The following is a 223,007-nucleotide window of genomic DNA, read 5'->3' as shown; positions in this document are numbered from 1 at the left end:
CGGCCCAGGATCTCGTTCAACTCCTCGCGCGCCTTCTGGCCGATCCATTTCAGGGTCTGGCCGCCCTTGCCCAGGACGATGGGCCGCTGGCTCTCGCGCTCGACATAGATGGTCTGTTCGATGCGGGCCGAACCGTCGGCGCGATCCTCGAAACTGGTCGTCTCGACCGCCGCCGAATAGGGCAGTTCCTCGTGGACGCGCAGATAGACCTTCTCGCGCGTGATCTCGGCGGCCAGGACGCGCACCGGCACGTCGGCGGCCTGATCCTCGGGATAGAGCCACGGCCCCTTGGGCATCGACCGCGCCAGTCGCTGCTTCAGGTCCTCGACGCCGTCTCCGTTGGCGGCGGAAATCATATAGACCTCTTCATAGACGCCGGTTTCGAACAGCGTCTGCGACAGGGCCAGCAGGGTGTCGCGGCGCATGCCGTCGATCTTGTTCAGCGCCAGGATGACCTTTGTTCCCGTGGCCTGAAGATTGGCGATGATGGTCTCGGTGTCCTCGGCCGAGCGACGGTCCGCCGCCGTGCCCTCGCGCCCTTCGGAAGCGATGTGCGACTGGGCGTCGATCAGATGCACCACCACGTCGGCGTCCTCGGCCCCGCCCCAGGCCGAGGCGACCATGGCCCGATCCAGACGGCGGCGCGGGGTGAAGATGCCGGGCGTGTCCACCAGAACGATCTGGGCGTCGCCCTCCATGGCGATGCCGCGCACCGGAAACCGCGTCGTCTGCACCTTCTGGGTGACGATCGAGACCTTGGATCCGGTCAGCCGGTTCACCAGCGTCGACTTGCCGGCGTTCGGCGCGCCGATGATGGCGGCGAAGCCCGCGCGCTGGTTTTCGATATCGGTCAAATGACGCCTTCACGTTTGAGCAGGGCCGTCGCGGCCGCCTTCTCCGCCTCCTGACGCGAACGCCCTTGCGCGGTCAAGGGCTGCACGTCCTGCACGGAGACTTCGACGGTGAATGTCGGCGCATGATCCGAACCCGTCCGATCCGCCACGCGATAGGTCGGCAGCGGCCGACCCTGGCCCTGCGCCCATTCCTGCAGCGCCGATTTGGGATTGGTCACGGTGCGCGACGGCGGCGCCGATAATTCCTCGGCCCAGGCGTGCTGGAAAAAGGTCCGCGCCGCGTCCAGGCCGCCGTCCAGATAGACCGCCGCCAGCAGGGCCTCGACCGCATCGGCGATGACGCCGGCCTTGCGCCGCCCGCCGGTCTTGGTCTCTCCCGGCGACAGCCGCAGCGCGGGGCCGACGCCCAGCGCCTCGCCCACCCGGGCGCAGGCGGCCTTGTCGACCAGGGCGTGCAGGCTGGACGACAACTGCCCCTCGTCGGCGGTGGGATAGTCGCTGTACAGCCGCTCGGCCACCAGCAGGCCCAAAACGCGGTCGCCCAGGAACTCCAGCCGCTCGTTGTCCCGCGGGCCATGGATACCCGCCGGCGCCCCCTCGCCCACGCTGGCGTGGGTCAGGGCGCGCTCCAGCAAAGCCTTGTCCCTGAACGGATGGCCGATCCGGCGTTCGAGCGCGGCGACCGCCTCGGCCCGCAGATTGGCCATCAGTGCAGGACGTTGAAGAACCGGTCCAGACGCACGTTGAACCAGCTGACCGGGTTCCACAGCGACGAGCCGGGCTTCCACGAGAACAGGATGATCTGCGCCTTGCCGACCAGGTTCTCGGCGGGGACCATGCCCACGCCGCTGGACTGTTCGACGCGACTGTCGATGGAATTATCGCGGTTGTCGCCCATCATGAAGTAATGGCCCGCGGGCACCTCATAGACCGGGGTGTCGTCCAGGTCGTTCCCGGGTCCGAAGTCCTGGGTCATGAAGCTCTTGCCCTCGGGCAGGGTCTCGCGGACCTCCGTGACCGGACGCGGGCCGAAGACGTCCTCGATCTCGGTGCGGCTGACCACCACGTCCTGAACGGGCCTGTCGTTGATATACAGTTTGTTGGCGATCATCTGGATGCGGTCGCCGGGCAGGCCGATCACGCGCTTGATGAAGTCGGTCTTGTCGTCGCGCGGCAGTTTGAACACGACGATGTCGCCGCGCTTTGGCGCCGAACCCATGATCCGGCCGTCGAACAGCGGGGGGCTGAACGGGATCGAATGTTTCGAGAAGCCGTACGACCATTTCGACACGACGATATAGTCGCCTTCGTACAGGTTCGGCTCCATCGAGGCCGACGGAATGGTGAAGGGCTGGACCAGGAATATCCGCAGCACCATGGCGATCAGCAGGGCGAAGACGATGGTCTTGAAGATTTCACCCGTCTCGTTCGCCGCCGAGGTCTTCTTGGCGCGGCCGCCCGGCGTGTCGGCGTAGACCTTATGGTTCGCCGTCGTCGGCTCCTGGACCGCCTCCACCGAGGCGTCGGCTTCCGAGGCGGCGAAGCGTTCTTCGGGGGTGGCGTCGCGGTTGGCGTCGTCGGGCTTTTGGTCTTCGCTCATGCGATCAGGCATCCTCGCCGCTTATGCGCGGCCATCGCGCACGCCTATAACCTGATTACGACTGCGGCAAGGCTTCGATCACCACGAAGGCCAGCGCATAGGGATGCTCGTCGCTCAGCGTCAGATGGATTTTCGCGACGTGCCCCGGCGGGGTCAGACGCGCCAGATGCTCGGCCGCGTGGCCGGTCAGCGCCATCGTCGGCTGGCCGGATTTCAGATTCACCACCCCCATGTCCCGCCAATAGACATCGGCCCGCATGCCGGTGCCCAGGGCCTTGGCGCAGGCCTCCTTGGCGGCGAACCTTTTGGCGTAGCTCCAGGCCGGGTCAGGCTTGCGATCCGATCGTGTGCGTTCCAGGTCGGTGAAACAGCGCTGCTTGAACCGTTCGCCGAACCGATCCAGCGACGCCTGGATGCGCCGAATATCCGACAGATCGGCCCCAACCCCGACGATCATGCCGCCGCATCCATCACCGCGCGCATTCGGCGGATGGCGGCGTCCAGGCCGATGAAGATCGATTCACCGATCAGGAAATGGCCGATGTTCAGTTCACGGATTTCCGGGATGGCCAGCATCCGCGGCGCGGTGTCGTAATCCAGTCCGTGCCCCGCATGAACCTCCAAGCCCAGGATGTCGGCCTGGGCGGCGGCGGCGGCCAGGCGTTCGAACTCCGCCTCGCGCTCGGCCGGATCGGTCAGGTGGCAATAGCGACCCGTGTGAAGCTCCACCACCTGGGCCCCGACGACGACGGCGGCCTCCACCTGATCCTCGGACGGCTCGATGAACAGGGACACGCGCACGCCGGCGTCCGACAGGGCCTTCACGACGGGGGCGACGCGCCCCTCGCAGCCGGCGACGGCCAGGCCGCCCTCGGTCGTGACCTCCTCGCGCCGCTCGGGCACCAGACAGGCGGCGTGCGGCCGGTGGCGCAGGGCGATGGCCAGCATCTCCTGCGTCACCGCCATTTCCAGGTTCAGCGGCTTTGCGGCCCGCGCGCACAGGGCGCTCAGAACCTCGATGTCGGCGTCGGTGATGTGACGCCGATCCTCGCGCAAATGGGCGGTGATTCCGTCCGTCCCGGCCGCCAGCGCCGCCTCGGCCGCCCGCGCCGGATCGGGATGCGCCCCGCCGCGCGCGTTCCGCACCGTGGCGACGTGGTCGATGTTTACGCCCAGCCTGACCCGTTCGCGCATGGCTCTACTTCGCCAACCGCCGACTGCCGGGGTCTTCGACCGGCAGCGCCGCCAGTTCCGGCGGCAGGGCGTCGGCCGGATAGGCCGGCACGTCCAGCGAAGCCAGGGCGATCAGGGGCACGCCGACATCCGCCCTGCCGCCCGAACGATCCACGATGCAGGCCGCCGCGATCACCTCGCCGCCCGCCGCCTGGATGGCCGCGATGCATTCGCGCGAGGACAGGCCCGTGGTGACGATGTCCTCGACCATGACGACCTTCTCGCCCGGCTCGACCGAGAAGCCGCGACGCAGCCTGAAGGCGCCGCCCTCGCGCTCGACGTACATCGAACGGACCTTCAGATGTTTGGCCGTCTCGTAGCCGGGGATGATGCCGCCCACGGCCGGCGATATGGCGACATCGACGGCGCCGACCTGGCCCACGATCTTCTCGGCCAGGGCCTTGCACAACCGCTCGCAGCGCGCGCCGTCCATGAAGACCAGGTTCTTCTGCAGGAAGACCGGGCTGTGCAGTCCCGACGACAGGACGAAATGGCCTTCGCGCAGGGCGCCGGCGTCGCGGAACTCGTTGAGGACGTCTTCGGTGTTCATGCCGGGTTCTTAGACCCGGATCGCGTGCGGATGAACCCTTGGGCCGCGCTTCAGTCGATGTTTTCGTTCGGCCGCAGGCCGCGCGACAGCAGTTCGGCCCAGACGCCCTCGGCGTCCTCGGCGAAACCGATCAGGTTCAGGTCGGACGGGGCGATCATCCCGTGTTCGACCAGGGCCTGGAAACCGATCACCGAGGTCCAATAGGCCCTGTCCACCAGCACGACCGGAACCGGCGGCGCCTTGCCCGTCTGACGCAACGTCAGGATCTCGAACATCTCGTCGAAGGTGCCGAACCCGCCCGGAAACACCACAAGCGCATTGGCCCGCATCGCCAGGTGCATCTTGCGCATGGCGAAATAGTGGAACCGGAACGTCAGTTCGGGCGTGGAATAGGCGTTTGGCTCCTGCTCGTGCGGCAGGGTGATGTTGAAACCGATGGAGGGCGCGCCGGCGTCGACCGCCCCGCGGTTGGCCGCCTCCATGATGCCCGGCCCGCCGCCGGTGGCGATGACATTGTCGCGCGGCTGGCCCACCGATCCGCGCAGCGCCCCGCCGCGTTCGGAAGCCAGGCGGCTGAAGGCGCGCGCCTGCTGGTACCAGCGCTGATCCTCGCGCACCCTCGCGCTGCCGAACACCACGATGGTCGAGCGCACGCCCCAGGCCCGCAACGCCTCCTCGGGCTTGGCGTATTCCATGAGAAAGCGCACGCCGCGCATGGAATCGCCCAACAGGAAGTCCTGGTCCATCGCCGCCATGCGATAGGACGGCGCCGCCATCTGGGCGGCGTTCGGCTTGATCGTCTCGGTCATTCGCCCCGCGCGCGCTCGACGGAATCGACGGACGGATTGGCGCGCAGGGCGGCCATGATCATGGTCGCGTGTTTGGCGTCCTCGACCTCGACATCCACGTCCACGTCGAAGAAGTCCTGCTGGCGGTGCGCCATCGACAGATTGATGATGTTGCCGCCGGCCTCGCCGATCAGGGTCGTGACCTGCCCCAACACCCCCGGCGCATTGCGGATGGTGGCGCGGATGCGGGCGGCGGCCACGGCGTCCGTCTCCGCCTGGGGCGTCCACTGCAGGTCGTGCCAGACCGAATCGTCGTCGGCGAAGGCGGCCAGGGTCTGGCAGTCTATGGTGTGCACCGTCAGCCCGGCCTCCGGCTCCAATATGCCCACGATCCGGTCGCCCGGAACCGGGGTGCAGCATTGGCCGAAATGCACCGACACGCCGGGCGTCAGACCGCCGCCGCGCACGAACAGCCGCGCCTTGTCGCCCTCGATCCGCTGCTTCTCCGGCCCGGCCTTCAGCCGTCCCTTCAGCGCGGGGAACAGGATTTCCGCCGTCGCGGTCGGCGACAGCCGCCCCCGGCCCAGCCCTTCGAACAGGTCTTCCTCGCTGGCCGTGGCCAAGGTTTCCAGCACGGGTTTCAGCGACACGTCGGCCAACGACTTTTCGATCCGGCCCAGCGTCTGGTCCAGCGCGACCCGGCCCAGCTTGATGAACTCCTCCCGCTCGGAGGTGCGGATATGACGGCGGATGGCGGACCGAGCGCGGCCCGTCACCGTCAGGCTGCGCCAGTCGGCGGGCACCTCCCGCTTGGAGCCGCGAATGATCTCGATCACGTCGCCGTTCTGCAGCGGCGTGCGCATCGGCTTCAGCTCGCCGTTGACCTTGACTCCGACGGCCGTGTCCCCGACCTCGGTATGGACCGCATAGGCGAAGTCCAGCGGCATCCCGCCGCGCGGCAGCGTCACCAGCTGACCTTTGGGCGTAAAGACGAACACCTGGTCCAGATACATTTCCAGCTTGGCGTGTTCGACCCAGTCCTCGCCGCCCTCGCCGTGTTCGATCACCTGAACCAGGTGGCGCAGGTTCTGCAGCGGGTCGCGCCCGCCGCCCTGCTCCATCGCCTCGCGATCGAAGCCGTAGGACTGGTTCTTGTAGCGCCAGTGGGCGGCGACCCCGTCTTCTGCGACGCGGTCCATCTCCTCGGTGCGGATCTGCATCTCGATGCGCAGGCCGCGCGGGCCGACGACGGTCGTGTGCAGCGAACGATAGTTGTTCGACTTGGGCGTGGAGATGAAGTCCTTGAACCGCTCGGGCACCATGGGCCATTCGCGGTGGATCACGCCCAGGGCGCGGTAACAGTCGTCCTCGGCCTCCACGATGACGCGGAAGCCATAGATGTCCGACAAGGAGGAAAAGCCGACCGACTTGCGCTGCAGCTTGCGCCAGATCGAATAGGGCGTCTTCTGCCGGCCATAGACCTTGGCCTTCAGGCCGGCCTCGGAAAGCACCCGCTCCACCTCGCCCGCCACGCCCTCGATGGCGCGGCCATGTTCCAGCTTCAGCGCCTCCAGCCGCCGCTCGATGGCGGTCTTGGCCGTCGGGTTCAGATAGGTGAAGGCCAGTTCTTCCAGCTCGGACGCGATGGAGTGGATGCCGATGGATCGGCCCAGCGGCGCATAGACTTCCAACGTCTCGCGGCTGATCCGCTCGCGCTTCTCGGGCTTCACATATTGAAGCGTGCGCATATTGTGCAGCCGGTCGGCCAGCTTGACCAACAGCACCCGCACGTCCCGGCTGATGGCCAGGATGAATTTGCGCAGATTCTCGGCCTGACGCGTGTGTTCGGCCTGAAGTTCGAGCCGCGACAGCTTGGTCACGCCCTCGACCAGGACCGCCACCTCCTCTCCGAACATGCCGGCGATGTCGTCGCGCGTCGCGGAAGTGTCCTCGACCACGTCGTGCAACAGGGCCGTGACGATGGTGGCGGTGTCGAGCTTGTAGTCGGTCAGTATGCCCGCGACCTGGATCGGGTGGGCGAAATAGGGATCGCCCGAGGCCCGCAGCTGCGAGCCGTGCATCTTCATCGCATAGACATAGGCGCGGTTCAGCAGCGCTTCGTCGGCGGTGGGGTCATAGGCCTTTACGGCCTCGATCAGCTCGAACTGGCGCAGGATGGGCGCGCGCTTCGGCGGCGCCGATTCGGCCGGCGCCGGCTGGGGGTCGTTTTTGTTTGCAGCTTGGGGCGCCGGCGGAACCGTCTCGGTCCGCGCCGGCAGGATAGTGACGCCAGGGGCTCCTTCGGGCGTCAGTACCGCTCCTCCTGACCGCCGTCACGGTCGCTTTGCAGCGCGCGGATCAGTTCGGCCTCGGCCATGTTCATGTGCTGCGGTTCAGCCAGCAGGGCGACCGTTTCCGCCTCGTCCTCGGCTTCCGTGCGCTCGTCGACGCGCTGCAGCGTGGTGATGATGGTCTCGCGCAGTTCATCCGGGGCGACGGTGTCTTCGGCGATCTCGCGCAAGGCGACGACCGGATTCTTGTCGTTGTCGCGGTCGATCGTCAGGGCGGCGCCGTTGGCGATGCTGCGGGCGCGGTGGCCGGCCATCAGCACCAGGCCAAAGCGGTTCGGAACCTTCTCGATGCAGTCTTCGACGGTGACGCGGGCCATGAAATTCCTCGAACGCGGGGGAGAACCGCGTCAAATACAGATGGGGACTGTGTTTTGCAACGCCACAGGGGCGAAAGTGCGGCGCACTCGGCCTGCCCGCATCACTGCGCAGGCCGCGCGTCCGGCCTGATCGACGCCGACGCCGCCAGCTCCTGGGCCGTCCGCCCCCCCGTCGGATGCCTCCAATCCGGCGCGATCTCGGCCAGCGGCCCCATGACGAAGCGGCGTTCGGCCGCGCGGGGATGCGGCAGGATCAACCCCTCGAGATCGCCGCTCGACCGGCCGTAGGCGATCAGATCCAGGTCGAGGGTGCGCGGGGCGTTGCGAACCGAGCGCCGGCGCCCGAAGGCGTCCTCGATCCGGCCCAGCGCCGCCATCAGGGCGTGCGGCTCGTGATCGGTCCGCACAATCACGACCCCGTTCAGGAACGGCGGATCGGACGGGTCCGGCCAGGCCAGCGACGACCACCAGCCGGATCGGGCGACCACGTCGATCCCTTCACTTCGAAATCGCGCCAGCGCGGCCTCCAGCGCCTCTCGGCAAGACGTCCATGCCCCCTTGTCATTGCACCCCAGCGCAACGATGACTGCCTGTTCCAGGTCCAGCGTCTCTTCGATTCCCACGTCGACGCACGCCGGAACGTCATTTTCTTCATTCCTTTTGTCGGCTTCGTCCATGTTTCATTCCACCGACCGTCTGGCGATCTTCATCGACGGGTCAAACCTCTATTCCGCCGCCCGCGCGCTTCAGCACGACATGGACTTTCGACGGATGCTGGACTGGTTCCGCGAGAAATCCGTCCTGACCCGCGCCTACTATTACACGGCCATCGTCGAGGGCGAAGAGTTCTCGCCTGTGAAGCCCCTGGTCGACTGGCTGGACTACAACGGCTTTTCGGTCGTGACCAAGCCGGTGAAGCGGTTCACGGACGGCGCCGGCCACAGCCGGATCAAGGGAAACATGGACATAGAGATCGCGGTCGACATGCTGGAACTGGCCCCGCACATCGACCATGCGGTCCTGTTCTCGGGCGATGGGGACTTCCGCCGCCTGGTCCAGGCGATCCAGGCGAAGGGCGTGCGGGTCACGGTGATCTCGACCCAGAAAACCCAGCCCCCGCACATCGCCGACGAACTGCGCCGCCAGGCCGACAGCTTCCTGGACCTGAACGACCTGATGGCCGACTTCGGCCGCCCGAAGGCCGCGCAATGAGCCTGACGCCCGAACCGCCCCGCGACTGCCCCCTGTGCCCGCGCCTGGTCGAGTACCGGCGGGAGAACGCGCGCCAGAACCCGGACTGGTGGAACGGGCCGGCCCCCTCGTTCGGCGACCCGAACGCCCGCCTGCTGATCGCGGGCCTGGCGCCGGGCCGAACCGGGGCGAACCGCACGGGCCGCCCCTTCACCGGCGATCACGCCGGCTGGCTGCTTTACGACACCCTCAGGAAGACCGGCTTCGCCCACGGCCATTACGATCCGAACGGCGACGACGACCTGACGCTGACCGATTGCATGATCACAAACGCGGTGCGTTGCGCCCCGCCGGGCAACAAGCCGCTGCCGATCGAGGAGACGACCTGCCGGCCCTTTCTGATCGACCGGCTGAAGCTGCTGCCCAATCTGAAGGTGATCGTGACCCTGGGCGACGTCTCGCGCCGCAATATCCTGAAGGCCTTCGGGCGGCCGGCTTCGGCCATGCCGGCGGGGCACGGCGCCCAGGGCGAGGCGGGCGGCTATGCCATCCTGAACAGCTATCACTGCTCGCGGCTGAACACGAACACCGGCCGCCTGACGCCCGACATGTTCGAGGACATCTTCGCGCGGGTCCGTCGACTGATCGAGGCCTGAACCTACCCCTTGTCGCGCATCAGCCGGGCCTTGTCGCGCTGCCAGTCGCGCTCGGCCGAGGCTTCGCGCTTGTCGTGCAGCTTCTTGCCCTTGGCCAGCGCGATCTCAAGCTTGGCCTTGCCCGCATCGTTCAGATAGAGCTTCAGCGGAATTATGGTCTGGCCGTCGCGCTGGACCGCCCCGATCAGCCGGTCGATCTGCTTTCTGTGCAGCAGCAGCTTACGCGGGCGGCGCGGCTCGTGGTTGAAGCGATAGGCCTGTTTGTAGGGCGGGATGTCGGCGTTGATCAGCACGATCTCGCGCCCCTCCACCGCCGCATAGCTTTCGGCGATGTTGGCCCGGCCGTCGCGCAGCGCCTTGATCTCGGTGCCCAGCAGCTGGATTCCGGCCTCGACATTGTCTTCCAGGAAATAGTCGAAGCGCGCGCGGCGGTTCTCGGCGATCACCTTAGACTTGGATTGAGGTCGCGGCGCCATCAGCCGACGCCCGCGTCCGCCATGGCGCGGTCGATCAGCGGCTTGACCGCGTCCGACGTCGGCGACAGCGGCAGACGCGCCTCCTCGCTGCACAGGCCCAGCTTGGCCAGGGCGTATTTGGTCGGCGCCGGGGAATTGTCGAGGAACAGCGCCTTGCACAGGCCGATCAGCCGGTTCTGCCAGTCCCGGGCCGCAGCATAGTCGCCCGCCGCCGCCGCATTGTGCAGGGCGACCATGGCTTCGGGCGCCACATTGGACGCCACCGAGATCAGCCCCGCCCCGCCGCAGGCGTGATAGCCCAGATAGCTCGAATCATCGCCCGAGATCAGGTCGAACTGGCCGCCGATATTGGCGCGCATCCAGCTTACGCGGCCCATGTCGCCCGTGGCGTCCTTGACGCCGACGATGTTCGGATGCGCCGCCAGCCGCGCCACCGTCTCATTGGCCAGATCGGCCCCGGTTCGCGCCGGCACGTTGTAGAGCAGGATCGGCAGCTGGACGGCGTCGGCGACGGCTTCGAAATGCGCCGCCATGCCCGCCTGGGAGGGCCGGATGTAATAGGGGGTGACGATCAGCGCCCCGTCCGCGCCCACCGTCTTGGCGTGCCGGGTCAGGTCGATGGCTTCCTTGGTGTAGGGCGACCCCGTGCCGGCGATGACGCTCACGCGCCCGGCCACGAGCCGCACGCACAGTTCGATGACATGCTTGTGCTCGTCCAGGTCCATGCTGGCGCCCTCGCCCGTCGTGCCCATCGGCACGACGCCGTGAACGCCTGCGGCGATCTGACGCTCAAGCAGTTTGGCGAATGCGGCTTCGTCCACGTTTCCGTCACGAAGTGGTGTGATCAGGGCGGTGATCACGCCCTTGAACAAGGGGGCGTTCATGAGACTAAGCTGGCCTGCGTGGGGAGCGACGATGGACGGATGTTCATCGCCTTTGCAATGAGCGCGGGACGTTAGGTCGCCAGCGGCTCCGCCGCAACCAGGATTGAATGGGAACAGGACAGATCATGATCGTGACCAGTCTGGCGGCGGCCCTCGCCGTCCTTGCGCCGAACCCGCAGGACGCCCTGCCTACCCAGCCTGTTCCCTATGCCGCCGCCACATCGTCCGTGCCCGGTTATTCGCCGACCTATCAGGCGCGCGTGCTGAACGATCAGGACACGGCGCTGTTTCGCCAGGGCCTGGCCGCCGCCCGCGCGCGGGACGTCTTCGGCGCCCAGTCCGCCATCGCCCAGATCCGGGACGCCTCGGCGCGCAAGCTGGTCGAATGGGCGCTGATCGACACGTCCGGCGAACAATTGCCCTATGCCGACCTGGCGCGCGGTCAGACCGACCTGGCCGGCTGGCCGCGCGGCGAATCGCGACGCGCGGCGGCTGAAAAGGTTCTGGACCGTTCGGGCCAAGGGCCGGATGCGGCCCTGTCGCTTATCTCCGACGGTCAGCCGACCACGATCGAGGGCGTCATCGCCTATGCCTCCGCGCTGGAACAACGCGGCCGCCAGGATCAGGCCCGCACGCTCGTCCGCGACTGGTGGCGCACCCGCGTGTTCGACGAGGCGCCGCAGTCTCGCATCCTGTCCCGCTGGGGCGGCTGGCTGACGCAGGCCGATCACGAGGCGCGGCTGAACGTGCTGCTGCTCGGCCCCCATGGTCCGGCGACGCGCGGCATGATCAATCTGGTCTCGCCCGAGCGGGCGGCGATCGCCAACGCCGTCATGACGCTGCGTTCGGCCTACAGTCCCGACGCCGTCGTCGCCGCCATGACGCCGGCCCAGGCCGCCGATCCGGCCGTGGCGCTGGAGCGCGTACGCATCCTGCGCTCCCAGAACCGCCAGGCGGAAGGCTTCCCCCTTCTCGCCAGCCTGCCGCCGGCGCCCGCTCATACGACCGGCGACAACACCCTGTGGACCGAGCGGCGCAACTATTATCTGGACGCCCTGCAACAAGGGAACTGGCGCGCCGCATACGAGGCGATGAACGGTCATGGCTTCGCCTCGGGCGACCGGATGGTGGACGCGGAGTTCTTCGCCGGTTGGGTCGCCCTGACCAAGCTGAACCAGCCCGAGGTCGCCGCCCGCCATTTCGAGGCGCTGCGCACCGCCTCTTCCACCCCCATCACCCAGGGCCGCGCCTACTACTGGCTGGGTCGGGCCGCCGAGGCGCGCGGCGAACGCGACGCCGCCCTCGCCTATTATCGCAACGGCGCCCAGCACTGGCAGACCTTCTATGGCCAGCTCGCCGCCGAAAAGGCGGGCATGACCACGCTTCAGCTGCCGGGCGAACCCGTGCCGTCGCCATCGGACATCGCCCGTTTCGAAGCCAATGAAATGGTCCGCGCCGCCCGCATTCTGGGCGAGACCGGCGAAATGAGCCTGTTGCGGGTCTTCGCCTATCAGTTGGACAACGACCTGCCGACGATCAACGACCTGGCCCTGCTGATGGACCTGGCGCGCGGCTATGGCGAAGGCTTCACCGCGATGATGGTCGGGCGCGCCGCCAGCCAGCGCGGCTTCGTCATGCCCGAGCGGATGTATCCGGTGCGCGTCCCGCCCCAGGTCCCCGGCGCGGCGCCCCTGGAGTTCACCCAGGCCATCACCCGCCAGGAATCCAGCTTCGATCCCCGCGCCCGCTCCGGCGCCGACGCGCGCGGCATGATGCAGTTCCTGCCTGCGACCGCGGCGGGCGTGGCGCGTCGCCTCGGCATGGGCTTTTCGGCCGAACAGCTGTGGGACCCGGACTACAACATGACGCTGGGCAGCTACCATCTCGGCGAGCTGATGGCGGCCAACAACGGCTCGATGCTGCTGGCCACGGTAGGCTACAACGCCGGCCCGGCGCGGCCGAACCAGTGGATCGCGCGCTGCGGCGACCCCCGCGGCGACGCCGTCAAGGCCATCGACTTCATCGAATGCGCGCCCTTCACCGAGACGCGCAACTACATGATGCGGGTGATGGAGAACATGGCGGTCTACAAGGCGCGGCTGAACGGCGGCGTGGCGCCCTTGACCCCTTCAGCCGACATCTCCCGCGGCGCCGCCGCCGGTCCCCGTCCCTACGCCGCCTACTGACGCAAGGTGTTCGCCGGGCGCGGACGACCGGCGCAGCCCGTCAGGCGCGCGTCAGCCCCGCGAACAGGGCGTCCAGCGTCATGTCGACCAAGGCCTGACGCTCCGCCCACGGAAAATAGGGCTTGGTGATCATCAACGACACGACGCCGTGCGCGGCAGCCCATATGGCCTGGGCGATGGCGCGCGGCTCACCCTGCATCCGCCCGACCGCCACCGCGTCGCCCACCGTCGCCTCCAGCGCCCCGAACAGGCTGGCGCCCAGTTCCTGCGCCATGTCCTCCGCGCCCTCGCGCGCCTCGACCGGCCGGGTCAGATATATCAGGCGATAGGCGTTGGGATTGGCGAAGCCGAAGTCGATATAGCCCTCGATCATCCGCCGCAGCCGCAGTTCCGGCGGGCTGTCCTCGTCGGCCACCGCCGCATTGGCGGCGATCAGCCGGCCGAAGGCGTCGCGGCAGATTTCCTGAAGGATCGCGCCCTTGTCCGGGAAATGCATGTAGAGCGCCGTCGACGACAGGCCGACCTCGTCCGCGATCTTGCGGATGGTGGCCCCTTCATAGCCATGCTCGACGAAGATTCGTTCGGCCGCGGCCAGGATTTCGCCGCGCCGCGAATGGCCCTCGCCCTTGGGCTTGCGGGTCGTGCGCGAGGATGTCGAGGCGTCGGACAAACGGCTGCTCCAGATCGGGCGTCCTGAATAGCGACAATCCGTCCACGGCGCCAATCGGCTTGCCGAGCAGGATCGTTTGCCATAGCGATTGCAGGTTGCAGGCTTGGGGCTGGCGGTGGCGAAAGGCTGGACGCATCCGGGGGTCGCGCCGCGCAGCAGCGGAGCGTGGCGACGTGCGCCCAGCGGATTTCAGGTCCTGGCCTGGACCATGATCGTCGGCGGCTACGCCTTCGCGGTCGTCCGGTGGCCCGGCGCGGCCTTCCTGACGGGATTGGTCATGGTTCAGGCGGCCTTCGTCGTGTCCGCCCTGTGGAAGGCGGTGATCGTCCTCGCCAGCATGGGACGACCCAGGCCCGCGCCCCGCCCCATCGAATGGCCTCGCTACACCATACTGGCGGCCCTGCATGACGAGGCGGCCGTGGCGCCGGAACTGATCGCCAATCTGGCGCGCATCGACTATCCGGCCCATCGCCTCGAAGCCTTCATCGTGCTGGAGGCGCACGACGCGGCGACCCTTGCGGCGGTTCAGGCCGCGCCGAAGCCGTCGTGGCTGAAGACGCTGATCGTGCCGCCCGGCCAGCCGCTGACCAAGCCCCGCGCCCTGAACCACGCCCTGGCCCAGGCGCGCGGCGATCTGATCACCATCTATGACGCGGAGGACCGGCCCCATCCGCAGCAGTTGCGCCAGGCCGCCGCCCGCTTCGTCGCCCAACCCCGACTGGGATGCCTGCAGGCGCCGCTGCGCATCCGTCCTTCCAGCCGGACCGGTTCGACCTTTCTGGATCGCCAGTTCGCCTTCGAATACGCCGCCCTGTTCGAAGTGACCCTGCCCGGCATGGCCCGGCTGGGCCTGCCCTTTCCGCTTGGCGGCACCAGCAACCACATCCGCATGACGGCCCTGCGCGCCGCCGGCGGCTGGGATGCCCATAATGTCACGGAGGACGCGGACCTGGGCTTCCGGCTGTGGTCGATGGGCTGGAAGCTGGACGTCATCGACCGCCCGACGTGGGAGACGCCGCCTGGCGGTCTGGACCGCTGGCTGCCCCAGCGCACCCGCTGGCTGAAAGGCTATATGCAGACCTGGGGCGTCCACACTCGTCGTCCGCGCCGGCTGGGCCGTCGCGGGCTGCTGTCGCTGATCATGACCCTGGGGACGGCGATCCTGGCGGCGAGCGCCCATGCCCCGGCCCTGGCCTGGCTGGCCTCGGCGGTTCTGGCGGGGCTGCACGCCGGGATCGCGCCCGCGACGCCGCTGGCCTCGATGGCCGTCCTGGCGACAGGCGTCATCGCGGCCTGGATTGGCTGCGCCGTCGGGGCGCGGCGCGCCGGGCTGACCTACAGGCTAGGCGACATGCTGGCGGCCCCTGCCTATTGGTCCCTGCTCAGCCTGGCCTTCGTCCACGCCGCCTGGCGGCTGATCGTCGAGCCCCATGTCTGGGACAAGACCCCTCATGACGGCGAGGCGCAACCGCTGGAACTGGTCGTGATCGCTGACGACGCTGGACGTGAGGCCGCCTGAGCGCCTATCAGCCCGGCGATGGCGCCCGTTCTCTCCAAGACCCCCGAAACCCTCGTGACCTGCGGCTGGTCGGACTACGCCCTGCTCGATTCCGGCGACGGCAGGAAGCTGGAACGCTATGGCCGCTACACCGTGGTCCGGCCCGAGCCGCAGTGCTTCTGGTCGCCGCGCGATCCGGCCGCCTTCGAGGCCGCCAACGCCGTCTTCGACCCCCAGCAGGAAGAAGAGGATTCCGGCCGCTGGCGGTTCGACGAGCATGGCCCCATCGACGCCTTCCCCTTGAAATGGCGCGACGTGAAATTCACGGGCCGCTTCACCCCCTTCCGTCACCTGGCCTTCTTTCCCGAACAGGCCGCCAACTGGGAATGGCTGGACGGCCGGGTGCGCGCCTTCGCGCCATCGGCCGGCCGCGCACCCAAGATCCTGAACCTGTTCGGCTATACCGGCGTGGCCAGCCTGACCTGCGCCGCCGCCGGGGCCGAAGTCACCCACGTCGACGCCTCCAAGAAGTCGGTCGCCTACGCACGGGAGAACGCCGAGCAATCGGGTCTGGCCGACCGTCCGATCCGCTGGATCGTCGAGGATGCGCGCAAATACGTCGCGCGAGAGGTGCGTCGCGGCTCCCGCTACGACGGCGTGATCCTGGACCCGCCCAAATACGGCCGGGGCCCGACCGGGGAGGTCTGGCGCCTGTTCGAGGACATGCCCGGCCTCCTCAAGGACTGCGCCGCCCTGCTGGCCCACGACGCCGACTTCCTGCTGCTGAACGCCTATGCGGCGCGCGTTTCCGGCCTGTCTCTGGCCTTTCTGATGGCCGAGGCGGCCAAGGATCGCTGCGGCCGCATCGACTGGGGCGAACTGGCCCTGTCCGAGGACGGGGCGGACGCCCGCGCCATCGGCCTGTCCTTCTTCGCCCGGTGGTCGCGATGAGCGACCGCGCCGAATACCGCGTCATCACCTCGCTGACGAACGACACCGTCAAGGCCGTGCGCGCGCTGCACATGCGCAAGGAACGAGACCAGACCGGAACCTTCCTGGCCGAAGGGCTGAAGTTCATCGGCGAAGCGCTGAACCAGGGCCGCGCGCCTCGGATGCTGCTGGTCGGCGAGGACGCCCGCCCCCATTCCCTGCTGGATCGCGCCAAGGCGGAAACGCGCAAGGCGGGCGGCGACATCGTCGTCGTCACCCACGCCATCCTGGAAAAGATCAGCCGCCGCGACAATCCGCAGACTGTGCTGGGCGTGTTCGATCAGGCCTACGCCCCGCTGGAAAGCCTCATTCCCACCTCCGCCCCCTGCTGGGTCGCGCTGGAGCAGGTGCGCGATCCGGGCAATCTGGGCGCCATCATCCGCACCGCCGATGCGGCCGGCTGCGGCGGGGTGATCCTGATCGGCGACTGCGTCGATCCTTATTCGGTCGAGGCCGTGCGCGCCACGATGGGTTCGGTTTTCGCCGTCTCGATCACCAAGACCACGGCGGAGGCCTTCGTCGCCTGGCGCCGCTCCTGGCCCGGCAGCGTCGTCGGCACGCGCCTCGACGCCACGGTCAGCCACCGCTCCGCCGTGATGCAGAAGCCGGTTCTGGTCCTGATGGGCAATGAACAGGCCGGCCTGACCAACCAGTTGGCGGCCGTCTGCGACGTCAACGTCAAAATTCCCATGCGCGGCCGCGCCGACAGCCTGAACCTGGCCATAGCGACTGGCGTCATGGTCTATGCCGCCACGGACGACGTCTAGCGCTTTTCTTCCGGCGCCACCCGCCCCATGCCCCACAGGGCGGCGATGGTGATCAGGGCCGAGATCGTCAGATAGCCGCCGACCGCCGCCGGCCCGAACCGCTCGGCCAGCTTCAGCGCGATATAGGGCGCCAGCGACGCCCCCAAGATGCCGGCCAGGTTGAAGGCCATCGACGCGCCGGTATAGCGCACGGCCGTCGGGAAGGGCCGCGCCATCGCCGCGCCGATGGGGCCATAGGTGCAGCCCATCAGAGCGAACCCCAGCGCGAAAAACACCATCAGCCCGGTCAGCCCGCCCCCGAACAGCGGCGCGAACAGGGCGCCGAACACGCCGATCCCGACCGAGGAGGCGATCAGCACCCGCACCTGCCCGTACCGGTCCGCCAGCAGCGCCGTCACCGGAATGAAAGCGGCGAAGAACAGCACCCCGATCAGCTGGATCGGCAGGACGTCGGCGCGCGCCAGCCCCATGCCCGTCGTCGCCCAGCCCAGGGCGAAAACCGTCATCAGATAGAAGAGGGTGAAGGTCGTCACCCCGCTGAACGTGCCCAGCGCCAGCGCCGCCTTGTGGCGCGCGAACAGGGTCACGGCCGGCGCCCTGACCCGTTCGTCGCGGTCCACGGCCTTCTGGAACTCGGGCGTCTCGGTGATCTTCAGCCGCACCCAAAGGCCGACGAACACCAGGATCGCGCTGGCCAGGAACGGAATGCGCCAGCCCCAGCCCTGGAACGCCGCTTCGCTCAGGGTCGAGGTCAAGATGATGAAGGCGGCGGTGGACAGGACGAAGCCTATGGGCGCGCCCAGCTGCGGGAACATGCCGAACCAGGCCTTCTTCCCGGGCGGCGCGTTCTCGGTCGCCAGCAGCACCGCCCCGCCCCATTCGCCGCCCAGGCCCAGTCCCTGGCCGAACCGGCAAAGGGCCAGCAGCAGCGGCGCCAACAGGCCCACCTGCTGGTGCGTCGGCAACAGGCCGATGGCCACGGTCGACAGGCCCATGGTCATCAGGGCCGCCACCAGCGTCGCCTTGCGCCCCACCCGGTCCCCGAAATGGCCGAAAGCCAAGGCGCCGATGGGCCGGGCGAAGAAGGCGATGGAAAAGGTGGCGAACGACGACAGCAGCGCCGTGCCGGAATCCTCGCCCGGAAAGAACAGCGTCGGAAACACCAGCACCGCCGCCGTGGCGTAGATGTAGAAGTCGAAGAATTCGATGGTCGTGCCGATCAGGCTGGCGAACAGCACGCGGCCGGTGGAGTTCTTCGGCAGGACTTCGGACATGGTTTCAGGCTCCCAGCAGCCGTTGCGATGCCCGTTAGCCGGGGGCGCCGTCAAGCGGATCAGGTTCCTCGCGGCTTCGCCCGGTTCGTGGCCTGGGCCTCGGCCGGGTTTTCCGGCCAGGGATGGCGCGGATAGCGCCCGCGCATCTCGGCCCGGACCGCCGCCCACGACCCGGCCCAGAATCGCGGCAGGTCCTTCGTCACCTGCACCGGCCTGCGCGCCGGCGACAGTAGGGCCAGGGTCAGGGGCGCGCCGTTCGCCACCGTCGGGTGGGTCGTGACGCCGAACAACTCCTGCACCCGAATATCCACGCGCGGCCCGCCCTCGGCCGCATAGTCGATGGCCGCCGATCCCAGGGGCGTCACCAGCCGGGTCGGCGCCAGTTCGTCCAACCGTCGCTGCAGATCCCAGGGGATCAAGCCGCGCAGGGCCTCCGCCAGCCGTCCGTCCCCGATCCCGCTCAGCGACTTCGCCCCGTCCAGCAATGGCCAGAGCCAGGCCTCGCGCGCAGCCAGCAAGGCCTCGTCCGACACGGACGGCCAGACGGGATCGCGGTCGTGAAGGAAGGCCAGCCGCGCCCTCAGTCCCGACGCCTGTTCGCCCCATGTCAGCGCGCCCAGCCCTTCGGCCTCCACCTCGGCCCGCAGGGCTGCGGTCAGCGTCTTCGCATCCGGCGCGCCGACGACCTTTTCGTCCAGCACGATGGCTCCGATCCGGCGCGAGCGCCGAATCACCGAACGGCCGGACGGCTTGCGCGCCAGCCGATCCTCGACCGTGATCATCCGCGCCAGGTCGCCATCCACCGCGCCGGCGTCCAGGCTGGCGGCCAGCCGCACCCGGTCGCGCGCGTCCCCGCCGCCCAGGTCCGCCACCGCCAGCCAGGGCGCGCGCGCCAGATGGTCGGACGCGTCCACCGCCGCCCCCCGCCCGCTGGCCAGCAGGAACTCGCCCGCCTTGCCCCGCGCCCTGGCGATCCTTTCGGGAAAGGCCTCGGCCAGCAACAGGCCCGGATCGACGCTTTCGCCAGAGCCGCCGCCCGCCGCCCTGGCCCAGCGGTCCGCCAGCTTCATCGCATCGCGCGCGCGGGGCGAGCGATCCCGCCCAAGCCCGTTCAGGCGATCGGCCAGATCGACGCCCGATCCGCCCAGCCCCGGCTCGCTCAGGACCGCAGCGATCCGCGCGCCGAGCAAGGCGTCGCCCCGGTCGGAGGCGACCGCGACCATATGCGCTAGTCTCGGCGACAGGGGAATTCCCGCCAGCCGCACCCCATGCCTGGACAGGCCGCCGTCCGCCTCCAGCGCCCCCAGCCGCACCAGCACCTTGCGCGCCTCGGCCATCGCCCCGGCCGGCGGCGGGTCCAGCAGGGCCAGACCCTCGGCCGACCGCGCGCCCCACCGCGCCAGGTCCAGCGCCAGCCCGGTTAGGTCGGCCTCCTGGATTTCCGGTCGCTGGTGCGGAACCAGGCCCCGCGTCTGCGCCTCGTCCCACAGGCGATAGCAGACGCCCGGCTCCGTCCGCCCCGCCCGCCCGCGCCGCTGTTCGGCGGACGAACGGCTGACCCTGACGGTCGCCAGCCGCGTCAGGCCGCTGGACGGTTCGAATCGCGGCACGCGAGACAGACCGCCGTCGATCACCACCCGCACCCCTTCGATGGTCAGGCTGGTTTCCGCGACCGAGGTGGCCAGCACCAGCTTGCGCCTCCCCGGCGCGGCCGGTTCGATGGCGCGATCCTGTTCGGCCCGGTCCAGCCCGCCGTACAGGGGCGCGACATCCACATTCGCCAATCTCAGCTGCTCGGCGACCAGTCGGGCGACGCGGTGGATTTCCCCCTGTCCCGGCAGGAAGGCGAGGACCGACCCCGCCTCTTCGCCCAGAGCGGTCAGGCAGGCGCGCGCCATCGCCTCTTCGAACCGCTCGGCCGGATTGCGCCCCAGATAGCGGGTCTCGACCGGGAAGGCCCGCCCTTGCGCCTCTATGACCGGCGCCGGGTCGAGCAGGCGGGACACGCCGACCACGTCCAGCGTCGCCGACATGACCAGCAGTCGCAGATCGTCGCGCAGCAGTCCTTGCGTCTCGCGCGCCAGGGCCAGACCCAGATCGGCGTCCAGGCTGCGTTCGTGGAACTCGTCGAACAGCACCGCCCCCACGCCCTCCAGCCCCGGATCGTCCAGGATCATGCGCGTGAAGACGCCTTCCGTGATCACCTCGATGCGGGTGCCCGGACCGATCCGGCTCTGCAGCCGCGTACGATAGCCGACGGCTCCGCCCGCCGTCTGGCCCAGCATCGCCGCCATCCGGTCCGCCGCCGCCCGCGCCGCCAGCCGGCGCGGCTCCAGCACCAGCACCTTGCCGTCGCCCAGCCACGGCTGATCCAGCAGGGCCAGGGGGACGACCGTCGTCTTGCCCGCACCGGGCGGCGCCGCCAGCACGGCCGTGTTCCCCTGGCTCAGGGCGGCCTTCAGCGGCTCAAGAACAGCGTGTATCGGCAGCATGACCGGCCTGTAGCCGACTGCGGGGCGATCACGAAAGCGTCGTCTGGTCTTTGCTGCGCCGTCATGCGCGTTGCGCGCCGCGTCATCCGCCGCTAGCGTCCGGCCAAACCCAGCCGAGGGCGGGTTGTAACGTGGGGGTACTATCTATGTGGCGCGTTAAGTCGCTCGACGCGATTCTTGCCACGGCCGAGAAGAAGTCGCTTCATCGGTCGCTTGGTCCTGTTCAACTGACGCTTCTGGGCATAGGCGCCATCATCGGCACCGGCATCTTCGTTCTTACGGCCTCCGCCGCCCAGAAGGCCGGCCCTGGCATGATGATCAGCTTCGTCATCGCGGGCGCCGTCTGCGCCGTGGCCGCGCTGTGTTATTCCGAACTGGCGGCCATGGCCCCCGTATCGGGCTCGGCCTACACCTACACCTATGCGGTGATGGGCGAGTTGCTGGCCTGGACGGTCGGCTGGGCGCTGATCCTGGAGTACGCCGTCGCCGCCTCGGCCGTGTCGGTGGGCTGGTCCGGCTATGTGTTGGGGCTGATAGAACAGGGGCTTGGTTTCGACTTCCCCGACCTCCTGTCCGCCGGACCGACCTGGTCGATGAACGGCTTCATCCCGACGCCCGATTTCTCGGCCGGCGTCGTCAACATTCCCGCCATCGTGGTCGCCCTGCTGGTGACGGCGCTGCTGATGGTCGGCACGACGGAATCGGCGCGCGTCAACGCCGTGCTGGTGGCGATCAAGGTCGTGGCCCTGACGGTCTTCATCATCATCACCTTGCCCGCGATCAAGTCCGCCAACCTTTCGCCCTTCGCTCCCAATGGACTGTTCGGCCAGTATTCGGGCATGGGCGTCGTCGGCGCGGCCGCCTCGATCTTCTTCGCCTATGTCGGGTTCGACGCCGTCTCGACCGCCGCCGAAGAAACCAAGAACCCGCAGCGCAACGTGCCCATCGGCCTGATCGGCTCCCTGGCCATCTGCACCGTCTTCTATCTGCTGGTCGCCCTGGGCGCCGCCGGCGCCATCGGCGCGCAGCCGGTCCTGGGCGCCGCCGGCGAAGCGGTCCAGCCGGGCTCGCCGGCCTTCGTCGCCGCCTGCGCCCTGCCCGCAAACGCCGATCGCCTTGTCTGCTCCAACGAGGCCCTAGCCCATGTGCTGCGCGTCGTCGGCCATCCGCAGATCGGCAACGCCCTGGGCACCGCCGCCCTGCTGGCCCTGCCCTCGGTCATCCTGATGATGATCTATGGCCAGACCCGCATCTTCTTCGTCATGGCGCGCGACGGCCTGCTGCCGGAAGGCCTGACCAAGATCCACTCCAAGTGGAAGACGCCCTATATCGTGACCCTGGCGACGGGCATCGCGGTGGCCATCGCCGGCGCCCTGTTCCCCGTCGGTCAGCTAGCCGACATCTCCAACTCCGGCACCCTGTTCGCCTTCTTCATGGTGTCGATCGCGGTGTTGGTGCTGCGGGTGAAGGATCCGAACCGCAAACGGCCTTTCCGCACCCCGCTGATCTGGGTTTTCGCGCCGCTGTCGGCCTTCGGCTGCGCCTTCCTGTTCTGGAACCTGCCGCATGACGCCAAGATGGTGCTGCCGATCTGGGGCGGCGTCGGCCTGGTGATCTACTTCCTGTACGGCTACCGCAAGAGCCACCTCGGCCGTGGCCGGGTCGAGGTTCACGAGACCGACGCCGACGCGCCGCCGCCGCCGGTTCCGCCGATCAGCTAAGAAGAAAGGCCCCGGATCGCTCCGGGGCCTTTTTGCTTGGTGCGGATGAGAGGACTCGAACCTCCACGCCTCGCGGCGCTGGAACCTAAATCCAGTGCGTCTACCAGTTCCGCCACATCCGCGTCGGGCAGGCCGTCGCCTCTAGAGGCTGGCGGCGGCCAGGGCAAGGGTCAACGACGTCCCGCCACCAGTTCGTTGCGGATCGTGCGGCCCAGCGGATCGCGCGCCCGCCATGTCTCGCCCACCTCGACCTGGACCATCCGACTGCAGAAGCGCGGCAGGATTTGGCGAGGGCTGAAGCCGCTCAGGCAAATCCGCCCGTCCTCGGCCGTCCAGCGCGCGCTCAGCCGCCGACCGTCGGAAAACTGCGACGTGTATCGGCCGTCCGGCTCGAAGAAATGCTTCACCCACTGGCCGTTGGGATAATGGGACACGATGGTGTTGCCGAAGGCGTTGGACATGTCCGCGCTGGCGGGCCACGCCGCGGCCATCGTCGCGGCCAGGCCGGCGATCAGGAACCCCTTGTTCATTCATCCCTCTTGCGCCGCCTCGGCATCGACTATCGACGATACATAAGCCGGCGCAAGCGGGACGGTTCCGCGCCTCAGCCGTTTCCGCGACGACCCGTTTCGAACAGGAACCAGACGCGCTTCTCTGTCTCGTCGATCCAGTTCTCGAGCAGGCTGGCGGTGGCGACGTCATTGTGCTCGTCGCACAGGTCGTGGACTTCGCGCATCCGATTGATCAGGTCGTGATTGTCGTCGCGAAGCTCGGCCAGCATGTCCAGCGGATCGACATAATCGGCGTCATTGTCCAGCACGCGCGATTCCCGGGCGATCTGTCCGATGGAGCGCAGGGTCGCCCCGCCGATCTTGCGCGCCCGTTCGGCCATTGGATCGGTCATGGCCAGGATTTCGGCCGACTGCTCGTCCAGCAGCAGGTGATAGTCGCGGAAATGCGGCCCCGACACGTGCCAGTGGAAATTCTTGGTCTTGATGTACAGGGCGAAAGTGTCCGCCAGCAGGGTCGTCAGCGCGGCGGAAATGCCCCGCGTCGCCTCTTCCGACAGACTGGTGGGCGTCCTCAGCGGCGCCAGGCGCTTTTCACGGGCAGTGACCATGGTCGTTCTCCTCAGCAACGGTCCGCCGTCAAGCTAAGCGCGCCCACGCACAAGCGAAAGCCCTGGCCGCGATCAATAATGCTGACTCAATACGGCTCGATCGCACGGCCCGGACGGGCGGCGGTGGCTGGGGAACTAGGATTTCCGGCACCCCGCCCTTTTCCCAATCAAATCAACGTCGAAACTCGGTGTTGTGAGACTGTTTTGGACCGACTTTGTATCGGGTGATTTGGACCGTGGGGTCAACAGCGTCATGCCCATGTCTTCGCGACGATGGGTGCCCTGATTGCGATCACGGACGCTTCGGAAATGGGATCACTTTTCTCTGTGTGAAGGACTCAATCCCCTCATCGGCGATAACGGTTCTGAATGCAGCCAAAGCCTCTTCGTCACTTTTGAACTGCTCGTCCCAAACGGTCGATCCGCCTTCGTGATCGACGACTTCCAACGCCCACATTGGGTGGCCCTCAAGACGGTAGATTTCAACCTCCACCGCAAGGCCATGTTTCGTCACTCTGCCCGACAGGCCAGAACGAACAATGTTTGGGTCTCGATCCACGGGCATCTCCTGTCACCGACCTATGCGATCTATTTTTGGATGACAAATTACGATCTTGCGAGACAATGGAGACTTCGCCGGGAGGTCATTTGAGCCAGCACACCATCGTCTTCGATCTCGAAACCGTCCCTTGCACGGAGACCCTCGCCCGCCTCCACGGTCGCGAAGCACTTACTGACGATGAGGCCGTCGAAATCCTCGGCGAAAAGTTTCCGAAGCTTCCGCTCCACAAGGTCGCTGTTCTCGCTGCGCTGATCGCAGAGCGGATCGACGGCGTTTGGCGCGTCCAGTCGCTGGGTGCCCCCCACATTGGCGAGCGGAGTGAGGTCGATCTGATCTCGGCATTCGCAGCCCGCGTGGACAGCCTCCGACCGACGCTGGTGACCTTCAACGGCAATGGGTTCGACATGCCGGTTCTACGCTACAGGGCGATGGTCAACGGCATCGCCGCACCGGGCCTGACCTCTCGGCCCTACTTCAAGCGATACGACCAAGCGCACATCGATCTGTGCGACGAACTGGCCAGCTTCCAGTTCAATGCGAAAGCCTCTCTCGACGACCTGTGCAAGATGATGCGTTTGCCGGGTAAGCCGGAGGGGATCGACGGCTCGAAGGTCTGGGAGCACGTTCGAGCCGGTCGCATCCAAGAGTGCGCCAACTACGGGGAGACCGATGTTGTGAACACCTACCGGGTGTGGCTGCGCTACGAACTTTTCCGAGGCGCAATAACGGAGGAGCAGATGGTTGGAAGCGAGGCCGATCTGACCGCATTCATCAGGGCGCGGCTGGCCGAGCGACCACATCTCGCGTTCCTCGTCACGGAATAGTCTAGGATTGTTGCCGCTGCATCCACCGGGGAACCTTCCCGAGGGCATAGGTGACAAGCTCGGCCCAAGACCCTTAAAACCCGAACGGGTTTGGGGGTTGAGGGCGACAATGTTCAGAAATCTTGCGCTGGCAACAGCTTTCGCCGTCGTGGCGTCGTGCTCGGCTCAATCGGAGACGCCGACGTGCGCTGATCTTGAAAGGGACGTCACCGCGACAAAATCAGAAGCTGATCTTCTGGAAGCCGAGATTGATACTCTGAAATCCGTTGCTGCTGGTGGTCTAGGCGGCGGTTGTGATGAACAATGTCAGTTCGAGTCGTCGGATTGTGTGGGCCAGTCCGACTTCTCCGACTGTATGATTTCAGCCATGGATGGCTCGACTAGCCGCTTCGATGCGGAGATGGTTGGTTTTCTCGGTGATGAATGGCGACGGCCCGACCATGATAGCGACGAGGCGCGTCATTCTTGGGAGGTATCTCGGGAAGAAGCATTCCGTGGATACGAAAGATCGCGCCAAGGGCTTCTCTCGGAGGCGCTCTTCAGACACGCTGATGCACTTGGTCGGCATCTTGATGCAGTGAAAGAAGGGCGTTGCAGCGCTCTTACCTAGAGATAAGGTCTGCCTGATCTGGGATCGTCACGTCAGACTAGTCCGAGAGCGCCTCGCCCACCGGGCATTGTTCGATATAAGGTGCTCGGCGCCACCCCCACCTGACGGGCGATCTCCGACATCGAAAGCTGATCGTCGGCCATCAGCGCCTTAGCGATTTTAAGCTTGGTCTCGTCCATAGCCTTGGGGCGGCCACCGAGACGACCACGGGCAATCGCGGCCTTCCGCCCGGCTTCACAGGCGAGACGTTTCTGTTCGACTTCATACTGTCCGAGCGCTGCCAAGGTGTGGACCGCAAGCCGACCGCTGGGGGTGGTGCTGTCGATGGCCTCGCTCAATGACTTCAGCCCGATATCGCGGCGGGTGAACTGATCGACGAGATCGAGGATTTGGCGGACATCACGGGCGAGACGGTCGAGCCGCAGGACAACCACGGTATCTCCGGGCCGGGCGAAGTCGAGAAGCTCGGTTAGCTGCGGCCGATCACTGCGCGTGCCGGAAGCGGTCTCGACGAAGATGCGCTCGCACCCCGCCTTCTCCAGAGCGTCGATCTGCGACTCATGATTTTGCCCGCGAGCCGAGCACCTCGAATATCCGATCAGCATCCGTGTCCGAAAACCCCTGAAAGCCCCGCGTTGTCGGAGATAGATTTCAGGATACGGTATTCGGAGAGTCTGTCACCCATATCTGATGACTATCGAGAGGCTTCCAGACCCACTGATCGACATCTGTCAGAAGTATACCTTTTAGGATCGCGTTTTTACGCGAAGTCTGCGGCCAGTGGCGGGGGCCGCCGGGTCGTTCAAGGATCGGCCCGACCGTCCAGCGGCACCACGAACATCCGGCTGTATCCGTGGTGACCGTCGCTCGTCGGAAAGACCACAAAGTCCTCGCCAGAATGATCTACGGCCTCCCGCACGAGATCGCTGAACTCGTTCAGACGGTCGGGCTTGCCGACCAGAGAGAAGCCGTCGTTCTCGGCCTTCACATCGTGAGCCGTGGAGCCTCGGATCAATTTGTCCAGCAGCCTTCCCATGTGGGAAGGAGAACACCGGTCTTTCCGGCGGTCAAGCTGGGAGATTTGCATCCCGTCACGGGCGCACCCTCCGGCCGCTTCGCGACCGTCAATAGTGCTGGGCTTTCGAGCCGACGAGATGTGAACTGCACTGGCCAAGCAGCGACATTGCACCCGGTTGAAGAAGGCATGTGGTGCCGACGCCGGATGGCGTCGCCAGCAACTTCGAGATCGGCGGAAGGGGCCGATCTCTTCGTTGCACTGCTTTCGCTTTGGCGTTGGAGGAGCCGGGTTTCTCGACCCCATCCAGTTCACTCCGGCGCGACTCGGCTTCGATAGGCCGAGCGGCTCGCCGGGAGGCCGTGATCGAAGGCGTGGAGCCGTCGCGTGTAGCGCGGCGCAAGTCTCGGTAGGCGAGGATCAAACAACGCCCCAGCGCGTCACGCCAATCCTCTAAAGTCTATTAGACGAATGACGTGACGGGGAGCGCTCGTGACGAGCGGGTTTAAAACTTACAGTCACGAAGTTTATAGGCAGAACGATTAACCGCGTGATAAATACTGATTGTGTCGCACGCATAGGGGCTGCGATTACGAACAACGTCAAATCATCATGCAGACTATTTACTACAGCGGCGCAGCTTGTGGTGCAGGAAAGACCAAATGGGCCGTTAAGCACATGGGCCGAACGCCCGGCCGCTACATCTACGCGGTGGACCGCACAGAGGAATTCTCTGTCCGCCAGAGCCTGATCATCAACAATGGCATCCAGTCGGGCGCTTCGGTGACGGTTCGCTCCCTGTCCAGCGAGGCTGGCAACGTCGTCTCCCGCGACTTCCCGCTGATGATTGAGCGTTGCAGCGACGAAGAGCACATCGTCCTGATCATCACCCATGAGGCGATGAAGAGGGTGGATCACTCGGTCGTCGAGGGTCGGGGTTGGACGATCATCATCGACGAAGACCCCAAGGTCTGGACATCGGGGTCGTTCGATCTCGGGGCTTCCACCCCGTTCTGGGAAGCAACCTACAATCTGGAGCCTTTCGCCAAAGGCTACTCCAAACTCCTTCCGAAGGCCGACGCACCTTCCTCCCGTGCGCTTGCTGCCGACGACCTCACTCGCCCCGTCGCAGCGCTGCACAACCGGGTTCAGCGGGGGGGAGCCGTGATCAATTTGGAAGCTTGGGAAGAACTCCAGCACCGCCAAAGGCTGACCTACTTCAGCATCTGGGATGTCACCGAGTTGGCCGTCTACGACCGGGCTGTCATCCTCGCTAACAGCTTCACCAGCCTCATCACCTATCGGCTCTGCACGACGCTTCATCCCGGCGTGATCTGGAAGCCGATTTCCCTCGGTCAGAACACTGTCTGGCAGGGTCGTGATCTGACGATCAATTACGTCGCGGAAGACCATAGCGCCGGTTCGACATTCTTCGAGAAGTCCGAGGCTGGCCAACGAGCCGTTCAGGCATGGTGCGCTTGGGTTCGAACGAACGTCACCGCCGGGCAGCACTATTGGGCGGCGAACAAGAAGCGAGGTGACCTGAAGCTGCCGGGCGAGCAGGTCTCCCCGAAGATCGCCGGGTCCAACAAATATCGGCTGTTGACCGAATGCTCGGTCCTCTACAGCGCCAAGGCCAGCGATGCGGAGAACAAGGTGTTCGCCGCCATGACCTGCGGGCTGCTCGACCACGAGGCCGTGCGCCGAGATCGTGAGTATGAAGACCTGATCCAGATCGTGTTCCGGTCCTCGCTCCGCATGCCCGACGATGTGCGCCCGGTGACGGTGACTGTCTATGACAAGGAACAGGCGACCTTCCTCGCCGACTACTTCAAGGCGGCCGGGTTCCCGTTTCGCACATCGTTGGAGTTCATCGACCTCGGGCTGACCCACACGAAGGCCAAACCCGGCCCGAAGCCTGATCCGCTGAAGCCGCCAAAGAGTGCCGCTCAACGTGCGGCTGATTACCGTGCACGAAAGGCAGCAGCGTGATGACTCAGGACGAGATTAACGGGATGTTGGCCGCAGCGCTGGACGATGCCCAGAAGCGCCTCGACGTGCAGGAGAAGTGCATCGAGATGTTGGTGGATCAGATCGAGGACATGGCCCACCAGATGACCGGCGTGTTGGAAGAAGCAAGAGTTGCTCGCCTCCACTACGCGGAGCAGCGGCGGCGACTTGGGATGACCATCGACGTTTCGGCCGGAAGTTTGCTCGGCGGGGCATTTGGGCTGGCCAATGAGCCGCCCGACCCGCACCACTGACGAGCGGAACTCTCAAGATCGGCAAATCGGCCTCTGTCGGTTGAAGCGATTCCAAATCAACGCAGCCCCGCTCTCCACCATGGCGCAGTTTATCTCGACGCCTGACGTGTTGTGGCAGATCGCGGTCAACCCGTTCGTAGCTCTGCCCGATCCGAATGCAGGTGATCCTATTTCCGGCCAGCCGTGTCAGGGCAGCGGTGCTCGTCGCGGCCGAGGCTGTAGGGCACGGATGTCCCGGCGAACAGGAGTTGTCAGTTTCTCTGGCGGCAATGGCGTGAAGCCGAACGCGCGTTCCGTCCCGGCAACGGAGAGTGTCGCCGTCGTTCACATAGGCGACGTCACATGCGAAGTCGTAGGAAGGCACTCCGGCTTGGGCTGATGTCAAAGCGGCCGACCGAGGCCACAAAATCGTCCCGGCGAATGCTGCCATGGCCACTACCACGACCGTCGCGACAAACTTCGCATTCGAGCGCTTGGTCGATGCTCTCGCCCGCCGCTTTGGCCAGCGGCGGTAGCTCACAGCTTTAGGCGCCTTCTTCATCCGGTGATCATGGCCGCGTTCTGGCAAACGACAGCCTAACATCTAGCTGGGTTATGGTTCGTCGGCGTTTTGGTTGACGGACTCAGCTTCCATGAGACTCTGAAACCTCCACAAAATAGGAGGTTGAATGGCGCCGCTGGAAGCCCCGCTGCGATGTGTTGCTGTCCGCGTCCTGATGGATGACGCGGGCGAAATCGATGGACTCGAACTCGAAGCTTTCCTGAATGACGTGGCCGGTCCCCACCAGTGGCTCTCGACGACCGAATGGCTGTTTGTAGAGCCGCCGGTGGAGGCTGGCGGGAAACTGACCGTTCCGGTCGTGATGCCGGAAGCCGTCGCTGTAAAGGCAGTCCTGCACGATCTCACGAAAGAGGCGAAACGCATCCTTTTTGACCATGCCACCACGCCGGGCGAGACGCGGAAATGGCGCTGGGTCGCCTTCCAGACCGCACCGAACGCTCAAGGCCAAGGCCGCTTCCCTTGGGAATGCACGCATGCGTGAGGGCGGGCTGCTCGGGTGGGCCACGGCTGCGCTTGTGAGGTTGGATGACGAAGTTCCGGGTATCATCGCCCGAACTTTGACGGCGGCGCCCCCGCGTCGTCAGGCGATCTTCGCTTCGCTGGCGGCGCGAGAAGAAAAGGCTGATTTTAACAAGGCCCACGAAGATCTCTTCCCGTCGTCGTTCGCCGAGGTTGTTCGCCATAGGCGCGCGAACGACATTCTGCGCCATAGCTTCGGCGACGTGCCGGATGGTCTCCCCGGTCTCTTGACGCAGATCGGTGAACGGCCGTTGCCTCGGGCCAAAGATTATCTCACCCTCCACGACTTCCTCACCGGCGACGATATGCGCGGCGCCGAGGCCCTACGCGCCTCCGGCCAGATTACCTGCCGGAAGCTGGAGGTGTTGCTCGCGCTCGATCCGCGCTGGCGCCATGCCCACACACTCGACCGCATTGACTCTGGCGCCGAGGCCATGACGTTCAACAAGGCTGTGGCCTTTATCCAGTCCGTAAACTCGAAGGCATCTGACGAGGTGGTAGCGGAAGCTATCGCCCGCATGGGGCCGACCTCCTCTTTGCCCCGACTTCTCGATCGGCTGCTGCGCCGGGCCGACCGGTTGCCGCCTCACCCTGTGCCCGAGGGCGACAACGAACTCCGGCCGCTCGCTTCCATGCGTGACTTGCTGGAAGCTGGACGGAAATACCGGAACTGCCTCGCTCACCGTCTGGCCGACGTCGCCGCCGGAAAAATCGCCATCGGCGGGTTTCGCGGCGAATGCCTTGTGGAGTTCCGACCTATGACTCGGGGAGCGGGATGGCTGCTGCGCGATGTCCACATCGAGCGAAATCGCCCTGTTCCGCTTGCGCTGTTCTCGGAGGTGGAGGCGAAGTGCGACTTCCTCGGCATTCATCGAATCGACGAAGCGGGCGGTGGCGACGGCTGGAAGAACTATCGCCGGTTCACCGGCGAACTGGAGTGGGGCTGATCGGCCACAAGGTGAACTTCACTTCCGCTGGTTCGGCTGGCATGGTGCTTGCGATCATGTCGTCGTCGATACACACCAACCGCTCGGCTCTTCAGGCTCTCCAAGCTGTGAATGCTTCCGGACGCGATCTCGCCACCGCGCAGAACCGAGTCTCTACGGGCCTCAAGGTTTCTGGTGCGAAGGACAACGGAGCCGTTTTCGCTATCGCTTCCGCCATGCGAGCCGATGTCGGCGGCTGGGGCGTGGTGGCGACGGGTTTGAACAGGGTCCAAACCATCACGGACGTTGCCCTGATGGGCGCCGAACGGATCGGCGAGCTTCTGATCGAACTTCAGCAACACGCCGTCTCCCTGAACGATTCCCTTTCGGGGACATCGCGGCAAGCGATCATCAATGACATGACCGCCATGATCGACGAGATCGATAGGATCGCGCGATCCACAGAGTTCGACGGGATCAACCTGCTGACCGGCAGACCGACCATCACAACCACGTCCAGCGTGGCCTATGGTCTGCCGAAGACAACCTTGCCCCAGCCCGCCTTTCCTCGCATGGCGGCCCTTCCGCCCGGCTCGTTTTCGTCCACGGGCGCCAGTGTCGCTTATTCACTGCCGTCCTCTGCCCTAACGCCATCCTCATTTGATACGGCGGTCGCATCTATCTCCGGCACCAGCAGCCAGACGGTCGTGGTGGACGCTGGTCTAACCGCTGGACGGGTTAGTCTCCTGTTAGATGCCTATAGCGCGCCTGATGTCGTTGAGATTTGGCAGAATGGCGTGCGCGTCGCCGCTGCGGGTCAGCCCTATGTGGCTGCTGGCGCCGCTGTGGGCGCCGGATCGGCAGTGACGGGGCCGAACGTTATCAGTTTCGACTACGACCCTGCCAACGGTCAGAACATCGAGTTTCGCTTCAACGAAAACATCGCGACGACCGGGACGGCTTGGACGGTGGGAGGATTAATCCTTCAAGACCCTGCCGATCCAGTCCCCACGGCCATCGCGACCTACACACCGACCGGCAGCCTACAATCGACGGCAGCCTTTGATCCGCCGCTTCCATTCGCCAACCCCGAACAGGCCGCCGTCGCATTGGATGAGCAGCCGCAGGGTGTGGCGGGCACTTACAGCTTCGCCGGAACTGCTGTGGCTGGGCGCATAGACATCGTGTTCGACGCCTTCGACCTACCCGATGCCATGGAAGTTTGGCAGGGCGGTTCTCGCGTCGCAGCGTCAGGACAGAGCTATGTGCCGGGCGGCGCTCCAGTGGGACCGCCGGTAGGCGTGACCGGCCAGAACATACTGTCCTTTGACTACGATCCGGCCAAAGGCGCGCTGGACTTCCGCTTCAATCAGGGCGCAGCCAACGCCGATAGCGCATGGGTCGTTGGGGCCATGTCGCTATCTCCTGTCGGCTCACCATTGGCCACGGCGACGGCCTCAACCTCATCCCTCCAAGTGGCTGGCTTTGGCCCATTCCACCTCGATGTTCCCACCTCGCCGTCCGGGCAGACGATGCGCGTGTCGTCGCGTGATCTGACGGCTACGGGACTCGGTTTGGACCCGATGGATTTTGCGGATGCGACGACTGTGCTGGACCGCGTGAAGGGCGCGCTCAACAGAGCGACAGACTCGTCCTCCTACTTTGGCACACGCAATAAAGCTCTAGGTCGCTCTGCGCTCTATGCGGTGAAATCCGGCGACGCCCTTGAAGTCGGAATCGGCAACCTTGTTGATGCCGACCTCGGCAAGGAATCGGCCAAACTTCAGGCAGCGCAGATCAGGCAGCAGTTGGCGACGCAGACGCTCTCCATAGCCAACCAGCACCCCCAATGGCTTCTGGCCTTGTTCAAGGGTTAGGCTGGCATAGGAGCGGCGCGTCACCGATTTCGGCCATGAGGTAAAGCTGCGTTCCCGCAAGCTGGGCGGGCATACGTAATCATTTTGAATTATGCGCGAACTTCCATCAGGTCGCTGATGCGCGTCGTGTAGCGAGGTGAACGGTTGTTGGCCCGCGTGGACCACGATGTTGTCTGGCTGATCCCACCGGGCCGAAGCGTGCCCCGCCCAAAGCGCGCATTCACCGCATCAAGCGCCGTCATCAGCTTCTCGGATCGCACTGGGTCAGTCGTCGGCAGAAGGTCGCGCGGAGCGTCTCGCTCGGCGTGTAGGTCCAGCAGGATCACCCCGGCCTTGGCGTATCGCGTGTTCGGTTTCCACATCGAACGGCCAGCCCCAACCGCCTGACGGATCAGCGCAAAGCTGTCCGATGTTGGCTCGATCTCGAACGACCGCTGGCCATGATACCAAGGGTCGCCGTTATGCGGGTGCGTGTGGAAGAACACCTGAATGGCGTTGGCCACTAGTCCATGCTTCCTTATTTTCTCGGCAGCGCGTGAAGCGTGCGCCGCCAAAGCCTCGCGCATGTCCTCCCATGTCTCGACCGGGCGCCCAAACATTCGCGTCACCGCGACGGTTTGCTTTTGGTCGGGGGCGAGCATCAGCGGCATACACGATACGCCGAGCAGTTCGGCATGGGTCCGCTGGCCGGTGACGGTCATAAGTTTCCTGACCGAAGCCGAAGGCATGGCCGCAAACTGCTGGACCGTGAAGATACCGAGAGCGTTTAACTTCTCGGAATTGCGTCCGCCTACGCCCCAAATCTCCGAGATCGACATTTCGGCGAACGCCTCACGGCGGGCGTCAATGTCGCTGAAATCAGACACACCGGTCGGCCCGCTCTTCGCGTGTTTGTTCGCCAATTTCGCCAGCGTCTTCGTCGGGCCGATTCCGATACAGGTCGGAATCTTCGTGATGCGCCGCACGCGATCTCGAACCCGGCGGCAGTAGTCCACTCGCGCGAACTCGGTCAGGTCCACGAACATCTCGTCGATGCTGTAAGGCTCGACCTTCTGAAAACTCTCCGACAGAACCTCGAACACCCGGCGGCTCATGTCGCCATAGAGGGCGTAGTTTGAGGACTTGGCGATCACGCCCCGAAACTCCGGCTTGCGCTTCGACAGATGCCAGACCTCGCCCATCTTGATCCCGAGGGCCTTGGCTTCGGCAGATCGCGCGATGGCGCAGCCGTCGTTGTTCGACAGCACGATCACCGGCTTTCCGATCAGCGTCGGGTCAAAAGCCCGCTCGCAGGATACATAGAAGTTGTTGCCGTCGATCAGCCCGAACATCAGACATCAGTCCGAACCAACGCGGCGATCATGGCCCAGACCTCTGTCTCGTCGGACACAGGTTGAGGCGCATGGTTGGAAGGCTCCAGCCACCATTGGCCGTCTTTCTCGGTCAGCACGGCCAGCACGACATCACCATGGAGGAACGCTACGCAGACCTTCCCTGATCTCGGCTCCGCATCGGTGTTGACCACAAGGATGTCGCCGCCGTGAATGCCGCGCTTACGAAGGCCCTCTCCTTTCACCCTGACCGCGTATCGTTGCGGGCGCCGTAGCTCCAGCAGGTCCGAAAGATCGGGGACAGACTCGACGTGATCCTGTGCGGGGCTTTGGAAGCCCGTCGTCTCATCGCCCTTATATGCTCTCGCTCCCATGCCGGAACATATGCGGAACATCTGTCTGAAAGGAAAGTGAGATCGACTCGCTAACCTCCGAAGCAAGCCTTGCTTTACCCCATAAGCAAGTTCGGATATCTCCGGTTTTAAATCAGGAGAATACAATGTCCTTCAAGGCTTTGGTTCGGTCTCTGCGGTCCTTGTCATGGAAGGAGTGGGCCTTAGTCGCCATGGTGGCGATCATTTTCGGTCACCTTGTTCCACACCCTTGGCATGACGCTTGGCCCGTTGGTCGGCTACCTCATGGTTTTGGGTCTACGTCGAACGCGAGCCAATCGTCAGAAAGTTCGCACACGCTCCGGCCAATGATCCTGCTGACGGCAGCTTAACCGCGCCAGTAGAGGAACGCTGGTTTTTGGAACTTGCGCGCCCTTAATCTTTGTGAGACCATGTTCAGTGCTGGAACCCCTCACTGACCAGCGCACAGCCCGGCAGGGGTCGAAGCTGCGCCCCCCCGAATGCTCGGCTCCAGTCGGGCTGTGCTTCTTCGTGAGGCCAAGCTTGGGGGTTCAGGATGGACGGCTACACGTTTTACCCGCTACCCGCGTCGGCGCACGGACGTCAGTTCAGTCCTGCTATGCTGCCCAGCGACGAAGTCGCCATCGCGCGCGCTACGGCCGCTCTCCGCGACTGTCCCGTCACCCGAGAAGTCGCCATCTGGAAGGGTTGGCGGTTTGTCGCGAACGTTCGCAAACGTGCGGACGAGTAACTCTCGCTCATTCTGGTTGACGGATTCAACTTCCATGAGACCCTTGAAGCTTCACAGCAAATGGGGGTCACTTGACGGGTCACGAGCCTTTGCGCTGCCTCGCCGTTCGCATCCTGCGGGACGTTGAGGGCGAGATCGACAACACCGAATTCGAAGCTTTTCTCGATGAGGTCGCTGGCCGCCATCAATGGATCAGCACGACCGAATGGCTGTTCGTCGAGCCGCCTGCGGAGGCTGGCGGTGAACTTACGGTCCCAGTCGTGGTGCTCGAAACCGTCGCGGTAAAGGCCGTCTTGAACGATCTCACCAACAAGCCGCCGCGCATCCTCTTCGACCATGCAACCAGCCCTTCGGAGACGCGGAAATGGCGCTGGATCGCCTTCCAGACTGCGCCGAACGCTCAAGGTCAAGGCCGCTTCCCATGGGAGCGCTTCAATGCGTGAGGGAGGGCTGCTGGGGTGGGCCACGGCTGCGCTCGTGAGGTTGGACGACGAAGCTCCGGGTCTCATCGCCCGAACTTTGACGGCGGCCCCCCTGCGCCGTCAGTCGATCTTCGCTGCGCTGGCTGCACGGGAAGAAAAGGTCGGTCTTATCGGAGCCAACGACGACCTCCTCCCGCACTCGTTCGCCGAGGTCGTCCGCCATGGGCGCGCGAAGGACATTCTGCGCCATGGCTTTGGTGATGTGCCGGATGGCCTCTCCGGTCTCCTGACGCAGGTCGGTGAACGGCCGTTGCCTCGGGCCAAAGATTATCTCACCCTCTACGACTTCCTCACCGGCGACGATATGCGCGGCGCGGAGGCCCTACGCGCCTCCGGGCGGATCACCTGCCGGAAGCTGGAGGTCTTGCTCGCTCTCGATCCGCGATGGCGCCATACTCACACACTCGACCGCATCGACTCCGGCACCGAGGCCATGACGTTCAACAAGGCTGTGGCCTTTATCCAGTCCGTAAACTCGAAGGCATCTGACGAGGTGGTAGTGGAAGCTATCGGCCGCATGGGACCGACCTCCTCGCTGCCCAGACTGCTCGACCGATTCCTACGCCGGGCCGACCGGTTGCCGCCTCACCCTGTGTCCGAGGGCGATAACGAACTCCGGCCGCTCGCCTCCATGCGTGACCTGCTGGAAGCTGGACGGAAATACCGGAACTGCCTCGCTCACCGTCTGGCTGACATCGCCGCAGGGAAGATGGCGATTGGCGAGTTTCGCGGCGAATGCCTTGTGGAATTCCGGCCAACCCTTCCAACGGGCTGGCTCCTGCGCGAGGTCCACATCGAGCGAAACCGCCCTGTGCCGCTGGTCTTGTTTTCTGAGGTGGAGGCGAAGTGCGATGCCCTCGGCATTCCTCGCATCGACGACGCGGGCGGTGGCGACGGGTGGAAGAACTATCGCCGGTTCACGCAGGAGATGGAGTGGTCGTGATCCGCTCGGAAGCGGATCGCGCCCGTGACAGGCAACTAACTCGTCAGATCGCCCAAACCGAACGTGAGGGTGTTCTTGCGGCAGGAGAAGCCTTTCGTCCCGAGGCTACCGAGGACGATCTACGGCTGATCGAGGCCCGACTACTTCGGATTGATGCCCTTCGAGAACGCCTTATCACTAAACGTGCGGTCCTTCGCAGAGTGCGTTGGGCTGGCGAACTAATGAGCACACAAAGAGAACAAATCGCTGGAAAGGGAAAAAGAACGGACATAATGTCCGCTGAAATTCCCAGCGGAGACCGTTGATGCGCCATCCAGAACCCCTCGACGTCCTTCGACAGGCGCGTGAACGCTATTCCCAGAAGGAAATCGCCGACCTCATTGGGAAGGACGCGAAAACCATTAGACGTTGGGAGAAAGGCGAGATCGCATGTCCTGCGATGCTGGAAGCCGCGCTACGCGAGATCATGCAAAGTCAGCAGCCCATCCCTGCGAATGACGCCCGCTTTCGCCTGATCGATCTGTTCGCAGGAGTCGGCGGAATCAGGCTGGGCTTTGAGGCTCACGGGGGCAGATGCGTTTTCACGAGCGAGTGGAACGACTTTTCCAAGAAGACCTATCTCGCCAACCATGGCGACGACCACGAATTCATTGGTGACATCGTGCCGGTCGAAGCTGCTGACGTGCCCGATCACGACGTCTTGCTTGCGGGCTTTCCATGCCAGCCATTCAGCATCGCGGGTGTGAGTAAGAAGAACTCACTCGGGCGACCCCATGGTTTTGAGTGCACGACCCAAGGCACTCTTTTCTTCGACGTCGCCCGGATCATCGAGGCAAAAAGGCCCGCCGCGTTCCTGCTTGAGAACGTGAAAAACCTTCTTTCTCATGACGGCGGAAACACTTTCCGTGTGATCGTGCAGACGCTCCGCGAGGAGTTGAACTACGATGTGCATTACAAGGTCATCGACGGCCAGCACTTCACGCCCCAGCATCGGGAGCGGATCATAATCGTCGGCTTCAAGCGGAAGACCGGGTTCTCGTGGGATGATCTCAAGCTGCCTTCGCCCGGCCCGCGTCTAGGCTCCATCCTTCATAAAACTGACGGAACCGAGCCTGTGCTGCCGTGGGATGGTGACAGGTATTTCGACGACGAGAATAACGCGGTCCAGCCCAAGTTCACCCTGACACCCAAGCTCTGGGAGTATCTCCAGCGCTATGCCGAGAAACACCGAGCCGCAGGCAACGGCTTCGGATTTGGCCTCGCGAACGCGGAGAGCGTCACGCGCACCCTCTCGGCTCGCTACTACAAGGATGGTTCCGAAATTCTGGTAGATCAGGGCAGCAAGAAGCGGCCACGGCGCCTGACCCCGCGCGAGTGCGCGCGCCTTATGGGCTTTCCCGACACTTTCAGAATTCCTGTCAGCGATACGCAAGCCTACCGACAGTTCGGCAACAGCGTCGTCATGCCCGTGATGCAGGAAGTGGCGCGCATCATGGCGCCCCACGTTGAGGCCATCTTGGAGCAGGACGAGTCTGGCGTGGTGCAGGAGCCGCTGTTCGGATGATCTGATGGCAGACATCGTTGATGCAGCGACCCGAAGTCGAATGATGTCGGGCATTCGGGGAAAGGACACGAAGCCGGAACATCTCGTTAGACGCGGCCTCCACGCGCGAGGGTTCCGTTTTCGACTGCATGGATCAAAGCTGCCGGGGGGCCCTGACCTCGTGCTTCCCAAATACTCGGCTGCGATTCTGGTCCACGGCTGCTTCTGGCATGCACATGGCTGCTCGCTGACGAAGATGCCGAAGACCCGTTCAGAATTCTGGAAGCAGAAGCTTGAGGGTAATCAGGTCCGAGACGCGCGGCAGCTTGCAGAACTTCGTCTCATGGGCTGGAGGACTTTGGTAATTTGGGAATGCGCTCTGCGTGGACCCAAGGATTTGGTCGAGTTCACCCTCCACAACGCAGCCAACTGGCTTCGAACTGGCGACGCGGCGGCAGAGATCGCCCGTTCCGATTGGCCTTTGCCTCCGGCCGCTTCTTGAACGTCGCGAACGCAGATGGCGATTCGGTCGCTTTGTCGTTTACCATGCCTCCTGAAGGCCGGAACAACCGAGCGAACTCCGGGCAGACCTTGGGCGGGAAACAAGCCAGTGAAGCACGGCTATCTGTCGCAATATTTCCAGAGCGTCGGGGTCAAGAGACTCAGCGGCGTGGAAGCCGACGTGATCAAGTCAAACCAGCACGAATTTAACGGCGTCGAGGGGTTTCGCGCCATGTTCGGGGAGCCGGAAGGCAAGGTTCGCTATCCAGCCCGGTTCCTCTATCTGACCGATCAGGAAGACCAGCCCGTGTCCGATGAGGGCTTTCTCACTTGGTATGACGCTCGTGCGAAGGCCCGACTGGAACGGGGTGTAATGAGGACTGAATATAGGCTCTACTTCCCTACCAATCTCGTCTCGATGTGCGCGGCCGAAGGCGATCTCCTCCTCATAGCCCGCCTTTCCACGGGCAGTGTTCTGGCTATCGTTGCCGAGTCGGGGACAACCATCGAGCGGCAGATTCAGTGGCTGTTCGGATTCGGCGAAGGCGCCCATCCGGGCTTCTCTGTAAAGTCTGAACTTGAGACCGAGCAGGACCGGATTGGCTTCGCCGCCCGAACAGTTCTGGAAGCCATTGGTATCGAAATCGAGGATGAGGCACCGAACTATCTCGATCAGATGATGGATCGGTTTGGCGGGGCTTTCCCAAAGACCATCGACTTCTCTGCTTATGCACGCGGCACACTGAACGACGTGCACGCGCGGGACGACCCGGACGCGGCTCTTGTGGCGTGGATGGAGCGCGAGGAAATCCTTTTCAGGACGCTCGAAAAACACTTGCTGGGGGAGCAGCTACAGAAACTCACGGCGGCAGGAGACGCCGAACCGGATGCGTTCATCAAGCTCGTTCAAAGCGCATTGCAGCGACGTAAGTCCCGCGCTGGCTCTGCATTAGAGAACCATCTTGAGCAGGTTTTTGGCGACCTCGGAATTACATACACACGAACGGGCGTGACGGAGAACCGGCTCAAGCCTGACTTCATCTTCCCATCGATCCCGCACTACGCGGATGTAAGTTTCCCGGCAGAGCGGCTGACCATGCTCGCCGCGAAATCGACCTGCAAAGATCGCTGGCGTCAGATTTTGAATGAGGCAGCCCGCATACCTCTTAAGCACCTACTGACACTCGAACCCAGCATCAGCAGGAACCAGACGGACGAGATGGCGGCCGAAGGCGTGCAATTGGTCATCCCCTCTCCGCTCCTCCCGACCTACACAGACCTCCAGCGGACATGGCTGATCAATGTTCGTGGCTTCGCGGAACTGGCGTTGGAGCGTCAATGAAAGTCAGTGCGAACCAGACGTCGGCTGGTCGCCGAGACGTTCGTGAAGCCAGCCCCATCTCCCGGTATAAGGCGCGAGCCTCGCGCGCAAGCCGGAGCCGACCGTGGTGACAGAATATTTCCCCCCCTCGGTCCAAGATCTGGTTCCCGCCGCCTGAGTCCCGAGGACGGCAAACGCTTCAGCATAGGTGAGAAAGTGCGCTGTGGGTTGGCCCAGCACATCCCAAACATAGACGAGCGGAATACCCCGACCCTCATATTTTCTGTCGAGGCTGAAGGTCTCGGCCGACGCGCATTTCAACTGAAGTGGCAGAGCGCGTATGCCCTCTTCGCCAACTTCCTTAAACACGATGAGATCAACGCCCCGGTCAACGACCGGCGTCGCCACTTCGAACCCGCGCATCAGCAGTTGTGCCGTAAGCCAGTTCCGGCCTGCGACCTCCACAGTTGCTGAACTGACGTTTGGTGCCACGTCCATTTGGACCCCGTGGTCTAGCTAAATATCGGAAACGAAAGGCTCTGATATGGACATCTACCACCACTTCGAAGCTCGCGGTCTCACCGACTCTTACAGACATTTCAGCAGCGCATGGCTTGGCCGCGCAGAGAACTATCTCTGCCTCCGATCTGGGCGAGGGCCTTCCGCTGATGCCTTGATCGAACTGTTTCAGACCCTCTGGCGCGAGGGTCGTCTGCTACTCGCAGCGAGGGTCGCTTGGGCGGTGCTTTGGCTGAAACCGGAGGCGCGACGATGAACTATCACCACGTCTTCCAGTTTCCCAGCGACAACGAGGCGACGCTGGAGGCAGTTCTCCGGCAGATGAGAACCGGCGCAGTCACGAGTCCGATGGGCGACCAGCTTCTCACCCTCTCGTCGGTCGCGGAGGCAATTTATGTTCGATGCGCCTTCGGCGACCTGCGGCCTACCGGAGACGTTTCCCTGCTTGTCCGAGAGGCAAACATAGCGAGCGTGCAAGGCTGGCTGGATCAGCATCTTCCCACTAACCGCTACGCTTGGGCCGCTCTGGAGCACTTCGAGTTCTTCCATTTGGCAGATGTCGAACGGCTGATGGAGGTGTTCAGCGGCATCCTCGGGCGACCGCCCATATCGATGCCGCTGAACCTGTGGCCGGATGTGTTCCCGTCCAGCGACGCCTCCTAAGCCGCGTCGCCGAGCGTCGGAGCTTGATCCGCTGCGAGATCGGCATTGTCATTGGAACTTCCACGCAGATCATCCGGCAGCGGCGCATCTCCTTGAAGAACGACGCCGAGGCGATCTTCGGCCATGCGGCAGTAGGCGGCCGATTGGTCAATGCCGAGGAAACGACGTCCTTCCAGCAGGGCGGCAACGCCGGTCGATCCAGAGCCGCAGAAGGGGTCGAGCACTGTTTTGGCAGTCGTAGCCGCAATGATTTTGCGGGGGAGTTCGACAGGGAACGGTGCCGGATGCGGATTGCCGCGATCAGGCAGAACTTTGATAACGTCCTTCAGCCCGTGACCCTTGCGGAAGCGGAACTTTGGCTTGGCGAACACATAGATTACCTCGTGCGACGGCGTGGCAAAGGCACGGTTGAAGTTCATGCCCGAGCCGCGATCCCAGATGATGATCTGCCGCAGCGGCAAACCGGGATTGAGATCGTGGGGCGTCCGCAGGAGGCCGTGCTGAATGCGGTTCTTGTGCTGGTAGAAAATAGCGCCGTCGTCGGGGATCAATCGCCAGCACTCCAGCAGAAATGCTTTCTGCCACGCGATGTAGTCCTCATAGGGCATAGCATCGTCGTGCCCGTCGTAGCCGTCAGCCAGCTTGGCGTTCTTCCACTTGCCGCGCCCTTTTTGTCCTTTGAAACCGCCGCCGCTCGATTCACCGAGGTTGTAGGGCGGGCTGGTGAAGATGATATCGACCGATCCGTCAGCCATCTGCTTCATTCCGGTCAGGCAGTCGCTGTTGAGGATCGTGGGTGCGAGATCGTGAGTGGGCACTTCCTGCTTGATGTCGTCGTTCGCGGCAGTTGTCGGTGCGATCTCACCGTTGGCGGCGGAAGGCAGGGTCAAAGCCAGATCAGGCGACAGGCACGGCTCAACCGCTTCGATGCGTTGCTTGGCGATCTGGAAGAACTCGGGATCGCGCTCGATGCCGATGAACTTGCGGCCAGCGGCCAGCGCCGCGCAGCCGGTCGTGCCGCTCCCCATCGTGTTGTCCAGAACGACATCGCCGGGATTGGAGTAGGTGCGGACAATCCAGTCGAACAGTTCGACAGGCTTCTGGGTGGGGTGAACCGGCTTGTTGACGGACGGGAAGCGCAGGACCGAGCGGGGATAATTGGTGTGCGTCTGGCGGCGCTCGGAATCAGAGCGGTAGGGGTGGGCCTTGTAGAGGGCCGATCCCACCCCGCCGTTGCGGCTCACGCGAGGTTTAGAGAGTTCCACCAGTCCCTGCGGGTTGTAGGTCATGGGGCTGGCAGCGCGGTTTCCGACGCCGCCCTTCGAGAACACGAGAACGTCTTCATGCTCCATCAGAACCTGCGACTTCGCGTGAACGAAGCGCGTGGCGCGAGTTTTCTCCCAGACCAAGGAGTATTTGTAGAGGTCGGGCGCGGCCATCATCAGCTTCGCGGAGAACATCCCCGCCGATGTGAGAACGATGTTGCCGGTCGGCTTCAGGATGCGTCGATACTCGGCCCAGAGCGCTTTCATCGGGATGATCTCATCCCATGGCGCCCGCGTGCAGCCGTAAGGAAGGTCCGCACCAATCAGGTCCACGGATTGATCCGCGATTTCAGCCATTCGGGCGAGGGTTTCGCCGAGCATCAGACGAACGGCATCATCTTCCAGTCCAAGTCGCTTCTCGATGATCGGCCAGTAGGTCGGCTCGCGCTCGATCATCACCGTAGAGCGGCCGTGGGCCAACGCCGCTGAGCCGGTCGTGCCAGAGCCGCCGAAGGGGTCCAGCACCACATCGCCGGGGTTCGAGCAGGCCAGCACGATGCGCTCGATCATGGCCTGCGGGAACGGGCACGGATGGTCAGTGCGCTCCTTGGCCGTGCCGTGAACCTGCGTGAAGGCCCAGATGTCGGCGGGATTGGCTCCCGCCGGGTTGTTGCGCTTATCCGCCGACTGACAAGGGACGCGGACATCGTCGAGATTGAAGGTCGGAGTGATGCTCTTCGGACGACCGCGCCCGCCCTTCAGCACGCCGGGCTTCACCAGATAGAGCCAGCGTTCAGAACGGGTGGCGAAACGCTGGGTGGTGTTTTGCTGGGCACGGCGATCCCAGACAATCTCCTGAACCAGCGTCAGGCCGGTGTCCGCAATCAGCGGGAACAGGTAGTAGGTGATGGGCACACGGCTATTCGGCCCGGCCTTATGCATGCCGGCGTTGATCCACATGGCGCCACCCGGCTTCAGCACGCGAGCCGCAGCCGTGATCCACTGGCGGGAGAACTCGATATAGTCCTCGACGGTCGCGAAACTGTCGCGGTAGGGCATGCGGATGTTGGGACAAGGCGGCGACGTCACGACCAGATCGACAGAGCCAGCCGCCATCTCTTCCATGGTGGCAATGCATTCGCCCTTCACCAGTCGCGCGGTAGGCGCGACCGGCGGCGGCGTGGTGGCGGGCTGGTTGTCGTTAGCGGCCGAAGCCTTCTGAACTTGAGCGACCTTCTGGCGGCGGATGACCATGTGTTTGTGACGTCCTCATCGGTTGGCGATGAGGCTATAGGTCACGAGTTTGGGCCGAATCCGAGCGATGATAGATGAGGTTAATCAAGGCCTTTTCACGTCAGCTTCCGAGTTCTCACAATTCGCACCGACTCTTCACTTTGCTGCGAATTCGAAACTGGATTGAAAGCTTCGGAGAATGATGGTCAGCGTCATGTCCAACGTCGTTTCACCCTATCGCTCTATCACAAAATCCGCTCTTGCTGCGCTACTGGGCATTCCTGAAGAGCAGCTTCTCACGAGGGATGAGGCCGCTGACAAGATTGGAGTTAGCCCCGGCTATCTGGCTAACTTGGCAATACCCGACGCAGATGGGGTCGGGGGCGGCCCGGCTTTTTACGCCTCATCCACAAGCCCCAGCGGCGCAAAAACTTGGTATCCTCAATCAGCCGTCCTTGCCTTTGCAGAACATCGCCGCTCCAAGATTAAGCGCAGCTATGGTCAAGGCCAGAAAACAGGACGTCAGGATTGGACCAAGCTGCAAGACGACGTGGATCGACTGCCTGTCCACACAGTGGTCTCGATGATCGACGAGTGGCGGGAGAGCGAACTCTATCGACGTGCCCAAGCCATCCTCCACGACCCTAATCCGATAGCGGGACGACTGACCTATGAGGAAGAATGCAGACTGTTCGGGGCGGCGCAGAAAGGCGGCCGCGTCGAGGCGTTTGCTGCCATCGCTGCTTCAGAAGATGCGGCCGCCCAGCGAAAGGCAATCTTCGAGAGCCTCGACGACCAGACGAATGCCGTAGAGGCCCACCTTCTCGCGCTGACGGCTTCGCGAGGTCTATCCGTCTCATCGGCCCATCCATCCTTCTTTGTCCTGACGACGATGTTCGAACGGGCATGGGGCGAGGTTCTGGAGGCCGAAACACGCTGGCGGAACTTCGACTACACGGGAATGCCCAAGCACAGGCCGAGCACCACTAACGAGATCACGATATCCGTAAGTGTGAAGACGTGATCGACCTGCTGATCCTCGTTGGAACATGACCTCCAACGGTGTCCGCCACCTATCCTTACTTATACCGGTCAAGAACTGGCGGCGGCTATATCTTTCGACGTGATGAGGGCGGGTTCTGGAAGGAGCGGAGCGACCACTGTGTCTTGCCGCTGAACTTTCCCCCGTTAATGGCCTTGCTAATAGAGGTCTTATTAGGAGAGCCGATAAAGGGGGAAACTCCCCTCTCCCCCTGTGCCCAAGGGTGCCGCCGCCACATCGGGCTGGCGGCATAGTTGGAGCGAGGTCGGCTGCGATCCTGACAGAGGCTTCAGCCAGATCGCGATGACATCGGCTGGAAGTTCGCCCGAAAAAGCCCGCCACGACCGTTCTCGAAAACAGGGGTGGAAATCGCTGTGTTTCACGGCCTGCAAACGCAGTGCTGGCGTAGTCGATATTTTGTGCCCGCTTCCATCTGATTGGTGAGACGGCGCCGGGGAGTGGAACGGCGCACCGCGCGACCTGTTGAATCGGCTCCATTCAAAAGGAGAGCCGACATGCACGCGCATGAGATGATTTCCACGCACCCGCACGTCCAAGGCAGCACCAACGACGCCCTGATCCGCTGCATCGAGGAGTGCTACGACTGCTCACAGACCTGCACCTCATGCGCCGACGCCTGTCTGGGCGAAGAGATGGTGGCGCAGATGACCCAATGCATCCGCACCTGTCTGGACTGCGCCGACGTCTGCATCACGACCGGCACACTCGGCACCCGGCGCACAGGGTCGAACGAACAACTGATCGCCCGCATGCTGGAGGTCTGCGAGGACGCTTGCCGCCTGTGCGCCGAGGAGTGCGAGATGCACGCCGACAAGATGGAACACTGCCGCATCTGCGGAGAAGCCTGCCGCCGTTGTGAACGCGCCTGCCAAGAGGCTCGCCAGACCTTCGCCCAGACGGTGCAATAGGCGAATAGCTGCGCTCGCCGAGCTTGGTGAAGGATCGATCTTTTTGCGTCTGCGTTTGCGGCAGATGGGGCGGCGGTCGAGCAGCTATAATCGGGAGCGAGCGATCCGTGCGCGTGAACTGGCGCGCCAGACCTCCGTTGTCGAACACCGTCAGCGCTATCTGCGGCTCGCCTTCCAGTATGACGCCATCGCCGTGTCAATCGGCGTCTAAAAGGGACCCCCTATCGGCGTGCAATAGGGACCCCCTTTTGAGGTTCGGGATGGACGTCACGAGCGCACCGCTTGCGAGGGTTGGGGCGTAGGGAGGGCGTAGCCCGACCGGAGGCTCAACCCTCGCCTGGCGTTCTTCGTGGAGGGTTAGCTGCGGTGTTTGAAGCGCCAGCTGTCGTTGCCGGTCTCGACGATGTCGCAGTGGTGGGTGATGCGGTCGAGCAGGGCCGTGGTCATCTTGGGATCGCCGAACACGGTCGGCCATTCGCCGAAGGCGAGGTTGGTCGTGACGATCACCGAGGTCCGCTCGTAGAGCTTGCTGATCAGGTGGAACAGCAGCTGGCCGCCCGAGCGGGCGAACGGCAGGTAGCCAAGCTCGTCGAGGACCACGACGTCGAGGCGGCAGAGGTGAGCAGCCAGCGCACCGGCCTTGCCCAGGCGGGTCTCCTCCTCGAGGCGGTTCACCAGGTCGACGGTGTTGAAGTACCGGCCACGCGCCCCGGCCCGCACGACGTTGGCGATGATGGCGGTGGCCAGGTGGGTCTTGCCCGTGCCGGTCCCGCCGACCAGCACGATGTTGCGCCGGTTCGCCAGGAAGGCGCCGCTGTGAAGCGAGCGCACCAGCCCCTCGTTGATCGGCGTGTCGTCGAACACGAAGGCGTCGAGGTCCTTCACGGCGGGCAGCCTGGCCGCCGCCATCCGGTAACGGATGGAAGCCGCATGCCGGTGGGTCGTCTCGGCGCGCAGCAGGTCGGCGAGGATCTCCATGGTCGTGCGCTTGCGCTGCAGGCCCGTGGTGACCGCCTCGTCGAAGGCTCCGGCCATGCCCTTGAGGCCCAGGCCGGTCAGGGCCGCCATCATCTCATGCCGCTGCATGCATGCCTCGCAAGCTGTCGTAGCGGTCGCAGTCCGCCAGAGGCGGATGCCGCAGCGCCAGGTCATCGGGCGTGACGATGCTCAGCGGCCGGGGCGGTTCGCGCCGGCGCGCCAGGATGTTGAGGATGACGTCGTCGCTGACGGTCCCGGCGGCGAGCGCCTCGCGCGCCGCGGCCTCGACCGGCTCCAGGCCGTCTTCCAGCACCGCCGCCAGAACCCGCACGAACCGGCGATCGGCTTCGTCGCCCGCACCCAGCTTGCGCCTCAGGCGGGCCAGCCCCGGCGGCAACTCCCAGTCCTGGAACGGCGCGCCATTGCGCAGGGCTCCGGGCTTGGTCGCCAGCACCGGGAGGTAGTGCCAGGGATCGTAGAGGGTCCGGTCACGACCGAAGAACCGGCGATGGTCGGCGACGACCTCACCCTCGCAGCGCACGACGATCCGGTCGGCATAGGCGCGGACCTGCACCGTACGGCGCCCGGCCTTCGCCATCACCGAGTAGCGGTTACGGTCGAAGCTGATCAGGCAGGTCCCCGTCACCGCGTGCTCGCTCTCGTGGAAGCCGTCGAACGGGCCCAGCATCGGCTGCAGCGCCGGCCGCTCGGCGGCCAGGGCCTGAGCAACCGTCAGCTCTTTCTGCTCGGGGTGCTGACGCAGCTCGCCCCAGCGCCGGCACTCCGCCTCCAGCCAGCCGTTCAGCTCCTCCAGGCTGGTGAAGCGCAGGCGCGGCTGGAAGAACCGTCCCCGGGCCGTCTGGACCTGGTGTTCGACCTGGCCCTTCTCCCAGCCCGCCGCCGGGGAGCAGGCCGTCGGCTCCACCATGTAGTGGCTCGCCATGACCAGGAAGCGCCGGTTGAACACCCGGTCCTTGCCCGTGAACACCGTCGTCACCGCCGTCTTCATGTTGTCGTAGATCCCGCGCGTCGGCACGCCGCCGAAGAAGGCGAACGCCCGCGCATGCGCGTCGAACAGCATCTCCTGGGTCTCGCGCGGATAGGCCCGAACATAGATCGCCCGCGAGGCGCACAGCCGCATGTGCGCCACCTTCACCCGCATCGGCTTGCCCGCGATCTCCACGTCCTCGTGGCTCCAGTCGAACTGGTAGGCCTCGCCCGGCCGGAACATCAGCGGGATGAACGATGGCGCGTCCGCCACGCCCCGGCGTCGCTTCAGCCGCCACCCCGCCGCGTAGCGCCGGACCGCGTCGTACGACCCGTCGAACCCCTCGCGCACCAGCAGGTCATGAACCCGCGTCATCCGCAGCTTCTCGCGCCGCGGCCGCGCCTCGTCCTCTTCCAGCAGCTCATCGAGCCTGGCCTGGAACGGCGCCAGCCTCGGCAACGGCTGCACCGCCCGCCGATAGGCGAACTCCGCATCCGGCTCCCGGATCGCCTTGCGCACCACCTTGCGCGACAATCGAAGGTCACGCGCGATCGCCTTGATCGCCTTCCCGGACGCAAACTCGCGCCGAATCCTCAACACCGTCTCCAACACCAACATCCCGAACTCGCCGCCTGACATCCGCCAAGCCGCCACCGTTAGACCTCAGGAATGAGGGGTCCTTATTCGACGCCGATCACACCGCTAACGGGGTCCCTTTTCCACGCCGATCCACACCATCGCCGATTTGGAAGCGGAGCGACCGCGCCTGACGGTGCCCGCACGACGGTCTACCGGAATCGCCGCCTCACTTCCCAACTGAGCCGTTCTGAACCATCCGACGCCTCATGCCTTCCAAAGAACATGGATCGGCTCGACACCCTTCTCGAAGGCTCCCCGGCGTATGGCGTGCTCGACGCCAAGGGCGGCGTGGTGCTGTTCAGCCGATCCGGCTTCGAGCAGGAGTTCAACGAACTGGCCGCTGAAGCCGTGGAGGCGGCGGGCGAAGAGTTCGAGGTGATCCCCATTGACCAGCGGTGACGACTGCGACCGGCTCTTCATCGCGCCGAGGGAAGAGCGGTCGTTCGCCCGATCTGATTGACGGTCCCCCGATCTATGAGAGCCTGTTCTCCCAACAATGGATCGGAGAACACCCCTGACCAAGCGCGTCGCGATCTACGCCCGTGTGAGCACGGCCGATAAGAACCAGACCGTCGAGAACCAGCTTCGAGACCTGCTGGCTGTGGCCCAGCGGCAGGAGCCACCGACATCGAACCGGCTCTTGGTCGCCTGAATGCTGCCCACAGCGAGGATGGGTTCAGCCGGGGGCCGACGACGCCTGTCGCTACTCGGCGTCAGACTGTCATCTGCGAATAAGTTGGCCTCAGCCTCCCGCCCCTCAAGGCGATCTGGGCACAGGCACTCGATGCGAAAGCTGAAAGACTGCTGCTCGTCATACGGATCGTCGATCCGTCGATCAAGCTGAAGGCTGAAGCTGTAGGAGGCTGAGGACGGCGAACCCGGAAGACAAACTCCTCGTGGCGATCTTCGTGTTTGCGTGACGGTCCAGCCATCAAAATTTCCTGTCTTGAAGCTCATCGGCCCCTCAGCGATAGAAGGCGCTACCGGGTAGGCAAGACAGGCAGGGTTGGAAAGTCGATCAGGTCCAACTGCCCCTTTAGAATTGGCAGGATGGCCGGGTCTCTAAGGCTGCTGGCCCCATAGTGGCGCGCGACCTTGTTGCCGTCGCCCGCGTGACCTGAAATCAAGTCGGAGAGTCGCTCCTTCACGTCGGGATTCGAGCCTGAAGCAGCCATCCATGTGTGTCGGAAGCTGTGGAGCGGCTTCAAGGGATCGTCCATGCCAACGCCGGGCACATCCGCGTTTGCCGCTGCCCAAACTCCCCACCACTTGATGAACGACGTGGCAGATTTGTTGTCCTCGGAGCCTATCAGCGGGAAGGCGAAGCCATCGGCGTCCAGTCCAGCGAGATAGGTGAGGAAGCCAAGCTCGATGATGCGCTTATGGAGCGGCACCAACCGCTTGGCGTTGACGTTCTTTACTCGACGCGGGGCGTCATAGGCAGGGCGCTTTGACAGGTCGAGGTAGTGGATGCCTTGGTGAACCTTAAACTCGCTGACCTTCGCGGCCGCAATCTCCTCGATGCGGCAGCCGTGGAACAGGCAGAACAAAGGTAGCCAATATTTGTGATCACGCTCGATCACGACACCCGGCTTTTTTCGATATCCCTCGTCTAGTCGCCCCGATGCGCCTTGGAATAGCGGGGTCGAGAAGATCGCTTTGATGTCGTCGCCATCGAAAGGATCGCGATCCTCGCTCAACTCACTGTTGGGCTTCGCCATCATGTATTCAGCGGGGTTCTTCGACAGAAGATCGTTCCGCACCGCGAACGCAAACATTGCCTTGTAGGTTTGTGTCCAGTTCCAGACCGTTTTGGGGTGAAGGCGCCGATAGTTCGGGTCTGCTCTCTCGGCGTCGATGATTGCCTGTTTGAATGAGACGCCCGAGATGTCTCGTTTTGTGTGCGGGAACCGTTCCAACTCCGCTTGGAAAGCCAGCAGCCGAAGAGGCTCAATGGCCGTGATTGCGGGGCCATCCAGAAACTCATTCAAGCGTGTGACATAGCCGCGATGTCTAGCAAGCACGGTTCTCGGCTTGTTCGCCTGATAGAGGTCGAACAAGTCCATCAGCTTCATGCCGGGCTGGTGGGCCGTTGGGCTGGCCTCCATGGACTCCGGCACCGCTAGGGCTGGCGAAACCACTGACGACGCCTCCGGCGCATCGGTGAGATTGCCCTTTCGATACTCCATGATGCCATGTTCGACGCTGCCCAGTGCGTCAGCAAACCACGGGCGGATGTTTGGAATGGCGGGGTGCGCCGGGTCGCACATGATGCCTTGCGAGTTGAGGGCCTCGGACAGCTTGGCATCAAAGTTTGCCACAGCAGACCACTCGCCCTCGCGCAGGTCACCGACCATTTGGACATGCTCGCGCATCTCGTCGCTGAAGCCGACAGGAGCCGGATGGAGAGACCCATTGAAAGCGTCGTTGAGAGCAGACTTTAGCTGAGAAGATTTCCACCGCTGGATCGCATCGTAGGCCCGGTTGCGGTCGATCTGATGGCGCTGAATAGGCGCGACAGCGAGCGCAACACGTCCCTTCGCGGCGTCAATCTGATCCTGCCAGTCCGCGAGGATCGGGGCACCGACGCGGATAGCCTCGCTTTCGTCCTTGGTGTTGAGGGCCTGTTTAAACTCGGTCTTTCCGAGGGCTGATCGAAGCTCTGACGGAATGACCTTTCGGGCCTCCCAGAAACCGGTTCGACCGCTCTGTCGAATACCCTTCAATCTGGACGATGCGTGCTTCAGTTTTCTTCCCACTTTGGACCGACCTTTTGGACCGAGGCCGACGAGGAAATCCTTACTCAGTAAGGGCTTCTAATGATTTCAATGGGATTAAAGGCGGTGGCTGGGGAACTAGGACTCGAACCTAGAATGACGGTACCAAAAACCGTAGTGTTACCATTACACCATTCCCCAGCAGGATCGGCGTTTCCGCAGCGCTTGTGCGGCGGAGGCGGTCAGATAGGCCAAACCGATTTGGGATGCAACACCCTCTTTCGGGACTATTTCCGGTCCGTGCGAACAAGGTCGAAATGGGTGCTTGCGGCCTTTCGAAGCCATGGTTATAAGCCGCGTCCTCACTTCGGGGCGACGCCTTGTGGCCCGTCCCCACGGTCGGAGTGTGGCTCAGCCTGGTAGAGCACTGCGTTCGGGACGCAGGGGTCGGAGGTTCGAATCCTCTCACTCCGACCATCTTCTCCCTCTGAAATGGACAGCGGACGACGGGCGTGCACCGGCGCGCTCAATCGTCGTTCGCGGCGGTCTCCATCGCCTGGCGCGCAACGGCGTTCAGATGCGCCCCGACCGACTCGATGGTTCTCAGCCCCAGCGCCTCGCGTCGGGCCGCCAGGTCGGGCGAACCGGCGTCGTAGTCGGCCATCAGCCGGCGCACGAAACTTCCGTCCCGCACTTCGGCCAGCACCTGGTCCATCGCCTCGCGCGAAGCGGCGCCGACGACGCGCGGCCCGGTCAGATAGGCGCCGTATTCCGCCGTGTTGGAAATCTTGGCGAAGGCGCCGGCGACGCCGCGTTCGTACATCAGGTCCGTCACCAGTTTGGTCTCGTAGAAACACTCGAACCAGGCGACCTCGGGCGGATAGCCGGCCTCGACCAGCTTCATGAACGCCGCGTCGATCAGTTCGGCGATCCCGCCGCACAGCACCACCTGTTCGCCGAACAGGTCGCTTTCGCATTCGTCCCGCATCGTCGTCTCAAATATGCCCTTGCGTCCGCACCCCAGGGCCGCCGCATAGGACAGCCCCAGGGCGTGGGCGCCGCCCGTTGCGTCCTGATGGACTCCGAACAGGCAGAACACCCCCTCTCCCGCCTGGTACAGGTCACGGATGCGCGGCCCGATCCCCTTGGGCGAGGCCAGGATCACGTCCAGATCGGCGCGCGGCTGCACCAGGCCGAACCGCACCGACAGACCGTGGGCGAAGATCAGGGCCGCGCCCGGCCGCACGTTCGGCTCCAGTTCGTCGCGCCATAGGTCGCGGTGCGCCTCGTCGGACGTCATGACGGCGATCACGTCCGCGCCGACCGCCGCCTCGGCCGCCGTCATCACTTCGAACCCCTCCGCGCACGCCAGCTCGCGGGTCTTCGACCCCGCCTTCAGCCCCACGACGATGTCGACCGCCCCCGAATCGCGCAGGTTCAGCGCATGGGTGCGCCCCTGGCTGCCATAGCCGATCATGGCGATGCGCTTGCCGCGAATGATCGAAAGGTCGCAATCCCGGTCGTGGAAGACGGGCAAGGGATGGTCTAGGGTCTGGGTCATGGCCGCCTTCATAACCCCTTCCTCCGTCGTCGCCTTCTGGAAAGAGGCCGGACCCGAAAAGTGGTTCGCCAAGGACGAGGCGTTCGACGCCCTGTTCCGCGACCGGGGCCGGGCGGCCCACTGGGCGGCGGCGCGGCGGGAGCTGGACGGCTGGATGAACTCGGCCGAGGACGCCCTGGCCCTGCTGATTCTGTTGGACCAGTATCCCCGCAACAGTTTTCGCGGCACGGCGCACCAGTTCGCCACCGACCCCCTGGCCCTGATGTTCGCCAACCAGGCCGTGGCGCGCGACCTGCACCTGGCGGTCGCGCCCGCGTTGAAGAACTTCCTGCTGCTGCCCTTCGAACATTCCGAGCGGATCGAGGACCAGGACCGCTACATGGCCCTGGTCGCCGGCGACGAAGAACTGGAGAAATGGGGCAGGCTGCACCGCGACATCATCGTCCGCTTCGGTCGGTTCCCCCACCGCAACCGCGTCCTGGGCCGCGAAACCACGCCCGAGGAACAGGCCTTCCTCGACGACGGCGGCTTCGGCGGCTGACGACCCACCGTCTTCTCCCCGCTTGTGGGGACGGGCCGCGACGGGGTGGAGGGCCTCTTGAAGTCCAGACGCTTGCGATGCCGCGCAAAGTCCCGCCGTCACGGCCAGGCCGTCCACCTACCCTCGCCATCCTCGGCCTCGCGCCGAGGTTGACGGACCTTGAGAGACGCGATTACCCCCAGCCATCACAATGCGGCTGGTTCATTCCTAGCGAATCCAACCGCTTGTCGAAATATCTCCCCCATCATCCATCCCCCCTCCGAAACGCGCGTATTCTTGCCCCGTCTCGTCGCATCGGAGGGCTCGTAAGGCCTGCGACCTTGCGGCGGCGGGAGCGGATGGAACGGGAGCGGGTCTGCAACGGCCCGCGCCGGCGGCGACACACGGTGCGCCGTCGGAGGGTCGAGGGGGATACTCGGCCGCACTCGGGACGGGGTTTCGCAGACCCCGCCGACCCGTCGCAGGCTTATGGGGTTAGGCGATAAGACCGCCACCGCTCGGCGCCCCGAGCTTGCAGGCCAACCAACCGCGCGGAGCGTCATACCCTTCGTCGAAACGGTACTTACAAACTCACACTCCGGGCGAAGGCCCGGCGCTCCGCCCAGCCCTCCAACTTCGCAGCGAAAGCGCGAGGGCGCTTGCGCATGTCCGCCCGAATCAAATTCTGTGGACGACGCCGATTTGCCGCGACCCCGAATCGCAATTCTGAGGCACCTTGAAGCCATGACCGTCCAGATGATCCATGCCACGCTTCGGGCCGACGTCCAGGCCCGCATCGCCGCCGCGCCCGCCGATCATCCCGAGCGGCAGTATCTGGCCCTGCTGCGCGACATCCTGGACAATGGCGTGCGCCGCGACGACCGCACCGGCACCGGCACCCTGGGCGTCTTCGGCCGCCAGATGCGGTTCGACCTGTCCAAGGGCTTTCCGATCCTGACGACCAAGAAGCTGCATCTGCGCTCGATCATCGTCGAACTGCTGTGGTTCCTGCGCGGCGAGACCAACATCCGCTGGCTGAAGGACAACGGCGTCCGCATCTGGGACGAATGGGCCGACGCCGAGGGCGAGCTGGGGCCGGTCTATGGCAAGCAATGGCGGTCGTGGACCGCGCCCGACGGCCGGGTCATCGACCAGATCGAAAAGCTGGTCCACGGGCTGAAGACCAATCCCAACAGCCGCCGCCACATCGTCACCGCCTGGAACCCGGCCGATGTCGACGACATGGCCCTGCCGCCCTGCCACTGCCTGTTCCAGTTCTTCGTCGCGGACGGAAAGCTGAGCTGCCAGCTGTACCAACGCAGCGCCGACGTCTTCCTGGGCGTGCCGTTCAACATCGCCTCCTACGCCCTGCTGACCCTAATGCTGGCCCAGGTGGTCGGATTGGAGCCGGGCGACTTCGTCCACACCTTCGGCGACGCCCACCTGTATCTGAACCATCTGGACCAGGCCGAGCTTCAGCTGACGCGCGAGCCGCTGGCCCTGCCGACCATGCGGATCGCGCCCAGGACCGACCTGTTCGCCTTCGAGCTGTCGGACTTCGCGCTTGGGGGCTATGAGGCCTGGCCGCACATCAAGGCGGCCGTGGCGGTCTGATGAAGCTTGAGGAATTGCAGGCCGACGTCCTGCGCATCTCCGACATCTATGCGGCCGAGCACGCGATCGACCGGGATCGCGATTGGGCGCTGCTGAAACTTCAGGAGGAGCTTGGCGAACTGACGGCCGAGCATCTGCGCCTGACCGGCCGGGCGCGCGGCGCGCCGGACGCCCGGGCCCTGGGCGACGAGGCGGCGGACGTGCTGGGGATGCTGCTGATCTACTGCGCCCGCTCCGGCGTCGATCTGGAACAGGCGATGCGGCGCAAATGGCTGAAATGGCTGGAGCCGCACGAAGGAGACGCGGCATGAGCGCGCCCATCGTCGCCTTGGTCGTGGCGCGCGGGCGCAACGGCGTCATCGGCCGCGACGGCGACCTGCCTTGGCGGCTGCGGTCGGACCTGCAGCGGTTCAAGGCCGTCACCATGGGAAAACCCTGCCTGATGGGGCGCAAGACCTGGGAAAGCCTGCCGTTGAAGCCCCTGCCCGGCCGGTTGAACATCGTCCTGACCCGCGATCAGTCCTATGAGGCCGACGGCATGGCCAGGGGCGCCCTGGTCTGCGCCGGCCTGGACGAGGCGATAGAGATCGCCCGCGAAACGGCCCAGGACGATGGGATGGACGAAATCTGCGTCATCGGCGGCACGGCGGTGTTCGAGGCCGCCCTGCCCCGCGCGCGGCGGCTGTACATCACCGAGGTCGAGGCCTCGCCCGAAGGCGACGCCGTCTTTCCGGCCTTCGATCCGGCCGCCTGGATCGAGGTCTCGTCCGAGCGCCATGCCGCGGACGACAAGGACGATCACGCCTTCACCTTCCGCGTGCTTGAACGCCTCTAAGGAACGACGACCATGTATGTGACCACCGCCAACGACCTGCCCGGCTTTCGCGTCACCCGCCATATCGGCCTGGTGCGCGGCGTGACGGTGCGCTCGCGCAACGCCATCTCCGACGCCATCGGCGGTGTCCAGTCGATGCTGGGCGGCCGCGTCGGCGCCTATGTCAAACTGGCCGAGGCCGGTCGGCAGGAAGCCTATGACGAACTGGTCAATCACGCCCAGGCCCACGGCGCCAACGCCATCCTGGCCGTGCGCTATGACGCCACAGAAATCATGCCCGGCGTGACCGAGGTTCTGGCCTATGGCACGGCGGTCATCGTCGAACCGACCTGACCGGCCTGCGTTCGAACCGCCCTGGCCGTTTCTTCTAAAGGCCCAGCCCGGACGCGGCCGCGGCGGCGATGGCGTCGAAGCGTCCGGCGATTTCGCCCGATGGATCGGCGGCCGCCAAGGGCCTTCCCGCATCGCCCGCCTGCCGCAGGGCCGCATCCAGCGGCAGATCGCCGAGGAAGGGAATGGACAGACGCTCGGCCTCGGCCCTGCCGCCGCCGCGCCCGAAGATGTCGCCGCTCATGTTCTCGATCAGCCCCAGGATCGGCACATTGACCTTCTGGAACAGGGTGTGCGCCCGGCGCGCGTCGGCCAGGGCCGCCTCCTGCGGCGTGGAGACGATCACGGCCCCGTCCAGCGGCGTCTTCTGGATCAGGGTCAGTTGAACGTCGCCCGTGCCCGGCGGCAGGTCGACGACCAGCACGTCCAGCGGCGCCTCGGCCGCGCCCCAGCGGGTCTGACTCAACATCTGGGTGACGGCCTGGGACGCCATCGGACCGCGCCAGATCATGGCGTCGTCCATCCTGGTGAGCAGCCCCACCGACATGGCTTTCAGCCCGTGGGCCACATGGGGCGTGATCGCGCCGTCCTCGTAGGCCGGCTGGCCGGCGATCCCCAGCATCGTGGGCAGGGACGGTCCATAGACATCGGCGTCCAGCACCCCGACCGACAGGCCGCGCCTGGACAGCGCAACGGCCAGGTTGACGGCGACGGTCGACTTGCCGACCCCGCCCTTGCCGCTGGCCACGGCCAGGACGCGGCGCACATGGGCGGGACGGTCGGTCGGGACCGGCGCCTTGGGCCGCCCTTGATCGGCGGCGGCCTTGGACAGGCCGGCGGTGCGCGGCGCCGGCGCCGCCTCCGTGGTCAGGATGACCGACACCCGCGCCATGCCGGGAACGGCCTTCAGCGCCGCCTCGGCCGCATCGCGGACGGGGGCGTAGGCGGCCGCGCGGCTGCGGTCGACCTCCAAGGCGAACCCGGCGCGGTCCTCGGCGACGACCAGCCCCTGAACCAGACCCGCGGCGATCAGGCCCTGGCCCGAGAAGGGGTCGGTGACGGCGTCCAAGGCGGCGATGACAGCGGCGCGTTCGACCAAGGCGCTCTCCCGGAAGGCTTGCAGGCGACTAGGCGCGCGTTCTATCGCCGTCGCAGCCCCGCCGCGAGCCTCGATTTGTCCAAAGCGCCATCAGTCACCCTGCTCGCCGGCCCGACCGCCTCGGGCAAGTCCGCCCTCGCCCTGAAAATAGCGCGCGAAACCGGGGCGGTGATCGTCAACGCCGACAGCCAGCAACTGTATGCCGACCTGAGAATCCTGACCGCCCGGCCTTCGCCGGAAGACGAGGCCATGGCCGACCATCGGCTTTATGGCGTGGTCGATGCGGCCGAGGCCTGGTCCGTCGGCAAATGGAGCCGGGCCGTCCTGGAGTTGCTGGCCGAACTCCGGGCCCAGGGCCGGCCCGCCGTCCTCGTCGGCGGCACAGGCCTCTATTTCATGGCCCTGACGCGGGGGCTGGCCGACATTCCGCCCGTGCCGCAAGCCGTGCGTAATGCGACCGAGGCCGACTATCTGATCCAGGGCGAGAGCGCCTTCCGCCGGCGCCTCGCTGAAATCGACCCCCTCGCTGCGCGCGTCATCGAACGGGGCGACCGCCAGCGGCTGGTGCGCGCCATGAGCGTTCACGCCGCCACCGGCCGGCCGCTCAGCGGCTGGAAGGCCGGGACCCGTCCGCTTCTCGCGCCGGGCGCCTGGACCGGGCGGGTGATCGAACCCGAACGCGAGACGCTGTACGCCGACTGCGACCGCCGCGTGGATCGGATGATGGACCAGGGCGTGCTGATCGAGGTCCAGGCCCTGATGCGACGCCGCCTAGACAGCACGCTTCCCGCGATGAAGGCTGTCGGCCTACGCGAGCTCGCCGCCCATCTGTCGGGCGACAGGGATCGCGACGCCGCCGTCGCCGCCCTGAAAAAGGTCACTCGAAACTACGCCAAGCGCCAGCTGACCTGGTTCAGGAACCAGACGCCCGAATGGCCCCGCAGCTGATCCCGCCGTCGAAGGCGCTTGGAAAGCGGCGACCGCCGCCCTATATTCAAACCGTCCGGTTTCGGCCGGACTATGGCGATAAACGCGCCTGTAATAAGCGGACCGGACCCGGGTGCGATTCCCGGCGGCTCCACCATCTTCTTCCTCGCGTTATCGGCGGAGGCGACATGGGGCCGACTAGCATCGACGGACGTGTAAAGAGGATTGCTTTCGCTCGTCCTGGCCCACCGTATCGGGCCATTTTCTAACTGCGAACGATAACTTCGCTGGAGAAGTCGCTCTCGCCGCGTAATGCGGTTCGGGTGATTTCGAATCTTAAGTCCTAGGGGTTCAGATCCTTGGGCGGGGCCTGTCGGGAGCCTGGCAACAGAATCCCGGCGCTTTACCGTGATGACATCTTTCGTCCGCGTCTCCGCGCCGCTATCAGTCACGCTCTGTTGCGAGGTGACGATGAGCGACCAGACCCCTCCGGTCGATGAGATGCAGTACGAGCGGCTCGCGCACGAGGCTCTTCGCGGGGTCCTGCGCGCGGCGCTTGAACGGGTTTTGGCCGAAGGCCTGCCCGGGGCGCACCATTTCTACATCACCTTCAAGACCCGCGCCGCCGGAGTCAGCGTCGCGCCCGACATCCTGGCGAAATACCCGGACGAGATGACGGTGGTTCTGCAGCATCAGTATGAAGACCTGCGCGTCGAGGCCGATCGCTTTTCGGTCAAGCTGCGCTTCGGCGGCATGCCCAAGAGCCTGGTCATCCCCTATACCGCCGTGACGCGCTTCTATGATCCCAGCGTCCAGTTCCTCCTGCAGTTCGAGGAACCCGAAGTCACGACGCCGGTGGAGGAAGACCCCGAGACGCCGCAGGATCCCTCGCCCGCATCGGACGGCCCCAAGGTCGTTTCGCTGGATCAGTTCCGCAAGAAATAGGCGTCAGTCGCGCGGATAGGAGCGGATCACGATCCGCTCGCGCTCGCCTTCGTGTCGCTCGACCAGCAGCCGCGCGACCTGAGCGTCGTCGTGGAACAGATAGCCCTTGATCGAATCCAAGAGGGCCTTGGCCAGGTTGTCCAGGTCCATCCACGGCGGTTCGCCGACGTGTTCCATGCGGATTTCGACGACATGGTCGCCCCAGGACGGCCGCGCCCCGCGCCACTCCTTGCGCATGAACTCATAGACCAGAGGCTTGTAATATTTGGCCTGGGTGGTCAGGCCGTCGATCACGATCTCGACGGCGTCGCCGTCCTCGCGCGCCCGGACCTTTCCGGTCCCGATCCAGCCGATGGTCACGCCAAGCCCGCTGATAGGGGGATGTTCGCGCTCTTCTTGCCCTGCATGACTGCCGTGCTACACCCCCGCGCAACCCATCGCCACGCTTGACAGACGAGATTTCCGCCTATGAGCAACGTCCGCACCGAAACCGACACCTTCGGCCCGATCGAGGTCGCCGCCGATCGCTACTGGGGCGCCCAGGCGCAGCGGTCGCTGGGCAATTTCAAGATCGGCTGGGAGAAGCAGCCCCTGCCGGTCGTGCGCGCCCTGGGGATCGTCAAACGCGCGGCCGCAGAGACCAACCGCGACCTGGGCAAGCTGGACCCCGTCCTGGCCGACGCCATCATCAAGGCCGCCAACGAGGTCATCGAAGGCAAGCTGAACGACCACTTCCCGCTGGTCGTCTGGCAGACCGGCTCGGGGACCCAGTCGAACATGAACGCCAACGAGGTGATCTCGAACCGCGCCATCGAGATCCTGGGCGGCGAGATGGGCTCCAAGACGCCGGTCCACCCGAACGACCACGTCAACATGAGCCAGTCGTCCAACGACACCTATCCCACGGCCATGCACGTCGCCTGCGCCGAACAGGTGGTCAACGACCTGATCCCGGCGCTGAAGCATCTGCACGCCGCCCTGGACGCCAAGTCCAAGGCCTGGGCCCACATCATCAAGATCGGCCGCACCCATACCCAGGACGCCACGCCCCTGACGCTGGGCCAGGAGTTCGGCGGCTACGCCCAGCAGGTCGCCAACGGGATCGAGCGGATTGAACAGACCCTGCCCAAGCTGATGGAACTGGCCCAGGGCGGCACCGCCGTCGGCACCGGCCTGAACGCCCCCATCGGCTTCGCGGAAAAGGTCGCGGCCCAGATTGCGGAGATCACCGGCCTGCCCTTCACCACCGCCCCGAACAAGTTCGAGGCCCTGGCCGCCCACGACGCCATGGTCTTCAGCCACGGCGCGATCAACACGGTCGCCGCCTCGCTGTTCAAGATCGCCAACGACATCCGCTTCCTGGGCTCCGGCCCGCGTTCGGGCCTGGGCGAACTGGCCCTGCCGGAAAACGAGCCCGGCTCGTCGATCATGCCGGGCAAGGTCAATCCGACCCAGTGCGAGGCCCTGACCCAGGTCTGCGTCCAGGTGTTCGGCAACAACGCCGCCCTGACCTTCGCCGGATCGCAGGGGCATTTCGAACTGAACGTCTACAACCCGGTGATGGCCTACAACTTCCTGCAGTCGGTGCGTCTGGTCGCCGATGCGGCCATCAGCTTCACCGACAACTGCGTCGTCGGCATCGAGGCGCGCGAGGACAATATCGCGCGCGGGCTGAACAACTCCCTGATGCTGGTCACGGCGCTGAACGGCAAGCTGGGTTATGACCTCTGCGCCAAGATCGCCAAGACGGCGCACAGGAACGGCACCACCCTGCGCGAGGAAGCCGTCGGCGGCGGCTATCTGACCGACGCCGAGTTCGACGAGGCGGTGCGTCCCGAAAAGATGATCGCACCGGGCTGACCTCCGGCCCTGGCCCATATGACGAAGCGCCGACGTCCATCGACATCGGCGCTTTTTCTTCCTCTGAAGCTGTCCGGCTAGACGCTAGTGGGGCTTCTCGGACCAGCGGGCCTTGGCGTCGTCCTGGGTCAGATTCAGGTGAACGTGTTTGTCGTCCACGCTGGCGACCCAGCTGACCGGGATCAGGTGATGCTTGAACCCGCCGGCGAAATCCAGCTTGGCCAGTTCGATCTGATCGCCCAGCACGTGATCGACGCGACCGACATGGCCGCCGTCCGAACCGACGACTTCCAGATGTTCCTTGATGAGCGATACGTCGACCATGATGTCTCCAATGCGGTTTGTTGCTGTCTCTGAAAACGTGAGCCCCATCGTCGGGTTTCAAACGGCGCCGCTTTGAACTCCGCGTTTGATCTGGCGGCCATTGCGGCGAGCCTGTATGTGACGGGCGTTCATCTGGATGGAACTGAACGAATGCGGCGAATCGGTTCGGGGCTTTTCGGCATCGTCATGGCCTTGGCGCTGACCGCATGCGGCACGCTGGAGCGGCCGACCGGCCCGCTCAGGATCGCCGACGGCACGCTGATCAAGGCCCAGGACCCCCGCATCCAAAGCAACGACAGCGCGCGCCTGCAAGAATTCACCCAGGAGATCGCCGGGCGCCTTCTGCCCGATCACCCGACCACCATCCTGGCCTTGTCGGGCGGGGGGGCCAACGGGGCGTATGGCGCGGGGCTTCTGACGGGTTGGAGCGAGCGCGGCGATCGCCCGACGTTCGACGTGGTCACAGGCGTCAGCACCGGCGCCCTTGCCGCGCCCTTCGCCTTCCTGGGATCGGACTGGGACGACGAACTGCGCCACGCCTACACCAGCGGCGGAGCCAACAATATCCTGAGCTGGCGCAGCTTCGCCGCCTTCCTGAACCCCAGCGTGTTCTCATCCCAGGTTCTGCGCAAGCTGGTCGACGACAATGTAACGCCCGAATTGTTGCGCGCCGTGGCGCGCGAACACGCCAACGGCCGACGCCTTCTGGTCGCCACGACGAACCTGGACAGCGAACAGACCGTCATCTGGGACATGGGCCTGTTGGCCAGTCAGGGCGACGAGAATGCGCGCGAACTGTTCAAGGAGGTCCTGGTCGCCTCGGCCAGCATCCCGGGCGTCTTTCCGCCCGCCCTGATCGCGGGCCTTCAGGACGACGACAAGGTCGTGCTGGAAATGCACGTGGACGGCGGGGTCAACACGCCGTTCCTGGCCATTCCCGAAGATCTGATGCTGTGGACCCGGCCCAGGGACGAAGGCCGCGTCGGGGCTCTCTACGTCATCGTCAACGGCCAGACCGGGCGCAACGACGGCGTCACGCCGGGGCGTTTGTCGGGCATCCTGTCGCGCACCTACGACAGCATGAGCAAGGCCTCGCTTCGCACCCATCTGGCCATCACCACCGCCTTCGCCCAGCGCAACGGCCTGGACATGTCGCTGTCGGCCATTCCCGATAATGTCGAGGCCTCCAGCCTGAAGTTCGACCAGGAAACCATGTCGGCCATGTTCGAACTGGGTCGCCAGCGCGGACGCGGTCCCGACGCCTGGACCCGCCTCGATCGCAAGCAGGCCGATCAGCCCTTCATCCCCCAGACCCGCGTCGACGAAGCCCAGGTGCCTGCCGTCCTCGCACCGGCGCCATCGTCCACCGCGTCCGACACGCCGGCCCACACCGACACGCCGAAGCGCTGACCATGGGCGAGATCGTCAATCTGAACCGCGCCCGGAAATCCCGGTCGAAAGCGGACCGCAAGGCCGAGGCCGTCGCCAATCGCCTCGCCCACGGCCGCACCAGGGCCGATAAGCAGGCGGCCCGGCTGGACCAGGCGCGCGAGGCCCGCCTGCTTGACGGCAAGAAACGGGATAGGCCGCAGGGCGACGGCTGAACCGTCGAACCTTGGCCCGCCTCTCACGTCTCGCGCCCAAGTGTGACACACTGGCGCCAAAGAGGAGATCGCCATGCGACACGCCGCCTTCGTTCTGCCCGCCGCCCTGGTCCAGGCCGCTTGCGCCATGCCGGGAGAGACGCCGCCGACCGTGACGGCCGGCACGACGGTCGTGACCGTCACCGCCCTATATCGCGAACGGGTCATGCTGCCGCCGGGCCATGTGCTGACCGTTCGAGTCGAGGACGTCAGCCTGGCGGACGCCCCGGCCCAGGTCCTGGCCGAAAGCAGCGAAACCCTGGCGGGCGCCCCGCCCTATGCGGTGACATTGGGCTTTCCGACAGCTCAGATCGATCCACGTCATACCTACGCCGTCCGCGCCGAGATACGCGATCCGGCGGGCGCCCTGGTCTTCACCACCGACACGCGCCACGCCGTCCTGACCCAGGGCGCGCCCGCCTCGGCCGAGATCGTGCTGAAGTCCGTGCGTTGAACGGTCTGGCCAAACGCTCGGTCGCCTTGGCGGGCCATGCGACGTCGGTGGCGCTGGAGCCCGAGTTCTGGGCTGTCCTGGACCGGATCGCGGCGAAGCGGAATCTCAGCAAGGCCGGATTGCTGGCCGAGATCGACGCCGGACGCGGCCGACGCCCCCTGGCCTCGGCCTGTCGCCTGCTGGCGCTGGACTGGGTGGCGGACAACGGCCGGGTGGTCTGATCGGAGATTCGTCGGCCTACATCCTAGGCCGATGACGACCGTAACCGACAGCCGGACTCCGTACCTTCTCGGCAGCGATCAGACTGCGCGGGCGCCTGCGCCTGCGGCGTCTCCAGGGCGATGAAGGCGTCCGACCTGCGTTCGCCTTCCATCTCCACCAACACGATCCAGATCGCCAGCAGCACGAACATCGCGCCCATGCCCACGGCGAAGGCGATCCAGCCGGAACGGCCGGGCTTCGGTGGACGGTCCGCCGTCCTGTCGGTCTGTGGCATGCCTTGCATCGTGACTGGAACCGGCCGCCGAGCCGGCAGGTTCCGCGTTTTCATTTCGGCGTCGGCCCTGACATTGCCTTGCGGTCCCCTTATGTTCCGCGCTCGATTCTGCCAGACCTCCTCTGAACCACGGATAGTCCCTCGCCTGTGACCGATCTTCCCGCCCCCCGCATTTCCGACCTCGCCCGCGCCCGCGCGCCCGAGGGGGTCCAGGCGCGCGACTATCTGGCCGGGCTGAACCCCGAACAGCGCGAGGCCGTGGAGACGACCGAGGGGCCGGTCCTGGTGCTGGCCGGCGCGGGAACGGGCAAGACGCGGGTGCTGACCACTCGACTGGCCCACATCCTGGCGACCGGACGCGCCAGACCGTGGGAGCTGCTGGCCGTCACCTTCACCAACAAGGCCGCGCGCGAGATGCGCGAGCGGATCACCCATCTGATCGGCCCGTCGGCCGAGGGCCTTCGCTGGCTGGGCACCTTCCACTCCATCGCCGCCCAGATTCTGCGCCGCCACGCCGAACTGGTCGGCCTGAAATCCACCTTCGCCATCCTGGATGCGGACGACCAGGAACGAGTGCTGAAACAGCTGCTGGAAGCCGCCAATATCGACACCAAACGCTGGACGCCCAAGTCGCTCAACAGCCTGATCGACCATTGGAAGAACCGAGGCTGGACGCCCGAAAAGCTGCCCCCCGGCGAGGACTTCGCCAACGGCAAGGGCCAGGGTCTCTACGCCGCCTACCAGGCGCGGCTGCGCAGCCTGAACGCCTGCGACTTTGGCGACCTTCTGCTGCACAACATCACCATTCTGTCGCAGCACGCGGACCTGGCCGAGGAGTACCGCCGCCGCTTCCGCTACATCCTGGTCGACGAGTATCAGGACACCAATGTCGCCCAGTATCTTTGGCTGAGGCTGCTGACCGCCTCCACCGGCAACGTCTGCTGCGTCGGCGACGACGATCAGTCGATCTATGGCTGGCGCGGCGCGGAAGTGGACAACATCCTGCGGTTCGAGCGCGACTTCCCCGGCGCCAAGATCGTCAAGCTGGAGCGGAATTATCGCTCGACCCGCCATATCCTGGGCGCGGCGTCCGGTTTGATCGCGGCCAACCGCGACCGGCTGGGCAAGACCCTGTGGACCGAGGACGACGGCGGCGACAAGGTCAGGGTGCGCGGCGTCTGGGACGGCGAGGCCGAGGCCCGGCTGATCGCCGACGAGATCGAGACGGCCCGCCGCCCCCACGCCGGCGAACCGGGGCTGAAATACAAGGACATGGCCATCCTGGTCCGCGCCTCCTTCCAGATGCGGGCCTTCGAGGAGCGGCTGGTCATGCTGGCCATCCCCTACGCCGTCATCGGCGGGCCGCGCTTCTTCGAGCGCGCCGAAATCCGCGACGCCCACGCCTATCTGCGGCTGATCCTGTCCGAGGACGACGACCTGGCGTTCGAACGCATCGTCAACGTGCCCAAGCGCGGCATCGGCGACGCCAGCGTTCAGAAAATCCTGCAGATCGCCCGTCAGCACGACATATCCGCCCTGACCGCCGTGCGCGGCCTGATCAACACCGACGAGCTTCAGGCCCGCACCCGCACCGCCCTGTCCAACTTCGTGCGCGACATCGACCGCTGGCGCGCCCTGTCGGCCGACACGCCCCACTGGCAGGTCATGGAGACGGTGTTGGAGGAGAGCGGTTACACCGACATGCAGAAAGCCGACAGAACCTCGGGCCAGACGCGGCTGGAGAACCTCAAGGAACTGACCCAGTCGATGCAGTCGTTCGAGACGCTTCAGGCCTATCTGGAGCACGTCTCCCTGGTCATGGACCTGGAGCGCAACGCCGGCGACGATCCCAATGGCGACGGCGCGGTGCAGATCATGACCCTGCACGGCGCCAAGGGGCTGGAGTTCCCTCTCGTCTTCCTGCCCGGCTGGGAAGAAGGCGTCTTCCCCTCGCAACGCAGCATCGACGAGAAGGGCGAGAAGGGCCTGGAGGAGGAACGCCGTCTGGCCTATGTCGGCGTGACGCGGGCCAAACAGGACGCGCGGATTTCCTTCGCCGCCAATCGTCTGGTCTACGGCCGCTGGACATCGCAACTGCCCAGCCGCTTCGTCGACGAACTGCCCATCGCCCACGTCGATCCCCAGTCGGACACCGGCTATTACGGCGCCTCGACCGGCATGAAGGAGGCCAAGAGCCGCTGGGACGACGCGCCCTCCTTCGGCAGCGGCTATTCCTCGCCCGGCTGGAAACGCGCCCAGAGTTTCACCGCCGCCCAGACGCCGAACAAAATTCCGGCCCGCAAGGCCGTCATCGAGGGCGACGGCCGCCTGATCGCCACGGCGGATCCCAAATCCGGCTCCGGCTGGCAGAAAGGCCAGCGCGTCTTTCATCAGAAGTTCGGTTACGGAACCGTGCGCGTGATCGAGGGCAACAAGCTGGTGGTCGAGTTCGAAAAGGCCGGCGAAAAGCGTGTGATCGACAGCTTCGTCGAAAAGGCGGACTGACCGGTTCAGACCGGCGTCGCCGCGCCGCGCAGCCGCCAAGTCTCCCATATGCCGACGGCCATCGGAACGGCCGTCGTGCCCGACCAACGGCACGGCCAGACCCGTATCAGAGGTGGATCACCCGGCCATAGGCGTCCAGAGCCGCTTCGTGCATGGCCTCCGACATGGTCGGGTGCGGATAGACGATGCCGTGGATGTCTTCCTCAGTCGCCTCCATGGCGATGGCCGTGACGAAGCCCTGGATCATTTCGGTGACTTCATGGCCCATCATATGGGCGCCGATCAGGGCGCCGGTCTTGGCGTCGAAGATCACCTTGACGAAGCCGTCCGGCTCGCCCGCCGCCACCGCCTTGCCGTTCACCCGGAAGGGGAAGCGGCCGATCTTGACGTCGCGCTTCTCGGCGCGGGCCGCCTGTTCGGTCACGCCGACCGAGGCGACCTGCGGCTGGGCGTAGGTGCAGCCGGCGATGGGCGAATGGACGTTCGGGCTCTTGTAGCCGGCGATGAATTCGGCGGCGTGGATGCCTTCGTGCGAGGCCTTGTGCGCCAGCCAGGGCGCGCCGGCGCAGTCGCCGATGGCGAACAGGCCCTTGACGTTGGTCTGGCAGTGGCCGTCGGTCTTGATGTGGCCGCGGTCCAGTTCGACGCCCAGCGCCTCCAGGCCGATGCCGTCGGTGTTGGCGGTGATGCCCACGGCCGAGATGCAGACCTCGGCCTCCAGCGTCTCGGCCTTGCCGCCGATCTCGACATCGACCTTCACGCCGTTCGCGTTCTTTGCGACCTTCGTCACCTTGGCGCCGACCTTGAACTTGATGCCGCGCTTCTCGAACGCCTTCTGCGCGGCCTTGGAGACCTCCTCGTCCTCGACCGGCATGATGCGCTCGACCGCCTCGACGACCGTCACCTCGGCGCCCAGGGCGCGATAGAAGCTGGCGAACTCGATGCCGATGGCGCCCGAGCCGATGACCACGAACGACTTGGGCAGTGTCTTCGGGGCCAGAGCGTCGCGATAGGCCCAGATCTTGTCCCCGTCGGCCTCCAGGCCGATCTGAGGCAAGGATCGCGCGCGGGCGCCCACCGCCAGCATCACCGACTTGGCCTCGACCGTGCGCGACCCGCCGGCCTTCAGCGCGATCACGACCTTGGGCGCCGCCGCGCCCTTTTCGAGCTTGGCCGAGCCTTCGATCACCTCGATCTTGTTCTTCTTCATCAGGAAGGCGACGCCCTTGTTCATCGTCGCCGCCACGCCGCGCGAGCGCTGGATGATGGCGTCGAAGTCGAACGAGGCGCCGGACGCCGACAGTCCGTATTCTTTCAGGTGGCTCAGGCTCTCGAACTTCTCGCCCGACTTCAGCAGGGCCTTGGTCGGGATACAGCCCCAGTTCAGACAGATGCCGCCCAGATTCTCGCGCTCGACGATGGCGACCTTCTGGCCCAGTTGGCTGGCGCGGATCGCCGCGACATAGCCGCCGGGGCCCGAGCCGATGACGACGAGATCGAATTCTTGGGCCATGATCAGATCAACTTCTCGATGTCGGCCTTTATGGCCTCGGGTTCTGTCTGCGGGGCGTAGCGGGCGGCCACCCTGCCCTCGCGGTCGGTCAGGAACTTGGTGAAGTTCCACTTGATGGCCTGGGAGCCCAGGAAGCCGCGCTTCTCTCGGGTCAGCCAGGCGTAGAGCGGATGCCGGTTTGGGCCGTTGACCTCCACCTTGTCGAACAAGGGAAAGGTCACGTCGAAGCTGGTGGCGCAAAAGGCGGCGATCTCCGCCGCCCGGCCGGGCTCCTGATTGCCGAACTGGTTGCACGGAAAGCCCAGAACCTCGAACGGCTGGCCGGCGAAGTCCCGGTGCAGCGTCTCCAGACCCTCGTACTGGCCGGTGAAGCCGCATTTGGACGCGGTGTTGACGATCAACAGCGCCTGACCGCGATAACGGTTAAGCGACACCTCCGTGCCGTCGATGGCGCGGGCGGAAAAGTCATAGACCGAGGTCATGACCAGCCCGTCCCTTACGCCAGCATCGCGACAGGATCTTCGATCAACGGCTTGAACGCCTGCAGGAAGCGGGCGCCCGTCGCGCCGTCCACCACGCGGTGATCGCAGGTCAGGGTCACGGTCATGACGGTGGCTGGAACGACCTGGCCGTCCTTGACCACGGCGCGCTGCTCGCCGGCGCCCACGCTCATGATGCAACCCTGCGGCTCATTGATGATCGAGGTGAACTGCTTGATGCCGAACATCCCCAGATTGGACACCGAGAAGGTGCCGCCCTGGAACTCTTCCGGCTTCAGCTTGCGCTCGCGGGCGCGCTTGGCCAGGTCCTTGGACTCGGTCGCGATCTGCGCCAGGCCCTTGGTCTCGGCCTTCCTGATGATCGGGGTGATCAGGCCGCCGTCGATCGCCACCGCCATCGAGATGTCGGCATTGTGGTGCATGGCGATGCCTTCCGGCGTATAGGAGGCGTTCGCCTCGGGCACCGCCTTCAGGGCCAGGGCCGCGGCCTTGATGACGAAGTCGTTGACGGAGACCTTGATCCCCTGCGGCTCCAGCATCTTGTTCACCTTGGCGCGCACGGCCATCAGCTGGTCGATCTCGACATCGATGAACAGCGGGAAGTGCGGCACGTTCTGGACGCTGTCGACCATGCGACGCGCCACGGCCTTCTTCATGCCGTCCAGCGGGATCAGGTCGTAGCTGCCGTCCGGGATCCCCATCTGGGCCAGCGATAGAGCCTTGCGCGGTTCGGCGGCGGCGCTTGCCTCGGCCGTTGCGGGCGGCGTGGACGCAGGTCGGGCGGCGCCCTTGCCGGCGGCCTCGACATCGCGCTTGACGATCCGGCCATGCGGGCCGGTGCCCTTGATAGACTTCAGATCGACGCCGTTCTGCGCCGCGATGCGACGCGCCAGGGGCGAGGCGAAGATGCGTTCGCCGTTGTCCGACTTCGGCGCGGCCGGAGCCGGTGCGGCGGCCTTTGGCGCCTCGACGGCTGCGGCGGGCGCGGCCTGGGGCTTCGGAGACTCCTCGGCCTTGTCGGCAGGCTCGTCCGCAGGCTTGGGCGCGGCTGCGCCGCCTTCGTCCTTCAGCCGGGCGATGGGCGTATTGACCTTCACGCCTTCGGTCCCTTCGGCCACCAGGATGTCGGTGACTTCGCCCTCGTCGACCGCCTCGACCTCCATCGTGGCCTTGTCGGTTTCGATCTCGGCGATCACGTCGCCGGCGGAAACCATGTCGCCCACCTTCACGTGCCATTTGGCCAGCACGCCCTCCTCCATGGTCGGAGACAGGGCCGGCATAAGGATATCGGTCATCAGGCGTTCCCCCCGGTTTTCGTGATCGGCTCGGCGACGGTGCGGACGTCGTTCGCCTTCACCACTTCGGTCAAGCCTTCGAGGATGCGGTGGTAGGCGGCTGTTTCATCGTGGCTGTGACGCACGGCGTAACCATGCGCCATGTGGCGCGCCGCATAGGCCAGCAGACGGCCGAACTGGATCGGATCGTTGAAGGCGGGCTTGACCGCCATCACCGGCTCCTCCTTCGACCACCACATCCGCAGCAGTTCGATGGCCTGGGGATCAGCCGCGACGCTGTCGGGCGTCGTCAGCATGAATTCCGACGCCTCGGTCACGCCATCACCTGCTTCACGGCCGCGATGATCTTGTCGACGCCGGGCAGAGACAGGGCTTCGAGATTGGCGGCGTAGGGCAGCGGCACGTCTTCCTGATGCACCCGCAGCGGCGGAGCGTCCAGATAGTCGAAGGCGTGCTCGATCACGCGGGCCACGACCTCGGCGCCGACGCCCATCGGACCCCAGCCCTCTTCGGCCGAAACCAGACGATTGGTCTTCTTGACGCTTTCGACCACAGTCTCATGGTCCAACGGGCGCAGGGTGCGCAGGTCGATCACCTCGGCCTCGATCCCTTCTTCGGCCAGCTTCTCGGCGGCCTGCAGGGCGAAGCCGACCATGCGGGCGTGGGCGGTGATGGTGACATCCCTGCCCTCGCGGCGGACCTTGGCCTTGCCGATCGGCAGGACATAGTCCTCGACCTCCGGCACGTCGAACTCGGCGCCGTAGAGCATCTCGTGCTCGAGGAAGACGACCGGGTTCGGGTCGCGGATGGCGGCCTTCAACAGGCCCTTGGCGTCGGCCGCGTCATAGGGGGCGATGACCTTCAGGCCGGGCACCTGGGCGTACCAGGCCGAATAGTCCTGGCTATGCTGCGCGCCGACGCGGCTGGCGGCGCCGTTCGGGCCGCGGAAGACGATGTCGGCGCGGATCTGACCACCCGACATATACAGCGTCTTGGCGGCCGAGTTGATGATGTGGTCGATGGCCTGCATGGCGAAGTTGAACGTCATGAACTCGACGATCGGCTTCAGGCCCGCCATGGCGGCGCCCACGCCCAAGCCGGCGAAGCCGTGCTCGGTGATCGGCGTGTCGACCACGCGCCGGTCGCCGAACTCCTGCAGCAGGTCGCGGCTGACTTTGTAGGCCCCCTGGTACTGGGCGACTTCCTCGCCGATCAGGAAGACCCGGTCGTCGCGACGCATCTCCTCGGCCATGGCGTCGCGCAGGGCGTCGCGCACGGTCATCTTGACCAGTTTGGCGTCGGACGGAATTTCCGGGTCGCGCAGTTCGACTTTCGGCGTCGAGGTCTGGGGCGGGGCCTTTTCGGGATCGCCGGTCTTGCCCTCGGCCGTAGCCTTCGTCGTTGAAGTCGCTGCTTTCGCGTCGTCGGAATCGTCGGATTTCGTCGTCGAAATCGCACCCGCGTCGTCGCCCGAAAGACGCGCGATGGGCGTATTGACCTTCACGTTCTCGGCGCCTTCCGGCACCAGGATCTCCAGAACCTCGCCTTCGTCCACGGCCTCGACTTCCATCGTCGCCTTGTCGGTCTCGATCTCGGCGATCACCTGGCCGGCCGACACGGTGTCGCCCGCCTTGATATGCCATTTGGTCAGCGTGCCCTCTTCCATCGTGGGGGACAGCGCCGGCATCAGAATGTCGGTCACGGATCAGGCCTCCACGTAGACGTCGGTATAGAGCTCGGACGGATCGGGTTCCGGGCTCTCTTGGGCGAATTGAACAGCTTCGGCGACGATCGCCTTGATTTCGTTATCGACGGTCTTCAGCTCCTCCTCGGTCGCCTTGGCGGCCGACAGCAGCATCTTCAGGTGATCGATCGGATCACGGGTCTTCTTGACCTCGTCGACCTCTTCCTTGGTGCGGTATTTCGCCGGGTCGGACATCGAGTGGCCGCGGTAACGATAGGTCTTCACCTCCAGGATGAAGGGGCCGCCGCCTTCGCGCGCGCGCTTCACCGCACGGGCCGTCGCGTCGCGCACGGCCAGGACGTCCATCCCGTCCACCTGTTCGCCCGGAATGCCGAAGCTGGCGCCGCGCTGGTACAGTTCCGTCGTCGAGGACGAGCGTTCGATGCTCGTGCCCATCGCATATTGATTGTTTTCGATGATGTAGATGGCCGGCAGCTTCCACAGCTGGGCCATGTTGAAGCTTTCGTACACCTGACCCTGGTTGGCCGCGCCGTCGCCGAAATAGACGAAGGCCACCGAATCGTCGCCGCGATACTTGCCGGCGAAGGCCAGACCGGTGCCCAGCGCCACCTGGGCGCCGACGATGCCATGTCCACCGTAGAAGCCGGTCGGCACGTCGAACATGTGCATCGACCCGCCCTTGCCCTTGGACGAACCGCCGCTGCGGCCGGTCAGCTCGGCCATGACTTCCTTCGGGTCCATGCCGGCGGCCAGCATATGGCCGTGATCGCGATAGCCGGTGATGATCTTGTCGTGGCCCGGTTTGACGCTCTCCTGAACGCCGACCGCCACGGCCTCCTGGCCGATGTACAGGTGGCAGAAGCCGCCGATCAGGCCCATGCCGTACAGTTGGCCCGCGCGCTCCTCGAAGCGACGGATCAGAACCATTTCGCGATAGAAGCGAAGCAGGTCTTCCTTAGACGCCGTCGGCGCATTGGGCAGTTTGTCAGGCGTTGTCGTCTGAGCGGATTTGGCTGGGGCTTTCGCCATCCGGTATCTCCCGGCTAGGCGCCGAGAAGCGACGCCTTCTTATCGTTACGGAAAGGGGCTTTAGCAGCCTTCCTTCCCGGAACGCAAAGGGGTCCGGGTCGCGCTGTAACAATAGTTCAAGTGGCGCGTGTTCAGCTCTGTTCAGTCGGGGCCGAGGCGCGGATCACATAGTCGCGCGGATCGGAGAAGCCCAATACGGCGCGCGCGCGCTCCTCGAGCAGGTCGCGCGACAGACTGTCGCTGCGAAGATAACGCACCCGGGTCTCCAGATCACGGCGCTGCTCGGTCAGCTGGGCGAGCTGGTCCTCGCGCTGTCCCAGAAGCGCATCGCGCGAGGCGCCGCTCAACAGGCCCCGTTCGCCCGTCAAGGCCTGCACGCCAAGATAGGCGAGCAACAGCAGCAGAACGCAGGACACACGGTAAGACTTCATCCGTTCGGGCACTTAGAACGCTCCTTCTGAGCGCGAAAACACAGTTCAGGAACCGTGCCCGAAAATGCCTAACGAAATGTAGCTTGACCGTAAGAATATCGACGGAGAACGCTGATTCTCCGCCGAGAATTCCATCGCCTATTTCAGCAGCATGCCATCGCCGAAATAGACGCCCTGGTCGCCCAGCATCTCTTCGATGCGCAGCAGTTGGTTGTACTTCGCGACCCGATCGGATCGGGCCAGAGAGCCGGTCTTGATCTGACCGCAGTTGGTGGCCACGGCCAGGTCGGCGATGGTGGCGTCCTCGGTTTCGCCCGAACGGTGGCTCATGACGGCCGTATAGCCGGCGCGCTGGGCCATATCGACCGCATCCAGCGTCTCCGACAGGGTGCCGATCTGATTGACCTTGATCAGGATGGAGTTGGCCAGCCCCTCGCCGATGCCGGCCGCCAGACGCGCGGGATTGGTCACGAACAGGTCGTCGCCGACCAGTTGCACCCGGTCGCCCAGACGTTCGGTCAGCAGGCGCCAGCCGTCGAAATCGTCCTCCGCCATGCCGTCTTCGATCGAGACGATGGGGAAACGTTCGCACAGATCCACCAGATAGGCGGCCATCCCGTCGGCGTCGACGGTCTTGCCCTCGCCGGCCATGACGTATTTGCCGTCCTTGAAGAACTCGGTCGAGGCCACGTCCAGGCCCAGGTGGAAGTCTTCGCCCGCCAGATAGCCGGCCGCCTGCCCCGCCTTGGTGATGAAGCTCAACGCCTCCTCGGCCGAGGCCAGGTTTGGGGCGAAGCCGCCCTCGTCGCCGACGTTGGTGTTGTGGCCGGCGTCCTTCAGCTGCTTTTTCAGGGCGTGGAAGATCTCCGTTCCCATGCGCAGGGCGTCGCTGAAGGTCTCGGCTCCAGTCGGCAGGATCATGAACTCCTGGATATCGATCGGATTGTCGGCATGGGCGCCGCCATTGATGATGTTCATCATCGGGGTCGGCAGGACGCGAGCCGAGACGCCGCCGATGTAGCGATACAGCGGCAGACCCGACGAGATGGCGCTGGCCTTGGCGGCCGCCAGCGACACGCCCAGGATGGCGTTGGCGCCCAGGCGCCCCTTGTTGGGCGTGCCGTCCAGTTTGATCATCGCCTCGTCGATCCGGCGCTGGTCCTCGGCGTCCATGCCGGACAGGGCGTCGAAGATTTCGCCGTTGACGGCGTCCACCGCCTTCTGAACGCCCTTGCCCCCCCAGACATCCTTGTCGCCGTCGCGCAACTCGACGGCTTCGTGCGCGCCCGTCGATGCGCCGGACGGAACCGCGGCGCGGCCGAACGAGCCGTCGTCCAGGATCACGTCCACTTCGACCGTCGGATTGCCCCGGCTGTCGAGGATCTGGCGGGCGACGATGTCGGCGATGTCGGTCATGGCTCGGCTCTTTGGCTCAAGGCGGAAATGAAGTCAGACGGGTTTAGCCGCCCGTCCGCCAAAGGCCAATGCCGCCGTGATCGCGATGTCAGGAACACCCTTCGACCAGTTGGATCGACGGATCGCCCGCATGGATCATGCCGACCTTGCCGTCCGCGCCGATCTCATAGCGGACGCCGCGCGCCGACGGGTCGGCGACATAGGCGGTCGAACCGCCGCGCGCCCAGGCGAACAGATCCTCGGCCGGGGCGTCCTGATATTTGTGCGGCTGGGAAAAGACGGCGCCGCCATACGCCTGTTTGATCGCCAAGGCCGTGTCGCCCAGGCCGAAGCCACGGTCGGTCTTGACGCCGGCGTCGCGCGCCAGGGTGATTCGCGTCAGTCGGCCGTTCTGGATCATGACGCTGACGCCCTTCGGCGCGCGGGCGGGGTGGAAGATGTCGCACGCCTCAGGCTCTGCGCCTCCCACTGCGCCCGGGTTCGCGTCATCGCCCCAGGCCGCGATCAGATCGGCCTTGCTCATCCCGATCCGCGCCGGCCCCAGGCCGTCGGCCGTCAGGGTGTCGGCGGCCGCTGGCGCGGCGATCGGGGCCGAAGGCGACGCCGTCATATCCGGGGCGGGAGGCGAGGCGTCGGCAGCCGGCCGGTCGTCGCGCCCGCAGGCGGCGAGCAAAAGCATGCAGACGCCGATAGCGGCGGCGGGGCGAATCATCATGCGGCGATCTCCGATCTAAGCCTCGACGCGCTGAACGCACGAAAACGGCGCGCGGATCACCGCGCGCCGTCGAAATCGTCATTCGGCCCGTCGTTGTCGAACGCGGGCGAAACGTCCTAAAAAGACCTAGTCTTCCTTGGGCGTGATGACCTGGCGACCGCGATAGGTGCCGGTCTTCAGGTCGATGTGGTGCGGGCGCTTCAGCTCGCCGGTGTCCTTGTCCTCGACATAAACGTTCGAGGTCAGGGCGTCGTGGGCGCGGCGCATGTTGCGACGCGAGGGAGATACTTTGCGCTTCGGAACGGCCATGTCCGTCTCAATCTTCTAAGTCGGGCGCCGCCCAGAGCCGAAGCCTGTCTGGCGCGAAAACGATAGCGGCGGCCCCCAACCCTTCTTTAGAAGGATGCCGAGCCGCCACGCGAGGCGCGGCTTATGCATGAACCGCGCGACGATTTCAAGGCGTTTAAGCAGCCGCCAAACGACGGACGATCTTCGCCGGATTGCCGACGACGACAACGTCCGACGGCACGTCCTTGGTCACGACCGAACCCGCCCCGATCACCGACCGGTCTCCGATGGTGACGCCGGCCAGAACGATGGCGCCGCCGCCGATCCAGACGTCGTCTCCGATGATGATGGAGCGCGCCGTTTCCTTGCCGCGACGCGCCACCGCGTCCAAGGGATGCTCCGGCGTCAGGAGCTGCACCCCAGGCCCGGCCTGAAAGTTGTCGCCGATGCGAATCTCGGCGCAGTCCAGGAACACGCAGTTGGCGTTGGCGAAGGCGCGCGCGCCCAAATGGATGTTGACGCCATAGTCGCAGAAGAAACCCGGCATGATGATCGCCTTGCCGTCAGTCGCGCTCACCAACCGATTGACCAGGGCGCTGCGACGGTCGCGATCCGGCTCGGCGTTGATGGCGACCGTCAGGCCTACGGCTCGGGCTCGACCGTCTCGCAAGTCGGGATCGCCAGGATCATAGGGCAGGCCCGCCAGCATCTTCTCGCGTTCGGTCATTCCGTCTCCGTCAAAGCCGCCGCCACCGCCTCGCCGATAGCCAGCGAACCGGTCAGGCCGGGGCTCTCGATCCCGAACAAGGCCATCAGGCCGTCTAGGCCGTGATGCTCGCGCCCATGCAGTTGAAAGTCGGGCTGGGGCTCGCCCGGCCCATGCAGCTTGGGCCGGATGCCGGCGTAGTCGGGCGTCAGGGCGCCGTCGGGCAGGCCTGGCCAGAAACGACGGATATATCGCGCGAACTCGTCAGCCTTGGCCGGATCGACCGAATAATCCTCGGTTTCGACATAGGCCAGGTCGGGGCCGAACACCCCCTGCCCGCCCAGGTCCTTGCGATAATGGGTGCCTAAGGCGCCGGGGATAGGCGGAGGATAGATCAGCCGGTCGAACGGCGCGCGTCCGATCAGACGGAAATAGACGCCCTTGCCGAAATGGCCGGCGGGGATGTCTTGGGGCGGATAGCCCTCGATCTGACCTGCGACCGCCTGCGCCGACAACCCGGGCGCCGTGGCCAAGAGGCGGCTGGTGACGGTCATCGCCCCCTCGCCCCCGACGCGGATGGAAAAACCGCCGCCCGACAGCGACGCGGCGCCCTCGAACGGCGCCGACACGACGACCGAGCCGCCCGCGTCCTCGATCTCGCCTCGCAGGGCCAGCATATAGCCGTGGCTGTCGAACAGGCCGCTCTCGGCCGACAGGATGGCGGCGTGGGCGTTCAGTTCGGGCTCCAGCGCCCGCGCCTGGGCGCCGGTCAGATGCTCCAGCCCCTCCACGCCGTTCGCCGTCGCCTGTTCGAAGATGGCCTCGATCCTCTCGACCTCGGCCGTTTCGGTGGCCACGACCAGCTTGCCGCACTTCCAATGGTCGATCTTGCGGCTGGCCAGGAAATCATAGAGCGCGCGCCGACCCGCGACGCAGAACTGCGCCTTCAACGATCCGGTCGGGTAATAGAGGCCGCCATGAATGACCTCGGAGTTGCGCGACGACACGCCCTGGCCGATGTGGCCTTCCTTCTCCAGCACCAGCACCGTCAGGCCCCGTTTCGACAACGCCCGCCCGCAGGCCAGGCCCACGGCCCCGGCGCCCACGACCGTCGCATCGAAGTCGAAAATCATCGGCCGCGATATCTCCGCTTCGCCTCGGCCTCGAAACAGCCGATCAGCTTTTCCACGGCCCGGTCGAAGTTCGCCGACAGCATCAGGTCCAGCATCCGCGACTTGAAGGCGAAGTCGATCATGAACTCCAGCCGCGTGCCCTCGGGATGGGGAAAGAACTCCCAGCGGTTCTTCAGATGTTTAAACGGCCCGCGCAACAGGCCGACCTCGACCTTGGGCGCATTGCGGTCGTGCCGCACCCAGGTCGAGAACCGCTCCTTCAGCACCGAGAACCCGACCCCGGCCTCGGCGTCGACGACGGTGACGCCCTCGCTTTCCGCCCGCTCGTTCCAGACGCGCATCGACGTGACCCACGGCACGAAGTCGGGATAGGCGCGCACGTCCGCCACCAGATCGGCAAGCTGTTCGGGCGCATAGGGCAGTATGCGCGTGACGCGATGGACGGCCATCCCTGGCTCAGCGGCGCAGTTGCGCCTCGCGCGCCGCCCTCAGCCGGGCGAAGTCGTCGCCGGCGTGGTGCGACGAACGCGTCAGCGGACTGGACGACACCATCAGGAAGCCCTTGGCGCGGGCGATCGCCTCATAGGCCTTGAACTCCTCCGGGGTGACGAAACGGTCGATGGCGGCGTGTTTGCGCGTCGGCTGCAGATACTGGCCGATGGTGATGAAGTCGACGCCGGCGGACCGCATGTCGTCCATCACCTGCATGACCTCTTCCTTGGTCTCGCCCAGACCGACCATGATGCCGGACTTGGTGAACTGGTTCGGGTCCCGCTCCTTGACCATCTGCAACAGCCGCAGGCTGTGGAAGTAGCGCGCGCCCGGCCGTATCTTCAGATACAGGCGCGGCACGGTCTCCAGGTTGTGATTGAAGACGTCGGGCTTGGCGTCGATCATCACGGCGGCCGCCCCATCTTTTCGCAGGAAGTCGGGCGTCAGGATCTCGATGGTAGTGTCCGGCGCCTGGAGGCGGATCTGGCGCACCACCTCGGCGAAGTGGGCTGCGCCGCCGTCGGCCACATCGTCGCGGTCGACCGAGGTGATGACGACGTGGTTCAGGCCCATCTGCTGAACGGCCAGGCCCACCTTGCCCGGCTCTTCCGGATCCAGCGGCTGGGGCAAGCCCGTCTTGACGTTGCAGAAGGCGCAGGCCCGCGTGCAGGTGTCGCCCATGATCATCAGGGTGGCGTGCTTCTGGCTCCAGCACTCGCCGATGTTCGGGCAGGCCGCCTCTTCGCAGACCGTCACCAGCCCCTTGGAGCGCACGATGTCCTTGGTGGCGTTGTACTGGCCCGATCCCGGCGCCTTGACCCGCAGCCAGTCGGGCTTTTTCAGCACGACGGATTCCGGCCGGTTCTGCTTTTCCGGGTGACGCAGCTCCGACGGCTTGCGCTGCAGGGTGTCGATCAGAGTGACCATGGTCGGTATTTCGGCCTTCCGCGCCCGGAAGGCAAGGCACGGCCGGTTACAGAGCGCGACCGAACGGAACTCACGCGGCGTTACGCATCTTTTCAAGATGACCCGGCGTCATTAATGACAGTCGCCCGAACAACAGAGAGGGCTTCCCACGCCCTCCATAGGAGACGCGCTTGCGCCAGGCCCTGGATCCGTCGCTGTACGAAGAAACCCTGATCGACGCCCTTATCGAGGCGCGGGCGCGGTTCGGCGACAAGGAGATCCTGGAGGACCAGGATCGTCACCCGCTGACCTACACCGGCCTGATCCGCGCCGCCTTCGTGCTGGGCCGCAAGATCGCGCAGATGACGGACAAGGGCGAGCGGGTGGCCATCCTTCTGCCGTCGTCCATGGGGGTGGTCGTCACCTTTTTCGGTCTGCACGCCCACGGCCGCGTGCCGGTGATGCTGAACTTCACCGCCGGCGAGACCAATCTGAAGGCCGCCATCCAGGCGTCCGGCGTCAAGAAGGTGCTGACGGCCAAACGGTTCGTCGACCAGGCCAAGCTGGACGATCTCATCGTCGAACTGAAGACCGTCGCCGACATCGTCTGGCTGGACGACGTGCGCAAGACCATCGGCCTGCCCGACAAACTCTATGGCCTGGCCGCCGGGGCCGCGCCCAAGCGGTTCCGCGTCAAGACGGACCCGGATGCGCCGGGCGTGGTCCTGTTCACCTCGGGCAGTTTCGGAACCCCCAAGGGCGTCGTGCTCAGCCAGCAGAACCTGGTCGCCAATGCGCGCCAGGTGGCGGCCCACATCGACCTCGATCCGTCCTGGGTGATGTTCAACCCGCTGCCGACCTTCCACTGTTTCGGCCTGACCGGGGGCGTGATCCTGCCGCTGCTTCAGGGGTTGAAGGCGTTCGAATATCCGTCGCCGCTGCACGCCAAACAGATCACCGACCTGCTGCCTCAGGTGAACGCCTCGATCCTGTTCGCGACCGACACCTTCTTGAGCCAGTACGCCCGCGTCGCCGAACCGAACGACTTCGCCACGCTGAAGTTCGCCGTCGCCGGGGCCGAGAAGGTCCGCGAGGAGACGCGCGCCCTGTTCGACGCCAAGTTCGGCGGGGTCGAACTGCTGGAGGGCTATGGCGCGACCGAGGCCTCGCCGGTCATCGCCGTCAACCACCCCGACCGCAATGCGCCTGGCACGGTGGGCCAGATGCTGCCCGGCATCGACTGGAAGCTGGAGCCGGTCGAGGGGATCGAGGGCGGCGGCCGTCTGTTCCTGAAGGGGCCGAACGTCATGAGCGGCTATGTCACCGCCGCCGAACCTTTGACCTGGGACGCCGTGGGCGACGGCTGGCTGGACACCGGCGACATCGTGGACGTCGACGCCGAAGGCTATGTCACCATCAAGGGTCGGGCCAAGCGGTTCGCCAAGATCGGCGGCGAAATGGTGTCCCTGACCGCCGTGGAAGGCATCGCCGGCGCCGTCTGGCCCGAACGGCGGCACGCGGTGGTGTCGATTCCCGACAGCCGCAAGGGCGAGAAGCTGGTGCTCGTCACCGACCACGCCTCGGCCGAGGTCGCGCCCCTGGCGGAATGGGCCCGCACCAACGGCGCGCCCGAACTGGTCATCCCCAAGAAGATCGTCAAGGTCGCCGAAGTGCCGGTCCTGGGCACCGGCAAGACCGACTATGTCGCGATCCAGAAGATGGTCGAGGCGGAAAAGGCGGCCTGACCGGCTCCCTCGGCGCGCTCAGCCGATACAAACGCCGGTCATCGAGATCGAACCGCCCTCGATGCTGTCGTTGAAGAAGCTGACAGGCTCGCCCGGCTGCTGCTGCGCGGCGACATAGAGCACCGGCAGATAATGTTCGTCTGTCGGCACGCTCAGTTGCGCGTCCTCGGCCAGATCGACCCAGTCGATCAGCGCCTCGTGGTCGCCGATCAGGAAGGCGTGTTTCACCGCCTCGTTGAACCCGCTCGCCCAGGCGTAGGGCTCCGCCCCGGCCTCGCGCTTCCAGGTCCGCAGATTGTGGACGAAGTCGCCCGACCCGGCGATGACGATCCTCTCGTCCCGCAAAGGCCGCAGGGTCCTGGCCAGCTCATAGTGTTGGCGCGCCGTCAGGTCGCGGTTCAGCGACAGTTGCACCACCGGCACGTCCGCCTCGGGCCAGACGTGCCGCAGCACCGACCATGTCCCATGGTCCAGGCCCCATTGCTGGGTCATGATCGCGCCGGTCAGACCCGACACGCGGGCCGCCAGTTCCGGGGACCCGGGCGCGGAGTACTGCATTTCATGAAGTTCACGCGGGAAGTTTCCGAAATCATGGATGGTTTCGGGTTTCTCCTGCGCGGTCACGCCCAGCCCGCGCGTCTCCCAGTGGGCGGAGATCATCACCACGCCCTTGGGCTTGCCGATGGCCTGTCCAAGGTCGCGCCAGGCGTCCGCGAAGGGGCCGCCAAGCGCGTTCATGGGCGAACCGTGACCGAAGAAGACGGCGGGCTGGCGCATCGGATCAGCCGTGCAGCTTCTTGGCCAGTTCGGCGATGTGCCGCCCCTGGAAGCGGGCGCCGTCCAGTTCGATGTCGCTGGGCTGGCGCGAGCCGTCGCCGCCGGTGATGGTCGTCGCCCCATAGGGCGAGCCGCCGTGGACCGCGTCCAGTGTCATCTGCGCCTGATACGAATAGGGCAGACCGACGACCGGCATGCCGTGGTGCAGGAAGAAATTGTGCAGACCCTGGAAGGTGGTCTCCTGACCGCCATGCTGGGTCGCGGTCGCGGTGAAGGCGCCGCCGACCTTGCCGATCAAGGCGCCGGTGAACCATAGGCCGCCGGCCTGGTCCAGGAAGGCGCGCATCTGCGACGCGGCCGATCCGAAGCGGGTGCCGGCGCCGATGATGATGGCGTCATAGTCCTTGAGATCGTCGATCTTGGCGATCGGCGCCTTCTGATCCAGCTTGTAGTGCGAGGCCTTGGCCAGGTCTTCCGGCACGGTTTCCGGCACGCGCTTGATGTCCACGATTGCGCCTTCGACCTCGCGCGCGCCTTCGGCGACGGCTTCGGCCATGGTTTCGAGGTGGCCATAGGTCGAATGATAGAGAACCAGGACTTTCGGCATCGGGGGAGGCTCCGTTGAATGACTGACGGCCGTTATTCGCAACAACGACCGTTGCTAACTTGGCGTGTCCCCATTCGCTACGCAAGTCCCCGATTCCGTTTTCGGCTCGAACGGACACAGGGCCGCGTAAAAGGCCGCCGATCCCGGCGCGGCGCGCCCGTTCTGGCGATGAAAGCGGTGTTCCATCGCCATCGCCTGCTGCTCGATGTTCAGCCCTTCCCAGCGGCAGGTCGAAACGGCTTCATAAGCATAGGACGCCGCCGTGTCGCCGGCCTTCAGCTTGGCCCAGAGCAGATTGACGCCCTGCTGGGCCTGCCAGACGTGGGTCAGTTCGTGGATCAGCACGCCCTGGGCGCGCACGGAGGCCTTGGCGAAATCTCCGACCAGATCGCGCTGCGGCCAGACGATCCAATCCCGCCCGAACCACCTTCCGGCGACAAAGGCGCGCCGAAAGGGCCAGCCGATCAGCCGGACCGTATCCAGGCGCAGCGCCGCGCCGAACGCATCACGCGCCAGCGCCGTCTCGGCCGAAGTCAGGGTGCGAATGAAGGGTCCCACGGCCGCACATACTCCCAGTGCCACGGTTCATAGACGTAGGGGACGAAACCGAACCGCCCCGCATTGGCGACCAGCCAGCGATAGGTCGGCGTCCGCGCCATGTATTCCCGGCTGGCCGGGGTGGTGGAATCCACCCCAAGGCCCGGCGCCTGTCCGACATAGAGATCGACGGCCGTCCCCGTCCTGTGCGGCGAACAGACCGCGCGCCTCAAGCCGTCGCAATTGCCCTGCTGGACGCAACGCGCCGTGTCCGCCTCCGGGTCGCGAAAGCCTGAGAAAATCTGCAGCAGTTCGGGATTGACCGCGACCTCGGGAACCTCGGCGCGGGCGGCGGCGACCAGGCGTCGATAGGCGTCCAGCACGTCGCGCCGCAGCAGCCGGGTCAGGCGATCGGCGTGCTCCTCCTCCGCGACCAGATAACCCAGTTGGTTGATCGGCGGCGGTTCCGGGCACAGCCCCCGGACCCGCGCCATGACGAAGGGCCGCCGCTCCTGCCACAGGCCGCGAAACACCTGGAAGGTCGCGGCGTCCAACAGGCCGGTCGGGGGCAGGCCGTGCGTCTGCTGGAACCCCGCCAGCTGAGAGGCGAAGATGGGTGTGCCAGGACCGCAACGCGTATGCAGATCCTGCTGGATCAAGGGCAGATAGGGCTGCCATCCCCATTCCGTCGCGCCGAAGGGCGCCCATTCCATCCCATAGGCAGCCTCGGCGTTGGCCAGACCCTGCCCGCCCCAGATGTCGGCGTTGGTGTGACAGGGCCCCGCGGCGGCCCTGGCCTGTCCCGCAAACAGAACCCCCAGGACCAGACCCAACAAGGCGAACAGGCGAACCGACATGGCTTCAACAAGCCTCAAGCCGGCCGCGAAGTCCACCATACCGCCGAAGCGACAAAGCTGCGATGGTGCCGCAGGTCCGACTCATCCGGGCCGTTTCGGACCTTCTTTCATGACCGCCCGATCCGCGTCCGCGAGCGCGACGCCCCGCCGTTCCAATGCGGTTCTGGCCGCCTTTTCCGGGCCCTGCCTGCCGCTGGCCGCCTTCGGCGTCGCCCTGCCCGTCACCCTGCCCGAATTCTACGCCACCTTCATCGGGCTGGAGCTGGGGGTGGTGGCGGCCGTCTTCATGGCGGTGCGTCTGATCGACATCGTGTTCGACCCTTTCATCGGCTGGGGCATGGACCGGACCCGGACCCGGTTCGGCCGCTACCGTCCGTGGATGGCCCTGTCCGCGCCCATGCTGATGTTGGCCGCCTATATGATGTTCGTGGTCGTTCAGCCCGGCGCGCCGCCCGTCTATCTGTTCGGCTGGCTGTTGTTTCTCTACCTGGGCTTTTCCATCGGCACGCTGGGGCAGTTGGGCTGGGCCGCCGTGTTGGCGCCCCAGTACGATCAGCGCAGCCGCGTCTATGGCTGGTGGCAGGTGTTCAACATCATCGGCGTGGTGCTGATCCTGGTCCTGCCGACCGTGGTGGTTCAGACGGGCCTTGGAAACTACGCCGATGGGGTGAGGATCATGGGCTGGGCCATCGTGATCGCCCTGCCCCTCACCATCGGCCTGGCCATGTTCGCCGTGCCCGAGCCGGTCACGGCCGGCGGCCAGCCGCACGGCAGCCTGAGCGCCTATCTCAGCCTGTTCAGGAAGCCGGTGGTCAGGAAACTGCTGCTGTCGGATCTGTTGCTGGGCGTGGCGCCCGGCATCACCGGATCGCTGCTGTTCTTCTTCTTCGGCCAGATCCGGGGCTACGACCACACCCAGGCCGGGCTGTTCATGCTGTTCTATTTCGTCGCCGGCCTGTGCGGCGCGCCCTTCTGGGCCTGGTTTGCGACCCGCGTCGGCAAGGATCGGGGCCTGGCCGTGGCCAGCGTCGTGTCAGCCGTCCTCTATGTCGGCGCGACCCTGGTTCCGGGCGGAAACTTCGTTCTGACGGCGGTGGTCATGTTCATCGCCGGCCTGCCCTATGCGGCGGGCCTGTTCCTGACGCGCGCCATGATGGCCGACGCCGGAGACGAGGAGCGGTTCGAGACCGGCGTGGACCGCACCGGCCTGATGCTGTCCATCCTGTCGGCCACGACCAAGATCGGCCATGTCGTCGCCCTGATCCCCTATCTGATCCTGCAAGGGGTGGGTTTCCGCGCCCTGCCCGGTCCGGCGGGCAACAGCGACGCGGCCCTGTTGACGCTGCAAATTCTCTTCATCGCCGTGCCGGGCGTCCTGCTGGTCCTGGCGGGCGTGGTGCTGAAGAACTATCCGCTGACGGCGAAGCGCCACGACGAAATCCGCCTGGCGCTGGAGGCCCGCGACGCCGGGGCCAGGGCATGAGGCCTATCGACCGCCTGCTGGGCGTCATGGCGCGGCTGCGCGACCCGGAGGGCGGCTGCCCGTGGGACGTGGAGCAGACCTTCGCCACCATCGCCCCCTATACGATCGAGGAGGCCTATGAAGTCGCCGACGCCATCGAACGCAACGACCTGGTCGAGCTGAAGGGCGAACTGGGCGACCTGTTGTTCCAGGTCGTCTTCCACGCCCGCATGGCCGAGGAGCAAGGGCTGTTCGCCTTCGACGACGTCGTCAACGCCATCGCCGACAAGCTGGAACGACGCCACCCCCATGTCTTCGGCGCCAATTCTTTAGATGATGGGGCCCAGCGGTCGTCGAGGGAACAGACGGTCGCCTGGGAAGCGATCAAGGCGGCCGAACGCAGGGACCGCAAGAAACCCGGCGTGCTGGACGACGTGCCCGTCGGCCTGCCCGCCCTGACCCGCGCCGCCAAACTGACCAAGCGCGCCGGGCGCGTCGGCTTCGACTGGCCCTCGACCGACGAAGTGTTCGACAAGCTGGCCGAAGAGGTCGAGGAGTTGCGCGTCGAGATCGCCGCCGGCGACCAGGCCAAGGCCCGCGAGGAGCTGGGCGACCTGCTGTTCGTCGTCGCCAACCTGGCCCGCAAGCTTGACGTTGAACCCGAAGACGCCCTGCGCGCCGCCAACGCCAAGTTCGTCCGTCGCTTCGGCTTCATCGAGGCTGAACTGGCCAAGGACGGCCGCACGCCGGACCAGTCGGACCTGGCCGAAATGGACCGCCTCTGGGACGCCGCAAAAGCGGCGGAAAAGGCCGCCCCCCGGCCTTGAGCGATCCCTGCGTGACCTACGACCTGATCATCTTCGACTACGACGGCGTCGTCGCCGACAGCGAGGTGCTGAACAGCACCGTCATGGCCGAACAGCTGACCGCCATCGGCCTGCCGACCACGTTGGACGACGTGCTGGGCGCCTACACCGGCAAGCGGTGGCGCGACAATCGCCCGGCGGTCGAGGCCAGGCTGGGCCGCGCCTGTCCCGACGATTTCCACACGACCTGGTTCGCGACCTGCCGCCAGCGCGCGCCGCATCAGTTGCAGCCGGTGCCGGGAATGATCGACTTCGCCCAAACTCGGCCCGAAGCGCGTTGCATCGCCTCGTCCAGCGGACCGGACTGGATCGGCGTGGGCCTGGACCTGTTCGGCCTGACCGACCATTTCGACGGCTCGGTCTTCACCGGCCTGGCGGTCGAGCGGGGCAAACCGCACCCCGACCTGTTCCTGCACGCCGCCCGCACAATGGGCGTCGATCCGTCCCGCGCCTTGGTCATCGAGGACAGCGAGGCGGGTGTCAGCGCGGGCGTCGCGGCCGGAATGACCGTGGTCGGCCTTTTGGCCGGCGGCCACGTCCGCGACGGCCATGCCGAACGCCTGGCTGCGCGCGGCGCCAATCATCTGGCCGCGACCTATCGCGAAGTCGCCGCCTTCATGGATCGCTGAACAGACGGGCTCAGGAGTAGCGCAATTCCTGCAGGTCCACTTCGCGGATCAGTTTCTTGGCCGTCTCCTCGTCCAGCCGACGCAACCGCGCCAGCCGCCCCAATTCCTCGCGCTCGGCCGCCAGGCCGGCCATGCGCAGTTGGCGTTCGATCCTGTCGCTCAGGCGCGCGGCCTCGGCGTCGTCCTCGTCGGTGCGGGTGCGGCTTTCGATCCGCTGGCGATACAGTTCCATGATCCGGGTCGCCACGTCGGAATAGAGGTCGGGGTTGGCCTTGCCTTCGGCCATGGCGTGAGAGGCGTCCTCCACGGCCCGCAGGGCGGCGGAAGCGGCGGCGACCCGGCCGCGATCCTCCTCGCGCTCGTGCGAGGGTTCGGGCGGCAGCTCTACCCCCTTTAGCAAGCGCGGCAGGGCGAAGGTGGCCACCAGCAGCGAGACGATGATGACCGCCGCCGCCAGGAAGATGGCCAGGTTGCGCGACGGCATGGGCGAGCCGTCGCCCAACACGAACGGCAGGGTCAGGATGCCCGCCAGGGTGATCGCGCCCCGCACCCCCGCCAGGGACATCACCAGGGTCAGCCGCAACCCGACCTTCGCCGGCGGTCCGCGACGCCGCCGCCGATACAGGGTCAGTTTCAGCGAGGTCCAAACCCAGATGAACCGCAGCGCCGCCAGGGCCGCCACGATGGCCACGACATAGACGGCCAGCCACCAGATTTCAGGCCGGCTGGTGCCGCGCACCACCTCCGCCGCCCGAGACAGGATCGACGGCATCTGCTCGCCCAGGATGACGAAGATGACGCCGTTGGCGACGAATTGCACCGTGTCCCACACCACGCTGCGCCGGATGCGGGTCATGGCCATCGACTGGCCGGGAATGGCGCCGCGCTCGGTAAAGCTCATGGTGACGCCGGCGGCGACGGCGGCCAGGATGCCGGACGCCTCCAACTCTTCGGCGATCAGATAGGCGGCGAACGGGATCAGCAGGCTGACCAGAATCTGCGCCCCCACATCCTCGCCCCAGCGCCGGCTGATCAGGGTCTTGGCGTAGCTGATGGCGATGGCGCTGGCCACGCCCACGGCCACCCCGACCAGGGCCAGCCAGAGAAAGGTTCCGATGGCGGCGCCGATGGAAAAGGCGCCGGTCGTCGCCGCGATCACGGCAATCCGCATGCAGGTCAGGCCGGTCGCGTCATTCAGCAGCGATTCGCCCTCCAGGATATGCATCAGCCGCTTTGGGATCGGCGCGCGCGCCGCGATGGCCTGGACGGCGATGGGGTCGGTCGGCGACAGGATGGCCGCCAGGGCGAAGGCCACCGGCAAGGGCATCTCCGGGATCATCCACCAGATCAGAAAGCCCAGACCCAGAACGGTGAACAGCACCAGGCCCAGCGCCAGTTCCAGGATCATCGCCCGGTCCCGGAACAGGTCTTCCTTGGGAATGCGCCAACCGTCCAGGAACAGCAGCGGCGGCAGGAACAGCAGGAAGAAGATGTCCGGCTCCAGATCGACCGTGGACCCGGTAATCAAAACCAGGGCCGCCCCGAGGCCGATCTGCACCAGCGGCAAGGCGATCCGGGTCATGCGCGCGATCGACCCCGACACCACGACAGCCAGAAGCAGCAGCAGTATGGTTTCGATCAAATGCATGAGACTTAGCCGGCCAGGTCGGGATACAGACGCTCGAATCGTCCGAGCGCCCCAGGATGCAGCCGCACCGTGACATGAGTACGGCCAAGCTCGTCCGTGTCGCGCGCCGTCACCCGCCCATGTTCGTACAGCCAGGCCAGCGCGTCGCCCTGGTGGGGCGCCAGCGTCAACTGCGTTTCCGGGTCGTCGTCGATCAGGCTGGCGATCGTCTGCCGCAGGGGTTCGATCCCCTCGCCCGTCCAGGCCGATACGGCCACCGCCTCGCCGTCCCTGGCCAGACGCTCGGCCTGGCCCAGCACGGCCTCGCGCGCCTCGTCGTCCAGCAGGTCGATCTTGTTCCAGACCTCCAGCACCCGGCGCGTCTTGCCTTCCGGCGTCTCGATCTGTTTCAGCACCGCCTCGACGTCCTTGGCCTGGGCGTCGGTGTCGGGCGAAGCGATGTCGCGGACATGCAGGATCAGATCGGCCTCGCCGACTTCTTCCAGCGTGGCGCGGAAGCTTTCGACCAGTTCGTGCGGCAGGTCCGAAATGAAGCCGACCGTGTCCGCGACGATGGCCGGCCGACCCTGCGGCAGACGGATGGTGCGCTGGGTGGTGTCAAGGGTGGCGAACAACAGATCCTTGGCCAAGACCTCGGATCCCGTCAGCCGATTGAACAGCGTCGACTTGCCGGCGTTGGTGTAGCCGACCAGAGCGATGGTCGGGAACGGGACCTTCTGGCGCTGCTTGCGGTGCAGGCCCCGCGTACGGCGCACCTCTTCCAGTTCCGCCTTCAGCCTTACGATCCGGTCGGCGATCAGGCGGCGGTCCAGTTCGATCTGAGTTTCGCCGGGACCGCCGGTCGAGCCGGTGCCGCCGCGCTGCCGCTCCAGGTGGGTCCAGGTCCGCACCAGGCGCGACCGCTCGTAATCCAGCCGGGCCAGTTCGACCTGCAGCCGGCCTTCCTTTGTCCGCGCGCGACGGCCGAAGATTTCCAGGATCAGGCCGGTGCGGTCGATGACCTTCACCTCCCACGCCTTCTCCAGATTGCGTTGCTGCACCGGGGTCAGGGCGTCGTCGATGATGGCCACGTCGGCCTCGGCCGCGCGCATCAGAGCCGCCAGTTCCTCGACCTTTCCGGTCCCGAACAGGGTGGCGGGCGTCACCTTGCGCACGCGAACGATCTCCTCGCCCCGGATGTCCAGATCAAGGGCGCGGGCCAGGCCGGACGCCTCCTCCAGCCGTTCTTCGGCCAGACGCGGCGATTCCGACCGTCCGTCGGGATGGATGACGACCGCCCGCTGAACCGGGGCGACGTGGTCAATGAGTTTTTGGGTCAATCAATCTTCTTCGGCCTCGGGCTCGTACAACTGCACGGGCGCGGACGGCATGATGGTGGAGATGGCGTGCTTGTACACCAGCTGGGACTGGCCATCGCGGCGCAGCAGCACGCAGAAGTTGTCGAACCAGGTCACGATGCCCTGCAGCTTGACTCCATTGACCAGAAAGATGGTCAGGGGCGTCTTGGTCTTGCGGACCGAGTTGAGGAAGGTGTCCTGAAGGTTCTGACGCTTGTCTTGCGACATGGCAGGTTTTTCCTGTTCTTCGTTGTTCGTCGCCGAAGGGAGCGGCGCGGGGCCGATGCGGCCGACCGCGACCTTAACCGCCACGCCCCCGCCGGAGCAACGGCCTAAATGGCGTCTCGACGCGCCTGTTCAAGATAGGCCTGCCGCAGGCGGGCGGCGATCGGGCCGGGCTTGCCGTCGCCGATACGGACGCCATCCAGCGACACAAGCGGCATGACGAACGAACTGGCGGCGGTGACAAACACCTCGCGCGCCTGTTTGGCCTCTTCGACGGTGAAGGGGCGCTCGTCCAGTTCGACGCCCTCGGCGGCGACCAGCTTCAGGATAGCCTCGCGCGTGATCCCGCGCAGAATATTGGCCTGGGCGTCGCGCGTCCTCAGTCGACCTTCCCGATCCACGATCCAGGCGTTGGTCGACGCCCCCTCCGTGACCAGGCCCATCTCGTCATACATCAGGCATTCGTAGGCGCCGCGTTCCCGCGCCGCCTGCTTTGCCAGCACATTTGGCAGCAGGCCGACGGTCTTGATGTCGCACCGGCCCCAGCGGATGTCGGGCCGGGTCACGCCCGCCGCCCCCTTGGCCGCCATCGCCTCTCCGCGGGCCAGGTCGATCCGCTTGGCCGTCACGATGACGCTAGGCGCGACATCGGTCGGGAAGGCGTGGTCGCGCGCCGCCGCGCCGCGCGTGACCTGCAGATAGACGATGCCGTCGCGCACGCGGTTGCGCCGAACCGTTTCGCGCAGCACGACGCCCAGCGCCGCCGGCGTCATCGGGATTTCGATCTTCAATTCGTTCAGGCTGCGGTTCAGCCGCGTCATATGGCCGTCGAAGTCCGCCAGGCGTCCATTCAGCACCGACCAGACCTCATAGACGCCGTCGGCGAACTGAAAGCCGCGATCCTCGACATGCACCACCGCCTGGCTATGCGGGCTGTAGGCGCCGTTGACGTAGGCGACGCGCGACATCAGGCCGGATCCTCCTCTTCGCCGCCGCGCGCGGGCGAGACGCCCAACGACTTCAGCTTCCTGTGCAGGGCCGACCGCTCCATGCCGATGAAGGCGGCGGTGCGCGAGATATTGCCGCCGAACCGCATGATCTGGGCCGCCAGATATTCGCGTTCGAACACCTCGCGCGCCTCGCGCAGCGGCAGGGCGATGGTGCGCTCGCCGCCCAGGTTCGCCGCCCCGCCGTTCGAGGTGGCCACTTCCTGAGGCAGCATGTCGGCGGTGATCGTCTCGGCCGGATCGCCCGTCGCCAGGATCAGCAGCCGCTCGATATTGTTGCGAAGCTGCCGGATATTGCCCGGCCAAGGATGAACCTGAAGCACCGCCACGGCGTCCTCGCCGATGATCCGCTTGGGCAGGCCCTGCGACGCGCTGATCGTGTCGACGAAATATTCGACCAGTTCGGCGATGTCCTCGCGCCGTTCCGACAGGGCGGGCACGCGGATCGGCACCACGTTCAGGCGGTGGAACAGGTCCTCGCGGAACCGGCCCTCGGCGATTTCGGTCTTCAGGTCGCGCGAGGTCGAGGTCACGACCCGCACATCGACCTGGACGTCCTGCTCGCCGCCGACGCGACGGAACCGCTGATCCACCAGGACGCGCAGGATGCGGCTCTGGCTCTCGCGCGGCATGTCGCTGATTTCGTCCAGGTAAAGGGTGCCGTTGTGGGCGCGTTCGAACACGCCGATCTTTCGCGGCCGGCCGTCCTGCCCCTCCTCGCCGAACAGTTCCACGTCCAGCCGTTCGGGCGTCATTCCGGCGGCCGAAATGGCGACGAACTCGGCGCGGGCGCGCGGACTGCCTTCGTGAATCTGGCGCGCCACCAATTCCTTGCCCGACCCCGCCGGGCCGGAAATCAGGACCCGGCTGTTGGCCTGGGCCACCTTGGCGATGGTGCTGCGCAGCGCCTGCGCCGCCTGCGACCGGCCGATCAGGCCCGACGGCGTCATGGTCTGGGCGCGCAGCCGTCGGTTCTCGCGCTTCAGGGTCGCGGCCTCGATGGCCCGTTCGACCACCACGACCAGCCGGTCCGACTTGAAGGGCTTTTCGATGAAGTCATAGGCGCCGCGCTTCAGCGCCGTCACCGCCGTCTCGATATTGCCGTGACCCGAAATCATCACCACCGGCAGGTCGGGATCCAGTTCCTTGACCACCTCCAGCAGTTCAAGTCCATCCAGACCGCCGCCCTGCATCCAGATGTCCAGGATCGCCAGGCTGGGCTTGCGCGCTCGGATGGCGGCCAAGGCCTCGTCGGAGTTGGCGGCCACGCGCACAGCGTGCCCCTCGTCCTCCAGAAGGCCCGAGACCAGATCGCGGATGTCGGCCTCGTCGTCGACGACCAGAATGTCGGAACCGGTTGGTCGCATCTTGCCTCGCTATTCGGCGGCGACGGTCTGGAGCCTGCGCTCCACGCCGTCCCCGGCCTTGCCGTGGGATTTCAGGGGGAAGATCATGCACACGCGCGCGCCGCGCAGCGTCAGGCCGTCGGCCAGCCTCAGCTCGCCGCCGTGGTCCTCGCAAATGCGTTTGACGATGGCCAGGCCCAGGCCCGTGCCCTTTTCGCGCGTGGTCACATAGGGTTCGGTAAGCCGGTCGCGGTCGCGCGCCGGCAGTCCCACGCCGTCGTCCTCGACCACGAAGGTCGCGTGTCCATCCTCGACTGTCAGGGAGGCGATCACGCCCGGATCGTCCGACGCCGCATCCTCTCCGGCCGCCAGCCGCCGCGCGGCGACGGATTCGCCGGCGTTCTTCAGGATGTTCAGCAACGCCTGCCCCACCATCCGCCCGTCGCTTTCCAGCACGGCCGTGGGCAGCGGTTCGACCAGATCGACCACGATGTCGGGCGCCGCCACCCGCTGGGCGAACACCGCCTCGCGCAGCATCTCCGCCGGATTCTCCGGCGCGAAACGCGGCGCCGGCATACGGGCGAAAGAGGAGAATTCGTCCACCATCCGGCCGATGTCCCCGACCTGGCGGATGATGGTGTCGGTGCAGCGGTCGAAGATCTCCACGTCCTCGCCGATCCGCGCCCGGTATTTTCGCTTCAGCCGCTCGGCCGACAGTTGGATCGGCGTCAACGGGTTTTTGATCTCGTGGGCGATCCGGCGGGCCACGTCACGCCAGGCGGCGTTGCGCTGGGCCGTCACCAGGCGGGTGATGTCGTCGAAGGTCAGGACCATCTCGCCGCCCTGCCCGCCCTCGATGCGGACTCGCAGGCGGCGGGTGTCGCCGCCCCGGCTGACGTCGATATCCTCTTCGATATGGGCCTCGGCCCGGCGCACCAGATCGCTCAGTTCCGGCGAAAGGGCGGCCAGTTCATGGCCCAGGACCTCGGCCTCCTCGATGTGCAGCAGTTGCAGGGCGCTGTCGTTTATGGCGGACACCCGGCCCCGGCGATCCAGGCCGATCACCCCGGCGCTGACGCCCGACAGCACGGTTTCGATGAAACGGCTCCGATCCTGCGCCTCGTCGCTTGCGGCCTTCAGCGCGGTCTGCTGGGCCTGGAGGTCGCCGGTCATGCCGTTGAAGGCGTCCGACAAGGTGGCGATCTCTGCGGGCGCGCCGGCGCTGTCCACCCGTGCGGTGAAATCGCCGCCCGCCACCTGACCCGCCGCCTTCACCAGACGCCCGATCGGCGCCGAAATGCTGCTGGCCGCCGACATCCCCAGCCAAACCGCCCCCACCAGGACCAGCAGCGCCGTCTCCAGATAGCTGAGGATGAAGGCCGACTGAATTCGCGCCCGACTCTCCTGCGCCTCGCGATAGGCCTGAATCGACTGGTCCGAAGCGTTCATCCGCGCGATCAGCCCGTCCTCCAGCGGCCGCACCAGATACAGAAAGGCGTCGCCATAGGCCGGCAGGGCGATGATCGAGCGCACCGTGTCCGGGTTCTGCGTCACGTCGGTCGGCGGCTTGCCGTCCTGAGCGGCGGCTTCCAGATAGGCGCGCGGCGGGGCCAGATAGGGCGGCGCGCCAGGCTGTTCGGCGCGCGCCAGGACTTCGCCCTGGCTATTCACGATATAGATTGCGGGATAGCGGAAGATATCGCCCACCTGCGCCAGCGCGGCGTTGAACTGAATGCGATCGCCGAACAGACCCCTGGCGCTGTCCAGCTGCTCAGAGATCGTGACCAGGTCGGCGTCCATCGATTCAGCGACATCGCGGACGTAGGCGCGGCCGATGATGGCGCCGTTGTCGACAGAGGCCTTGACGTTCTCGCTGAACCACTGGTCCACGCCCCGGTTGACCAGGACCCCGAAGACAAGGGCGATCAGCACCGAAGGGATCAGGGCCACCATCGAGAACAAGGCGACGAACCGCAGATGCAGACGCGACCCCGCCTCCTCCGTGCTGCGCGCCAGGGTCAGCACGCGGCGTCCGACGATGAAGGCCAGGCCCGCGATCAGGACCAGATTGGCGACCAGCACGACCAAGGCGATCTCGCTGCTGGATCCGCGAGCGGAGCCGCCGCCTGCGCCGGGGGCCACCGCCACCAGCCAAATCGCCGCCGCGGTGATCGCAACCGCCAGGAAATAGGCCAGGCCGAAGCCCGTGCGCGCCCGTTCCGCATCGACCCGCCCCCAGAACGACTCATCGTCCGGCGGGCGGCCGGGCGCAGGGGTCGTCGTTGAAGGCGTATCCGTCATGCCACAGCAGTCTCCATCAGCTGTGGCGCGTTTTCAACAGCCGACTTGAGAGATCGCGGCAAATCCGATCGCCAGAGGTCCCGCATGGCCGCCTCGACGGCATGCGGCTCGTCAAGGCGGCAAATTCTTGCCTTCGCTTCGCGCCGGTGTTGCGCATCGGCCGGCCACGGCGCCTGTTCGATATACCAGCCCAGGTGTTTGCGGAACATCTTCAGCCCCAGCGGCATCCCATAGAATTCGATGGACGCCCGCAGGTGTTCGATGACGATGGCCAGCCGCGCCTCGGGGCCCGGCTCCGTCAGATCGACGCCGTCGCTCAGGGCCCGCTCCAGATGCGCCGCCAGCCAGGGCCGGCCATAGACGCCCCGCCCCAGCATCAGCCCGTCCGCCCCGGACTGCCTGAGCGCCTGTCGCGCCTGATCCGCCGAGACGATATCGCCGTTGACGATGACGGGCACCCCGACCGCCGCCTTGACCGCCCCCACCGCGTCCCAATCGGCCTGGCCGGCGTAGAATTGCTGGCGGGTGCGGCCATGAACCGTCACCGCCTTGACTCCGATCGCTTCCGCGCGCCGGGCTAGGTCCGCGGCGTTCCGGCTGTCCTCGTCCCAACCCAATCGCATCTTGACCGTCACAGGCCGTTCGGTCGCCTTCACGACGGCCTCCATGATCCGGCACGCCAGGTCCGGCGTCCGCATCAGGGCCGATCCGGCCGCCGATCCCGTGACCTCCTTGGCCGGACAGCCGAAATTCAGATCGACGATGTCGGCCCCCGCCTTCTCGGCCATGCGCGCGCCTTCTCCCATCTGCTCGGGATCGCGCCCGACCAGCTGGATCACCGTCAGCGGCAGGCCCGCCCCGACCGCCGCGCGTCGCACCACGTCCGGCCGGGCGCGCGCCAATTCCTTGGCCGCCACCATCTCGGTCGCGACATAGGCGGCGCCCAGTCTGGACGCGAGCACGCGAAACGGCAGGTCGGTCACGCCGGTCATCGGCGCCATCAGCACCTGGCCGGGCACGATCACGTCGCCGATCTGAAGGGTCTTGGCCATCTGCGCCTTTCGCAACATCACGCCCCCATTCGTCAAGCATGACCGCGGCCGATTGATGGTTTCGTCCCGCCCCGGCGCGCACTATCAAGACCGCCATGACTTTCTCGGGCATCATCGTCGCGGCCGGTTCGGGTTCGAGGGCCGGCGGCGACAAACAGTGGCGCATCCTGGGCGGAAAGCCCGTGTTGCGCTGGTCGGCCGAGGTCCTGCTGAAGGCCGGGGCGGCCGAGTTGGTCGTGGTCGTGGCGCCGGGCGCGCAAGACCGCGCCGCCCAGGCTCTGGCGGGCCTGACCGGCTGGCGCGCCGCAACCGGCGGCGACGCTCGGGCCGATTCCGTGCGTGCGGGATTGGACGCCCTGACCTGCCCCCCCGATCAACCCGTCCTGATCCACGACGCCGCCCGTCCGCTGCTGAGCGCCGCCATCGTCGAACGGCTGATCGCCGCGCTGGAGACGGCCGACGGCGCCCTGCCCGCCCTGGCCGTCGCCGACAGCCTGCGACGCGCAGAGGACGGCGTCGTCACCGAGGTTGTCGATCGCGAGGGCCTGTGGCGGGCCCAAACGCCCCAGGCCTTTCGGCGCGGGGTGATCGAGGCCGCCTACGCCGCCTGGACCGACGCCGAAATCCCCGCGGACGAAGCGATGGTGGTTCGGCGCAGCGGCGGGCGCGTCGTCCTGGTTCCCGGCGATCCGCGCCTGATGAAACTGACATTCCCCGAGGATTTCGCCATGGCCGAGACCCTGCTGTCGCAAGACGCTCCCCGCTATCAGACCCGCATCGGCTCAGGCTACGACGTCCATCGCTGGGGGGCGGGCGGTTCGGTCTGGCTGTGCGGGATCGAGGTGCCGCACGATCAGACGCTGATCGGTCATTCGGACGCCGATGCGGGCCTTCACGCCCTGACCGACGCCCTGCTGGGCGCCATCGCGGCCGGCGACATCGGCGACCACTTTCCCCCGACCGACCCGAAGTGGAAGGGCGCGTCTTCGGACCGGTTCCTGATCCACGCCGCCGAACTGACGGCCCAGCGCGGGGGGAGGATCGTCAATGTGGACGTCACCCTGATCTGCGAGCGCCCCAAGGTGAAACCCCACCGCCAGGCCATGCGCGAGCGGATCGCCGCCTTGCTTGACCTTCCTTTGGAGGCCGTCAGCGTCAAGGCCACCACGACCGAAGGCCTGGGCTTCACCGGCCGCGGCGAAGGTCTGGCCGCCCAGGCCGTGGCGACCGTCGAACTGCCCGCGCCTCAGCGCGAGTAGCGCATCTGACGCACCAACGATCCGAACAGGTTGACATAGTCGTCCGTCCACGGACGGACATCCGTCTCGGCCAGCCTGCGCCAGCGGTCGTCCTGACGGTATGGCTGCATCGCCGCCTCGCTCTTGCCGATGAGCAGGGCCTCGGTTGAGGCTTCGGCCATTTGACCCAGGCCCGGCCGTTCCAGATAGACCTGATGCAGATGCGGCGCGCCCAGGGACTGCGCCGCCGCCTCGGCCGGCAGGGTGATTTCCAGATTGCGGTTCGACAGGTGAAGAACCGCCACCCCGTCGGGCGCCAGCAGCCGCAGATAGCCCCGGATCGCCTCGACCGTCAGCAGGTGCGTCGGCACGGCGTCGGAGGAAAAGGCGTCGATGATCAGCAGGTCGTAGGACCCCGCCGGCTCCCGATCCATCGTCAGGCGCGCATCCCCGATCACCGTCCGCACCGGCCCGTCGGCGCAGCCGTCTATGAAGCTGAACCAGCGCGGGTCGCGCGACAGCCGATCCACCATCGGGTCGATCTCGAAGAAGGTCAGCCGGTCCTGCTGGCGCTTGTAGGCCGCCATGGCGCCGGACCCCTGCCCCACCACCCCGACCCGCGCCCCGTCCAGATGGCGGGCCTGGGTCTGCAGCATCGCCTGTCCCAGCGGCGTCGAAGTGGCGTAATAGAGCGTCGGCTGACAAAGGCGCGACCTGGCCTGCGCCTGCGCCCCGTGAAGGGTCGTGCCGTGCATCAGCACATGGACCGGCCCGCCCATCAGCGGATCGTCGATCCTGGCCACCCGCATGACGCCAAAGAAGCTGCGCTCCGACAGCGCCCAGTCATAGCCCCTGGCCAGGTGATAGCCCGACCAGACGATGGCCCCCAGCACCACGGCGAACAGCACCGCCCGGTCGCGGACCAGAAAGGCGAACATGGCCGCGATCCCCAGCACCCCTTGCGCGATGCGGATCAGCTGGGCGTCGGGTATGGCGGCGCGCACGTCGGGGGCGTAACGCACAGCCTCCATCGACAGCGGCCCCAGGAAGGCGATGACGACGCCCGCGACGCCGCACATGATCTCCCACGGGCGCATCTCGCGGCGGCTCCACGGTCGCAACAAGGCCGCCGCCACCAGGACCAGCGGATATTCCCAGACCATGTTGAACACGACCGGCGCGACCAGGCCGTTGAACGCCCCGCCGACCACCCCGCCCAGCGACAGCAGCAGATAGAATTCGGTCAGCCGGTCCGGCGCGGGCCGCCTTGCCGCCAGTCTCTGGTGGCACATCAGGGCCGTGAAGAAGAAGGCCGCCAGATTGACCGTGAAGACCAGCAGCCACTCGCCAGTACGAAACGCGATCAGGGCCGCGCACGCAGCCGCCATCGCCCCTTGAAGACCCAGCGCCAGCGTCGGCGGAATGGCCGGTCGCGTCTGGAAGGCGATCACGAAGGTCAGCAGATACAGGGCCAGTGGAATGACCCACAGGAAGGGCGCCGAGGCCACGTCGGTCGTCAGATGCGCCGTCACCCCCAGCATCAGACTGGACGGCGCGGCCGCCAGGAGGACCAGCATCCCCTTTTCTCGCCACGGGATCGGTGGGCTGACCGCCAGCGGCGCCGGCTCGACCGCCCCGACCTGGCGCCCGCGCCAGACCATCAGGCCCAGGCCGATCACCATGACCATGAACAGGCCATAGCCGGCGCTCCATCCCAACCGCTGCCCGGACAGACTGGCCAAGGGCTCGATTAGGATCGGATAGGCCAACAGCGCCAGGAAGCTGCCCAGGTTGGACGCCGCGTAGAGGACGTAGGGGTTGGCCCCGTCCGCCTGACCCGCCCGCACCCGCGCATACCAGGCCTGCAACAGGGGCGCGGTCGCCGACAGCACCGCGAACGGCGCGCCGATCGACGCCGCCAGGGTCGCCAGGAGCCAAAGCGCCGGCTGCGCCCCGTCGGGGTCGCCGAACAGGCCGCTGATCCTGAGCGGCAGGAACAAGGCCGCCAGGGCCAGCAGCGCCAAGTGCGTTCCGACCTGCGCGCGCAGGCTGGACATGCGCTGCAACAGATGAGCGTAGCCGTAGCCGACCAGAAGCGCCGTCTGGAAGAAGACCATCGACGCATTCCACACCGACGGCGATCCGCCCAGCGTCGGCAGGATCAATTTGGCGGCCATCGGCTGAACCACGAACACCAGACAAGCCGAGGTGAAGATGGCGACGGCGAACAGGATCGGCGCCAAAGGATCCGCCGTCCTGGCGGCCGGGCGCGACGGGGCGGCGGCGTCTGTCATGCCTCTGGTTAGAGCCGGGTTCGCGGCCTATGAAAAGGCCATGTTCCCCGAAGACATCCGGCGCCTGGCGCAACAGATCGTCGCAAGCGCGACGGAACGCGGCCTGATGCTGGCGACGGCCGAAAGCTGCACCGGCGGACTAGTCGCGGCGGCCCTGACCGCCATTCCAGGCTCTTCCGCCGCCCTGGACCGGGGCTTCGTCACCTATAGCAACGAAGCCAAGATGCAGATGCTGGACGTGCCGGAGGCCGCCCTGGCCGCCCACGGCGCCGTTTCGGAAGCCACCGCCCGCGCCATGGCGGTCGGCGCCGTCGCCCGCTCTCGCGCCCAGGCTTCGGTTTCCGTCACCGGCGTCGCGGGGCCGGGCGGAGGCTCGACCGAAAAGCCTGTGGGTCTGGTCCATTTCGCCGCCGCCGGCCCCCCGGGCGTCATCCACCGGGAAATGCGGTTCGGCGACATCGGCCGCGACGCGGTGCGCATGGCCAGCGTGCGCGCGGCGCTGGAGCTGTTGGCGGATCGGCTGGGGTGAGCGATGCCGTCGTCATCGACGCGCGCGGCCAACGCTGTCCAGTCCCCAGCCTGCGTTTGATGAAGGCGATGCAGGACGCCGCGCCCGGCGCGCGCCTGGTCCTGATGGCCACCGACCCGATGGCGCGGATCGACGTGCCTTTCCTGATGGCTCAGAAGGGCGGGCGGGTCGTCGCCGTCGAAGATGTCGACGGCGGCCTGCGGATCACGATCGAGACCGGCGGCTGGCCCGGCGTTCCGACAGATTGACCACGCTGGCCGGCGCCGCCTGGGCCTCCGACCGTTTCCTGGCCGCCAGCTCCATCTCGGTGGCGAAGGCGCCGCCATAGAAGATGGCGTTGACGTTCCACGACAGCCAGATCAGCAGCACCACCACCGCGCCGACCGAGCCATAGGTGGCCCCCAGCGGCGCGACCTGCTCGACGTAGATGGCGCACAGCCACGACGACACCACCGACATCAGCGTCGCCACCAGCCCGCCTACGGCGGCCGGCGTCCAGGCCACCGGCGTGCGATGGCTCATCGCATAGCGATAAAGCAGCGTCAGGCCGACCGCCAGGCCGACGGCGGGCAGGACTGCGTCTAACGGCGCCATCCCCCCGCCCTGCCACGACGCCCCTGCCGCCGACGAGGCGTGCGCCAGGATGCGCACCGTGACCACCGCGCCCGAGACCACGGTGAACAGGGCGAAGGCGAAGACGGCCACGAAAAAGGCCAGCAGGTTGAACTTGAAGAAGCCATGCGGCTCCGTCTCGTCATGAATCAGGTTCAATCCTGCCAGCAAGGCCTTGAATCCCCTGTGCGCGGCATAGGCGCCGACGAACAGGGCGAAGGCGCTCTGGGCCGATACGGTCCGCGCCGAGGCGTTGCTCAGGCGCGCGATCTCGTCCTGAAAAATGGTCTGCGCGGCGTTGGGCAGCAGGTCCGACAGCGCCGCCGCCTGGGCGCTGACCTCGTTGATCGACAGACCCAGCTTGTAGAAGCCGATCAGGATAGCGATCGCCGGGAACACCGCCAGCAGGGCGAAAAACGACACCCCGCCCGTGTAAAGCATGACGTCGCGCCCCCAACTGCGGGTGAAGGCCCGGACGGCCAATGCGCCCCAGAACCTGGGCGCCGTAAGCACCGATCGTGTCAGTTGTTCGCTCAAGCCGGTCCCCACAACCGTTACTGCAAGCGCCGGAACCTAACGGATTCCGTCGCCGGTGAAAGTCTCATCCGCGTGAGGGCGGACTTTCCACGCTCCGTACGCTCCGGCCGGCTGCGACATTGCATCCTTAACACCCTCGTCGTTATGGTCCGCCGGCGCCGCGCCCGCCTGGGGCGCGGCGGCTTACGGAGACGACCGGCTTGGCTTTCGACGCGCGCGTATTGATCCTGGCGGCCGACGACGGCCGGGTCGGGCCGCTCGCCGCCGGGCTGGACGCGCTGGGGTGGCGAACCGTGACGGCGCGCGATGTCGCCTCGGCCGAAATGACGTTGCAGGACTTCGCCCTGGAGGCCGCGGTCATCGACATCGACGGGTTGGACGGGGACGCCGCCCTGCGCCTGCGGGCCGCCGCCGAACCGCGCCGGCTGCCTATCATGGCCATCGGGGCGCGGCCCGACAGCGTGCGCGGCGCCGACATGACCATGTCCCTGCCGCCCCATCCGGCCCAGGCGGCGCTCCGGCTGGAGCAACTGGGTCGCGCCGCCATCGCCGAGGAGGAGTTCCGCCTGCGCGTCACCACCTTCGCCACGCGCGGGGTGGGGCTTGACGCCCGCGCCCAGGACGACGGTCCCTTGCGCGTCCTGGCGGCCGGTGTGGCGGATCGCCGTTTCCTGGCCCTGTCCAACGCCCTGACGGCCGCCGGTGTCGAAGTGATCGCCGCCCCCACCCCCTACACCGCCTTCGACTATCTTCACGAAAGCCCGTTCGACGCCGCCGTCCTATGGGGCGCGGAGGATCATGCCCCGGCGCTGTCCATAGCGGCGGGCATGAAGCGCAACACCCGTCTCTATCACATCCCGCTGATGCTCTATCTGCGCGGAAAGAACGAGATCAGCCTGTCCGAGCTTTTCAATCGCGGCTTCGCCGACGTCGCCTCGGCCGATACGCCCGAGGATGAGACGGCCGAGCGCATCCTGTCCCTGGCCATCGGCCACCGCACCCACCTGGGCGTCCGAAAGACGCTGGATTCGGTGCGCAGTCTGGATCTGATGGACCCGGAAACCGGTCTGTTCACCCCCGAACTGTTCGCCAGCCATCTGGCCCGGGTCGCAGAGGCCTCACGCGCCCGCAAACGCCCTCTGTCGGTCTGCGTTTTGCGTGTTCGCGAGACGGAATCCGTCACCTGGGCGCGCCAGGGCGGATGGCTGGACCGCGCCATGCCTCAGATCGGGGCCATGGTGTCGCGCCTGGTCCGGGTGGAGGACACGCCCGCGCGCCTGGCCAAGGAGGTGTTCGCCCTGGCCCTGCCCGCAACCCACGCCGAACCGGCGCGCCTGGCGGCCGAGCGTATCGCCGCCGTCATCGGCTGCACCGCCTTCGACGCCGGCCCCGACCGCTCGCCCTTCGTGGCCGAGTTCGATGTCGGCGCCGCCGAGATGCGCCCCGACGAAAGCGCCGCCGCCCTGTTGGAACGCGCCTCGGCCGACCTGTTCGAAAAGACGCGCTGAGGGGTGTTTACGCCCCCGCCACCCGCGCCAGGTCGGCGGTGATGCGCTCGGCCACCTTCAGCCGGTCCTCCGCCGTGGGCCAGTCGCCCGACACCACGATCTTCTGATCCGGCCGGATTTTCCAGAACGCCTGGTTCTTCTGGATCAGACCGATCAGCCCGGCCGGATTGGGGAAGCTGTTGTCGCGCAGCGTCAGCACCGCCCCGCGCGGACCGATGTCGATCTTCTCGATACAGGCGCGGCGGCAGTTGGCCTTGACGCCCACGATCTTCAGCAACTGCTGCGCCTCGTCCGGCAGAGGCCCGAAGCGGTCGATCAATTCGGCGGCCAACGCTTCGCGATCCTCGCTCCGCTCGGCGTCTGACAGACGGCGATACAGGCTCAGACGAACGTTTAAGTCCGGCACATAATCTTCTGGAATCAGAACGGAAGCGCCGACATTGATCGATGGCGACCAGCCGCGATCCACGGTCGCCCCCTCGCCCTTCTCCTTCAGCTCCGCGACGGCGTCCTCCAGCATCTGCTGGTACAGCTCGACGCCCACCTCGCGGATATGGCCCGACTGTTCGTCGCCCAGCAGATTGCCGCCGCCGCGTTGGTCCAGGTCGTGGCTGGCCAGCTGGAAGCCGGCGCCCAGATTGTCCAGCGACTGCAACACCTGAAGCCGCCGTTCGGCCGACAGGGTCATCGGCTTGATCGGATCGGTGGTCAGATAGGCGAAGGCCCGCGCCTTGGACCGGCCGACCCGGCCCCGGATCTGATAAAGCTGCGCCAGGCCGAACATGTCGGCGCGGTGCACGACCAGGGTGTTGGCGGTCGGAATGTCCAGCCCGCTCTCGACGATGGTGGTCGAGACCAGCACGTCGTATTCCCCGTCGTAGAAGGCGCTCATCACCTCCTCCAACTGGGTCGCGCTCATCTGGCCGTGGCCGACGACGAACTTCACCTCGGGAACCTGTTCGCGCAGGAACTTTTCGATGTCCGGCAGGTCCTTCAGGCGCGGCGCGACATAATAGGCCTGCCCCCCGCGATACTTCTCGCGCAGCAGGGCCTCGCGCACCAGCACCGGGTCCCACGGCGTGACGTAGGTCCGCACCGCCAGGCGATCGACCGGCGGCGTGGCGATGATCGACATTTCGCGGATGCCCGACAGCGCCATCTGAAGCGTGCGCGGGATCGGCGTCGCCGTCAGGGTCAGCAGATGCACGTCGGCGCGCAGCGTCTTCAGCTTCTCCTTGTGCTTGACGCCGAAGTGCTGCTCCTCGTCGACGATGACCAGGCCCAGGTCCCGGAAGCCGACCTGTTCGGCCAGGACCGCATGGGTGCCGACGACGATCTCGACCGAGCCGTCCTTCAGGCCGGCGCGCGTCTCCGCCGCCGCCTTGCCCGTCACCATACGCGACAGCTGGCGCACCTTGACCGGCCAGCCGGCGAACCGTTCGGTGAAGGTCTTGAAATGCTGGCGCGCCAGCAGGGTGGTCGGCGCCACCACGGCCACCTGCTGCCCCGTCATGGCCACGACGAAGGCGGCCCTCAGCGCCACCTCGGTCTTGCCGAAGCCGACGTCGCCGCAGATCAGGCGATCCATGGGCACGCCCTTGCCCAGATCCTCCAGCACGTCGCCGATGGCGTTCAGCTGGTCGTCCGTCTCCTCGTAGGGGAAGCGGGCGCAGAATTCGGCGAACAGCCCCGGCGGCGGCGTCACCGCATCCGTTTCGCGCAGCGCCCGCTTGGCCGCCAGGGCGATCAGCCCCTCGGCCATGGCGCGCAGCCGTTCCTTGGCCTTGGCCTTGCGCGCCTGCCAACCGGCGCCGCCCAGCTTGTCCAGTTGCACGCCGTCGGCGTCCGAGCCGTACCGGCTCAGAAGGTCGATGTTTTCGACCGGCAGATAGAGTTTGCTCTCGCCGGCGTACATCAATTCCAGGCAGTCGTGCGGCGCCTCCTGGATGTCCAGCGTCTTCAGCCCTTCATAGCGGCCGATGCCATGATCCAGATGGACCACCAGATCGCCGGTCGTCAGGGCCGAGGCTTCGGCGAGGAAGTTCGAGGCCCGGCGCTTCTTCCGGGGCCGCGCCAGGCGGTCGCCCAGGATGTCCGTCTCGGAGATGACCGCGACCTCGTCGGTGACGAAGCCATGCTCCACCGGCAGCACGCCGCGCAGGTAAAGGTCCTTCGGCGCCGACTGCACATCGGCCCAGTCGCGCACGGCCACGATATGGTCCAGGCCGTGATCGGCCAGCATGGTCGCCAGCCGCTCGGACGAGCCTTCGGTCCAGGACGCGAACAGCACCCGACGCCCGTCGGCCTTCAACGCCTGCGCGTGGTCCGCGACCGCCTGGAACAGGTTGACGCTGTCCTGCGACCGCTCAGCCGCAAACGTCCGGCCCAGCCGCCCGCCGGCGTCTTCGCCGGCGCCCGAAAAGGGCGTGAACCGCCGCACCGCGCGACCCGCCAGCGCCTGGTTCCAGTCGCCCGCGTCCATATACAGCTGCTTCGGCGGCAGAGCCCGATTGGCGGCCGCGCCGCCTTTCGCCTTGGCCGCCTCGGCTCGCGCCTCATAGGCGTCGGCGATCAGATCCCACCGCTCGCCTCGCGCGGTCTCGACCTGATTGTCCAGGAAGACCTGCGCCTGGTCCGGCAAATAGTCGAACAGCGTGTCCAGCGCCTCGTAGAACAGCGGCAGCCACTGCTCCATGCCCTGACGCCGCGCGCCCTCGCTGATCGTCGCATACAGCGGATCGTCGCCCGGCGCGCCGAACAGCTTCAGATAGCCCGTGCGGAAGCGCGAAATGGCCGCGGCGTCCAACAGCGCCTCGGACACCGGCGCCAGCGAGACCGACGTCATCTGGCCGGTCGACCTCTGGGTCTCCGGGTCGAAAGTGCGGATCGATTCCAGTTCGGAGCCGAACATGTCCAGACGCACCGGCTCGGCGAAGCCCGGCGGAAAGACGTCCACCACCCCGCCGCGCACCGCGAACTCGCCCCGCTCCGACACGGTCGAGGCGCGGACATAGCCGTTGGCGGCGAAATACCTTTCCAGCGCCTGGATATCCAGGTCGCGCCCGACGCGGGTCTCGAACCCGGCCTGCATCGTCACCGATTTCGGCGGCGTCCTTTGCATGGCCGCGGAAATGGTCGCGACCACCAACACAGGCGCCTCGCCCGGCTTGCGCTGTGCCAGCCGCGTCAGGGTCGCCATCCGCTGCGCCGCGATCCCCGCTGTCGGGCTCAGCCGGTCATAGGGCAGACAATCCCACGCCGGATATTCTAACATTTCAATATCTTGCGCGAAGAACTGAAACGCCTGAACGAACGCCCCGGACCGCTGATAGTCCCGCGCGACGAACAGGGCTGCGCCGCCTGCGGCCTTCAACCGCTCGGCGACGATCAGGGCGTCCAGCCCCTCCGGCGCGCCGCCGAGATCGGCGTCGGTCCGCGTCACCTGCTGATCCATCAACCGATGCCCTTGCTGACTTCGGCCGCGACATGCGCGCGCATGAAGGCCCGAACCTTGGCCATGACGGGCGTCTCGAACTCGGGCGGCGTTGGGTCGCGCTCGATGATCCAGCCATAGAGCCACTGGTCCTCTTCCTCGATCAGCCGCTCGAACACGTCCAGCTCCGCATCCGTCAGGGTCGGCGCCACCTGGTCCGAAAACGGCCCCAGCACCATGTCGGCCTCGCGGAAGCCCCGCCGCCAGGACCGGAACTGGATCCGCCCCAGCCGCAGCTTGCGGTCCGGGGTCATTTCGCTTTCGAGACGCGCGTCGATTTCGGCCACAAGAATCCTTGCCCGGTCCAGACTTTCAAACAGGTCGGGTCAGATAGCGTTCCTGAACGGACTTCGCCACCCGTCATGGTCACGCTATGTTCACGGCGATGCGTCCGCAGATTCTCTTTCCCCTGTTCGCCGAGGTTTCGACCCTGAAGGGGGTGGGTCCGCGCGCCCTGCCCCTGGTGCAGAAGGTCGCCGGGCCGCTGGTGCGCGATCTGGCGTTCCTGTCGCCGTCGGGCGTCATCGTCCGTCGTCCGATGCAGGCCGCCGACGCCGTGGACGGGGCGGTCGGCATATTCGAAGTCGTAATCGACCGGATGTTCGTTCCCAGCCGCCCGGGCGCGCCGCTGAAGGTCAGGGCTGCGGACCCCACGGGCTTCGTCCATCTGGTCTGGTTCGGCGGCTCGCCCCAGCATATCGACCGGCTCCTGCCGCGCGGCGAGACCCGGCTGGTGTCGGGCAAGGTCGAACGCTTCAGCGGCGAGGTCCAGATCGTCCATCCCGACATCGTCACGGTGGACAGGGCGGCCGACATTCCCATCTCGGAACCCGTCTATCCGGCTACGCAGGGGCTCACCTCGCGCCAATTGCGAAAACTGGTTCAGACCGCCCTGTCCGCCGCCCCGGACCTGGCCGAATGGCAAGACCCGGCCTGGCTGAGGAAACAGGGCTGGCTGGGCTGGCGCGCCGCCCTCGACGCCCTGCACGCCCCCGTCGGGGAACCCGACCTGTCGCCCGAGGCCCCCGCGCGCCAGCGCTTGGCCTATGACGAGTTCCTGGCCCACCAACTGGCCCTGGCGCGCCGCCGCCGCGCCCGCGAAATCAAACCCGCGCCCGTCATCGCGCCCGGCGCGGCGTCCGAGCGTTTGCTCGAGGCCCTGCCCTTCAAGCTGACCAACGCCCAGGCCCAGGCCGTCGCCGAAATCCGCCGCGACCTCGCCTCGGGCAGGCAGATGGGCCGTCTGCTTCAGGGCGACGTAGGCTCGGGCAAGACCGCCGTGGCCGCCTTGGCCTTGGCCGACGCCGCAGCCAGCGGTCTTCAGTCCGCCCTGATGGCCCCGACCGAAATCCTGGCGCGCCAACATTTCGAGAAACTGGGTCCGCTGCTGGAGACCGCAGGTGTGACCTCGGTGCTTCTGACCGGCCGCGACACGAACGGCCAGAGGCGTGAGAAGCTGGCGGCCCTGGCCACAGGTCAGGCCCAGGTCGCCGTCGGCACCCATGCCCTGTTCCAGGACGCCGTCCGCTTCGACCGGCTGGCCCTGGCCGTCGTCGACGAACAGCATCGGTTCGGCGTCAACGAGCGCCAAAGGCTCCAGGCCAAGGGCGACCCGCGTATCGGCGCGGTCCACCTGCTGACCATGTCGGCCACCCCCATCCCCCGCACCCTGGAACTGACCCAGTACGGCGAACTGGAGGTCAGCCGCCTGACCGAGAAACCGCCCGGCCGCACGCCCGTCACGACCGCCGTCCTGCCCCTGGCCCGGATCGGAGAAGTCGCCGCGCGCCTGAAGACCGCCGTCGAAAGCGGCGCCCAGGCCTATTGGATCTGCCCCCTGGTCGAGGAATCCGAGGCCATCGACCTGGCCGCCGCCGTCGATCGCGCCGACGACCTTCGCCGCCTGCTGGGCGTCGAGGTCGGTTTGGCCCACGGCCGGACGCCCGGCGCCGAACGCGAGGCCGTGATGGCCGATTTCGCCGACGGCCGTCTGCCGGTCCTGGTCGCCACCACGGTCGTCGAGGTCGGGGTCGATGTGCCCAACGCCTCGATCATGGTCATCGAACACGCCGACCGCTTCGGCCTGGCCCAGTTGCACCAACTTCGTGGACGCGTCGGGCGCGGATCGAAGGCCAGTTCCTGCATCCTGCTCTACGGCGGTCAGGACGGCGCCCAGGGTCCCAGGCTGGGCGAGACGGCCAAGGAAAGGCTGGAGACCCTGCGCCGCACCGAGGACGGCTTCGTCATCGCCGAGGAGGATTTCCGCCTGCGGGGCGGCGGCGACCCGCTTGGCCTGAAACAGAGCGGATTCCCCGCCTATCGCTTCGCCGACCCGATCCGCCACCGCGCCTTGATGCTGGCCGCCGCCGACGACGCCCGCCTGATCCTGAACCGCGATCCCGACCTGGCGTCCGAACGCGGCCGGGCGGTCCAGATGCTGGAGGAACTCTTCGACTGGAAGACCCACAGGCCTGGGTCGGATTGAGGCTTCCGCGCGGTCGCGCGGCCTGCATTCGCGCGCCGTGAGCATCAGATGTTCGGCGGGCGGACTTGGATTTCGCATGGCGCGGCTTAAATGCCGAGGCTGCTGGTAAACGGAGCTTGCGCCTTGGCCGACTATGACTACGACCTCTTCGTCATCGGCGCCGGTTCGGGCGGTGTGCGGGCGGCGCGTCTGACGGCGCTGGACGGCAAGCGCGTCGCGGTGGCCGAGGAGTATCGGGTCGGCGGGACCTGCGTCGTCCGCGGCTGCGTGCCCAAGAAGTTCATGGTGATGGCCTCCGAGGTCAGTCATGCGCTCGAGATCGCCGAGGGCTATGGCTGGTCCTTCGACAACGCCCGATTCGACTGGCCGACCTTCCTGGAGGCCAAGGATGTCGAGATCGCGCGCCTGTCGGGCATCTACGCCGCCAATCTGGGCAAGGCGGGGGTCGACCTGATCCACGGCCGCGCGGTGCTGAAGGACGCCCACACGGTCGAGATGGTCGGCAAGAACCGCTCCCTCACCGCCGAGAAGATCCTGATCGCCACCGGCGGCCGGCCGTGGAAGCCCGAGGATCTGCCGGGCATCGAACACGCCATCACCTCCGAGGAGGCTTTCCACCTGCCCGAACTGCCCAAACGCATCCTGATCGCGGGCGGCGGCTATATCGCGGTGGAGTTCGCGGGCATCTTCGCCGGCCTGGGTGTCGAGACCACCCTGATCTATCGCGGTCCCAACATCCTTCGCGGCTTCGACGACGACGTGCGGGCGCATCTGGCGGGCGAGATCGAGAAGCGGGGAATTAAGGTCGTGTTGGGCTGCCAGCACGAGAGGATCGAGAAGACGGCGACCGGCCTGGTCAACCATCTCGAAAACGGCATGAAGCTGGAAACGGACGTGGTCATGTTCGCCACCGGCCGCATCCCCCACGTCAAGGAGCTGGGCCTGGAGGCGGCCGGCGTGGAGTTGAACGACGAGGGCGCGATCAAGGTCGATCCCTATTCCAGGACCACGACCGAAAACATCTGGGCCATAGGCGACGTGACCGACCGGATGAACCTGACCCCCGTCGCCATTCGCGAGGCGGTCGCCTTCCACCAGACGGTCTTCCGCAACAACCCCCAGCATTTCGACTACGAGGCCGTCGCCACCGCCGTCTTCAGCCAGCCTCCGGTCGGGGTGGTGGGCCTGAGCGAGGCCGATGCGCGCCGTTCCTGCGCGAAGGGCGTGGACGTCTATGTGACCCGCTTCCGCCCGATGAAATACGCCTTCACCGGCTCGGACGAGCGGGTGCTGATGAAGCTGGTGGTCGACGCCGACACCCAGCGCGTCGTGGGCGTCCACATCGTCGGCCCCGACAGCCCCGAAATGATCCAGTTGGCCGCCATCGCCGTGAAGGCAGGCCTGACCAAGGCCCAGTGGGACGCCACCTGCGCCGTCCACCCCACCATGGCCGAGGAACTGGTCACGCTGAAGGAGAAGCAGTCGTCGGCGACCTCGGCCGGCTGATTCCTTATGGTCGCGGCCGCTCTCGGAATCGCTCCAGCAGGTCCAGCCGCGCGCCGAACGGCACGGGCGTCACTGTCGGCCCCGCATTGCCGAAGTTCATCAGCCGGATGTCCTCCGCGCCGGCCATCGGCCATTCCGGCCGACCGACGCCGTTGGGATCGCCCGAGCGCGCGAAGGCGGTCCAATATCCCATCATGACGTCCGACGCCCTGCGATCCCGATCCTCCACCGGGTACGGCAGGGTGTTCAGCGTGCCGAACACATAGGGCCGCTCGATCGCATGGGTGGCCCCGCCGTGCGGCTCGGGGTTCTGGGGCGAGGAGATGTCGAACCGATAGAGCCAGGCCGGATGACCGGCCCTGGCGTGCAGACGCGCCAGCATTCGCGCAGGCTCGGAAAACACCAGGTCGGTGATAACCAGCCTATCGAAAGCCTCCTGCCCGCCATAGGCCTGGACCGCGTCGGCCCGCTCCAGCCAGGTCATGTCGTCGTCGATCTCGCCATAGCCGTTGCGGTCCGTCGGCCGCATCCACCAGAATTCAGCGCTGTTGGAGCCGATGATGAAGGGCACGGGCGCCTGACGCCCTGCCTTGAACGCCGCCTCGACGGTCGACGGCGCGATATGCCCGTCGATCAGGGTCAGGTCGCCGTTGGCGAACACCGGCGGCGGCGTCAGAAACATCTCGGCCGGGGCGGCGCGCAGGTCCGCCGCCGTGCGGAGCCCCGCCGCGTGAGCCCAGACCTCGCCCCGTTCGCGCGCCGACGGCGATCCGCGCGGCCCCTTGCGATCCAACGGGGTCTGCAACTCGCGCCCCAGGCCCGACTGGACCACCGCCCGGTCGAACAGGCCGCGCGCGGGCGGCGCGATCATCAGGCGCGTGACCATGGCCCCGCCCGCCGATTCGCCGAAGATGGTGACGTTCTCGGGATCGCCGCCAAAGGCCGCGATGTTGGCGCGCACCCATTTCAGGGCGGCGACGACATCCATCAGTCCATAGTTGCCGGCCGGTTCGCCCGCCGGCCGCTCGGCGGCCAGGGCGGGATGGTCGAAGAAGCCCAGCCGCCCCAGGCGATAGTTCAGCGTGACCACCACCATGCCGCGCCGGGCCAGGGCCGAGCCGTCGTACAACGGCGCCGTGCCGGACCCGTTCACCAGACCCCCGCCGTGGATCCAGACCATGACCGGCGCGGGCTCCAGTGTTTCCGTCGGCCGCCAGACGTTCAGGTTCAGGCAGTCCTCGCTCATCGGCAAGGGGCCCACGCCGGGATCGCCGCTGGGCGGCGCCTGGATGCAGATCGGGCCGTAAGTTCCGGCGTCGCGCTCGCCATGCCAGGTCGGCGCGGGGCCGGGCGGGCGCCAGCGTCGATCCACCGTCGGCGCGGCGGCGTAGGGAATGTTCTTGAACGCGGCCACGTCGGCGTCGGCGCGTCCGGTCAGGACGCCCTGCGAAATGCGGACGGTGGGCTGTTCGGCTGCGGGCGCCATCATGAGCGAGAGGGTGGCGAAGACGCCGGCGATTGTCATCCTCGCTGATTAGCAAATCCTGCCGACACGCCAATGATCTTGCGATCACACTCGGCGACATCTTGCGGGAGAACCGTTTTCAGGATCATGCGTTGTGGCCAAGCTAGCGGGGTAGGCGTTGAACGATCCAAAGACATCAGAACGTCCGGTCGCAGCCGAGACCGCGGCCGTCGCCGCCGCGTTCGAGGGTTCGCCGAACCCCTATGTGCTGCTCACGCCCGATCTTCGCATCATAGCAGTCAATCGCGCCTATGAGGACGTGACGGGCGGGCGGCGCGAGGACATCGTCGGACGGTCCCTGTTCGCCGCCTTCGATTCCGGTCCCGGTTCCGACGCGCCAGAGAACGTCCGCCAGGTGCGCGCGTCCCTGGAGAAGGCCCGCGACACCCGCCAGCGCGACCATCTGGCCGTCGTGCGGTTCTCGGTCGAGAGGACAATGGCGGACGGCGCTCAGGGGTTCGTCGACCGCGTCTGGAGCGCCACGCACACCCCCCTGCTGAATACGGCCGGCGAGGTCGAATTCCTGCTTCAGCACACCACCGACGTCACCGACCTGTCGCCGACCATTCGCCCCGAAGAGCCGACCACCGCGCTTGACGCCATCGTCGGCGGCTCTGTCCTGCACCGGGCGCGATCCGTGCAGGAGGACAACCGCCGCCTGGAGACCGAACGCAACCGCCTGATCGAGATGTTCATGCAGGCGCCGGGTTTCGTCGCCATCCTCTCTGGGCGAGACCATCGCTTCCAGATGCACAACGACGCTTACAGCCAGTTGATCGGCCATCGCGACATCGCGGGTAAAACCATACGCGAGGCCTTGCCGGAACTGGAAGGCCAGGGTTTCTATGACCTTCTCGACGGCGTTTTCGCCACCGGCGAACCCTATGAAGGGCGTGAAAGCGTCGCCCACCTCCAGCGCACCCCCAACGAGCCGACGGAGACCGTCTATCTGAACTTCATCTACCAGCCGATTCGGGACGCGGCCGGCGTCGTCGTGGGCATCTTCGTTCAGGGGCACGACATCACCGACAACGTGCTCGCGGCCCAGCGTCAGAAGCTGATGATCGACGAACTGAACCATCGGGTGAAGAACACCCTGGCCACGGTGCAGTCGATCGCCGTTCAGACCGCCCGATCCAACACCGACCCCGCCGGCTTCGCCGAGACGTTCCAGTCGCGGATCATGTCCCTGTCGCACACCCACAATCTGCTGACCCAGAGCCATTGGGAAGGCGCGGATCTGCGCGCCATCCTGGAACATGAGACCGAAGCCTATGGCCAGACGCGGGTCAGCCTGGTGGGGCCGCCCGTCTCGCTGGAGCCGGCGACCGTCCTGTCACTGGGCATGATCTTCCACGAAATGGCGACCAACGCCGCCAAATACGGCGCCTTGCATACGCCGGAGGGCCGGGTCCTGATCGACTGGGCCCTGGCCGACCAGCGCGCGCCCAAGCTGCGGCTGACTTGGCGCGAAATCGGAGGGCCGAAAGTTACGGCGCCGGACAGAAGAGGCTTCGGTAGCCGTTTGATTGAACGAAACATTCGTCACGATCTGGCGGGCGAGATCGATCTGGTCTACGCCCCTGAAGGATTGATCGCCGAACTGACGGTTCCGCTCGACAGGACAGCCGCACGATGACCCAGCCCCTGACCGGCCGCCGCGTCCTGATCGTGGAGGACGAATTGCTCGTCGCCATGCTGATCGAGACCATTCTGGAAGACATGGACTGCGTGCCTGTCGGCCCCGCCTCCAATGTCGAAGAGGGCCTGGCCCTGGCGCGCGACGCCGAAAGTCTGGACGCGGCCCTGCTGGACGTGAACGTCTCGGGCCAGCAGGTCTTTCCCGTCGCCGAGGCGCTGAGGGCGCGCGGCGTGCCCTTCGTCTTCTCCACCGGCTATGGCGAGGGCGGCCTGCCCGACGAATGGCGCGGCCTGCCCACCGTCCAGAAGCCGTTCACCGAATCGGCCATCCGCGACGCCCTGATGAAGGCCATCGGCGTCGCCGAGTTCTAGGTGTTCAGTCTCGGCATCTGGTTAATAGGATTGAGGATGAATCGGTCTGGCTCTGAAGTCCAGATTTTTGCGATGTATTCGTAAGGGGTGAGGCCGCTGAGTGTCTTGAGGCGACGGGCGAAGGTGATGCTGGCATGAAGTCGGCGAGGTGCGTGCGTAGCTGATGGAACGCCACAATCATCGCCTCCTCGGCCTCGCTCAGGGTGGTTGGATGAGGGGCCTTCAGCCCGGTCTTCAAATCCTCGACCGTCGCCCGCTTGCGCCACTTCGCCACCGTCTTGGGATTGATCCCAAGTTCCCGGCTCAGCGTCGCGAGCGAAGCCTGCGATCACTCTAGTATCTGGCCGTGTTGGACGACGCGGCCTTTGGCGGCGCCACGCCGGTGACGCCCAAGTTCATCTCGCCGGCCGATCCAGCCTCACGCTGAACCGGTGCCAACAAGGGCCTGGCCTTCTTCGCCTATGCGACCAACTATCTGATCGATCTGGACCACGCGATCGTCGTCGATGTCGAGCCATCCACCGCCGTGCGCCAGGCCGAGGTGACGGCGGCCCGCACCATGATCAAGCGGGTGGGGGAAATCATGAGCTCTGGCCCGCCCGGCTGGCGGCGGACACCGCCTACGGCTCGGCCGAAATGCTGGACTGGCTGGTCCACGACCAGGGCATTGAGCCGCACATCCCCGTCATCAACAAGTCCGAGCGGATCGACGCGACCTTCTCACGCGTCGACTTCGCCTATGACCATGCCGCCGACCTCTACCGCTGTCCGGGCGGCAAGGAGCTGAAGCAATATCGGCGGGCCTTCCGCGCGGACCACCCCGATACTCCGCCGGATAACACCTATCGCTATCGCGCAAAATGGATTGCGACGCCTGCGCGCTGAAGAGCCGTTGTTGCCCAATGCGCCGGCGCGGGAAGTGACCCGCTCCATCCACGAAGGCGCCCGGGACTTCGCCCGCGACATCGCCAAGACCGACGCCTACGTCGTCTCCCGGCGCGAGCGGCAGAAGGTCGAGATGCTGTTCGCCCACCTCAAGCGCATCCTGAAGCTGGACCGACTGCGCCTGCGAGGTCCCAACGGCGCCACAGACGAGTTCCTCCTCGCCGCCACCGCCCAGAATCTAACTCGCCAAACTGATCCCGCCACCGACCCCGGCGACCGCGTGAGGCGGGACCAAACCTCAGCGTCCGTTACTGGCCGTGATCTCAGCAGCCGCCCTTTTCAACGAAATCCGACATCAACCGCTTTATCAAGGCGCATAACCAGCCCCCCGGCCCTTTATCTGGAAGGCCGATCCGGACGAAATTATAACTGCCGTCGGCGCGGCACCAAATGTTGGAATCAATCCACTAGGCTCCGTACTCAATCAGCTTGCTTTGGCCTTCGCAGGCTGATTCCAAGGTTCCGGAGGTGATCCGGATGTCGAAGGCCAAGCAGGTTTACTGGTTGTCGGATGTGGAGTGGGCAGCGATTGAGCCGCACCTTCCGAAGGGGCGAAGCGGCGCGCGCCGGGTTGATGATCGCCGGGTGATCAGCGGCATCGTCCACATGCTGCGGTCGGGCGCCCGATGGCGGGATTGTCCTGCCGAGTACGGGCCGTACACGACGGTCTACAACCGCTTCAATCGCTGGAGCCGACAGGGTGTCTGGAGCGAGGTCTTCTACGCCCTGACCGGCAAGAGCGACGTGGTGACTGGCGCGATAGACGCCACCTACGTGAAAGCGCACCGCTCGGCGGCGGGCGCAAAAGGGGGGCCTTCGACAACGCCATCGGAGCCTCCCGTGGCGGTCGGACGACGAAAATCCACGCCCTGACCGACGACCTGGGTCGGCCCAGAGCCCTGGTTCTGACGGCTGGGAACACTCATGACCTCGTCGGGGCCGCGGCGCTGCTCAGGCTTGTGCCGACGCCTCGCAAGCTCCTGGCCGACCGCGCCTACGACGCCCGCAAGCTGCGCGACTGGCTCGCCGAACGCGGTTGCGAACCCGTCATCCCGCCCAACCCGACGCGCAAACATCCCCACACCTACGACCCCGTCGCCTACCGGAGACGCAACACCGTCGAACGGATGTTCTGCCGTATCAAAGACTTCCGACGCATCGCAACCCGATACGACAAACGGGCCGACAACTTCCTGTCCGCCGTGCTCATCGCCGCCGCAGTCACTTGGTGGGTGACGATTGAGTCCGGAGCCTAGTCCGGTATGATGTTAATAAAGTTAAACAGGTTAAGTGGCGATAGTGCCGATGCCTGGACTTTTCGTGTTTGAAGGGTAGTGTGAACCGATGGGGGAACGTATGGTCGCGTCGTATATTTTCTTTGATGTATCTGATTTTGTTTATTTCATCGGTCATCACGACAACCTGACTGGTATCCAGAGGGTTCAAGCCGAGATAATTAAAAATCTCCCTTATTCTGATACAATAGAATGCCATTTCATGTCGTTTTCGCACAAGGCACGAACGTTCGTCGGTGTCGACTATGGTTATCTGATCGAAGTTATCGAAGATTTAGCTCGACCTGTACAGTCCCGCACCGTCAATTATGACAGAGAGGCTGCGCGCGGTGGCGTTCTTTCACGAGATGGGGCCATACCTCCCGCAACCGTTCCCAAGTATAATAAAAGCGTGATCTGCTTGCTAGGTGCTGCCTGGGTCCAAGAGAATTATGCGCTTCACATGCACAATTTTCGACGACAGTATAACGCGAGGTTTGTTGGGCTAATTCACGATCTGATTCCGATCTTTGCGAAAGAAACCTGTGATCAGGGCACCGCGCTCGTTTTTGAGCGGTTTATCAGTGAATTTCTGAATTACTCAGACGCCGTCTTAACCGTCTCTCAATCCACGAAAAACGACTTGCTGCGTTATATCGCGCAATCAGGTTCGGATTATACTGGCAGCATTACGGTAACCCGTAATGGGGGCGGCATATGTCGTCCTGCAGAGGGAACGGTGCTCAAACAAGCGCTGGCCACGTCGGGCGATTTCATTCTTTTTGTCAGCACGATTGAGGGCCGAAAAAACCATCACCTGGCATTTAAAGCGTTGGCGCAAATCCTGGCCCGGCGTGGCGATTGCCCGAAATTGATATGTGTTGGTCGGGTCGGATGGCGTGCTGAGGATTTCCTCAACAGCTGTTACGAAACCGATTTCCTAAACGGTCGTATCCAGATACTTCAGGACATATCCGACAGCGAATTGTCGACACTATATGAGACATGTAAGTTTTCGATTTACCCTAGCATGTATGAGGGATGGGGGCTGCCGGTTGGCGAGTCACTGGAACGCGGCAAAGTCGTGATCGCTTCCGATAGTTCGTCTATCCCGGAAGTTGGTGGCCCGGCGGCCGTTTACTTTGAATCTGGGTCGGTCGATTCATTGGCTAAGGCTATAGAAGCCAATTTTTACGATGATTCAGTTTATGAGAAAAGCTGTGCTGCAGTTCTCGATTACATTCCTACAACATGGCCAGAGGTTGCCGAGCGTGTTGTCGCCGCTTGTGCGCAGGTCATCAACGAACCGACCCGAAATCTGTATCGGACATTGGAGATTGGTAAGGAATATCCGTTCCGCAAAGTTCCCGTAATCGACCATAATTTAAACGGTGATGCGCTTTCCGACGCCGTTATGGCGGCCCGAGCCAAAGTGCTTACTAATGGTGCATTTCGTAGCGCTGATTATAATTTAGGCCTTGATGTAAGGCTGGGTTCGGGTTGGTGCGCTCCCGAACATTGGGGATCGTGGATATCCGCAAAAGGTGGCGATCTGATCTATCAGTTGGACGGCGATGTTGACGAAGTGATTGTTCAACTCGCTTATCAAATTGTAGGCTTCGCGCCGAATGTACATGTCAAAATTCGAGCCAGCGGCGGCGGAACGTTAAACCTATCGAACTTGCCTCAGAACGGCGTGCTGGTCATACCTAACGTCAAACGTATTGACGGCATGGACGGATCCTATTTTTCTTTAGCGATATCTGTATCGGCCTCGCCTGATACTCTTGCTGCCATTTCTCAGGCAGATTCCAGGTTGCCGATCATTGGTTTGAAAAGCTTTGTTAACATCAAACCAAATGATTTCGAAGCTCGGCTTGCACTTCTCGAACATGCATTAATGAGTGGCGCCTAACATCAGTTCTGGAGGTATATGATGAACCTTACCCCAATATGTATCATGTCTTTCAACAGGCCTGATTTGCTCGACCTCACACTGCATAGCTTAAAGAACCAAAGTCGCTCGATTGAAGGTTCGCCTATCGCACTTTTCCAAGATTGGTCAGATAGTGATAGCGCCCTCCATGCAGAATGTGTGTCAATATTTAAGACTCACTTCCCAAGCGGCTTTATTTTTGCGGCAGACGTAAATTTAGGAGTGGCCTTAAACTTTGATCGAGCTGAAAGGTGGTCGTTCGCAGAATTGGGAGCTGATGTAGCTTATTTCTTTGAAGATGACATGGTTCTGTCTTATCATTATATTGCTACCCTAGATAGAATGTCCGAATTTGCTCTAGGCGACGAGAAAATTGCTTATGTCGCCGCATACGATAATCACCGCTTGAGATTAGATGAACAAATATCACAAAGTCATCTTATAATTGAAATGGACCATAAGTGGGGCTTCGCCCTGACGAAACGCCAATGGTTGAAGCAAAAGCCGTTCATTGATGGATATCTCGATATTGTTCGTAAGCGACCATACAAGGAACGCGACAATTCAGCAATTCGTCAATATTTTTCTTCTCTAGGATATAGCAGTCCTGGCACTTCGCAAGATGCCGCGAAGGACGTGGCGTCGTGTGTGCTTGGAACAGCAAAGATAAATACGCTTGTTTCATTGGCGAAATACATAGGCGAGGAAGGCTTGCACTCTACTCCTGAGGCGTACGCTGCTGCTGGTTATGGTGAAACGCAAATCTTTGACCGAGAACCTTCGGTAGAAAGGCCATCCCCAGATTTTATCGATTTGTTGATTGAAGAAAATCGACGTAATGGCAAGGTTCACTTGCAAAGATTTCCGGCTATCATCATTCCAGATATGCCACATATGCCTAGTCAGGAGATCGATTTCCTAGAGCGGCACCTGTCGACCTCTAAATGTTATCTGGAATATGGAGCTGGCGGTAGTACGCGGTTAGCCGCCCGTTTTAAGGTGCCTCAAATAATATCTGTAGAAAGTGACAATATTTTCCTGCGCGCAGTGAGTGATGCAGTAGCATTGGAAGATAGCACTTCTGATTATGTTCCTTATTATGCGGATATAGGTCAAACGAGAGAGTGGGGTAATCCAGTAGATAATAGATCGTTTAGGCGGTGGCCAGATTATGTGCATGGTGTTTGGACTGAAATCAGTAGGCGAAACTGGAGTCCTGACTTTGTCCTTATTGATGGTCGATTCAGGGCGGCTTGTGCCTTGTGTTGCATAATAAATTCAAAGGCTGGTACCATTCTTATGGTCGATGATTATGAAGGTCGGGAGCACTCATATAGCATCATCAACAAGTATTCGTTTTTAGTGGATAAAATTGGGCGCGCCGCAGTGTTTGAAGTGCCTCCGGGTGTTGATTTGCGGAGAATATCGTATGATATAACGCGGTATTGCTTAGATTTCAGTTGAATACTGAAACTTGACGTGCCCCCTCTGTTCCCTCGATCATTGTGAGAGCCCAGGGGGTTGATAGCCGATCTGCTGCGCCGGCGGGAGCGGCCGTGCGGCGGAGCTGATCAAGTTGCGCAGCCGAACGGCCGCGGGGTTCAGGCGCACCGCCTCCGGGGTCAGTCCCCGTGCGCCGAGTGCGGCCTGACGTGGTTGTAGTCGATGCGCCAGCGCTCGATGACGGCGCGGGCTTCGGCCAGGGTGGCGAAGACCTCCTCGTTCAGGCACTCGTCGCGGAGCCGGCCGTTGAAGCTCTCGACGAAGCCGTTCTGCTGCGGCTTGCCCGGCGCGATGTAAGGCCAGCCGACGCCGGTACGGTTGGTCCATTCGAGGATCGCACGACTGGTCATCTCCGTCCCGTTGTCGCTCACGATCATGGCCGGACGTCCCCGCCGTGCGATCAGCCGATCCAGCTCCCGCGCCATGCGCTGGCCCCCGATCGAGGTGTCGACCACCAGAGCCAGGGCCTCACGCGTAAAGTCATCGACGATGCACAGGATGCGGAAGCGTCGCCCCCACGATAGACCGTCGGCTACGAAGTCCAGCGACCAGCGCTGGTTTGGGCCGTCCGGCAGGGCCATGGGCGCACGTGTTCCGGTAGCCCGCTTGCGGCCTCGTCGTCGTCGCACCGCCAGGCCTTCCTCCCGATAGAGCCGGAACAACCGCTTCTTGTTCATGCTGACGCCCTCCCGCTCCAACAGGATGCCCAGGCGCCGATAGCCGAACCGGCGACGCTCGGCCGCCAGACTGCGCAGGCGCTCGCGCACCTCCGCGTCGCCCTGTTCAGGCTCGCGCCGCTACCGTCTTCGGATCGATCTGAACCAGCCCGCAGGCGCGCTTCTGGGAGAAGCCGCGCTCCGCCATCAGGCGAAGCACGGTCGCTCTGCGCGCTGCAGGCCCGATCAGTTTTTTCCTAGAAGATCCTTCAGCGCCGACACATCCAGCATTGATTCCGCCAGCAGCTTCTTGAGCCGCCGGTTCTCGTCCTCCAGCGCCTTCAGCTTCGTGGCGTCCGACACCGTCATGCCGCCGTACTTCGCCTTCCACCGATAGAAGGTCTGCTCGCTGATCCCGTGCCGCCGACAGACCTCCGCCGTCGGGCTCCCGGCTTCCTATTCGCGCAGCACGCCGATGATCTGCGCGTCGTTGAACCTGCTCTTCTTCACATCCGTCTCCTTTGGTGAAACGGACTCTCACTCAAAACGGAGGATCAGGAAGGGGGAACGTCAAGGCCTACGGTGCCATCAATGCAGCCTCGCAACGCGCGACGACGGTGTTGGTAAACGACGGAGACCGCCGCCACGATGGGCGCTTAGGTCGCGACAGTCCGACGACGGTGGCGTAAGCGGCGCTGGCGAGGACGATCCTTAGGCGGAGGCGGCTCCCACCCGGCGACCACCGCTTCGCGGAAGCGTTGACGCACGTTCGACAGCAGGCGGCCGAAAGGCGAAGGGGAGCGATCACCGATGTTCAGTGGGGCGGCCGTGCTGACCATGTTGGACGTGGGTCAGCCACCCCGTCAGTTGGGCGGCATAGAGATCGAGATAAATGCCGATGATGCGCCGGTAGATCATCCGCATGCCGTCCGCCCCGGCGTCCACATACATCTTCGCCCGCTGCCCGGCGGCGTCCGTGCGGGCCCGGCGGCGTCCGTGCGGGCCATGATGACGATGTCGCGGCTGACCTTCTTCGCCGCCGCGACCTTGGCGGCCATGTCCAGGGCGGGACCAGGTTCTTGCCGTTCAGGTGTCCGCATTTCTTGGGAAGGATCTGGTCCTCAAGATGGACGGCACCTGCGCCTGCGTCCTCCGAAGGTGCGGACGATGTGCATGACGTTCAGCACCTCGCCGTAGCCGGTATCGCCATCGACCAACAGCAGGCCCGACGACCGCACGATCTGGCGGATGAAGAAGGCGCGACCTTATCGACGGTGATTACGCCCAGGTCCGGCAGGCCCATCGAGGCCGTCATGGCGGCGCCAGATAGATACAGGCCGTCGAAGCCAGCCTGTTTCGCCTGGATAGCCGCCTGGCCGTTGTAGGCGCCCGGCAGCTGCCAGATGCTGGGCTTGGCCAGGGCGGCGCGGAACCGCTTGCCGGCGGGTTCAAGCGGCAGGTCTTCGGCGACGAGGTAGGGCATGCGGTCTCTCAGGCGTGGGAACGGTCCAGGCCGCGTTCGGCCAAGGGAACGAAGGGCAGCTTCTCCGGTCCGACGTAGTTAGCGGACGGGCGGATGATCTTGTTGTCGATGCGCTGCTCGATGACATGCGCCGCCCAGCCGGAGGTGCGCGAGATCACGAACAGCGGGGTGAACATGGCCGTGGGCACGCCCAGCAGGTGATAGGAGACGGCCGAGAACCAGTCGAGGTTCGGGAACATCTTCTTGGCGTCGGCCATGACGCTCTCGATTCGCTCGGCGATGTCGAACATCTTCATCGAGCCGGCTTCCTCCGACAGGGTGCGGGCCACGCGCTTGATGACCTCGTTCTGGGGGTCGGCGATCGTATAGACCGTGTGACCGAAGCCGATGACCACTTCCTTGGCTTCGACCCGGCGGCGGATGTCGGCCTCAGCTGCGTCCGAGTCGGCGTAGCGCTTCTGGATTTCGAAGCGACCTCGTTGGCCCCGCCGTGCTTGGGGCCGCGCAGGGCGCCGATGGCACCCGCCACGCAAGAATACATGTCCGAACCGGTGCCGGCGATGGTGCGGGCGGTGAAGGTCGAGGCGTTGAACTCGTGCTCGGCGTAGAGGATCAGCGAGGTGTGCATGGCGCGCACATGGCTGTCGCTCGGCGGCTTGCCGTGCAGCAGGTGCAGACGGATGGCGCACTTCGGCCGGCGTCAGGTCCGGCAGCCGGCCGACCAGGCCCAGGAAGCGGTCCTGCTCGGCGGTGGTGATCACGCCCTCGGCGAGATCACGGAACTTGCCGACATACTGGGCGCGCTTGAACGGGCGGGCGCCCAGCGGGTGGGGGTCGGCCACGGCGATCTCGTCCTGGACGACCGAGCCGTCCTCGGAGGTGACGATGATGCGGCCGCCGAAAGCCTTCTCGGCCGGGTCCTTGGAGTGGTAGCGCCGGGTCCACTCCGGGTCTTCCACCGTCGAAATCTTGCGTAACAGGGCGGCGGTCTCGGGACGGCGCGCCCGCTCGGGCGCATAGGAGCGCTCATGGTGCCAGGCACCGTCCTCAAGGGCGACGGCCAGGATGTACATGATGGAGTGGTCCAGCGTTTCGCGGCTGGCCTCGAGGTCCATCTTCTGCGGGTCGTTGGCGCCCGTGCCGATGACGTAGTGGGTGTGGTGGCTGGTATGCAGCACCACGTCCTTCACCTTGTCGAAGCCGCCCGCCTCGCGGATTTTCGGACCGAGGCGGCGGGCCAGATCGATCAGCGCCTGGCTCTGATATTCGGCCGAGTGCTCCTTGGTGTAGGTGTCCAGGATGACGCGCTTGGGCTCGCCCTTCTTGCCCGCTCAGCAGCCAGGCGATGAACCATCCTCGCCTTCTCAGGCCGGGGACGGTGCGCCCTCGCCGCGCATCACGCGGTCCACGGCCTCCACCGCCATCTTGCAGGCGAAGGCCGGGGCGTAGGCCTTCCAAGTCGAGATTTCTCCTTGTGCGACTGGCGCGTGGTGGTGGTGACGTGCAGGGCCTGCTGCACCGCCTGGTAGATGGTTTCGGTCGGCAGGTTCAGAAGCGTGCCGATGCCGGAATGGCAGGAAGCGTTATGGGCCAAGTTCGTCACGGGAGCGCCACGACCACGCACGCCGTCAGAACAGCAATACAGTGATCGCAGGCTTCGCTCGCGACGCTGAGCCGGGAACTTGGGATCAATCCCAAGACGGTGGCGAAGTGGCGCAAGCGGGCGACGGTCGAGGATTTGAAGACCGGGCTGAAGGCCCCTCATCCAACCACCCTGAGCGAGGCCGAGGAGGCGATGATTGTGGCGTTCCATCAGCTACGCACGCACCTCGCCGACTTCATGCCAGCATCACCTTCGCCCGTCGCCTCAAGACACTCAGCGGCCTCACCCCTTACGAATACATCGCAAAAATCTGGACTTCAGAGCCAGACCGATTCATCCTCAATCCTATTAACCAGATGCCGAGACTGAACACCTAACGCCTACCGATAGGTCCGGTGCAGCAGGGGCTTGCCCAGCCAATAGGCCAGTTCGGCCGGCCGAGCGATGTTCCAGACCGCCAGTTCGGCGGCCTTTCCGACTTCCAGGGTTCCGATCCGGTCGAGCAGTGCCAGCGCCCTGGCCGCCTCGCGGGTCGCCCCGGCCAGGGCTTCCTCGGGCGTCAGGCGGAACTGGACGCAGGCCAGGTTCAGGGCCGCGGTCATCGAGGCGACGGGCGAGGTGCCGGGGTTGCAGTCGGTGGCGACGGCCATCCTGACCCCATGGCGGCGCAGCAGGTCGATGGGCGGGGCCTGGGTCTCCCGCAGCATCAGAAAGGCGCCGGGCAGCAGGACGGCGACCACGCCAGCGGCGGCCATGGCGGCCACGCCGTCTTCGGTCGCGTGTTCGATGTGATCGGCCGACAGGGCGCGATAGCGCGCCGCCAGGGCCGCCCCGCCGCCGTTCGACAACTGGTCGGCGTGCAGCTTGACCGGCAGGCCAAGCCCGCGCGCCTTTTCGAACAGGCGAGACACTTCTTGGATCGAAAAGGCGATGGGCTCGCAATAGGCGTCGACCGCGTCCGCCAGCCCCTCGGCATGGGCGGCCGGCAGCATGTCGTCGACGGCCAGGTCGACATAGGCGGCGCGGTCCTCGCGATGCTCCGGCGGCACGGCGTGCAGGCCCAGATAGCTGGTGCGGACCCGCACCTCGCCCTCGCGTCCGATACGGCGGGCGACGCGCAGCATCTTCAGCTCCGTCTCGCGGTCCAGCCCATAGCCTGACTTGATCTCTACGGTGGTGATGCCAGTCGCCTTCAACCCTTCCAGCCGGCTCATGGCCGACGCGAACAGATCGTCCTCGGACGCCGCCCGCGTGGCCTTGACGGAGGAGACGATGCCGCCGCCCGCCCGGGCGATCTGTTCATAGGTCGCGCCGCCCAGACGCTGTTCGAACTCGCCAGAACGGTCCCCGCCGAACACCAGATGGGTGTGACAGTCCACCAGGCCCGGCGTGATCCAGCGCCCATCCAGCCGCTCCGTCTCGACCGCCTGCACGGGCGGCAGATCGGCGCGCGGGCCGATCCAGGCGATTCGGCCGTCCGCGATGACCACAGCAGCGTCTGGGATCGCGCCGTAGGGCCCCGCGCCCTCGATCATGGTCGCGACATGACAGTCGATCAGCAGGCGGTCGGCCTTCATATGCGGATGTCCTTCGTGTGGCCGGGCGAGAAGCGGGCGACCAGATCGTAGCGGTCGCCGGGAAAGGTCTGCCACACCCGCGTCACCCCCTGCCCGTCCTTCCAGGTCCGGCGTTCGACGCACAGGCAGGCGGCGCCAGGCTTCAGCCCCAGCAGGCGGGCGGCGGCGACGTCGGCCTCGATGGCGGAAATCCGGTTTTCCGCCTCGGTCCAGGGTTCTGCGGTCAGCAACCAGCTTCCGGGCGCAAGCCGTTGAAAATCCACGCTGGCCGCCTGGGGCGCGGCCTTCAGGGCAATCAGGCGGCGTTCCAGGGCCAGGCGCGCGCCGTCCGCCCTGTGCAGACAGGTCAGGTCCAACAGCCGCCCGCCAGCCGCCAGTTCGGCCTCGTCCGCATCCCTGGGTTCGCGTTCGGTCTGGTTCAGCAGGGCGTAGCCATAGGTCTGCCCCCGCGCGGCGACTTCAGCCTGCAGGTCGGGGATGGCCAGGACGGCCGCATGGGCCTTTGGCTGGGCGACGAAGGTGCCGGCGCGGCGCCGGCGCGTGACCAGTCCCCGCCCCGCCAGTTCGGAGATGGCCTTGGACACCGTCATGCGCGAACAGCCATAGGCGTCGGTCAACTGATGTTCGAACGGGATGCGGTCGCCCGGTGAAAGATCGCCGGACAGGATGCGCCGCTCCAGATCGGCGTAGATTCGCTGATGCAGGGTCATGCCGCCGGCCCGTCCAGAATCCGGGCCAGGGCCTGACGATAGCGGGCCTCGATGGCCTCCCGGGCGACGTGGCGCCCCGCCGTCACCACCTCGCGGCCGGCGCGCCAGACCGACCGCACGGCTCCTCGCGGCGCGCCGAAGATCCAGCTGTCCAGCACCGCGTCGCCCCCGCGCCCGGCGAAGGCGATCCCCTCGACATCCAGCGCAACGATGTCGGCCGGCGCGCCCGGCGCCAGACCCGCCTGCGCCCCGCCCGCCTGAGCGCCCCCGGCCAGGGCGCGCGCGTACAGGGCGCGGCCGGTCGAACGCTGGGCGTCAGCCATCACCGCCCGGCCACGGAGCGTAAGCCGCTGACTGTATTCCAGCATCCTCAGCTCCTCCGCCACGCCGATCTGGACGTTGGAATCCGTGCCGATCCCGAACCGGCCCCCGGCGCGAGCGAAGTCCGCCGCCGGAAAGACCCCGTCGCCCAGATTGGCCTCGGTGATCGGACACAGGCCGACGACGGCCTGGCGGTCGACGATCCCGCCCCATTCCGCCGGCGTCACATGGGTCGAATGGATCAGGCACCAACGGGCGTCGACCGGCGCATGCTCCAACAGCCATTCCACCGGCCGCGCGCCCGACCAGGCCAGGCAGTCCTCGACCTCCCTGATCTGCTCGGCCACATGGATGTGGATCGGGCCGTCGCCCGCCAGGTCCGGCATCGCCGTCAGTTCGTCGGGCGCGACGGCGCGCAGGCTGTGGGGCGCGACGCCGACGACCGCATCGGCCAGCCCGGCGGTCAGGTCGCGGCATCGCCCGACCAGTTTGGCGAACCCATCCAGATCGGTGACGAAGCGCCGCTGGCCGTGACTGGGCGGCTGACCGCCGAAACCGGCGTGGGCGTAGAAGACCGGCAGCAAGGTCAGGCCGATCCCCGTGGCCTGGGCGGCCGCGACGATCCGCCCCGCGATCTCGGCGACATCGCCATAGCGCGCGCCCGACGGGTCGTTGTGCAGATAGTGGAACTCGCAAACGCGGGTGAAGCCGCCCTCCAGCATCTCCATGAAGGCCAGGGCGGTGATGGCCTCGATCTCGTCCGGCCCGCCCCGATCCAGGAAGCGGTACATCAGGGCGCGCCAGGTCCAAAAGTCGTCGTCGCCCCCGCTCTGGCCGCCCCCGCCTGGCCCCCGCGCCTCGGTCAGCCCCGCCATCGCCCGCTGAAACGCATGGCTGTGCAGGTTGGTCATGCCCGGCAGGGCGACCCCGCCGCCGACGTCCGACGCGGCGCGCGCCATGCCGGTTTCGAGCGTCGCGATCCGGCCTTTCGCCACACCGATCCTGACGTCGCGCGCCCAGCCGTCCGGCAGCAGGGCGGCCTGGAACCAGAGGTTGCGATCCACAGGCTGCGTCTGAAGGGTCACTGGACAGGTCCGCGTCGTTGCGATCAATATGTCTAGACATACCACGACAGACGGATTTGGCGAGGGAGGCCGAGATGACCGCAGACTGGCTGACCGTCCACGAAGGTTCGGCGCCTCTGGTGATCGGCCTGCCGCACACCGGAACCGACATCCCGCCCGAAATCGAGGCGCGCATGACCTCGCCCTGGCTGGCGCGCAAGGACGCCGACTGGTGGGTGGACCGGCTCTACGACTTCGCCGTCGACCTGGGCGCGACCCTGGTGCGAACGTCCGTCTCGCGCAGCGTCATCGACGTGAACCGCGACCCGTCCGGGGTCTCCCTCTATCCCGGCCTGACGACGACGGGCCTATGCCCGACCGAGGCCTTCGACGGCGAACCCCTGTATCTTGCCGGCCAGGAACCGGACGCGGCCGAGATCGCCTGGCGGCGAGAAACCTGGTTCGATCCCTATCATGCCGCCCTGCGGGCGCAGATCGACCGACTTCGGCGCCAGGGCCCGGTCGTCCTCTACGACGCCCATTCGATCCGCTCGGTCGTGCCGCGCCTGTTCGACGGCGAACTGCCCCAGTTCAACATCGGCGACAACGACGGCGCGACCTGCGCCCCCGAACTGACGCAAGGCGTCGAGGCCGCCTGCGCCGTCAGCGGCTCCAGCCTGGTGGTCAACGGTCGCTTCAAGGGCGGCTGGACCACGCGCCATTACGGACGGCCGACCGATGGCGTGCACGCCATCCAGATTGAGCTGGCGGACCGGGGCTATATCCTGGACCCCGCCGGGCCGGTGTCGCCCGACAATTGGCCCAGCCCCTACGAACCCGAACGGGCGGCGACGATGCGGGGCCATCTGCGCCGTGTGCTGGACGCCTGCATCGCCTTTGCGGAAAGCCAAAGATGAACACGCCCAACGCCCGCACCGTCCGCAGCCCGCGCGGGCCGGAGATGACCGCCAAGACCTGGGCCGCCGAGGCCGCCCTGCGTATGCTGATGAACAATCTGGACCCCGAGGTCGCCGAGCGGCCTCAGGACCTGGTCGTCTATGGCGGCGTCGGCAAGGCGGCGCGCGACTGGGCCGCCTTCGACCGGATCGTCGAGACCCTGCGCGCGCTGGAAGCCGACGAGACCCTGCTGGTCCAGTCGGGCAAGCCGGTCGGCGTCTTCCGCACCCACGCCGATGCGCCGCGCGTCCTGATCGCCAACTCCAACCTGGTGCCGAAGTGGGCGACCTGGGAGCATTTCGGCGAACTCGATCGCAAGGGGCTGATGATGTACGGCCAGATGACGGCCGGCTCGTGGATCTACATCGGCACCCAGGGCATCGTTCAGGGCACCTACGAGACCTTCATGGAGGCCGGCCGCCAGCATCATGGCGGCGACTGGTCCGGCAAGTGGATCCTGACCGCCGGCCTGGGCGGAATGGGCGGCGCCCAGACCCTGGCCGCGACCATGGCCGGCGCCTCGTGCCTGGCCGTCGAATGCCAACGCAGCCGCATCGAGATGCGGCTGAAGACCCGCTACCTCGACATGATGGCCGAAACGCTGGACGAGGCCCTGGCCCTGATCGAAGACGCGAACACGGCCGGAAAGCCCATATCCGTCGGCCTGTTGGGCAATGCAGCCGATGTCCTGCCTGAACTGGTCAAGCGCGGCGCGCGCCCCGACCTGGTGACAGACCAGACCAGCGCCCACGATCTGGTCAACGGCTATCTGCCGTCCGGCTGGACCGTGGCCGAATGGGAGGACCGGCGGATCAGCGACCCGGCCGCCGTCGCGGCGGCTGCGCGCAAATCCATCGTCGCCCACGTCCAGGCCATGCTGGATTTCCAGGCGGCGGGCGCGCCGGTGGTCGATTATGGCAACAACATCCGCCAGGTCGCCTACGACGAAGGGGTGGCGAACGCCTTCGACTTCCCCGGCTTCGTGCCCACCTATATCCGCCCGCTGTTCTGTCGCGGGATCGGGCCGTTCCGCTGGGCGTCCCTGACCGGCGATCCCGAAGACATCCGCAAGACCGATGCGGCGATGAAGCGTCTGTTCCCCGACAACGCCGGCCTGCATCGCTGGCTGGACATGGCGGGGCAGCGGATCGCCTTCCAGGGCCTGCCCGCCCGCATCTGCTGGATCGGCCTGGGCGACCGTCATCGCGCGGGGCTGATGTTCAACGACATGGTGGCCTCGGGCGAACTGTCCGGCCCCATCGTCATCGGCCGCGACCATCTGGACAGCGGCTCGGTGGCCAGTCCGAACCGCGAGACGGAGGCGATGATGGACGGCTCGGACGCCGTCAGCGACTGGCCCCTGCTGAACGCCCTGCTGAACACGGCCTCGGGCGCATCGTGGGTGTCGCTGCATCACGGCGGCGGGGTCGGCATGGGCTATTCCCAGCATTCGGGGGTCGTCATCGTCGCGGACGGCACGCCCGAGGCGGCCCGGCGGCTGGAGCGCGTGCTGTGGAACGACCCCGCGACCGGGGTCATGCGCCATGCCGACGCCGGCTATGAGATCGCCCGCGCCGCCGCCCGCGAACACGCCCTGAACCTGCCCAGCCTGAAGGCCTGAAGATGACCGCTCTGATCCTCGGCGACGCGCCGCTGACGCTGGCCCAGTTGCGCGCCGTGCTGGATGGTCCGGTGACGGTCTCGATCACGGCCGACGCCTGGGCCGATGTCGAAAAGGGCGCGGCCACGGTCGCCGCCATCGTGGTGGAAGGCCGCACCGTCTATGGGGTGAACACCGGCTTCGGCCTGTTGGCCAACACCAGCATCGCCCCGCAGGACCTTGAAACGCTTCAGAAGAATCTGGTGCTCAGCCATGCCTGCGGCGTCGGCCCCCTGTTGCCGGACGCCGTGACCCGCCTGCTGATGGTGCTGAAGATCGCCAGTCTGTCGCGCGGCGCCTCGGGCATTCGGCGCGAGACGCTGGAGGCGCTGGTCGCCTTGGTCGATGCGGATGTCCTGCCCTGCATTCCCTCCAAGGGGTCGGTGGGCGCCTCGGGCGACCTGGCGCCCCTAGCCCATATGAGCAGCGTCCTGATCGGCGTGGGCGAGGCGCGCGTGGGCGGCGAGACGCTGGAGGCCGAGGCGGCCCTGGCCCGCGCGGGCCTGACGCCGCTGACGCTGGGCCCCAAGGAAGGCCTGGCCCTGCTGAACGGCACCCAGTGTTCGACGGCGCTGGCTCTGGCGGGCCTGTTCGCGGCGGAAGCCGTCTTCGCCGCCGCCCTCGCCGCCGGCGCCCTGTCGGTCGATGCGCTGAAGGGCTCGGACGCTCCGTTCGATCCGCGCATCCACGCCCTGCGTGGCCAGCCGGGTCAGATCGCCGTCGCGGCCGCCTTGCGCGACCTGATCCGCGGTTCGGCCATTCGCGACAGCCACCGCGACGATTGCGCCAAGGTGCAGGACCCCTATTCCCTGCGCTGCCAGCCCCAGGTCATGGGCGCGGTGCTGGACGTGCTGAAGACCGCCGCCGCCACGCTGGAGCGCGAGGCCAACGCCGTCACCGACAATCCGCTGGTCTTCATCGAGGACGGAGACGTGATCTCGGGCGGAAACTTCCATGCCGAACCCGTCGCCTTCGCAGCCGATCAGATCGCCATGGCCCTGTGCGAGATCGGCAACATCTCCGAGCGGCGCACCGCCATCCTGGTCGATCCGAAGATGAGCGAACTGCCGGCCTTCCTGGTCCGGGAAAGCGGCCTGAACTCCGGCTTCATGATCGCCCAGGTGACGGCCGCCGCCCTGATCGCCGAAAACCGCATGGTCGCCCATCCGTGCAGCGTGGACACGGTGCCGACCAGCGCCAATCAGGAAGACCATGTCTCGATGGCCACCCACGGCGCGCGTCGTCTGCTGGACATGGCCGAGAATGCGGCGACCGTGGTCGGCATCGAACTACTGGCGGCGGCGCAAGGGATCGAGTTCCATCGTCCCCTGACCAGTTCGCCCGCCTTGGAGCAGGTCTTCGCCATCGTGCGCGAAGCCGCCGCCCCCTACGCCAGCGACCATTACTTCGCCCCCGACATCGCCCGCGCCACGGACGGGGTGCGGGCCGGTCGATACAGAGCCTTCGCCGCCGACCTGCTGCCGTCGGCCTGAGCGATCAGCCCAGCACGCCCAGGTGCTCCAGCAGGATCGTCGTGCCCAGAACGATCAGGGCGACGCCGCCCACGATCTCGGCCGCCTTGCCGAACTTCAGGCCCACCGCCCGCCCGATCAGCATTCCGACCGTGGTCAGGACGAAGGTGGTGAAGCCGATCGAGGCGGCGACGACCCAGATATTGGCCCCGATGAAGGCCAGACCCACGCCCACGGCCGCCGCGTCGATGCTGGTGCCGATGGCGGTGGCGACCAGGGCCCAGAGGCCTGAGCGACGGGGCGCCGTCTCGTCGTCCGCCTCGCGCGGCTTGGCGCCTTCCCAGATCATCTTTCCGCCCACCGCCAGCAACAGGGTGAAGGCGATCCAGTGGTCGATCCGCTCGACCAGGCCGGCGGCGATGACGCCCAGCCCCCAGCCGATCAGGGGCGTGATGGCCTCGATCACGCCGAACACCAGCCCGGCCTTGACCGCGTCCTTGACCGCTGGTCGATGCGAGGCCCCGCGTCCCACGGCGGCCGCGAAGGCGTCCGTGGACATGCTGAGGGACAGAATGGCGATGGCTCCCGGGGTCATGCGAAACCGACTCGACCGGGCAAGCGACAGCGGTCCCACGCCGGCCGGTGCGGCGGTGAAACGCGCTGGTCTCGCTAGGCGGTGGTTCCGCTGATCGCGCCACGCGCCGCAGCGCGAGTGTGTTGACGCGATCCCGACGATGCGACGCCGGAAGCTACTCCCCAACAGGAGGCGGCGCTTTACACACGCCTCGGCGGACTTGGCAACCGCCCGATCTCAGTCCAGCGGCCGCAGGGCCGCCCGACGAAGCGCCGCAAGATTGGCCGAGTTGGTGCAGAAACAGACGGTTCGCAGCTGGCGCATCGTCTGCTGAAAATGTTTGACGACCGCCTCGGTCGAGGCGACGGCGGCGGGCAGAACGCCTGTCGCCTGCCCCACGATGTCGGCGCCAAGCCGAATCGCCTTGGCGACATCCAAGCCGTCGCGGACGCCGCCGGAGCCGATGACCACCGCCTCCGGGCAGGCGCGGCGCACGTCGACCAGGGCCTGGGCGGTCGGCATGCCCCAGTCGGCGAAGGCGGCGGCATGGGCTGCATCGGCGGAATCGACGGCGCGCGCGCCCTCGATCAGGGCCCAATTGGCGCCGCCGGCCCCGGCCACGTCCACCGCCGCCGCACCCATGTCGATCAGCCGCCGCGCCGTGCGCCCCGACAGGCCGGCGCCCGTTTCCTTGACCACCACGGGCGCGCCTAGCTTCAGGATCAACGCCTCCAGCGCGGCCCCCACGCCCCACCAGTCGCGATCGCCTTCGGCCTGGCAGGCCTCCTGCAACGGGTTCAGGTGAACCACCAGGGCGTCGGCGTCGATCATGTCCATCGCGCGTCGCGCCTCGTCCAGGCCGAAGCCGCGCGTCAACTGGGCCGCGCCGATGTTGGACAGGATGACCGTGTCGGGCGCGCGGCGGCGCAGGGTCCGGTCCAGCCCGACCGACGCCCCGCCCTCCACCGCCGCCCGCTGGGAGCCGACGGCCAGGGCGATCCCCAGGTGCTGGGCCGCCTCGGCCAGGCGGGCGTTGATCGCCTCGGCCCGCGCCGGACCGCCGGTCATGGCGCTGATCAGCAAGGGAGCCTTCAATCGCCGCCCCAGGAAGTCGGCGCCCAGGTCGATCTTGTCGTGATCCAGGTCCGGCAGGGCCTCGTGGACGAAATGCACCCTGTCGAATCCGGCGTCGCGCGCATGGCGACCGCGCCCTGCCAGGACGACGTCCAGATGCTGATCCTTGCGATCGGGCGGGACAGGCGCGCTCATCGCCCTATTCGGAGGACGGCTGGCCGCGCCCTTCGGCGCTGCGGGCGCCCGTCGCCGGCTGGCGTTCGACGGCCAGGGCGTAGGCGCCCGTCTGGTTCGGCCCATAGGCGCGGGCGCGCACCACATACCAGCCGTCGTCCGGGGCGGTCCAATCCAGCTTGGCGTGCGCGTCCGACAGGCTGTCGTCGTCGGTGGCCAGGCTGGCGAAATCGCCGTCATCGTCCAGACGGCCCAGGTCGATGAAGGAATCGAAAGCGTTCGACACCATCGTCAGCCGCAGCTTCTCGTCCTTCTTGGCCTGGAACCGATAGGCGTCGAAATAGGCTCCCTCGTCGGTCAGGGCCGAGGTTGACTTCAGCTCGCCGCGCACGGTCGCGCCGACCAACAGGCTGCCCGGCTTGGGCTCCGGGCCGCGATCCGACAGTTCGAACGAGTACAGCCCCTTTTCCTCGGCGCTCAGCGGCATGGCGCGAACGACGTATTCGCCATCGTCCGGCAGGGTGAAGGTCAGGCGCGAATCGGTGCCCTCGGCCAGGCCGTCGTCGTCGCTGGCCAGGGCCTCGAAGTCGCCTTCCGCCCTGCCGATCTCCAGATAGGCGTCGAAATCGCCGGAACGCAGGACGGCCTGCACTCGCTGCCCCTTGGCGCCCGTGAAGGCGTAGGCGTGATAGCGTTTACCGTCGTCGGCCTGGGGACCGTCGTCGGTGATCTCGCCCTCGATCGTCTGGCCGAAGGTCGTCGCCGTGGGTGCAGGCGGCGCGGCCGTCTCGCTCAGTTTCAACGTGTAATCGCCCTCGGCGTCGTCGCTGAAGCCGCGCGCCTCGATCACATAGTCGCCGTCGGCGTCCAGGGTGCGGGCGATGCGCGAATCCGTGCCCGACCCCGCCCCGTCGTCATCCTGCGCCAGCACCGTTCCATCCGACGCGCGGCGCAGCGTCAGATAGGTGTCGAAATCGCCGGACTTCATCTCGATGGCCACGCGCTGCCCGGTCGTTCCGGCGAAACGATAGGTGTCGGCCCGCTGGCCCTCGTCATTGGTCGCGCTGTCGTCGCCCAGTTCGCCCTTCACCTCGTCGCCGACGGCGATGGGCTTGGACGGCGGCGCCGGCGGCGCTTCGCTCAGACTCACCTCGTAACGGCCCATGCGATCATCCACGCTGGTCGCGCGAACGATGTATTCGCCTGCCGAGGGAGCCGTGAAGGTCAGGCGCGCATTCAGCCCGCCGCCCGGCTCGTCGTCATTATCGCCCAACTCGACGAAATCCGTCCCGTTCATTCGCCCGACGCGCACCAGCGGATCGAAGGCGTCGGAATTCAGCGTGACCACGAACCGCTCACCCGCACCGGCGCGGAAGGCGAAGGCGTCATAAGGCCCCCCTTCGTCCTGTTCGGGATCGCGGGACGTCAGTTCGCCCGTCTGGGTCTGGCCCAAACGAAGAGCCCCGGGTCGCGGCGCGCGGGGCGGGCGCGGACGCTCCTGCAGCGAAAGCTGGTAGTCGCCGCCGTCCAGTCCGCTCAGGGTGCGCGCCCTCAGGATATAGACGCCGTCGCGTTCCGGCGTGAACCGCAGCCGCGCGTTCGTGCCGTCGCCCTGACTGTCGTCGTCCTCCGCCAGAGCCTCGCCCATCGCTCCTTCTGCGTAGATCGCCAGATAGGCGTCGAAGGCTTCGGATCGCAGAACCGCCTCCAGCCGCTGGCCCGCCCGGGCCTGGAGGCGGTAATCGTCATAGCGATACTCGTCATCCGCCGCCTTGGCGTCCTCGTCCGTCAGGGCGCCGTTGACGCTGACGCCGATGCGAAGCGCCGCCGCATCCTGGGCCAGGGCCGGGCCGACCGCTCCCATCAGGGCGACCATGCTGACCGCGGCGGCGAGAGACGGACCGTTCATGAATTCCTCCAGCTTTTGGCCGGGATCATAGACGCCGAACCGCAGCGGCTGTAAATCGCCGCCATCCTGATTTCCCGCCAGACGGAGCCGCCATGTCGGTCCAGACCCCGCCCGCGACCCTGATCGACGGCAAGGCCTTCTCGGCGACCCTGGTCCAGCGCGTCGCCGATGCGGTCCAGCGGCTGGAGGCCTCGCATGGGGTCAAGCCCGGCCTGGCCGTGGTGATCGTCGGCGAAGACCCCGCCAGCCAGATCTATGTCCGCAACAAGGGCGAGACGACCCTGCGCGCGGGCATGCGGTCCGACACCCACCGACTGGCCGAAACCACCAGCCAGGCCGAGCTGCTGGCCCTGATCGCCCAACTGAATGCGGATGCGGGCATCCACGGCATCCTGGTGCAACTGCCCCTGCCCGCCCACATCGACGCGACCGTGGTCCTCGACGCCATCGACCCGGACAAGGACGTGGACGGCTTTCACGTGGTCAACGCCGGGCGGCTGGCCGTGGGCCTGCCGAGGCTGGTTCCCTGCACCCCCTTGGGCTGTCTGATGCTGCTGAAGGATCAGTTGGGCGACCTGACCGGCTTGAACGCCGTGGTGGTGGGGCGGTCCAACATCGTGGGCAAGCCGATGGCGCAACTGCTGCTGGGCGAAAGCTGCACCGTCACCATCGCCCATTCGCGGACCCGCGACCTGCCCGCCGTCTGCCGCGGCGCCGACATCCTAGTGGCGGCGGTCGGTCGTCCCGAGATGATCCAGGCGGACTGGATCAAGCCCGGCGCCACCGTGATCGACGTGGGCATCAACCGCGTCCCCTCGGCCGATCCGGTCAAGGCGGCCCAGGGCAAGACCCGCGTCGTCGGCGACGTGGCCAAGGCGGCTGCGGATGTGGCGGGCCGCATCACCCCTGTTCCGGGCGGCGTGGGTCCGATGACCATCGCCTGTCTGCTGGCCAACACCTATTCGGCGGCCTGCCGCATCAACAATATCCAACCGGAGCCATTGGACGCTTGATGCATTCCTGCGTCGGGTCGATATTCGACCCAAACGGCGATCGTCGCCGACAGGGAGATGTCATGGTTCGCCTCAACGCTCGCGCGCTCGCCGTCACGGCCGCCCTGCTGATCACGCCGGCGGCGGCCGGTTGCGGCTACAACACCATTCCGACCAAGCAGGAGCGCGCCGAGGCCGCCTGGGCCGATGTCCAGAGCCAATATCAACGCCGGGCCGATCTGGTGCCCAACCTGGTCGCCACCGTCCAGGGCGCGGCCATCCAGGAACGCACCACCCTGACGGACGTCATCAACGCGCGCGCCCGCGCCACGTCGGTCAACGTCTCGGCCGACGACCTGGACAATCCCCAGGCCTTCCAGCAGTACCAGGAGGCCCAGGGCCAGCTGTCCGGCGCACTGTCGCGCCTGTTGGTCACGGTCGAGGCCTATCCTCAGCTTCAGGCCAACCAGAATTTCCTGACCCTGCAGTCGCAGCTGGAGGGCACGGAAAACCGCATCCAAATCGCGCGCCGCGACTATAACGAGGCCGTTCGCGACTATAACACCACCCTGCGCACCTTCCCGCAGGTGATCTGGGCCAAGACCCTGCATGGCGGGTCCAAGCCGATGCAACTGTTCACCGCCACGGCGGAAGCCCAGTCGGCGCCCCAGGTGAACTTCAACCTGAACGCCCCGCCGTCCAACGCCTCGGCGCCGGGCGGCGGCGCGCCCGCAGTCGCGCCCGGTTCGACCCCGCCGGCCCAGTGACACGCCTCTCCGCGCCGGCGCGACGTCCGACGGGCGTCGCCGCCTGGCTGATCGGTCTGGTGGTCGTCCTGCTGTTCGCCGTCCCGGCGCTGGCGCAGTCGAAGATCGCCTTTCCGCCCCTGACCGGCCGCGTGGTCGATCAGGCCGGCCTGCTCGATCCAGCGACGGAACAGGCCCTGACGGAGAAACTGACGGCGCTGGAGGCCGCGACCAGCGACCAGCTGGTCGTCGTCACCGTCAGCAGCCTTCAGGACCAGGAGATCGAGGATTACGGCTATCAGCTGGGGCGCGCCTGGGGCATCGGGCAAAAGGAAAACGACAACGGGGCCCTGCTGATCGTCGCGCCCAACGAGCAAAAGGTGCGTGTCGAGGTCGGCTATGGGTTGGAGCCGATTCTGACCGACGCCTTTTCGTCCCAGGTGATCCGCAATGACATCCTGCCCTCCTTCCGCGAAGGGGACTACAGCACCGGGGTGGTCAAGGGCGTCGACGCCCTGATCGCTCGGCTGTCCCTCGACCCGGCCGAGGCCCAGGCCCGCGCCCAGGCGGTCGCGGAACAGCAGGCGGACCGCACGGGCGGCTCCATCGCCCCGCTGATCATCGTCGGCGTCATCTTCCTGATCATCTTCCTGCTGGCCGCGCGCGCCGGCCGCGGACGCCGCAGCGGCGTCGGCTCGGTCCTGCTGTGGGCGGCGTCCGAGGCGCTGAGAAACTCCGGGCGAGGCGGCGGCGGTTGGGGCGGGGGCGGCGGATTCGGCGGCGGCGGATTCAGCGGCGGCGGCGGCGGCTTCGGCGGCGGCGGCGCATCGGGAGGATGGTGATGCAGATCACAGACAGCGACCGCGCCCGCATCGCCGAGGCCATTTCGACGGCCGAACGACAGACCTCGGGCGAAATCTTCTGCGTCGTCTCGGGGCGCGTCTCGGCCTATATGGACGTCAGCCTGGCCTGGGCGGCGGGCGCGGCGCTTCTGGCGCCCATCGTCTTCACACCCTTCGTGCTCGACTGGCGCTGGCCCGGCGGCGGCTGGGAAGCGGCCCATCAGGCGGCGGCGGGCGCGACCACGGCCCAGGCCCTGGCCCTCTACGCCCTGATCCAGGCGGCGGTCTTCGTCGGCGTCTTCCTGCTGACCCGCATCCCCGCCGTCCGTCGCCTGGCCACCCCGGCCGGCGTTCGGCGCGGACGGGTGCGAGAAGCGGCCCTGCAGCAGTTCCTGGCCCATGGCGTTCATGTGACGCGCGAACGCACAGGCGTCCTGATCTTCGCGGCCCTGGACGAACACCAGGTCGAACTGATCGCCGACGAGGCCATCCACGCCAAGGTCGACGAAAAGGCCTGGGCCCAGGCCGTCGACGCCCTGACCCGCGAACTGCGCGCCGACCGCCCGGTGGAAGGCTTTTCCGCCGCCGTGGCCCTGTGCGGCCAGATCCTGGCCCGGCACTTCCCGCCGCGCCCGGACAATCCCAACGAACTGCCGGATCATCTGATCTTGCTGTGAATCGTCGCATCGGGGTCGCATTCAGGGGCCAGAAGGCCTAGCCCACGGTCGAAGCCAGACGACAGCCCCCTTCATGCCCCGCCTACTCACCTACAATGTCCACCGCTGCGTCGGCACAGACCGCCGCCTCGACGTGGATCGCATCGTCGCCGTCATCGGCGAATACGAACCCGACATCGTCTGTCTGCAGGAGCTGGATGTCGGCCGCCTGCGCACCAACGGCGTCGATCAGGCGCGCGCCATCGCCGACGGCCTGGCCATGACCTCGCGTTTTCATCCGGCGATGCAGATCGAGGCCGAACTGTATGGCGACGCCATCCTGACCGCCCATCCCGAGCGGCTGATCCGCGCCGACAGCCTGCCCACCGTCAACGGCGTCCCGGGGCTGGAGCCGCGCGGCGCCATCTGGTCCGAAATCCAGGTCGACGGCGTGGCCCTGAACGTCTTCAACACCCACCTGGGCCTGGTGCCGAAGGAACAGCGCCTTCAGGCCGCCGCCCTGTCCGGGCCGGGTTGGCTGGGCGGCTGCGTCGGCCCGGCGCTGCTGGCGGGCGACTTCAACGCCACTTCCATCACCCGCCCCTACCAGACCCTGTGCCGCAACCTTCAGGACTGTCAGCGGCAACTGGGCCTGAAGCCCAGCGTCAAGACCTTCCCCTCGGCCTTCCCCGCCATTCGCATCGACCACTGTTTCGTCAGCCCCCACATCCGGGTGCGCGCCGTGCGTTCGGCCTTTTCGCCCTTGGCGCGGGTGGCGTCGGACCACCTACCGCTGATCGTCGATTTCGAGGTGGTTCAGCCCGGCGCCTGACCGCCCTCCGACGCCGGGCGCGTGCGGTGCGAGCGGTTCAGGCGCTTCCAGGGCCGCCAGGCGTCGGTCGAAGAGGTGGGATCGCCCAGCTGCCATTCCGCGAACATCCGCTGGATGCGCGTCGGCGGATCGGACCCCAGAGGCTTCAGCCGGTCGGTGTCGAAGCTGCAGATCGCCTGGCCGACAGAGCCGAACACCGCCTCGACCGCCGCGTAGTCCTCGGTCGCGACGCCCAGCCAGTGGGCGATGGTGCGGCGGCGGTGGGCGGCGATGACGGCGCGTCCCGCCTCGTCCGTCGGCTCGGCGGCGATGTCGCACTCGGTGTCCAGGCCCATCGAGCGGTTGTTCAGATTGGTCGAGCCGATCCTCAGCAGCCGGTCGTCGATGATCGACATCTTGGCGTGAACGATGATCCGGTCGCCCTCCTCGGTCAGGGGCGCGAAGGCGAAGAAGCGGTTGTATCTGTCGGCCTGCTCCAGCCGATACAGCACCTCGGCGCGGGCCGTGTCCATCGTCAGGCTGTCGAACCAGCTGGGGCTCTTGGCGGTGGACACGACGATGACCTGCGGCCCGTCCGGCTCGGCCAGCCGCTCGGCCAGGGCCGCGGCGATCACCGGCGAGGTGAAATACTGGTTTTCGAAGTAGATCAGCCGCTTCGCGCGGCGAATGGACTCCAGGTGCAGGGCTTCGTTTTCGCGCACCTCGTGCCGGCCGGCCCATTTCGGCTCGGTCCGGGCGATGCCGACAGGCACGTCGGTCATCTGCACGGGAACGCCGTCCGGCCAGGGATCGCCGTCCACCGCGTCGGGGATGGTCCGCTCCCAGGTCGCCTTGAACCAGCGTTCGCGCGCCAGTTCGCCCAGCGCCTGCGCCGCCGGACCGTCCATCACGGCCATCACCTCATGGCGGGCCTTGCAGATGACGCCGCTGGGCAGGGCGCGGCGCGGATCGCCGTCCAGATGCTCGTCGGAGTCCCAGCGATCGGTCGAGATGTCGCCCCCTCCGCAAAAGGCCAGCTTGTCGTCGATTACGATCACCTTCTGGTGATGGCAGGCGCCGAGGGGACCGGGCGAGTCCAGCCGGAACTCCACCATCCGCTTGCGAAACCAGCGCTGCGCCCGATGGGGATAGAAGCCCTGCGACGCCGCGATCAGCAGCGGCGATTTCCAGATCAGCAGCCTCACGTCCAGATCGGGCTTCTTCTTGACCAGCATCCGCAGTTGCCGGCCGATCTCGGCGCTCTTGTCGCCCGGCCGCGTCTCGGGATCCAGATGGGTGCGCGGATCGAACTGCCAGCCCAGCACCACGATGGAGCGTTCGGCCTTTTGAATGGCCGAGGCCAGGGCGTCGAAATAGGCTTCGTTCTCCATCAGCACGGAAAACCGATGGGCGACGGCCGAGGTCCACAGCCCCGGACCCGGCTCCAGCAAACTGCCGTCGTAACTGTCGCCTTGCCCCATGCAACCCCTCTGCCTGATTCGCGTGACACGGTGTCGGAGCGCCCTGATCCTCCGTTTCACGCGCATGGCGCCGGGTCAATCGTTGACGGCGCGAGGCCTTTGGGCGGGATTGTGACGTTCGCCGATTTGGCGCATAAGGTCCAAGGCCGTTCCGGCCGCGAGGGAGGGTGGAATGCAGGCGCTGGTCGAACTGATCGCCGGCTTCATCGCGCTGCTGGCCGCCGCCGTCCTGGCGCAGTTCGGCGTCGATACCCACACGCCGAATCATTCCGACCGCGAGGTTCGCCGCGTCGCCGAATGCCGCGACAGCGCTCCCTCCTCCGCCGTCCTGATCGAGACCAGGCGCGGCTGCTGATTCTGCGCCGCCGCTTTCGGATCGACGGCTTCGGCGCGGCGGCAGGTTCCGTCCGGCTCTTTCCTGTTCTAGGGTCTGTCGGGCGCCGTCGGACGCCAGCCTAGAGATCGAGTTTTTGAGCTGATGAAGTCTCCCAAACGGCCGCCGCTGAAGCTGACCGACGACGAGGTCGTCGCCCCCGTCGATGCGTCGTCCGTCGCGGAGACGCCGGCGATGGACGCCCCGCCCGAGCCGGAGCCTTTGACCGACCCCGATTTGGAGATCGTCCAGCCCGTCTTCGAGCGCCCGATGTCCGAGCGCCGCCGTCGGCGCCTGCTGGAGGAGCAGCGCCTCGCCGAAGAGCGCGCCGCCGAGGCCGAACGCCCCGCCGCCCCGCCGGAACTGACGGCCGAGCCCGTGCCGGAATCGACGGCCGACGTCGAAATGGCCGTGGCGGCCGGCAAACCGCCCGCCCCGTTCGAACTGTCCTCGCCGCCCGCCGTCAAGCCGGTCGCCGTCGCCCGATCGGGCGAGGCCTCGGGCCGCCACGCCTATCTGATCGCCGGCGTCGCCTCCGCCCTGTGGATCGGGGGCGTCGCCTCCTGGGCCGCCTATGAGTTCGGGGCCGGCGGCGCCGAACTGGACCCGCTGCGGATCGCCATCTACGGCCTGATCGCCCTGGCGCCGGCCGGACTGGCCATCATGCTGGCCCATGCGGTGCGTCAGGGCGCCGGCCTGGCCGCCGAAACCCGCCGCGCCCGCCAGCTGGCCGAGGCGCTGGTCGCCCCCACCGCCCTGGCGGCCCAGCAGACCGGCGAGGTGCTGCAGTCCCTGCGGTCCGACATCGACCACGCCGCCCTGGCCGCCGAACGGGCGCGCCGCGACATGGCCCTGTTGCGCGAGGCCTTGTCCGAAGAGACCGCCCGGCTGAACGAGGCCGCCGACAATGCGGGCCGCACAGCCCGCCGCCTGGCCGAGAACCTGGGGCGCGAGCGCGACCAGATGCAGACCCTGGGCCTTCACCTGGACGCCCAGGCTTCGGGCGTCGTCGATGCGGTCGAGCGCCAGTCCCGCATGGTCGCCGACGCCTCCGACCTGGCCCAGGCCCAGTTGCGCGAGGCCGAGGCGGCCCTGGCCGCCCGCGCCGCCGACCTTGCCGCCGCCGCCGGAGAGGCCCAGGACGCCGCCCGCGTCGCCGCCGACGACCTGGCCCGCCAGACCATTCGGCTGGAGAACGCCGGCACGGGCGTCGCCGAACAGATACAGTCTGTCGAGGAAGGCCTGGGCCAGCAGCGCGCCGCCCTCGTCACCGCCGCCTATGCGCTGCGCACCGACCAGGAGGACTTCTCCGCCCAGGTCGAAAGCCAGCGGGCCCAGCTGATCGAACATCTGTCGGCCACCCGCACGGCCGCCGGCGACCTGGACCGCGCGGCCCAGACCTCGGTCGACAGCATGCGCGATCTGGTCGAGGCCGCCGCCGATCAGTTCCGCGCCCTGGTGGACATGTCCCAGCGCGAGGCCGACGGGTTCGATTCCGCAACCAAGGTCGCCCTGGACCGCTTCGAGGCCCTGGCCGCCGAGGCGCGCGACGCCCTGATGGAAGAGACCCGCCGCGCCCTGGAGCAGATGCGCGCCACGGCCGAGGATTCGCGCGCCGCCGCCGCCGACGCCGCCGAACAGGCCCGTCTGCGCGCAGACCGCCTGGGCGAAACCCTGTTCGAGGCCGCGCAGAAGGCCGACAACGCCGCCGACGCCCGCATCGAGGACGCCCGCCGCATCGTCAGCGAGACTTCCGGCCTGGTGGAGGAGGCCGGCGAACGGATGGTCGACCGGCTGGAGACGCTGGTCGGCCGGCTCAATGAAGCGCTCTCCGAAATCGACGCCGCCGTCCACGACATCGACGCGCGCGCCGCCCGCCTGCCGCAGGAAGCCCGCGCGCGCGCCGAGGCCGTGCGCGCCACGGTCGAGGACGGCCTGGCCTCGCTTTCCGCCGCCTCGCGCAAGGCCGCCGAGGACACCGAGGCGCTGGACCTGGGCTTTCAGGAACGTGTGCGACGCAACTACGACATGCTGACCGAAGCGGTGCGGCTGATGGGGGTGGTGTCCGGCGACGCCTCGCCCGCCCGCCGCCGCGATCCGTCGCTCGACGCCGACCGTCCGGAGCCCCGGCCCGAAGCCCGCGCCGAAGCGCGGTCCGCGCGCATGGCCGCGGCGCCTCCAGCCGAGGACCGCAAGTTCGGCCTTCGCAGCCGCCTGCGTCTGGAGCCGACCGAGACGACGCGCCCGACCGCCGACGACCGCCTGGACTGGAGCGACCTGGCGGCCAGGGACGCGCCGGACGAAACGCCGCTGGACCTGGACACCCCCGCCCCCTCGCCCGTCGCCCCCTCGCCCGCCCTGGCGCCAGCCGAGGCCGAAGCCCTGTCCGAGCGTGTCGCGGCCGCCATCCGCCGCATGGGCGTCGATCCCAACGCCCTGCTGCCCCGCTCGCGGGTGGAGGAGGCGGCGCGCGCCATCGGCAAGGGCGATCCTGACGGCGCCCGCCAGATCGTGCGCCGCGTGGCGCCCGCCGCCGTCCGCAGCGTCTCCCGCCGCGTGCTCAGCGACGCCGAACTGCGCGGCGACGCCGAACGCTATGTCCGCCATTTCGCCGGGAACCTGGCGGCATCTGCCCGGGCGGGCGACACGGCGGCGGTGCAGTCCAGCCTGGCGTCCGACGCCGGGCGCGCCTTCATGCTGCTGGACGCCGCCGTCGGCGATCTGGGTTAAGGGACGACGGGACTTGACGATGCGCTCGAGTTGCCGCCTCCTGCACGTCACCGAACTGTCATGGACATGGCGATGGCCGGCACGATGAACGAGATCGACGGCCCGAAGGGGAACGACGCCCCGAACGGCGACCGCCGCCCCGGCATCATCATCTGCGCCTATGAGGGCGAGGACGCGGGCTGGGACCTGGTCGAGGATCTATCGGGTGAAATCTGGAGCCCGGCCGGCGCCCGCGCCGTGCCCATCGCCGGAAACGACCCCGACGCCCTGGCCACGACCCTGGCCGCGCGCCTGGGCAGCGGCGATTGCCGCGCCGTGCTTCTGGTCGGGCGCACGCGCAAGGGCCAAGGTTTCCGCGTCCAGATGCGGGCCGAGAACCGCACCTTGGACCACAAGCACCGCCTGTCCGACACCGGCCCCGGCGTCGCCCGCGCCACGGCGCCGGTCGCCGACATCCTGCGCGCCCTGACCGCCGCCGGTCTCCAGGCCGACGCCTCGTCCGAGGCGGAGGCGGACGCCGGCTCATATCTGCTTTACCGCGTGCTGGCCGATCTGCCGGACGGACCGCTGACGCCCTCCATCGGCCTGCTGCGCGCGCCGGCCCCGGCCAACGAAGCCGCCGTCCGCAAGGGGATCAAGGCCGCCGCCTCCGCCATGGCCAGCCATCTGGCGCCCCTGCCTCGCTCCAACTGATCCGGCGAAAGACATTGCGTCCGCCACGGTCTAGGTTCGCGCAATGAGCATGAGTCGCAAACTGATCCTCTTCGCCGCCTTGAACGGCGCCATGGCGGTTTCCGTCGGGGCCTTCGCCGCCCACGGCGCCGGACCTCAGATCAGGACCCTGCTGACCACCGGCGCCCAGTATCAGTTGATCCACGCCGTTCTGGCAGTCGCCGCCTGCCGATGGGGGGCGGGCGGACGGCTGGCGACCCTGGCCGGCTGGCTGGCGGCGGCGGGCGGGCTGATCTTCTGCCTCTCCCTTTTGCTGATCGCCTTTCTGGGCGCGCCCGCGTTCGGCGCCGTCGCCCCCGTCGGCGGCGTGCTGATGATCGCCGGCTGGCTGTGCCTGGCCCTGGCCGCCCTTCGTTCCTGATCGCTCTTTAGAGAGAGACCATCTTCATGGCCTTCCCCCCGCCCGCCGATCCGCGTCGCGCGCTTTATCCCGAGATCGAGGCCTACGCCTCGGGTTGGATGCCGACCGAGGGCGTGCATGAAATCTATTACGAGGAATCGGGCAATCCGCAGGGCGTGCCGGTGGTCGTCCTGCATGGCGGCCCCGGCGGAGCGGTGAACCCCGGCATGCGGCGGTTCTTCGACCCGGCCGTCTATCGCATCATCATGTTCGATCAGCGCGGTTGCGGCCTGTCGCGGCCCCACGCCTCGCTGGAAGACAACACCACCTGGACCCTGATCGACGACATCGAACGGCTGCGCGTCCTGTGCGGCGTGGACAGATGGGTGGTGTTCGGCGGATCGTGGGGATCGACCCTGTCGATGACCTACGCCATCACCCACCCGGACCGGGTCGAGGCCCTGGTGCTGCGAGGCATCTTTCTGCTGACCAAGAAGGAATTGCACTGGTTCTATCAGGACGGCGCCTCGATGATCTTCCCCGACGCCTGGGAGCGTTTCCTAGCGCCGATCCCCGAAGCCGAGCGCGGCGACCTGATGGCCGCCTATTACAAACGCCTGATCGGGGACGACGTCGCCGAACGCGAGCGCTGCGCCGTCGCCTGGTCCAGTTGGGAGGGCGAGACCGTCAGCGTCGTAGGCCCCGACGCCCGCCCCGAGAAGTTCGCCGAGCCGGATTTCGCCGTCGCCTTCGCCCGGATCGAGAACTGGTTCTTCACCAACGGCGGCTTCTTCGAGGAGGACGGCTGGATTCTGAAGAACGTCGACCGTATGCGCCACATTCCCTGCTGGATCGCGCAAGGCCGGTTCGACGTGGTCACGCCGATTTCCGGCGCCTGGGCCCTGCACCGCGCCTGGCCCGAGGCGCACCTGGACATCGTGCCCGACGCCGGTCACGCCTCGTCCGAGCCGGGGATCGTCGACAGTCTGGTGCGCGCCACCGACTGGGCCGCGACCGTTCGGTCGTGACCGTCAGGAAGGTCGCCGCGCCCTGCGGCGGCCCTTGTCATCGCGGTTTCAGAACCGCCTGGCGCTCCGGTTGTCCAGGCTCCACGCGCCGGGACCGGCCGTGAAGATATAGAGAAAGACGAAGCAGAACAGGATGGCCGCGTCCCCCCCGTTCACGGCCGGATAGGGGCTTTGCGGGAAGTGGAACATCCAATAGGCCACCGCCATCTGGCCGGAGGCGATGAAGGCCGCCGGGCGGGTGAACAGGCCCAGCACCAGCAGTATCCCGGTCGTCAATTCGATCACCCCGCCGACGCCGAACAAGGTGAACAGGGCCTGCTGGCCCGGTTCGGCGCCCGCCGGAAAGCCGAACAGCTTGACCAGGCCATGGGCCAGGAACAGCAGGCCGGCGACGATACGAAGCGCCGCCAGGGCTCGGGGCGACCAGGCGCTTGCTTGGTTGAACATTGTCTTCCCTTACCTTCTGAGCGCTCGCGCGCGATGGGGTCTTCACGGCCGGACCGGGGTTCGGCCGTGAAGCTTGAGCCTAAAAATCAGGCGGCGTCCACCAGGACGATCTCGGCGTCGGACAGGGCCTTGACCGTCACGACGTCCTCCTGGGCGATGGCTGCGCCGTCCCGGGCGTTCAGCCGCACGCCGTTGACCTCCACCTCGCCCTTGGCCGGCACCAGATAGGCGCGACGGCTGGCGCCCAGCGGATAATCGGCGCTGTCGCCGGCGTTCAGGGTGGCCGCCACGATCCGCGCATCGGTGCGGATCGGCAGGGCGCCTCCGCCGCTCTCGGAAGTATCGCCCTGGAAGCCCGAAGCCAGGACCACGAACTGACCGGCGCGTTCGCCCTTGGGGAAGGGTTTGGAGCCCCAGCTCGGCGCCCCGCCACGCTCGGTCGGTTCGATCCATATCTGGAAGATTCGGGTCAGTTCCGGCTCGGCGTTGTACTCGGCGTGGCGGATGCCGGCGCCCGCGCTCATCACCTGAACGTCTCCGGCGACCGTGCGACCCTTGTTGCCCAGGCTGTCCTCGTGACTGATCGCCCCGTCGCGGACATAGGTGATGATCTCCATGTCGGCGTGCGGATGGGGAGGAAAGCCCGTGCCGGCGGCGATCTCGTCGTCGTTCCAGACACGCAGGGCGCCCCAGCTCATCCGCTTGGGATCGTAATAGTTGGCGAAGGAGAAATGGTGTTTGGCGTTCAGCCAGCCATGGTTGGCGCCGCCAAGCGATTCAAACGGTCTGCGCTCGATCATCGGAGGTGTCCTTTCGCGCCGGAACGTCCGACGCCTTTGCTTGACGCCAAGATAGAGATCGGCGACCGATCAGAAATAGAAACTACCGAAACTCATCGTTTCCAACGGATCGCGCTTTCATGAACCGCCTGCCCGATCTGGAAGCCCTGGCCATCTTCGCCAAGGTCGCCGACGCCCAGTCGTTTTCGGGCGCCGCCGAGACGCTGGGTCTGTCCAAGGCGACGGTGTCCAAGGCGGTGACGCGGCTGGAGCGGTCGCTGGGGACCACCCTGCTGCATCGCACCTCGCGCCGGTTCGCCCTAACCGACGCAGGGCGCGGCCTTGCCGCGCGCGCCGCCCATATGCTGGCCGAGGCCGAAGGCGCAGTGTCCGAGGCGCTGGACATGGCGGTGGCGCCGCGCGGCCTGGTGCGTCTGGCCGCGCCCATGTCCTTCGGCATGGCCTATGTCGCCCCCGCCCTGCCCGAGTTCCTGGCCACCCATCCCGACATTTCGGTGGATCTGCATCTGTCGGACGAGGTGATCGACCTAGTCGGCGGCGGCTTCGACTGCGCCTTGCGGATCGCGGCCCTGGCGGATTCGTCCCTGACGACGCGCAAGCTCAGGCCCGTGCACCGGGCCCTGGTCGCCTCGCCGTCGTATCTGGAGCAGCGGGGTCGACCGACACATCCCGACGACCTGGCCCGCCACGCCTGTCTCAGCTACGCCTATATGCCCAACCCGGACGCCTGGCGTTTTACGAATGCGGCGGGCGAGGAGGTGGTGGTCCATCCGCACGGGCCGCTTCGCGCCAACAATTCCGACGCCCTGACCGCCTCGCTGTGCGCGGGCATGGGCATCTTTCCCCAGCCGGATTTCATCTATTGGAAGGACGTCGCGGGCGGCCATCTGGAGACGGTGATGACCGACTGGCGCCTTCCGCCCATCGCGCTTCACCTGGTGGCGCCAAGCAGCGGGCCGCGCCCGGCGCGGGTCACGGCCCTGATGGACTATTTGGCGGCGCGGTTCAGCGGGCCGCTGTGGCCCGGCGACACCGTGGGCCGTTGAGGCGTCAGCCGCACTTGACCTGCTGGATCACGCCCGTCGCCTGGTCGAAGACGAAGTTCACACGGTTCTCGCGATAATCCATCGTCGCCGGACAGGTGGTGCACAGGACGCGGAAGGTCTGACCCTGCGGCGCCGCCGGAACCGTCGAGCGATTGCGGCCGACATAGCTCTGATAGTCTTCGACCTTGCAGGGCTTGAAGGCGCTTTCGGCGCCGGTCGCAGGCGGGGTCGCAGCCGGGGTCTGGGCGCAGGCGGCCAGCGCCAAGGCGCCGGCGAACGACAGGGCGATCATGCGGGTGTTCATCGGGGTTTCCCTTCCTGGCCGGCTCAGCCGCAGCGGACCTGTTCGATGACGCCGGTCTGCTCGTTATAGAGGATATTCAGCCGGTAGGCCGAGAAATCCTGCGTCACCGGGCAGGTGGTGCAAGTCACGCGCCGGTTGACCACGTCGACCGGCACCGGGATTTCGCTGCGGCTCTTGCCGACCAGATACTGCATCTCGCCCGCCTTGCAGACATCCTCGGTCTGGGCCGTGGGCATCCGGCTGCCGACGGGCGGGTTCATCTGCGCCCGTTCGATCACGCGCGGCGCGGGCGCGTCCGCCGTCGGCGTCGAACAGCCCGCGACCAGGGCCAGCCCCATCAGGCCAGGCGCGATCAGGCCGCCCTTTCCCAGCGCCCCTCGTCCGACTGTTTCCAATAGGCCAGATCGGCGCCCTGCGCCTTCAGCGCCTTCCAGCGCCCGCGCGCGTGTTGCAGCGCCGGCTCGTCCCGACCGTCGAAAATGATGAAGCATCGCTCGAACCCTTCCGTTGCGCCCATGTCTGCGTCGTCGACGATGAACAGCGCCTGAGCGCCGTTCAGGTTCTCGCCCGTCTCGCTGAGAAGGACCGGCTGGCGCGCCGCATGGGGCTGATCCGACCGGCCGTGCGGCAGGAAACCGTCCTCGCGGAAGGTCCACAACAGTTCGTCGACATCGTCCAGCCGATGCGAATGCGCCGACTTCACCAGCGCCCGCCAACCCCGCTCGAGCGTCTTCTCCAGCAGGGTCGGCAGCACCTGGTCCAGCGACGACCGCTCCAGGTGGTAGAACCAGATTTCAGGCTTTCCAGTCACCCGGTTCTAGTTCCGGTCATCAGGCTTCGTAGGAATCCGCCACCATCCGGTCCAGGGTGCGGACGGCGAAGCCGACGCCGCCCTCGGGCACGGTGGGGCTGGGGCTCTTGTTGGTCCAGGCGGTGGGGGCGATGTCCAGGTGCGCCCACGGCACGCCGTTGGTGAAGCGTTGCAGGAACAGGGCGGCGGTGATCGAGCCGCCGGCGCGGCCGTTGCCGGTGTTCTTCACATCGGCGATCTTGGAATCGATGTGCTGCTCGTAGATGGCCGGGATCGGCATCCGCCAGAAGTTCTCACCCACCTTCTTGGCCGCCGCCAGGATCGGATCGGCGACGTCGTCGGAGTTGGAGAAGACGCCCGCGTAGTCCAGGCCCAGGGCCACGATCATGGCGCCCGTCAGCGTGGCCAGGTCGATCATGAACTTCGGCTTGAAACGCTCCTGCGTGTACCAGAGGGCGTCGGCCAGGACGAGGCGGCCTTCGGCGTCGGTGTTGATGACCTCGACCGTCTGGCCCGACATCGACACGACCACGTCGCCTGGGCGCTGGGCGTCGCCGTCGGGCATGTTCTCCACCAGGCCCAGCACGCCCACGGCGTTGACCTTGGCCTTGCGGCCGGCCAGGGCGATCATGGTTCCGGTCACGGCGGCGGCGCCGCCCATGTCCCACTTCATGTCCTCCATGCCCTCGGCCGGCTTGATCGAGATGCCGCCGGTGTCGAAGCAGACGCCCTTGCCGACGAAGGCCAGAGGCTGGGCGCCCGCCTCGCCGCCCTTCCACTGGATCACGGCCAGCTGGCTTTCGCGACGGCTGCCCTGGCCGACGGCCAACAGGGTGCGCATCCCCAGCGCCTCCATCTCCGCCTCGCCGAGAATTTCGACCTCCAGGCCCAGGCTCTCCAGCGCCTTGACGCGCTTGGCGAACTCGGCCGGATACAGGACGTTGGCGGGTTCGGACACCAGGTCGCGGGCGAAGATCACCCCATCCGCCACGGCCGACAGCGGCTCCAGCGCCGCCTCGGCCCCGCGCAGGTCGGTGGTCACGATGCGGACCATGGTGATCGACGCAATCTTGTCCGCCTTCTGCGTCGTCCGATACTTGTCGAAACGATAGGCCGCCAGGCGCGCGGCGAAACCGACACGCGCCGCCTGTTCCGGCGTCAGGTCCGAAGCGTCGATGGTCAGAACCTGCGCGCCCGACAGCTTGACCGCCGCATAGGCCGAGCCGCCGAAGGCCTCGACCGCCAGATCGTCCAGCTTGGCCTTGTCGCCCGCGCCGATCAGCAGCACGGCGTCGGCGTCCACGCCCGCAGGCGCGGGGATCAGCAAGCTTTGCCCCGCCTTGCCGGCGAAGCGGCCCTTGCTCATCGCCTTGGTCAGCGCGCCGCCGGCCTTGCCGTCCAGGGCCGAACCGGCGGGGGTCAGGGCGCGGTCTTCGAACACGGGGACTGCGACAATCTCGGCGGCGTCCACCGCGGCGACGAACTCGATCTTCATTCAATCAACTCCAGCCAGGCCCCACCCGGCTTCTGCAACGACGAAAAGACAATGGCGCGCCTGCTTGTCGCCGACGCGCCCTGATGTGCTACTAGATGCGCCTCAATGTCGCCGCCTGCAACCGGGCGAAGTCCATCCGCCCATGAACCTGATTCAAAGATACCTTTTCCGCCAGATCCTGTTCCCCGTGGTCGCCGCCTGCGCGGCGCTGGCGGGAATCGGAATCCTGAGCCAGAGCCTCGATCAGCTTCAGGTCATCGTCGAGCGCGGCCAGAGCGTGTGGGTCATGGTCAAGCTGACGCTGCTGGCCCTGCCGCAGCTGCTGGCGGTGATTCTGCCCATCGGCCTGTTCGTCGGCGCCCTGATCGCCCTGACGCGGTTGCAGCGCGAGCAGGAGCTGACGGCCAGCTTCGCCGGCGGCATGACCCGCTGGCAGGTGATTTCTCCGGCCGCCCGCATAGCCGTGCTGGTCGCCCTGGCCACGCTGTTCGTCAACGTCTTCCTCCTGCCCTGGGCGCAGCAGGAGGCGCGACGCCAGGCGTTCGACATCCGCACCGACCTGGCCGCCCTGTTGGTGGAGGAAGGGCAGTTCGTCCAGGGGCCTGACGGCCTGACCGTCTATGTCCAGCAGATCGAGCAGAACGGCCTGTTGAAGAACCTGTTCGTCTATCTGGACGACAAGGACAAGGTGACGACCTGGAACGCGGCCGAGGCGCGGTTCAGCCGCGACGCCGCCGGCACGCCCGTCCTGACCATGATCGACGGTTCGGCCCAGCGCTATTCGTCGGGGGGGGTGCTGGAGACCCTGTCGTTCGGCCGCTACGACTTTTCCCTGGCGCCCTTCGTCGGCGTGACCGACACCCTGCGGTTCAAGCCGACGGATCTCTATCTGCGACAACTGCTGAACCCGACCGCCAAGATCGTCGAGGTCGCGGGCGCGCGCGGGGAGCTTCTGGCCGAGGCCCATTCGCGCCTGTCCTCGCCCCTCTACGCCCTGGTCGCCATGGCCCTGGCCCTGTCGGCCATCCTGGGCGGCGCCTTCAGCCGCACCGGCTACACGCTGAGGATCGCCAAGGCGGCGGGCCTGTTCCTGCTGCTGCGGGTCGTCGGTTACGGCCTGGTGGCGGGGAGCGCCTGGAACGCCGGCTTGAACGTCCTGCAGTACGTCGTGCCCATCGTCGCCGTCGCCGTGTCGCTGCGGGTCCTGTTCCGCGCCCTGAAGCCGCGTCGCAGCCGCGGCGCCCGCGTCCTGCGCGATCTGAAGGCGAGGTTCGCGTGACCGCCCAGCCCCTCTCCGGCGCCGCACGTCCCATGCGCCGCACGCGCCGTTCGCACATGCCCCGCCTGGGCCTCATCGAGCGGTATGTTCTGGTTCAGCAATCCAAGTCCCTTGCGATCGCCTTGGCGGTGATTTCCGCCCTGGTCATGCTGATCGACTTCGTGGAGGTGTCGCGCGGCCTGGGGTCGGACCAGGACCTGTCGGCGGTGCGCATCTTCGGCCTGGTGCTGCTGAAGTCGCCTGCGGTGATCCTGCAGCTGACGCCGTTCGTCTTCCTGTTCGGCTCCCTGGCGGCCTTCATCGGCCTGAACCGGCGCAGCGAGCTGATCGCCATGCGGGCGGCTGGCGTGTCGGCCTGGCGGTTCGTCCTGCCCGCGGCGGGCATGGCCTTCGTGCTGGGCGTGCTGACGGTGACGGTCCTGGGGCCGCTCGCCTCGGCCGGCGACGGCCTGTGGCAGCGCGAGCGCGCGCGCATCTCCGGCACGGCGCCCGGCGGCGATCCGAACGCGGCGATCTGGCTGCGCGAAGGCGACGACCAGCGCCAGATGATCATCCGCGCCGGCCGTCAGGACCGCGCCAACGCCCGCCTGCTGGACGTCAGCTTCTTCATCTACACCACCGCGCCCGGCGGGGGTCGCACCTTCTCGGAACGGATCGACGCCAAGTCCGCCTCCCTGAACGCCGGCAGCTGGCGGCTGACCGACGCGGTCGGCGCCCAGATCGGCCAGCGCGCGGTTTCCTATTCCAGCCTCACCCTGGTCTCCAGCCTGGCCGACGAAGAGGCCTTCGAGCGGTTCGCCAGACCCCAGTCGACGCCCTTCTGGTCCCTGCCCAACCAGATCAGCCGCATCGAGAACGCCGGCTTCACCTCCACCGCCTATCGGCTGCGCTTCCAGCAGCTTCTGGCCACGCCCCTGGTGTTCGCGGCCATGTCCATCCTGGCCGCGGCCTTTTCGCTGCGCCTGATGCGGCTGGGCGACATGGCGCGGATGAGCGTGGCGGCCGTAGTGCTGGGCTTCGCCTTCTTCTTCCTGAATCAGTTTTCGTCGGCCATGGGATCGGCCGAGGTGGTGGCGCCGTTCGTCGCCGCCTGGCTCCCGCCCGTTCTGACGGCGCTCGCAGCCTTTACCTTGCTGTTCTATACCGAAGACGGCTAATCGGGCGCTCGCTTCTAAGGAATACGGATGGCCTATGCAGGGTGATCGCCAAGATCGGCGCCGCAACGCTTTCAGAGCCAGGCTTCTCGCCGGCGCCGCCCTGGTCGCCTGCGCGCCGCTGGCCGCGCCCGCCTGGGCCCAGACCCCTGCGCCGACGACCGCGGCGGTCCAGGTCGTCGCGCCGTCGGACGGTCTGGCGCCGGACGCCGTCTATGTGGACGCCGACCATGCCCGCCGCGTGGGCGATTCGATCGTCGTCAGCGGCACGCCCGAAAATCGCGCCTATGTCCGCACGCGCGGCCATGTGCTGCGGGGCGAGAACCTGTCCTACGATCTGAACGCCGGCTCCGCGACCGGCGAAGGCGATGTCGAGGCCGTCGCCCCGGACGGCACGGCGGTCTACGCCAGCCGGCTGGAACTGGACCAGAACCTGACCACCGGCGTCGCCGTCGACTTCGCCACCCGCCTGGCCAACGGCGCCAGCCTGATGGCCGCGACCGCCGTGCGGCGCAGCGAGACCGTCAACGAGCTGAACTACGCCCGGTTCACCCCCTGCCCGCTCTGCGACGCGGACGGCCCGCGCCGCCCCACCATCTCGATCCAGGCCGAGCGCGTGGTTCAGGACGAGCAGCTTCGGGCCATCCTGTATCGCAACGCCGTCTTCTACATCGGCCCCCTTCCGGTCTTCTACACCCCCTTCTTCGCCCACCCCGATCCGTCGGTGGAGCGGGCGTCCGGCTTCCTGGTGCCGATCGTCAACTACGACGAAGGGCGCGGGGTGTCGGTCGAGGTTCCCTATCTGCACGTCGTCTCCCCGTCCGAGGACTGGCTGATCAGCCCGCAGGTCAACACCAAGGTCGCGCCGCTGCTGAACCTGCAATGGCGCCGGCGGTTCGCGAACGGCATGATCGTGGCGCGCGGCGGCTATACCTACGAGCGCGACTTCGGCGACTTCGACCTGGACGGCGACGGCGATTTCGAAAGCAACGTCCGCTTCGGCGATCGCGAACACCGCAGCTATCTGCTGTCGCATGGCGAGTTCGATCCCGACGGCCCGTGGCGCTTCGGCTTCACGGCCGAACGCACCTCGGACAAGACCTTGTTCGACCGCTACGACGTGCGTTCGCCCTATCAGGACAACGGCCTCTACTACGGCGACCGTCGCCGGCTGATCAGCCAGATCTACGCCGAGCACCAGACCGACCGCTCCTATGTCTCGGTCGCCGCCTTCTCGATCCAGAGCCTGCGCCTGGACCCGGCCTACGCCGCCACCGACTTCCGCGACGCCGACGGTTTCAAGGTGTTCGAGAACGACGACACCCTGCCGCTGGTCGCGCCCCTGATCGACGCGCGGTGGGAGCCGCACGAACTGGTGCTGGGCGGCCGTCTGCGGCTCAAGGGTTCGGCCGTCTCCCTTTATCGCGACAGCTTCGTCGGCGCCCCGATCCTCAATCCCGAGATCGTGCCGCCGATCACGACGGGTCTGAGCGGCGTGGACAGCCGCCGCGTCACCGGCCAGATGGAATGGCGGCGCACCGTCATCCTGCCCGTCGGCGTGCGCATCGAGCCTTTCGTGGACACCCGCGTCGACCTCTATTCCATGTCGGACCTGCCGCCGATGATGGGGGTCGACAGCGACGCCACGCTCAGCCGCTCCCGCCTCAGCGCCGGGGTGGACGTGAGCTATCCGCTGATCAAGCGCGCGCGCGACGCCGACATCATCCTGGAGCCGGTCGGCCAGTTCTCGGTCTCCAACAAGGTCGACCTGGATCCCCGCATTCCCATCGAGGACGCCCAGGTTCTGGAACTGGACGAATCCTCCCTGTTCCGCATGGACCGTTTCTCCGGCTACGACCTGATGGAGGGCGGCGCGCGTCTGACGGCGGGCGGTCGCGCCACGATCCGCTGGTCCGAGGGCCGCAAGGCCAGCCTGTTCGTCGGCCGCAGCTATCGGTTCCAGCAGCAGGACGCCTTCAGGACCTCGATCCCCGACGCCCCCGGCCGGCTTTACGACCCGACCGGCCTGGCCTCCGAGACCTCGGACTGGGTGGTCCAGGGCGATTTCTCGCCGTCGGACCGCATCCGCAGCTGGGTCCACGCCACCGTCGACGGCTCGGGCGAGGTGCGCCGCGCCGAGGCGGCGCTGGACGGGCGCTGGGGCCGCCGCAACCTGGCGACCGTCAGCTATATCCTGGACCGCTCCAATCCGGTCGACGGGCCGCTGAACCGCAACTATGAGTTCGTGCAACTGATCGGCCAGCAGTTCCTCTATCGCAACTGGGGCGTGACCGTCGCGGGCATCGCCGATCTGGACGAGAACGAGATCACCCGCTCCGAGGTGGGGATGCTGTTCGACGACGACTGCTTCCGATTCGAACTGGGTTATCGCCGCGACAACACCCGCGCCCGGCCCGGCGGCCCCTCGGAAGGCGTGTATGTGCGCCTAAACCTCGCCACTTTCGGAGGTTCAGGTTATGGACAGGGCGACATGCGTTGAGCATGACGCTTTACGGGGCGCGACCGCCTGCCGGTCTGGCTGGCGGACCGCTGTGAGGAATCAGGACGAGCAATGGGTTTGATGCGTTATTCGACGGGGGCTGCGCTCGCGGCGCTCCTGCTCGCCGGTTCGGCCCACGGCCAGACGGCCCCGGCCCGGCCGCAGGGCCAGGCGCCGACTCAGGCCCCGCCCCAAACTCCGTCCCAGGCCGCCGCCGGCGCCCCCAACCCCGCCGCCGAGGAAGCTCCCGCGACTCCGCGCGCCGAGCCCCAGTTCGAAATGGCGGACGGCATCGTCGCCACCGTCAACGACAAGATCATCACCGGCTATGACCTGCGCCAGCGGATGCTGATGCTGATCGCCTCGTCCCAGGTTCAGCCGACCGAGCAGAACCTGCCCGCCATCCAGCAGGCCGCCCTGAACGCCCTGATCGAGGACCGGCTGAAGACCCAGGAGATGGCCAAGTTCGAGAGCCTGAAAGTCACCGACGAAGAGGTGGATCAGGAAATCGCGGAAATGGCCCGCGCCGCCGGCACGACCCCGGCCAACTATCTTCAGTTCCTGCAACAGGGCGGCATCCAGCCCGCCGCCTTCCGCGAGAACCTGCGCACCCAGATCGGCTGGAGCCAGCTGGTCCCCGGCCGTTTCAACAGCCGCGCCCGCCCCAGCAGCCTGCAGGTCGATCAGGAACTGCGTCGCCTGAACGAGGCGGCCTCCAAACCCCAGTTCCTGCTGGGCGAGATCTACATCGACGCCGCCCGCGTCGGCGGTCCCCAGGCCGCGCTGAACGGCGCGCGCCAACTGGTGCAGCAGATCATCCAGGGCGCGCCCTTCCAGGCCGTGGCCCAGCAGTTCTCGGCCGCCCCGTCCGCCAACGCCCGCGTGCCCGGCGACGCCGGCTGGGTCGTGCGCGATTCGCTTCAACCCGCCGTCCAGGCCGTGGTCGACCAGCTTCAGCCCGGCCAACTGTCCAATCCGATCGTCGTCGACGGGGGAGTCTACATCCTTTATCTGCGCGACAAGCGCGACGGCGCCTCCACCAGCCTGGTTTCGCTGCGCCAGGTCATGGTCGAACTGGCCGAAACCGCGTCCGAGGCCGATGTCGCCGCCGCCACCCAGAAGCTCCAGGCCATGCGCGCCGGCCTGACCTGCGACAACATCATCTCCCAGGCGCGCGCGACCGAGGGCGTGATCGGCGCGGACCTGGGCGAATCGGACGTGGCCAATCTGGCGCCCCAGTTCCAGCAGTTCGCCCGCACCGGAGAGATCGGTTCGGTCTCCACCCCGATCCGCACGCCGCTGGGCCTGCATCTGGTCGCCGTCTGCGGTCGTCGCGTCGGCGGGCCCGAGGCCCCCAACCGCCAGCAGGTCGAAAACCGACTGAGGGCGCAGAATCTTCAGGTTCTGGAGCGCCGCTACCTGCGCGACCTGCGCAGCGACGCCCTGATCGAGTTCAAGTGAGCCCAGCGGTCGCGCCTCTGGTCCTGACGCTGGGCGAACCCGCCGGCGTCGGACCCGAGATCGTCGCCGCCGCCTGGACCGCCCTCAAGGCCGAACCGCTGGCCTTCGCCGTCATCGGCGACGCCGGCCTGTTGCGCGACCAGGGCGTGGCGGTGCTCGAGATCAGCGATCCCGGCGACGCCGCCGGCCGTTTCGGCCGCGCCCTGCCTGTCATCCACCGTCCCCTGCCCGCGCCCGTCCGGGTCGGCCGCCCCGACCCCGCCAACGCCCCGGCGGTGGCGGACGGCATAGAGGAAGCGGTCGGTTTCGCCCTGTCGGGCCAGGCTTCGGGCGTCGTGACCGCCCCCATCGCCAAGGCGCCGATGTACGCCTCGGGCTTTCGCTTTCCCGGCCATACCGAATTCATCGCCGAACTGACCGCCGACGCCCCCTATGCCGGCACGCGCGGTCCGGTGATGATGCTGACGGCCCGCGACCTGCGCGCCTGCCTCGTCACCATCCACGTCGCCCTGGACCAGGCGCCCCAGCTTGTCACCGCCGAGCGTGTCGCCCGCACCGCCCGCGTCGTCCACGAAAGCCTGAAGCGGGACTTCGCCATCGCCCGCCCGCGCCTGGCCATGGCCGCCCTGAACCCCCACGCGGGCGAGGGCGGCGCCCTGGGTCTGCAAGAGATCGAAATCCTGATCCCCGTCGCCGAACAACTGCGCGGCGAAGGCGTCGACATCACCGACCCGAAGCCGGCCGACACCCTGTTCCACGATGCGGCGCGGGCGACCTATGACGCCGCCATCTGCATGTATCACGACCAGGCCCTGATACCGGTCAAGACGCTGGACTTCTGGGGCGGGGTCAACGTCTCCCTGGGCCTGCCCATCGTCCGCACCTCGCCCGACCACGGCACGGGCTTCGACATCGCCGGCAAGGGCGTCGCCCGCCCCGACAGCCTGATCGCCGCCATTCGCCTGGCGTCGGAGATGGCGGCGGCGCGCGGCGCGCGCTAACAGGGGCCGTGACCGACCTTCCCTCCCTTCGCGAAACCCTCGACGCCCACGGCCTGTCGGCGAAAAAGAGCTTCGGCCAGCATTTCCTGCTGGACCTGAACGTCACCCGCAAGATCGTGCGCCTGGCCGGCCCGTTCGACGGCCGGGCCGTGATCGAGGTCGGCCCCGGCCCCGGCGGCCTGACCCGCGCCCTGCTGGAATCCGACGCCGGTCCCGTGGTCCTGGTCGAGAAGGATCCCCGTTTCCTTCCCCTGCTGTCCGAACTGGACGACGGCTCGGGCCGCCTGACCATCGTCCAGGCCGACGCCCTGAAGGTGAAGGAGGCCGATCTGGTTTCCGGCCCCGCCCATCTGGTGTCCAACCTGCCGTACAATGTCGGCACGGCCCTGCTGATCAAATGGCTGACCGGCCCCTGGCTGCCGCACAGCCTGACCCTGATGTTCCAGAAGGAGGTCGCCGAACGGGTCGCCGCCGCTCCCGGCGATGACGCCTATGGCCGTCTGGCGGTCATCGCCCAGGCCGTGTGCACCGCCCGCATCGTCATGCACCTGCCGGCCGCCGCCTTCACCCCGCCGCCCAAGGTGGCCTCGGCCGTGGTCCATCTGGTGCCGCTGGATGAGCGCCCTTCGCCGGAACGCCTGAAAAGCCTGGAGCGCGTCACCGCCGCCGCCTTCGGACAGCGCCGCAAGATGCTGCGCTCCAGCCTGAAACAACTGGGCGGGGCGGCCCTGTGCGAGGCCGCCGGCATCGAACCCGACGCCCGCGCCGAAACCATCGACGTGGCCGGCTTCCTGCGGCTCGCGGACGCCCTTCCTGCCTGAAACCCTGCCATGACCGTCGAACCCTTCCGCGCCATCTCCGTCAGCCGCCTGGCCCACCAGTTGAAGGCCGAAGGCCGCTCGATCATCCACATGGAGTTCGGTCAGCCGTCGACCGGCGCGCCCGCCGCCGCCATCGCCCGCGCACATCAGGTGCTGGACGCCGAGGCGATGGGCTATTGGGAAAGCCCCGACCTGCGCGCCCGCATCGCGCGCCTGTACGACGAGCGGTACGGCGTGGCGGTGGACGCCGAGCGGATCGTCCTGACGAACGGCGCCTCGCCGGCCTTGGTCCTGGCGCTGAGCACGCGGTTTCGGCCCGGCGACCGGATCGCCCTGGCCCGACCCGGCTATGTCGCCTATCGCAACACCCTGCGCGCCCTGCACCTTGAGCCGGTCGAGATCGCCTGCGGCCCCGAGACCCGGTTCCAACTGACCGCCGATCAACTGCGCGCGCTCGATCCTGCACCCGCCGGCGTCATCATCGCCAGCCCGGCCAATCCGACCGGGACCATCATCCCCGACGCCGAGCTGGCCGCCATCGCCGAGGTCTGCCGCGCGCGAAACATCGCCATCGTCTCGGACGAGATCTACCACGGCCTCAGCTACGTCGGCCCGACCCCGTCCATGCTGCAGTTCGCGCCGGACGCGACGGTGATCAACAGCTTCTCCAAATACTGGAGCATGGCGGGCTGGCGCCTGGGCTGGCTTCTGGTTCCCGCATCCCAGGTCCCGGCCGCCCGCGCCTATATCGGCAATATGTTCCTGACCCCGCCGTCGCTCAGCCAGCATGCGGGCCTGGTGGCCATGGACGCGACGGACGAGCTGGAGGGCCATATCCGAACCTACGCCCGCAATCGCGAGCTGATGCTCCAGGCCCTGCCGGCCCTGGGCCTGAGACAGATCGCCCCGCCCGACGGCGCCTTCTACATCTGGGCGGACATCGGCCACCTGACCGACGACAGCGTGGGCTTCTGCGAGCAATTGCTGCGCGACACCGGCGTCGCCGCCGCGCCCGGCGTCGACTTCGACCCCGTCGACGGCCATCGCTTCATCCGGTTCAGTTTCGCCGTCTCGACGCCCGAGATCGAGGACGCCCTGAACCGGATGCGTCCCTGGTTCGCCGCCCGTCGGACGGCGCAGTTGGCGCCAACCCCGCCCCCGGCCCCGACTCTGGGATGAAAACGGGTCGGCACCGCAGCATGGCATAGGTCCCGGGCAGCGGACCGCCCGGCCTCCGCCGTTTTTCTCAGACCGCTTCGCGCAGCAGGGCGGCCTTGTAGTCGCCGACCCACAGGTTTCTGAACCGACGCGACCGCTCGGCGTGATAGATGTGGGCCAGTTCGGCGTAGGAACGGTCGAAGTCCTCGTTGACCAGCACATAGTCGAAGGCGTCGCAGTGTTCGATCTCGCCCTTGGCGTTGGCGACGCGACGTTCGATCACGTCCTCGGCGTCCTGCGAGCGCGTGACCAGGCGCCGGCGCAGTTCTTCCAGGCTGGGCGGCAGGATGAAGACGCGCACGGCGTCCTCCGGGCATTTGTCGGCCACGTCGCGCGCGCCCTGCCAGTCGATGTCGAACAGGACGTCGCGTCCCTCGGCCAGGGCGCGGTCCACCGGCGCGCGGGGGCTGCCGTAACGATTGCCGTGGACGTCGGCCCACTCCAGGAAGGCGTCCTGGTCGATCAGCCGCTGGAACTGGTCGTGGCCGACGAAATGATAGTCGCGCCCGTCCACCTCGCCCGGCCGGATGCCGCGCGTGGTCATGGAGACCGAAAGCTCCAGCCCCTTGTGATCCGCCATCAACCTTCGGCACAGCGAGGTCTTGCCCGCGCCCGACGGGCTGGCGACGATCAGGAGGACGCCCCGGCGGGGCGTGCGTTCATTCGACATTCTGGACCTGCTCACGCAACTGTTCGATGACGGCCTTGAGCTCCAGGCCGATTCCGGTGAGCGCGGTCGTAGCCGATTTCGAGCAGAGGGTGTTCGCCTCTCTCATGAATTCCTGCATCAGGAAGTCGAGTTTGCGCCCGGCTGGCGCCGAGGCCACAAGCTGGCGGGCCGCCGCGACATGGGCGGCCAGCCGGTCCAGCTCCTCGCGCACATCGGCTTTCGCCGCCAAGGCTGCGGCCTCCAGGAATATCCGTTCGTCCAGACCGGGCGCGTCCGGCGCCAGTTCGGTCATGCGGCGGGCGAAACGTTCGCGAATGGTCTCGACCTGGGCGGCCGCCTCGCCCTCGGCCTGGGCCGTCAAAGCCTCGATCCGGGCGATGAAATCTTCCAGCACCGGCGCCAGCAGCGCGCCTTCCTGAAGCCGCGAGGCTTTCAGCGCATCCAGGGCCTGTTCGACCGTGCGGCTCATGGCCGTCTCCAAGGCGGCGCGCGCCTCGGGGTCGTCCACCTCTTCCGGCGCCTCGATCACGCCGCGCAGGGCCAGCAGTCCGTCCGCCGACGGCGGAGTGGCTCCATCCTCGGCCAGTTCGTTGGCCAGGGTCAGATAGCGCGCCAGCACCGCCGCATTGATGGCGACCGCCGCTTCTCCCGCGTCGGTCCGCTTCGCCTGCACGCCGATGTTGACCTGTCCCCGCGCGAACCGCGCCTGGACCGCCGCCTTGGCCGTCCGTTCCAGACCGTCAAAGCCGTTCGGCCCCCGGAACCGGACCTCCAGATTGCGCCCGTTGACCGAACGCGCCTCGACCGCCCAGGTCCAGCCCTCGGCCGCCCCGTCCGCCCGGCCGAAGCCGGTCATGCCCGACAATGCGCTCACCGCGTCGCCCCCTGGCTGGCCCCGGCCGGCAGGGTGATGGTCGCCTGACCTGCGGGTTGTTCGGCGGGCGGCGTCATCGGGGCCGCGACGGCGCCCGGCGCGACGGGAACGGGCGCTTCCGGCGGCAGTCCGGCCTTCTGCCGCTCGATCTGGCGCCAGCGCGCCACGTTCTGTTGGTGCTCCTCATAGGTCAGGGCGAAGGCGTGGCCGCCTGTCCCGTCCGCCACGAAGAACAGCGCGGGGTCCGCCGGCGGGTTCAGCACGGCCGCCAGCGCTTCCTTGCCCGGATTTGCGATGGGCGTCGGCGGCAGGCCGCTGATCTGATAGGTGTTCCACGGCGTTGCGGCCAGCAGTTCGGAGCGCAGGATGCCGCGCCCCAGCGGCCGTCCCTTGGTGACGCCGTAAACGATGGTCGGATCGCTCTCCAGCCGCATTCCGGCCCGCAGCCGGTTGGAGAAGACCGCCGCCACGCGCGGCCGCTCCCCAGCCAGCGCGGTCTCCTTCTCGACGATGGAGGCCAGGATCACCGCCTCCTCCGGCGTCTTGGCCACGGTCGCGGGCGAGCGCTGGCTCCACAGCAGGCGTAGATTCTCGGCGGCCGCGCGCTGCATCCGGTCGATCACCGACTGGCGGGTGTCCCCACGCGACACCTCGTAGGTGTCGGGCCACAGGCTGCCTTCCGCCGGCGTCTCGGCCACCACGCCGGTCAGCACCGGCTCCTTGTTCAGGATGTCCACCGCCTGAAGCGACGACCAGCCTTCGGGCAAGGTCACGAAATGGCGCACCACCCGCCCCTCGACCAGCAGTTTCAGAACCCCGGCCAGGGAGGTTCCCGACGGCACCTCGTATTCGCCCGCCCGCAGCCGGCGGTCCGCCCCGGTCAGGGCGGCGGCGGCCTTGAACAGGTCGGGGGACCGGATCACCCCCTCGGCCTTCATCTTGGCCGCGATGGCCGAGACGCTCGACCCGCTGGCCAGGGTCACGACCGTCCTGTCGCCCTGCCGGGCCGAGGGGCCGGGCGCATAATAGACGGCCCAGACCGCGATCAGCGCCGCCAACAGGAACAGCCCGAAGGTCGCCGACGCGCTCAGCAGCGAGACCGTGAACCCCGACCGTCCGTCCGACTTCTCGACCCGCCCCCGCCCGAACACTCAGTCCACCTTCCTGAAGATGACCGAGGCGTTGGTGCCGCCGAAGCCGAAGCTGTTGGACATGGCCACATCGATCTTCATCGGCTTGGCCTTGTTGGGCGCCAGGTCGATCGGCGTCTCCATCTCCGGGTCGTTCAGATTGATGGTCGGCGGCGCGATCTGGTCGCGGATGGCCAGGACGCAGAAGGCCGCCTCTATGGCCCCTGCGGCGCCCAACAGGTGCCCCGTCATCGACTTGGTGGACGAAACCGTCAGGTTCCTGGCGTGATCCCCCGCCAGTCGCTCGATGGCCTTCAGTTCGATCCAGTCGGCCATCGTCGACGTGCCGTGGGCGTTGACGTAATCCAGGTCCGAAGGCTCCAGCCCCGCCCGCTTCAACGCCATCTTCATGGCGCGCAGCCCCCCCTCGCCGTCCTCCGACGGGGCAGTGATGTGATAGGCGTCGCCGCTCATGCCATAGCCGACGACCTCGGCGTAGATCCTGGCCCCGCGCGCCTTGGCGTGTTCGTATTCCTCCAGCACCATGACGCCTGCGCCCTCGCCCATGACGAAACCGGCGTGGCCTCGATCGTATGGGCGCGACGCCGTCTCGGGCGTGTCGTTATAGGCGGTGCACAGCGCCTTGCAGGCCAGAAAGCCGGCGATGCCGATCGGCACGATGGAGCTTTCGGCCCCGCCCGCCACCATCACCTCGGCGTCGCCCAGGGCGATCATCCGCGCCGCGTCGCCGATGGCGTGGGCGCCGGTGGCGCAGGCGGTCACGACCGAATGGTTCGGCCCCTTCAGCCCGTGGCGGATCGAGATCTGGCCCGAGGCCAGGTTGATCAGGGCCGAGGGGATGAAGAACGGGCTGACCCGCCGCACCCCCTGCTCCTTCAGCACGATGGCCGTGTCCGCGATGGGCCCCAGGCCGCCGATGCCGGAGCCGATCATGACGCCCGTGGCCTCGCGGTCATCGTCCGTCTCGGGCTTCCAGCCGGCGTCGGCCAGGGCCTCGTCCGCCGCCGCGATGGCGTACAGGATGAAGTCGTCGACGCGCTTCCTGTCCTTGGGCGACATGATCTTGTCGGGGTCGAAGTCGCCCTCGCCTCCGCCGCCGCGCCCGTCCACGCTGGGCACCTCGCCGGCGATGGTGCAGCCATAGCCTTCGGTGTCGAAGGCGGTGATCGGGCCGATGCCCGAGCGTCCCTCGACGATGCCCTTCCAGCTCTTCTCGACGCCCCAGCCCAGGGGGGTCAGCAGACCGATGCCCGTAACGACGACGCGGCGCATGGTGCGTGCTCCTTCAGATCCATACCTCCCCGACGGAATCACGGATTCGTCGGTCGAAAACAGTAAAGGCCGCCGGGCGGCTCCGCTAGGAGCGCCGGGCGGCCCTTTGAACCGTCAGCCTGTTCGGCCGATCTCGGCGACTGGGATCAGCCGGCCGACTTTTCGTCGATGAACTTGACCGCATCGCCGACCGTCTGGATGTGCTCGGCGGCGTCATCCGGGATCTCGATGTCGAATTCTTCTTCGAAGGCCATCACCAGCTCGACGTTGTCGAGCGAGTCGGCGCCCAGGTCGTCGATGAAGCTGGCCTTTTCCGTGACCTTGTCCGGATCGGCGTCCAGGTGGTCGATGACGATCTTGCGAACGCGCTCGAGGGTGTCGGACATGAGTGTCTCTCTGCCTGTTTGAAATCGCCGTAGAGGCGGGGGTAGCTCAGGAAATCGCCGTCTCACGGCAGCGAAGGCGACGCAAGCCCGAAAGCCCGAACCGCCGATGCATCCGACCCTTTAGCACAGGCTTTCGGGCTGGAAATAGTCTGTTGCGCGTCGTGATCTGGACGTTTGGTCCTAAATCATCGCCATGCCGCCGTTCACGTGCAGCGTCTGCCCCGTGACATAGGCGGCTTCGTCGGACGACAGATAGACGGCGGCGGCGGCGATCTCCTCGCCGGCGCCCAGCCGCCCGGCCGGAATACGGCCCAGGATGGTCTCGCGCTGCTGGTCGTTCAGCACGTCGGTCATCGGCGAGGCGATGAAGCCCGGCGCGATGCAGTTGACGGTGATCCCCCGCGATCCGACCTCCTGCGCCAGCGACTTGGAAAAGCCGATCATCCCGGCCTTGGACGCCGAATAGTTGGTCTGGCCCGGATTGCCGGTCACGCCGACGACCGAGGTCACGCCGATGATTCGCCCCGCACGGCGCTTCATCATCCCCTTCACCGCCGCGCGGGTCAGGCGGAAATAGGATTCCAGGTTGATCTGGATGACGGCCTGGAAGTCCTCGTCCTTCATCCGCATCAACAGGCCGTCCTTGGTGATCCCCGCATTCGCCACCAGGATGTCCAGCGGCGCGCCCGCCGCCGTCTCGGCCGCGTTGACCAGATTGTCGACCGATTCCGGGTCCGACAGGTTCGCGGTGGCGAAATGCGCCCGCTCGCCCAGTTCCTTGGCCAGATCGGCCAGCACCGCCTCGCGCGTGCCCGACAGCACCACGGTCGCCCCTTGAGCGTGCAACGCCCGCGCCACGGCCCCGCCGATGCCCCCCGTCGCGCCCGTCACCAGCGCGGTCTTGCCTGCAAGATTGAACATTTTGTCTCTCCGAGAGTGGCGAGTGATTAGTGGCGAGTGACGAGAAAAAGCAAAGCGGTATGGCGAACGGCTCGCCACTCGTCACTCGCTGCTCGTCACTCCCTTCGCGAACGCTTCCAAATCTTCCGGCGTGTTCAGCGGCAGGCTTTCCGCATCCGGCGCGATCCGCTTGGCCATGCCGGTCAGCACCTTGCCCGAACCGATCTCGGCGAAGCGGGTCACGCCGCCCCCAGAACCGGAAGCGCCGGCCATCCATTCCATGCTCTCACGCCAGCGCACGCGACCCGTCACCTGTTCGACCAGCAGGCGGCGGATGACTTCCGGGTCGCTCTCGGGCCGCGCCAGGACGTTGGCGACCACCGGAACGACCGGCGCGACGATCTTCGCCTCGGCCAGGGCCTGGGCCATCTCGTCTGCGGCCGGCTGCATCAGCGGACAGTGGAAGGGCGCCGAGACGTTCAGCGCAATGGCCCGCGCGCCCAGTTCCTTGGCCTTCTCAATGGCCCGGTCCACGGCCGCCTTCTCGCCTGAGATGACGATGTTTCCGGCGTTGTTGTCGTTGGCCACCACGCAGATGCCGACCTCCGAACCGGCCGCCGCCGCCGCTTCCGCCAGGGCCAGATCCGTTTTGGGCCCGATCAGCGAGGCCATCGCCCCGCGTCCCACCGGCACGGCCCGCTGCATCGCCTGGCCGCGCAGCTTCAGCAGCCGCGCCGTATCGGGCAGAGAAATCGCCCCCGCCGCCGCCAGGGCCGAATATTCGCCCAGCGAGTGACCGGCCACATAGGCCGCGCTCGCCACGTCGAAACCGAATTCGACCTTCAACGCCCGGATCGCCGCCATCGACACCGCCATCAGGGCGGGCTGGGCGTTCTCGGTCAGGGTCAGCTGGTCCTCGGGGCCTTCGCGCATCAGGACCGACAGCTTCTGGCCCAGGGCCTCGTCCACCTCGGCGAAGACGTCGCGCGCCGAACCGAAGGCGTCCGCCAGGGCCGCGCCCATGCCGACGGCCTGGCTGCCCTGTCCCGGAAACAGAAGTGCGAGGGCCATCGACCCCTCCCTGAATCGTTCATCAAGGCGCGGAGCCGTAAGGCCAGACTTCCGTCAGGGCAAGCGGGGGCGCCGGAGTCCGGCGATCTCCGCCTCACATCGTCGGCGCGACAGGGGCCGGACCGGAACCTCATCCTCGCCCCCCTCGTCTCCCATCATGCCGGCCCGCCTGTCTTCCTTGCCCGCCACCTCGTCATCCTCGGCGCTCCCTCGTCATCCTCGGCCGCCATCTCGTCATCCTCGCCCACCATCTCGTCATCCTCGGCCTTGTGCCGAGGATCCATAATCCCGGTGTTCGCCGCCGGCCCCCGATCCTAAGACCGAGCGTATGGATCCTCGGCACAAGGCCGAGGATGACGGATTTCAATGCCAGCCATCACAATGCGGCTGGTGCATTCCCCGCGAATCCAACCGCTTGGCGAATTATCTCCCCCATCATCCATCCCCCCTCCGAAACGCGCGTATTCTAAAGCCGTCTCGTCGCACCGGAGGGCTCGTAAGGCCTGCGACCTTGCGGCGGCGGGAGCGGATGGAACGGGAGCGATGGTGAAACTCCATCGCGCCGACATCGACTCATGGAGCGGTGTCGGAGGGTCGAGGGGGATACTCGGCCGCACTCGGGACGGGGTTTCGCAGACCCCGCCGACCCGTCGCAAGCTTATGGGGTTAGGCGATAAGACCGCCACCGCTCGACGCCCCGAGCTTGCAGGCCAACCAACCGCGCGGAGCGTCATACCCTTCGTCGAAACGGTACTTACAAACTCACACTCCGGGCGAAGGCCCGGCGCTCCGCCCAGCCCTCCAACTTCGCAGCGAAAGCGCGAGGCCGATCGGCCGCGTCCGCAAGGACCCAATTCACCCGCGCGGGAATCTCGCCTACAACCCATCATCATGGCCACGCTTCCTCCCGACACGCTGGCGGCGTCTCTCGCGCGCATTTTCGAGGGCCGCATGATCGACCGGGCCAGTTGGTTCGCCCTGACCGGCGGCGAGCCGCTGTTCACCGAAGGCGATCCGGCCGACACCCTGTATCTGCTGCGTTCGGGGCGTCTGGGCGTGTTCCGGCTGGAGCCGGACCAGCCCGCCCATCTGCTGGGCGTGGTCAAGGCGGGCGAGCCGGTGGGGGAAATGGCCATGCTGGCCGGCACGCCCCACACCGCCAGCGTCGTCGCCCTGCGTGACAGCGAGATCCTGGCCCTGCCGCGCGAGGCCTTCTTCGAGGCCGCCCGCACCGAACCCGACCTGATGGTCGAACTGTCTCGACTGATGATCCATCGGGCGCGCGAGCGCACGGCGGGCGCGTCGGAGCCCAGCGTCTTCGGCTTCGTCTCGGCCCGCCCCCGCCCCATCCGCGCCTTCGTCGAGCGGATCGGCGCCGCCATTCAGGCGATGGGCTTCACCTGTCAGGTCATCGACCAGTCGGCCCTGGCCTCGGCCTCGGAATGGTTCAGCCGGGTGGAGGGCGCGCACGACTATGTCCTCTATGTCGCCGAACAGGATCAGCCCGCCTGGGCCAGCCTGTGCGCGCGCCAGGTGGACCGGATGTTCGTCGTCGGCAGCGGGCTTCTGGCGCCGCCGTCCAACGTGCCGCGCCGCCACGGCTTCGGCGACGGGCGCCGGCTGACCGACCTGATCCTGCTGCGCGATCCCCGGATGCACCATCCGGCCAACACCCGGGTCTGGCTGGACGCGCTCCAGCCCGACCGCTGGTTCCACTGCGTCGAGGGCGTGGCCGCGGACGCCGAACGCATCGCCCGCGTCGTCACCGGCACGGCCGTCGGCCTGGTCCTGTCCGGCGGCGGCGCACGGGCCTATTGCCACATCGGCGCGGTCAAGGCCCTGCAGGACGCCGGGATTCCCATCGACTTCACCGGCGGCGCCTCCATGGGCGCCGTGGTCGCGGCGGGTCCGGCCCTGGGCTGGGATCACGAACGGCTGGATTTCGAGATCCGCCGCGCCTTTGTCGATTCCGACCCCCTGTCGGACCTGGCCGTGCCCATCATCGCCATGTCGCGCGCCCGCAAGGTCGCGGGCCTGTTGCAGCGCGCCTATGGCGACATCGACCTGGCCGATCTGTCCCTGCCCTTCTTCGCGGTGTCGTCCAACCTGACCTCGGGCCGGATCGAGGTGCACCGGACCGGGCTGATGCGCCAGGCCATGCGCGCCTCCATCGCCATTCCCGGCGTCCTGCCGCCCGTCGTCATCGACGGCCAGGTGCTGGTGGACGGCGCGGTGCTGAAGAACTTCCCCACCAGCGTCATGCGCCAACTGAACAGCGGCCCCATCGTCGGCGTCGACATGTCCCAGACGCGCGGCGTCGATCCCCAGGCGCTGGAGAATCCGCCGTCCTGGTGGAAATGGGTCCTGTCCGGCGCCTGGAAGAGCGGCCCGCCCATCGTCTCGATCCTGATGCGCTCGGCGACCATCACCACAGACACCGAGATGGAGCAGGCCCGCGCCGACGCCGACGTCCTGGTGCTGCCCCAGATCAGCGGCAGCGACATCCGCGACTGGAAGACCTACGACGGTCCCGTCGCCGCCGGCCATGCGGCCATGACTGCGGCGCTGGAGGCCCTGCCCTGCCCGGTCCAGCGCCTCCGCCATCGCCCGACGGCCGGTCCTAGAGAAACAGGGCCAGAACCGACAGAAGCGTAGCCGTCGCCACCGCATTCAGCGCCATGCCCAGGCTGGCGAAGGCGCCGGCCGTCTGGTCGACCTGGAACGCCCGCGCCGCGCCGAAGCCGTGGGCCGATACGCCGACGGCCAGGCCCCGCGCCCGGAAATCGGTGATCTTCATGGCGTTGAACAGGGGCGTCGCCGTCATGGCGCCGATCACTCCGGCGATCAGCACGATCACCGCCGCCAGGGCCGGAACCCCGCCCAGCTGCTGGGCCACCGCCATGGCCACCGGCGTCGTGGTCGCCCTCGGCGCGATGGAAGCCAGGATGTCGTGCGGCGCGCCGAACAGGGCCAATATCCCCACCGCGCTGACCACCGCCGTCGCCGCCCCCGCGACCAGGGCCAGGCCGATGGGAACGGCCAGCCGCCGGATCAGCGCCCGCTGCGCCCACACCGGAACCGCCAGCCCCACCACCGCCGGCCCCAGCAGGAAGCTCAGCGCCTGCGTCCCCGCCCAATAGGTCTGATAGGATGTACGCGTGGCCAGCAGCAGGCCGATCAGCACCGGCGTCGCCAGCAGCACCGGATGGCACAGCGGATGGCGGCCGCTGCGTCGCGACAACTGGTCGGCGCCCTCGAACACCGCCAGCGTCACGGCCAGCCAGAACAGGGGCGTGGTCAGAAGCTCCCTCATGGCGCGACCGGCTCTTGCGGCTCCGCCTCGGCGTCGGGCGGCCCGAACCGCCTGACCGCCCAGCGGAACACCAGGGCCGTCGCCGCCATCGTCAACAGGGTGGAGACCGCCGTGGCCGCCAGGATGCCGACCCCGTATCGCGACAACGGGCCGCCCTCGTCGATCAGCCCCACGGCCGCCGGGACGAACATGATCGACAGATGCGCCGTCAGCCAGGCCGTCACCGCCTTCAGCGTCGGCCGCTCCTTCGGGACCAGCGCCAGCCAGGCCAGCAGCAGCAGCAGCCCGATCACCGATCCCGGCAGGGGCAGGCCCGTCAGCCGATGGAGGATCTCCCCCGCCAGTTGACAGAACAGCAGCAGGGCGATGGCGCCGATCATGGTCATGTCGGTCGTGGCCTCACGTCACAGCGGCGCGCACGCCGCCTTCAGCCAATCCAGCGCCGCGCCGTCCAGCAACGGCCCGACCTTAGCCAGCGTCTCGGCGTGATAGGCGTCGACATAGGCCCGTTCGTCCGGCGTCAGCAACTCGACCGCGATCAGCTTGCGGTCCAGCGGTGCGAAGGTCAGCTGCTCGAAACCATGCATCGGGCGTTCGCCGCCTTCGGGAACAACGGCCGGCGTCACGACCTGAAGCGTCTCGATGCGGATGCCCCAATGGCCTTCGCGGTAATAGCCCGGCTCGTTGGACAGGATCATCCCTTCCAGCAGCGGCTGGGACGTGCCCCATTTGGCGATCCGCTGCGGCCCTTCGTGGACGCCCAGATAGCTGCCGACGCCGTGGCCCGTGCCATGATCGTAATCCAGCCCAGCCGCCCACATCGGCGCCCGCGCGACGGCGTCCAGGGCCATGCCGCTGGTCCCCGCCGGGAACCGGACGGTCGCCAGGGCGATGTGCGATTTCAGCACCAGGGTGAACTTGCGCCGCTGGTCCTCGGTCGGCTCGCCGATAGCCATGGTGCGGGTCACGTCCGTCGTGCCGTCCAGATACTGGCCCCCGCCGTCCACCAGCAGCAGCGAGCCTTTCTCCACCTTGCGGATCGTCGCGCCCACGGGCTTGTAATGCGGCAGGGCGCCGTTCGGCCCCGCCCCGGCGATGGTGTCGAAGCTGAGGTCCTTCAGCGCGCCGGTCTCCTCGCGGAACCGCTCCAGCGCCTCGACCACCTCGCGCTCGTCCGGCAAGGTCTCCTGCGCGACCGTATCCACCCAGTGCAGGAACCGGCTCAGCGCCGCCCCGTCGCGGACATGGGCCCGTCGGCTGCCTTCGATCTCGACAGCATTCTTCGCCGCCCGGGGGATGGCGCAGGGGTCCTGCGCCCGCACCACCGTCGCCCCGGCCCGCTCCAGCCGGTCGAAATACCAGGCCGAGGACAGCGACGGATCGATCATCACCTTCCGCCCCGCCAGGGCGTCCAGGGCGCCGCCCAGCCGCTCGGGCGCCTCGAGCTGAACCTCATCGCCCAGCCAGGCCGGCAGGGCGTTCGTCACCTTGGCCGGGTCCAGAAACAGACTGGCGCGGCCGTCCGCGCGCACCACGGCCTGGCCGATCGGCAGGGGGGAACGGATCACGTCGCCGCCGCGCACATTGAACAGCCAGGCGATGGACATGGGCGCGGTCAGAACCACGGCGTCCGCGCCGGCGTCGGCCACGGCCTTGCCGATGCGCGCCCGCTTCGACGCATGGCTTTCGCCGGAATAGACATCCTCGTGCGGGACGACCGGCGCCGTCGGCTGAGCCGGACGGTCCGCCCCCCAGGCCAGGTCCAGCGGATTGGCGTCCACCGCCTTCAGTTCGGCCCCCGCCTTTTGCGCCGCCGCCTTCAAGGCGAACAGGGCGTCGGGGCTGTGCAGCTTGGGATCGTAGCCGATGACCGCGCCCTCGGCCGCCGTCTCCAGATAGGCGGCGAAATCGTTCAGGTCGCGCCGCTCGAACAGGGCCGGATCGGTCTGCGCCTTGACCTGCACCGTATAGCGGCCGTCGGTGAACAGACTGGCCCTGTCCTGAAACACCACCGCCGCCCCGGCCGAGCCGGTGAAGCCCGTGGCCCAGGCCAGACGCTCGTTGGCGGCGGGCAGATACTCGTTCTGATGCTCGTCCTCGTGCGGGATCAGAAAGCCGTCCAGTCCCTGTTTCGCCATCTCTGCGCGCAGCAGGGGCAGGTGTCTGGCCCCGAAGGACGGGTCGGTGGTTTCGTCGAACGTTTGGCGCATGGTCCTGACCTAGGCCCAGCCGGCGTTCCGCTCAACCCCGTCCGTCGCGATCAAAATCTGCTGATGGAACGGCGCGTGGCCGATCCGGTTGTCTGCATACCTCCCCTATGCAGAAAGGATAATGCGATGGCTCGCTTCGCAGGAAAAACCGTAATCGTCACCGGCGCCGGCTCGGGCATCGGCCAGGCGACGGCGCGCCGCTTCGCGTCCGAAGGCGCCAGCGTCCTCGCCGCAGACCAGGATGCGGACGGATTGGCCCAGACCTTGTCGGGCCTGGACACGTCGCGCGTCGTCACCCGCGTCGTCGATGTCGCGGACCAGACGCAGGTCGAGGCCATGGTGCAGGCCGCCGTCCAACGGTTCGGCGCGCTTCACGTCATTCACAACAACGCCGGCGTCGGCTGCGACGGCTCCGTCGAGACCATGACGCTGGACGACTATCGAAAGGTGATGGCGGTCAATGTCGACGGCGTGCTGTTCGGCTGCCGCGCCGCCTATCCCGAGTTGAAGAAGACCAAGGGCTGCATCGTCAACACCGCTTCGATTTCGGGCCTGGGCGGCGACGCCGAAATGCTGGGCTACAACATATCGAAGGGCGCCGTGGCCAACCTGACGCGCGCGTTGGCCCGCGACAGCGGCAAGGACGGGGTGCGCGTCAATGCGGTGGCGCCGACCCTGGTGCACACGGGCATGACGGAGGAGATGGAGGACAACAAACCCCTGATGGACGAGTTCGCCAAGCTGATCCCGATGGGCCGCGGCGCCCGGCCCGAGGAGATCGCCGCCGTCGTCGCCTTTTTGGCCAGCGACGACGCCAGCTTCGTCCACGGTCACGTCCTGTCGGTCGATGGCGGCCTCGCCGCCTCCACCGGCCAGCCGGACTTCGGCCGCTTCGACTGACGTCAGGCCTTGCGCAGTTGCAGGGCGCTCCAGGCGTCGTGATGGATGGTCTGTTCGACCGTAAAGCCAAGCGGCAGATAGGCGTCCAGCACCCGCTCCTCCTGCGTGCGCAACAGGCCCGACAGAATGGCGACGCCGCCCGACGTCAACGCCGCGCCGATCTCGGGCGCCAGATGCACCAGCGGCGCGGCCAGGATGTTGGCGAACACCAGGTCATAGGGCGCGTGTTGGGCGATCCTCGGATCGCTCAGCCCGTCCGCGAAATAGAAGTCGCATTTCGCGTCGTTGATCTCGGCGTTCTCGTTGGCGATCCGGGCAGACGGTTCGTCGATGTCGGTGCCGACCGCGACGGGCGATCCGGTCTTGGCGGCCGCGATGGCCAGAACGCCCGTGCCGCAGCCGACATCCAGGACCTTCTCGAACGTCTCGGTTTCCAGCAGCGTGTCGAACGCCTCCAGACAGCCGACGGTCGTGCCGTGGTGGCCCGTGCCGAAGGCGGCGCCGGCGTCGATCTTTATAAGAACACGGTCGGCGGGCGCCTTGCCCTGATCGTGCGCGCCATAGACGAAGAACCGTCCGGCCTCGACCGGCGGCAGGCCCGACAGCGACATGGCCAGCCAGTCGGCGTCGGCTAGCTTTTCGACCTCCACCGTCACCTCGTGGTCGGCCAGGACCGCCTTCAGCCCCTCCACCTCGTCGTCGGTCGTGGGGAAGGCGTCGATGCGCCACATCCCGCGATCCTCGTCCTCCTCCAGGATGGAATAGGTCGCGCCCTCCAGCCGCGGATCGACGTCGATGGCGGCGGCGGCGGCCTCGGCGGCGGCGCGCGCGCCCCGGGCGATTATCTGAAGTGCGGACTCGGACATTTCTCAAACACCGGTATCATGGCGAATCATTGCGGTCCGGCGCTTTGCCGGCCCGTGTTTCGCGTTCGTCTAAACCGAGGGGTCGGGGAAATACATGGCCAAAGCACCGTCAACGTCCAAACCCGCCGCTGAAAAGCCGGCGACCGCCAAGACAGCCGCGCCGAAAGCCGCCGCGCCCAAGGCCGTGAAACCCGCCGCAACCACCAAGACCGCAGCGGCCAAGCCTGCTGCGAAGGCCGCCCCCAAGTATGCGACCGCCAAGGCCGCCGCGCCGAAAACCGCCCCCGCGAAGCCAGCCGCTGCTAAGCCAGCCGCTGCGAAGGCGGCTGCGCCCAAGGCCCCCACGCCGAAGGCCGCATCGAAGGCCGCCGCAAAGCCGGCTGCAAAATCCACCGCGCCGAAGACGGAAGCCCGGGCGCCCGCCGCCCCTACGCCGGCGCCCGAAGCCGCTCCGGCGCCCGCCGCCACACCCAAGCCCGTCGAGGCGCCGAAGCCTGCCCCGGTTTCCAACGCCGACGAGAACAAGGGCTTCTTCGCCAAGCTGGGCGACATCATCTTCGGCAAGCGCTGATTTAGGCGCCTTCTGATTCCCAGGTCGTCGGACGGCGCCCGTCCGGCGATCTCGTCCGTCAACGCAGCCGTTCGGCCAGAAAGTCGACGAACACCCGCACGCGGGCCGGCATATTGACGCCGCCGACGAAGACGGCGTGTATCGGCTCCCGGTCGCCCGGATTGAACGCCTCCAGCAGCGGGACCAGCCGCCCGGCCGAGATGGCGTCGCCGACGCTGAAATGGCCGACGCGCGTCACCCCTGCCCCGGCCAGCGCCAGCTGGGTCAGGGTCTCGCCATTGTTGGCCTCGATCGGGCCCCGCACCGTCAAGGCGTAGTCCCGCCCGTCCCTGCGGAAGGGCCACACCGGCTCGGCGCGGCGAAAGTTGAAGTTCAGGCAATCGTGGTCGTGCAGGTCCTCGGGCACGCGGGGGACGCCCCGTCGCGCCAGATAGTCGGGAGACGCCACGATGGTCCGGCCCGTGTCCCCCAGGCGACGCGCCGTCAACGGACTGTCGGCCAGCGGTCCGAACCGGATGGCCACATCCGCCTGCCCCCCCGCCACGTCGACCACCACGTCGGTCAGATTGATGTCGACCAGAATGTGCGGATACAGCCGCACGAACTCCCCCAGCAGCGGCACGACCTGCTGGCGGCCGTGAGCCAGGGCCGCGCTGACCCTCAGCCGCCCGCGTGGCGCGCCCTGATCGGCGATGGCCTGTTCGGCGTCGTCCATCTCGGCCAGAATGCGGCGCGCCGCGCTCAGATAGGCCTGCCCCTCGGGCGTCAGCGTCAGCGCACGCGTGGTCCGCAGCATCAGCCGCACGCCCAGCCGCGCCTCGATCCGATCCAGGGTGCGGCTGACCGCCGACGGCGTCAGCCCCATCGCCCGCCCCGCCGCCGAGAAACTGCCCCCCGCCGCCACCGCCGCGAACACGGACATCTCGCGGGCGCGATCCATGCCGTAGGGCAGCGTCTTTGCGTTCATTTCAAAAATCCTTGGCCTGAACCCTGCCTACCCCCGAGAAGGCCTGTCGTCCATCTGTGCGTCCGAACACGAACTGCGGAACATCGCCATGGACTATCGCCAACTCGGAACCTCGGGCCTGCGCGTGCCCGTTCTCAGCTTCGGCGCGGGGACCTTCGGCGGGTCGGGCCCGCTGTTCGGGGCCTGGGGCGACAGCGAGGGGGACGAGGCGCGCCGCCTGGTCGACATCTGCCTGGAGGCGGGGGTCAATCTCTTCGACACCGCCGACGTCTATTCCGAAGGCGCCTCGGAACGGGTGCTGGGCCAGGCGATCAAGGGCCGCCGCGACCAGGTGCTGATCTCCACCAAGACCGGCCTGCCGACCGGCGACGGCCCCGCCGACTGGGGCGCCTCGCGCAGTCGGCTGATCCGCGCGGTCGAGGACGCGCTGCGCCGCCTGGAAACCGACCATATCGACCTGCTGCAACTTCACGCCTACGACGCCTCCACCCCGGCCGAGGAGCTCGTGGCGACGCTTGAGACGCTCGTGACCGCAGGCAAGGTCCGCTACACCGGCGTCTCCAACTATCCCGGCTGGGCGCTGATGAAGGCGCAGGGGATCGCCGACCGGCATGGCCGCCCCCGCTTCGTCGCCCACCAGGTCTATTATTCGCTGATCGGCCGCGCCTATGAGGCCGATCTTATGCCGCTCGCCGCCGACCAGGGCCTCGGCGCCCTGGTGTGGAGCCCGCTGGGCTGGGGCCGGCTGACCGGCAAGATCCGACGCGGCGCCCCGATCCCCGAAGGCAGCCGTCTGCACCAGACCGCCGCCTTCGCCCCGCCGGTCGAGGACGAGCACCTGTACCGCGTCGTCGACGCCCTGGACGCCATCGCCGCCGAAACCGGCAAGACGGCGCCCCAGATCGCCATCAACTGGCTGCTTCAACGGCCGACCGTCGCCTCGGTCATCGTCGGCGCCCGCAACGAACAACAGTTGCGCCAGAACCTGGGCGCTATCGGCTGGAGCCTGACGCCCGACCAGATCGCTTCGCTCGACGCCGCCAGCGATGTCCTGCCGCCCTATCCCCACACGCCCTATCGTCAGCAGGAAGGGTTCGCCCGCCTGAACCCGCCCCTCGTCTGACCCCTGCTGCCCCCCCTGACCAAAGTCTCTGAAGGTGCTCTCCTCCCAATGAAACTGAATCCTCCCCTGCTGGCGCTGGCGGCCGGCGCCTTCGGCATCGGCGTGACCGAGTTCGCGCCCATGGGCCTGTTGCCCGTCATCGCAACGGACCTGGGCGTCTCCATTCCCACAGCCGGCCTCCTGATCAGCGCCTACGCCCTGGGCGTCATGCTGGGCGCGCCTCTGATGACCCTGACCACCGGCCGCGCGCCCCGCCGGACCCTGCTGATCGGCCTCGCGGCGATCTTCACCGCCGGCAATCTGCTGTCGGCGATCTCGACCGACTATACGATGCTGTTGATCGCGCGGGTGATCACCTCGCTGAACCATGACGCCTTCTTCGGCGTCGGCTCGATCGTCGCCGCCAGCCTCGTTCCACCCAATCGCCAGGCGGGCGCGGTCGCGGCCATGTTCATGGGCCTGACCGTCGCCAATGTCGTGGGCGTGCCGCTGGCGACCTGGGCCGGAGACGCCCTGGGCTGGCGCGCCAGTTTCTGGGGCATCGCAGGCATCGGCGTGATCGTCATGGCCGCGCTTCGTCTGACCCTGCCCGACCTGCCCGCCCCGGCCGGCGGGAAGATGGCCGCGGAGTTGCGCGTCCTTGGCCGCGGTCCGGTGCTGGCCGCCCTGGCCCTGACGGTGATCGGCTCCAGCGCCATGTTCACCGTCTTCACCTATATCGCGCCGATCCTGCGCGAACAGACCCACGCCTCGCTGGCCTTCGTCACCGCCATGCTTGTGACCTATGGCCTGGGCCTGACACTGGGCAACTGGCTGGGCGGCCGGTTCGCGGACAAATCCGTCGACCGTACGCTGATCGTCACCCTGGCCGGGCTGTCGGCCATTCTGGCCGTCTTCGCCTTCGCCATGCCGTTCGCGGTTCCGACCTCGATCCTGATCTTCCTGTGGGGCGTGGCCAGTTTCGCCCTGGTGCCGCCGCTTCAGGTGCGGGTCATGGCCGCCGCCGCCGATGCCCCCAACCTGGCCTCGTCCATGAACATCGGCGCCTTCAACCTGGGCAACGCCGTCGGCGCGGCGCTGGGCGGCGCGGTCATCGCCGGCGGCCTGGGCTATCCGGCCGTCTCCGTCGCCGGCGCCGTCGCGGCGGCCCTGGGCCTGGTGCTGGTGCTGGTTCTGACCCGCAGGCCGGCTGCTGCGGGAAGCGCCGTTTCGGGGTGAACCCGTCCGGGAAACGGCCGGGGGGCGGATCGAGGCGTCCCGTGCGGCATATCGGCAATAGTTGACTTTTACGCAGGGACTTCTATATCGCTCCCAGCCTCGGGACAGGTCTGCGATACGCGCCGCCCGCTCGCCCACAGAGGGGCGGTTCCGTCGCTGCCATGCACGCAGACGCTTTTTCTTCCCTAGGATTCATGACCGAATTTTCCCAGCTGGGCCTTTCGCCCACGACCCTTCAGGCCGTCGCAGAGACGGGCTACACCACCGCCACCCCCATTCAGGAACAGGCCATTCCGGTCGCTCTGGCCGGACGCGACGTCCTGGGCATCGCCCAGACCGGCACCGGCAAGACCGCCGCCTTCACCCTGCCGCTGGTCGAGCGGCTGGCGACCGGCCGCGCCCGCGCCCGGATGCCGCGCGCCATCGTCCTGGCCCCCACGCGCGAATTGGCCGACCAGGTCGCCGAAAGCTTCGCCAAATACGCCAAGGGGACCAAGCTGACCTGGGTTCTGCTGATCGGCGGCGTCTCCATGGGCGACCAGGTGGCGGCGCTGAACAAGGGCGTGGACGTGCTGATTGCCACGCCGGGCCGCCTGCTGGACCTTTTCGAACGCGGCAAGATGCTGCTGACGGGCGTCGAGATCATGGTCGTCGACGAGGCCGACCGGATGCTGGACATGGGCTTCATCCCCGACATCGAGCGCATCTTCAAACTAACGCCCCCGCGCCGCCAGACCCTGTTCTTCTCGGCCACCATGCCGCCCGAGATCACGCGCCTGACCACGGCCTTCCTGAAGGATCCGACCCGGATCGAGGCCTCGCGCCCGGCGATGACCGCCGACACCATCACCCAGTATCTGGTCCGCATTCCGACCAGCGACCCCAAGGCCAAACGCACCGCCCTGCGGACCCTGATCGAACGTTCGGACGTCAAGAACGGCATCGTCTTCTGCAACCGCAAGTCGGAAGTCGATATCGTCGCCAAGTCGCTGCAGAAGCATGGCTTCGACGCCGCCGCCATTCACGGCGACCTGGACCAGTCGCACCGGATGAAGACCCTGGCCGACTTCCGCGCCGGCAATCTGAAGATCCTGGTCGCCTCGGACGTCGCCGCGCGCGGTCTGGACATTCCCGACGTCAGCCACGTCTTCAACTACGACGTCTCCCACCACGCCGACGACTATGTGCACCGCATCGGCCGCACCGGCCGCGCGGGCCGTCTGGGCCAGGCCTTCATGATCGTCACCCCGGCCGACGACAAGTCGCTTGATAAGGTGCTGAAGCTGATCAAGAAGGACCCCGAGGAGCTGGTTCTGGACGGCGTCGATTTCGCCGCCATTCAGGACGGCCCGCGCCGCGACGACAAGCGCGGCGGACGCGAGCGTTCGGGCGAGCGCGCTCGCGGCCGATCGCGCGCCGCCACCGCCCCCGAACCGGCGGAAACCGCCTCCGCGGCCCAGGAGACCGAGGCTCCGCGCAGTCGCAGCCGTCGCAAGGCCCGTCCTGAAGCCAGACCCGAGATCGAGGCTCCGGCTCCGGTCGCCGCCGCCGTCGAGCCGGCGGAGCCGGTCGAGGCGCCCCGCGCCGCCCGCGCGGACCGCGAACCGCAACTGCTTCAGTCGGATCGCCGCGGCGACCGCAAGCCCGCCCGCGAGGACAGCCAGCGCCAAGGCGTGCGTGGTTTCGGCGACGACATCCCAGCCTTTTTGCGCCGCCCGGTGGTCGTTCGCGCCTGATATCGAACGCTGAGCGGCGCGGACTTTCTCCGCGCCGTTTACCCTGCATTACGGATCGGGCCTTAGTGTCCCGCCCCAGAGACGTTCCCAGAAGGGGACCGGGGGAAGAAGAATGTCCAAGCAGGTCGAGACGGCGCTCAGGGGTCCACAGGCCTACGCCCTGGCGCGTGACGTCATCGCCGAGATGGAAAAGGCGGGCGTCTGGCCGACGCCGCTGAACTTCGAGCTCTGGCTGCACTACGTCGGCGACCCGGACGGCGCGCTGGCCCGCGAGATTCGCCTGCTTCTGAAACAGTCGGGCGTCATTTCCGACAAGACCTCGGAGATGCTGGCGGCCGAGTTCCTGCCGCGCGGTCGTCTGCCGGATCAGATTCGCGATGTCGGCGCCGTTCTGGACCGGGAGTTGGCCAGCGTCGCCAACGCTATCGCCATGGCCCACAAGACCCAGGCCGACTACGGCGAGACCCTGGCCGACGCCTCGCAAACCATGGAAAACGCCGACGACGCCTCCGCGCTCAGGTCGCTGGTCGGGGGCCTGTCCACCGCCACCCGCCGCGTGCGGCGCGAGACGGCCGTGCTGGAGAAGCGGCTGGAGAAATCAAACAAGGAGGTCCTGCGCCTGCGCGAGAACCTGGAGCAGGTCCGCCGCGACGCCATGACCGACGCCCTGACCAGCCTGGCCAACCGCAAGGCGTTCGACGAACGGCTGGAGGCGGCCTGCGCGCCCGACGACGGCGCGCCCCTGGGCCTGGCCATCCTCGACATCGACCATTTCAAGCGGTTCAACGACACCTGGGGCCATCAGACCGGCGATCAGGTCCTGCGCTACGTCTCGACCGTCCTGTCCAACATATGCGGCAAGCATCGGTTCGCGGCCCGGTTCGGCGGCGAAGAGTTCGCCGTCATCTTCCCGGGCGAGAACGCCGGCGCGGTGATGGCGGCGCTGGAGAGCATCCGCAGCGAGGTCGCCTCGCGCGCCCTGCGCCGACGCTCGACCAACGACAACCTGGGCTCGGTCACGATATCGGCGGGCTTCGCTCAGCGCCGCAGGGGCGAAACGGCCGCCTGCCTGCTGGAACGCGCCGACGCCGCCCTCTATGAATCCAAGCGCAAGGGCCGCAACTGCGTCACCGCCGCCTCAATGGACCAGGCGGCGCGAGAAGTCGCCTGACAAGGTCAAGCTTTCCGGCATAATCGCCCGATGCGCAGCTTCGCCTTCAATGTCGCCTATTGGATTCTGTCGATCGGCTATGGGCTGACCGCCGCCTTCGCCGCCCTGGCGCCCGGACGCGGACCGGCCAGCTGGGTCATCCGCCGCTATGTGAAGCGGATGGTCCAGGCAATGGCGATCTTCGCCGGCATCCGCCTGAGGGTGCTGGGCAAGGAGCGCCTGCCCGTCGGCGCCTTCATCATCGCCTCCAAGCACCAGAGCTGGGGCGACGGCTTCGCCACCTATGACCAGTTCGACGACCTGGCCTTCGTCACCGGCGACCATCTGGAGAAGTTTCCGCTGCTGGGCGGGGTGCTGAAGAAGCTGGGCGCCATCGTCGTCAACTCCTGCGGCGGCCACGAGGCCCGCAAGGCTCTGGCCACGCGCGCCGCCGAGGCCAAGGCCGAGAACCGCAAGATACTGATCTATCCCGAAGGCCATCTGGCGCCGGTCGGGCGGAAATACCGCTATCGCTCGGGCGTCTGGCACATGTACCTCGACTTCGACATGCCGGTCGTACCCCTGGCCACCAACCTCGGCCTGTTCTGGCCCGAGGAGAAATACGAGAAACACCCCGGAACGGCGACGCTGGAATTCCTCGACCCCATCCCAGTCGGCCTGCCCAAGGACGAGTTCCTGGCCCGCCTCGAAACCGTCATCGAGGCCCGCACCGCCGAACTGGTCGCTGAGGCGACCGGACAGCCGGTCACGCCGGCCGTGCTGGTGGATACGCCGGCCTAGAGCCTGATCGGCATCAGCGGAATCGCTTCGCGATTCCGCTGATGCCTTGAATCAGGCTCCAGGTTAAAGCGAGACGGCGGCGGCCGGGACGATGGTGACGCTTTCGCCGCAGCCGCAGGCGTCGGTCTGGTTCGGATTGTTGAATACGAATTTGGACGCCAGCCGCGTCGTCTCGTAGTCGATCTCGGTGCCGATCAGGAACAGCACCGCCTTCGGCTCGATCAGGATCGTCACCCCCTTGTCCTCGACCACCTCGTCCAGCGGCTCGATCGCATCGGCATAGGCGAAGGTGTACTCCTGCCCCGCGCAGCCGCCGTTCTTGACGCCGATGCGCAGGCCGATGTGAGCGTTGTCGGCGTTGTCCAGGATTTCGCGCACGCGCGCGGCGGCGGCGTCCGTCAAGGTGACGGCCTTGGGGCGCGGGCGACGCGGGCGGGATGTGGTCTGAAGCTCGGTCATCAGAACATATTCAGGGCCAGCTTGGCCTCGTCGCTCATCTTGGAGGCGTCCCACGGCGGATCGAACACCAGATTGGCCTTGGCGCTGCGTACGCCGTCGACCTTCTCGACCGCTGTCTCGACCCAGCCCGGCATCTCGCCCGCCACCGGGCAGCCCGGCGCGGTCAGGGTCATGTCCACCACGACATCGCGGTCATCGTTGACGTCGACGCGATAGATCAGGCCCAGTTCATAGATGTCGACGGGGATTTCCGGGTCGTAGACGGTCTTAAGCGCCTCGATCAGGCTCTCGGTCAAGGTGTCCAGCTCGGCCTGCGACAGGGCGCTTTTCTGGGGTTCGTCCCAGGCCTCCTTGAAGGCGTCGCTGTCCTGAATCGTTTCGTCTGTCATCGGCTTACACGAAGAAGTTCCGCGCCTTGATCAGCGCATCCACGAAGGCGTCCGTATCCTCCACGGTGTTATATAGGGCGAAGGAGGCGCGGGTGCTCGACGTCACCCTCATTCTTTTCGCCAGCGGTTCGGCGCAATGCAGGCCCGCCCGAACGGCGACGCCGTAACGGTCCATGATCTGGGCCACGTCATGGGCGTGGGCGCCCTCGACGGCGAAGGTCAGGATGGCGCCCTTGCCTTCCGCCTGCCCCAGAATGCGCAGCCAGGGTTCGTCGCCCAGCCGATCCACGGCCCGTTGATACAGGGCGTGCTCGTGAGCCTGCACCGCCGTCCGGTCGTACTGCGCCAGCCATTCCAGCGCCACGCCCAGGCCGATGGCCTCCAGAATCGGCGGCGTCCCCGCCTCGAACCTGTGCGGCGGCTTGGCGTAGGTCACGCGGTCCCGTTCGACCGTTTCGATCATCTCGCCCCCGCCCTGATAAGGCGGCAGGGCCTCCAGCGCCTCGGCCTTGCCATACAGGGCGCCGATGCCGGTCGGGGCGAACAGCTTGTGTCCGGTCAGGACATAGAAGTCGCAGCCGATGGCCCGGACGTCCGGCGTCGCATGAACCGCGCCCTGGCATCCGTCGATCAGAACCTGAGCGCCCGCCGCATGAGCGAGACGGGTGATCTCCGCCACCGGATTGATGGTCCCCAGCACGTTCGACATATGGGTGACGGCGATCATCCGCGTCTTTGGTCCCAGCAGGTCGGCGTACGCCGCCATGTCCAGCGACCCGTCGTCCTTCACCGGGATCCATCTGATCACCGCCCCGCGCCGTTCGCGCAGCAGATGCCACGGCACGATGTTGGAGTGATGCTCCATCTCCGAGACGACGATCTCGTCGCCCGGCTGGATCGACAGGCCCAAGCCGTTGGCCACCAGATTGATCGCCTCGGTCCCGCCCTTGGTCCAGACCACCTGTTCGGCGCTCTCGGCGTTCAGGAAGCGGGCGACGATCTCGCGCGCCTTCTCGAAGGCTTCCGTCGCCTCGTTCGACAGGGTGTGCAGGCCGCGGTGGACGTTGGCGTAGCCGCCCTCCATCGTCGCGACCAGGGCGTCGATCACCGCGCGCGGCTTCTGGGCCGAGGCGGCGTTGTCCAGATAGACCAGCGGCCGTCCGTTCACCTCCCGCGACAGGATCGGGAACTGCGCCCGCACGGCATAGGGATCGAACACGACCGATCCTCCCCCGTTCACGGGGGAGGGGGACCCCGAAGGGGTGGAGGGGGCGCACGCAAGGCCGGTGTCTGGGGTCGCCCCCTCCACCGCCGTTCCGGCGGTCCCCCTCCCCCGCTCCGCTTCGCTGTGCAGGGGAGGATTAGTCACAACCGCGCCGTCAGCCATTCCCGCGCCACCTCTCTCGCGCCCTCGTGCTCGATCCGGTCGATGACCTCGATCAGGAAGGCCTGGGTCAGCAGGGCGCGGGCCTCGTCGGCCGGAACGCCGCGCTGCTGCATGTAGAACAGGGCGCTTTCGTCCAGCGCCCCCACCGTATTGCCGTGCGCGCACTGCACGTCGTCGGCGTAGATGATCAGTTCCGGCTTGGCGTCGATCTCGGCCCGTTCGGAGGCGATCAGGGCATGATGGCCCATGCGCGCATCGGTCCCGTCGGCCCCGCGCTCGACCACGATCTTGCCCTGGAAGACGCCGCGCGCGGCGCCGCGCGCCACGCCCTTGATCAGTTGCGACGTCGCGCCGTCACGCTCGACGTGGCGCACCACGCTGGTCAGGTCCGCATGGCGCGATTCGTTCAGCAGATACAGGCCGTCGGCCTGGACCTGAGCGCCCTGGGCGAAATGAGTGATGCGGGTCTCGATCCGTTGCAGTTTCGCGCCGGTGGCGATCACCGTCTGGCGATAGACGCCGCCAGCCTCGACCTTCACGTGGGCCTCGGCGACCGAAATCGCGTCCTCCGGCTCCTCGACCAGAACCACCCGCGTCACCTCGGCCCCGGCCGCCACGTCCAGCTCCAGCGTGTTGTGGGCTGCATAGGCCGAGCCGGCGCCCTCGTGGCTTTCCAGCAGCAGCAGTCGCGCCCCGGCCCGCGCCGACACCCGCGCCCCGGCCGTATGGCCCGTCCCTGTCGCATCCGAGACATAACGCAACCGCAGCGTCTGTTGGCCGGAGGCGATGAAATCCGTCACCCCCACGGCCCGTCCGTTGACGAAGACGATGGCCTCTCCGCCCAGGTCGTAGAACGGTCCCGGCCGCCCCACCGCCGCCGAGGGGGACGGTTGCGGCGCCTCGCGAAGATACCGCTTCAGATCGCTGTATTTCCATGCCTCGTTCCGCCGCGACGGATAGGTCTCGGCGTCGGTCAGGTCGATGTTAAAAGCTGCGCTCACTTGATCCTCCCCCGTTCACGGGGGAGGGGGACCATCCGCAGGATGGTGGAGGGGGCGGACCCGAGGCTGGTGTGTGGGGTCGCCCCCTCCACCACTTCGTGGTCCCCCTCCCCCGCGGCGCTACGCTTGCTGGGGAGGATCATCATGCCGCCTGCTGCAGATATTTGTCATACCCTTCCGCCTCCAGCTCCAGCGCCAACTCCGGTCCGCCCGAGGCCACGATCCGACCCCCGGCCAGCACATGCACCCGGTCGGGTTTGATGTAGTCGAGCAGGCGTTGATAGTGGGTGATGACCAGCATGGCGCGGTCGGGCGAACGCAAGGCGTTCACCCCTTCCGACACGATGCGCAGGGCGTCGATGTCCAGGCCGGAATCGGTCTCGTCCAGGATCAGCAGCGACGGCTCCAAAAGGGCCATCTGCAGAATCTCCATCCGCTTCTTCTCGCCGCCGGAAAAGCCGACGTTCAGCGGCCGCTTCAGCATTTCGAAGTCCATTTTCAGGCTTCGGGACGCCTCACGCACCAGCTTCAGGAAGGCGGGCGCCGCCACCTCCTCCTCGCCCCGCGCCCGCTTCTGCGCATTCAGCGCCGTCCGCACGAAGGTCAGAGCCGGCACGCCGGGGATCTCGATCGGGTACTGGAACGACAGAAAGACGCCCTTGGCCGCCCTTTCGGCCGGATCGAGCGCCAGCAGATCCTCGCCCGCCCATTCGACCGAGCCTTCGGTCGCCTCATAGCCGGGCCGTCCCGACAGCGCGTAACCCAGCGTCGACTTGCCCGCGCCGTTCGGCCCCATGATGGCGTGCACCTCGCCGGCGGGAACGTCGAGCGTCAGCCCCTTGAGGATCGGCTTTTCGCCGACGGAGACGTGGAGGTTGGAGATAGAGAGCATGACTTACGACTCTAGAGGCGGCTGAGCGCCTCGCTTGATGGCTGCGAGACAACGCGCCTTGCGCCATCCCAAAAATTTACCGGTGCCTATCGCCAACACGATTCCGCCAGCGAACAGTGAGATGATGACGGTGCGAACGATGCCTTCAAGACCGAAGGTCACAATAATCAGCAGGGTCAAACCCGCCAGCATCGCGAGCATCGCGCTCCACGACTGAATCCGCCCCAGCGCCTTGCCAACTCGGCCAGAGTTCGCTTCAGCCCATGCCTGCTTCTGCTGGCGCTGGTCTAACCAAGCCGGGTCAAGGTCGAAGTCGTCGCGCGAGCCAGCTTCAAAGGCGCGACTGATCTCATCCTGTGAGAAGCCCATGTCTCGCCAGGTCCGTGCAAGCCCCTGAACGAGGACTTCCAAAGTGCCACTCGTCTCATTGACAGGGCGATTGTGATTGAGCTCGAGCAAGTCCTCTTCAAGGCTCAATGCTAGCCCCAGCAACTCCCCTCTCCAGACATTGGATGCGATGCTCACCCCACGCTCCCTTCAAGGCTGATCGCCACCAGTTTCTGCGCCTCGACGGCGAATTCCATAGGCAGCTTCTGCATCACGTCGCGGACGAAGCCGTTGACCAACAGGGCCACCGCCTCCTCCTCGCTCAACCCGCGCTGCTGCGCGTAGAACAGCTGGTCGTCCGAGAGGCGCGTCGTCGTCGCCTCGTGCTCCAGCTGGGCCGAGCCGTTGCGGGCCTCGATATAGGGGATGGTGTGCGAGCCACATTCCTTGCCGATCAGCAAGGAATCGCACTGGGTGAAGTTGCGCACCCCCGTCGCCTTCGGATGCACCGAGACCAGACCGCGATAGGTCGAGTCCGATTTCCCCGCCGACACCGCCTTGGCGATGATCCGCGACTTCGAGTTCTTGCCCAGGTGGATCATCTTGGTGCCGGTGTCGGCCTGCTGATGCCCGTTGGTGATGGCGATGGAATAGAACTCGCCGGACGACTCCTCGCCCTTCAGGATGCAGGACGGGTATTTCCAGGTGACGGCCGAGCCGGTCTCGACCTGCGTCCACGACACCTTGGACCGATCGCCCCGGCAGTCGGCGCGCTTGGTCACGAAGTTGTAGATGCCGCCTCGCCCCTCCGAATCCCCTGGATACCAGTTCTGGACCGTCGAATATTTCACCTCGGCGTCGTCCAGCGCCACGATCTCGACCACGGCCGCATGCAGCTGGTTCTCGTCGCGCATCGGCGCCGTGCAGCCCTCCAAGTACGAGACGTAGCTGCCCTTGTCGGCGATGATCAGGGTCCGCTCGAACTGGCCGGTCTGTGACGCGTTGATGCGGAAATAGGTCGACAGCTCCATCGGGCATTTGACGCCCGGCGGGATGTAGACGAACGACCCGTCGGAAAAGACCGCGCTGTTCAAGGCCGCGAAATAGTTGTCCGAGACCGGCACCACCGACCCCAGGTATCGCCGCACCAGTTCAGGATGTTCGCGCAAGGCCTCGGAAATCGGCATGAAGATCACGCCGGCCTTCGCCAGTTCCTCCTTGAAAGTCGTCACCACCGAGACGCTGTCGAACACGGCGTCCACGGCGACCTTCGGCGCGCCCTGCACCCCCGCCAGCACCTCCTGCTCCTTCAGCGGAATGCCCAGTTTGGCGTAGACTTCCAGCAGTTCGGGATCGACCTCGTCGAGGCTCTTCGGCCCCGCCTTCTTCACCGGGGCCGCATAGTAGAACAGGTCCTGATAATCGACCGGCTCGTATTTCACCGCCGCCCAGGTCGGCTCCTCCATCGCCAGCCAGCGCTCATAGGCGGCCAGACGCCATTCCAGCATCCATTCCGGCTCGCCCTTCTTCTCGGAGATGAAGCGCACGATGTCGGCGTTCAGCCCCTTGGGCGCGAACTCCTGCTCGATGTCCGAGGTGAAGCCGTGCGCGTATTTTTCCAGCGCGGCGACGGCGTCGATGGTTTCCTTGACGGCGGCCATCAGGCGACCTCTCTCACGCGCGCGGCGGCGCGTGTCCTGTGCTTGTCGTAGGCGGCGACCCAGGCCTCGGCGAACCGGCCCCAGTCGCCTTCGGTCGTGGCCCAGCCGCCGGAAACGCGCACGCCCCCGGTCGCCAGATGCTCCAGCCCCATGGCGCTGAGGGTCTTGGACGGCTTGACCTTGCCCGACGAACAGGCCGAACCCGCCGACACCATGACCCCCGCCAGATCAAGCGTGATCAACTGTTGAGGACTGTTCCAGCCCTCCACCGCCATGAACAGGGTGTTGGGCAGGCGCGGCGCAGCGGCGCCGATGATGGTCGCCCCGGCGGCCTGAACCTTGGCCTCGGCCGCGTCGCGCCAGGCGACATGCGACTGCATCGTCTCCAGATCGCGGGCCGCGCAATCGGCCGCCGCGCCGAAACCGGCGATGCCCGGCACGTTCTCGGTGCCCGCGCGCAGGCCTCGTTCCTGTCCGGCGCCGTGCAGGATGCGGACGCCCGACACGCCTTCCTTCAGCACCAGCGCGCCGACGCCCTGCGCCCCGCCCAACTTGTGCGCCGACAGGGTCAGCGTATCCGCGTCCAGCGTCCGCATGTCGACCGCGATCTTGCCCGCCGACTGGATCGCATCGACGTGCAGCCAGCCGCCGGCCGCCCGCACCAGCTTCGCCGCCTCGGCGATCGGCTGGATCACGCCGCTCTCGTTGTTCGCATGGTGGATCGCGACCACCGCCCGGCCAGGCCGCGTCAGCGCCTCAGCCAGCCAGTCCAGGTCGACCACACCGTTCGCATCGACCGGCAGCACCTCGACAGGCGCGCCAGCATTCGCCGCCGCCTCGGCCACGCACGGATGTTCGGTCGCCGAGACGATCAGCCGTTCGCATCCGGCCGCCAGGGCGCTGGCGATCCCTTGCGCGTTGGCCTCGGTGCCGCCCGAGTTGAAAACCACCGCCGTCGGATCGGCCCCGACCAGTTCCGCGACCTGGGCGCGCGCCGTCTCGACCCGCGCCCGCGCGCGCCGTCCGGCCGCATGGACCGCCGACGGATTACCGTTGTCGGCCAGGGCCCTGGCCATGATCTCCAGCACCTCGGGCCGCACCAGGCCGGAGGCGTTGTAGTCCAGATACGCCGCGCTCATGCCGCGACCCCCACGGCGGCGGGATCGACGTTGCGCCGACGCTGACCCGTGCGGTTCATCACCACGTCCTCCAGCGACACGCCCGCCAGATAGCGATGGATTTCGTCGCCCAGGTCTTCCCACAGATTGTGCGTGATGCAGCGCTCGCCGGCCAGCATGCAGCCCTTGGGCGATCCATGCGCCACGCACCGCGTCGCCCGGATCGGCTCGTCCACCGCCAGCACGATCTCGGCCACCACCGTCTCGTGCGCCGCCTTGGCCAGACGGTATCCGCCGCCCGGTCCGCGCACGCTCTTGACCAGTTCGCTCTTCCTCAGGCGGGCGAACAGCTGTTCCAGATAACTCAGCGAAATCTCCTGGCGCGCGGCGATCTCGGCCAGCGACACAGCCCGGATTTCGCCGCCCTCGCCGCGTCCGTTCTTGGCCAGATCGGCCATCGCCATCACGGCGTATCGTCCCTTGGTCGACAGACGCATCTCGCACCTTCAAAAATTGCGCGCTTTTCGGGGCTCCTGTGCTAGAACCCGCGCCTTCGCAAAGGCGGCGCGCTTGCGGAGGGACTTATAAAGTCCCACCTCCGCGGTCAAGTATTACGCACACGCGAAACGACAGTTGAACGGATTCCAGAGCCCCTATGCCTGAAGTCATCCTGCCCGGCGCCTCCGGTCGCATCGAGGGCCGCTATTCCCCGGGCAAGCGCCCGAACGCCCCGATCGCGCTGATCCTGCATCCCCACCCCAAGGCGGGCGGGCACATGAACAACCCGGTCGCCGTCACCCTGCACCAGCTGTTCCAGCAACGCGGCTTCGCCACCCTGCGCTACAATTCGCGCGGCGTGGGCAAGTCCCAGGGCGAGTTCGACAGCGGCATCGGCGAGCTGGCGGACGCCGCCACGGCTCTGGACTGGCTCCAGGCCGGCAATCCCGGCGCCAGCCAGACCTGGGTCGCCGGCTATCAGTTCGGCGCCTACATCGGCATGCAGCTGCTGATGCGCCGGCCCGAGACGGACGGCTTCATCTCGGTCTCGCCGCCGTCGAACATGTACGACTTCAGCTTCCTGGCGCCCTGCCCGGCGTCCGGCCTGTTCCTGCACGGCGCCGCCGACACCATCGTTCCGCCGGTCGAGGTCGAACGCGTGGTCAACAAGCTGCGCACCCAGAAGGGCATCGTCATCGACTACGAACTGGAAGAGGGCGCCAGCCACTTCTGGCAGGACCATATCGGCGCCGTCGAACGCCGCGTCGGCGCCTATCTGGACAAACGGCTGGAAGAAAAGCCGGCGTAATCCTAGATTCAGGTCGTCCCCAGGAGACCTGAATGCAGCACGACATCGTCATCATCGGCGGCGGGGCCGGCGGTCTGGAGTTGGCCGCGCGCCTGGGTCGGACGTTCGGCGCGCGCGAGGGCCGCCGTCGCGTCCTGCTGATCGACCGCTCCATCTTCCACCTGTGGAAGCCCAGCCTGCACGAGGTCGCCGCCGGCTCTCTGGATTCGCACCAGGAGGGCCTGTCCTATCCGGTCCTGGCGCGCCGCAACCATTTCAGCTTCGCCTTCGGCGACCTGACCGGCTTGGATCCGGCCGCCAGGACCCTGACCCTGGCCGAGATTCGCGACGACGACGGCGCCCCCCTGGTCGCGCCGCGCACCCTGTCCTTCAACACCCTGGTCCTGGCCGTCGGCAGCGGCTCGAACCTGTTCGGCACGCAGGGCGCGGCCGAACACGCCCATCTGCTGGAGGATGTCGCGGACGCCGAGGCCTTCAACCGGCGGCTGACCTCGGCCTTCCTTGCGGCCGCCTATTCCGACGAGCGCCTGTTGAACATCGCCATCGTCGGCGCAGGGGCGACCGGGGTCGAACTGTCCACCGAACTGATCGAGGGCCACGACGAGCTGTCCGCCGGCCTGACCCCGGACCAGAAGTTCGACCTGGCCGTCACCATCGTCGAGGCCGCGCCGCGCATCCTGGGCGGCCTGCCCGAGCGCGTGTCCGCCAAGGCCGCTCATGCGTTGGAGGCCAAGGGCGTGCGCCTGCTGACCGACGCCAAGGTCGCCGCCGTCCATCCCGACCGGCTGGACACGTCGAAGGGTCCCGTGCCCGCCGACCTGATCGTCTGGGCCGCCGGGGTCAAGGCGGCCGAGACGAACCGCGACCTGGGGCTAGCGACCGGCCGGCTGAACCAGTTCGTCGTCGACGACCATCTGCGCACCTCGGCGCCCGGAATCTACGCCATGGGCGACTGCGCCGAGGCGCCCGGACCGGACGGCCGCCCCGTTCCCGCCCGCGCCCAGGCGGCGGCCCAGCAGGCGGCTTATCTGGCCCGAGCCCTGGCCGACCCTTCCCGCGATCATGGCCCCTACGTCTATCGCGATCAGGGATCGCTGGTGTCGCTGGGCGGCGACAAGGGCGTCGGCTCGCTGATGGGCGGCCTGGGCGGACCGAACTTCCTGATCGAGGGGCTGATCGCCAAATGGGCCTATATGGCCCTGCACCTGGACCATCACCGCGCCATACTGGGCGTGCGCCGCACCGCTCTCCTGGCCTTGTCGCGCCTCCTCCACCGCCGCGTCTCCGGCCGATTGAAGCTGCACTGACGCTCTTTCAACCCTCGGGATGAGCGTTGCTCCATCAACAGCCGCAAGATCTCAGCCTGCCGTCAGAAATCACCCAACGTTATTGTCCAGCTGCGTCATGCGTGTAATGATTGACTTGACACGCGGAGAACCCTCATGCGGCGGATCGCAGCCCGAGCCCTACTGTCTGGGACAGCACTCCTTGCCGCCTGCGCCAACGTGCCGAGCGATGAGATGGCCCGCAGCCCCTATGTGTTGCCTTGCGCGGGCGCGACGCCGCCTGATCAATGCTTGGATGCAAGCCGTGCCTGGAGCGAAGGCGATCATCCTCGCCCGAATGCTCCTCCGTCGGAGGGTTTGAGCAAGGCGCTGGAAGATGCGCGCGTACGGCGTGAAAGATCAGACGACGCGCGCTAGATGCTGAGCGGCCTTACGCCGCCTCCGCCGCCTCTTCCGCCGGCACGGTGCGGATCAGGTAGTCGAAGGCCGACAGCGCCGCCTTGGAGCCCTCGCCCATGGCGATGACGATCTGCTTGTAGGGCACGGTCGTCGCGTCGCCGGCGGCGAAGACGCCAGGCTGCGAGGTCTCTCCGCGATGATCGACCTCGATCTCGCCCCGCGGCGTCAGGGCCACCGCCCCATGCAGCCATTCGGTGTTCGGCACCAGGCCGATCTGGACGAAGACGCCTTCCAGATCGACGTCGTGACGGTCGTCGGAGTTGCGGTCCTTGTAGGACAGGCCCGTCACCTTCTCGCCGTCGCCATGCACCTCGGTGGTCAGGGCCGAGGTGACGATCCGCACGTTCGGCAGGGTCGCCAGCTTCCTTTGCAGGACGGCGTCGGCCCGCAGTTCGCTGTCGTATTCGATCAGGGTCACATGGGCGACGATGCCCGCCAGATCGATGGCCGCCTCGACGCCCGAGTTGCCGCCGCCGATCACCGCCACCCGCTTGCCCTTGAACAGCGGCCCGTCGCAGTGCGGGCAATAGGCCACGCCCTTGTTCTTGTACTGGTCCTCGCCCGGCACGTTCATCTGGCGCCAGCGCGCGCCGGTCGACAGGATCACCGTGCGCGACTTCAGGCTGGCGCCGTTCTCCAGCACCACCTCGTGCAGCCCGCCCGGCACGTCGGACGGAACCAGTTTGGCCGCCTTCTGCAGGTTCATGACGTCCACCTCGTACTCGCGGACATGCTGCTCCAGATGGGCGGCCAGTTTCGGCCCTTCGGTATGGGGCACCGAGATGAAGTTCTCGATCGCCATGGTGTCCAGCACCTGCCCGCCGAACCGTTCGGCCGCGATCCCGGTGCGGATGCCCTTGCGGGCCGTGTAGATGGCCGCCGCCGCGCCGGCCGGGCCGCCGCCGATCACCAGGACGTCGAACGGGTCCTTGGACCGGATCTTCTCGGCCGCGCGCGTCTCGGCGCCCTTGTCGATCTTGGCGACGATCTGCTCCAGCTCCATCCGGCCCTGGCCGAACAGTTCGCCGTTCAGGAAGACGGTCGGCACGGCCATGATCTTGCGCGCGTCCACCTCGTCCTTGAACAGGCCGCCCTCGATGGCGACGTGCTTGATGCGCGGATTGATCACGCTCATCAGGTTCAGCGCCTGCACCACGTCGGGGCAGTTCTGGCACGACAGCGAGAAATAGGTTTCGAACAGATAGTCGCCGTCCAGGTCCTTGACCTGCTGGATCACCTCCTGCGCCGCCTTGGATGGATGGCCGCCGACGTGCAACAGGGCCAGGACCAGCGAGGTGAACTCGTGGCCCAGCGGAATGCCGGCGAAGCGTACGCCGATGTCCGTGCCTTTGCGGCGAATCAGGAAGCTGGGCTGGCGCGCATCGTCGAAGTCGCGGCCCATCTCCACCTTGCCGTGCGACACCAAGACGATGTCGTCCAGCAGGCTCTTCAACTCCTGCGACTTGGGACCGGCGCCCAGCGAGGCGACCAGCTCCACCGGATGGACGATGTTCTTGAGATAGCCCTCGAGCTGAGATTTCAGATTGGCGTCCAGCATGGCGGGCTCCTCGGAATGATGTGGATCGGGGGCGTCGCCTTCCAGCCGTGGCGGCGAGGCGATCGCGGGCAGGTCCGGCGCGCGGGCCGGTTGGGCCCGGCCAGGAGCCTCGCTCCCGGCCGGATCCGATAGGCGGAACGGGTCTTAGATCTTGCCGACGAGGTCGAGCGACGGCGCCAGGGTGGCTTCGCCTTCTTCCCACTTGGCCGGGCAGACTTCGCCGGGGTGCGAGCGCACATATTGCGCGGCCTTGACCTTGCGCAGCAGTTCGGCGGCGTTGCGGCCGATGCCTTCCGAGGTGGTCTCGGTGAACTGGATCACGCCGTCCGGGTCGACCAGGAAGGTCGCGCGGTCGGCCAGGCCCACGCCCGGGCGCATGGCGTCGAAGTTGTTGGTCACGACGCCCGACGGGTCGCCCAGCATGGTGTAGGTGATCTTGCCGATGGCCGGCGAGGAATCATGCCAGGCCTTGTGCGAGAAATGGGTGTCGGTCGACACCGAATAGATTTCGACGCCCAGCTTCTGGAACTCGGCGTAGTTGTCGGCCAGGTCTTCCAGCTCGGTCGGGCAGACGAAGGTGAAGTCGGCCGGATAGAAGAAGAAGACCGCCCACTTGCCCGCCACGTCGGCTTCCGTGACCGTCACGAACTTGCCGTCCTTATAGGCTTCGGCGGTGAACGGCTTGAGGGTCGTGTTGATGAGAGCCATGCGGAAAATCCAATGCAAGGGTGGTTGGGAGGCCCTCTCCTACCGCACCGCGCCCAATAAGCCCAATCACTTATTTTCTGATATTAGATAGATTTTTATTATGGTCCACGTCAGGCGTCAGTACAACAGATACGGCCGGCGCGTCGCTTCCCATGCGGCCTCGTCGGACGTGGCCAGGGCGTCCAGGTCTGCGGGCGTCGCGTCGGGATCATCCACCCATTCGCGGAGCGCCGGTCCGCCGTTGATCACGTCGATGGGCCGTTTTCCGAACGCATACTCATACGGAAAATCCCGCCACAGGTCGTAGTCGGGATAGAGCCGTCGGACGGCCTTGAACCCCGCCGCTTGCACCCGCCAGGGCCTGAAGGCGGCGTGATCGTAGGCGGGATCGTCGACGTGAATCTGAACCCCGCTGCACAGTGTTCCGACGTGTTTGTGAAAGGTCGGCTCGAACCACATGGGCCGCAGCACGCATCCCTTCAGCCAATCGGGCGACAGGGCGTGCATTTCCGCGATCACCGCCCGCGCGTCGATGTCGGGCGCGCCGAACAATTCCAGCGGCCTAGTCGTGCCGCGCCCCTCCGACAAGGTCGCCCCCTCCAGCATCACCGTGCCGGCATAGATTCTGGCCATGCTCAGATTCGGCGCATTGGGGCTGGGGTTGACCCACGACCGTTCGCCCAGCGGCCAGCCGAAGCCCGGCCCCTGTTCCGGCGCCCAGCCCTGCATCTCGATCACTTGGTATTCGACGTCCAGATGGAAGTGTTCGATGAACCACAGGCCCAGTTCGCCCAGCGTCATCCCATGCCGCATCGGCATCGGCCCCGCCCCGACGAAGCTCTCGTATCCGGGCCTCAGCGTCGCGCCCTCCACCGGCCGGCCGGCCGGATTGGGCCGGTCCAGCACCCACACCGCCTTGCCGTGTTTCGCCGCCGCCTCCAGCACATAGAGCAGCGTGGTGACATAGGTGTAGATGCGGCATCCCAGGTCCTGAAGGTCGATCAGGACGACGTCGAACGTCTCCATCCATTCGTCCCTGGGTCGGCGCACCTCGCCGTACAGGCTGAACACCGGAATGCCGTGCACCGGATCGCGATAGTCCGGGCTCTCCATCATATTGTCCTGCAGGTCGCCCTTCATCCCGTGCTGCGGGCCGAAGGCGGCGCTCAGCGCGATCTCGGGACAGGCGGCCAGGGCGTCCACCGCATGGGTCAGGTCCTTCGTCACAGACGCCGGATGCGCCAGCAAGGCCACGCGCCGCCCCTTCAATGGCGCCCGCAGCGCGGCGTCGGACAACAGGCGGTCGAGACCGAAGTTCATTTTAGCTCCAAGGCGAACGTGTCGGGGTGGTGGAAGTCCGGCTTATCGGACGAATGCCTCAAGGCCCAGTATCCGACCGTTCCGTCCATCCGCTGGATCACAGCCGTCAGCCCCGTCGCCCCCGTCGCGCCTGTGGGCAGGGCGAGGTCCGCCGTCAGCACGAACAGGCCCGGCGCGCGGCGCGTCACGATGAAGGGCGCCGCCATGTCGAAGGGCCGCATCCCCTGCCGATAACCGTCGAACCGATAGGCCGCCCACGCCCCCGACGGCGACAGATTGTATTCGACATAGCCGTCCGCCTCGGTGCGAACGAAGGCCTCAAAACAGGTCGCCCGCCACAGCTCATCCGTCCGCACCCGCGCCGCCGCCTCCGGCTGCCACACCCTCTCAACCGGTCCGGCCAGCACATACTCAAGGCTCAGCACGCGCCGGACTCGCCGGGCCTCGACCTCCAGAGTCAGTCCCGCAGAACTGGATGTCGGGTGCGGGATTAGAGGCAGACGCATAGGGCCTTCGTATCGCAGGCCGGCCGTGGGTCAAAGCCGCCGCCAGATCAACCCTTGCGCGCGCCTAAGCACCGTGGAAGCATCACAATATGCCCAAGCGCTCCCCCTACGGTCCGCAGATGACCTTCCCTGAAAAGCGTCAGTTTCTGAAGGATCGCTTCCACCTCTTCATTGGACCGCTCGTGCTCTGTCTCGCTGTCAGCGGCGCGTCGTCCGAACCGTCTTCCGTATTCCTGACGTGGACTGTGGGTGTCGCATTAGTCGCGCTGATCCTCAACCGTCTGATTCCTTGAAGGCGGACAGGTCAGCGGGAGTTCGCCAGCCATCGCATCTGCGCAGGATATTGGCTAAGTTTACAGCGTCCTGAGCCGACGCAGCGTCGCCGCCCCGTCGCACCTCGCAACGGCTGTACAATGGGCGCGCCATGTCTAAAGCCGCTCCGCCTGAAATTGCACCGCCTTGCATTTTGCACGCGTTTTCGGAGTGCAGTGCAATTTCGCGCCGATCGAGATTAGACGAATTAGACACTTTAGACGGTGTTTTTCATCCGCACCGTCTGAACAGCCAACGCCGCCTCGACTAGGGGGGAAGACGCCCGTCGGCATCTTTGCTAACCCAGCCCGCCATGACCGAACACGCTTTCAAATCCGACTTCCTCCGCACCATGCAGGCGCGAGGCTATATCCATCAGATCACCCATCCGGCCGAACTGGACGCCGCCGCAGCCGAGGGCGTGGTCACGGGCTATATCGGCTTCGACGCCACGGCGCCGTCGCTGCATGTCGGCCACCTGATCCAGATCATGCTGCTTCGCCGTCTCCAGCAGGCGGGGCACAAGCCCATCGTCCTGATGGGCGGCGGCACGACCAAGGTCGGCGACCCCTCCTTCAAGGACACCCAGCGCCCCCTGCTGACCGAAGAGCGGATCGCCGAGAACATCGCCGGCATCAAGGGCGTGTTCGAAAAGTTCCTGACCTTCGGCGACGGCCCGTCCGACGCCATCATGCTCGACAACGACGAATGGCTGTCGAAACTCGGCTATCTGGAGTTCCTTCGCGAATACGGAACCCATTTCACCATCAACCGGATGCTCAGCTTCGATTCCGTCAAGCTGCGCCTGGAGCGCGAACAGCCTCTGACCTTCCTGGAATTCAACTATATGTTGATGCAGGCGACCGACTTCCTGGAGTTGAACCGCCGCTACGGCTGCCAGTTGCAGATGGGCGGATCGGACCAGTGGGGCAACATCATCAACGGCGTCGAACTGACCCGCAAGGTGGACCAGAAGGCCGCCTTCGGCCTGACCACGCCGCTGCTCTCGACCGCCTCGGGCCAGAAGATGGGCAAGACCGTGGGCGGGGCCGTGTGGCTGAACGCCGACGCCCTGTCGCCCTATGACTACTGGCAATATTGGCGCAACACCGAGGACGGTGACGTGGGCCGCTTCATGCGCCTGTTCACCGACCTGTCGGACGAAGAGATCGCGCGATACGAGGCCCTGCAAGGCGCGGCCATCAACGACGCCAAAAAGGCCCTGGCCGACGCCGCCACCACCATGCTGCACGGCGCCGAGGCGGCCGCGACCGCCCGCGCCGCCGCCGAAACCGCCTTCGAAAAGGGCCAGGTCTCGGCCGATCTGCCGACCGTCGAACTGCCGACCGCCGAAGTTTACGGCGCCATGATCGCCGCCGTCGTGACCAAGGCCGGCCTGACCGCCTCCAACGGCGAGGCGCGCCGCCTGGCCCAGGGCGGCGGCCTGCGCCTGAACGACATCGCCGTGTCCGACGGCGCCCAGGCGCTGACCGAAGCCGACGTGAAGGACGGCGTCATCAAGCTGGCGGCCGGCAAGAAGAAGATCGTTCTGGTGAAGCCCGTCTGACCCCGCTCGATCCGCCTTCGAGGGGATGAGCGGAAACGAGGAATGCCTGATGCATGAAGTCAACGATCCCGCCCCGGCCCTCGACCTGCCCACGGACGGCGGCGGCCGCGTTTCGCTCGCCGCCCTGAAGGGCAAGCCCGTGGTCGTCTATTTCTATCCCAAGGACGACACGACCGGCTGCACCCGCGAGGCTCAGGACTTCACCGCCCTGGCGCCCGACTTCGCCGCTCTGGGCGTCACAGTGATTGGCGTGTCCAAGGATACGGTGAGGAAGCACGACCGCTTCAAGGCCAAACACGGCCTGGCCGTCGTCTTGGCCTCGGATGAGGACGGCGCGGCCTGCGAGGCATGGGGCGTCTGGGTTCAGAAAAAACTCTATGGCCGCGACTATATGGGGATCGAGCGCGCCACCTTCCTGATCGCCGCCGACCGCCGGATCACCCAGGCCTGGCGCAACGTCAAGGTGGCCGGCCACGCCGCCGCCGTCCTCCAGGCCGCCAAAACCCTGTGATCGACGAGCGCGGTTCGCAAGCTGGCGCTTGACCTGGCCCGCCCGCCCACGGCCTAGTGGGGTTCGAGGGCTAATAGGGGCTTTGGCCGGCCTTGGCTGGCGGATGCGGAGCGCACCATGTTCACCAAGAGCAAATCCTACGACAACGGATCACAGGGGCTGGGCATCCCCCCGGCGCCGGAACCGGCCCCGACGCCGGCCCTTCCCACGGCGGCGCCCGCCCCCCGCGCGCCCGAGCCGAGCCGCCCGGCGCGGTCCAGCAACCTGTCCACCCTGTCGGCGGGCGTGAAATACGAAGGCAACATCTCCGGCGCCGGCGAGCTTCAGATCGACGGCTCTCTGAAGGGCGACGTGCGCGTCTCCCGCGTCGTCATCGGCGAGGGCGGCTCGGTCGAGGGCACGGTCCATGCCGACGTTCTGGACGTGCGCGGCCGCGTCTCGGGCGCAATCGTGGCCAAACAGGTCAAGCTCTACGCCACCGCCCGTGTCGAGGGCGACATCACCCAGGAGCAGCTGGCCATCGACCAGGGCGCCTGGTTCCAGGGCCGCTGCAACCAGGCCAAGCGCGACACCCCCGGCGCCGCCATGCTGGAAGCCCCCGCGCCGAAACCCGAGAAGGCGGACAAGGCCGAAGCCAAGTCGCCGGCCTGAATCGCGCATCTTTGAATAGAAGAAGGGGCAGCCTAGCAGGCCGCCCCTTTTCCTTTAGTCCACGCTGGATCCGCGCGTCTCGCCGACCCGCGCCGCCAGGGCCGCGCCCATGAAGGCGTCCAGGTCGCCGTCCAGAACCCCTTGGGTGTCCGAGGTCTCGACCTCGGTCCGCAGGTCCTTCACCATCTGGTACGGCTGCAGCACATAGGACCGGATCTGGTGTCCCCAGCCGATGTCGGTCTTGGCGTCGGCCAGCGCCTGGGCTGCGGCCTCGCGCTTCTGAAGCTCAAGCTCGTACAGGCGCGCGCGCAGCATCTTCCAGGCCATTTCCCGGTTCTGGTGCTGGGACCGGCCAGCCTGGCAGGCGACGACCGTATTGGTCGGGATGTGGGTCAGGCGCACGGCCGAATCGGTCTTGTTGATGTGCTGGCCGCCGGCGCCCGAGGCGCGATAGGTGTCGGTGCGCACGTCCGAGGGGTTGATGTCGATCTCGATCGCATCGTCCACGACCGGCGACACGCCGACCGAGGCGAAGCTGGTGTGGCGCTTGGCCGCCGCGTCATAGGGGCTGATGCGCACCAGGCGGTGCACGCCCGATTCCGACTTCAGCCAGCCATAGGCGTTCGGGCCTTCGACCAGGATGGTGGCCGACTTGACCCCCGCCTGTTCGCCGTCTTCATAAGCCTCGACCGTGACCTCATAGCCGTGCGCCTTGGCCCAGCGGGAATACATCCGCAGCAGCATCCCGGCCCAGTCGTTCGATTCGGTGCCCCCGGCGCCCGAGTTCACTTCCAGATAGGCATCGTTGCCGTCGGCCTCGCCCGACAGCAAGGCCTCCAGTTCCGCGCGGGCGGCGCGATCCTTGATGCCGCGCAGCGACGCGCGCGCCTCTTCCAGCGCGCCCTCGTCGCCCTCCTCGTCCGCCATCTCGGCCAGCATCACCCCGTCTTCCAGGTCCTGCTCCATCGCCTTGACGGTGTTGATCTTGGCTTCCAGCTGCGAACGTTCGCGGCTGACGGCCTGGGCCTCGTCGGGCTTGTCCCACAGGGTCGGGTCCTCGACCCGCGCGTTCAGCTCGTCGAGCTTCCTTAGAGCGGCATCCCAGTCAAAGACGCCTCCTGAGCAGAGCGACGCTCTGCTCGATGTCGGCCTTCATGGCCTCGACATCCGGTCTCATCGCAATCTCCAGCGATACAAGGCCCTCAGGCAGCACGGCCCGCAGGCCGTGCGATAGGGCAAGATTAATGAAAACGGCGCGCCACGAGGACGCGCCGTTCGAACGGCCTACCTAGAGCCTCAGTACAATCCGCTCAAGTCCTCGGCCGGCGCCTTCTTCGGCGGCGGCGGCGCGGTCGGGGCCGGAACGGCGGCCGGGGCGCCCGAGGCGGCCTCCTGTTCGCGGCGGATCACGTCATAGTAGTTCTGGGGACCCACCGGCGCGGCGGGAGCCCGGACGGGCGGCGGGGCCTGACGCTCGGTGCCGGGACGGAAGGCTTCCTCGATGCCGTTCACGGTGCGGAAGACGGCGTTCTTGGGCCGCACGAACGGACGCGCCGGCCGCTCCTTCAGCGCCGTCTGCATGAAGTCGGTGAAGACCGGCACGGCCGCCGAGGCGCCTGCCTCGCCCGACCCCAGCGAACGGTTGTCGTCGAAGCCGATGAAGACGCCCACCACGATGTCGGTGGTGAAGCCCACGAACCAGGCCGAGCGGTATTCGTTGGTCGTGCCGGTCTTGCCGGCGACCCACGGCCCCAGGCCCCGCGCGCTGGCGGCGGTGCCGCGCTGGACCACGCCTTCCAGCATGGAGCTCATCTGATAGGCGGTGATCGGATCGATCACCTGGGTTCCGCGTGGCTGAAGACGCGGCGATTCCTGACCTGAGAAGCCTCGTCCGCATTCGCGGCAGGTGCGGTTGTCGGCGCGGAAGATGGTCTCGCCGTCACGGTCCTGGACATAGTCGATCAGATAGGGCGTCACCCGCCGCCCGCCGTTGGCGAAGGCGGAATAGGCGGCCGTGATGTCCAGCGGCGTGACTTCGCCGGCGCCCAGAGACACCGACAGGTTCGGCGTCAAACCCGGCAGCCCCATCCTGGCCGATTGATCCACGATCCTCTTCATGCCGACGGCCTGGGCCAGGCGCACCGTCATGACGTTGCGCGACAGTTCCAGCCCGCGCCGCAGCGTCTGCGGGCCATAGTATTGGCGGCTGTAGTTCTCGGGCGTCCAGCGTTGGCCGTTCGGCCCGCCGGCGAAGCTGATCGGCGCGTCCAGCACGATGGAGGCCGGGGTGAAGTCCCCCTCCAGCGCCGTCGCATAGACGAACGGCTTGAAGGCCGATCCGGGCTGGCGCTTGGCCTGGGTCGCCCGGTTGAAGCTCGACAGCGCATAGGAATAGCCGCCGACCATGGCCAGCACCCGGCCCGACTGCGGCTCGATCGCCACCAGGGCGCCGTTGACGCGCGGCACCTGTTTCAGGGCGTACTGCCCGCCCCGCGGCTCCACGAAGATCAGTTCGCCGCGCCGCAACTGGCGGTTGGCGTTGGCCCAGGCGGCGTCTGCGGCCAGCAGGGTGCCGGTCTTGTCGGTCTTGGCGGTGCGGATGCGCACCGTGTCGCCGCTGACGCTCTCGATGGCGGCGGCCTCCCAACTGCGCCGCTCTGGCGGAATCCGGCCGCGCAGGGCCTCGGCCTGCCAGCCCGGTTCGAGATCCGTCGCGCCCCAGCCGCCGCGCCAGCCATGACGTCGGTCATAGTTCTCCAGCCCCTGCATCAGGGCGCGCCGCGCCGCCGTCTGCAAGGTGGGATCCAGCGTGGTGCGCATATAGAAGCCGCCGGCGCGGAGCTGTTCGCCGAACTGGGGGTTGGCCGCCGCCTGGCGCCGCGCCTCCTCCACGAAGAAGTCCGCGTCCTTGTAGTCCGAGCGCTGGGGCGCATCGCGCGTCACCAGCGGCTTGGCGCGGGCGGCGACCAGCTCGGCCGGCGTCAGCCAGCCGCTTTGCTCCATTTCGCCCAACACCCAGTCGCGCCGGCCCTTAGCCGCGCCGGGGTGGCGTTTGGGGTGATAGTTGTTCGGCCCCTTGGGCAGGGACGCCAGGAAGGCCGCCTCGTCCGGCGTCAGCTGCGCCAGCGACTTGCCGAAATAGTTGTAGGCCGCCGAGGCGATGCCGAACGAGCGATACCCCAGGAATATCTCGTTCAGGTACAGTTCCAGAATCTGCTGCTTGGACAGGGTCGCTTCCAGGCGATTGGCCAGGATGGCTTCCTTCACCTTGCGGTTCAGGCTGGATTCGTTGGTGAGCAGGACGTTCTTGGCCACCTGCTGGGTGATGGTCGATCCGCCCTCCAGCCGGCGGCCCTGCGCCAGGTTGAAGACGTTCTTGATCGAGGCCCGGCCGATGCCGCCCACGTCGATGCCGCCGTGCTGGAAGAAGTTGCGATCCTCGGCCGCCAGGAAGGCGTGGACGACCGTCGTCGGGATCTGGTCGTAGGACACATAGATGCGACGCTCGTCCGAGAACTCGCCGATCAGGGTGCCGTCGCCGGCATAGACGCGCGTCGCCGTGGGCGGACGATAATCGGCCAGCTCGGACGCATCCGGCAGGTCGTGGAACAGCCACGCCGCATAGACGGCGACCACCAACCCCGCCAGGGCGATGGCGCCCAGCAGAACCATGCCCGCCCACACGAACCAGCGTTCGGCAATCTTCACTGCGTACTCCACGACGCGCCCCGAAGGCGAGCTTTAGCCCGCGTCGCCGGTCGATTGCTAGAGCGCCGATGCAACGTCCCCTTCCCGTCTCCCGTTAAGCCCCCATCTCCAGCTTTCCAATCCCCAGGAGCCCACCATGGAAGTTCTGTATCGCGCCCAGGCCGCGGCGTCCGGCGGCGGCCGCGAAGACGGCCGGTCGACCACCGACGACGGCAAGATCGACGTCAAGCTGTCCACCCCCGCGGAAATGGGCGGCAAGGGGGGCGACGGGACCAATCCCGAGCAGTTGTTCGCCACCGGCTACGCCGCCTGCTTCCTGGGCGCCCTTCGCCTGGTCAGCGGCAAGGCCGGAACCCCGGTCGGCCCGGACACCAAGATCACCGCCGGCGTCGGCTTCGGCAAGAATCCGGTGGGCGAGGGCTTCAACCTCGACGTGGACCTGACGGTCGCGGATCATGGCCTGGATCAGGCCGTGATCGAGGATCTGATCCACAAGGCTCACCAGGTTTGTCCCTACTCCAACGCCACGCGCGGCAATGTGGATGTGAAGCTGTCCGCCGCCTGACTTCTTCCTCTCCGCTCATCCCCGCGAAAGCGGGGACCCAGTGCTTTGGGCGATGATCGTTCGAGGCTGTCTCTGCTCTCGATCCACGCCGTGCCGAGCGAAAGAACCGGGTCCCCGCTTTCGCGGGGATGAGCGGGGTTTTAGTGATCCCGAACCTGCGCTAATCGCTTTTCCATGACCTCCCCGCTCGACGCCTCCCCCGATCCCCTGCTGACGCTCGAACCCGCCCGCCGCGTGACCCTGCGCGAGGCCTTCGGCGTGGACAGCGACATGACCGTGCCCGCCTTCGCCGAGCGCGACAGCCATGTGCCCGAGATCGACGAGGCCTATCGCTTCGACCCGCAGACGACCCTCGCCATCTGCGCCGGCTTCGCCTTCGACCGCCGCGTCATGGTCCAGGGCTATCACGGCACCGGTAAGTCGACCCATATCGAACAGGTCGCCGCCCGCCTGAACTGGCCCCTGGTTCGCGTCAATCTGGACAGCCACGTCAGCCGCATCGACCTGATCGGCAAGGACGCCATCGTCCTGAAGGACGGCAAGCAGATCACCGAATTCCGCGAGGGCATCCTGCCCTGGTCGCTGCAACGTCCCATCGCCCTGGTGTTCGACGAATACGACGCCGGCCGCCCGGACGTGATGTTCGTGATCCAGCGCGTGCTGGAGGCGCAAGGCCGCCTGACCCTGCTGGATCAGAACCGCGTCATCCGGCCCAACCGCTTCTTCCGACTGTTCGCCACCACCAACACCATCGGCTTGGGCGACACCACGGGCCTGTATCACGGCGCGCAGCAGATCAATCAGGCCCAGCTGGACCGCTGGAACATCGTCACCACGCTGAACTACCTCGACCACGACGTGGAGGCCGAGATCGTCGCCGCCAAGGTGCCGGAATGGAAGGACGCCGAGGGCCGCCGCCGAATCGCCGCCATGGTCCGCGTCGCCGACATGACCCGCAACGCCTTCATGAACGGCGACATCTCCACCGTCATGTCGCCCCGCACGGTCATCACCTGGGCCCAGAACGCCATCATCTTCGGCGGCGATCTGGCGCTTAGCTTCCGCCTGACCTTCCTGAACAAGTGCGACGAGCTTGAACGCCCGACCATAGCCGAATTCTATCAGCGCGCCTTCGGCGAGGATTTGCCCGAGGCGGCGACGCGGGTGAAGGTCGGCTGACCCTCCCCCCGCTCCGGCGGCGCTCGCCCTAGCGGCGAACCTCGTCCCCGCCGATGAAGGCCCCGGCGATCCAGCTGACCACGCCGGTCACGATGGCCGCGCCGATTCCGGCCCACAGGCCGTCGACCACGAAGCCGCCCAGGAACATGGCGGTCAGGCCGATCATGGCCGCGTTCACGACCAAGAGGAAAAGGCCCAGGGTGACGACCGTGATCGGGAAGGTCAGCACCACCATGATCGGCCTGACCACGGCGTTGACCAGCCCCAGGATGACGGCCGCCGCGACCAGCGATCCGTTGTTGGTGAAATCGACGCCCGGCACGATCCGCGCCGACAGCCACAGGCCGGCCATCGTGACCACGGCCTGGATGATGAAACGGATCATAGGGGACGCTCCAAGGGTTCAAGCGTCACCATAATGCATGAGGCGGGCGAAGGCTCCCGCTTTCACGCGCGCGCTGCTAATCGAAAGTTCAGACCGAACGGAGACCGCCCATGAGCCTGCACGGCGCCTATGACCCGAACAACATCTTCGCCAGGATTCTGCGCGGCGAAATCCCCTCGGTGCGGGTGTGGGAGGACGACCACGTTCTGGCCTTCATGGACGTCTTTCCCCAGTCCGAAGGCCACGTCCTGATCATCGCCAAACAGTCCCAGGCCCGTAACCTCCTGGAGGTCGAGCCAGAGGTGCTGGCGCGCCTGACCGCCGCCCTGCAACGCACGGCCAAGGCGGTCGAAAAGGCGCTGCGGCCCGAGGGGCTGGCCATCATGCAGTTCAACGGCGACGCCGGCGGCCAGACGGTCTTTCACCTGCATTTCCACATCGTGCCCCGCTGGGCCGACCGGGAGATGAAGGGCCACGGCCATGCGCCGATGGCCGACCCGGCCGTCCTCGAGGCGCTGGCCGAACGGATCGCGGCCGAACTGGACTGAAGGCCTTCAGTTCACGCGGCGCTTTTCCAGCTTTCGCGCGAGGGTGCGGCGGTGCATCCCCAGGCGCCGCGCGGCCTCGGAGATGTTGAAGTCGGTCTCCACCAGGGTCTCGTGGATCCGCTCCCACTCCAGGGTCTTGATCGAGGTCGGCCGGGCGCCCAGCGGCGTTTCGGCGTCGCCGTCGGCCCGAGCGAAGGCCGCCTCGATGTCGTCGGTGCCGGCGGGCTTGGCCAGATAGTGTCGCGCGCCCAGCTTGATGGCCTCCACAGCGGTCGCAATGCTGGCGAAACCGGTCAGGACCACGATGTTCATCGCTGGATCGAAGGCGTGCAGCGCCTCCACGCACGTCAGACCCGACGCCCCGCCCAGCTTCAGGTCCACGACCGCATAGCCCGGACGATGCACCTTCAACACCTCGGCCATCTGGTCGGGGCTGGCGGCGCTGACGACCGTGTAGCCGCGACGTTCGAACGACCGGCGCAGCGTCGCCGAGAACGACTCGTCGTCCTCCACCATCAGCAGCAGCCTGGTTTGATTGTCATCGGTCATGGAGTGATCGTATCCTTGGGCGACAGCGCCGACAGCGGCAGGCTCAGCCGCACCTCTGCGCCGCCTGCGGGCGGATTGGAAGCGTCGACGCGCCCGCCCAGCGAGCGCACCACATTCATTAGCAGGAACAGACCCAGCCCCGCCCCCGCGCGCGGCTTGGTCGAATTATAGGGTTTGCCCCAGGCCTGCAGCACGCTCGCGGCGAAGCCCGGACCGTCGTCGCGCACGGCGATGCTCAGCACCTCGTCGGCCTGGGCGATCGTGACCGCGATCCGGCGCGCGCCCGCCTCCACCGCATTGTCGAACAGCACCCCCAGCACCTGGCGCAGGGCCGGATCGGCGATGATCGCGGGGTTCTGGCTCAGTTCGTCATGGATTTCGACCGCCACCCCGTCGCCGCTCCAACTGGCGACCACATCGGCGACGAAGGCCCGCAGGGTGGTGCGCTGGGGCGCCAGGCCCCTCGCCTCGCCCGCCGACAACAGAATCCCGGTGACGATGGCCTTGCAACGTTCGACCTCGGCCTGCATCGTCGCCATATCCTGGGCCAGGTCGGCGTCCTGGGTCAGGGCCGGCATCCGCTTCCAGTCGCTGAGGATCACCGAAAGGGACGCCAGGGGCGTGCCCAGTTCGTGCGCGGCGCCCGACGCCAACAGGCCCAGGCGGACGATATGATCGTGCTCGGCCGTCTGCTGGCGCATGGCGGCGACGGCGGCGTCGCGCTCGCGCAGGTTCTGGCTGATCCGCGTGACGAACAGCACCAACAGCACCGCCATCAGCACGAAACAGATCAGACTGCCCTGAAGATACAGGCCGAGCAGCGATCCCTCGCGCGCCGGCGGCAGGTTCAGGGGCCGGGAGTGCAGCCCCAGGCCGGCGAAACACAGGGTGGTGACGGCGATCAGCGCCCAAGCGTAGATCGGGGCCAGCAGCACCGCCCCCAGAACGACCTGCAAGAGATAAAGCGCCGCGAACGGATTGGCCGCCCCGCCCGTCAGGAACAGCAGCCAGGTCAGGGCGGCCACGTCGGTCAGCAGGGCGATCATCAGCGACCGATCCTCGACCTCGGCCTGGCGCGCGGCCAGCGGCGCGCTGACCAGATTGACCAGGACCAGCCCCGCCGGCGCGGCCAGCAGCCAAACGATGGGCAGCGGTATGCCCATGACATATTCGACCATCAGTATGGTGGCGATCTGGCCCGCCACTGCCAGCCAGCGCAGCTGGATCAGCAGCAGCATGTTGCGGCGGTTGGCCGCGCCGTGTGTCGCCACCTCGCCGCTGAGCCCGCCCAGGCCCAGCAGGCGCTGAAGCGTCGGGGTCACGTCCCGCCCCGCCGATCCGCGCGCCGCCACTCGCGTCGGAACAGGGCGAAGCCGACCAAGGTCAGCAACGCCATTCCGAACCAGGTCAGAGCGTAGATCAGGTGGCTGTTGGGGAACCGAATGACCGTCAGTCCGCCCAGCGGCCAGCCGCCGGGATTGGGCGTCGCATCCGCATCGACGAAATAGGGCGCCGGCCGATCCAGGCCGCGCCGCGCCGCGATGGCCGCCACGTCGCGCGAGCGCCAGCGGTCATGCTCGGGATCGTTGGCCCGCAGGAAGCCGCCCCTGGGCTCGGTGATCCTGAGCAGGCCCACCACGGTCTGCAGCCCCGACGCCTGGCCGTCGGCGCGTGCGGCGGGGTCGCTGCGTCCCGGCGGCACGAAGCCGCGATTGACCAGGACGGTGAAGCCGCGCGCATCGTCCAGCGGCGTCATGACCCAGAAACCGCCGCCCGCGTCGGTGACGGCCTGGACCAGGGTTTCTCTGTCGTGGCGATAGGTCCCGTGCAGGACGACCCGGCGATACTGGTCCTTCTCGCGCGTCACGCCGGGCCACTGCGCCGGGCCAGGCGCCGGGACAGGCGCGGCGTGGACCCGTGCGTCCACCTGGGCGATCAGTTGGGTCTTCCAGGCCAGCCGCTGCACCTGCCAGACGCCCAGGGCGACAAAGCCGGCGAACAGGATCAGGACGCCGACCGATACGACAAGGCGCATCGGTCGGCGGGTTCTGGTTGGCGAAATCCGACTGATCGCGCCCTCGTCAGCCCATGATCTGCGACATGTCGTGGGTCGCGGGCATCATGTTGGTGTTCAGGTGGTACATGACCCACAGCGATCCCGCCAGGGCGATGACCACCACGATGATGGTGAAGATCAGGGCCAGCATGGTCCAGCCGCCCTCGGACTTGGAGTTCATGTGCAGGAAGTAGATCATGTGGACCACGATCTGCACCACGGCGAAGGCCATGACGATCAGGGCCGTCGCCTGGGCCGGCAGGGCGCCGGTCATGACCAGGGCGAACGGAATGGCCGTCAGGATCACCGACAGCACGAAACCGATCATATAGCTCCTGAACGAGCCGTGATTGTGCGCCTCGTGGCCCAGGTGGTCGGTCTCGTTGGAGTCCGGGCTGTGGTCGTTCTTGTCAGCGCTCATCGCACCATCCCCAGCAGATAGACGAAGGTGAAGACGCCGATCCAGATGACGTCCAGGAAGTGCCAGAACATCGACAGGCACATCAGCCGGCGCTTGTTGGCGGGGATCAGCCCCTTCATCCCGACCTGAACCATCAGCGTCACCAGCCAGATGATGCCGAAGGTGACGTGCAGGCCGTGGGTGCCGACCAGGGTGAAGAAGGCCGACAGGAAGGCGCTGCGTTGCGGCGTGGCGCCTTCATGGATCAGATGGGCGAATTCGTAGAGTTCGATGCCCAGGAAGGCCAGTCCGAACAGGCCCGTGACCGCCAGCCAGACCAGGGTCTGGCGAGTGTTGTTCCTGTCCATCGCCAGCATGGCGAAGCCGTAGGTGATCGACGAGAACAGCAGCATGGCGGTGTTGACCGCCACCAGCTCCAGGTCGAACAGCTCCTTGGGTCCCGGCCCGGCGGCGTAGTTGCCGCCCAGCACGCCGAACACGGCGAACAGCATCGCGAAGATGAGGCAGTCGCTCATCAGATAGAGCCAGAAGCCCAGCATGGTGCTGGAGCCTTCCTCGTGGTGCGGCTCCTCTTCCAGGTGGAAGACGGTGGGATCGTCCAGCTTGATCGCGGTCGCGCTCATGGATCAGGCCTCCGTTCCGGCCAGGGCGCGCGTGCGCGCCTCTTCGGTCGCGCGCACCTCATCCGCGGGGATGTAGTAGTCGCGCTTGTAGTTGAAGGTGTGGCCGATCGCGACCGCCAGCACGCCGACGAAGCACACGGCCGCCAGCCACCAGATGTACCAGACCAGCGCCAGTCCCATCACCAGGCACAGGCCCGAGATGATGACCCCCGCCCCCGTGTTCGACGGCATGTGGATCGCCTTGTAGCCGCTCAGCGGGCGCTGATACTTCTTGTTCTTCATGTCCCACCAGGCGTCGGCGTCATGGACGACCGGCGTCGAGGCGAAGTTGTAGTCCGGCGGCGGCGAGGACGTTGCCCATTCCAGGGTGCGCCCGCCCCACGGATCGCCCGTGACGTCGCGCAGCTTGTCGCGGTTGATGATCGACACGGCGAACTGGATGAACATGGCCGCGATGCCCAGGGCGATCACGCCCGCGCCGATGGCGGCGATCACGAACCAGATCTGCAGCGACGGATCGTCGAACACCCGCATCCGGCGCGTCACGCCCATCAGGCCCAGCACGTACAGCGGCAGGAAGGCCAGCCAGAAGCCGGGCACCCAGCACCAGAAGCTGACTAGGCCCCATTTCTTGTTCAGCTTGAAGCCGAAGGCCTTGGGCCACCAGAAGTTGATGGCCGCGAACAGGCCGAACAACACGCCGCCGATGATGACGTTGTGGAAGTGGGCGACCAGGAAGAGCGAGTTGTGCAGCACGAAGTCGGCCGGCGGCACCGCCAGCAGAACGCCCGTCATCCCGCCGATCACGAAAGTCAGCATGAAGGCGACCAGCCACATCATCGGCAGTTCGAACCGGATGCGTCCGCGATACATCGTGAACAGCCAGTTGAATATCTTGGCCCCCGTCGGGATCGAGATGATCATCGTCGTGATGCCGAAGAAGCTGTTCACCGAGGCGCCCGAGCCCATGGTGAAGAAGTGGTGCAGCCACACGAGGTAGGACAGGATCGTGATGACGACCGTGGCGTAGACCATCGACGTATAGCCGAACAGTTTCTTGCCCGAGAAGGTCGAGGCGATCTCCGAGAAGACTCCGAACAGCGGCAGGATCAGGATGTAGACCTCCGGGTGGCCCCAGATCCAGATCAGGTTCACGTACATCATCGGGTTGCCGCCGAAGTCGTTCGTGAAGAAATTGGTGCCGACGTAGCGGTCCAGCGTCAGCAGGGCCAGGACGGCGGTCAGGACCGGGAAGGACGCCACGATCAGGACGTTGGTGCACAGCGAGGTCCAGGTGAAGACCGGCATCTTCATCATGCCCATGCCGGGCGCACGCATCTTCACGATGGTCGCGATCAGGTTGATGCCGGACAGCGTCGTCCCCACCCCCGCGATTTGCAGGGCCCATATGTAGTAGTCGACCCCGACGCCGGGGCTGTAGCCGATGCCTGACAGCGGCGGATAGGCCAGCCAGCCAGTGCGCGCGAACTCGCCCACGAACAGCGAGGCCATGACGATGATCGCCCCGGCCGTCGTCATCCAGAAGCTGAAATTGTTCAGGAAGGGGAAGGACACGTCGCGCGCGCCGATCTGCAGCGGCACGACATAGTTCATGATGCCCGTCACCAGCGGCATGGCCACGAAGAAGATCATGATCACGCCGTGGGCGGTGAAGACCTGATCATAGTGGTGGGCGTTCAGATAGCCCTCGGACCCGCCGAAGGCCATCGCCTGCTGAAGACGCATCATGATGGCGTCGGCGAAGCCGCGCACGAACATGATCAGGCCCAGGATCATGTACATGATCCCGATCTTCTTGTGATCGACCGTGGTGAACCACTCTTTCCAGAGATAGCCCCACAGCTTGAAATAGGTCAGGGCGCCCAGCAGGGCGACGCCGCCCAGGGCCACGACGATCATGGTCACGACCAGGATCGGCTCGTGCAGCGGCAGAGCCTCAAGCGTCAGTCGCCCGAAGATCAGCGGAAGGATTTGGTCAGCGTTCATCGAACTCGATCGCTCAGGCGTTGGGTGCGGAGCGGACGCCGGTCGGCTCCGCAGCGAAGGCGCCGGGCGCCACATTGGTCAGGGCCGCCAGCGAGGCCCGCTTCGGCGAGAGCCCCTGCCCGGCCAGGCGGTCCAGGCTGTTGGGGGCGACGACGGCGTCCAGCGCGGCGCGGCGCATTCGGTCCGCGGCGGCGGCTTCGGCCTGCAACGGCGTGCAGATGGTCATGACATAGCTGTCGTTCGATCCGAAATAGGCCGGCGACTTACCGCGCCCGGCGTATTTGTCATAGACCAGCGGCATGGTGTTGCGCAGCGACGCCATGCTCAGGCCGCCCTGTTTGTCGATGGCCATCATCTCGCCCATGCACATCTTGCCCGGCTCGACGCACATGTTCAGGATCGCATCCCACAGCATTCCGTCCACGCTGGAGAAGTGCATGGCCGGAACCTTCTCGCTGGGCTTTTCCAGCTCCAGATAACGGTCGCGATCCAGCGGCTGGTCGGACTGGCGCACGCCGGCGATCCATCGGTCGAAGCCGGCCTGGTCCAGGCCGTGGAAGGCGAAGCGCATGTGCGAGAAGCCGTCGCCGGAATAGTTGGCCGAGAAGCCTTCGTATTCGCCGGGGCGGTTGATCACCGCGTGCAGCTTCGTCTCCATGCCCGGCATGGCGTAGATCTGGCCGGCCAGGGCGGGAATGTAGAAGCTGTTCATCACCGAGGACGAGGTGATATGGAAGCGGATCGGCCGATCCACCGGCGCCGCCAGCTCGTTGACCGTGGCGACGCCGTACTGCGGATAGATGAACATCCACTTCCAGTCTAAGGCCACGACATTGACCTGCAGCGGCTCGACGTTCTCGGCGACGGCCTGGCCGGGCTTGATCCGGTCGATCGGGCGATAGGGGTCCAGCAGATGGGTGCCGGCCCAGGTCAGGGCGCCCAGGCAGATGATGATCAGCAGCGGCGCGGCCCAGATGACCAGTTCCAGCGAGGTCGAGTGGTCCCAGTCCGGCTGATACTCGGCCTCCTTGTTCGACGCCCGATACTTCCAGGCGAAGAAGACGGTCAACGCCATCACCGGCAGGATGATGATCAGCATCAGCAGCGTCGAGATCATCAGCAGGTCGCCCTGCTGGGACGCGACGTCGCCGGCGGGCTTAAGGACGACCAGGTCACAGGCCGACAGCAGGGCCACGACGGGCGCGAGCAAAAGTAGGCGCAGACGGCGCAAGGCGGATCCAATCGGAAAGCGTCGGGCAAGGGGGAGGCGCCGCGACGGTTGGCGTTCGAACTGCGCCCGATAGTCAGCTTCGATCTGCAACGACATTGGACAATCTGTCCTATCCTCTTGAGGCCGCTTTCATCGCAAAGGGCGCCCGGTCATAATGCGGCGATCCGCCGTACGCCTAAGATTACTGTCTCACACGGAGCGACCAAGCCCATGTCCGCCTCGACGACCCCTTCGTCCGAGTCGCTGGAACGCGACGCCGCAACCCTTCACAAGGGGCATGGCAAGGTTGACGCCGGCGAGATCGCCATCGGCGTCATTATCGGCCGAACGTCCGAGTTTTTCGACTTCTTTGTTTACGCCATCGCTTCGGTGGTCGTTTTCCCGCAACTCATCTTCCCCTATGCGGGCGCGGTGGGCGGCACTCTTCTGTCTTTCGCCGTCTTCGCCCTGGCCTTCCTGTTCCGGCCGCTGGGCACGGTGCTGTTCATCGCCATCGACCGGAAGTTCGGCCGCGGCGCCAAGCTCACCACCGCCCTCCTGCTGCTGGGCACTTCGACCGTGTCGGTGGCCTTCATCCCCAGCTACGAGAGCATCGGCATGTGGGCGCCGGTCCTTCTGGCCCTGACCCGCATTGGCCAGGGCGTGGCCCTGGGCGGCACCTGGGACGGCTTGGCCTCGCTGCTGGCCCTGAACGCGCCCGAGAAGAAGCGCGGCTGGTACGCCATGATCCCGCAACTGGGCGCCCCCATCGGCCTTCTGGTCGCCTCGGCCCTGTTCGCCTTCTTCCTGAACACGCTGTCGGCCCCCGACTTCCTGGACTGGGGCTGGCGCTATCCGTTCTTCGTGGCCTTCGCCATCAATGTCGTGGCCCTGTTCGCGCGACTGCGCATCGTGGTGACGCCCGCCTTCCAGAACCTGTTCGAAACGCGCGAGCTTCAGCCGACGCCGGTCAGCCAGGCCATCCGCGTCGAAGGCCCCAAGATCGCCATCGGCGCCTTCGCCCCCCTGGCCAGCTTCGCCATGTTCCACATGGTGACGGTCTTCCCGCTGTCGTGGATTTTCCTGTTCACCAACGAGACGCCGGTTCGCTTCCTGCTGATCGAGATGGTCGGCGCCGTCTTCGGCCTGATCGCCATTCTTGCATCTGGCGTGCTGGCCGACCGCTACGGCCGTCGCACCGTTCTGGCCGTCACCGCCGCGGGCATCGCCGCCTTCTCGGGCTTCGCGCCTCAGCTGCTGAACGGCGGCGCGGCGGGCGAGCTGACCTTCATGATCTCGGGCTTCATCCTGCTCGGCCTGTCGTTCGGCCAGGCGTCGGGTCCGGTGGCCTCCAGCTTCAGCCTGACGAACCGCTACACCTCTTCGGCCCTGACGTCGGACTTGGCCTGGCTGTTCGGCGCCGGCTTCGCCCCGCTGGCGGCCCTGTGGATCTCCAGCCAGTTCGGCCTGATCGCGGCCGGCGCCTATCTGCTGTCCGGCGCGGTCTGCACCCTGATCGCCCTGTGGCTGAACCGCGAACTGGCCCGCAGCTCGTCCGACAAGACCCGGGCGAGATCGGCCTGACCTTGGATTGACAAGCGACCAAAAGAACAGGGCCCGCAGCGACTGCGGGCCCTGTTTTCGTTTCGGCTTCGCCTGATGGATCAGATTTCGGTCAGCGCGCCGTCCGGCGTGACGACGAAGGTTTTCAGCCGCTTCGGTTCATACGGTTTCGCCATGATGGTGGACACGGCCCACAACTCGCCGGTCAGCGTCTCGCGCGTCACCTTCAGCAGCACATAGCCCTTGGCCGTCTGGTCGCAGAACTTGACCTCCGGGTTGGCCGCCGACAGGGCCGCGCCCAGCGGCAGGCCGCCGACATGGTCGCCCGGCGAGGGGCTGGAGATCGAGGACGTGCCGAACTCCACCGCCCGGCGCGCGCCGGCCTTGTCATGCAGTTCATTGACCCAGAAGGCGTGGCTGTCGCCCGCCAGCACGACCGGCGAAACCCCCGCCGCCGCAAACGTCTCGTACAGACGCTCCCGCCCCGCCGGATAGCCGTCCCAGCTGTCCAGATTGAACGGCAGGCCCAGTTTGAACAGCTGGATCGCCGCCTCTACCTGGGGTCGCACGTCGGCCGGCAGACTGGCGATCATCTGCTGCACCTGTTCGGCCGGCATCATGCGCGAGATGTCCGGTCCCTTGACCCGCGCCATCACCACCTGGTTGCCGATGATCTGCCATGGGCGGCCGGCCGCCTTGGATCGGCTCAACGTCTCGCCGACCCACCGGCGCTGCGCATCGCCCAGCAGGTCGCGATCCGGCGCCTGGCGCGCGGCCTCGAACGCCGCCACGTCCGGCTGGCCGTCCGGCGCCTTTGGAATGTCGGCGAAGGTCATCTGCTCGCCCCGCGCCAGCAGCCGCGTCTCCACCATCGTCAGGGTGGCCAGATCGCCGAAGTCGAAGCTGCGGTTGATCGCCTCCTTCAGCGCGCCCGCCTTGGGTTCGCGGATCGGCATCCATTCGTAATAGGCCCGAAGGGCCGCGGCCTTGCGCGCAGCGAAGTCGCCTTCTGTTGCCGACTGGTGGTTTTCCGCCCCGGTCATCCACGTGTCGTTGGCCACCTCGTGGTCGTCCCACACGCAGATGAAGGGCGCGCGGGCGTGGGCGGCCTGCAGGTCGGGATCGGTCTTGTACTGAGCGTGGCGGGTCCGGTAGTCGGCCAGGGTCACGATCTCGTGCGGGGGCAGCGGCGCCCGGCCCAGGGCCGCGCCGGAGGTCATGCCATAGTCGTCGGCGGCCGCCCCGTATTCATAGATGTAGTCGCCCAGGTGCACGACCGCATCCAGCCGCTCAAGCTTGGACAGGGCGTCATAGGCGTTGAACAGCCCGCCCGGATAAAGCTGGCACGACACCACCCCAAGCGTCACGTCCCGGGTCGCCCCTTCCGGCAGGGTCCGCACCCGACCGACCGGCGAAATCGCCTCCCCGGCGATGAATCGGTAGAAATAGTCCCGCCCGGGCTCCAGCCCCTGCCCGTCCAGATCATGTTTGACGGTGAAGTCCCGCTCGGCCCGCGCGCCGAGACCGTCGATGCGGCGCACGATGTCGCGAAAGTCTGCGTCGCGCGCGACCTCCAGCGCCACCGCCACATCGCCGGACGACCCTTCGGCCGGGGTGACGCGCGTCCAGAACACGGCCGAGCGGGTGTCGGGATCGCCGCTGGCGACCCCATGCAGAAAGGCGACCCGCCCGGCGGCGGCGCCCTGCGCCAGGGCGGGCGTCGCGGCCCCCGCCCCCATCAGGCCCAGCAGGCTGCGGCGATCCAGTTTCATGGTCCGGTCCTTACAGCTTCAACTTGAACACCATGCCGTAAGAGGCCGGGCGTCCCGCGATGAAGGTCGGCATCCCCAGGCTGTCGCCGGAGTTGCCTGCGTCCTTGATATATTCCTCGTCGAGGATGTTCTCGCCGAAGGCCTCGACCGCCCAGTTCGCCGAATCCGGCACATAGCGGACGCGCATGTTCAGCAGGCCGTAGGACTCCTGGACCTCGTCCTGGATCAGATCGGCGACGATGGCGCCGCGGGCGACGGTCTGCAGGTCGGGGCGATCGTTGTCGTTGTCGAAGAACATTTCCGACTGCCAGGTGTAGGTCGGCTGCAATTCGATCGCCCCGCCGCCGACCGGCAGGCTCCACAGGGCGCCGATCGAGGCCCGGTGGTCCGGCGAAAGGCGGAAGCGGTTGCCGTCGAACACGCCGTTCTCGAACCGCGAGTGGTTGTAGCCGTAGGTGGCGAACAGGTCGAAGTTCGAGGTCAGGGCGAAGTTCATCTGGCCTTCGAAGCCGTAGGCCTTGGCCTCGCCGGCGTTCGTCGTGATGAATTCGGCGCCCTGCTGCACCGTCGTCTGGAAGTTTTCGTAGCTGTAATAATAGACCGCCCCGTCCAGACGCAGGCGACGATCCATCAGGGCGGCCTTGGCGCCGACCTCGTAGCTGTCGACCTGTTCCGCATCGACTTCGGAGAAGTTCGGCTGGCCGATCCGGGCCACGTCGCCGGCGAGCAGCAGGCCGACCGGATGGCTGGGCGACGAGGCCGAGAGCACCTTGGGACGGCGGCCGCGCGCATAGTTGGCGTAGACATTGGCGTCGTCGGTCACGGCGTAGCGGGCCGTCAGACGCCAGGTCAGACCGTCGTCGTCCAGGTCGCGGTAGACGGTGTCGCCATTGTTGACGGTCGGCTGAATGGTCAGGCCGAACAGCGGGAAGGTCGGCGACGCAGGGGCGTTGGCCATGCCGGGCGTGGCCAGGCCGGCGATCAGGCTGTTGGCGAAGGCGCCCAGCTGCGCGGCCTGGGCCAGCGAGGCAGGGGTGCCGGCCGCGATCAGGCGGGTGATGTTGGCCTGGACCGATTGCAGGGCCAGCAGGCCGCCGCCCACCGAACGGCCGTTGACCAGGCGGCTGGAGAAGCCGCTCGTCTTGTCGTCCTGGGTGTAGCGCAGGCCGCCGCTGATCTCGAGCCGGTCGGTCAGTTGGAAGGTCAGGTCGCCGAAGACGTCATAGGAGGTCAGCTCGCCATGGTTGGTGCTTTCCTCGATGTGCGCCGCTTTCATATTAGCGACCAAGGCGGCCGCCACCGGCGCAGGCAGTCCGAAACCGCCCATCGAGGCGGGGGCGATCAGGGCGCTCGTGACGACCGCCGGATAGGCGCCCAGCGGCAGAGTGTTGTCGCCGACCACGCCCGGAGCGCCGTCCAGCAGCCCGACCAGTTGCGGCAGGGCGACCCGTTCGTTGAACTGCAGCGGCGCACGCTGATAGCCCTCCTCGTGGAACCAGCCGGCGCCGACGAAGCCGCTGAGACGGCCGCCGTTGTCGAACGACAGGCGCAGATCCTGGCTCCACTGTTCGCCATAGGCGTCTTCGGCCGCCGTCAGGATCGGCAGGGAGACGCCGTCGGCGTCGAAGGTCTCATAGCTTTCGAACTGGCGATAGGCGGTGGTCGAATTCAGCGTCCACGAAGGCGTCAGGTCGATCCGGGCCAGGCCGGTCACGCCCCAGACCTTGCGGTCCAGCCCCAGGTCCTTGCCGCCGTCGAACTCGCCGCCCGGCGTCAGGGCCGCGCCTTCCCACGGCGCCTTCGACCCCAGGACGGCGCCGGTGTTCGGATCGGCCGGCTCATAGGCGATCGACTTGAACGACGTGCCCGAGGCTTCGTCGGTCTGATAGTTGGCGATGACGTCGAACCGCATGGCGTCGTTCGGCGTCCAGGCGCCGGACAGGCGGAAGGCGTTGGTCTCGATGGAGTTGTAGTCCTCGCCGCCCAACAGGTTCTCGACATAGCCGTCGCGGGTCTTCATCCGCGTGGCCAGACGCAGGCCGGCGGTCTGGCCCACCGGCAGGTTTACGGCGCCCTCGACCGAGACATAGCCCTCGTCGCCGGCTTCGATCTGGGCGTAGGCGTCGGTCTGGCCGGGTCGAGCGCGGTTCTGGACCAGATTGACAGCGCCGATCAGGGCGCCGCGGCCGTACAGGGTCGACTGCGGCCCCTTGGCGACCTCGATCCGTTCCATGTCGAACAGTTCGACATACGAACCCCGCGACTTGGAGATCGACACGCCGTCCTGGAACACCGACACACGGGGCTCGGTGGTGGCCTCGCCCGAGTCGGAGGTGATGCCGCGCATCACGAAGCCGGCGTTGTTCGGCGACTGGTTCTGCACCAGGAAGCCGGGCACGAAGGCCGACAGCTGATCGAACTCTTGAATGCCCAGGTCTTGCAGGAACTGCCCGGAATAGGCGGTCAGGGCGAAGGGCACGTCGATGGCCTTCTGCTCGCGCAACTGGGCGGTGACGATCACGTCGTCCACGCTGCTGACCGGCTGGGCCTCCTGCGCCCAGGCGGCGCTCCCGCCCATCATGGCGCCCGTCAGGGTCGCGGCGGCCAGCAGGCGCGCCTTCAGCGTGGTCTTGAACATCGGATCCCCCGGATTCGGCTAAGCTGGGGCCGTGCCTACGCTCTGGCGATGTCGGCTGAACGACGCTGGCGCGTCGCCTTGATAACGCCGCGCGGCGACAGACCCGCGACATTTGCTCCGCCTACCAACAAGACGACGCTCATATTCAGCACGTCGTCGCTGTCCAGTTCCGGCAGTTCCGCCGATGGCGCCGAGAACGACGAACAGGGACCTATCTAAGCCATAGCCCTCCGATTTAACCCTCGAACGAATGGCGACGATGGGCGGCTTCTCCAACGGCGGCTTAGGAGGCGGAATCGCTGAATAGCGACGGTTCGACAAATCCGAACAGCAACGTTTTCGCCATCTCCCGCGCATTCGAGGCAAGCGCCTGATCCGGCAGTTCGCCGGCGGTCCAGAACGACAGAACCCCGCGAAAGGCGAAGGCGAACTGTTCCGGCAAACAGCGCAGCGCTCTCTCCCTGCGCGCCGCGATCAAGCCGTCGCCGGCGCCCAAGGCCAGCGACCATAAGGTCGTGGAGTGCGCCAGGACCTTTCCGGGGGACGGACCGGCCGTGCCGATCCACCCCATCACGGCTCGATTTATCTCCGGCTCCTCCAGCATCACCTCGACCGCCGTGTCGATCGCCAACAGCACCCTGCCGGCGGCGTCGGCAGGCGGAGACATCTTGGCAAAGCGCTGGGCCATCGTATCGATCCGCCGCCCCGAAAGGGCATGCATGATCGCAGCCTTGCTCCCGAACTGATTGAACGGTGTCGCGAAACTGACTCCGGCTTCGGCGGCGAGGTCGCGCATCGAGAAATCGGCCTTGCCCCTGCGGAGCAGTCGCTCCGCTGCGTCCATCACGCGCTGGCGAAGCGGCTCGCCCCTGGCGGTGGCCGGAGCGACCTGGCTCTTGCTTCCTGTCATGCCCCTATTTATATCATGATATAGTTTTAGTCATAGCCCGGAGTTGTCCCATGGCTTCCACCTCCAAGACATTTCTCATTACCGGCGTCAGTTCCGGCCTGGGGCGCGCCTTTGCCTTGGGCGCGCTTGAAAAGGGCCACCGTGTGATCGGCACCGTGCGGCGGCAGGCCGACGCCGAGGCCTTCGCCGCGCTCGCGCCCGATCGCGCTCACCCGGTCATGCTGGATATGACCGATTTCGATGCGATTCTCCCGGCTGTCGCCGAAGCCGAACGACGGGCCGGTCCGGTCGACGTGCTGGTGAACAATGCGGGTTATGGCCATGAGGGCGTGCTGGAAGAATCGTCCATGGACGCTCTTCAGCGCCAATTCGCCGCCAATGTCTTCGGGCCCGTCGCGATGATCAAGGCGGTGCTGCCAGGCATGCGGGAGCGGCGGCGGGGCCATATCGTCAACGTCACGTCCATGGGCGGCTTCATCACCATGCCCGGGATCACCTTCTATTGCGGAAGCAAATTCGCGCTCGAAGGCATCTCCGAGGCGCTCGGCAAGGAGGTGGCGAGCTTTGGAATTCGGGTGACGGCGCTCGCTCCCGGCCAGTTCCGCACGGATTGGGCCGGACGCTCGATGGATCGCACATCGCGCAGCATCGCCGACTATGACGCGGTCATGGACCCGATCCGCGCCGCACGACAGGCCAAGAGCGGCAACCAACCCGGCGATCCCGCCAAGGCCGCCCAGGCGTTGCTCGCGCTGGTCGATGCCGAGAATCCGCCGGTGCGGCTGTTCCTGGGCGATGACGCACTTGGCCTCGTCGAGCAGAAACTCGACGGGATGCGGGCCGAAATCGCGGCGTGGGAGGAGCTTTCGCGTTCAACCGGCTTTGCATGATGAGCGCCTGAATCTGTGGCGGCTTATGAAGGCGCTCCGCGCGTCTTCATAACCGCTATGGGGTCGCAAGCCGCCGTCGCGGCTCTCGATTCTCGAGATATATCGGGCTGTAGCGTAGAATCGGCGGCCTATTATCTCACCCGGTGGGACGGAACGATCGGCGGCGAAATCGCACCATAGACGGTGATCGGCGGTCTATGGCGGAGACGGAGGGATTCGAACCCTCGGTACCGGTTACCCGGTACGACGATTTAGCAAACCGTTGCCTTCAGCCACTCGGCCACGTCTCCTGCGAGGGCGTCGATAGCGGAGGCTGATGCATCGCGCAATCGGGTTCGCGTGAAAGCGGTCATGTTAACGCGACATAGAGGCCGAAGCCGCAGAATGGCGTTTCGTCAACCGCCCTCGGACCCCGATGCTCGACCGTCCCGACAGTCTCGCCGCCCGCGCGCAGGGCCAGGGCGGCGGCGCCGCGCCGGGCAGGCCGCGCGCCGCGCGGGGTCCGTTCCGGCCCGAGGTCTGGCTGAACGCGCGCCAGCGCTCGTCGGTGCGGCTGTCGGCGCATTATTTCCGGCTGATCGACGTGCTGGCGGTGATCGGCGTCACCCTGGCGGCCATGTTCGGGCTTCGGCCTGGCGAGGCCTCGCACGGTCTGACGGCGGCCGAGGCCGCGCCCCTGGCGGCGGGCGCCCTATCGGCGCTGACGCTGCTGCGCGGGTTCCAACTCTATCGCTTTGCGCGCGACACCTTCTGGCCCCTGCATCTGGCCGGGGTCGCGGCGTGCGGTCTCGTCGCCGGCGGCGCCGCGCTGCTGGCGGCCCTCGCCCTGGGCGCCGAAGCCCCGGGCCGCGTCGGCCTTTGGACTGCGGCGAACGGCGCGTGCCTTTTGGGCCTGCATGGCGCCTGGCTGGGCCTGATCGCGCGCTGGCGGCGACAGGGCGCCCTGTCGCCCAATATCGTGGTGGTGGGCGCGACCCGGCACTGCCAGACCCTGATCGAACAGGCCTTGGATCGGCGCGACATGAATGTGCTGGGCGTGTTCGACGACCGGCTGGCCCGCGCCCCGCAAAGCGTCGCCGGCGTGCCGGTGCTAGGCGACGCCAGCGCCCTGATGACCCATCGGATCATGCCCTATGTCGACCGGATCGTCCTGGCCATCGACCCGGAGGCAGGCCAGCGGGTGCGCGATCTGACCCAGCGGCTGCAGACCCTGCCCAATCCGCTGACGGTGCTGGTCGATTCGGAACTGGGCGGCGACGGCGTGCTGAACCGCTTGGCCAATGCGCCCCTGGCCGCACTGGACGGTCCGGCCGACCCGGATCGCCGCGCCTTCAACAAGCGGCTGCAGGACCTGTTGATCGGGGCGCTGCTCTTGGCCGTCGCGGCGCCGATCATGGCGCTGATCGCCCTGGCCGTTCGTCTGGACAGCCCCGGTCCCGTCTTCTTTCGCCAGCGCCGTCACGGCTTCAATCACGAGACCATCGTAGTGTGGAAGTTCCGGTCCATGCGCCACGAGGCCGCCGATGCGACCGCCTCTCGCCAGGTCTGTCCCGGCGACGACCGCATCACCCGCGTCGGCCGCTTCATACGCGCCACCAGCCTGGACGAACTGCCCCAGCTCTTCAACGTCCTGTCGGGCGAGATGTCCCTGGTCGGGCCCCGCCCCCACGCCATCGGCATGAAGACGGGCGAGACGGAATCCGCCCTGCTGGTCGCCGAATACGCCCATCGCTGCCGCATCAAGCCTGGCATGACCGGCTGGGCCGCCGTCAAGGGCTCGCGCGGCCCCGTCGACACCGAGGCCCAGGTGCGCAAGCGGGTTCAGCTGGATATCGAATATGTCGAGCGCCAATCCTTCTGGCTGGACCTGTGGATCATGCTGATCACCGTGCCCATTTTGCTGGGCGACCGGGCGGCCGTGCGTTGAGCGAACAGCGTATGTTCTGGCGCGGCGTCTGGGGTTATCTGCCGGCCCAGATCGTCCAGGGCGTGGTCGGCTTCCTGACCATCTATGTCTTCACGCGCCTGCTCAGTCCGACCGATTTCGGCCATTACGCCCTGGCGTTCTCGGTGACGACCCTGGCCCATACCGTGACCTTCAGCTGGCTGGAGGCGTCGATGGCGCGCTTCTGGGCGGCGGAGCGGACGCCGGACGGCCTGGCCGCCCATTTCGCCAGCCTGTATCGCACATCATTCGCCATCATCGCCGTCTTCATCCCGGTCGCCGCCGTGGCGGTTTGGCTGGCGCCGCTGACGCCCGCCTTCAAGATCGCCGTCGCCTTCGGCCTTGCGGGCGCGCCCGTGCGCAACCTGGCCAAGCTGGCGCAGGAGCGGTTCCGCGCGGCCGGCGAGGTGTCCAAGGCCGCCGGCCTGGACATCTTCGTGGCCATACTGGGCTTCCTGGTCGGCGCCGGCTTCGCCGTGGCGGGCGCGGGCGCGGCCTCTCCCCTGCTGGGCCTGGCCATCGCGCCCTTGTTCGCCCTGCCCTTCATCCTGCCGGGAGAGCTTCGCCAGACGACCGGCGGGATGGTGGATCGGGCGCGGCTGCGGGCCTATGCGGCCTATGGCTATCCGATCGCGGCGTCCCTGACCCTGGCCCTGGTTCTGGCCTCGACCGATCGTTTCCTGTTGGCGGCCTTCATGGATGCGGCGGCGGTCGGCGCCTATCACGCCAGCTACAGCCTGGCGAACCGGACGCTGGACGTCATCTTCATCTGGCTGGGGGCGGCGGGCGCGCCGGCCATGGTCATGGCGCTGGAGCGTGGCGGGCGCGAGGCCCTGCGCCGGACGGCGCTCGAACAGGGCTCGACCCTGATCCTGATCGGCCTGCCCGCGGCGGTGGGCCTGTCGCTGGTCGCGCGGCCGATGGCGGAGCTGATGATCGGGCGCGAGCTCAGGGACGCCGCCGCCCTCGTCACGCCTTGGATCGCGGCCTCGTCCTTCCTGTCGGGCATGATCGCCTATTACTTCGGCTTTGGCTTCACCCTGGGGCGCAGGACCGGGCTGTTGCTCGTGACGATGGCGATCCCGGCCCTTAGCAACATCGGGCTGAACCTGTTGCTGATTCCGCGCCTGGGCGTGGTCGGTGCCGCCGTCTCCACAGCCGCCAGCTTCGCCATCGGCCTGATCGCCTGCCTGGCGCTCAGCCGCCGCGCCATCGCCCTGCCGGTGCCGTGGGAAGCGCTGGTCCGCTGCGGTCTGGCGTCCGCCGTAATGGCCGCGACGGTCTGGTTCCTGCCGTCGATCGGCGGATTGCCCGAACTGGTCATGGACGCCGGGATCGGCGGCCTGGTCTACGCCGCCGCCGCCCTGATCCTGAACGCCGCGGGGGTGCGGGACGTGGCCATGCGCATGATCCGCGCGAGACGGGGCGCCATCGCATGACCGCCCAGATTCACGACAATGCGGCCTGGGCTAGGGCCGCGCCCCGGATTTCGGTTCTGACGCCCTTCCTGCGCGACGATCCCGAAATGCTGATGACAATGCTGGACAGGGAAGCGGAGGCCCTCGGAGGCGCGGTCGAGTTGATCCTGCTGGACGACGGTACGGGCGACGCCGCCTTGACGACCCGGCTCCGGGCGGCGGCGGATGGCTTGAAACTGCCGGCCCGCCTGATCACCCTGTCGGCCAACGAGGGGCGCGCCAAGGGCCGAAACCGCCTGACGACCGCCGCGCGGGGCGACGCCTATCTGTTTCTGGACAGCGACATGCGGCCCGATACGCCGCGCTTCCTGCAGACTTGGCGCGATCTGGTCGCAGAGACCGCCCCGGCCGCGGCCTTCGGCGGCTTTTCGCTGGATCAGGCCCCGGCCGAGGCGCGCTTCGCCGTCCACCGCGCCCTGTCGTCCGCGTCCGAATGCATGCCGGCCGCGACCCGCGCCCTGACGCCCGAGAAATACGTCTACACCTCCAACCTGCTGGTGCGGCGCGACGTCTTCGCCGCCGAGTCCTTCGATCCCGGTTTCACCGGCTGGGGCTGGGAGGACGTGGAATGGGCCATGCGCGTGTCCCGCCGCTTTCCCGTCATCCATGTCGACAATCCCGCCACCCACATGGGGCTGGACACCGTCCAGGATCTGGCGCGCAAGTTCGACCAGGGCGCGGCCAACTTCGCCCGGGTCGTGGCCCTGCACCCCGACATCGTGCAGACCTATCCCAGCTATCGCGCCGCGCGCGCGCTGAAACGCCTGCCCTTCCTGCCCCTGGCCCGCCGGGCCATGCGACGGGCGGCGAGCGTCCCGTTCCTGCCGGTCAAGGCGCGCGCCTTCGCCCTGCGTCTTTATCGCGCGGCCGTCTATGCGGATGCGATCTGATGCGCGACGTCGCCGTCGTCATCCCCACCCTGCGGCGGCCCGAGGGGCTGGAGCGCGCCGTGCGTTCGGTCTTCGCCCAGGCCGAGGCGCTGGAGCGGATCGCCGCCGTCGTCGTCGTCGACAACGACCCGGACGGCTCGGCCGCGCCTCTGGCGGAGCGGCTGCGATCCCAGGGGCCCGTCCCCCTGGCCTATGTCCACGCCCCGATACCCGGCGTGGCCACCGCGCGAAACGCCGGCCTGGCCGCGACCGACGCCCCCCTGATCGCCTTCCTCGACGACGACGAGGCCGCCTCGCCCCGCTGGCTCGCCGCCCTGCTGGAGGCCCAGGTCCAGACCGGCGCCGACGTCCTGTTCGGTCCCATTCGCGGCCGCGTGCCGGATGACGCCGGCTGGACCACCGCCTATCTTGAGCGGTTCTTCGGCCGCCAAGGGCCGCTTCGGAACGGCCTGACCGACGACCTTCACGGCTGCGGCAACACCCTCATGGTGCGTCAGACCGCCCTGCCCGGCCCGGCCCCGTTCGACGTGGCCATGAACGAGACTGGGGGCGAGGACGATCGCCTGTTCACCGCCCTGATGAAGCGCGGCGGCCGGTTCGGCTGGGCCGCCGACGCCTGGGTGGACGAGTTCGCTCCGCCCCACCGCGCCACCCTGGCCTACGCCCTGACCCGCGCCTTCGCCTATGGCCAGAGCCCCAGCCAGATGGCCGCCGACCGGGACGACTGGCCGGGGGTGATCAAATGGATGCTGGTCGGCGC

The 223,007-nt window shown here is 66.8% G+C and carries 213 protein-coding genes, 4 tRNA genes, 1 other RNA gene, 6 pseudogenes and 1 riboswitch (2 of these 225 only partly in view); of the genes and pseudogenes, 102 read left to right on the top strand and 122 right to left on the bottom strand.

Annotation, left to right across the window (positions count from 1 at the left end; genetic code table 11):
• The 10 genes from era to folK all read right to left on the bottom strand — a co-directional run.
• Positions 1–854, bottom strand: partial view of a GTPase Era gene (gene era / locus AC0L6G_RS03355; RefSeq protein ID WP_293824917.1) — the 5' portion only. Its footprint begins 94 nt before the window's first position; 854 of the gene's 948 nt are visible here — the first part of the coding sequence; it begins with the start codon at positions 852–854; the stop codon falls past the left edge of the window.
• Positions 851–1,561, bottom strand: coding sequence for a ribonuclease III (gene rnc, locus AC0L6G_RS03350; protein ID WP_293824916.1), 711 nt, complete (start codon positions 1,559–1,561; stop codon positions 851–853). The genes era and rnc overlap by 4 nt, the downstream gene beginning before the upstream one ends.
• The gene (gene lepB / locus AC0L6G_RS03345; RefSeq protein WP_293824915.1) at positions 1,561–2,454 is read right to left on the bottom strand and encodes a signal peptidase I; all 894 of its coding nucleotides are present in this window, start codon (positions 2,452–2,454) and stop codon (positions 1,561–1,563) included. Before lepB ends, rnc begins: the two co-directional genes overlap by 1 nt.
• A 55-nt stretch (positions 2,455–2,509) precedes the next feature.
• Positions 2,510–2,911 (bottom strand): holo-ACP synthase, encoded by a 402-nt coding sequence (gene acpS, locus AC0L6G_RS03340; protein WP_293824914.1) that lies wholly within the window; start codon positions 2,909–2,911, stop codon positions 2,510–2,512.
• Complete coding sequence (locus tag AC0L6G_RS03335) at positions 2,908–3,648, bottom strand: pyridoxine 5'-phosphate synthase (RefSeq protein ID WP_293824913.1); 741 nt, start codon at positions 3,646–3,648, stop codon at positions 2,908–2,910. Before AC0L6G_RS03335 ends, acpS begins: the two co-directional genes overlap by 4 nt.
• Positions 3,649–3,652: 4 nt before the next feature.
• The gene (gene pyrE, locus AC0L6G_RS03330) at positions 3,653–4,237 is read right to left on the bottom strand and encodes an orotate phosphoribosyltransferase (RefSeq protein WP_293824912.1); all 585 of its coding nucleotides are present in this window, start codon (positions 4,235–4,237) and stop codon (positions 3,653–3,655) included.
• 50 nt (positions 4,238–4,287) lie between these two features.
• The gene (locus tag AC0L6G_RS03325) at positions 4,288–5,046 is read right to left on the bottom strand and encodes an LOG family protein (RefSeq protein ID WP_293824911.1); all 759 of its coding nucleotides are present in this window, start codon (positions 5,044–5,046) and stop codon (positions 4,288–4,290) included.
• Positions 5,043–7,112, bottom strand: coding sequence for a RelA/SpoT family protein (locus tag AC0L6G_RS03320; protein WP_473252867.1), 2,070 nt, complete (start codon positions 7,110–7,112; stop codon positions 5,043–5,045). The genes AC0L6G_RS03325 and AC0L6G_RS03320 overlap by 4 nt, the downstream gene beginning before the upstream one ends.
• 221 nt (positions 7,113–7,333) lie before the next feature.
• A complete protein-coding gene (gene rpoZ / locus AC0L6G_RS03315) occupies positions 7,334–7,693 on the bottom strand; it encodes a DNA-directed RNA polymerase subunit omega (protein ID WP_291538123.1) in 360 nt (119 codons plus the stop codon).
• Positions 7,694–7,794: 101 nt separating this feature from the next.
• Positions 7,795–8,370 carry a 2-amino-4-hydroxy-6-hydroxymethyldihydropteridine diphosphokinase gene (gene folK / locus AC0L6G_RS03310; RefSeq protein WP_473252866.1) on the bottom strand — a complete coding sequence of 192 codons (576 nt, stop codon included), beginning with the start codon at positions 8,368–8,370 and terminating at the stop codon, positions 7,795–7,797.
• Here folK and AC0L6G_RS03305 point away from each other — a divergent pair.
• Together AC0L6G_RS03305 and AC0L6G_RS03300 are read left to right on the top strand one after the other, a co-directional pair.
• The gene (locus AC0L6G_RS03305; protein WP_293824909.1) at positions 8,369–8,905 is read left to right on the top strand and encodes a LabA-like NYN domain-containing protein; all 537 of its coding nucleotides are present in this window, start codon (positions 8,369–8,371) and stop codon (positions 8,903–8,905) included. The genes folK and AC0L6G_RS03305 overlap by 2 nt on opposite strands.
• Positions 8,902–9,540: a uracil-DNA glycosylase gene (locus AC0L6G_RS03300; RefSeq protein WP_291538128.1), complete on the top strand. Its 639-nt coding sequence runs from the start codon at positions 8,902–8,904 to the stop codon at positions 9,538–9,540. Before AC0L6G_RS03305 ends, AC0L6G_RS03300 begins: the two co-directional genes overlap by 4 nt.
• Before the next feature lie 2 nt (positions 9,541–9,542).
• Here AC0L6G_RS03300 and smpB read toward each other — a convergent pair whose 3' ends face one another.
• On the bottom strand, positions 9,543–10,016 hold the full coding sequence (gene smpB / locus AC0L6G_RS03295) for an SsrA-binding protein SmpB (RefSeq protein WP_293824908.1): 474 nt from the start codon (positions 10,014–10,016) through the stop codon (positions 9,543–9,545).
• The gene (gene dapA, locus AC0L6G_RS03290) at positions 10,016–10,900 is read right to left on the bottom strand and encodes a 4-hydroxy-tetrahydrodipicolinate synthase (RefSeq protein ID WP_293824907.1); all 885 of its coding nucleotides are present in this window, start codon (positions 10,898–10,900) and stop codon (positions 10,016–10,018) included. Before dapA ends, smpB begins: the two co-directional genes overlap by 1 nt.
• Before the next feature lie 125 nt (positions 10,901–11,025).
• Between dapA and AC0L6G_RS03285 the strand changes: the two genes are divergently transcribed.
• Entirely contained in the window at positions 11,026–13,086 is a 2,061-nt protein-coding gene (locus AC0L6G_RS03285; protein ID WP_293824906.1) for a lytic transglycosylase domain-containing protein, read from the top strand.
• A 40-nt stretch (positions 13,087–13,126) separates the two neighbouring features.
• Here the strand turns inward: AC0L6G_RS03285 and AC0L6G_RS03280 are convergent, their stop codons facing one another.
• Entirely contained in the window at positions 13,127–13,756 is a 630-nt protein-coding gene (locus AC0L6G_RS03280) for a TetR/AcrR family transcriptional regulator (protein ID WP_291538141.1), read from the bottom strand.
• 103 nt (positions 13,757–13,859) lie between these two features.
• Here AC0L6G_RS03280 and AC0L6G_RS03275 point away from each other — a divergent pair, with 103 nt between their 5' ends.
• The 3 genes from AC0L6G_RS03275 to AC0L6G_RS03265 are packed head-to-tail and all read left to right on the top strand — an operon-like array spanning position 13,860 to position 17,011.
• The gene (locus AC0L6G_RS03275) at positions 13,860–15,275 is read left to right on the top strand and encodes a glycosyltransferase family 2 protein (protein WP_473252865.1); all 1,416 of its coding nucleotides are present in this window, start codon (positions 13,860–13,862) and stop codon (positions 15,273–15,275) included.
• 18 nt (positions 15,276–15,293) lie between these two features.
• Positions 15,294–16,205: an RsmD family RNA methyltransferase gene (locus AC0L6G_RS03270; protein WP_293824903.1), complete on the top strand. Its 912-nt coding sequence runs from the start codon at positions 15,294–15,296 to the stop codon at positions 16,203–16,205.
• Positions 16,202–17,011 (top strand): TrmH family RNA methyltransferase, encoded by an 810-nt coding sequence (locus tag AC0L6G_RS03265; RefSeq protein ID WP_473252864.1) that lies wholly within the window; start codon positions 16,202–16,204, stop codon positions 17,009–17,011. The genes AC0L6G_RS03270 and AC0L6G_RS03265 overlap by 4 nt, the downstream gene beginning before the upstream one ends.
• Here the strand turns inward: AC0L6G_RS03265 and AC0L6G_RS03260 are convergent.
• Entirely contained in the window at positions 17,008–18,285 is a 1,278-nt protein-coding gene (locus tag AC0L6G_RS03260) for an MFS transporter (RefSeq protein ID WP_293824901.1), read from the bottom strand. The two genes, AC0L6G_RS03265 and AC0L6G_RS03260, sit on opposite strands and share 4 nt — an antisense overlap.
• 59 nt (positions 18,286–18,344) lie before the next feature.
• Positions 18,345–20,777, bottom strand: coding sequence for an ATP-dependent helicase HrpB (gene hrpB, locus AC0L6G_RS03255; protein ID WP_473252863.1), 2,433 nt, complete (start codon positions 20,775–20,777; stop codon positions 18,345–18,347).
• Positions 20,778–20,923: 146 nt separating this feature from the next.
• On the opposite strand from hrpB, the gene AC0L6G_RS03250 reads away from it, so the two are divergent.
• Positions 20,924–22,498, top strand: a complete 1,575-nt coding sequence (locus tag AC0L6G_RS03250) for an amino acid permease (RefSeq protein WP_291538155.1) — start codon at positions 20,924–20,926, stop codon at positions 22,496–22,498.
• A gap of 37 nt (positions 22,499–22,535) precedes the next feature.
• On the opposite strand, the gene AC0L6G_RS03245 is transcribed toward AC0L6G_RS03250, so the two are convergent.
• The 4 genes from AC0L6G_RS03245 to AC0L6G_RS03230 all read right to left on the bottom strand — a co-directional run bounded on the left by AC0L6G_RS03245 (position 22,536) and on the right by AC0L6G_RS03230 (position 24,177).
• Positions 22,536–22,620, bottom strand: a tRNA-Leu gene (locus tag AC0L6G_RS03245).
• A gap of 48 nt (positions 22,621–22,668) precedes the next feature.
• Positions 22,669–23,028 (bottom strand): hypothetical protein, encoded by a 360-nt coding sequence (locus tag AC0L6G_RS03240; protein WP_291538158.1) that lies wholly within the window; start codon positions 23,026–23,028, stop codon positions 22,669–22,671.
• 74 nt (positions 23,029–23,102) lie between these two features.
• Positions 23,103–23,618 carry a Dps family protein gene (locus AC0L6G_RS03235; RefSeq protein ID WP_291538161.1) on the bottom strand — a complete coding sequence of 172 codons (516 nt, stop codon included), beginning with the start codon at positions 23,616–23,618 and terminating at the stop codon, positions 23,103–23,105.
• Positions 23,619–23,910: 292 nt separating this feature from the next.
• On the bottom strand, positions 23,911–24,177 hold the full coding sequence (locus AC0L6G_RS03230) for a hypothetical protein (RefSeq protein WP_473252862.1): 267 nt from the start codon (positions 24,175–24,177) through the stop codon (positions 23,911–23,913).
• 89 nt (positions 24,178–24,266) lie between these two features.
• On the opposite strand from AC0L6G_RS03230, the gene AC0L6G_RS03225 reads away from it, so the two are divergent.
• Positions 24,267–25,004, top strand: a complete 738-nt coding sequence (locus AC0L6G_RS03225; protein ID WP_473252861.1) for a 3'-5' exonuclease — start codon at positions 24,267–24,269, stop codon at positions 25,002–25,004.
• Positions 25,005–25,113: 109 nt separating this feature from the next.
• Positions 25,114–25,614 (top strand): hypothetical protein, encoded by a 501-nt coding sequence (locus tag AC0L6G_RS03220; protein ID WP_473252860.1) that lies wholly within the window; start codon positions 25,114–25,116, stop codon positions 25,612–25,614.
• A 32-nt stretch (positions 25,615–25,646) separates the two neighbouring features.
• Here AC0L6G_RS03220 and AC0L6G_RS03215 read toward each other — a convergent pair whose 3' ends face one another.
• Both AC0L6G_RS03215 and AC0L6G_RS03210 read right to left on the bottom strand, forming a co-directional pair.
• Positions 25,647–26,219 (bottom strand): recombinase family protein, encoded by a 573-nt coding sequence (locus AC0L6G_RS03215; RefSeq protein WP_473252859.1) that lies wholly within the window; start codon positions 26,217–26,219, stop codon positions 25,647–25,649.
• A 197-nt stretch (positions 26,220–26,416) separates the two neighbouring features.
• Positions 26,417–26,650: a hypothetical protein gene (locus AC0L6G_RS03210; RefSeq protein ID WP_473252858.1), complete on the bottom strand. Its 234-nt coding sequence runs from the start codon at positions 26,648–26,650 to the stop codon at positions 26,417–26,419.
• A gap of 591 nt (positions 26,651–27,241) precedes the next feature.
• Here AC0L6G_RS03210 and AC0L6G_RS03205 point away from each other — a divergent pair.
• From AC0L6G_RS03205 to AC0L6G_RS03185, 5 genes are all read left to right on the top strand, one after another.
• On the top strand, positions 27,242–28,621 hold the full coding sequence (locus AC0L6G_RS03205; protein WP_473252857.1) for a hypothetical protein: 1,380 nt from the start codon (positions 27,242–27,244) through the stop codon (positions 28,619–28,621).
• Complete coding sequence (locus AC0L6G_RS03200) at positions 28,621–28,893, top strand: hypothetical protein (protein ID WP_473252856.1); 273 nt, start codon at positions 28,621–28,623, stop codon at positions 28,891–28,893. Before AC0L6G_RS03205 ends, AC0L6G_RS03200 begins: the two co-directional genes overlap by 1 nt.
• A gap of 668 nt (positions 28,894–29,561) precedes the next feature.
• On the top strand, positions 29,562–29,936 hold the full coding sequence (locus AC0L6G_RS03195; RefSeq protein ID WP_473252855.1) for a hypothetical protein: 375 nt from the start codon (positions 29,562–29,564) through the stop codon (positions 29,934–29,936).
• A complete protein-coding gene (locus AC0L6G_RS03190) occupies positions 29,929–30,921 on the top strand; it encodes a hypothetical protein (RefSeq protein ID WP_248121351.1) in 993 nt (330 codons plus the stop codon). The genes AC0L6G_RS03195 and AC0L6G_RS03190 overlap by 8 nt, the downstream gene beginning before the upstream one ends.
• An 11-nt stretch (positions 30,922–30,932) precedes the next feature.
• Positions 30,933–32,777: a flagellin N-terminal helical domain-containing protein gene (locus tag AC0L6G_RS03185; protein WP_248121349.1), complete on the top strand. Its 1,845-nt coding sequence runs from the start codon at positions 30,933–30,935 to the stop codon at positions 32,775–32,777.
• 89 nt (positions 32,778–32,866) lie between these two features.
• Here AC0L6G_RS03185 and AC0L6G_RS03180 read toward each other — a convergent pair whose 3' ends face one another.
• The gene (locus tag AC0L6G_RS03180) at positions 32,867–34,108 is read right to left on the bottom strand and encodes a Y-family DNA polymerase (protein WP_248121348.1); all 1,242 of its coding nucleotides are present in this window, start codon (positions 34,106–34,108) and stop codon (positions 32,867–32,869) included.
• Positions 34,108–34,503, bottom strand: coding sequence for a LexA family protein (locus AC0L6G_RS03175; RefSeq protein WP_473252854.1), 396 nt, complete (start codon positions 34,501–34,503; stop codon positions 34,108–34,110). Before AC0L6G_RS03175 ends, AC0L6G_RS03180 begins: the two co-directional genes overlap by 1 nt.
• A gap of 780 nt (positions 34,504–35,283) precedes the next feature.
• Between AC0L6G_RS03175 and AC0L6G_RS03170 the strand changes: the two genes are divergently transcribed.
• The 5 genes from AC0L6G_RS03170 to AC0L6G_RS03150 all read left to right on the top strand — a co-directional run bounded on the left by AC0L6G_RS03170 (position 35,284) and on the right by AC0L6G_RS03150 (position 40,023).
• Complete coding sequence (locus AC0L6G_RS03170) at positions 35,284–35,655, top strand: hypothetical protein (RefSeq protein ID WP_473252853.1); 372 nt, start codon at positions 35,284–35,286, stop codon at positions 35,653–35,655.
• Positions 35,648–36,637: a hypothetical protein gene (locus AC0L6G_RS03165; RefSeq protein WP_473252852.1), complete on the top strand. Its 990-nt coding sequence runs from the start codon at positions 35,648–35,650 to the stop codon at positions 36,635–36,637. The genes AC0L6G_RS03170 and AC0L6G_RS03165 overlap by 8 nt, the downstream gene beginning before the upstream one ends.
• A 304-nt stretch (positions 36,638–36,941) precedes the next feature.
• Positions 36,942–38,201 (top strand): DNA (cytosine-5-)-methyltransferase, encoded by a 1,260-nt coding sequence (dcm, locus tag AC0L6G_RS03160; RefSeq protein WP_473252851.1) that lies wholly within the window; start codon positions 36,942–36,944, stop codon positions 38,199–38,201.
• A gap of 4 nt (positions 38,202–38,205) precedes the next feature.
• Entirely contained in the window at positions 38,206–38,682 is a 477-nt protein-coding gene (locus AC0L6G_RS03155) for a very short patch repair endonuclease (protein WP_473252850.1), read from the top strand.
• Positions 38,683–38,790: 108 nt separating this feature from the next.
• On the top strand, positions 38,791–40,023 hold the full coding sequence (locus AC0L6G_RS03150; protein WP_473252849.1) for a type II restriction endonuclease: 1,233 nt from the start codon (positions 38,791–38,793) through the stop codon (positions 40,021–40,023).
• Positions 40,024–40,026: 3 nt separating this feature from the next.
• Here the strand turns inward: AC0L6G_RS03150 and AC0L6G_RS03145 are convergent, their stop codons facing one another.
• Complete coding sequence (locus AC0L6G_RS03145) at positions 40,027–40,500, bottom strand: hypothetical protein (protein ID WP_473252848.1); 474 nt, start codon at positions 40,498–40,500, stop codon at positions 40,027–40,029.
• 46 nt (positions 40,501–40,546) lie between these two features.
• On the opposite strand from AC0L6G_RS03145, the gene AC0L6G_RS03140 reads away from it, so the two are divergent.
• The gene (locus AC0L6G_RS03140) at positions 40,547–40,777 is read left to right on the top strand and encodes a DUF6626 family protein (protein ID WP_473252847.1); all 231 of its coding nucleotides are present in this window, start codon (positions 40,547–40,549) and stop codon (positions 40,775–40,777) included.
• Positions 40,774–41,184 carry a hypothetical protein gene (locus AC0L6G_RS03135; RefSeq protein WP_184280346.1) on the top strand — a complete coding sequence of 137 codons (411 nt, stop codon included), beginning with the start codon at positions 40,774–40,776 and terminating at the stop codon, positions 41,182–41,184. The genes AC0L6G_RS03140 and AC0L6G_RS03135 overlap by 4 nt, the downstream gene beginning before the upstream one ends.
• On the opposite strand, the gene AC0L6G_RS03130 is transcribed toward AC0L6G_RS03135, so the two are convergent.
• Entirely contained in the window at positions 41,181–43,703 is a 2,523-nt protein-coding gene (locus tag AC0L6G_RS03130; protein WP_473252846.1) for a DNA-methyltransferase, read from the bottom strand. The two genes, AC0L6G_RS03135 and AC0L6G_RS03130, sit on opposite strands and share 4 nt — an antisense overlap.
• Before the next feature lie 178 nt (positions 43,704–43,881).
• Between AC0L6G_RS03130 and AC0L6G_RS03125 the strand changes: the two genes are divergently transcribed.
• Together AC0L6G_RS03125 and AC0L6G_RS03120 are read left to right on the top strand one after the other, a co-directional pair.
• The gene (locus tag AC0L6G_RS03125; protein ID WP_473252845.1) at positions 43,882–44,706 is read left to right on the top strand and encodes a hypothetical protein; all 825 of its coding nucleotides are present in this window, start codon (positions 43,882–43,884) and stop codon (positions 44,704–44,706) included.
• A gap of 533 nt (positions 44,707–45,239) precedes the next feature.
• On the top strand, positions 45,240–45,653 hold the full coding sequence (locus AC0L6G_RS03120; RefSeq protein ID WP_404418550.1) for a four-helix bundle copper-binding protein: 414 nt from the start codon (positions 45,240–45,242) through the stop codon (positions 45,651–45,653).
• Between the two features lie 357 nt (positions 45,654–46,010).
• Here the strand turns inward: AC0L6G_RS03120 and istB are convergent, their stop codons facing one another.
• Positions 46,011–46,739, bottom strand: coding sequence for an IS21-like element helper ATPase IstB (gene istB / locus AC0L6G_RS03115; RefSeq protein WP_003170613.1), 729 nt, complete (start codon positions 46,737–46,739; stop codon positions 46,011–46,013).
• A complete protein-coding gene (gene istA / locus AC0L6G_RS03110; protein ID WP_164952576.1) occupies positions 46,726–48,237 on the bottom strand; it encodes an IS21 family transposase in 1,512 nt (503 codons plus the stop codon). Before istA ends, istB begins: the two co-directional genes overlap by 14 nt.
• A 243-nt stretch (positions 48,238–48,480) precedes the next feature.
• On the opposite strand from istA, the gene AC0L6G_RS03105 reads away from it, so the two are divergent.
• Positions 48,481–48,657 carry a hypothetical protein gene (locus AC0L6G_RS03105; RefSeq protein ID WP_473252844.1) on the top strand — a complete coding sequence of 59 codons (177 nt, stop codon included), beginning with the start codon at positions 48,481–48,483 and terminating at the stop codon, positions 48,655–48,657.
• Between the two features lie 97 nt (positions 48,658–48,754).
• Positions 48,755–48,910: a recombinase family protein gene (locus tag AC0L6G_RS03100; protein ID WP_473252843.1), complete on the top strand. Its 156-nt coding sequence runs from the start codon at positions 48,755–48,757 to the stop codon at positions 48,908–48,910.
• A gap of 328 nt (positions 48,911–49,238) precedes the next feature.
• Here the strand turns inward: AC0L6G_RS03100 and AC0L6G_RS03095 are convergent, their stop codons facing one another.
• On the bottom strand, positions 49,239–51,017 hold the full coding sequence (locus tag AC0L6G_RS03095) for a DUF6538 domain-containing protein (RefSeq protein ID WP_473252841.1): 1,779 nt from the start codon (positions 51,015–51,017) through the stop codon (positions 49,239–49,241).
• Between the two features lie 85 nt (positions 51,018–51,102).
• A tRNA-Gln gene (locus AC0L6G_RS03090) sits at positions 51,103–51,176 on the bottom strand.
• Between the two features lie 199 nt (positions 51,177–51,375).
• Here AC0L6G_RS03090 and AC0L6G_RS03085 point away from each other — a divergent pair.
• Positions 51,376–51,452 (top strand) — tRNA-Pro (locus tag AC0L6G_RS03085).
• Between the two features lie 49 nt (positions 51,453–51,501).
• Here the strand turns inward: AC0L6G_RS03085 and ilvC are convergent.
• Complete coding sequence (gene ilvC, locus AC0L6G_RS03080) at positions 51,502–52,536, bottom strand: ketol-acid reductoisomerase (protein WP_293825056.1); 1,035 nt, start codon at positions 52,534–52,536, stop codon at positions 51,502–51,504.
• Here ilvC and AC0L6G_RS03075 point away from each other — a divergent pair.
• The 5 genes from AC0L6G_RS03075 (at position 52,535) to AC0L6G_RS03055 (ending at position 55,838) form a co-directional block, all read left to right on the top strand.
• Positions 52,535–53,077 (top strand): DUF924 family protein, encoded by a 543-nt coding sequence (locus AC0L6G_RS03075; protein WP_293825058.1) that lies wholly within the window; start codon positions 52,535–52,537, stop codon positions 53,075–53,077. The genes ilvC and AC0L6G_RS03075 overlap by 2 nt on opposite strands.
• A gap of 735 nt (positions 53,078–53,812) precedes the next feature.
• Positions 53,813–54,670, top strand: a complete 858-nt coding sequence (locus tag AC0L6G_RS03070; protein WP_293825183.1) for a thymidylate synthase — start codon at positions 53,813–53,815, stop codon at positions 54,668–54,670.
• Positions 54,670–54,981: a nucleoside triphosphate pyrophosphohydrolase family protein gene (locus AC0L6G_RS03065; RefSeq protein ID WP_293825060.1), complete on the top strand. Its 312-nt coding sequence runs from the start codon at positions 54,670–54,672 to the stop codon at positions 54,979–54,981. The genes AC0L6G_RS03070 and AC0L6G_RS03065 overlap by 1 nt, the downstream gene beginning before the upstream one ends.
• Positions 54,978–55,505, top strand: coding sequence for a dihydrofolate reductase (locus AC0L6G_RS03060; RefSeq protein WP_293825062.1), 528 nt, complete (start codon positions 54,978–54,980; stop codon positions 55,503–55,505). The genes AC0L6G_RS03065 and AC0L6G_RS03060 overlap by 4 nt, the downstream gene beginning before the upstream one ends.
• Positions 55,506–55,517: 12 nt before the next feature.
• The gene (locus AC0L6G_RS03055; protein ID WP_293825065.1) at positions 55,518–55,838 is read left to right on the top strand and encodes a YbjQ family protein; all 321 of its coding nucleotides are present in this window, start codon (positions 55,518–55,520) and stop codon (positions 55,836–55,838) included.
• Positions 55,839–55,872: 34 nt separating this feature from the next.
• On the opposite strand, the gene AC0L6G_RS03050 is transcribed toward AC0L6G_RS03055, so the two are convergent.
• The gene (locus AC0L6G_RS03050; RefSeq protein WP_293825068.1) at positions 55,873–56,934 is read right to left on the bottom strand and encodes an Mrp/NBP35 family ATP-binding protein; all 1,062 of its coding nucleotides are present in this window, start codon (positions 56,932–56,934) and stop codon (positions 55,873–55,875) included.
• Positions 56,935–57,009: 75 nt separating this feature from the next.
• Between AC0L6G_RS03050 and miaA the strand changes: the two genes are divergently transcribed.
• The 3 genes from miaA to AC0L6G_RS03035 all read left to right on the top strand — a co-directional run bounded on the left by miaA (position 57,010) and on the right by AC0L6G_RS03035 (position 58,806).
• Positions 57,010–57,882 carry a tRNA (adenosine(37)-N6)-dimethylallyltransferase MiaA gene (gene miaA / locus AC0L6G_RS03045; RefSeq protein ID WP_293825071.1) on the top strand — a complete coding sequence of 291 codons (873 nt, stop codon included), beginning with the start codon at positions 57,010–57,012 and terminating at the stop codon, positions 57,880–57,882.
• Positions 57,883–57,896: 14 nt separating this feature from the next.
• Positions 57,897–58,264: a transfer-messenger RNA gene (gene ssrA / locus AC0L6G_RS03040) on the top strand.
• Positions 58,265–58,332: 68 nt separating this feature from the next.
• Positions 58,333–58,806: an SspB family protein gene (locus tag AC0L6G_RS03035; RefSeq protein ID WP_291538209.1), complete on the top strand. Its 474-nt coding sequence runs from the start codon at positions 58,333–58,335 to the stop codon at positions 58,804–58,806.
• Between the two features lie 3 nt (positions 58,807–58,809).
• Here AC0L6G_RS03035 and AC0L6G_RS03030 read toward each other — a convergent pair whose 3' ends face one another.
• The gene (locus tag AC0L6G_RS03030) at positions 58,810–59,181 is read right to left on the bottom strand and encodes a RusA family crossover junction endodeoxyribonuclease (RefSeq protein ID WP_291538343.1); all 372 of its coding nucleotides are present in this window, start codon (positions 59,179–59,181) and stop codon (positions 58,810–58,812) included.
• Between the two features lie 93 nt (positions 59,182–59,274).
• On the opposite strand from AC0L6G_RS03030, the gene fumC reads away from it, so the two are divergent.
• Positions 59,275–60,666, top strand: a complete 1,392-nt coding sequence (gene fumC / locus AC0L6G_RS03025) for a class II fumarate hydratase (protein WP_291538211.1) — start codon at positions 59,275–59,277, stop codon at positions 60,664–60,666.
• Positions 60,667–60,750: 84 nt separating this feature from the next.
• Here fumC and AC0L6G_RS03020 read toward each other — a convergent pair whose 3' ends face one another.
• The gene (locus AC0L6G_RS03020) at positions 60,751–60,990 is read right to left on the bottom strand and encodes a DUF2171 domain-containing protein (protein WP_291538213.1); all 240 of its coding nucleotides are present in this window, start codon (positions 60,988–60,990) and stop codon (positions 60,751–60,753) included.
• Positions 60,991–61,140: 150 nt separating this feature from the next.
• Between AC0L6G_RS03020 and AC0L6G_RS03015 the strand changes: the two genes are divergently transcribed.
• The 4 genes from AC0L6G_RS03015 to AC0L6G_RS03000 all read left to right on the top strand — a co-directional run bounded on the left by AC0L6G_RS03015 (position 61,141) and on the right by AC0L6G_RS03000 (position 63,308).
• Positions 61,141–62,400, top strand: coding sequence for a patatin-like phospholipase family protein (locus AC0L6G_RS03015; protein WP_293825075.1), 1,260 nt, complete (start codon positions 61,141–61,143; stop codon positions 62,398–62,400).
• A gap of 2 nt (positions 62,401–62,402) precedes the next feature.
• Positions 62,403–62,594, top strand: a complete 192-nt coding sequence (locus AC0L6G_RS03010) for a DUF4169 family protein (protein WP_291538219.1) — start codon at positions 62,403–62,405, stop codon at positions 62,592–62,594.
• Positions 62,595–62,667: 73 nt separating this feature from the next.
• Positions 62,668–63,087, top strand: coding sequence for a YbaY family lipoprotein (locus AC0L6G_RS03005; protein ID WP_293825077.1), 420 nt, complete (start codon positions 62,668–62,670; stop codon positions 63,085–63,087).
• Positions 63,084–63,308, top strand: coding sequence for a ribbon-helix-helix domain-containing protein (locus tag AC0L6G_RS03000; protein WP_291538224.1), 225 nt, complete (start codon positions 63,084–63,086; stop codon positions 63,306–63,308). Before AC0L6G_RS03005 ends, AC0L6G_RS03000 begins: the two co-directional genes overlap by 4 nt.
• A gap of 23 nt (positions 63,309–63,331) precedes the next feature.
• Here the strand turns inward: AC0L6G_RS03000 and AC0L6G_RS02995 are convergent, their stop codons facing one another.
• Positions 63,332–63,583 (bottom strand): hypothetical protein, encoded by a 252-nt coding sequence (locus AC0L6G_RS02995; RefSeq protein WP_293825080.1) that lies wholly within the window; start codon positions 63,581–63,583, stop codon positions 63,332–63,334.
• 147 nt (positions 63,584–63,730) lie between these two features.
• Here AC0L6G_RS02995 and AC0L6G_RS02990 point away from each other — a divergent pair, with 147 nt between their 5' ends.
• Entirely contained in the window at positions 63,731–66,088 is a 2,358-nt protein-coding gene (locus AC0L6G_RS02990; protein ID WP_293825082.1) for an ATP-dependent helicase, read from the top strand.
• Between the two features lie 106 nt (positions 66,089–66,194).
• Here the strand turns inward: AC0L6G_RS02990 and lpdA are convergent, their stop codons facing one another.
• The 14 genes from lpdA to lipA form a co-directional block, all read right to left on the bottom strand.
• Positions 66,195–67,601, bottom strand: coding sequence for a dihydrolipoyl dehydrogenase (gene lpdA, locus AC0L6G_RS02985; protein WP_293825085.1), 1,407 nt, complete (start codon positions 67,599–67,601; stop codon positions 66,195–66,197).
• A 2-nt stretch (positions 67,602–67,603) separates the two neighbouring features.
• On the bottom strand, positions 67,604–68,083 hold the full coding sequence (locus tag AC0L6G_RS02980) for a glutathione peroxidase (protein ID WP_293825087.1): 480 nt from the start codon (positions 68,081–68,083) through the stop codon (positions 67,604–67,606).
• A 14-nt stretch (positions 68,084–68,097) separates the two neighbouring features.
• Complete coding sequence (locus tag AC0L6G_RS02975; protein WP_293825089.1) at positions 68,098–69,396, bottom strand: pyruvate dehydrogenase complex dihydrolipoamide acetyltransferase; 1,299 nt, start codon at positions 69,394–69,396, stop codon at positions 68,098–68,100.
• Complete coding sequence (locus tag AC0L6G_RS02970; protein WP_291538241.1) at positions 69,396–69,713, bottom strand: DUF5076 domain-containing protein; 318 nt, start codon at positions 69,711–69,713, stop codon at positions 69,396–69,398. Before AC0L6G_RS02970 ends, AC0L6G_RS02975 begins: the two co-directional genes overlap by 1 nt.
• Positions 69,710–71,098, bottom strand: a complete 1,389-nt coding sequence (locus AC0L6G_RS02965; RefSeq protein ID WP_293825092.1) for a pyruvate dehydrogenase complex E1 component subunit beta — start codon at positions 71,096–71,098, stop codon at positions 69,710–69,712. The genes AC0L6G_RS02970 and AC0L6G_RS02965 overlap by 4 nt, the downstream gene beginning before the upstream one ends.
• 3 nt (positions 71,099–71,101) lie before the next feature.
• Positions 71,102–72,130 carry a pyruvate dehydrogenase (acetyl-transferring) E1 component subunit alpha gene (gene pdhA, locus AC0L6G_RS02960; protein ID WP_291538244.1) on the bottom strand — a complete coding sequence of 343 codons (1,029 nt, stop codon included), beginning with the start codon at positions 72,128–72,130 and terminating at the stop codon, positions 71,102–71,104.
• A gap of 131 nt (positions 72,131–72,261) precedes the next feature.
• Positions 72,262–72,561: an FtsB family cell division protein gene (locus tag AC0L6G_RS02955; RefSeq protein WP_291538346.1), complete on the bottom strand. Its 300-nt coding sequence runs from the start codon at positions 72,559–72,561 to the stop codon at positions 72,262–72,264.
• A gap of 138 nt (positions 72,562–72,699) precedes the next feature.
• Positions 72,700–73,977 carry a phosphopyruvate hydratase gene (gene eno / locus AC0L6G_RS02950; protein ID WP_473252839.1) on the bottom strand — a complete coding sequence of 426 codons (1,278 nt, stop codon included), beginning with the start codon at positions 73,975–73,977 and terminating at the stop codon, positions 72,700–72,702.
• A gap of 88 nt (positions 73,978–74,065) precedes the next feature.
• Complete coding sequence (locus AC0L6G_RS02945; protein ID WP_473252838.1) at positions 74,066–74,692, bottom strand: hypothetical protein; 627 nt, start codon at positions 74,690–74,692, stop codon at positions 74,066–74,068.
• 126 nt (positions 74,693–74,818) lie between these two features.
• Positions 74,819–75,001, bottom strand: coding sequence for a 50S ribosomal protein L32 (gene rpmF / locus AC0L6G_RS02940; protein ID WP_026108365.1), 183 nt, complete (start codon positions 74,999–75,001; stop codon positions 74,819–74,821).
• 154 nt (positions 75,002–75,155) lie between these two features.
• Positions 75,156–75,707, bottom strand: a complete 552-nt coding sequence (locus AC0L6G_RS02935) for a sugar O-acetyltransferase (protein ID WP_473252837.1) — start codon at positions 75,705–75,707, stop codon at positions 75,156–75,158.
• Entirely contained in the window at positions 75,704–76,819 is a 1,116-nt protein-coding gene (locus tag AC0L6G_RS02930; protein WP_473252836.1) for an NAD(P)/FAD-dependent oxidoreductase, read from the bottom strand. The genes AC0L6G_RS02935 and AC0L6G_RS02930 overlap by 4 nt, the downstream gene beginning before the upstream one ends.
• Positions 76,816–77,268, bottom strand: coding sequence for a type II toxin-antitoxin system RatA family toxin (locus tag AC0L6G_RS02925; RefSeq protein WP_293825107.1), 453 nt, complete (start codon positions 77,266–77,268; stop codon positions 76,816–76,818). The genes AC0L6G_RS02930 and AC0L6G_RS02925 overlap by 4 nt, the downstream gene beginning before the upstream one ends.
• Before the next feature lie 7 nt (positions 77,269–77,275).
• Complete coding sequence (gene lipA, locus AC0L6G_RS02920) at positions 77,276–78,238, bottom strand: lipoyl synthase (protein WP_366098592.1); 963 nt, start codon at positions 78,236–78,238, stop codon at positions 77,276–77,278.
• Between the two features lie 170 nt (positions 78,239–78,408).
• Between lipA and AC0L6G_RS02915 the strand changes: the two genes are divergently transcribed.
• Positions 78,409–79,962 (top strand): AMP-binding protein, encoded by a 1,554-nt coding sequence (locus AC0L6G_RS02915; protein WP_293825110.1) that lies wholly within the window; start codon positions 78,409–78,411, stop codon positions 79,960–79,962.
• 18 nt (positions 79,963–79,980) lie between these two features.
• Here the strand turns inward: AC0L6G_RS02915 and ygiD are convergent, their stop codons facing one another.
• Genes ygiD through AC0L6G_RS02895 form a run of 4 tightly spaced genes read right to left on the bottom strand, consistent with a single transcriptional unit; the run spans position 79,981 to position 82,740 of the window.
• On the bottom strand, positions 79,981–80,739 hold the full coding sequence (gene ygiD / locus AC0L6G_RS02910) for a 4,5-DOPA-extradiol-dioxygenase (protein ID WP_473252835.1): 759 nt from the start codon (positions 80,737–80,739) through the stop codon (positions 79,981–79,983).
• Between the two features lie 4 nt (positions 80,740–80,743).
• The gene (gene wrbA / locus AC0L6G_RS02905; RefSeq protein ID WP_291538277.1) at positions 80,744–81,346 is read right to left on the bottom strand and encodes an NAD(P)H:quinone oxidoreductase; all 603 of its coding nucleotides are present in this window, start codon (positions 81,344–81,346) and stop codon (positions 80,744–80,746) included.
• 54 nt (positions 81,347–81,400) lie between these two features.
• The gene (locus AC0L6G_RS02900; RefSeq protein WP_291538279.1) at positions 81,401–81,904 is read right to left on the bottom strand and encodes a hypothetical protein; all 504 of its coding nucleotides are present in this window, start codon (positions 81,902–81,904) and stop codon (positions 81,401–81,403) included.
• Positions 81,880–82,740 carry a D-alanyl-D-alanine carboxypeptidase family protein gene (locus AC0L6G_RS02895; RefSeq protein WP_473252834.1) on the bottom strand — a complete coding sequence of 287 codons (861 nt, stop codon included), beginning with the start codon at positions 82,738–82,740 and terminating at the stop codon, positions 81,880–81,882. The genes AC0L6G_RS02900 and AC0L6G_RS02895 overlap by 25 nt, the downstream gene beginning before the upstream one ends.
• 109 nt (positions 82,741–82,849) lie before the next feature.
• Here AC0L6G_RS02895 and AC0L6G_RS02890 point away from each other — a divergent pair, with 109 nt between their 5' ends.
• Genes AC0L6G_RS02890 through AC0L6G_RS02880 form a run of 3 tightly spaced genes read left to right on the top strand, consistent with a single transcriptional unit; the run spans position 82,850 to position 85,697 of the window.
• Positions 82,850–84,223 (top strand): MFS transporter, encoded by a 1,374-nt coding sequence (locus tag AC0L6G_RS02890; RefSeq protein WP_473252833.1) that lies wholly within the window; start codon positions 82,850–82,852, stop codon positions 84,221–84,223.
• Complete coding sequence (gene mazG / locus AC0L6G_RS02885) at positions 84,220–85,029, top strand: nucleoside triphosphate pyrophosphohydrolase (protein WP_473252832.1); 810 nt, start codon at positions 84,220–84,222, stop codon at positions 85,027–85,029. The genes AC0L6G_RS02890 and mazG overlap by 4 nt, the downstream gene beginning before the upstream one ends.
• Positions 85,026–85,697: an HAD family hydrolase gene (locus AC0L6G_RS02880; protein ID WP_473252831.1), complete on the top strand. Its 672-nt coding sequence runs from the start codon at positions 85,026–85,028 to the stop codon at positions 85,695–85,697. Before mazG ends, AC0L6G_RS02880 begins: the two co-directional genes overlap by 4 nt.
• 10 nt (positions 85,698–85,707) lie before the next feature.
• On the opposite strand, the gene AC0L6G_RS02875 is transcribed toward AC0L6G_RS02880, so the two are convergent.
• From AC0L6G_RS02875 to dusB, 7 genes are all read right to left on the bottom strand, one after another.
• Entirely contained in the window at positions 85,708–87,345 is a 1,638-nt protein-coding gene (locus AC0L6G_RS02875) for a Na+/H+ antiporter (protein WP_291538290.1), read from the bottom strand.
• 5 nt (positions 87,346–87,350) lie between these two features.
• Positions 87,351–88,664, bottom strand: coding sequence for a GTPase HflX (gene hflX / locus AC0L6G_RS02870; RefSeq protein WP_473252830.1), 1,314 nt, complete (start codon positions 88,662–88,664; stop codon positions 87,351–87,353).
• Positions 88,665–88,910, bottom strand: coding sequence for an RNA chaperone Hfq (hfq, locus tag AC0L6G_RS02865; RefSeq protein ID WP_201216158.1), 246 nt, complete (start codon positions 88,908–88,910; stop codon positions 88,665–88,667).
• 104 nt (positions 88,911–89,014) lie between these two features.
• Positions 89,015–89,875 carry a D-amino-acid transaminase gene (locus AC0L6G_RS02860; protein ID WP_293825127.1) on the bottom strand — a complete coding sequence of 287 codons (861 nt, stop codon included), beginning with the start codon at positions 89,873–89,875 and terminating at the stop codon, positions 89,015–89,017.
• Entirely contained in the window at positions 89,875–91,281 is a 1,407-nt protein-coding gene (gene ntrX / locus AC0L6G_RS02855; RefSeq protein WP_291538299.1) for a nitrogen assimilation response regulator NtrX, read from the bottom strand. Before ntrX ends, AC0L6G_RS02860 begins: the two co-directional genes overlap by 1 nt.
• A gap of 9 nt (positions 91,282–91,290) precedes the next feature.
• The gene (locus tag AC0L6G_RS02850; protein ID WP_293825129.1) at positions 91,291–93,561 is read right to left on the bottom strand and encodes a sensor histidine kinase NtrY-like; all 2,271 of its coding nucleotides are present in this window, start codon (positions 93,559–93,561) and stop codon (positions 91,291–91,293) included.
• Positions 93,558–94,613 (bottom strand): tRNA dihydrouridine synthase DusB, encoded by a 1,056-nt coding sequence (gene dusB, locus AC0L6G_RS02845; RefSeq protein WP_293825131.1) that lies wholly within the window; start codon positions 94,611–94,613, stop codon positions 93,558–93,560. The genes AC0L6G_RS02850 and dusB overlap by 4 nt, the downstream gene beginning before the upstream one ends.
• A 95-nt stretch (positions 94,614–94,708) precedes the next feature.
• On the opposite strand from dusB, the gene AC0L6G_RS02840 reads away from it, so the two are divergent.
• Positions 94,709–95,872 (top strand): bifunctional 2-C-methyl-D-erythritol 4-phosphate cytidylyltransferase/2-C-methyl-D-erythritol 2,4-cyclodiphosphate synthase, encoded by a 1,164-nt coding sequence (locus AC0L6G_RS02840; RefSeq protein WP_293825133.1) that lies wholly within the window; start codon positions 94,709–94,711, stop codon positions 95,870–95,872.
• Here AC0L6G_RS02840 and AC0L6G_RS02835 read toward each other — a convergent pair.
• On the bottom strand, positions 95,860–98,145 hold the full coding sequence (locus tag AC0L6G_RS02835; protein ID WP_293825135.1) for a spermidine synthase: 2,286 nt from the start codon (positions 98,143–98,145) through the stop codon (positions 95,860–95,862). The genes AC0L6G_RS02840 and AC0L6G_RS02835 overlap by 13 nt on opposite strands.
• Before the next feature lie 40 nt (positions 98,146–98,185).
• Here AC0L6G_RS02835 and AC0L6G_RS02830 point away from each other — a divergent pair, with 40 nt between their 5' ends.
• Complete coding sequence (locus AC0L6G_RS02830; protein WP_473253208.1) at positions 98,186–98,674, top strand: CinA family protein; 489 nt, start codon at positions 98,186–98,188, stop codon at positions 98,672–98,674.
• Positions 98,671–98,922, top strand: coding sequence for a sulfurtransferase TusA family protein (locus AC0L6G_RS02825; RefSeq protein ID WP_293825141.1), 252 nt, complete (start codon positions 98,671–98,673; stop codon positions 98,920–98,922). Before AC0L6G_RS02830 ends, AC0L6G_RS02825 begins: the two co-directional genes overlap by 4 nt.
• Here the strand turns inward: AC0L6G_RS02825 and AC0L6G_RS02820 are convergent.
• The gene (locus AC0L6G_RS02820) at positions 98,879–99,727 is read right to left on the bottom strand and encodes a YihY/virulence factor BrkB family protein (RefSeq protein ID WP_473253206.1); all 849 of its coding nucleotides are present in this window, start codon (positions 99,725–99,727) and stop codon (positions 98,879–98,881) included. The genes AC0L6G_RS02825 and AC0L6G_RS02820 overlap by 44 nt on opposite strands.
• A gap of 296 nt (positions 99,728–100,023) precedes the next feature.
• Here AC0L6G_RS02820 and AC0L6G_RS02815 point away from each other — a divergent pair, with 296 nt between their 5' ends.
• On the top strand, positions 100,024–101,331 hold the full coding sequence (locus AC0L6G_RS02815; protein ID WP_293825146.1) for a diguanylate cyclase domain-containing protein: 1,308 nt from the start codon (positions 100,024–100,026) through the stop codon (positions 101,329–101,331).
• A gap of 7 nt (positions 101,332–101,338) precedes the next feature.
• On the opposite strand, the gene mfd is transcribed toward AC0L6G_RS02815, so the two are convergent.
• On the bottom strand, positions 101,339–104,785 hold the full coding sequence (mfd, locus tag AC0L6G_RS02810; RefSeq protein ID WP_473252829.1) for a transcription-repair coupling factor: 3,447 nt from the start codon (positions 104,783–104,785) through the stop codon (positions 101,339–101,341).
• Complete coding sequence (locus AC0L6G_RS02805; protein ID WP_473252828.1) at positions 104,785–105,078, bottom strand: FAD assembly factor SdhE; 294 nt, start codon at positions 105,076–105,078, stop codon at positions 104,785–104,787. The genes mfd and AC0L6G_RS02805 overlap by 1 nt, the downstream gene beginning before the upstream one ends.
• Before the next feature lie 131 nt (positions 105,079–105,209).
• Here AC0L6G_RS02805 and recG point away from each other — a divergent pair, with 131 nt between their 5' ends.
• The gene (gene recG / locus AC0L6G_RS02800) at positions 105,210–107,309 is read left to right on the top strand and encodes an ATP-dependent DNA helicase RecG (RefSeq protein ID WP_293825184.1); all 2,100 of its coding nucleotides are present in this window, start codon (positions 105,210–105,212) and stop codon (positions 107,307–107,309) included.
• Between the two features lie 123 nt (positions 107,310–107,432).
• Positions 107,433–108,815 carry a glutathione-disulfide reductase gene (gor, locus tag AC0L6G_RS02795; RefSeq protein WP_293825154.1) on the top strand — a complete coding sequence of 461 codons (1,383 nt, stop codon included), beginning with the start codon at positions 107,433–107,435 and terminating at the stop codon, positions 108,813–108,815.
• Positions 108,816–108,819: 4 nt separating this feature from the next.
• Here gor and AC0L6G_RS02790 read toward each other — a convergent pair whose 3' ends face one another.
• Positions 108,820–110,340 carry a carboxylesterase/lipase family protein gene (locus AC0L6G_RS02790; RefSeq protein ID WP_293825157.1) on the bottom strand — a complete coding sequence of 507 codons (1,521 nt, stop codon included), beginning with the start codon at positions 110,338–110,340 and terminating at the stop codon, positions 108,820–108,822.
• A gap of 118 nt (positions 110,341–110,458) precedes the next feature.
• Between AC0L6G_RS02790 and AC0L6G_RS02785 the strand changes: the two genes are divergently transcribed.
• On the top strand, positions 110,459–111,979 hold the full coding sequence (locus AC0L6G_RS02785; RefSeq protein ID WP_473252827.1) for a sensor histidine kinase: 1,521 nt from the start codon (positions 110,459–110,461) through the stop codon (positions 111,977–111,979).
• On the top strand, positions 111,976–112,353 hold the full coding sequence (locus AC0L6G_RS02780; RefSeq protein ID WP_473252826.1) for a response regulator: 378 nt from the start codon (positions 111,976–111,978) through the stop codon (positions 112,351–112,353). Before AC0L6G_RS02785 ends, AC0L6G_RS02780 begins: the two co-directional genes overlap by 4 nt.
• A gap of 162 nt (positions 112,354–112,515) precedes the next feature.
• Here the strand turns inward: AC0L6G_RS02780 and AC0L6G_RS02775 are convergent.
• A pseudogene (locus AC0L6G_RS02775) lies at positions 112,516–112,681 on the bottom strand (transposase); the annotation flags it as partial.
• Between the two features lie 9 nt (positions 112,682–112,690).
• Here AC0L6G_RS02775 and AC0L6G_RS02770 point away from each other — a divergent pair.
• From AC0L6G_RS02770 to AC0L6G_RS02750, 5 genes and pseudogenes are all read left to right on the top strand, one after another.
• Positions 112,691–113,485: pseudogene (locus AC0L6G_RS02770) on the top strand (transposase); the annotation flags it as partial.
• 98 nt (positions 113,486–113,583) lie between these two features.
• Positions 113,584–113,709: pseudogene (locus AC0L6G_RS02765) on the top strand (IS630 family transposase); the annotation flags it as partial.
• Positions 113,710–113,775: 66 nt separating this feature from the next.
• Positions 113,776–114,554: pseudogene (locus tag AC0L6G_RS02760) on the top strand (IS5 family transposase).
• An 88-nt stretch (positions 114,555–114,642) separates the two neighbouring features.
• On the top strand, positions 114,643–116,487 hold the full coding sequence (locus AC0L6G_RS02755; protein ID WP_314187931.1) for a glycosyltransferase: 1,845 nt from the start codon (positions 114,643–114,645) through the stop codon (positions 116,485–116,487).
• 21 nt (positions 116,488–116,508) lie between these two features.
• Positions 116,509–117,972 carry a glycosyltransferase family 2 protein gene (locus tag AC0L6G_RS02750; protein ID WP_473252825.1) on the top strand — a complete coding sequence of 488 codons (1,464 nt, stop codon included), beginning with the start codon at positions 116,509–116,511 and terminating at the stop codon, positions 117,970–117,972.
• Between the two features lie 36 nt (positions 117,973–118,008).
• On the opposite strand, the pseudogene AC0L6G_RS02745 reads toward AC0L6G_RS02750, so the two are convergent.
• The 5 genes and pseudogenes from AC0L6G_RS02745 to AC0L6G_RS02725 form a co-directional block, all read right to left on the bottom strand.
• A pseudogene (locus AC0L6G_RS02745) lies at positions 118,009–119,177 on the bottom strand (IS3 family transposase).
• A gap of 294 nt (positions 119,178–119,471) precedes the next feature.
• Complete coding sequence (locus AC0L6G_RS02740) at positions 119,472–119,618, bottom strand: hypothetical protein (protein ID WP_473252824.1); 147 nt, start codon at positions 119,616–119,618, stop codon at positions 119,472–119,474.
• Positions 119,619–119,847: 229 nt separating this feature from the next.
• Entirely contained in the window at positions 119,848–120,150 is a 303-nt protein-coding gene (locus AC0L6G_RS02735; protein WP_291540533.1) for a hypothetical protein, read from the bottom strand.
• Positions 120,151–120,158: 8 nt separating this feature from the next.
• On the bottom strand, positions 120,159–121,448 hold the full coding sequence (locus tag AC0L6G_RS02730) for a citrate/2-methylcitrate synthase (RefSeq protein WP_473253205.1): 1,290 nt from the start codon (positions 121,446–121,448) through the stop codon (positions 120,159–120,161).
• Positions 121,449–121,546: 98 nt separating this feature from the next.
• Positions 121,547–121,753 carry a hypothetical protein gene (locus tag AC0L6G_RS02725; RefSeq protein ID WP_473253273.1) on the bottom strand — a complete coding sequence of 69 codons (207 nt, stop codon included), beginning with the start codon at positions 121,751–121,753 and terminating at the stop codon, positions 121,547–121,549.
• On the opposite strand from AC0L6G_RS02725, the pseudogene AC0L6G_RS02720 reads away from it, so the two are divergent.
• Positions 121,736–121,964, top strand: a pseudogene (locus tag AC0L6G_RS02720) (transposase); the annotation flags it as partial. The gene AC0L6G_RS02725 and the pseudogene AC0L6G_RS02720 overlap by 18 nt on opposite strands.
• A 169-nt stretch (positions 121,965–122,133) precedes the next feature.
• Here the strand turns inward: AC0L6G_RS02720 and hutI are convergent.
• The 3 genes from hutI to AC0L6G_RS02705 are packed head-to-tail and all read right to left on the bottom strand — an operon-like array spanning position 122,134 to position 125,446.
• The gene (hutI, locus tag AC0L6G_RS02715) at positions 122,134–123,330 is read right to left on the bottom strand and encodes an imidazolonepropionase (protein ID WP_473252822.1); all 1,197 of its coding nucleotides are present in this window, start codon (positions 123,328–123,330) and stop codon (positions 122,134–122,136) included.
• Positions 123,327–124,040 (bottom strand): histidine utilization repressor, encoded by a 714-nt coding sequence (gene hutC / locus AC0L6G_RS02710; RefSeq protein ID WP_293825164.1) that lies wholly within the window; start codon positions 124,038–124,040, stop codon positions 123,327–123,329. Before hutC ends, hutI begins: the two co-directional genes overlap by 4 nt.
• Positions 124,037–125,446, bottom strand: a complete 1,410-nt coding sequence (locus AC0L6G_RS02705; protein WP_473252821.1) for a formimidoylglutamate deiminase — start codon at positions 125,444–125,446, stop codon at positions 124,037–124,039. Before AC0L6G_RS02705 ends, hutC begins: the two co-directional genes overlap by 4 nt.
• Positions 125,447–125,520: 74 nt before the next feature.
• Here AC0L6G_RS02705 and hutG point away from each other — a divergent pair, with 74 nt between their 5' ends.
• Genes hutG through hutH form a run of 3 tightly spaced genes read left to right on the top strand, consistent with a single transcriptional unit; the run spans position 125,521 to position 129,535 of the window.
• Positions 125,521–126,342, top strand: coding sequence for an N-formylglutamate deformylase (gene hutG / locus AC0L6G_RS02700; protein ID WP_473252820.1), 822 nt, complete (start codon positions 125,521–125,523; stop codon positions 126,340–126,342).
• Positions 126,339–128,003 carry a urocanate hydratase gene (hutU, locus tag AC0L6G_RS02695; RefSeq protein ID WP_293825170.1) on the top strand — a complete coding sequence of 555 codons (1,665 nt, stop codon included), beginning with the start codon at positions 126,339–126,341 and terminating at the stop codon, positions 128,001–128,003. The genes hutG and hutU overlap by 4 nt, the downstream gene beginning before the upstream one ends.
• A 2-nt stretch (positions 128,004–128,005) precedes the next feature.
• Positions 128,006–129,535, top strand: coding sequence for a histidine ammonia-lyase (gene hutH, locus AC0L6G_RS02690; protein WP_293825172.1), 1,530 nt, complete (start codon positions 128,006–128,008; stop codon positions 129,533–129,535).
• Between the two features lie 4 nt (positions 129,536–129,539).
• Here the strand turns inward: hutH and AC0L6G_RS02685 are convergent, their stop codons facing one another.
• From AC0L6G_RS02685 to AC0L6G_RS02675, 3 genes are all read right to left on the bottom strand, one after another.
• A complete protein-coding gene (locus tag AC0L6G_RS02685; RefSeq protein ID WP_473252819.1) occupies positions 129,540–130,109 on the bottom strand; it encodes a manganese efflux pump MntP in 570 nt (189 codons plus the stop codon).
• A gap of 76 nt (positions 130,110–130,185) precedes the next feature.
• Positions 130,186–130,281: riboswitch (yybP-ykoY riboswitch) on the bottom strand.
• Positions 130,282–130,325: 44 nt separating this feature from the next.
• The gene (gene fni, locus AC0L6G_RS02680) at positions 130,326–131,357 is read right to left on the bottom strand and encodes a type 2 isopentenyl-diphosphate Delta-isomerase (RefSeq protein WP_293825176.1); all 1,032 of its coding nucleotides are present in this window, start codon (positions 131,355–131,357) and stop codon (positions 130,326–130,328) included.
• Between the two features lie 4 nt (positions 131,358–131,361).
• Complete coding sequence (locus AC0L6G_RS02675) at positions 131,362–133,245, bottom strand: PPC domain-containing protein (protein ID WP_473252818.1); 1,884 nt, start codon at positions 133,243–133,245, stop codon at positions 131,362–131,364.
• A 92-nt stretch (positions 133,246–133,337) separates the two neighbouring features.
• Between AC0L6G_RS02675 and AC0L6G_RS02670 the strand changes: the two genes are divergently transcribed.
• From AC0L6G_RS02670 to AC0L6G_RS02650, 5 genes are all read left to right on the top strand, one after another.
• Positions 133,338–134,258: a bifunctional methylenetetrahydrofolate dehydrogenase/methenyltetrahydrofolate cyclohydrolase gene (locus AC0L6G_RS02670; protein WP_293825179.1), complete on the top strand. Its 921-nt coding sequence runs from the start codon at positions 133,338–133,340 to the stop codon at positions 134,256–134,258.
• 62 nt (positions 134,259–134,320) lie between these two features.
• On the top strand, positions 134,321–135,004 hold the full coding sequence (locus AC0L6G_RS02665; protein WP_291538902.1) for a LemA family protein: 684 nt from the start codon (positions 134,321–134,323) through the stop codon (positions 135,002–135,004).
• On the top strand, positions 135,001–135,825 hold the full coding sequence (locus AC0L6G_RS02660) for a TPM domain-containing protein (RefSeq protein ID WP_473252817.1): 825 nt from the start codon (positions 135,001–135,003) through the stop codon (positions 135,823–135,825). The genes AC0L6G_RS02665 and AC0L6G_RS02660 overlap by 4 nt, the downstream gene beginning before the upstream one ends.
• Complete coding sequence (locus AC0L6G_RS02655) at positions 135,825–136,502, top strand: TPM domain-containing protein (RefSeq protein ID WP_473252816.1); 678 nt, start codon at positions 135,825–135,827, stop codon at positions 136,500–136,502. Before AC0L6G_RS02660 ends, AC0L6G_RS02655 begins: the two co-directional genes overlap by 1 nt.
• Before the next feature lie 73 nt (positions 136,503–136,575).
• Entirely contained in the window at positions 136,576–137,313 is a 738-nt protein-coding gene (locus AC0L6G_RS02650; RefSeq protein WP_293828734.1) for an endonuclease/exonuclease/phosphatase family protein, read from the top strand.
• On the opposite strand, the gene AC0L6G_RS02645 is transcribed toward AC0L6G_RS02650, so the two are convergent.
• Positions 137,298–138,773, bottom strand: a complete 1,476-nt coding sequence (locus AC0L6G_RS02645) for a phospholipase D-like domain-containing protein (protein ID WP_293828735.1) — start codon at positions 138,771–138,773, stop codon at positions 137,298–137,300. The two genes, AC0L6G_RS02650 and AC0L6G_RS02645, sit on opposite strands and share 16 nt — an antisense overlap.
• A 172-nt stretch (positions 138,774–138,945) precedes the next feature.
• Between AC0L6G_RS02645 and AC0L6G_RS02640 the strand changes: the two genes are divergently transcribed.
• From AC0L6G_RS02640 to pip, 5 genes are all read left to right on the top strand, one after another.
• Entirely contained in the window at positions 138,946–139,128 is a 183-nt protein-coding gene (locus tag AC0L6G_RS02640) for a hypothetical protein (RefSeq protein WP_473252815.1), read from the top strand.
• Between the two features lie 123 nt (positions 139,129–139,251).
• Positions 139,252–141,876 (top strand): tipN, encoded by a 2,625-nt coding sequence (locus AC0L6G_RS02635; protein ID WP_473252814.1) that lies wholly within the window; start codon positions 139,252–139,254, stop codon positions 141,874–141,876.
• Positions 141,877–141,948: 72 nt separating this feature from the next.
• Positions 141,949–142,569, top strand: a complete 621-nt coding sequence (locus tag AC0L6G_RS02630) for a C15 family peptidase (RefSeq protein WP_293828090.1) — start codon at positions 141,949–141,951, stop codon at positions 142,567–142,569.
• Between the two features lie 43 nt (positions 142,570–142,612).
• Positions 142,613–142,969, top strand: a complete 357-nt coding sequence (locus AC0L6G_RS02625) for a DUF423 domain-containing protein (RefSeq protein WP_291538892.1) — start codon at positions 142,613–142,615, stop codon at positions 142,967–142,969.
• Positions 142,970–142,995: 26 nt separating this feature from the next.
• On the top strand, positions 142,996–143,976 hold the full coding sequence (gene pip, locus AC0L6G_RS02620) for a prolyl aminopeptidase (protein ID WP_473252813.1): 981 nt from the start codon (positions 142,996–142,998) through the stop codon (positions 143,974–143,976).
• A 48-nt stretch (positions 143,977–144,024) separates the two neighbouring features.
• Here pip and AC0L6G_RS02615 read toward each other — a convergent pair whose 3' ends face one another.
• Together AC0L6G_RS02615 and AC0L6G_RS02610 are read right to left on the bottom strand one after the other, a co-directional pair.
• Positions 144,025–144,423, bottom strand: coding sequence for a DoxX family protein (locus tag AC0L6G_RS02615; RefSeq protein ID WP_291538888.1), 399 nt, complete (start codon positions 144,421–144,423; stop codon positions 144,025–144,027).
• Positions 144,424–144,509: 86 nt separating this feature from the next.
• On the bottom strand, positions 144,510–145,223 hold the full coding sequence (locus AC0L6G_RS02610) for a pirin family protein (RefSeq protein WP_293828092.1): 714 nt from the start codon (positions 145,221–145,223) through the stop codon (positions 144,510–144,512).
• A gap of 119 nt (positions 145,224–145,342) precedes the next feature.
• Here AC0L6G_RS02610 and AC0L6G_RS02605 point away from each other — a divergent pair, with 119 nt between their 5' ends.
• Positions 145,343–146,269: a LysR family transcriptional regulator gene (locus AC0L6G_RS02605; RefSeq protein WP_293828093.1), complete on the top strand. Its 927-nt coding sequence runs from the start codon at positions 145,343–145,345 to the stop codon at positions 146,267–146,269.
• Between the two features lie 4 nt (positions 146,270–146,273).
• Here AC0L6G_RS02605 and AC0L6G_RS02600 read toward each other — a convergent pair whose 3' ends face one another.
• From AC0L6G_RS02600 to AC0L6G_RS02585, 4 genes are read right to left on the bottom strand one after another with little or no spacing between them, the layout of a single operon-like run.
• Positions 146,274–146,573 carry a hemolysin gene (locus AC0L6G_RS02600; protein WP_293828094.1) on the bottom strand — a complete coding sequence of 100 codons (300 nt, stop codon included), beginning with the start codon at positions 146,571–146,573 and terminating at the stop codon, positions 146,274–146,276.
• A gap of 23 nt (positions 146,574–146,596) precedes the next feature.
• Complete coding sequence (locus tag AC0L6G_RS02595; RefSeq protein ID WP_291538878.1) at positions 146,597–146,911, bottom strand: hypothetical protein; 315 nt, start codon at positions 146,909–146,911, stop codon at positions 146,597–146,599.
• 14 nt (positions 146,912–146,925) lie between these two features.
• Positions 146,926–147,384, bottom strand: a complete 459-nt coding sequence (locus AC0L6G_RS02590; RefSeq protein WP_293828095.1) for a DNA polymerase III subunit chi — start codon at positions 147,382–147,384, stop codon at positions 146,926–146,928.
• A 19-nt stretch (positions 147,385–147,403) separates the two neighbouring features.
• Entirely contained in the window at positions 147,404–148,879 is a 1,476-nt protein-coding gene (locus AC0L6G_RS02585) for a leucyl aminopeptidase (RefSeq protein ID WP_293828097.1), read from the bottom strand.
• Between the two features lie 142 nt (positions 148,880–149,021).
• Between AC0L6G_RS02585 and AC0L6G_RS02580 the strand changes: the two genes are divergently transcribed.
• The 7 genes from AC0L6G_RS02580 (at position 149,022) to AC0L6G_RS02550 (ending at position 158,274) form a co-directional block, all read left to right on the top strand.
• A complete protein-coding gene (locus AC0L6G_RS02580) occupies positions 149,022–150,158 on the top strand; it encodes an LptF/LptG family permease (RefSeq protein WP_291538869.1) in 1,137 nt (378 codons plus the stop codon).
• Between the two features lie 56 nt (positions 150,159–150,214).
• Entirely contained in the window at positions 150,215–151,315 is a 1,101-nt protein-coding gene (gene lptG / locus AC0L6G_RS02575) for an LPS export ABC transporter permease LptG (RefSeq protein WP_291538928.1), read from the top strand.
• A 34-nt stretch (positions 151,316–151,349) separates the two neighbouring features.
• Complete coding sequence (locus AC0L6G_RS02570) at positions 151,350–153,812, top strand: LPS-assembly protein LptD (protein WP_473252812.1); 2,463 nt, start codon at positions 151,350–151,352, stop codon at positions 153,810–153,812.
• Positions 153,813–153,893: 81 nt separating this feature from the next.
• The gene (locus AC0L6G_RS02565; RefSeq protein ID WP_473252811.1) at positions 153,894–155,273 is read left to right on the top strand and encodes a peptidylprolyl isomerase; all 1,380 of its coding nucleotides are present in this window, start codon (positions 153,894–153,896) and stop codon (positions 155,271–155,273) included.
• The gene (gene pdxA / locus AC0L6G_RS02560; RefSeq protein ID WP_293828103.1) at positions 155,270–156,274 is read left to right on the top strand and encodes a 4-hydroxythreonine-4-phosphate dehydrogenase PdxA; all 1,005 of its coding nucleotides are present in this window, start codon (positions 155,270–155,272) and stop codon (positions 156,272–156,274) included. The genes AC0L6G_RS02565 and pdxA overlap by 4 nt, the downstream gene beginning before the upstream one ends.
• An 8-nt stretch (positions 156,275–156,282) precedes the next feature.
• Positions 156,283–157,095 carry a 16S rRNA (adenine(1518)-N(6)/adenine(1519)-N(6))-dimethyltransferase RsmA gene (rsmA, locus tag AC0L6G_RS02555; RefSeq protein WP_291538859.1) on the top strand — a complete coding sequence of 271 codons (813 nt, stop codon included), beginning with the start codon at positions 156,283–156,285 and terminating at the stop codon, positions 157,093–157,095.
• A 9-nt stretch (positions 157,096–157,104) separates the two neighbouring features.
• Positions 157,105–158,274 carry a pyridoxal phosphate-dependent aminotransferase gene (locus AC0L6G_RS02550; protein WP_293828105.1) on the top strand — a complete coding sequence of 390 codons (1,170 nt, stop codon included), beginning with the start codon at positions 157,105–157,107 and terminating at the stop codon, positions 158,272–158,274.
• A 67-nt stretch (positions 158,275–158,341) separates the two neighbouring features.
• On the opposite strand, the gene gmk is transcribed toward AC0L6G_RS02550, so the two are convergent.
• The 7 genes from gmk to fabD form a co-directional block, all read right to left on the bottom strand.
• Positions 158,342–158,983 carry a guanylate kinase gene (gene gmk, locus AC0L6G_RS02545; protein WP_291538854.1) on the bottom strand — a complete coding sequence of 214 codons (642 nt, stop codon included), beginning with the start codon at positions 158,981–158,983 and terminating at the stop codon, positions 158,342–158,344.
• Entirely contained in the window at positions 158,973–159,839 is an 867-nt protein-coding gene (locus tag AC0L6G_RS02540; protein WP_473253203.1) for a YicC/YloC family endoribonuclease, read from the bottom strand. Before AC0L6G_RS02540 ends, gmk begins: the two co-directional genes overlap by 11 nt.
• A gap of 14 nt (positions 159,840–159,853) precedes the next feature.
• Positions 159,854–161,008 carry an endolytic transglycosylase MltG gene (gene mltG, locus AC0L6G_RS02535; protein ID WP_291538851.1) on the bottom strand — a complete coding sequence of 385 codons (1,155 nt, stop codon included), beginning with the start codon at positions 161,006–161,008 and terminating at the stop codon, positions 159,854–159,856.
• Positions 161,009–162,280 (bottom strand): beta-ketoacyl-ACP synthase II, encoded by a 1,272-nt coding sequence (fabF, locus tag AC0L6G_RS02530; protein WP_473252810.1) that lies wholly within the window; start codon positions 162,278–162,280, stop codon positions 161,009–161,011.
• Between the two features lie 146 nt (positions 162,281–162,426).
• On the bottom strand, positions 162,427–162,666 hold the full coding sequence (locus AC0L6G_RS02525) for an acyl carrier protein (RefSeq protein WP_008264317.1): 240 nt from the start codon (positions 162,664–162,666) through the stop codon (positions 162,427–162,429).
• A gap of 180 nt (positions 162,667–162,846) precedes the next feature.
• Positions 162,847–163,587, bottom strand: coding sequence for a 3-oxoacyl-[acyl-carrier-protein] reductase (gene fabG / locus AC0L6G_RS02520; protein ID WP_473252809.1), 741 nt, complete (start codon positions 163,585–163,587; stop codon positions 162,847–162,849).
• 81 nt (positions 163,588–163,668) lie between these two features.
• Positions 163,669–164,637 carry an ACP S-malonyltransferase gene (fabD, locus tag AC0L6G_RS02515; RefSeq protein WP_473252808.1) on the bottom strand — a complete coding sequence of 323 codons (969 nt, stop codon included), beginning with the start codon at positions 164,635–164,637 and terminating at the stop codon, positions 163,669–163,671.
• An 891-nt stretch (positions 164,638–165,528) separates the two neighbouring features.
• Here fabD and AC0L6G_RS02510 point away from each other — a divergent pair.
• Positions 165,529–167,292, top strand: a complete 1,764-nt coding sequence (locus AC0L6G_RS02510; protein WP_473252807.1) for a patatin-like phospholipase family protein — start codon at positions 165,529–165,531, stop codon at positions 167,290–167,292.
• On the opposite strand, the gene AC0L6G_RS02505 is transcribed toward AC0L6G_RS02510, so the two are convergent.
• From AC0L6G_RS02505 to AC0L6G_RS02495, 3 genes are read right to left on the bottom strand one after another with little or no spacing between them, the layout of a single operon-like run.
• The gene (locus AC0L6G_RS02505; protein ID WP_293828707.1) at positions 167,258–167,950 is read right to left on the bottom strand and encodes an LrgB family protein; all 693 of its coding nucleotides are present in this window, start codon (positions 167,948–167,950) and stop codon (positions 167,258–167,260) included. The genes AC0L6G_RS02510 and AC0L6G_RS02505 overlap by 35 nt on opposite strands.
• Positions 167,947–168,336 carry a CidA/LrgA family protein gene (locus AC0L6G_RS02500; RefSeq protein ID WP_291539734.1) on the bottom strand — a complete coding sequence of 130 codons (390 nt, stop codon included), beginning with the start codon at positions 168,334–168,336 and terminating at the stop codon, positions 167,947–167,949. Before AC0L6G_RS02500 ends, AC0L6G_RS02505 begins: the two co-directional genes overlap by 4 nt.
• Positions 168,337–168,354: 18 nt before the next feature.
• Positions 168,355–170,160: an aminopeptidase P family protein gene (locus AC0L6G_RS02495; protein WP_293828705.1), complete on the bottom strand. Its 1,806-nt coding sequence runs from the start codon at positions 170,158–170,160 to the stop codon at positions 168,355–168,357.
• 126 nt (positions 170,161–170,286) lie between these two features.
• On the opposite strand from AC0L6G_RS02495, the gene budC reads away from it, so the two are divergent.
• Positions 170,287–171,060, top strand: coding sequence for a meso-2,3-butanediol dehydrogenase (gene budC / locus AC0L6G_RS02490; protein WP_293828704.1), 774 nt, complete (start codon positions 170,287–170,289; stop codon positions 171,058–171,060).
• Positions 171,061–171,062: 2 nt separating this feature from the next.
• Here the strand turns inward: budC and AC0L6G_RS02485 are convergent, their stop codons facing one another.
• Positions 171,063–171,926, bottom strand: coding sequence for a 50S ribosomal protein L11 methyltransferase (locus tag AC0L6G_RS02485; RefSeq protein WP_473252806.1), 864 nt, complete (start codon positions 171,924–171,926; stop codon positions 171,063–171,065).
• A gap of 94 nt (positions 171,927–172,020) precedes the next feature.
• On the opposite strand from AC0L6G_RS02485, the gene AC0L6G_RS02480 reads away from it, so the two are divergent.
• The gene (locus AC0L6G_RS02480) at positions 172,021–172,497 is read left to right on the top strand and encodes a hypothetical protein (RefSeq protein WP_473252805.1); all 477 of its coding nucleotides are present in this window, start codon (positions 172,021–172,023) and stop codon (positions 172,495–172,497) included.
• Positions 172,498–172,555: 58 nt separating this feature from the next.
• Here the strand turns inward: AC0L6G_RS02480 and AC0L6G_RS02475 are convergent, their stop codons facing one another.
• The gene (locus tag AC0L6G_RS02475) at positions 172,556–173,464 is read right to left on the bottom strand and encodes a LysR family transcriptional regulator (RefSeq protein WP_473252804.1); all 909 of its coding nucleotides are present in this window, start codon (positions 173,462–173,464) and stop codon (positions 172,556–172,558) included.
• An 88-nt stretch (positions 173,465–173,552) separates the two neighbouring features.
• Here AC0L6G_RS02475 and AC0L6G_RS02470 point away from each other — a divergent pair, with 88 nt between their 5' ends.
• The 5 genes from AC0L6G_RS02470 to AC0L6G_RS02450 all read left to right on the top strand — a co-directional run bounded on the left by AC0L6G_RS02470 (position 173,553) and on the right by AC0L6G_RS02450 (position 179,492).
• Positions 173,553–174,587, top strand: a complete 1,035-nt coding sequence (locus tag AC0L6G_RS02470; protein ID WP_473252803.1) for an aldo/keto reductase — start codon at positions 173,553–173,555, stop codon at positions 174,585–174,587.
• Positions 174,588–174,635: 48 nt separating this feature from the next.
• On the top strand, positions 174,636–175,805 hold the full coding sequence (locus tag AC0L6G_RS02465) for an MFS transporter (protein WP_473252802.1): 1,170 nt from the start codon (positions 174,636–174,638) through the stop codon (positions 175,803–175,805).
• Between the two features lie 194 nt (positions 175,806–175,999).
• Positions 176,000–177,541 (top strand): DEAD/DEAH box helicase, encoded by a 1,542-nt coding sequence (locus tag AC0L6G_RS02460; RefSeq protein WP_473252801.1) that lies wholly within the window; start codon positions 176,000–176,002, stop codon positions 177,539–177,541.
• A gap of 112 nt (positions 177,542–177,653) precedes the next feature.
• Positions 177,654–178,712 (top strand): GGDEF domain-containing protein, encoded by a 1,059-nt coding sequence (locus AC0L6G_RS02455; RefSeq protein WP_473252800.1) that lies wholly within the window; start codon positions 177,654–177,656, stop codon positions 178,710–178,712.
• A gap of 30 nt (positions 178,713–178,742) precedes the next feature.
• The gene (locus AC0L6G_RS02450) at positions 178,743–179,492 is read left to right on the top strand and encodes a lysophospholipid acyltransferase family protein (RefSeq protein WP_473252799.1); all 750 of its coding nucleotides are present in this window, start codon (positions 178,743–178,745) and stop codon (positions 179,490–179,492) included.
• A 63-nt stretch (positions 179,493–179,555) separates the two neighbouring features.
• Here the strand turns inward: AC0L6G_RS02450 and AC0L6G_RS02445 are convergent, their stop codons facing one another.
• The 9 genes from AC0L6G_RS02445 to AC0L6G_RS02405 all read right to left on the bottom strand — a co-directional run bounded on the left by AC0L6G_RS02445 (position 179,556) and on the right by AC0L6G_RS02405 (position 187,223).
• The gene (locus AC0L6G_RS02445) at positions 179,556–179,951 is read right to left on the bottom strand and encodes a HesB/IscA family protein (protein ID WP_291539712.1); all 396 of its coding nucleotides are present in this window, start codon (positions 179,949–179,951) and stop codon (positions 179,556–179,558) included.
• Positions 179,951–180,340 carry an SUF system Fe-S cluster assembly protein gene (locus AC0L6G_RS02440; protein ID WP_293828619.1) on the bottom strand — a complete coding sequence of 130 codons (390 nt, stop codon included), beginning with the start codon at positions 180,338–180,340 and terminating at the stop codon, positions 179,951–179,953. Before AC0L6G_RS02440 ends, AC0L6G_RS02445 begins: the two co-directional genes overlap by 1 nt.
• A 4-nt stretch (positions 180,341–180,344) precedes the next feature.
• Entirely contained in the window at positions 180,345–181,541 is a 1,197-nt protein-coding gene (locus tag AC0L6G_RS02435) for an aminotransferase class V-fold PLP-dependent enzyme (protein WP_473253202.1), read from the bottom strand.
• Positions 181,542–181,705: 164 nt separating this feature from the next.
• Positions 181,706–182,728, bottom strand: coding sequence for a Fe-S cluster assembly protein SufD (sufD, locus tag AC0L6G_RS02430; protein WP_473252798.1), 1,023 nt, complete (start codon positions 182,726–182,728; stop codon positions 181,706–181,708).
• Positions 182,729–182,870: 142 nt separating this feature from the next.
• Positions 182,871–183,620 (bottom strand): Fe-S cluster assembly ATPase SufC, encoded by a 750-nt coding sequence (gene sufC / locus AC0L6G_RS02425; protein WP_473252797.1) that lies wholly within the window; start codon positions 183,618–183,620, stop codon positions 182,871–182,873.
• A 3-nt stretch (positions 183,621–183,623) separates the two neighbouring features.
• Complete coding sequence (locus AC0L6G_RS02420; RefSeq protein ID WP_293827204.1) at positions 183,624–184,145, bottom strand: hypothetical protein; 522 nt, start codon at positions 184,143–184,145, stop codon at positions 183,624–183,626.
• Positions 184,142–185,608, bottom strand: coding sequence for a Fe-S cluster assembly protein SufB (gene sufB, locus AC0L6G_RS02415; protein ID WP_473252796.1), 1,467 nt, complete (start codon positions 185,606–185,608; stop codon positions 184,142–184,144). The genes AC0L6G_RS02420 and sufB overlap by 4 nt, the downstream gene beginning before the upstream one ends.
• Positions 185,608–186,747: a cysteine desulfurase family protein gene (locus AC0L6G_RS02410; RefSeq protein WP_473252795.1), complete on the bottom strand. Its 1,140-nt coding sequence runs from the start codon at positions 186,745–186,747 to the stop codon at positions 185,608–185,610. Before AC0L6G_RS02410 ends, sufB begins: the two co-directional genes overlap by 1 nt.
• Positions 186,744–187,223, bottom strand: a complete 480-nt coding sequence (locus AC0L6G_RS02405; protein ID WP_473252794.1) for an Rrf2 family transcriptional regulator — start codon at positions 187,221–187,223, stop codon at positions 186,744–186,746. Before AC0L6G_RS02405 ends, AC0L6G_RS02410 begins: the two co-directional genes overlap by 4 nt.
• A 158-nt stretch (positions 187,224–187,381) precedes the next feature.
• Between AC0L6G_RS02405 and AC0L6G_RS02400 the strand changes: the two genes are divergently transcribed.
• On the top strand, positions 187,382–188,032 hold the full coding sequence (locus tag AC0L6G_RS02400; RefSeq protein ID WP_473252793.1) for an alpha/beta hydrolase: 651 nt from the start codon (positions 187,382–187,384) through the stop codon (positions 188,030–188,032).
• Between the two features lie 32 nt (positions 188,033–188,064).
• Positions 188,065–189,339 carry an NAD(P)/FAD-dependent oxidoreductase gene (locus AC0L6G_RS02395; RefSeq protein ID WP_473252792.1) on the top strand — a complete coding sequence of 425 codons (1,275 nt, stop codon included), beginning with the start codon at positions 188,065–188,067 and terminating at the stop codon, positions 189,337–189,339.
• A gap of 409 nt (positions 189,340–189,748) precedes the next feature.
• Here the strand turns inward: AC0L6G_RS02395 and ahpF are convergent, their stop codons facing one another.
• From ahpF to AC0L6G_RS02375, 4 genes are all read right to left on the bottom strand, one after another.
• The gene (gene ahpF, locus AC0L6G_RS02390; protein ID WP_473252791.1) at positions 189,749–191,335 is read right to left on the bottom strand and encodes an alkyl hydroperoxide reductase subunit F; all 1,587 of its coding nucleotides are present in this window, start codon (positions 191,333–191,335) and stop codon (positions 189,749–189,751) included.
• Between the two features lie 144 nt (positions 191,336–191,479).
• Positions 191,480–192,043, bottom strand: coding sequence for an alkyl hydroperoxide reductase subunit C (gene ahpC, locus AC0L6G_RS02385; protein ID WP_291539695.1), 564 nt, complete (start codon positions 192,041–192,043; stop codon positions 191,480–191,482).
• A 117-nt stretch (positions 192,044–192,160) separates the two neighbouring features.
• The gene (locus AC0L6G_RS02380) at positions 192,161–193,363 is read right to left on the bottom strand and encodes an exo-beta-N-acetylmuramidase NamZ family protein (RefSeq protein WP_293827196.1); all 1,203 of its coding nucleotides are present in this window, start codon (positions 193,361–193,363) and stop codon (positions 192,161–192,163) included.
• Positions 193,360–193,869 (bottom strand): DOMON-like domain-containing protein, encoded by a 510-nt coding sequence (locus tag AC0L6G_RS02375; RefSeq protein WP_293827194.1) that lies wholly within the window; start codon positions 193,867–193,869, stop codon positions 193,360–193,362. The genes AC0L6G_RS02380 and AC0L6G_RS02375 overlap by 4 nt, the downstream gene beginning before the upstream one ends.
• Positions 193,870–193,958: 89 nt before the next feature.
• On the opposite strand from AC0L6G_RS02375, the gene AC0L6G_RS02370 reads away from it, so the two are divergent.
• From AC0L6G_RS02370 to AC0L6G_RS02355, 4 genes are all read left to right on the top strand, one after another.
• Complete coding sequence (locus tag AC0L6G_RS02370) at positions 193,959–194,162, top strand: hypothetical protein (protein WP_293827192.1); 204 nt, start codon at positions 193,959–193,961, stop codon at positions 194,160–194,162.
• 332 nt (positions 194,163–194,494) lie between these two features.
• On the top strand, positions 194,495–195,748 hold the full coding sequence (tyrS, locus tag AC0L6G_RS02365) for a tyrosine--tRNA ligase (protein WP_293827190.1): 1,254 nt from the start codon (positions 194,495–194,497) through the stop codon (positions 195,746–195,748).
• 49 nt (positions 195,749–195,797) lie between these two features.
• A complete protein-coding gene (locus tag AC0L6G_RS02360; RefSeq protein ID WP_473252790.1) occupies positions 195,798–196,259 on the top strand; it encodes a peroxiredoxin in 462 nt (153 codons plus the stop codon).
• 117 nt (positions 196,260–196,376) lie between these two features.
• Positions 196,377–196,910: a bactofilin family protein gene (locus AC0L6G_RS02355; protein WP_291539682.1), complete on the top strand. Its 534-nt coding sequence runs from the start codon at positions 196,377–196,379 to the stop codon at positions 196,908–196,910.
• A gap of 54 nt (positions 196,911–196,964) precedes the next feature.
• Here the strand turns inward: AC0L6G_RS02355 and prfB are convergent.
• Positions 196,965–198,087, bottom strand: a protein-coding gene (gene prfB, locus AC0L6G_RS02350) for a peptide chain release factor 2 (RefSeq protein WP_293827187.1) whose coding sequence is annotated in 2 segments (ribosomal slippage) — positions 196,965–198,017 and positions 198,019–198,087 — 1,122 coding nt in all. Because the reading frame shifts where the segments join, the coding sequence is not laid out codon by codon here.
• A 119-nt stretch (positions 198,088–198,206) separates the two neighbouring features.
• Positions 198,207–200,618 (bottom strand): penicillin-binding protein 1A, encoded by a 2,412-nt coding sequence (locus tag AC0L6G_RS02345; protein WP_293827186.1) that lies wholly within the window; start codon positions 200,616–200,618, stop codon positions 198,207–198,209.
• 136 nt (positions 200,619–200,754) lie between these two features.
• Here AC0L6G_RS02345 and AC0L6G_RS02340 point away from each other — a divergent pair, with 136 nt between their 5' ends.
• Both AC0L6G_RS02340 and cobS read left to right on the top strand, forming a co-directional pair.
• Complete coding sequence (locus AC0L6G_RS02340) at positions 200,755–201,183, top strand: organic hydroperoxide resistance protein (protein WP_293827185.1); 429 nt, start codon at positions 200,755–200,757, stop codon at positions 201,181–201,183.
• Positions 201,184–201,357: 174 nt separating this feature from the next.
• Positions 201,358–202,362, top strand: a complete 1,005-nt coding sequence (cobS, locus tag AC0L6G_RS02335) for a cobaltochelatase subunit CobS (RefSeq protein WP_291539673.1) — start codon at positions 201,358–201,360, stop codon at positions 202,360–202,362.
• Positions 202,363–202,390: 28 nt separating this feature from the next.
• On the opposite strand, the gene AC0L6G_RS02330 is transcribed toward cobS, so the two are convergent.
• Entirely contained in the window at positions 202,391–202,747 is a 357-nt protein-coding gene (locus AC0L6G_RS02330; protein WP_291539670.1) for a phage holin family protein, read from the bottom strand.
• 110 nt (positions 202,748–202,857) lie between these two features.
• Between AC0L6G_RS02330 and AC0L6G_RS02325 the strand changes: the two genes are divergently transcribed.
• Positions 202,858–203,295: an HIT family protein gene (locus AC0L6G_RS02325; RefSeq protein WP_291539669.1), complete on the top strand. Its 438-nt coding sequence runs from the start codon at positions 202,858–202,860 to the stop codon at positions 203,293–203,295.
• A gap of 6 nt (positions 203,296–203,301) precedes the next feature.
• Here the strand turns inward: AC0L6G_RS02325 and AC0L6G_RS02320 are convergent, their stop codons facing one another.
• The 7 genes from AC0L6G_RS02320 to cyoA are packed head-to-tail and all read right to left on the bottom strand — an operon-like array spanning position 203,302 to position 210,182.
• Positions 203,302–203,844, bottom strand: a complete 543-nt coding sequence (locus AC0L6G_RS02320; protein WP_291539666.1) for a response regulator transcription factor — start codon at positions 203,842–203,844, stop codon at positions 203,302–203,304.
• A complete protein-coding gene (locus AC0L6G_RS02315; RefSeq protein WP_291539664.1) occupies positions 203,841–205,166 on the bottom strand; it encodes an ATP-binding protein in 1,326 nt (441 codons plus the stop codon). Before AC0L6G_RS02315 ends, AC0L6G_RS02320 begins: the two co-directional genes overlap by 4 nt.
• A complete protein-coding gene (locus AC0L6G_RS02310) occupies positions 205,163–205,879 on the bottom strand; it encodes an SURF1 family protein (RefSeq protein WP_293827182.1) in 717 nt (238 codons plus the stop codon). Before AC0L6G_RS02310 ends, AC0L6G_RS02315 begins: the two co-directional genes overlap by 4 nt.
• 46 nt (positions 205,880–205,925) lie before the next feature.
• Complete coding sequence (gene cyoD, locus AC0L6G_RS02305) at positions 205,926–206,321, bottom strand: cytochrome o ubiquinol oxidase subunit IV (RefSeq protein ID WP_291539661.1); 396 nt, start codon at positions 206,319–206,321, stop codon at positions 205,926–205,928.
• Positions 206,318–206,944, bottom strand: a complete 627-nt coding sequence (cyoC, locus tag AC0L6G_RS02300) for a cytochrome o ubiquinol oxidase subunit III (protein WP_291539659.1) — start codon at positions 206,942–206,944, stop codon at positions 206,318–206,320. The genes cyoD and cyoC overlap by 4 nt, the downstream gene beginning before the upstream one ends.
• A gap of 3 nt (positions 206,945–206,947) precedes the next feature.
• Complete coding sequence (gene cyoB / locus AC0L6G_RS02295) at positions 206,948–208,951, bottom strand: cytochrome o ubiquinol oxidase subunit I (protein WP_473252789.1); 2,004 nt, start codon at positions 208,949–208,951, stop codon at positions 206,948–206,950.
• Between the two features lie 13 nt (positions 208,952–208,964).
• Complete coding sequence (gene cyoA, locus AC0L6G_RS02290) at positions 208,965–210,182, bottom strand: ubiquinol oxidase subunit II (protein WP_473252788.1); 1,218 nt, start codon at positions 210,180–210,182, stop codon at positions 208,965–208,967.
• 210 nt (positions 210,183–210,392) lie between these two features.
• Between cyoA and AC0L6G_RS02285 the strand changes: the two genes are divergently transcribed.
• Positions 210,393–211,745: an MFS transporter gene (locus tag AC0L6G_RS02285; RefSeq protein ID WP_291536719.1), complete on the top strand. Its 1,353-nt coding sequence runs from the start codon at positions 210,393–210,395 to the stop codon at positions 211,743–211,745.
• Between the two features lie 80 nt (positions 211,746–211,825).
• Here the strand turns inward: AC0L6G_RS02285 and AC0L6G_RS02280 are convergent, their stop codons facing one another.
• The 3 genes from AC0L6G_RS02280 to AC0L6G_RS02270 all read right to left on the bottom strand — a co-directional run bounded on the left by AC0L6G_RS02280 (position 211,826) and on the right by AC0L6G_RS02270 (position 217,044).
• Positions 211,826–213,496, bottom strand: coding sequence for an alkaline phosphatase D family protein (locus tag AC0L6G_RS02280; protein ID WP_473252787.1), 1,671 nt, complete (start codon positions 213,494–213,496; stop codon positions 211,826–211,828).
• Between the two features lie 10 nt (positions 213,497–213,506).
• Positions 213,507–216,134 (bottom strand): TonB-dependent receptor, encoded by a 2,628-nt coding sequence (locus AC0L6G_RS02275; protein WP_473252786.1) that lies wholly within the window; start codon positions 216,132–216,134, stop codon positions 213,507–213,509.
• Positions 216,135–216,417: 283 nt separating this feature from the next.
• Positions 216,418–217,044, bottom strand: coding sequence for a TetR/AcrR family transcriptional regulator (locus tag AC0L6G_RS02270; protein WP_473252785.1), 627 nt, complete (start codon positions 217,042–217,044; stop codon positions 216,418–216,420).
• Between the two features lie 50 nt (positions 217,045–217,094).
• Here AC0L6G_RS02270 and AC0L6G_RS02265 point away from each other — a divergent pair, with 50 nt between their 5' ends.
• Positions 217,095–217,934 (top strand): oxidoreductase, encoded by an 840-nt coding sequence (locus AC0L6G_RS02265; protein ID WP_473252784.1) that lies wholly within the window; start codon positions 217,095–217,097, stop codon positions 217,932–217,934.
• A 198-nt stretch (positions 217,935–218,132) separates the two neighbouring features.
• Here the strand turns inward: AC0L6G_RS02265 and AC0L6G_RS02260 are convergent.
• Positions 218,133–218,224 (bottom strand) — tRNA-Ser (locus AC0L6G_RS02260).
• Positions 218,225–218,349: 125 nt separating this feature from the next.
• Here AC0L6G_RS02260 and AC0L6G_RS02255 point away from each other — a divergent pair.
• The 4 genes in view from AC0L6G_RS02255 to AC0L6G_RS02240 are tightly spaced (at most 11 nt apart) and all read left to right on the top strand, a layout consistent with a single transcriptional unit that may run on beyond the window.
• The gene (locus AC0L6G_RS02255; RefSeq protein ID WP_293826051.1) at positions 218,350–219,861 is read left to right on the top strand and encodes an exopolysaccharide biosynthesis polyprenyl glycosylphosphotransferase; all 1,512 of its coding nucleotides are present in this window, start codon (positions 218,350–218,352) and stop codon (positions 219,859–219,861) included.
• Positions 219,862–219,872: 11 nt separating this feature from the next.
• Complete coding sequence (locus AC0L6G_RS02250) at positions 219,873–221,318, top strand: oligosaccharide flippase family protein (protein WP_293826092.1); 1,446 nt, start codon at positions 219,873–219,875, stop codon at positions 221,316–221,318.
• The gene (locus tag AC0L6G_RS02245; RefSeq protein ID WP_473252783.1) at positions 221,315–222,247 is read left to right on the top strand and encodes a glycosyltransferase family 2 protein; all 933 of its coding nucleotides are present in this window, start codon (positions 221,315–221,317) and stop codon (positions 222,245–222,247) included. The genes AC0L6G_RS02250 and AC0L6G_RS02245 overlap by 4 nt, the downstream gene beginning before the upstream one ends.
• Positions 222,247–223,007, top strand: the 5' portion of a protein-coding gene (locus tag AC0L6G_RS02240; protein WP_293826055.1) for a glycosyltransferase family 2 protein. The gene runs 169 nt beyond the window's last position; 761 of the gene's 930 nt are visible here — the first part of the coding sequence; the start codon lies at positions 222,247–222,249; the stop codon falls past the right edge of the window. Before AC0L6G_RS02245 ends, AC0L6G_RS02240 begins: the two co-directional genes overlap by 1 nt.

It is taken from the genome of Brevundimonas sp. D3-1P, from assembly GCF_055809335.1.
This window is presented reverse-complemented; position numbering and strand designations above follow the sequence as displayed.

Excerpts from the sequence above, each read along its gene's own strand:
- AC0L6G_RS03220 (WP_473252860.1), top strand. The coding sequence starts at position 25,114 with ATGTTCAGAAATCTTGCGCTGGCAACAGCTTTCGCCGTCGTGGCGTCG.
- pip (WP_473252813.1), top strand. The coding sequence starts at position 142,996 with ATGGCCTTCCCCCCGCCCGCCGATCCGCGTCGCGCGCTTTATCCCGAG.
- acpS (WP_293824914.1), bottom strand. The coding sequence starts at position 2,911 with ATGATCGTCGGGGTTGGGGCCGATCTGTCGGATATTCGGCGCATCCAG.
- AC0L6G_RS03155 (WP_473252850.1), top strand. The coding sequence starts at position 38,206 with ATGGCAGACATCGTTGATGCAGCGACCCGAAGTCGAATGATGTCGGGC.
- cyoD (WP_291539661.1), bottom strand. The coding sequence starts at position 206,321 with ATGAGCGCTGACAAGAACGACCACAGCCCGGACTCCAACGAGACCGAC.
- AC0L6G_RS03105 (WP_473252844.1), top strand. The coding sequence starts at position 48,481 with ATGGATCGGCTCGACACCCTTCTCGAAGGCTCCCCGGCGTATGGCGTG.
- AC0L6G_RS02610 (WP_293828092.1), bottom strand. The coding sequence starts at position 145,223 with ATGATCGAGCGCAGACCGTTTGAATCGCTTGGCGGCGCCAACCATGGC.
- AC0L6G_RS02635 (WP_473252814.1), top strand. The coding sequence starts at position 139,252 with ATGAAGTCTCCCAAACGGCCGCCGCTGAAGCTGACCGACGACGAGGTC.
- AC0L6G_RS02930 (WP_473252836.1), bottom strand. The coding sequence starts at position 76,819 with ATGATTTTCGACTTCGATGCGACGGTCGTGGGCGCCGGGGCCGTGGGC.
- AC0L6G_RS02250 (WP_293826092.1), top strand. The coding sequence starts at position 219,873 with ATGTTCTGGCGCGGCGTCTGGGGTTATCTGCCGGCCCAGATCGTCCAG.
- AC0L6G_RS03100 (WP_473252843.1), top strand. The coding sequence starts at position 48,755 with ATGGATCGGAGAACACCCCTGACCAAGCGCGTCGCGATCTACGCCCGT.
- recG (WP_293825184.1), top strand. The coding sequence starts at position 105,210 with ATGCGTCCGCAGATTCTCTTTCCCCTGTTCGCCGAGGTTTCGACCCTG.
- AC0L6G_RS03120 (WP_404418550.1), top strand. The coding sequence starts at position 45,240 with ATGCACGCGCATGAGATGATTTCCACGCACCCGCACGTCCAAGGCAGC.
- AC0L6G_RS02460 (WP_473252801.1), top strand. The coding sequence starts at position 176,000 with ATGACCGAATTTTCCCAGCTGGGCCTTTCGCCCACGACCCTTCAGGCC.
- AC0L6G_RS03140 (WP_473252847.1), top strand. The coding sequence starts at position 40,547 with ATGGACATCTACCACCACTTCGAAGCTCGCGGTCTCACCGACTCTTAC.
- ntrX (WP_291538299.1), bottom strand. The coding sequence starts at position 91,281 with ATGCGACCAACCGGTTCCGACATTCTGGTCGTCGACGACGAGGCCGAC.
- AC0L6G_RS03190 (WP_248121351.1), top strand. The coding sequence starts at position 29,929 with ATGCGTGAGGGCGGGCTGCTCGGGTGGGCCACGGCTGCGCTTGTGAGG.
- dapA (WP_293824907.1), bottom strand. The coding sequence starts at position 10,900 with ATGAACGCCCCCTTGTTCAAGGGCGTGATCACCGCCCTGATCACACCA.
- fni (WP_293825176.1), bottom strand. The coding sequence starts at position 131,357 with ATGAGCGCGCCTGTCCCGCCCGATCGCAAGGATCAGCATCTGGACGTC.
- cyoC (WP_291539659.1), bottom strand. The coding sequence starts at position 206,944 with ATGAGCGCGACCGCGATCAAGCTGGACGATCCCACCGTCTTCCACCTG.
- AC0L6G_RS02595 (WP_291538878.1), bottom strand. The coding sequence starts at position 146,911 with ATGGGGCTGGCCCTGGTCGCGGGCTGTTCGACGCCGACGGCGGACGCG.
- istA (WP_164952576.1), bottom strand. The coding sequence starts at position 48,237 with ATGTTGGTGTTGGAGACGGTGTTGAGGATTCGGCGCGAGTTTGCGTCC.
- lipA (WP_366098592.1), bottom strand. The coding sequence starts at position 78,238 with ATGGTCACTCTGATCGACACCCTGCAGCGCAAGCCGTCGGAGCTGCGT.
- AC0L6G_RS03180 (WP_248121348.1), bottom strand. The coding sequence starts at position 34,108 with ATGTTCGGGCTGATCGACGGCAACAACTTCTATGTATCCTGCGAGCGG.
- AC0L6G_RS02875 (WP_291538290.1), bottom strand. The coding sequence starts at position 87,345 with ATGCATTTGATCGAAACCATACTGCTGCTGCTTCTGGCTGTCGTGGTG.
- AC0L6G_RS03240 (WP_291538158.1), bottom strand. The coding sequence starts at position 23,028 with ATGAACAAGGGGTTCCTGATCGCCGGCCTGGCCGCGACGATGGCCGCG.
- hutG (WP_473252820.1), top strand. The coding sequence starts at position 125,521 with ATGACCGCAGACTGGCTGACCGTCCACGAAGGTTCGGCGCCTCTGGTG.
- AC0L6G_RS03305 (WP_293824909.1), top strand. The coding sequence starts at position 8,369 with ATGTTTCATTCCACCGACCGTCTGGCGATCTTCATCGACGGGTCAAAC.
- AC0L6G_RS02755 (WP_314187931.1), top strand. The coding sequence starts at position 114,643 with ATGGGGGAACGTATGGTCGCGTCGTATATTTTCTTTGATGTATCTGAT.
- AC0L6G_RS02485 (WP_473252806.1), bottom strand. The coding sequence starts at position 171,926 with ATGTCCGAGTCCGCACTTCAGATAATCGCCCGGGGCGCGCGCGCCGCC.
- AC0L6G_RS03270 (WP_293824903.1), top strand. The coding sequence starts at position 15,294 with ATGGCGCCCGTTCTCTCCAAGACCCCCGAAACCCTCGTGACCTGCGGC.
- AC0L6G_RS02340 (WP_293827185.1), top strand. The coding sequence starts at position 200,755 with ATGGAAGTTCTGTATCGCGCCCAGGCCGCGGCGTCCGGCGGCGGCCGC.
- AC0L6G_RS03215 (WP_473252859.1), bottom strand. The coding sequence starts at position 26,219 with ATGCTGATCGGATATTCGAGGTGCTCGGCTCGCGGGCAAAATCATGAG.
- rnc (WP_293824916.1), bottom strand. The coding sequence starts at position 1,561 with ATGGCCAATCTGCGGGCCGAGGCGGTCGCCGCGCTCGAACGCCGGATC.
- AC0L6G_RS02360 (WP_473252790.1), top strand. The coding sequence starts at position 195,798 with ATGCATGAAGTCAACGATCCCGCCCCGGCCCTCGACCTGCCCACGGAC.
- fabF (WP_473252810.1), bottom strand. The coding sequence starts at position 162,280 with ATGCGCCGCGTCGTCGTTACGGGCATCGGTCTGCTGACCCCCCTGGGC.
- smpB (WP_293824908.1), bottom strand. The coding sequence starts at position 10,016 with ATGGCGCCGCGACCTCAATCCAAGTCTAAGGTGATCGCCGAGAACCGC.
- hfq (WP_201216158.1), bottom strand. The coding sequence starts at position 88,910 with ATGTCGCAAGACAAGCGTCAGAACCTTCAGGACACCTTCCTCAACTCG.
- AC0L6G_RS02380 (WP_293827196.1), bottom strand. The coding sequence starts at position 193,363 with ATGAACTTCGGTCTCGACCGCCTGTTGTCCGACGCCGCGCTGCGGGCG.
- AC0L6G_RS02270 (WP_473252785.1), bottom strand. The coding sequence starts at position 217,044 with ATGACAGGAAGCAAGAGCCAGGTCGCTCCGGCCACCGCCAGGGGCGAG.
- AC0L6G_RS02750 (WP_473252825.1), top strand. The coding sequence starts at position 116,509 with ATGAACCTTACCCCAATATGTATCATGTCTTTCAACAGGCCTGATTTG.
- tyrS (WP_293827190.1), top strand. The coding sequence starts at position 194,495 with ATGACCGAACACGCTTTCAAATCCGACTTCCTCCGCACCATGCAGGCG.
- AC0L6G_RS02540 (WP_473253203.1), bottom strand. The coding sequence starts at position 159,839 with ATGACCGGCTTCGGCCGGGCGGACGGGGCGGCCGAGGGCTGGACCTGG.
- AC0L6G_RS02455 (WP_473252800.1), top strand. The coding sequence starts at position 177,654 with ATGTCCAAGCAGGTCGAGACGGCGCTCAGGGGTCCACAGGCCTACGCC.
- AC0L6G_RS03060 (WP_293825062.1), top strand. The coding sequence starts at position 54,978 with ATGAGCGCGCCCATCGTCGCCTTGGTCGTGGCGCGCGGGCGCAACGGC.
- AC0L6G_RS02265 (WP_473252784.1), top strand. The coding sequence starts at position 217,095 with ATGGCTTCCACCTCCAAGACATTTCTCATTACCGGCGTCAGTTCCGGC.
- AC0L6G_RS02830 (WP_473253208.1), top strand. The coding sequence starts at position 98,186 with ATGTTCCCCGAAGACATCCGGCGCCTGGCGCAACAGATCGTCGCAAGC.
- lptG (WP_291538928.1), top strand. The coding sequence starts at position 150,215 with ATGCCCCGCCTGGGCCTCATCGAGCGGTATGTTCTGGTTCAGCAATCC.
- cyoB (WP_473252789.1), bottom strand. The coding sequence starts at position 208,951 with ATGAACGCTGACCAAATCCTTCCGCTGATCTTCGGGCGACTGACGCTT.
- AC0L6G_RS02805 (WP_473252828.1), bottom strand. The coding sequence starts at position 105,078 with ATGACCCCGGACCGCAAGCTGCGGCTGGGGCGGATCCAGTTCCGGTCC.
- hrpB (WP_473252863.1), bottom strand. The coding sequence starts at position 20,777 with ATGCTGCCGATACACGCTGTTCTTGAGCCGCTGAAGGCCGCCCTGAGC.
- ygiD (WP_473252835.1), bottom strand. The coding sequence starts at position 80,739 with ATGCGCCAGCCCGCCGTCTTCTTCGGTCACGGTTCGCCCATGAACGCG.
- AC0L6G_RS02500 (WP_291539734.1), bottom strand. The coding sequence starts at position 168,336 with ATGACCATGATCGGCGCCATCGCCCTGCTGCTGTTCTGTCAACTGGCG.
- AC0L6G_RS02480 (WP_473252805.1), top strand. The coding sequence starts at position 172,021 with ATGGCCAAAGCACCGTCAACGTCCAAACCCGCCGCTGAAAAGCCGGCG.
- AC0L6G_RS02650 (WP_293828734.1), top strand. The coding sequence starts at position 136,576 with ATGCCCCGCCTACTCACCTACAATGTCCACCGCTGCGTCGGCACAGAC.
- AC0L6G_RS02330 (WP_291539670.1), bottom strand. The coding sequence starts at position 202,747 with ATGATCCGTTTCATCATCCAGGCCGTGGTCACGATGGCCGGCCTGTGG.
- AC0L6G_RS02405 (WP_473252794.1), bottom strand. The coding sequence starts at position 187,223 with ATGCGTCTGTCGACCAAGGGACGATACGCCGTGATGGCGATGGCCGAT.
- AC0L6G_RS03055 (WP_293825065.1), top strand. The coding sequence starts at position 55,518 with ATGTATGTGACCACCGCCAACGACCTGCCCGGCTTTCGCGTCACCCGC.
- eno (WP_473252839.1), bottom strand. The coding sequence starts at position 73,977 with ATGACCGACATCGCCGACATCGTCGCCCGCCAGATCCTCGACAGCCGG.
- AC0L6G_RS02675 (WP_473252818.1), bottom strand. The coding sequence starts at position 133,245 with ATGAACGGTCCGTCTCTCGCCGCCGCGGTCAGCATGGTCGCCCTGATG.
- AC0L6G_RS02280 (WP_473252787.1), bottom strand. The coding sequence starts at position 213,496 with ATGAAACTGGATCGCCGCAGCCTGCTGGGCCTGATGGGGGCGGGGGCC.
- dusB (WP_293825131.1), bottom strand. The coding sequence starts at position 94,613 with ATGGCCAAGACCCTTCAGATCGGCGACGTGATCGTGCCCGGCCAGGTG.
- AC0L6G_RS03135 (WP_184280346.1), top strand. The coding sequence starts at position 40,774 with ATGAACTATCACCACGTCTTCCAGTTTCCCAGCGACAACGAGGCGACG.
- AC0L6G_RS02370 (WP_293827192.1), top strand. The coding sequence starts at position 193,959 with ATGCCCAAGCGCTCCCCCTACGGTCCGCAGATGACCTTCCCTGAAAAG.
- AC0L6G_RS03325 (WP_293824911.1), bottom strand. The coding sequence starts at position 5,046 with ATGACCGAGACGATCAAGCCGAACGCCGCCCAGATGGCGGCGCCGTCC.
- ilvC (WP_293825056.1), bottom strand. The coding sequence starts at position 52,536 with ATGACCCAGACCCTAGACCATCCCTTGCCCGTCTTCCACGACCGGGAT.
- cobS (WP_291539673.1), top strand. The coding sequence starts at position 201,358 with ATGACCTCCCCGCTCGACGCCTCCCCCGATCCCCTGCTGACGCTCGAA.
- AC0L6G_RS02355 (WP_291539682.1), top strand. The coding sequence starts at position 196,377 with ATGTTCACCAAGAGCAAATCCTACGACAACGGATCACAGGGGCTGGGC.
- AC0L6G_RS03285 (WP_293824906.1), top strand. The coding sequence starts at position 11,026 with ATGATCGTGACCAGTCTGGCGGCGGCCCTCGCCGTCCTTGCGCCGAAC.
- AC0L6G_RS03070 (WP_293825183.1), top strand. The coding sequence starts at position 53,813 with ATGATCCATGCCACGCTTCGGGCCGACGTCCAGGCCCGCATCGCCGCC.
- AC0L6G_RS03005 (WP_293825077.1), top strand. The coding sequence starts at position 62,668 with ATGCGACACGCCGCCTTCGTTCTGCCCGCCGCCCTGGTCCAGGCCGCT.
- AC0L6G_RS03130 (WP_473252846.1), bottom strand. The coding sequence starts at position 43,703 with ATGGTCATCCGCCGCCAGAAGGTCGCTCAAGTTCAGAAGGCTTCGGCC.
- AC0L6G_RS02245 (WP_473252783.1), top strand. The coding sequence starts at position 221,315 with ATGACCGCCCAGATTCACGACAATGCGGCCTGGGCTAGGGCCGCGCCC.
- AC0L6G_RS02850 (WP_293825129.1), bottom strand. The coding sequence starts at position 93,561 with ATGACGGATACGCCTTCAACGACGACCCCTGCGCCCGGCCGCCCGCCG.
- budC (WP_293828704.1), top strand. The coding sequence starts at position 170,287 with ATGGCTCGCTTCGCAGGAAAAACCGTAATCGTCACCGGCGCCGGCTCG.
- AC0L6G_RS02625 (WP_291538892.1), top strand. The coding sequence starts at position 142,613 with ATGAGCATGAGTCGCAAACTGATCCTCTTCGCCGCCTTGAACGGCGCC.
- AC0L6G_RS02510 (WP_473252807.1), top strand. The coding sequence starts at position 165,529 with ATGGCCACGCTTCCTCCCGACACGCTGGCGGCGTCTCTCGCGCGCATT.
- AC0L6G_RS02585 (WP_293828097.1), bottom strand. The coding sequence starts at position 148,879 with ATGAAGATCGAGTTCGTCGCCGCGGTGGACGCCGCCGAGATTGTCGCA.
- AC0L6G_RS02440 (WP_293828619.1), bottom strand. The coding sequence starts at position 180,340 with ATGACAGACGAAACGATTCAGGACAGCGACGCCTTCAAGGAGGCCTGG.
- AC0L6G_RS02665 (WP_291538902.1), top strand. The coding sequence starts at position 134,321 with ATGGTTCGCCTCAACGCTCGCGCGCTCGCCGTCACGGCCGCCCTGCTG.
- ahpF (WP_473252791.1), bottom strand. The coding sequence starts at position 191,335 with ATGCTGGACGCCAATCTGAAATCTCAGCTCGAGGGCTATCTCAAGAAC.
- AC0L6G_RS02285 (WP_291536719.1), top strand. The coding sequence starts at position 210,393 with ATGTCCGCCTCGACGACCCCTTCGTCCGAGTCGCTGGAACGCGACGCC.
- fumC (WP_291538211.1), top strand. The coding sequence starts at position 59,275 with ATGAGCAACGTCCGCACCGAAACCGACACCTTCGGCCCGATCGAGGTC.
- AC0L6G_RS02445 (WP_291539712.1), bottom strand. The coding sequence starts at position 179,951 with ATGACCGAGCTTCAGACCACATCCCGCCCGCGTCGCCCGCGCCCCAAG.
- ahpC (WP_291539695.1), bottom strand. The coding sequence starts at position 192,043 with ATGGCTCTCATCAACACGACCCTCAAGCCGTTCACCGCCGAAGCCTAT.
- AC0L6G_RS03175 (WP_473252854.1), bottom strand. The coding sequence starts at position 34,503 with ATGTTCCGCATATGTTCCGGCATGGGAGCGAGAGCATATAAGGGCGAT.
- AC0L6G_RS03035 (WP_291538209.1), top strand. The coding sequence starts at position 58,333 with ATGAGCGACCAGACCCCTCCGGTCGATGAGATGCAGTACGAGCGGCTC.
- rpmF (WP_026108365.1), bottom strand. The coding sequence starts at position 75,001 with ATGGCCGTTCCGAAGCGCAAAGTATCTCCCTCGCGTCGCAACATGCGC.
- AC0L6G_RS03335 (WP_293824913.1), bottom strand. The coding sequence starts at position 3,648 with ATGCGCGAACGGGTCAGGCTGGGCGTAAACATCGACCACGTCGCCACG.
- AC0L6G_RS02995 (WP_293825080.1), bottom strand. The coding sequence starts at position 63,583 with ATGCCACAGACCGACAGGACGGCGGACCGTCCACCGAAGCCCGGCCGT.
- AC0L6G_RS02255 (WP_293826051.1), top strand. The coding sequence starts at position 218,350 with ATGCTCGACCGTCCCGACAGTCTCGCCGCCCGCGCGCAGGGCCAGGGC.
- AC0L6G_RS02735 (WP_291540533.1), bottom strand. The coding sequence starts at position 120,150 with ATGCCCTACCTCGTCGCCGAAGACCTGCCGCTTGAACCCGCCGGCAAG.
- AC0L6G_RS02860 (WP_293825127.1), bottom strand. The coding sequence starts at position 89,875 with ATGTCGCGCGTCGCCTACGTCAACGGCGCCTACAGCCCGCATAGCCAG.
- AC0L6G_RS02375 (WP_293827194.1), bottom strand. The coding sequence starts at position 193,869 with ATGCGTCTGCCTCTAATCCCGCACCCGACATCCAGTTCTGCGGGACTG.
- AC0L6G_RS03015 (WP_293825075.1), top strand. The coding sequence starts at position 61,141 with ATGCGGCGAATCGGTTCGGGGCTTTTCGGCATCGTCATGGCCTTGGCG.
- rpoZ (WP_291538123.1), bottom strand. The coding sequence starts at position 7,693 with ATGGCCCGCGTCACCGTCGAAGACTGCATCGAGAAGGTTCCGAACCGC.
- AC0L6G_RS02955 (WP_291538346.1), bottom strand. The coding sequence starts at position 72,561 with ATGAAGTCTTACCGTGTGTCCTGCGTTCTGCTGCTGTTGCTCGCCTAT.
- AC0L6G_RS02790 (WP_293825157.1), bottom strand. The coding sequence starts at position 110,340 with ATGACAATCGCCGGCGTCTTCGCCACCCTCTCGCTCATGATGGCGCCC.
- sufB (WP_473252796.1), bottom strand. The coding sequence starts at position 185,608 with ATGGCCGCCGTCAAGGAAACCATCGACGCCGTCGCCGCGCTGGAAAAA.
- AC0L6G_RS02570 (WP_473252812.1), top strand. The coding sequence starts at position 151,350 with ATGCAGGGTGATCGCCAAGATCGGCGCCGCAACGCTTTCAGAGCCAGG.
- AC0L6G_RS03125 (WP_473252845.1), top strand. The coding sequence starts at position 43,882 with ATGATGGTCAGCGTCATGTCCAACGTCGTTTCACCCTATCGCTCTATC.
- AC0L6G_RS03300 (WP_291538128.1), top strand. The coding sequence starts at position 8,902 with ATGAGCCTGACGCCCGAACCGCCCCGCGACTGCCCCCTGTGCCCGCGC.
- AC0L6G_RS03250 (WP_291538155.1), top strand. The coding sequence starts at position 20,924 with ATGTGGCGCGTTAAGTCGCTCGACGCGATTCTTGCCACGGCCGAGAAG.
- AC0L6G_RS02780 (WP_473252826.1), top strand. The coding sequence starts at position 111,976 with ATGACCCAGCCCCTGACCGGCCGCCGCGTCCTGATCGTGGAGGACGAA.
- AC0L6G_RS02565 (WP_473252811.1), top strand. The coding sequence starts at position 153,894 with ATGCGTTATTCGACGGGGGCTGCGCTCGCGGCGCTCCTGCTCGCCGGT.
- AC0L6G_RS02655 (WP_473252816.1), top strand. The coding sequence starts at position 135,825 with ATGCAGATCACAGACAGCGACCGCGCCCGCATCGCCGAGGCCATTTCG.
- AC0L6G_RS02525 (WP_008264317.1), bottom strand. The coding sequence starts at position 162,666 with ATGTCCGACACCCTCGAGCGCGTTCGCAAGATCGTCATCGACCACCTG.
- AC0L6G_RS02505 (WP_293828707.1), bottom strand. The coding sequence starts at position 167,950 with ATGAGGGAGCTTCTGACCACGCCCCTGTTCTGGCTGGCCGTGACGCTG.
- AC0L6G_RS02945 (WP_473252838.1), bottom strand. The coding sequence starts at position 74,692 with ATGATGATTCGCCCCGCCGCCGCTATCGGCGTCTGCATGCTTTTGCTC.
- AC0L6G_RS02450 (WP_473252799.1), top strand. The coding sequence starts at position 178,743 with ATGCGCAGCTTCGCCTTCAATGTCGCCTATTGGATTCTGTCGATCGGC.
- AC0L6G_RS02975 (WP_293825089.1), bottom strand. The coding sequence starts at position 69,396 with ATGACCGATATCCTTATGCCGGCCCTGTCTCCGACCATGGAGGAGGGC.
- AC0L6G_RS02320 (WP_291539666.1), bottom strand. The coding sequence starts at position 203,844 with ATGACCGATGACAATCAAACCAGGCTGCTGCTGATGGTGGAGGACGAC.
- AC0L6G_RS02890 (WP_473252833.1), top strand. The coding sequence starts at position 82,850 with ATGACCGCCCGATCCGCGTCCGCGAGCGCGACGCCCCGCCGTTCCAAT.
- hutC (WP_293825164.1), bottom strand. The coding sequence starts at position 124,040 with ATGACCCTGCATCAGCGAATCTACGCCGATCTGGAGCGGCGCATCCTG.
- AC0L6G_RS02615 (WP_291538888.1), bottom strand. The coding sequence starts at position 144,423 with ATGTTCAACCAAGCAAGCGCCTGGTCGCCCCGAGCCCTGGCGGCGCTT.
- AC0L6G_RS03020 (WP_291538213.1), bottom strand. The coding sequence starts at position 60,990 with ATGGTCGACGTATCGCTCATCAAGGAACATCTGGAAGTCGTCGGTTCG.
- AC0L6G_RS02895 (WP_473252834.1), bottom strand. The coding sequence starts at position 82,740 with ATGTCGGTTCGCCTGTTCGCCTTGTTGGGTCTGGTCCTGGGGGTTCTG.
- AC0L6G_RS02670 (WP_293825179.1), top strand. The coding sequence starts at position 133,338 with ATGTCGGTCCAGACCCCGCCCGCGACCCTGATCGACGGCAAGGCCTTC.
- pdhA (WP_291538244.1), bottom strand. The coding sequence starts at position 72,130 with ATGGCGAAAGCCCCAGCCAAATCCGCTCAGACGACAACGCCTGACAAA.
- pyrE (WP_293824912.1), bottom strand. The coding sequence starts at position 4,237 with ATGAACACCGAAGACGTCCTCAACGAGTTCCGCGACGCCGGCGCCCTG.
- hutI (WP_473252822.1), bottom strand. The coding sequence starts at position 123,330 with ATGAAGGCCGACCGCCTGCTGATCGACTGTCATGTCGCGACCATGATC.
- AC0L6G_RS02495 (WP_293828705.1), bottom strand. The coding sequence starts at position 170,160 with ATGCGCCAAACGTTCGACGAAACCACCGACCCGTCCTTCGGGGCCAGA.
- AC0L6G_RS03205 (WP_473252857.1), top strand. The coding sequence starts at position 27,242 with ATGCAGACTATTTACTACAGCGGCGCAGCTTGTGGTGCAGGAAAGACC.
- AC0L6G_RS03165 (WP_473252852.1), top strand. The coding sequence starts at position 35,648 with ATGCGTGAGGGAGGGCTGCTGGGGTGGGCCACGGCTGCGCTCGTGAGG.
- AC0L6G_RS02410 (WP_473252795.1), bottom strand. The coding sequence starts at position 186,747 with ATGAGCGCGGCGTATCTGGACTACAACGCCTCCGGCCTGGTGCGGCCC.
- AC0L6G_RS02465 (WP_473252802.1), top strand. The coding sequence starts at position 174,636 with ATGAAACTGAATCCTCCCCTGCTGGCGCTGGCGGCCGGCGCCTTCGGC.
- AC0L6G_RS03210 (WP_473252858.1), bottom strand. The coding sequence starts at position 26,650 with ATGGGAAGGCTGCTGGACAAATTGATCCGAGGCTCCACGGCTCACGAT.
- wrbA (WP_291538277.1), bottom strand. The coding sequence starts at position 81,346 with ATGCCGAAAGTCCTGGTTCTCTATCATTCGACCTATGGCCACCTCGAA.
- AC0L6G_RS03265 (WP_473252864.1), top strand. The coding sequence starts at position 16,202 with ATGAGCGACCGCGCCGAATACCGCGTCATCACCTCGCTGACGAACGAC.
- AC0L6G_RS03320 (WP_473252867.1), bottom strand. The coding sequence starts at position 7,112 with ATGAAGATGCACGGCTCGCAGCTGCGGGCCTCGGGCGATCCCTATTTC.
- AC0L6G_RS02925 (WP_293825107.1), bottom strand. The coding sequence starts at position 77,268 with ATGGCCGTCCATCGCGTCACGCGCATACTGCCCTATGCGCCCGAACAG.
- AC0L6G_RS02475 (WP_473252804.1), bottom strand. The coding sequence starts at position 173,464 with ATGAACGCAAAGACGCTGCCCTACGGCATGGATCGCGCCCGCGAGATG.
- gmk (WP_291538854.1), bottom strand. The coding sequence starts at position 158,983 with ATGTCGAATGAACGCACGCCCCGCCGGGGCGTCCTCCTGATCGTCGCC.
- mazG (WP_473252832.1), top strand. The coding sequence starts at position 84,220 with ATGAGGCCTATCGACCGCCTGCTGGGCGTCATGGCGCGGCTGCGCGAC.
- AC0L6G_RS02840 (WP_293825133.1), top strand. The coding sequence starts at position 94,709 with ATGACTTTCTCGGGCATCATCGTCGCGGCCGGTTCGGGTTCGAGGGCC.
- AC0L6G_RS02325 (WP_291539669.1), top strand. The coding sequence starts at position 202,858 with ATGAGCCTGCACGGCGCCTATGACCCGAACAACATCTTCGCCAGGATT.
- AC0L6G_RS02980 (WP_293825087.1), bottom strand. The coding sequence starts at position 68,083 with ATGACCTCGGTCTATGACTTTTCCGCCCGCGCCATCGACGGCACGGAG.
- sufC (WP_473252797.1), bottom strand. The coding sequence starts at position 183,620 with ATGCTCTCTATCTCCAACCTCCACGTCTCCGTCGGCGAAAAGCCGATC.
- AC0L6G_RS02580 (WP_291538869.1), top strand. The coding sequence starts at position 149,022 with ATGAACCTGATTCAAAGATACCTTTTCCGCCAGATCCTGTTCCCCGTG.
- AC0L6G_RS02550 (WP_293828105.1), top strand. The coding sequence starts at position 157,105 with ATGACCGTCGAACCCTTCCGCGCCATCTCCGTCAGCCGCCTGGCCCAC.
- AC0L6G_RS02275 (WP_473252786.1), bottom strand. The coding sequence starts at position 216,134 with ATGTTCAAGACCACGCTGAAGGCGCGCCTGCTGGCCGCCGCGACCCTG.
- hutU (WP_293825170.1), top strand. The coding sequence starts at position 126,339 with ATGAACACGCCCAACGCCCGCACCGTCCGCAGCCCGCGCGGGCCGGAG.
- AC0L6G_RS02740 (WP_473252824.1), bottom strand. The coding sequence starts at position 119,618 with ATGTATGTGGACGCCGGGGCGGACGGCATGCGGATGATCTACCGGCGC.
- lepB (WP_293824915.1), bottom strand. The coding sequence starts at position 2,454 with ATGAGCGAAGACCAAAAGCCCGACGACGCCAACCGCGACGCCACCCCC.
- dcm (WP_473252851.1), top strand. The coding sequence starts at position 36,942 with ATGCGCCATCCAGAACCCCTCGACGTCCTTCGACAGGCGCGTGAACGC.
- AC0L6G_RS02310 (WP_293827182.1), bottom strand. The coding sequence starts at position 205,879 with ATGCGCCTTGTCGTATCGGTCGGCGTCCTGATCCTGTTCGCCGGCTTT.
- AC0L6G_RS02400 (WP_473252793.1), top strand. The coding sequence starts at position 187,382 with ATGCCTGAAGTCATCCTGCCCGGCGCCTCCGGTCGCATCGAGGGCCGC.
- fabG (WP_473252809.1), bottom strand. The coding sequence starts at position 163,587 with ATGTTCAATCTTGCAGGCAAGACCGCGCTGGTGACGGGCGCGACGGGG.
- AC0L6G_RS03065 (WP_293825060.1), top strand. The coding sequence starts at position 54,670 with ATGAAGCTTGAGGAATTGCAGGCCGACGTCCTGCGCATCTCCGACATC.
- AC0L6G_RS03200 (WP_473252856.1), top strand. The coding sequence starts at position 28,621 with ATGACTCAGGACGAGATTAACGGGATGTTGGCCGCAGCGCTGGACGAT.
- istB (WP_003170613.1), bottom strand. The coding sequence starts at position 46,739 with ATGCAGCGGCATGAGATGATGGCGGCCCTGACCGGCCTGGGCCTCAAG.
- AC0L6G_RS03235 (WP_291538161.1), bottom strand. The coding sequence starts at position 23,618 with ATGGTCACTGCCCGTGAAAAGCGCCTGGCGCCGCTGAGGACGCCCACC.
- lpdA (WP_293825085.1), bottom strand. The coding sequence starts at position 67,601 with ATGGCCCAAGAATTCGATCTCGTCGTCATCGGCTCGGGCCCCGGCGGC.
- folK (WP_473252866.1), bottom strand. The coding sequence starts at position 8,370 with ATGGACGAAGCCGACAAAAGGAATGAAGAAAATGACGTTCCGGCGTGC.
- AC0L6G_RS03195 (WP_473252855.1), top strand. The coding sequence starts at position 29,562 with ATGGCGCCGCTGGAAGCCCCGCTGCGATGTGTTGCTGTCCGCGTCCTG.
- AC0L6G_RS03075 (WP_293825058.1), top strand. The coding sequence starts at position 52,535 with ATGGCCGCCTTCATAACCCCTTCCTCCGTCGTCGCCTTCTGGAAAGAG.
- AC0L6G_RS02640 (WP_473252815.1), top strand. The coding sequence starts at position 138,946 with ATGCAGGCGCTGGTCGAACTGATCGCCGGCTTCATCGCGCTGCTGGCC.
- mfd (WP_473252829.1), bottom strand. The coding sequence starts at position 104,785 with ATGGATCAGCAGGTGACGCGGACCGACGCCGATCTCGGCGGCGCGCCG.
- AC0L6G_RS02685 (WP_473252819.1), bottom strand. The coding sequence starts at position 130,109 with ATGACCCCGGGAGCCATCGCCATTCTGTCCCTCAGCATGTCCACGGAC.
- AC0L6G_RS02835 (WP_293825135.1), bottom strand. The coding sequence starts at position 98,145 with ATGACAGACGCCGCCGCCCCGTCGCGCCCGGCCGCCAGGACGGCGGAT.
- AC0L6G_RS02820 (WP_473253206.1), bottom strand. The coding sequence starts at position 99,727 with ATGCTTTACACGGGCGGGGTGTCGTTTTTCGCCCTGCTGGCGGTGTTC.
- AC0L6G_RS03260 (WP_293824901.1), bottom strand. The coding sequence starts at position 18,285 with ATGTCCGAAGTCCTGCCGAAGAACTCCACCGGCCGCGTGCTGTTCGCC.
- AC0L6G_RS02600 (WP_293828094.1), bottom strand. The coding sequence starts at position 146,573 with ATGAACACCCGCATGATCGCCCTGTCGTTCGCCGGCGCCTTGGCGCTG.
- AC0L6G_RS02470 (WP_473252803.1), top strand. The coding sequence starts at position 173,553 with ATGGACTATCGCCAACTCGGAACCTCGGGCCTGCGCGTGCCCGTTCTC.
- AC0L6G_RS03010 (WP_291538219.1), top strand. The coding sequence starts at position 62,403 with ATGGGCGAGATCGTCAATCTGAACCGCGCCCGGAAATCCCGGTCGAAA.
- AC0L6G_RS02605 (WP_293828093.1), top strand. The coding sequence starts at position 145,343 with ATGAACCGCCTGCCCGATCTGGAAGCCCTGGCCATCTTCGCCAAGGTC.
- hutH (WP_293825172.1), top strand. The coding sequence starts at position 128,006 with ATGACCGCTCTGATCCTCGGCGACGCGCCGCTGACGCTGGCCCAGTTG.
- AC0L6G_RS02645 (WP_293828735.1), bottom strand. The coding sequence starts at position 138,773 with ATGGGGCAAGGCGACAGTTACGACGGCAGTTTGCTGGAGCCGGGTCCG.
- AC0L6G_RS02395 (WP_473252792.1), top strand. The coding sequence starts at position 188,065 with ATGCAGCACGACATCGTCATCATCGGCGGCGGGGCCGGCGGTCTGGAG.
- AC0L6G_RS03145 (WP_473252848.1), bottom strand. The coding sequence starts at position 40,500 with ATGGACGTGGCACCAAACGTCAGTTCAGCAACTGTGGAGGTCGCAGGC.
- AC0L6G_RS02935 (WP_473252837.1), bottom strand. The coding sequence starts at position 75,707 with ATGACCGAACGCGAGAAGATGCTGGCGGGCCTGCCCTATGATCCTGGC.
- AC0L6G_RS02630 (WP_293828090.1), top strand. The coding sequence starts at position 141,949 with ATGGCCGGCACGATGAACGAGATCGACGGCCCGAAGGGGAACGACGCC.
- fabD (WP_473252808.1), bottom strand. The coding sequence starts at position 164,637 with ATGGCCCTCGCACTTCTGTTTCCGGGACAGGGCAGCCAGGCCGTCGGC.